The organism is Rhizobium sp. BK275, assembly GCF_014193555.1.
Taxonomy (GTDB): domain Bacteria; phylum Pseudomonadota; class Alphaproteobacteria; order Rhizobiales; family Rhizobiaceae; genus Rhizobium.
The window spans coordinates 1-224084 of sequence record NZ_JACHZL010000006.1 but is presented as its reverse complement, the minus strand read 5'-3'; the positions used below and the strand labels follow the sequence as shown (position 1 = coordinate 224084).

At 60.2% G+C, this 224084-nt stretch carries 225 protein-coding genes, 3 tRNA genes, 1 pseudogene and 1 riboswitch (1 of these 230 running past the window's edge); of the genes and pseudogenes, 129 read left to right on the top strand and 100 right to left on the bottom strand.

The features are described 5' to 3' along the window. From FHT82_RS20065 to FHT82_RS20055, 3 genes are all read right to left on the bottom strand, one after another. Window positions 1-92, bottom strand: the 5' end (the start) of a protein-coding gene (locus tag FHT82_RS20065; RefSeq protein ID WP_183734445.1) for a glucoamylase family protein. 1228 nt of this gene lie to the left of the window's left edge; only the first 92 of its 1320 coding nucleotides appear in the window; its start codon is at window positions 90-92; its stop codon lies beyond the left edge, outside the window. Window positions 93-190: 98 nt separating this feature from the next. Continuing rightward, window positions 191-2653 (bottom strand): phosphoketolase family protein, encoded by a 2463-nt coding sequence (locus FHT82_RS20060; RefSeq protein WP_183734651.1) that lies wholly within the window; start codon window positions 2651-2653, stop codon window positions 191-193. A gap of 559 nt (window positions 2654-3212) precedes the next feature. Continuing rightward, window positions 3213-3287: transfer RNA gene (locus FHT82_RS20055), tRNA-Gly, on the bottom strand. A gap of 257 nt (window positions 3288-3544) precedes the next feature. Here FHT82_RS20055 and FHT82_RS20050 point away from each other — a divergent pair. The 4 genes from FHT82_RS20050 to FHT82_RS20035 all read left to right on the top strand — a co-directional run bounded on the left by FHT82_RS20050 (window position 3545) and on the right by FHT82_RS20035 (window position 6056). Next, window positions 3545-4054 (top strand): prolyl-tRNA synthetase associated domain-containing protein, encoded by a 510-nt coding sequence (locus FHT82_RS20050; protein WP_183734444.1) that lies wholly within the window; start codon window positions 3545-3547, stop codon window positions 4052-4054. A gap of 56 nt (window positions 4055-4110) precedes the next feature. Then, entirely contained in the window at window positions 4111-5085 is a 975-nt protein-coding gene (trxA, locus tag FHT82_RS20045) for a thioredoxin (protein WP_183734443.1), read from the top strand. Window positions 5086-5187: 102 nt separating this feature from the next. Then, on the top strand, window positions 5188-5859 hold the full coding sequence (locus tag FHT82_RS20040; protein ID WP_183734442.1) for an LON peptidase substrate-binding domain-containing protein: 672 nt from the start codon (window positions 5188-5190) through the stop codon (window positions 5857-5859). 8 nt (window positions 5860-5867) lie between these two features. Further along, window positions 5868-6056, top strand: coding sequence for a Trm112 family protein (locus FHT82_RS20035; protein ID WP_183734441.1), 189 nt, complete (start codon window positions 5868-5870; stop codon window positions 6054-6056). Between the two features lie 9 nt (window positions 6057-6065). On the opposite strand, the gene FHT82_RS20030 is transcribed toward FHT82_RS20035, so the two are convergent. Next, the gene (locus FHT82_RS20030; RefSeq protein WP_183734440.1) at window positions 6066-7280 is read right to left on the bottom strand and encodes a ubiquinone biosynthesis hydroxylase; all 1215 of its coding nucleotides are present in this window, start codon (window positions 7278-7280) and stop codon (window positions 6066-6068) included. An 85-nt stretch (window positions 7281-7365) separates the two neighbouring features. Here FHT82_RS20030 and tesB point away from each other — a divergent pair, with 85 nt between their 5' ends. From tesB to FHT82_RS20000, 6 genes are all read left to right on the top strand, one after another. Then, window positions 7366-8250, top strand: a complete 885-nt coding sequence (gene tesB / locus FHT82_RS20025; protein ID WP_183734439.1) for an acyl-CoA thioesterase II — start codon at window positions 7366-7368, stop codon at window positions 8248-8250. A 212-nt stretch (window positions 8251-8462) separates the two neighbouring features. Then, complete coding sequence (locus FHT82_RS20020) at window positions 8463-8813, top strand: P-II family nitrogen regulator (protein WP_007814595.1); 351 nt, start codon at window positions 8463-8465, stop codon at window positions 8811-8813. Window positions 8814-8843: 30 nt separating this feature from the next. After that, window positions 8844-10274 (top strand): ammonium transporter, encoded by a 1431-nt coding sequence (locus tag FHT82_RS20015; protein ID WP_183734438.1) that lies wholly within the window; start codon window positions 8844-8846, stop codon window positions 10272-10274. 238 nt (window positions 10275-10512) lie between these two features. Then, the gene (locus FHT82_RS20010) at window positions 10513-13188 is read left to right on the top strand and encodes a DNA translocase FtsK (protein ID WP_183734437.1); all 2676 of its coding nucleotides are present in this window, start codon (window positions 10513-10515) and stop codon (window positions 13186-13188) included. 135 nt (window positions 13189-13323) lie between these two features. Next, the gene (locus tag FHT82_RS20005; RefSeq protein ID WP_183734436.1) at window positions 13324-14007 is read left to right on the top strand and encodes an outer membrane lipoprotein carrier protein LolA; all 684 of its coding nucleotides are present in this window, start codon (window positions 13324-13326) and stop codon (window positions 14005-14007) included. A gap of 99 nt (window positions 14008-14106) precedes the next feature. Beyond that, window positions 14107-14910, top strand: a complete 804-nt coding sequence (locus tag FHT82_RS20000; RefSeq protein WP_183734435.1) for an exodeoxyribonuclease III — start codon at window positions 14107-14109, stop codon at window positions 14908-14910. Between the two features lie 6 nt (window positions 14911-14916). Here FHT82_RS20000 and FHT82_RS19995 read toward each other — a convergent pair whose 3' ends face one another. Both FHT82_RS19995 and FHT82_RS19990 read right to left on the bottom strand, forming a co-directional pair. Further along, window positions 14917-15372 carry a cyclic nucleotide-binding domain-containing protein gene (locus tag FHT82_RS19995; RefSeq protein ID WP_183734434.1) on the bottom strand — a complete coding sequence of 152 codons (456 nt, stop codon included), beginning with the start codon at window positions 15370-15372 and terminating at the stop codon, window positions 14917-14919. A gap of 1 nt (window position 15373) precedes the next feature. Further along, entirely contained in the window at window positions 15374-16057 is a 684-nt protein-coding gene (locus FHT82_RS19990; RefSeq protein ID WP_112564470.1) for a response regulator transcription factor, read from the bottom strand. Between the two features lie 141 nt (window positions 16058-16198). On the opposite strand from FHT82_RS19990, the gene FHT82_RS19985 reads away from it, so the two are divergent. Next, window positions 16199-16747: a L,D-transpeptidase gene (locus tag FHT82_RS19985; protein ID WP_183734433.1), complete on the top strand. Its 549-nt coding sequence runs from the start codon at window positions 16199-16201 to the stop codon at window positions 16745-16747. 146 nt (window positions 16748-16893) lie between these two features. After that, complete coding sequence (locus FHT82_RS19980; protein WP_183734432.1) at window positions 16894-17724, top strand: aldo/keto reductase; 831 nt, start codon at window positions 16894-16896, stop codon at window positions 17722-17724. 83 nt (window positions 17725-17807) lie between these two features. Here FHT82_RS19980 and leuC read toward each other — a convergent pair whose 3' ends face one another. From leuC to ffh, 9 genes are all read right to left on the bottom strand, one after another. Beyond that, entirely contained in the window at window positions 17808-19217 is a 1410-nt protein-coding gene (gene leuC / locus FHT82_RS19975; protein WP_183734431.1) for a 3-isopropylmalate dehydratase large subunit, read from the bottom strand. Window positions 19218-19458: 241 nt separating this feature from the next. Further along, on the bottom strand, window positions 19459-20277 hold the full coding sequence (locus FHT82_RS19970) for an amino acid ABC transporter permease (RefSeq protein WP_183734430.1): 819 nt from the start codon (window positions 20275-20277) through the stop codon (window positions 19459-19461). An 18-nt stretch (window positions 20278-20295) separates the two neighbouring features. Continuing rightward, a complete protein-coding gene (locus tag FHT82_RS19965; protein WP_183734429.1) occupies window positions 20296-21093 on the bottom strand; it encodes a transporter substrate-binding domain-containing protein in 798 nt (265 codons plus the stop codon). A 146-nt stretch (window positions 21094-21239) separates the two neighbouring features. Continuing rightward, window positions 21240-21776: a 50S ribosomal protein L19 gene (rplS, locus tag FHT82_RS19960; RefSeq protein WP_183734428.1), complete on the bottom strand. Its 537-nt coding sequence runs from the start codon at window positions 21774-21776 to the stop codon at window positions 21240-21242. Between the two features lie 198 nt (window positions 21777-21974). Continuing rightward, window positions 21975-22676, bottom strand: a complete 702-nt coding sequence (gene trmD / locus FHT82_RS19955) for a tRNA (guanosine(37)-N1)-methyltransferase TrmD (RefSeq protein ID WP_183734427.1) — start codon at window positions 22674-22676, stop codon at window positions 21975-21977. 5 nt (window positions 22677-22681) lie between these two features. Next, window positions 22682-23251, bottom strand: coding sequence for a ribosome maturation factor RimM (gene rimM / locus FHT82_RS19950; RefSeq protein WP_183734426.1), 570 nt, complete (start codon window positions 23249-23251; stop codon window positions 22682-22684). A 126-nt stretch (window positions 23252-23377) separates the two neighbouring features. After that, window positions 23378-23746, bottom strand: coding sequence for a 30S ribosomal protein S16 (gene rpsP / locus FHT82_RS19945; RefSeq protein ID WP_183734425.1), 369 nt, complete (start codon window positions 23744-23746; stop codon window positions 23378-23380). Between the two features lie 49 nt (window positions 23747-23795). Further along, window positions 23796-24116, bottom strand: a complete 321-nt coding sequence (locus FHT82_RS19940; protein ID WP_183734424.1) for a chorismate mutase — start codon at window positions 24114-24116, stop codon at window positions 23796-23798. Window positions 24117-24132: 16 nt separating this feature from the next. Then, window positions 24133-25716, bottom strand: coding sequence for a signal recognition particle protein (ffh, locus tag FHT82_RS19935; protein ID WP_183734423.1), 1584 nt, complete (start codon window positions 25714-25716; stop codon window positions 24133-24135). Window positions 25717-26200: 484 nt separating this feature from the next. Between ffh and FHT82_RS30415 the strand changes: the two genes are divergently transcribed. From FHT82_RS30415 to FHT82_RS19910, 6 genes are all read left to right on the top strand, one after another. Then, window positions 26201-26425 carry a hypothetical protein gene (locus FHT82_RS30415; protein ID WP_246698181.1) on the top strand — a complete coding sequence of 75 codons (225 nt, stop codon included), beginning with the start codon at window positions 26201-26203 and terminating at the stop codon, window positions 26423-26425. A gap of 169 nt (window positions 26426-26594) precedes the next feature. After that, window positions 26595-27497, top strand: a complete 903-nt coding sequence (gene dapF, locus FHT82_RS19930) for a diaminopimelate epimerase (RefSeq protein WP_183734422.1) — start codon at window positions 26595-26597, stop codon at window positions 27495-27497. Then, complete coding sequence (gene mtaB / locus FHT82_RS19925) at window positions 27494-28768, top strand: tRNA (N(6)-L-threonylcarbamoyladenosine(37)-C(2))-methylthiotransferase MtaB (protein ID WP_183734421.1); 1275 nt, start codon at window positions 27494-27496, stop codon at window positions 28766-28768. The genes dapF and mtaB overlap by 4 nt, the downstream gene beginning before the upstream one ends. Before the next feature lie 16 nt (window positions 28769-28784). Continuing rightward, entirely contained in the window at window positions 28785-30350 is a 1566-nt protein-coding gene (gene ftsY / locus FHT82_RS19920; RefSeq protein ID WP_183734420.1) for a signal recognition particle-docking protein FtsY, read from the top strand. Window positions 30351-30409: 59 nt separating this feature from the next. Next, window positions 30410-31054, top strand: a complete 645-nt coding sequence (locus FHT82_RS19915) for a septation protein A (protein ID WP_183734419.1) — start codon at window positions 30410-30412, stop codon at window positions 31052-31054. Continuing rightward, window positions 31051-31638 (top strand): DUF2585 domain-containing protein, encoded by a 588-nt coding sequence (locus tag FHT82_RS19910; RefSeq protein ID WP_183734418.1) that lies wholly within the window; start codon window positions 31051-31053, stop codon window positions 31636-31638. Before FHT82_RS19915 ends, FHT82_RS19910 begins: the two co-directional genes overlap by 4 nt. Here FHT82_RS19910 and FHT82_RS19905 read toward each other — a convergent pair. From FHT82_RS19905 to ccmA, 5 genes are read right to left on the bottom strand one after another with little or no spacing between them, the layout of a single operon-like run. After that, window positions 31635-32243: a DsbE family thiol:disulfide interchange protein gene (locus FHT82_RS19905; protein ID WP_183734417.1), complete on the bottom strand. Its 609-nt coding sequence runs from the start codon at window positions 32241-32243 to the stop codon at window positions 31635-31637. The two genes, FHT82_RS19910 and FHT82_RS19905, sit on opposite strands and share 4 nt — an antisense overlap. Further along, window positions 32240-32413, bottom strand: coding sequence for a heme exporter protein CcmD (ccmD, locus tag FHT82_RS19900; RefSeq protein ID WP_183734416.1), 174 nt, complete (start codon window positions 32411-32413; stop codon window positions 32240-32242). Before ccmD ends, FHT82_RS19905 begins: the two co-directional genes overlap by 4 nt. Window positions 32414-32415: 2 nt before the next feature. Further along, entirely contained in the window at window positions 32416-33177 is a 762-nt protein-coding gene (locus tag FHT82_RS19895; RefSeq protein ID WP_183734415.1) for a heme ABC transporter permease, read from the bottom strand. Between the two features lie 48 nt (window positions 33178-33225). Beyond that, window positions 33226-33885 (bottom strand): heme exporter protein CcmB, encoded by a 660-nt coding sequence (ccmB, locus tag FHT82_RS19890; RefSeq protein WP_183734414.1) that lies wholly within the window; start codon window positions 33883-33885, stop codon window positions 33226-33228. Then, window positions 33882-34526 (bottom strand): heme ABC exporter ATP-binding protein CcmA, encoded by a 645-nt coding sequence (ccmA, locus tag FHT82_RS19885; protein WP_183734413.1) that lies wholly within the window; start codon window positions 34524-34526, stop codon window positions 33882-33884. The genes ccmB and ccmA overlap by 4 nt, the downstream gene beginning before the upstream one ends. A 261-nt stretch (window positions 34527-34787) precedes the next feature. On the opposite strand from ccmA, the gene acnA reads away from it, so the two are divergent. The 3 genes from acnA to FHT82_RS19870 all read left to right on the top strand — a co-directional run bounded on the left by acnA (window position 34788) and on the right by FHT82_RS19870 (window position 39130). Continuing rightward, window positions 34788-37478, top strand: coding sequence for an aconitate hydratase AcnA (gene acnA, locus FHT82_RS19880; RefSeq protein WP_183734412.1), 2691 nt, complete (start codon window positions 34788-34790; stop codon window positions 37476-37478). A gap of 236 nt (window positions 37479-37714) precedes the next feature. After that, window positions 37715-38455, top strand: coding sequence for a thioredoxin family protein (locus tag FHT82_RS19875; RefSeq protein ID WP_183734411.1), 741 nt, complete (start codon window positions 37715-37717; stop codon window positions 38453-38455). Between the two features lie 273 nt (window positions 38456-38728). Next, complete coding sequence (locus tag FHT82_RS19870) at window positions 38729-39130, top strand: DUF2794 domain-containing protein (RefSeq protein ID WP_183734410.1); 402 nt, start codon at window positions 38729-38731, stop codon at window positions 39128-39130. A gap of 6 nt (window positions 39131-39136) precedes the next feature. On the opposite strand, the gene FHT82_RS19865 is transcribed toward FHT82_RS19870, so the two are convergent. The 4 genes from FHT82_RS19865 to FHT82_RS19850 all read right to left on the bottom strand — a co-directional run bounded on the left by FHT82_RS19865 (window position 39137) and on the right by FHT82_RS19850 (window position 43960). Next, a complete protein-coding gene (locus tag FHT82_RS19865; RefSeq protein ID WP_183734409.1) occupies window positions 39137-39694 on the bottom strand; it encodes a GNAT family N-acetyltransferase in 558 nt (185 codons plus the stop codon). A 111-nt stretch (window positions 39695-39805) separates the two neighbouring features. Next, entirely contained in the window at window positions 39806-40534 is a 729-nt protein-coding gene (locus FHT82_RS19860; protein ID WP_183734408.1) for a Bax inhibitor-1/YccA family protein, read from the bottom strand. Between the two features lie 178 nt (window positions 40535-40712). Further along, window positions 40713-43256 (bottom strand): ABC transporter permease, encoded by a 2544-nt coding sequence (locus FHT82_RS19855; RefSeq protein ID WP_183734407.1) that lies wholly within the window; start codon window positions 43254-43256, stop codon window positions 40713-40715. Continuing rightward, the gene (locus FHT82_RS19850; protein WP_183734406.1) at window positions 43253-43960 is read right to left on the bottom strand and encodes an ABC transporter ATP-binding protein; all 708 of its coding nucleotides are present in this window, start codon (window positions 43958-43960) and stop codon (window positions 43253-43255) included. The genes FHT82_RS19855 and FHT82_RS19850 overlap by 4 nt, the downstream gene beginning before the upstream one ends. Before the next feature lie 72 nt (window positions 43961-44032). On the opposite strand from FHT82_RS19850, the gene FHT82_RS19845 reads away from it, so the two are divergent. Together FHT82_RS19845 and thpR are read left to right on the top strand one after the other, a co-directional pair. Continuing rightward, window positions 44033-44677, top strand: coding sequence for an arylesterase (locus FHT82_RS19845; RefSeq protein ID WP_183734405.1), 645 nt, complete (start codon window positions 44033-44035; stop codon window positions 44675-44677). A 68-nt stretch (window positions 44678-44745) separates the two neighbouring features. Then, window positions 44746-45339 (top strand): RNA 2',3'-cyclic phosphodiesterase, encoded by a 594-nt coding sequence (thpR, locus tag FHT82_RS19840; RefSeq protein ID WP_183734404.1) that lies wholly within the window; start codon window positions 44746-44748, stop codon window positions 45337-45339. Here the strand turns inward: thpR and FHT82_RS19835 are convergent. Then, window positions 45246-45746: a low molecular weight protein-tyrosine-phosphatase gene (locus FHT82_RS19835; protein ID WP_183734403.1), complete on the bottom strand. Its 501-nt coding sequence runs from the start codon at window positions 45744-45746 to the stop codon at window positions 45246-45248. The two genes, thpR and FHT82_RS19835, sit on opposite strands and share 94 nt — an antisense overlap. A gap of 35 nt (window positions 45747-45781) precedes the next feature. On the opposite strand from FHT82_RS19835, the gene FHT82_RS19830 reads away from it, so the two are divergent. Beyond that, window positions 45782-46087 (top strand): 4a-hydroxytetrahydrobiopterin dehydratase, encoded by a 306-nt coding sequence (locus tag FHT82_RS19830; RefSeq protein ID WP_183734402.1) that lies wholly within the window; start codon window positions 45782-45784, stop codon window positions 46085-46087. Between the two features lie 64 nt (window positions 46088-46151). After that, entirely contained in the window at window positions 46152-46544 is a 393-nt protein-coding gene (locus FHT82_RS19825; protein WP_183734401.1) for a YkvA family protein, read from the top strand. On the opposite strand, the gene FHT82_RS19820 is transcribed toward FHT82_RS19825, so the two are convergent. Further along, window positions 46541-47101 carry a sigma-70 family RNA polymerase sigma factor gene (locus tag FHT82_RS19820; RefSeq protein ID WP_183734400.1) on the bottom strand — a complete coding sequence of 187 codons (561 nt, stop codon included), beginning with the start codon at window positions 47099-47101 and terminating at the stop codon, window positions 46541-46543. The genes FHT82_RS19825 and FHT82_RS19820 overlap by 4 nt on opposite strands. Before the next feature lie 336 nt (window positions 47102-47437). Here FHT82_RS19820 and FHT82_RS19815 point away from each other — a divergent pair, with 336 nt between their 5' ends. The 5 genes from FHT82_RS19815 (at window position 47438) to FHT82_RS19795 (ending at window position 52374) form a co-directional block, all read left to right on the top strand. Next, window positions 47438-47953 carry an invasion associated locus B family protein gene (locus tag FHT82_RS19815; RefSeq protein ID WP_183734399.1) on the top strand — a complete coding sequence of 172 codons (516 nt, stop codon included), beginning with the start codon at window positions 47438-47440 and terminating at the stop codon, window positions 47951-47953. A 245-nt stretch (window positions 47954-48198) separates the two neighbouring features. After that, entirely contained in the window at window positions 48199-49434 is a 1236-nt protein-coding gene (gene rlmN / locus FHT82_RS19810) for a 23S rRNA (adenine(2503)-C(2))-methyltransferase RlmN (protein ID WP_183734398.1), read from the top strand. Between the two features lie 93 nt (window positions 49435-49527). After that, window positions 49528-50481, top strand: coding sequence for an ABC transporter substrate-binding protein (locus FHT82_RS19805; protein ID WP_183734397.1), 954 nt, complete (start codon window positions 49528-49530; stop codon window positions 50479-50481). A gap of 223 nt (window positions 50482-50704) precedes the next feature. Further along, window positions 50705-51583 carry an ABC transporter permease gene (locus tag FHT82_RS19800; RefSeq protein ID WP_183734396.1) on the top strand — a complete coding sequence of 293 codons (879 nt, stop codon included), beginning with the start codon at window positions 50705-50707 and terminating at the stop codon, window positions 51581-51583. Beyond that, on the top strand, window positions 51580-52374 hold the full coding sequence (locus FHT82_RS19795; RefSeq protein WP_183734395.1) for an ABC transporter ATP-binding protein: 795 nt from the start codon (window positions 51580-51582) through the stop codon (window positions 52372-52374). The genes FHT82_RS19800 and FHT82_RS19795 overlap by 4 nt, the downstream gene beginning before the upstream one ends. Before the next feature lie 24 nt (window positions 52375-52398). Here FHT82_RS19795 and FHT82_RS19790 read toward each other — a convergent pair whose 3' ends face one another. Together FHT82_RS19790 and FHT82_RS19785 are read right to left on the bottom strand one after the other, a co-directional pair. After that, window positions 52399-53040 carry a LysE family translocator gene (locus FHT82_RS19790; protein WP_183734394.1) on the bottom strand — a complete coding sequence of 214 codons (642 nt, stop codon included), beginning with the start codon at window positions 53038-53040 and terminating at the stop codon, window positions 52399-52401. Between the two features lie 87 nt (window positions 53041-53127). Continuing rightward, window positions 53128-53979: an SDR family NAD(P)-dependent oxidoreductase gene (locus FHT82_RS19785; RefSeq protein WP_183734393.1), complete on the bottom strand. Its 852-nt coding sequence runs from the start codon at window positions 53977-53979 to the stop codon at window positions 53128-53130. 188 nt (window positions 53980-54167) lie between these two features. On the opposite strand from FHT82_RS19785, the gene FHT82_RS19780 reads away from it, so the two are divergent. After that, on the top strand, window positions 54168-55391 hold the full coding sequence (locus FHT82_RS19780; RefSeq protein ID WP_183734392.1) for an argininosuccinate synthase: 1224 nt from the start codon (window positions 54168-54170) through the stop codon (window positions 55389-55391). 185 nt (window positions 55392-55576) lie between these two features. After that, window positions 55577-56218 (top strand): LysE family translocator, encoded by a 642-nt coding sequence (locus tag FHT82_RS19775; RefSeq protein ID WP_113183562.1) that lies wholly within the window; start codon window positions 55577-55579, stop codon window positions 56216-56218. On the opposite strand, the gene FHT82_RS19770 is transcribed toward FHT82_RS19775, so the two are convergent. Then, window positions 56219-56665: a hypothetical protein gene (locus tag FHT82_RS19770; protein ID WP_183734391.1), complete on the bottom strand. Its 447-nt coding sequence runs from the start codon at window positions 56663-56665 to the stop codon at window positions 56219-56221. Between the two features lie 205 nt (window positions 56666-56870). On the opposite strand from FHT82_RS19770, the gene FHT82_RS19765 reads away from it, so the two are divergent. The 4 genes from FHT82_RS19765 to ppa all read left to right on the top strand — a co-directional run bounded on the left by FHT82_RS19765 (window position 56871) and on the right by ppa (window position 62328). Beyond that, on the top strand, window positions 56871-58958 hold the full coding sequence (locus FHT82_RS19765; RefSeq protein ID WP_183734390.1) for a M3 family metallopeptidase: 2088 nt from the start codon (window positions 56871-56873) through the stop codon (window positions 58956-58958). Between the two features lie 159 nt (window positions 58959-59117). Further along, window positions 59118-60938 (top strand): translational GTPase TypA, encoded by a 1821-nt coding sequence (gene typA, locus FHT82_RS19760; protein WP_183734389.1) that lies wholly within the window; start codon window positions 59118-59120, stop codon window positions 60936-60938. 198 nt (window positions 60939-61136) lie between these two features. Further along, on the top strand, window positions 61137-61643 hold the full coding sequence (locus tag FHT82_RS19755; protein ID WP_183734388.1) for a GNAT family N-acetyltransferase: 507 nt from the start codon (window positions 61137-61139) through the stop codon (window positions 61641-61643). Between the two features lie 148 nt (window positions 61644-61791). Beyond that, window positions 61792-62328 carry an inorganic diphosphatase gene (gene ppa, locus FHT82_RS19750; protein WP_183734387.1) on the top strand — a complete coding sequence of 179 codons (537 nt, stop codon included), beginning with the start codon at window positions 61792-61794 and terminating at the stop codon, window positions 62326-62328. A gap of 3 nt (window positions 62329-62331) precedes the next feature. Here the strand turns inward: ppa and FHT82_RS19745 are convergent, their stop codons facing one another. Together FHT82_RS19745 and FHT82_RS19740 are read right to left on the bottom strand one after the other, a co-directional pair. After that, a complete protein-coding gene (locus FHT82_RS19745) occupies window positions 62332-62643 on the bottom strand; it encodes a DUF167 domain-containing protein (RefSeq protein WP_183734386.1) in 312 nt (103 codons plus the stop codon). Further along, a complete protein-coding gene (locus tag FHT82_RS19740) occupies window positions 62640-62930 on the bottom strand; it encodes a YggT family protein (protein WP_183734650.1) in 291 nt (96 codons plus the stop codon). The genes FHT82_RS19745 and FHT82_RS19740 overlap by 4 nt, the downstream gene beginning before the upstream one ends. 138 nt (window positions 62931-63068) lie before the next feature. On the opposite strand from FHT82_RS19740, the gene FHT82_RS19735 reads away from it, so the two are divergent. Next, window positions 63069-64313 (top strand): MFS transporter, encoded by a 1245-nt coding sequence (locus FHT82_RS19735; RefSeq protein ID WP_183734385.1) that lies wholly within the window; start codon window positions 63069-63071, stop codon window positions 64311-64313. On the opposite strand, the gene FHT82_RS19730 is transcribed toward FHT82_RS19735, so the two are convergent. The 6 genes from FHT82_RS19730 to hemC form a co-directional block, all read right to left on the bottom strand. Further along, window positions 64267-65043, bottom strand: coding sequence for a glutamine amidotransferase (locus FHT82_RS19730; protein ID WP_183734384.1), 777 nt, complete (start codon window positions 65041-65043; stop codon window positions 64267-64269). The genes FHT82_RS19735 and FHT82_RS19730 overlap by 47 nt on opposite strands. Next, window positions 65033-65518, bottom strand: coding sequence for a TerB family tellurite resistance protein (locus FHT82_RS19725; RefSeq protein ID WP_183734383.1), 486 nt, complete (start codon window positions 65516-65518; stop codon window positions 65033-65035). The genes FHT82_RS19730 and FHT82_RS19725 overlap by 11 nt, the downstream gene beginning before the upstream one ends. Before the next feature lie 18 nt (window positions 65519-65536). Continuing rightward, entirely contained in the window at window positions 65537-67144 is a 1608-nt protein-coding gene (locus tag FHT82_RS19720) for a heme biosynthesis protein HemY (protein WP_183734382.1), read from the bottom strand. Between the two features lie 2 nt (window positions 67145-67146). After that, on the bottom strand, window positions 67147-68418 hold the full coding sequence (locus FHT82_RS19715) for a COG4223 family protein (protein ID WP_183734381.1): 1272 nt from the start codon (window positions 68416-68418) through the stop codon (window positions 67147-67149). A gap of 68 nt (window positions 68419-68486) precedes the next feature. Further along, on the bottom strand, window positions 68487-69194 hold the full coding sequence (locus tag FHT82_RS19710; RefSeq protein ID WP_183734380.1) for a uroporphyrinogen-III synthase: 708 nt from the start codon (window positions 69192-69194) through the stop codon (window positions 68487-68489). Between the two features lie 5 nt (window positions 69195-69199). Beyond that, entirely contained in the window at window positions 69200-70129 is a 930-nt protein-coding gene (hemC, locus tag FHT82_RS19705; protein WP_183734379.1) for a hydroxymethylbilane synthase, read from the bottom strand. A 72-nt stretch (window positions 70130-70201) separates the two neighbouring features. On the opposite strand from hemC, the gene tsaD reads away from it, so the two are divergent. Genes tsaD through FHT82_RS19680 form a run of 5 tightly spaced genes read left to right on the top strand, consistent with a single transcriptional unit; the run spans window position 70202 to window position 73673 of the window. Then, window positions 70202-71299, top strand: a complete 1098-nt coding sequence (gene tsaD / locus FHT82_RS19700; protein ID WP_183734378.1) for a tRNA (adenosine(37)-N6)-threonylcarbamoyltransferase complex transferase subunit TsaD — start codon at window positions 70202-70204, stop codon at window positions 71297-71299. Beyond that, a complete protein-coding gene (locus tag FHT82_RS19695; protein WP_183734377.1) occupies window positions 71296-72279 on the top strand; it encodes an NAD(P)H-dependent glycerol-3-phosphate dehydrogenase in 984 nt (327 codons plus the stop codon). The genes tsaD and FHT82_RS19695 overlap by 4 nt, the downstream gene beginning before the upstream one ends. Before the next feature lie 9 nt (window positions 72280-72288). Beyond that, on the top strand, window positions 72289-72582 hold the full coding sequence (locus FHT82_RS19690) for a YciI-like protein (protein ID WP_183734376.1): 294 nt from the start codon (window positions 72289-72291) through the stop codon (window positions 72580-72582). Window positions 72583-72587: 5 nt separating this feature from the next. Further along, the gene (locus tag FHT82_RS19685; RefSeq protein ID WP_183734375.1) at window positions 72588-73019 is read left to right on the top strand and encodes an EVE domain-containing protein; all 432 of its coding nucleotides are present in this window, start codon (window positions 72588-72590) and stop codon (window positions 73017-73019) included. A 6-nt stretch (window positions 73020-73025) separates the two neighbouring features. Next, complete coding sequence (locus tag FHT82_RS19680; protein WP_183734374.1) at window positions 73026-73673, top strand: methyltransferase; 648 nt, start codon at window positions 73026-73028, stop codon at window positions 73671-73673. Between the two features lie 98 nt (window positions 73674-73771). Here the strand turns inward: FHT82_RS19680 and FHT82_RS19675 are convergent, their stop codons facing one another. Continuing rightward, a complete protein-coding gene (locus tag FHT82_RS19675) occupies window positions 73772-74266 on the bottom strand; it encodes a hypothetical protein (protein WP_183734373.1) in 495 nt (164 codons plus the stop codon). Between the two features lie 303 nt (window positions 74267-74569). Here FHT82_RS19675 and sdhC point away from each other — a divergent pair, with 303 nt between their 5' ends. The 4 genes from sdhC to FHT82_RS19655 are packed head-to-tail and all read left to right on the top strand — an operon-like array spanning window position 74570 to window position 77998. Next, the gene (gene sdhC, locus FHT82_RS19670) at window positions 74570-74962 is read left to right on the top strand and encodes a succinate dehydrogenase, cytochrome b556 subunit (RefSeq protein ID WP_183734372.1); all 393 of its coding nucleotides are present in this window, start codon (window positions 74570-74572) and stop codon (window positions 74960-74962) included. An 11-nt stretch (window positions 74963-74973) separates the two neighbouring features. Beyond that, complete coding sequence (sdhD, locus tag FHT82_RS19665) at window positions 74974-75354, top strand: succinate dehydrogenase, hydrophobic membrane anchor protein (protein ID WP_183734371.1); 381 nt, start codon at window positions 74974-74976, stop codon at window positions 75352-75354. A 7-nt stretch (window positions 75355-75361) separates the two neighbouring features. Continuing rightward, window positions 75362-77203: a succinate dehydrogenase flavoprotein subunit gene (sdhA, locus tag FHT82_RS19660; RefSeq protein WP_183734370.1), complete on the top strand. Its 1842-nt coding sequence runs from the start codon at window positions 75362-75364 to the stop codon at window positions 77201-77203. A gap of 15 nt (window positions 77204-77218) precedes the next feature. Continuing rightward, the gene (locus tag FHT82_RS19655) at window positions 77219-77998 is read left to right on the top strand and encodes a succinate dehydrogenase iron-sulfur subunit (RefSeq protein WP_007822372.1); all 780 of its coding nucleotides are present in this window, start codon (window positions 77219-77221) and stop codon (window positions 77996-77998) included. Between the two features lie 21 nt (window positions 77999-78019). Here the strand turns inward: FHT82_RS19655 and FHT82_RS19650 are convergent, their stop codons facing one another. Then, window positions 78020-78184: a hypothetical protein gene (locus tag FHT82_RS19650; protein ID WP_183734369.1), complete on the bottom strand. Its 165-nt coding sequence runs from the start codon at window positions 78182-78184 to the stop codon at window positions 78020-78022. A 93-nt stretch (window positions 78185-78277) separates the two neighbouring features. Between FHT82_RS19650 and FHT82_RS19645 the strand changes: the two genes are divergently transcribed. From FHT82_RS19645 to FHT82_RS19585, 13 genes are all read left to right on the top strand, one after another. Continuing rightward, window positions 78278-78784: a protease inhibitor Inh/omp19 family protein gene (locus FHT82_RS19645; RefSeq protein WP_183734649.1), complete on the top strand. Its 507-nt coding sequence runs from the start codon at window positions 78278-78280 to the stop codon at window positions 78782-78784. A 48-nt stretch (window positions 78785-78832) separates the two neighbouring features. Then, entirely contained in the window at window positions 78833-79996 is a 1164-nt protein-coding gene (gene zapE / locus FHT82_RS19640) for a cell division protein ZapE (RefSeq protein ID WP_183734368.1), read from the top strand. A 174-nt stretch (window positions 79997-80170) separates the two neighbouring features. Beyond that, window positions 80171-81133 carry a malate dehydrogenase gene (mdh, locus tag FHT82_RS19635; protein WP_007822364.1) on the top strand — a complete coding sequence of 321 codons (963 nt, stop codon included), beginning with the start codon at window positions 80171-80173 and terminating at the stop codon, window positions 81131-81133. Window positions 81134-81169: 36 nt separating this feature from the next. Next, window positions 81170-82363: an ADP-forming succinate--CoA ligase subunit beta gene (gene sucC, locus FHT82_RS19630; protein WP_183734367.1), complete on the top strand. Its 1194-nt coding sequence runs from the start codon at window positions 81170-81172 to the stop codon at window positions 82361-82363. Between the two features lie 19 nt (window positions 82364-82382). Then, window positions 82383-83285, top strand: a complete 903-nt coding sequence (sucD, locus tag FHT82_RS19625) for a succinate--CoA ligase subunit alpha (RefSeq protein ID WP_183734366.1) — start codon at window positions 82383-82385, stop codon at window positions 83283-83285. A 168-nt stretch (window positions 83286-83453) separates the two neighbouring features. Beyond that, window positions 83454-86438 carry a 2-oxoglutarate dehydrogenase E1 component gene (locus tag FHT82_RS19620; protein WP_183734365.1) on the top strand — a complete coding sequence of 995 codons (2985 nt, stop codon included), beginning with the start codon at window positions 83454-83456 and terminating at the stop codon, window positions 86436-86438. 17 nt (window positions 86439-86455) lie between these two features. Next, window positions 86456-86773 (top strand): YciI family protein, encoded by a 318-nt coding sequence (locus FHT82_RS19615; RefSeq protein ID WP_183734364.1) that lies wholly within the window; start codon window positions 86456-86458, stop codon window positions 86771-86773. A 31-nt stretch (window positions 86774-86804) separates the two neighbouring features. After that, complete coding sequence (gene odhB, locus FHT82_RS19610; RefSeq protein WP_183734363.1) at window positions 86805-88052, top strand: 2-oxoglutarate dehydrogenase complex dihydrolipoyllysine-residue succinyltransferase; 1248 nt, start codon at window positions 86805-86807, stop codon at window positions 88050-88052. Window positions 88053-88067: 15 nt separating this feature from the next. Next, window positions 88068-88811, top strand: coding sequence for a DUF4241 domain-containing protein (locus FHT82_RS19605; protein ID WP_183734362.1), 744 nt, complete (start codon window positions 88068-88070; stop codon window positions 88809-88811). Beyond that, complete coding sequence (locus FHT82_RS19600) at window positions 88808-89335, top strand: hypothetical protein (protein WP_183734361.1); 528 nt, start codon at window positions 88808-88810, stop codon at window positions 89333-89335. Before FHT82_RS19605 ends, FHT82_RS19600 begins: the two co-directional genes overlap by 4 nt. Beyond that, window positions 89332-90084 (top strand): SDR family oxidoreductase, encoded by a 753-nt coding sequence (locus FHT82_RS19595; RefSeq protein ID WP_183734360.1) that lies wholly within the window; start codon window positions 89332-89334, stop codon window positions 90082-90084. The genes FHT82_RS19600 and FHT82_RS19595 overlap by 4 nt, the downstream gene beginning before the upstream one ends. A 24-nt stretch (window positions 90085-90108) precedes the next feature. Next, the gene (lpdA, locus tag FHT82_RS19590) at window positions 90109-91512 is read left to right on the top strand and encodes a dihydrolipoyl dehydrogenase (RefSeq protein WP_183734359.1); all 1404 of its coding nucleotides are present in this window, start codon (window positions 90109-90111) and stop codon (window positions 91510-91512) included. Between the two features lie 102 nt (window positions 91513-91614). Continuing rightward, window positions 91615-92115, top strand: a complete 501-nt coding sequence (locus tag FHT82_RS19585; protein WP_183734358.1) for a cytochrome b/b6 domain-containing protein — start codon at window positions 91615-91617, stop codon at window positions 92113-92115. A gap of 12 nt (window positions 92116-92127) precedes the next feature. Here FHT82_RS19585 and FHT82_RS19580 read toward each other — a convergent pair whose 3' ends face one another. Together FHT82_RS19580 and FHT82_RS19575 are read right to left on the bottom strand one after the other, a co-directional pair. Further along, window positions 92128-93204, bottom strand: a complete 1077-nt coding sequence (locus tag FHT82_RS19580) for a TraB/GumN family protein (protein WP_183734357.1) — start codon at window positions 93202-93204, stop codon at window positions 92128-92130. Window positions 93205-93291: 87 nt separating this feature from the next. Further along, window positions 93292-94227, bottom strand: a complete 936-nt coding sequence (locus tag FHT82_RS19575) for a tyrosine recombinase XerC (protein WP_183734356.1) — start codon at window positions 94225-94227, stop codon at window positions 93292-93294. Window positions 94228-94370: 143 nt separating this feature from the next. Between FHT82_RS19575 and FHT82_RS19570 the strand changes: the two genes are divergently transcribed. The 10 genes from FHT82_RS19570 to FHT82_RS19525 all read left to right on the top strand — a co-directional run bounded on the left by FHT82_RS19570 (window position 94371) and on the right by FHT82_RS19525 (window position 104588). After that, complete coding sequence (locus tag FHT82_RS19570) at window positions 94371-95315, top strand: GNAT family N-acetyltransferase (protein ID WP_183734355.1); 945 nt, start codon at window positions 94371-94373, stop codon at window positions 95313-95315. A gap of 25 nt (window positions 95316-95340) precedes the next feature. Then, the gene (locus tag FHT82_RS19565) at window positions 95341-96489 is read left to right on the top strand and encodes an AAA family ATPase (protein ID WP_183734354.1); all 1149 of its coding nucleotides are present in this window, start codon (window positions 95341-95343) and stop codon (window positions 96487-96489) included. A 54-nt stretch (window positions 96490-96543) separates the two neighbouring features. Next, on the top strand, window positions 96544-98760 hold the full coding sequence (locus tag FHT82_RS19560; RefSeq protein ID WP_183734353.1) for a primosomal protein N': 2217 nt from the start codon (window positions 96544-96546) through the stop codon (window positions 98758-98760). Between the two features lie 78 nt (window positions 98761-98838). Further along, window positions 98839-99228 (top strand): DUF4345 domain-containing protein, encoded by a 390-nt coding sequence (locus tag FHT82_RS19555; RefSeq protein WP_183734352.1) that lies wholly within the window; start codon window positions 98839-98841, stop codon window positions 99226-99228. A 255-nt stretch (window positions 99229-99483) separates the two neighbouring features. Beyond that, entirely contained in the window at window positions 99484-100050 is a 567-nt protein-coding gene (locus tag FHT82_RS19550; protein WP_183734351.1) for a F0F1 ATP synthase subunit delta, read from the top strand. Continuing rightward, on the top strand, window positions 100050-101579 hold the full coding sequence (gene atpA / locus FHT82_RS19545; RefSeq protein ID WP_183734350.1) for a F0F1 ATP synthase subunit alpha: 1530 nt from the start codon (window positions 100050-100052) through the stop codon (window positions 101577-101579). Before FHT82_RS19550 ends, atpA begins: the two co-directional genes overlap by 1 nt. 28 nt (window positions 101580-101607) lie before the next feature. Next, on the top strand, window positions 101608-102492 hold the full coding sequence (locus FHT82_RS19540; protein ID WP_183734349.1) for a F0F1 ATP synthase subunit gamma: 885 nt from the start codon (window positions 101608-101610) through the stop codon (window positions 102490-102492). A 22-nt stretch (window positions 102493-102514) separates the two neighbouring features. After that, complete coding sequence (gene atpD, locus FHT82_RS19535; RefSeq protein WP_183734348.1) at window positions 102515-103942, top strand: F0F1 ATP synthase subunit beta; 1428 nt, start codon at window positions 102515-102517, stop codon at window positions 103940-103942. Next, a complete protein-coding gene (locus FHT82_RS19530) occupies window positions 103942-104181 on the top strand; it encodes a hypothetical protein (RefSeq protein WP_183734347.1) in 240 nt (79 codons plus the stop codon). Before atpD ends, FHT82_RS19530 begins: the two co-directional genes overlap by 1 nt. Then, window positions 104181-104588 (top strand): F0F1 ATP synthase subunit epsilon, encoded by a 408-nt coding sequence (locus tag FHT82_RS19525; protein ID WP_183734346.1) that lies wholly within the window; start codon window positions 104181-104183, stop codon window positions 104586-104588. Before FHT82_RS19530 ends, FHT82_RS19525 begins: the two co-directional genes overlap by 1 nt. 362 nt (window positions 104589-104950) lie before the next feature. Here the strand turns inward: FHT82_RS19525 and FHT82_RS19520 are convergent, their stop codons facing one another. The 7 genes from FHT82_RS19520 to FHT82_RS19490 all read right to left on the bottom strand — a co-directional run bounded on the left by FHT82_RS19520 (window position 104951) and on the right by FHT82_RS19490 (window position 111181). Beyond that, window positions 104951-105628, bottom strand: a complete 678-nt coding sequence (locus tag FHT82_RS19520; protein WP_246698180.1) for a sugar transferase — start codon at window positions 105626-105628, stop codon at window positions 104951-104953. A gap of 221 nt (window positions 105629-105849) precedes the next feature. Continuing rightward, window positions 105850-107064: an acyltransferase gene (locus FHT82_RS19515; protein WP_183734345.1), complete on the bottom strand. Its 1215-nt coding sequence runs from the start codon at window positions 107062-107064 to the stop codon at window positions 105850-105852. A 66-nt stretch (window positions 107065-107130) separates the two neighbouring features. Next, window positions 107131-108138 carry an ABC transporter substrate-binding protein gene (locus FHT82_RS19510; RefSeq protein WP_183734647.1) on the bottom strand — a complete coding sequence of 336 codons (1008 nt, stop codon included), beginning with the start codon at window positions 108136-108138 and terminating at the stop codon, window positions 107131-107133. A gap of 7 nt (window positions 108139-108145) precedes the next feature. Then, a complete protein-coding gene (locus FHT82_RS19505; protein WP_183734344.1) occupies window positions 108146-108901 on the bottom strand; it encodes an ABC transporter ATP-binding protein in 756 nt (251 codons plus the stop codon). Beyond that, a complete protein-coding gene (locus FHT82_RS19500) occupies window positions 108898-109689 on the bottom strand; it encodes an ABC transporter permease (RefSeq protein ID WP_183734343.1) in 792 nt (263 codons plus the stop codon). The genes FHT82_RS19505 and FHT82_RS19500 overlap by 4 nt, the downstream gene beginning before the upstream one ends. A 14-nt stretch (window positions 109690-109703) precedes the next feature. Then, a complete protein-coding gene (locus FHT82_RS19495) occupies window positions 109704-110312 on the bottom strand; it encodes a YkoF family thiamine/hydroxymethylpyrimidine-binding protein (RefSeq protein WP_183734342.1) in 609 nt (202 codons plus the stop codon). Next, a riboswitch (TPP riboswitch) is annotated at window positions 110302-110416 on the bottom strand. Its footprint overlaps the gene before it by 11 nt. Before the next feature lie 189 nt (window positions 110417-110605). After that, on the bottom strand, window positions 110606-111181 hold the full coding sequence (locus tag FHT82_RS19490; RefSeq protein WP_183734341.1) for an NAD(P)H-dependent oxidoreductase: 576 nt from the start codon (window positions 111179-111181) through the stop codon (window positions 110606-110608). Between the two features lie 81 nt (window positions 111182-111262). On the opposite strand from FHT82_RS19490, the gene soxR reads away from it, so the two are divergent. The 10 genes from soxR to FHT82_RS19440 all read left to right on the top strand — a co-directional run bounded on the left by soxR (window position 111263) and on the right by FHT82_RS19440 (window position 121864). Beyond that, the gene (gene soxR / locus FHT82_RS19485) at window positions 111263-111727 is read left to right on the top strand and encodes a redox-sensitive transcriptional activator SoxR (protein ID WP_183734340.1); all 465 of its coding nucleotides are present in this window, start codon (window positions 111263-111265) and stop codon (window positions 111725-111727) included. Window positions 111728-111818: 91 nt separating this feature from the next. Continuing rightward, on the top strand, window positions 111819-112589 hold the full coding sequence (locus FHT82_RS19480; protein WP_183734339.1) for an SDR family oxidoreductase: 771 nt from the start codon (window positions 111819-111821) through the stop codon (window positions 112587-112589). Window positions 112590-112690: 101 nt separating this feature from the next. Further along, entirely contained in the window at window positions 112691-113032 is a 342-nt protein-coding gene (locus FHT82_RS19475) for a metalloregulator ArsR/SmtB family transcription factor (RefSeq protein WP_183734338.1), read from the top strand. Window positions 113033-113105: 73 nt separating this feature from the next. Continuing rightward, window positions 113106-113999 carry a LysR family transcriptional regulator gene (locus FHT82_RS19470; protein WP_183734337.1) on the top strand — a complete coding sequence of 298 codons (894 nt, stop codon included), beginning with the start codon at window positions 113106-113108 and terminating at the stop codon, window positions 113997-113999. Between the two features lie 135 nt (window positions 114000-114134). After that, a complete protein-coding gene (locus tag FHT82_RS19465; RefSeq protein ID WP_183734336.1) occupies window positions 114135-114614 on the top strand; it encodes a formate dehydrogenase subunit gamma in 480 nt (159 codons plus the stop codon). Continuing rightward, a complete protein-coding gene (locus FHT82_RS19460) occupies window positions 114611-116167 on the top strand; it encodes an NADH-quinone oxidoreductase subunit NuoF (RefSeq protein ID WP_183734335.1) in 1557 nt (518 codons plus the stop codon). Before FHT82_RS19465 ends, FHT82_RS19460 begins: the two co-directional genes overlap by 4 nt. A 3-nt stretch (window positions 116168-116170) precedes the next feature. After that, complete coding sequence (gene fdhF / locus FHT82_RS19455; protein ID WP_183734334.1) at window positions 116171-119050, top strand: formate dehydrogenase subunit alpha; 2880 nt, start codon at window positions 116171-116173, stop codon at window positions 119048-119050. Beyond that, window positions 119050-119877: a formate dehydrogenase accessory sulfurtransferase FdhD gene (gene fdhD, locus FHT82_RS19450; protein ID WP_183734333.1), complete on the top strand. Its 828-nt coding sequence runs from the start codon at window positions 119050-119052 to the stop codon at window positions 119875-119877. The genes fdhF and fdhD overlap by 1 nt, the downstream gene beginning before the upstream one ends. After that, window positions 119867-120112 (top strand): formate dehydrogenase subunit delta, encoded by a 246-nt coding sequence (locus FHT82_RS19445; RefSeq protein WP_183734332.1) that lies wholly within the window; start codon window positions 119867-119869, stop codon window positions 120110-120112. The genes fdhD and FHT82_RS19445 overlap by 11 nt, the downstream gene beginning before the upstream one ends. Window positions 120113-120205: 93 nt before the next feature. Next, window positions 120206-121864, top strand: coding sequence for an OFA family MFS transporter (locus tag FHT82_RS19440; RefSeq protein ID WP_183734331.1), 1659 nt, complete (start codon window positions 120206-120208; stop codon window positions 121862-121864). A 206-nt stretch (window positions 121865-122070) separates the two neighbouring features. Here FHT82_RS19440 and FHT82_RS19435 read toward each other — a convergent pair whose 3' ends face one another. The 3 genes from FHT82_RS19435 to rocF form a co-directional block, all read right to left on the bottom strand. Continuing rightward, a complete protein-coding gene (locus FHT82_RS19435; RefSeq protein ID WP_183734330.1) occupies window positions 122071-122547 on the bottom strand; it encodes a chemotaxis protein CheW in 477 nt (158 codons plus the stop codon). Window positions 122548-122886: 339 nt separating this feature from the next. After that, window positions 122887-124086, bottom strand: coding sequence for an ornithine--oxo-acid transaminase (gene rocD, locus FHT82_RS19430; RefSeq protein WP_183734329.1), 1200 nt, complete (start codon window positions 124084-124086; stop codon window positions 122887-122889). A 13-nt stretch (window positions 124087-124099) separates the two neighbouring features. Further along, window positions 124100-125035 (bottom strand): arginase, encoded by a 936-nt coding sequence (gene rocF / locus FHT82_RS19425; RefSeq protein ID WP_183734328.1) that lies wholly within the window; start codon window positions 125033-125035, stop codon window positions 124100-124102. A gap of 131 nt (window positions 125036-125166) precedes the next feature. Here rocF and FHT82_RS19420 point away from each other — a divergent pair, with 131 nt between their 5' ends. Next, window positions 125167-125595 carry an Lrp/AsnC family transcriptional regulator gene (locus FHT82_RS19420; RefSeq protein WP_183734327.1) on the top strand — a complete coding sequence of 143 codons (429 nt, stop codon included), beginning with the start codon at window positions 125167-125169 and terminating at the stop codon, window positions 125593-125595. A 22-nt stretch (window positions 125596-125617) separates the two neighbouring features. On the opposite strand, the gene FHT82_RS19415 is transcribed toward FHT82_RS19420, so the two are convergent. The 3 genes from FHT82_RS19415 to FHT82_RS19405 form a co-directional block, all read right to left on the bottom strand. Continuing rightward, window positions 125618-131725: a translocation/assembly module TamB domain-containing protein gene (locus tag FHT82_RS19415; RefSeq protein WP_183734646.1), complete on the bottom strand. Its 6108-nt coding sequence runs from the start codon at window positions 131723-131725 to the stop codon at window positions 125618-125620. A gap of 80 nt (window positions 131726-131805) precedes the next feature. Continuing rightward, on the bottom strand, window positions 131806-133734 hold the full coding sequence (locus tag FHT82_RS19410) for an autotransporter assembly complex family protein (protein WP_183734326.1): 1929 nt from the start codon (window positions 133732-133734) through the stop codon (window positions 131806-131808). Window positions 133735-133907: 173 nt separating this feature from the next. Next, the gene (locus FHT82_RS19405; protein WP_183734325.1) at window positions 133908-134162 is read right to left on the bottom strand and encodes a YMGG-like glycine zipper-containing protein; all 255 of its coding nucleotides are present in this window, start codon (window positions 134160-134162) and stop codon (window positions 133908-133910) included. Window positions 134163-134506: 344 nt separating this feature from the next. On the opposite strand from FHT82_RS19405, the gene hemA reads away from it, so the two are divergent. Then, window positions 134507-135721 (top strand): 5-aminolevulinate synthase, encoded by a 1215-nt coding sequence (hemA, locus tag FHT82_RS19400; RefSeq protein WP_183734645.1) that lies wholly within the window; start codon window positions 134507-134509, stop codon window positions 135719-135721. A 33-nt stretch (window positions 135722-135754) separates the two neighbouring features. Here the strand turns inward: hemA and dxr are convergent, their stop codons facing one another. Then, window positions 135755-136927, bottom strand: coding sequence for a 1-deoxy-D-xylulose-5-phosphate reductoisomerase (gene dxr, locus FHT82_RS19395; protein ID WP_183734324.1), 1173 nt, complete (start codon window positions 136925-136927; stop codon window positions 135755-135757). Window positions 136928-137308: 381 nt separating this feature from the next. Here dxr and FHT82_RS19390 point away from each other — a divergent pair, with 381 nt between their 5' ends. Further along, window positions 137309-137956 carry a hypothetical protein gene (locus FHT82_RS19390; RefSeq protein WP_183734323.1) on the top strand — a complete coding sequence of 216 codons (648 nt, stop codon included), beginning with the start codon at window positions 137309-137311 and terminating at the stop codon, window positions 137954-137956. Window positions 137957-138016: 60 nt separating this feature from the next. Further along, entirely contained in the window at window positions 138017-138307 is a 291-nt protein-coding gene (locus tag FHT82_RS19385; protein WP_183734322.1) for a BON domain-containing protein, read from the top strand. A gap of 50 nt (window positions 138308-138357) precedes the next feature. Here FHT82_RS19385 and FHT82_RS19380 read toward each other — a convergent pair whose 3' ends face one another. From FHT82_RS19380 to FHT82_RS19370, 3 genes are all read right to left on the bottom strand, one after another. Next, on the bottom strand, window positions 138358-138519 hold the full coding sequence (locus tag FHT82_RS19380) for a hypothetical protein (RefSeq protein WP_183734321.1): 162 nt from the start codon (window positions 138517-138519) through the stop codon (window positions 138358-138360). A 288-nt stretch (window positions 138520-138807) separates the two neighbouring features. After that, window positions 138808-138884, bottom strand: a tRNA-Arg gene (locus tag FHT82_RS19375). 72 nt (window positions 138885-138956) lie between these two features. Continuing rightward, the gene (locus FHT82_RS19370; protein ID WP_183734320.1) at window positions 138957-140120 is read right to left on the bottom strand and encodes a M20 aminoacylase family protein; all 1164 of its coding nucleotides are present in this window, start codon (window positions 140118-140120) and stop codon (window positions 138957-138959) included. Between the two features lie 156 nt (window positions 140121-140276). On the opposite strand from FHT82_RS19370, the gene FHT82_RS19365 reads away from it, so the two are divergent. Both FHT82_RS19365 and FHT82_RS19360 read left to right on the top strand, forming a co-directional pair. Next, window positions 140277-141410: a D-alanyl-D-alanine carboxypeptidase family protein gene (locus FHT82_RS19365; RefSeq protein WP_183734319.1), complete on the top strand. Its 1134-nt coding sequence runs from the start codon at window positions 140277-140279 to the stop codon at window positions 141408-141410. A gap of 9 nt (window positions 141411-141419) precedes the next feature. Beyond that, window positions 141420-142565, top strand: a complete 1146-nt coding sequence (locus FHT82_RS19360; RefSeq protein WP_183734318.1) for a GTP-binding protein — start codon at window positions 141420-141422, stop codon at window positions 142563-142565. A 3-nt stretch (window positions 142566-142568) separates the two neighbouring features. On the opposite strand, the gene FHT82_RS19355 is transcribed toward FHT82_RS19360, so the two are convergent. The 5 genes from FHT82_RS19355 to FHT82_RS19335 form a co-directional block, all read right to left on the bottom strand. Next, entirely contained in the window at window positions 142569-142793 is a 225-nt protein-coding gene (locus tag FHT82_RS19355) for a sulfurtransferase TusA family protein (RefSeq protein ID WP_183734317.1), read from the bottom strand. Between the two features lie 5 nt (window positions 142794-142798). Continuing rightward, on the bottom strand, window positions 142799-144025 hold the full coding sequence (locus FHT82_RS19350) for a murein L,D-transpeptidase family protein (protein ID WP_183734316.1): 1227 nt from the start codon (window positions 144023-144025) through the stop codon (window positions 142799-142801). Between the two features lie 193 nt (window positions 144026-144218). Further along, window positions 144219-145172, bottom strand: coding sequence for an acetyl-CoA carboxylase carboxyltransferase subunit alpha (locus tag FHT82_RS19345; RefSeq protein WP_183734315.1), 954 nt, complete (start codon window positions 145170-145172; stop codon window positions 144219-144221). Window positions 145173-145234: 62 nt separating this feature from the next. After that, entirely contained in the window at window positions 145235-146188 is a 954-nt protein-coding gene (xerD, locus tag FHT82_RS19340; RefSeq protein WP_183734314.1) for a site-specific tyrosine recombinase XerD, read from the bottom strand. A 4-nt stretch (window positions 146189-146192) separates the two neighbouring features. Then, the gene (locus tag FHT82_RS19335) at window positions 146193-146369 is read right to left on the bottom strand and encodes a hypothetical protein (protein ID WP_183734313.1); all 177 of its coding nucleotides are present in this window, start codon (window positions 146367-146369) and stop codon (window positions 146193-146195) included. A gap of 148 nt (window positions 146370-146517) precedes the next feature. Here FHT82_RS19335 and FHT82_RS19330 point away from each other — a divergent pair, with 148 nt between their 5' ends. The 4 genes from FHT82_RS19330 to FHT82_RS19315 are packed head-to-tail and all read left to right on the top strand — an operon-like array spanning window position 146518 to window position 150083. Then, complete coding sequence (locus FHT82_RS19330; RefSeq protein ID WP_183734312.1) at window positions 146518-147108, top strand: shikimate kinase; 591 nt, start codon at window positions 146518-146520, stop codon at window positions 147106-147108. Continuing rightward, the gene (gene aroB, locus FHT82_RS19325) at window positions 147105-148235 is read left to right on the top strand and encodes a 3-dehydroquinate synthase (protein ID WP_183734311.1); all 1131 of its coding nucleotides are present in this window, start codon (window positions 147105-147107) and stop codon (window positions 148233-148235) included. The genes FHT82_RS19330 and aroB overlap by 4 nt, the downstream gene beginning before the upstream one ends. After that, window positions 148235-149545, top strand: a complete 1311-nt coding sequence (locus FHT82_RS19320; RefSeq protein WP_183734310.1) for an HlyC/CorC family transporter — start codon at window positions 148235-148237, stop codon at window positions 149543-149545. The genes aroB and FHT82_RS19320 overlap by 1 nt, the downstream gene beginning before the upstream one ends. A 58-nt stretch (window positions 149546-149603) precedes the next feature. After that, entirely contained in the window at window positions 149604-150083 is a 480-nt protein-coding gene (locus FHT82_RS19315; RefSeq protein WP_183734309.1) for a DUF2938 domain-containing protein, read from the top strand. Between the two features lie 61 nt (window positions 150084-150144). Here FHT82_RS19315 and FHT82_RS19310 read toward each other — a convergent pair whose 3' ends face one another. After that, window positions 150145-150426, bottom strand: a complete 282-nt coding sequence (locus FHT82_RS19310) for a BolA family protein (protein WP_183734308.1) — start codon at window positions 150424-150426, stop codon at window positions 150145-150147. A gap of 105 nt (window positions 150427-150531) precedes the next feature. On the opposite strand from FHT82_RS19310, the gene FHT82_RS19305 reads away from it, so the two are divergent. The 5 genes from FHT82_RS19305 to FHT82_RS19285 all read left to right on the top strand — a co-directional run bounded on the left by FHT82_RS19305 (window position 150532) and on the right by FHT82_RS19285 (window position 156020). Beyond that, the gene (locus FHT82_RS19305) at window positions 150532-151152 is read left to right on the top strand and encodes a J domain-containing protein (RefSeq protein ID WP_007822228.1); all 621 of its coding nucleotides are present in this window, start codon (window positions 150532-150534) and stop codon (window positions 151150-151152) included. 311 nt (window positions 151153-151463) lie between these two features. Then, window positions 151464-152456 carry a cobaltochelatase subunit CobS gene (gene cobS, locus FHT82_RS19300; RefSeq protein ID WP_183734644.1) on the top strand — a complete coding sequence of 331 codons (993 nt, stop codon included), beginning with the start codon at window positions 151464-151466 and terminating at the stop codon, window positions 152454-152456. A 12-nt stretch (window positions 152457-152468) separates the two neighbouring features. Further along, window positions 152469-154370, top strand: a complete 1902-nt coding sequence (gene cobT / locus FHT82_RS19295) for a cobaltochelatase subunit CobT (RefSeq protein WP_183734307.1) — start codon at window positions 152469-152471, stop codon at window positions 154368-154370. A 23-nt stretch (window positions 154371-154393) separates the two neighbouring features. After that, complete coding sequence (locus tag FHT82_RS19290; RefSeq protein WP_183734306.1) at window positions 154394-155392, top strand: esterase-like activity of phytase family protein; 999 nt, start codon at window positions 154394-154396, stop codon at window positions 155390-155392. Window positions 155393-155465: 73 nt separating this feature from the next. Continuing rightward, complete coding sequence (locus FHT82_RS19285) at window positions 155466-156020, top strand: AAA family ATPase (protein WP_183734643.1); 555 nt, start codon at window positions 155466-155468, stop codon at window positions 156018-156020. A gap of 47 nt (window positions 156021-156067) precedes the next feature. Here the strand turns inward: FHT82_RS19285 and FHT82_RS19280 are convergent. The 3 genes from FHT82_RS19280 to rpmB form a co-directional block, all read right to left on the bottom strand. Then, a protein-coding gene (locus FHT82_RS19280; RefSeq protein ID WP_183734305.1) for an IS5 family transposase occupies window positions 156068-156828 on the bottom strand; the annotation gives its coding sequence in 2 pieces (ribosomal slippage) (window positions 156068-156489 and window positions 156489-156828; 762 coding nt in all). Between the two features lie 374 nt (window positions 156829-157202). Beyond that, a complete protein-coding gene (locus FHT82_RS19275; RefSeq protein ID WP_183734304.1) occupies window positions 157203-157838 on the bottom strand; it encodes a VUT family protein in 636 nt (211 codons plus the stop codon). Between the two features lie 134 nt (window positions 157839-157972). Beyond that, window positions 157973-158269: a 50S ribosomal protein L28 gene (gene rpmB / locus FHT82_RS19270; RefSeq protein WP_183734303.1), complete on the bottom strand. Its 297-nt coding sequence runs from the start codon at window positions 158267-158269 to the stop codon at window positions 157973-157975. Between the two features lie 241 nt (window positions 158270-158510). On the opposite strand from rpmB, the gene FHT82_RS19265 reads away from it, so the two are divergent. Beyond that, entirely contained in the window at window positions 158511-159293 is a 783-nt protein-coding gene (locus tag FHT82_RS19265) for a DUF3108 domain-containing protein (RefSeq protein ID WP_183734302.1), read from the top strand. 33 nt (window positions 159294-159326) lie between these two features. Continuing rightward, window positions 159327-160220 carry an EamA family transporter gene (locus FHT82_RS19260; RefSeq protein ID WP_183734301.1) on the top strand — a complete coding sequence of 298 codons (894 nt, stop codon included), beginning with the start codon at window positions 159327-159329 and terminating at the stop codon, window positions 160218-160220. Here the strand turns inward: FHT82_RS19260 and FHT82_RS19255 are convergent. After that, window positions 160217-160654: a cupin domain-containing protein gene (locus FHT82_RS19255; RefSeq protein WP_183734300.1), complete on the bottom strand. Its 438-nt coding sequence runs from the start codon at window positions 160652-160654 to the stop codon at window positions 160217-160219. The two genes, FHT82_RS19260 and FHT82_RS19255, sit on opposite strands and share 4 nt — an antisense overlap. Before the next feature lie 3 nt (window positions 160655-160657). Then, window positions 160658-161428, bottom strand: a complete 771-nt coding sequence (gloB, locus tag FHT82_RS19250) for a hydroxyacylglutathione hydrolase (protein WP_183734299.1) — start codon at window positions 161426-161428, stop codon at window positions 160658-160660. 54 nt (window positions 161429-161482) lie between these two features. Between gloB and FHT82_RS19245 the strand changes: the two genes are divergently transcribed. The 4 genes from FHT82_RS19245 to FHT82_RS19230 all read left to right on the top strand — a co-directional run bounded on the left by FHT82_RS19245 (window position 161483) and on the right by FHT82_RS19230 (window position 165094). Then, window positions 161483-162259, top strand: a complete 777-nt coding sequence (locus tag FHT82_RS19245) for a class I SAM-dependent methyltransferase (RefSeq protein ID WP_113299095.1) — start codon at window positions 161483-161485, stop codon at window positions 162257-162259. 392 nt (window positions 162260-162651) lie between these two features. After that, the gene (gene hisC / locus FHT82_RS19240; protein ID WP_183734298.1) at window positions 162652-163749 is read left to right on the top strand and encodes a histidinol-phosphate transaminase; all 1098 of its coding nucleotides are present in this window, start codon (window positions 162652-162654) and stop codon (window positions 163747-163749) included. Then, window positions 163746-164672 (top strand): prephenate/arogenate dehydrogenase family protein, encoded by a 927-nt coding sequence (locus FHT82_RS19235; RefSeq protein ID WP_183734297.1) that lies wholly within the window; start codon window positions 163746-163748, stop codon window positions 164670-164672. The genes hisC and FHT82_RS19235 overlap by 4 nt, the downstream gene beginning before the upstream one ends. Before the next feature lie 2 nt (window positions 164673-164674). Continuing rightward, the gene (locus FHT82_RS19230) at window positions 164675-165094 is read left to right on the top strand and encodes a GNAT family N-acetyltransferase (protein WP_183734296.1); all 420 of its coding nucleotides are present in this window, start codon (window positions 164675-164677) and stop codon (window positions 165092-165094) included. On the opposite strand, the gene FHT82_RS19225 is transcribed toward FHT82_RS19230, so the two are convergent. Beyond that, window positions 165091-166107, bottom strand: coding sequence for a DUF2125 domain-containing protein (locus tag FHT82_RS19225; RefSeq protein WP_183734295.1), 1017 nt, complete (start codon window positions 166105-166107; stop codon window positions 165091-165093). The genes FHT82_RS19230 and FHT82_RS19225 overlap by 4 nt on opposite strands. A gap of 50 nt (window positions 166108-166157) precedes the next feature. On the opposite strand from FHT82_RS19225, the gene FHT82_RS19220 reads away from it, so the two are divergent. Further along, window positions 166158-166691: a gamma-glutamylcyclotransferase gene (locus FHT82_RS19220; RefSeq protein WP_183734294.1), complete on the top strand. Its 534-nt coding sequence runs from the start codon at window positions 166158-166160 to the stop codon at window positions 166689-166691. On the opposite strand, the gene FHT82_RS19215 is transcribed toward FHT82_RS19220, so the two are convergent. The 4 genes from FHT82_RS19215 to ftsE all read right to left on the bottom strand — a co-directional run bounded on the left by FHT82_RS19215 (window position 166688) and on the right by ftsE (window position 170130). Next, complete coding sequence (locus FHT82_RS19215; protein WP_183734293.1) at window positions 166688-167485, bottom strand: 1-acyl-sn-glycerol-3-phosphate acyltransferase; 798 nt, start codon at window positions 167483-167485, stop codon at window positions 166688-166690. The genes FHT82_RS19220 and FHT82_RS19215 overlap by 4 nt on opposite strands. 193 nt (window positions 167486-167678) lie before the next feature. Then, entirely contained in the window at window positions 167679-168392 is a 714-nt protein-coding gene (locus FHT82_RS19210) for a YdcF family protein (RefSeq protein WP_183734292.1), read from the bottom strand. A gap of 66 nt (window positions 168393-168458) precedes the next feature. Continuing rightward, window positions 168459-169478: an ABC transporter permease gene (locus FHT82_RS19205; RefSeq protein WP_183734291.1), complete on the bottom strand. Its 1020-nt coding sequence runs from the start codon at window positions 169476-169478 to the stop codon at window positions 168459-168461. Beyond that, complete coding sequence (gene ftsE, locus FHT82_RS19200; RefSeq protein WP_007825071.1) at window positions 169471-170130, bottom strand: cell division ATP-binding protein FtsE; 660 nt, start codon at window positions 170128-170130, stop codon at window positions 169471-169473. Before ftsE ends, FHT82_RS19205 begins: the two co-directional genes overlap by 8 nt. A gap of 205 nt (window positions 170131-170335) precedes the next feature. On the opposite strand from ftsE, the gene FHT82_RS19195 reads away from it, so the two are divergent. The 3 genes from FHT82_RS19195 to FHT82_RS19185 all read left to right on the top strand — a co-directional run bounded on the left by FHT82_RS19195 (window position 170336) and on the right by FHT82_RS19185 (window position 172132). Continuing rightward, window positions 170336-170998: a hypothetical protein gene (locus tag FHT82_RS19195; RefSeq protein ID WP_183734290.1), complete on the top strand. Its 663-nt coding sequence runs from the start codon at window positions 170336-170338 to the stop codon at window positions 170996-170998. Window positions 170999-171110: 112 nt separating this feature from the next. Beyond that, entirely contained in the window at window positions 171111-171653 is a 543-nt protein-coding gene (gene hpt, locus FHT82_RS19190) for a hypoxanthine phosphoribosyltransferase (protein ID WP_007825075.1), read from the top strand. A 119-nt stretch (window positions 171654-171772) separates the two neighbouring features. Beyond that, a complete protein-coding gene (locus tag FHT82_RS19185; protein ID WP_112545534.1) occupies window positions 171773-172132 on the top strand; it encodes a response regulator in 360 nt (119 codons plus the stop codon). Window positions 172133-172189: 57 nt separating this feature from the next. Here the strand turns inward: FHT82_RS19185 and FHT82_RS19180 are convergent, their stop codons facing one another. From FHT82_RS19180 to argH, 4 genes are all read right to left on the bottom strand, one after another. After that, the gene (locus FHT82_RS19180) at window positions 172190-174814 is read right to left on the bottom strand and encodes a TIGR02302 family protein (RefSeq protein ID WP_183734289.1); all 2625 of its coding nucleotides are present in this window, start codon (window positions 174812-174814) and stop codon (window positions 172190-172192) included. A gap of 168 nt (window positions 174815-174982) precedes the next feature. Beyond that, window positions 174983-176251 (bottom strand): diaminopimelate decarboxylase, encoded by a 1269-nt coding sequence (gene lysA / locus FHT82_RS19175; protein ID WP_183734288.1) that lies wholly within the window; start codon window positions 176249-176251, stop codon window positions 174983-174985. Window positions 176252-176263: 12 nt separating this feature from the next. Beyond that, window positions 176264-176458, bottom strand: a complete 195-nt coding sequence (locus FHT82_RS19170) for a lipoprotein (protein ID WP_183734287.1) — start codon at window positions 176456-176458, stop codon at window positions 176264-176266. Window positions 176459-176592: 134 nt separating this feature from the next. Then, window positions 176593-177996, bottom strand: a complete 1404-nt coding sequence (gene argH, locus FHT82_RS19165; protein WP_183734286.1) for an argininosuccinate lyase — start codon at window positions 177994-177996, stop codon at window positions 176593-176595. Between the two features lie 26 nt (window positions 177997-178022). Between argH and FHT82_RS19160 the strand changes: the two genes are divergently transcribed. Next, window positions 178023-178685: a TlpA disulfide reductase family protein gene (locus FHT82_RS19160; protein WP_183734285.1), complete on the top strand. Its 663-nt coding sequence runs from the start codon at window positions 178023-178025 to the stop codon at window positions 178683-178685. Between the two features lie 180 nt (window positions 178686-178865). Here the strand turns inward: FHT82_RS19160 and FHT82_RS19155 are convergent, their stop codons facing one another. The 7 genes from FHT82_RS19155 to FHT82_RS19125 form a co-directional block, all read right to left on the bottom strand. Continuing rightward, on the bottom strand, window positions 178866-179747 hold the full coding sequence (locus tag FHT82_RS19155; protein ID WP_183734284.1) for a 3-hydroxybutyryl-CoA dehydrogenase: 882 nt from the start codon (window positions 179745-179747) through the stop codon (window positions 178866-178868). A gap of 146 nt (window positions 179748-179893) precedes the next feature. Then, window positions 179894-180823, bottom strand: a complete 930-nt coding sequence (locus FHT82_RS19150; RefSeq protein WP_183734283.1) for an electron transfer flavoprotein subunit alpha/FixB family protein — start codon at window positions 180821-180823, stop codon at window positions 179894-179896. A gap of 23 nt (window positions 180824-180846) precedes the next feature. Further along, window positions 180847-181596 carry an electron transfer flavoprotein subunit beta/FixA family protein gene (locus FHT82_RS19145; protein ID WP_183734282.1) on the bottom strand — a complete coding sequence of 250 codons (750 nt, stop codon included), beginning with the start codon at window positions 181594-181596 and terminating at the stop codon, window positions 180847-180849. Between the two features lie 183 nt (window positions 181597-181779). Beyond that, entirely contained in the window at window positions 181780-182565 is a 786-nt protein-coding gene (locus tag FHT82_RS19140) for a rhomboid family intramembrane serine protease (protein ID WP_183734281.1), read from the bottom strand. 37 nt (window positions 182566-182602) lie between these two features. Next, window positions 182603-183181: a cob(I)yrinic acid a,c-diamide adenosyltransferase gene (locus tag FHT82_RS19135; RefSeq protein ID WP_183734280.1), complete on the bottom strand. Its 579-nt coding sequence runs from the start codon at window positions 183179-183181 to the stop codon at window positions 182603-182605. 14 nt (window positions 183182-183195) lie between these two features. Continuing rightward, window positions 183196-183399, bottom strand: coding sequence for a twin transmembrane helix small protein (locus tag FHT82_RS19130; protein ID WP_183734279.1), 204 nt, complete (start codon window positions 183397-183399; stop codon window positions 183196-183198). Window positions 183400-183417: 18 nt separating this feature from the next. Next, entirely contained in the window at window positions 183418-184251 is an 834-nt protein-coding gene (locus FHT82_RS19125) for an SDR family oxidoreductase (RefSeq protein WP_183734278.1), read from the bottom strand. A gap of 68 nt (window positions 184252-184319) precedes the next feature. Here FHT82_RS19125 and FHT82_RS19120 point away from each other — a divergent pair, with 68 nt between their 5' ends. Next, entirely contained in the window at window positions 184320-185291 is a 972-nt protein-coding gene (locus FHT82_RS19120) for a YihY/virulence factor BrkB family protein (protein WP_183734277.1), read from the top strand. On the opposite strand, the gene gluQRS is transcribed toward FHT82_RS19120, so the two are convergent. Further along, window positions 185256-186137, bottom strand: coding sequence for a tRNA glutamyl-Q(34) synthetase GluQRS (gene gluQRS, locus FHT82_RS19115; RefSeq protein ID WP_183734276.1), 882 nt, complete (start codon window positions 186135-186137; stop codon window positions 185256-185258). The two genes, FHT82_RS19120 and gluQRS, sit on opposite strands and share 36 nt — an antisense overlap. Between gluQRS and FHT82_RS19110 the strand changes: the two genes are divergently transcribed. Further along, the gene (locus FHT82_RS19110) at window positions 186136-186822 is read left to right on the top strand and encodes a DNA-3-methyladenine glycosylase 2 family protein (protein WP_183734275.1); all 687 of its coding nucleotides are present in this window, start codon (window positions 186136-186138) and stop codon (window positions 186820-186822) included. The genes gluQRS and FHT82_RS19110 overlap by 2 nt on opposite strands. A 112-nt stretch (window positions 186823-186934) precedes the next feature. Next, a complete protein-coding gene (locus FHT82_RS19105) occupies window positions 186935-187492 on the top strand; it encodes an HNH endonuclease (RefSeq protein ID WP_113299070.1) in 558 nt (185 codons plus the stop codon). Window positions 187493-187564: 72 nt separating this feature from the next. Here the strand turns inward: FHT82_RS19105 and FHT82_RS19100 are convergent, their stop codons facing one another. Then, on the bottom strand, window positions 187565-188080 hold the full coding sequence (locus FHT82_RS19100; protein WP_183734274.1) for a disulfide bond formation protein B: 516 nt from the start codon (window positions 188078-188080) through the stop codon (window positions 187565-187567). Between the two features lie 22 nt (window positions 188081-188102). Next, window positions 188103-188693: a YqaA family protein gene (locus FHT82_RS19095; protein WP_183734273.1), complete on the bottom strand. Its 591-nt coding sequence runs from the start codon at window positions 188691-188693 to the stop codon at window positions 188103-188105. Between the two features lie 200 nt (window positions 188694-188893). Here FHT82_RS19095 and FHT82_RS19090 point away from each other — a divergent pair, with 200 nt between their 5' ends. Continuing rightward, window positions 188894-189196 carry a hypothetical protein gene (locus FHT82_RS19090; protein ID WP_183734272.1) on the top strand — a complete coding sequence of 101 codons (303 nt, stop codon included), beginning with the start codon at window positions 188894-188896 and terminating at the stop codon, window positions 189194-189196. Window positions 189197-189328: 132 nt separating this feature from the next. Here FHT82_RS19090 and FHT82_RS19085 read toward each other — a convergent pair whose 3' ends face one another. Beyond that, entirely contained in the window at window positions 189329-191074 is a 1746-nt protein-coding gene (locus tag FHT82_RS19085; RefSeq protein ID WP_183734270.1) for a cation:proton antiporter, read from the bottom strand. 158 nt (window positions 191075-191232) lie between these two features. Between FHT82_RS19085 and FHT82_RS19080 the strand changes: the two genes are divergently transcribed. Next, a complete protein-coding gene (locus FHT82_RS19080) occupies window positions 191233-191538 on the top strand; it encodes a hypothetical protein (RefSeq protein WP_183734268.1) in 306 nt (101 codons plus the stop codon). 115 nt (window positions 191539-191653) lie between these two features. On the opposite strand, the gene FHT82_RS19075 is transcribed toward FHT82_RS19080, so the two are convergent. Both FHT82_RS19075 and FHT82_RS19070 read right to left on the bottom strand, forming a co-directional pair. After that, window positions 191654-191738 (bottom strand) — tRNA-Leu (locus FHT82_RS19075). Between the two features lie 85 nt (window positions 191739-191823). Continuing rightward, the gene (locus FHT82_RS19070) at window positions 191824-193119 is read right to left on the bottom strand and encodes an MFS transporter (RefSeq protein WP_183734266.1); all 1296 of its coding nucleotides are present in this window, start codon (window positions 193117-193119) and stop codon (window positions 191824-191826) included. 124 nt (window positions 193120-193243) lie between these two features. On the opposite strand from FHT82_RS19070, the gene FHT82_RS19065 reads away from it, so the two are divergent. After that, a complete protein-coding gene (locus FHT82_RS19065) occupies window positions 193244-193822 on the top strand; it encodes a TetR/AcrR family transcriptional regulator (RefSeq protein WP_183734264.1) in 579 nt (192 codons plus the stop codon). A 117-nt stretch (window positions 193823-193939) separates the two neighbouring features. Here FHT82_RS19065 and FHT82_RS19060 read toward each other — a convergent pair whose 3' ends face one another. Then, window positions 193940-194920, bottom strand: coding sequence for an aldo/keto reductase (locus FHT82_RS19060; protein WP_183734263.1), 981 nt, complete (start codon window positions 194918-194920; stop codon window positions 193940-193942). Between the two features lie 222 nt (window positions 194921-195142). Between FHT82_RS19060 and FHT82_RS19055 the strand changes: the two genes are divergently transcribed. Next, on the top strand, window positions 195143-196795 hold the full coding sequence (locus FHT82_RS19055) for an AMP-binding protein (RefSeq protein ID WP_183734261.1): 1653 nt from the start codon (window positions 195143-195145) through the stop codon (window positions 196793-196795). Here FHT82_RS19055 and FHT82_RS19050 read toward each other — a convergent pair. The 3 genes from FHT82_RS19050 to secA form a co-directional block, all read right to left on the bottom strand. Next, window positions 196770-198047, bottom strand: a complete 1278-nt coding sequence (locus tag FHT82_RS19050; protein WP_183734260.1) for a GNAT family N-acetyltransferase — start codon at window positions 198045-198047, stop codon at window positions 196770-196772. The two genes, FHT82_RS19055 and FHT82_RS19050, sit on opposite strands and share 26 nt — an antisense overlap. Then, window positions 198048-199463 (bottom strand): oligosaccharide flippase family protein, encoded by a 1416-nt coding sequence (locus FHT82_RS19045; protein ID WP_183734258.1) that lies wholly within the window; start codon window positions 199461-199463, stop codon window positions 198048-198050. 156 nt (window positions 199464-199619) lie between these two features. Continuing rightward, window positions 199620-202337, bottom strand: a complete 2718-nt coding sequence (gene secA, locus FHT82_RS19040; protein ID WP_183734256.1) for a preprotein translocase subunit SecA — start codon at window positions 202335-202337, stop codon at window positions 199620-199622. Window positions 202338-202585: 248 nt separating this feature from the next. Between secA and FHT82_RS19035 the strand changes: the two genes are divergently transcribed. The 6 genes from FHT82_RS19035 to FHT82_RS19010 all read left to right on the top strand — a co-directional run bounded on the left by FHT82_RS19035 (window position 202586) and on the right by FHT82_RS19010 (window position 206724). Next, the gene (locus FHT82_RS19035) at window positions 202586-203470 is read left to right on the top strand and encodes a peptidylprolyl isomerase (protein WP_183734254.1); all 885 of its coding nucleotides are present in this window, start codon (window positions 202586-202588) and stop codon (window positions 203468-203470) included. 117 nt (window positions 203471-203587) lie between these two features. Continuing rightward, complete coding sequence (gene argJ, locus FHT82_RS19030; RefSeq protein WP_183734252.1) at window positions 203588-204829, top strand: bifunctional glutamate N-acetyltransferase/amino-acid acetyltransferase ArgJ; 1242 nt, start codon at window positions 203588-203590, stop codon at window positions 204827-204829. Then, window positions 204810-205616, top strand: coding sequence for a GNAT family N-acetyltransferase (locus FHT82_RS19025; protein WP_183734250.1), 807 nt, complete (start codon window positions 204810-204812; stop codon window positions 205614-205616). The genes argJ and FHT82_RS19025 overlap by 20 nt, the downstream gene beginning before the upstream one ends. Beyond that, a complete protein-coding gene (gene mutT, locus FHT82_RS19020; protein ID WP_183734249.1) occupies window positions 205613-206026 on the top strand; it encodes an 8-oxo-dGTP diphosphatase MutT in 414 nt (137 codons plus the stop codon). Before FHT82_RS19025 ends, mutT begins: the two co-directional genes overlap by 4 nt. Window positions 206027-206151: 125 nt before the next feature. Next, window positions 206152-206490, top strand: a complete 339-nt coding sequence (locus FHT82_RS19015; protein WP_183734247.1) for a hypothetical protein — start codon at window positions 206152-206154, stop codon at window positions 206488-206490. Window positions 206491-206556: 66 nt separating this feature from the next. Then, window positions 206557-206724: a Flp family type IVb pilin gene (locus FHT82_RS19010; RefSeq protein WP_183734245.1), complete on the top strand. Its 168-nt coding sequence runs from the start codon at window positions 206557-206559 to the stop codon at window positions 206722-206724. Between the two features lie 15 nt (window positions 206725-206739). Here FHT82_RS19010 and FHT82_RS19005 read toward each other — a convergent pair whose 3' ends face one another. Continuing rightward, window positions 206740-207624: a methyltransferase domain-containing protein gene (locus tag FHT82_RS19005; protein ID WP_183734642.1), complete on the bottom strand. Its 885-nt coding sequence runs from the start codon at window positions 207622-207624 to the stop codon at window positions 206740-206742. Between the two features lie 77 nt (window positions 207625-207701). Between FHT82_RS19005 and FHT82_RS19000 the strand changes: the two genes are divergently transcribed. Genes FHT82_RS19000 through FHT82_RS18985 form a run of 4 tightly spaced genes read left to right on the top strand, consistent with a single transcriptional unit; the run spans window position 207702 to window position 210061 of the window. Then, complete coding sequence (locus tag FHT82_RS19000) at window positions 207702-208478, top strand: ComF family protein (RefSeq protein ID WP_183734243.1); 777 nt, start codon at window positions 207702-207704, stop codon at window positions 208476-208478. A 33-nt stretch (window positions 208479-208511) separates the two neighbouring features. Next, window positions 208512-208769, top strand: coding sequence for a glutaredoxin 3 (grxC, locus tag FHT82_RS18995; RefSeq protein ID WP_183734241.1), 258 nt, complete (start codon window positions 208512-208514; stop codon window positions 208767-208769). Between the two features lie 9 nt (window positions 208770-208778). Beyond that, the gene (locus FHT82_RS18990) at window positions 208779-209636 is read left to right on the top strand and encodes a carbon-nitrogen hydrolase family protein (protein WP_183734239.1); all 858 of its coding nucleotides are present in this window, start codon (window positions 208779-208781) and stop codon (window positions 209634-209636) included. Then, on the top strand, window positions 209633-210061 hold the full coding sequence (locus FHT82_RS18985) for a DUF1178 family protein (protein WP_183734237.1): 429 nt from the start codon (window positions 209633-209635) through the stop codon (window positions 210059-210061). Before FHT82_RS18990 ends, FHT82_RS18985 begins: the two co-directional genes overlap by 4 nt. Window positions 210062-210108: 47 nt before the next feature. Here FHT82_RS18985 and ubiG read toward each other — a convergent pair whose 3' ends face one another. After that, a complete protein-coding gene (ubiG, locus tag FHT82_RS18980; protein WP_183734235.1) occupies window positions 210109-210855 on the bottom strand; it encodes a bifunctional 2-polyprenyl-6-hydroxyphenol methylase/3-demethylubiquinol 3-O-methyltransferase UbiG in 747 nt (248 codons plus the stop codon). A gap of 167 nt (window positions 210856-211022) precedes the next feature. Next, window positions 211023-211499 (bottom strand): BA14K family protein, encoded by a 477-nt coding sequence (locus tag FHT82_RS18975; protein WP_183734233.1) that lies wholly within the window; start codon window positions 211497-211499, stop codon window positions 211023-211025. Window positions 211500-211909: 410 nt separating this feature from the next. Between FHT82_RS18975 and FHT82_RS18970 the strand changes: the two genes are divergently transcribed. The 7 genes and pseudogenes from FHT82_RS18970 (at window position 211910) to clpB (ending at window position 221597) form a co-directional block, all read left to right on the top strand. Beyond that, window positions 211910-213184 carry an aspartate kinase gene (locus FHT82_RS18970; protein WP_183734231.1) on the top strand — a complete coding sequence of 425 codons (1275 nt, stop codon included), beginning with the start codon at window positions 211910-211912 and terminating at the stop codon, window positions 213182-213184. A gap of 90 nt (window positions 213185-213274) precedes the next feature. Next, window positions 213275-215542, top strand: coding sequence for a phosphoenolpyruvate--protein phosphotransferase (gene ptsP, locus FHT82_RS18965; protein WP_183734229.1), 2268 nt, complete (start codon window positions 213275-213277; stop codon window positions 215540-215542). A gap of 28 nt (window positions 215543-215570) precedes the next feature. Next, window positions 215571-216650: a peptide chain release factor 1 gene (prfA, locus tag FHT82_RS18960; protein WP_183734227.1), complete on the top strand. Its 1080-nt coding sequence runs from the start codon at window positions 215571-215573 to the stop codon at window positions 216648-216650. Continuing rightward, entirely contained in the window at window positions 216647-217516 is an 870-nt protein-coding gene (prmC, locus tag FHT82_RS18955; RefSeq protein ID WP_183734226.1) for a peptide chain release factor N(5)-glutamine methyltransferase, read from the top strand. The genes prfA and prmC overlap by 4 nt, the downstream gene beginning before the upstream one ends. Window positions 217517-217862: 346 nt before the next feature. Beyond that, window positions 217863-218552, top strand: a complete 690-nt coding sequence (locus FHT82_RS18950) for a DUF4167 domain-containing protein (protein ID WP_183734224.1) — start codon at window positions 217863-217865, stop codon at window positions 218550-218552. A 71-nt stretch (window positions 218553-218623) separates the two neighbouring features. Next, window positions 218624-218793, top strand: a pseudogene (locus FHT82_RS18945) (DUF1214 domain-containing protein); the annotation flags it as partial. 200 nt (window positions 218794-218993) lie between these two features. Further along, window positions 218994-221597: an ATP-dependent chaperone ClpB gene (clpB, locus tag FHT82_RS18940; protein WP_183734222.1), complete on the top strand. Its 2604-nt coding sequence runs from the start codon at window positions 218994-218996 to the stop codon at window positions 221595-221597. Between the two features lie 69 nt (window positions 221598-221666). Here clpB and FHT82_RS18935 read toward each other — a convergent pair whose 3' ends face one another. Together FHT82_RS18935 and FHT82_RS30195 are read right to left on the bottom strand one after the other, a co-directional pair. Beyond that, a complete protein-coding gene (locus FHT82_RS18935; protein ID WP_183734220.1) occupies window positions 221667-223610 on the bottom strand; it encodes a M23 family metallopeptidase in 1944 nt (647 codons plus the stop codon). A 234-nt stretch (window positions 223611-223844) separates the two neighbouring features. Next, window positions 223845-224084 (bottom strand): hypothetical protein (locus tag FHT82_RS30195; RefSeq protein ID WP_210276834.1); only part of this gene is annotated, 240 nt, incomplete at its 5' end.

Below are 224084 nucleotides of genomic sequence, written 5' to 3'. Positions count from 1 at the left end.
TAATAGAGCAAGGTCGTGAACTGAAGGCGACCGAGGTCCTCATCCGTCGGCATTCGGTTCAATTCGGGATCGGTTGACAGTAATTCCGACATGATAGGGTAGCCGAGGAGATCAGATGGTTTCGTCGGACAACCGGAGGCGGCCTTGGCCGGACGCCTGCCGGCATGATCGTTTACGCGCAACGCGTCTATTAGGCATTGTCTCCCTCTGTGGAGGTCGCCGCCTTCATTTTCCCCGCGCTCTTGACGCCCCATGCCCAGCCGCTGATCTCAGGCATATCATCACCATGCGCCTCGATATATTGCCGGTGCTCGATCAGCTTCCCGCGGATTGCCTGCTTGAAATAGGCCGCGCGCGCGCCAAGTTGCGGTAGCCGATCGATGACGTCTTCGACGAGATGAAAGCGATCGAGCTGGTTCAGAACGACCATGTCGAACGGCGTCGTGGTTGTTCCCTCTTCCTTATATCCTCGGACGTGCAGGTTTTTATGGTTGGTTCGTCGATAAGTCAGCCGGTGGATCAACCAGGGGTATCCGTGGAATGCGAAGATGATCGGCTTGTCCTTTGTGAAGAACGCGTCGAAGTCAGGATCCGAAAGTCCGTGAGGATGTTCGCTCGAGGGCTGCAGCTTCATCAGATTGACGACATTGATGACCCGCACCTTCACTTGGGGAAGGTGCTCACGGATCAGCTGTACGGCTGCGAGCGTCTCCAAGGTCGGCACATCGCCGCAGCAGGCCATGACCACGTCGGGTTCCGAGTCCCGGTCATTGCTGGCCCATTCCCAAATACCGAGACCTTCGGCGCAGTGCTTGATGGCCTCATCCATCGTGAGCCATTGCGGGGCGGGTTGCTTGCCCGCCACCACCACGTTCACATAGTTGCGGCTGCGCAGACAATGATCGGTAACGGACAGGAGCGTATTGGCATCCGGCGGAAGATAGACCCGGATGATCTCTGCCTTCTTGTTGATCACATGGTCGATGAAGCCCGGATCCTGATGAGAAAAGCCGTTGTGATCCTGTCTCCACACATGCGAACTCAGGAAGTAGTTGAGCGAGGCGATTGGCCGCCGCCAAGGGATGTGGTTGCACACCTTCAGCCATTTGGCGTGCTGATTGAACATCGAGTCGATGATGTGAATAAACGCCTCGTAGCAGGAGAAAAAGCCGTGACGGCCAGTCAGCAGATAGCCTTCAAGCCAGCCCTGGCATTGATGCTCGCTCAGGACCTCCATGACGCGGCCGTCGGGCGACAGATGATCGTCCTCGGGGTAGATCTCGGCCATATAGCAGCGATCCGTCACTTCCAGCACGTCCTGCCAACGGTTGGAATTGTTCTCATCGGGGCTAAACAGCCGAAAGTTCTTGCTGCCAAGATTCAGTTTCATCACATCGCGCAGGAACTTGCCCATGACGCGAGCGGATTCTGCGGTCACCGATCCGGGCTTGGGAACCGAGACGGCGTAATCGCGGAAATCCGGCATCTTCAAATCTCGTAACAACAGACCACCGTTTGCGTGCGGATTGTCGCTCATCCGGCGATGTCCGGTCGGTGCCAGCGCGGCCAGTTCAGCACGCAGTCTGCCATCGTCGTCGAAAAGTTCTTCGGGCCTGTAGGTCTTCATCCAGTGACGAAGCACCTTGATATGTTCCGCTTTGTCCATGTCGCCCATCGGAACCTGATGCGAGCGCCAATAGTCTTCGCATTTCTTGCCGTCGATTTCCTCCGGGCAGGTCCAGCCCTTCGGCGTGCGGAAGATGATCATCGGCCACGCCGGCCGGCTGACATTTCCCTTGTCCCGCGCTTCCGACCAGATCGCCTTGATCCTGGCGACGGCGGTGTCCATGGCCGCGGCAAGCTGTTGCTGCACCTTGTCTGGCTCATGGCCCTCCACGAAGAGGGGCGCATATCCCATGCCCTCAAAGAACTTCAGCAATTCCTCCTTGGGAATACGGGCAAGGAAGCAGGGATTGGCGATCTTGTAGCCATTGAGGTGCAGGATCGGCAGAACGCATCCGTCACGGGCTGGATTGAGGAATTTGTTGCCATGCCATCCCGTCGCAAGCGGTCCGGTTTCAGCCTCCCCGTCACCGACAACACAGGCGACGATCAGATCGGGATTGTCGAAGGCTGCTCCATAGGCGTGGCTGAGCGCATAACCGAGTTCGCCACCTTCATGTATGCTCCCTGGTGTTTCGGGAGCAACGTGGCTCGGGATGCCACCAGGAAAGCTGAACTGCTTGAACAGCCGCTTCATGCCTTCCTCGTCCTGACCAATATTCGGGTAGAATTCGGTGTACGTCCCCTCCAGATAGGCATGTGCAACGAGCGACGGTCCGCCATGGCCAGGGCCGATCACATAGATCATGTTGAGGTCGTCTCGCTTGATCACCCTGTTAAGGTGCACATATAGCATGTTCAGGCCTGGCGAGGTTCCCCAATGGCCGAGCAACCGCGGTTTGATGTGTTCGCGTGCGAGAGGCTTTTTGAGCAAAGGATTGTCGAGCAGATAGATCTGCCCAACAGACAGATAGTTCGATGCCCGCCAATAGGCGTCCATCAGGCGGAGTTCCTCAGTGGAAAGCGGGGTCTTTCCAGACGACGCGATTGAGGCTGGTTTGTTCATGACTGCCGTTTCAGGTGAAGCCATCTGAGTCTCCCAATCAAAATAACATTGCTGAATCTCGTTGGCCTGTTTCACGAAGGCCGATGCAGTCTCATGTCGATGCTGGGGTATTATTGAGGAGGAGATTCCGGGAAATGCTCCACCACGCCGCGGACACCACGGACACCTTCCGCCGAACGTTGTTGTCAGGTGATACTGTGACAACCGTTGTCGTCATTACATCTTTGACGAGCATATCGATCCACCGCAGGTCTGAACGATGGGAATCTTCCTCTGCCTATACCAGAGGTAGGCATAGGTAACCGCTTGCGCGAAGAATTCTCCCAACAAAGCTCAAGAAGCCTAATCGGATACTACCGCATTTTGCATTGAGTTGGATCAATCGAACGCCGCAAATTTGTCTGCGGAAAGGTGACCGAAGGAGCAACGCATGCCTTCCGGCATCGGGTATCGATTGATACTTGGCCTGCTTTTGTCCTGACGAAGCCGGTGATGGCGATTCACTGCGCGGCCGGTGGCAACACCAAGCGCACGTCATAAAGACGTTTTAAGCTCCGGTATGCGTAAGCCATATTGGGAAAACTGGAGCGGGCGAAGGGATTCGAACCCTCGACCCCAACCTTGGCAAGGTTGTGCTCTACCCCTGAGCTACACCCGCTCAAATCCACGCCGGTCCGGGGTAGTAAGTAGCGGACCGTGGGCGCCACCTTGCGGCGACGGGCGCTATATCGCCCAAACGATTTTCAAATGCAACAGGGAAATGACGGAAAAACGAAGAAAAGTTTTGGCGGTGGAAAACCGGCTTCGGAAACGCCGCGAATGCAGGGCAATGCGTCGGTCCTGAAGATTGCCAAGTTGATGAGGCGGACGTAAGCAGACAATCCAATCTACCTTTTCCTGTCTGATGGAATGACGATGACCGAAAACAAGCCCAAGACTCGCCAGGATCTTTTCGCCTTTCTCGACGGAATCGGCATCGCCCACAGCACCAAAGATCATGCCCCTGTCTTCACTGTTGCCGAATCGGTGGCGCTGCGGGACGAGATTCCCGGGGGCCACACCAAGAACCTCTTCGTGAGGGACAAGAAAGATCGTTATTTCCTGCTGACGGTGGAGGAAAATGCCGCTGTCGACCTTAAGCAGGTCCACACCATCATCGGTGCCTCCGGCCGCGTGTCCTTCGGCAAGCCTGAAAAGTTGATGGAATATCTGGGCGTCATTCCGGGCGCGGTTACTGCGCTCGGTGCGATCAACGATACCGGTAACAATGTCACCTTCGTGCTCGATGCGGATCTGATGCATGACGACATCATCAACTGCCATCCGCTCTCCAACGACGCGACCACTTCGATCGGCAGTGCCGACCTGATACGATTTATGGAAGCGACGGGGCATAAGCCGCTTGTCTTGAAAGTGACGTGCTGACATACGATTTTAGCGCTACAAGAGACGCCGGCAGATCGGCGCGGCGGGAGATATCCATGAGCGGCAGCGACAATCCCTACAACGGTTCTTTCGGCAACCAGATGTCGGCAACGGCGAGCTACGGTACAGCACCCCAGCCTGCGACAGCGGCCGGTGGCTATATCAAGGACACCACAACGGCGAATTTCGCGAAGGATGTTCTAGAGGAATCGCGCAATCAGCCGGTGCTGGTCGATTTCTGGGCGCCCTGGTGCGGTCCGTGCAAGCAGCTTACGCCGGTTCTGGAAAAGGTCGTCAATGAAGGTCAGGGCCGCGTCAGACTGGTCAAGATGAACATTGACGATCATCCTTCGATCGCCGGTCAGCTTGGCATCCAGTCCATTCCGGCCGTCATCGCCTTCGTCAATGGCCGCCCGGCCGATGGTTTCATGGGGGCGGTGCCGGAAAGCCAGGTTCGCCAGTTCATCGATCGCCTCGCAGGTCCTGCGGGTGCTGATGAGACCGCAGAAATCGAAGCTTATCTGGCGCAGGCCTCCGAAGCGCTGGCTGCTGGAGATATCAATGAAGCGGGTCAGCTTTATGGTGCCATCCTTCAGGCTGATCCGGAAAATGCGAAGGCGCTTGCCGGCATGGCCGAGTGCCTGATCGCAGCCGACCAGCATGGCGAGGCCCGCCAGATGCTGAGCGAGTTGCCGGAAGAGGCTTCCAAGGATGCCGGCATCCAGGCGGTGCTGAAGAAGCTCGACCAGATCGAAGAAGCCCGCAAGCTCGGCGATCCCATTGCCCTGGAGCGCGAGCTGGCATTGAACCCGGATCATCACGAAGCCCGCCTGAAACTCGCCAAGATCCTCAATGTCGAGGGCAAACGCGAGGAAGCGGCTGAACACCTGCTCTTCATCATGCGCAAGGATCGCGCCTTTGATGATGATGGTGCGCGACGCCAGCTCCTGCAGTTCTTCGAGGTCTGGGGCTTCAAGGATCCGGCGACTGTTTCGGCCCGCCGCAAGCTTTCCTCGATCCTGTTTTCCTGAGTTTGCCGCCTTCACCCTTGCGTTTTCGGACAAGGGCACCACATTTCTCGTCAGGGTGGGCGTGTTGGACACGCCCACCGCAAGAGTGCGGGACCAGTCTTCATGCAAGTGGGCAATGCCAGATATCTGAAGCCCGGTGATTTACCGGACGAAATTGTTGTTTTTCCCCTGACAGGTGCGCTTCTCCTGCCTGCCGGGCAGTTACCTCTCAATATCTTCGAGCCGCGTTATCTTGCGATGTTCGATGCGGCGCTCACCGGAAACCGTCTGATCGGCATGGTGCAGCCGGCGCACGGCGAGCATGAGGACAAGGCACATGCGCCGGAGCTTGCGGCCGTCGGCTGCCTTGGCCGCATCACGTCCTATGCTGAAACCGGCGATGGGCGTTATATCGTCTCGCTGACAGGCGTGTGCCGCTTCCGGCTGCTGGAGGAGCGATCACATGGCCAGCCGTTCCGTACTTTCCGCATAGCGCCGTTCATTTCCGATCTTTCTGCCGAAAACGAGGAGGATGCCGTCGACCGCAACGCCCTGCTGACGGCCTTCAAGGCCTATCTCGACGCCAACAAGCTGGAGGCGGACTGGGAGAGCGTGGAGCGTGCCAGCAATCTTACCCTCGTCAATTCGCTCGCCATGATGTCGCCCTTCGGCCCGGCTGAGAAGCAGGCGCTGCTTGAGGCACCCGACTTGAAAACCAGGGCGGAAACCCTGATCGCCATTACTGAAATCGTTCTCGCCCGCGTTTTTGGCGATTCCGACACCGTGCTGCAGTAGAGGATGCCATGGACGAAAAGCTGAGCCGGGTTGATCCGAAACTTCTCGAACTTCTCGTCTGCCCGCTGACCAAGGGGCGGCTTTCCTACGATCGCGAGCACAATGAGCTGGTCTCGGAAAAGGCGCGGCTTGCCTATCCGATCAGGGACGGCATTCCGATCATGCTGGTTTCGGAGGCGCGCGCACTCGAAGACTGACGAGTAATGTCAGATCGTTTCGCCTGAGAGCAGCCGTGGATTGTCCTTGGCTGTGGTTCCCGCCGCCTGGCCGATGAAGAAGGACTTCAGACCGGGCAGGCGATCGACGATGCCTAGGCCGAAGTCGCGGGCGATTCGGATCGGTGCCATGTCGTTGGAAAAGAGCCGGTTCAGCACATCGGTCGTGACGCCCATGCGGAAGGTGTCGAAACGGCGCCAGCTCTGATAACGCTCCAGAATGTTGATGGCGCCGATATCGAGACCGAGTCGATCGGCGTCCACGATGGTTTCGGCAAGCGCCGCCACATCCTTGAAGCCGAGATTGAGGCCCTGGCCGGAAATCGGATGGATGCCATGTGCGGCATCGCCGGCAAGCGCGAAGCGCGGAGCGATGAAGGAACGGGCGAGCGTGAGGCCGAGCGGGAATGCCCGCTTATCGCCGACGACCTTGAGGGCGCCGAGCTTGTGGCCGAAGCGGCGTTCCAGTTCCTCTTCGAAAACCAGGTCGTCCGCGGCGACGAGCCTAGCGGCATCATTCGTTCGCTCGGTCCAGACCAGCGATGAGCGGTTGTTGCGCAGCGGCAGGATGGCAAAGGGGCCGGACGGCAGGAAGTGCTCTTCCGCGCAGCCATGGTGCGGGCGCTCATGCTCGACGGTGGTGACGATGCCGGACTGGCCGTAATCCCAGGTCACGGTCTTGATGCCGGCAAAGTCGCGCAGTCTGGAGCGCACGCCGTCGCAAGCGACCAGCAAGCGCGATTGCAGCGTACTGCCGTTGGATAGGCTGACCTCGATATTGGCATCGCCTGTCTTTAGCCCCGTGGCGCTGAGGCCATGGCGGATTTCGATGCCGAGCCGCTCGCAGGCGCCGCGCAGCGCGCCGACCATGACGACATTCGGGATCATGTGGGCAAATGGCCGGCCATCGGCCACTTCGCCGTCGAAGGTCAGGAAGATCGGGCGGACCGGATCGGACATCTTGGAGTCTGTCACGATCATTTTGCTGATCGGCTGGGCCTCCGGTTCGATCTCGTCCCAGATGCCGAAGACCTCGAGCATCTTCGTTGCCGCAGCGATGATGGCGGAGGCGCGCATGTCCGTCTTCCAGACATGTTCCGCCGTTGCCTCGACGACGGCGACGTCAAGGTGAGGTGCCGCCTGCTTGACAGCGACAGCCACGGACAGGCCGACATAACCTCCGCCCACAACCAGCAAATCCAGCATCGCCTGCTCCTGTTACTTTCTACGATCAGATGCGATCTATATAGATCATCAGATTGCCACTTCCTACCGCCGGGAGCCGAACAAAATGACGGAGCAGACGGGCAAGCCCACCGCCATGGAAACGTTGATTTCGACGCTGGATATCGAGCCGATCGAGGTCGATATCTTTCGCGGCCGCAGCCCTCAGGTTGGCTGGCAGCGGGTGTTCGGTGGGCAAGTGATCGCACAGGCACTGATGGCGGCGCATCGCACGGTCGAGGGCGAACGTTTCATTCATTCTCTGCACGCCTATTTCATGCGCCCCGGCGATCCCTCCGTGCCGATCATTTATCAGGTCGAGCGCATTCGCGACGGATCGAGCTTTAATACGCGCCGGGCCGTCGCGATCCAGCACGGCAAGGCGATCTTTGCGCTGTCGGCCTCCTTCCAGGTCGAGGAACCGGGCTTCGACCACCAGATCCACATGCCGGCTGTGCCGATGCCGGAAACGCTGCTCGGCGAGCAGCAGATCAAGGAACAGTATCTCGCCCATGCGTCGGCGGCCGTGCGCAAATACTGGGAGCGCGAGAGACCGATCGAAATTCGACCGGTCTCGCTCAAACATTACTTCACGCGTGAGAAGCTCGAGCCGCGGCAGGACGTCTGGGTGCGCGCCACCGGTCCCGTGCCGGACAGCCGGCTCTATCAGGCCGCGGTACTTGCCTATCTCTCGGACATGACGCTGCTTGATGCATCGCTGCATGCCCATGGAACGTCCATCTTCGATCAGAATTTGCAGGTCGCAAGTCTCGACCATGCCATGTGGTTCCACCGGCCGGACAAACTTGACGACTGGCTGCTTTATACGCAGGACAGTCCGTCGGCCTCAGGTGCCCGGGGATTGACCCGTGGTAGCCTGTTTACACGGTCCGGTGTCCTGATCGCGTCGGTCGCGCAGGAGGGCTTGATTCGGAAAAAGGCAAATGAATAAATAATGTGCATATTTATAAATTTGCGCATTATTTGTGCGCTTATTGGCCAATCATTTGCCTGTTTATTAGCGCTCTCCCTTGTATCCTTTATATTTCAATAACTTAAAGACTGTCACGAATCTGGCACGCCCTTTGAATGTCTATCGCCGGTCGCTGTTGAAGAAACCGTCAGCGGCAAGGAGAGTCGGCTCCGCGCCGAGGATAACGAAGGATGGGAAACCAGATGAAAATTGTGATGGCCATTATCAAGCCTTTCAAGCTCGATGAGGTCCGCGAAGCCCTCACGGCGATCGGCATCCAGGGCCTGACCGTGACCGAAGTGAAGGGCTACGGTCGCCAGAAGGGGCATACCGAAATCTATCGCGGCACTGAATATGCGGTCAGCTTCCTGCCGAAGCTCAAGATCGAAATCGCGGTTGCATCCGAAATCGTCGACAAGGCGGTAGAGGCCATCGCAGCATCTGCCAAGACCGGCCAGATCGGCGACGGCAAAATCTTCGTTTACTCGATCGACCATGCCGTGCGCATCCGTACGGGCGAGACCGATTCAGAAGCGCTGTAAAAAGAACGGCAGATCAAGGAGCTATTTCCAATGTCAATTTCGAAGTTTTCCTCCAACATCGCACGGGTAGGCGCCCTTTCGGCCGCTCTCCTGGCGCCGGTCGTCGCTTTCGCGCAGGAAGCAGCCCCGGCAGCCGCCGATGCTGCAGCCGCTGCTCCGGCCTTCACCATGGACAAGGGTGACAATACCTGGATGCTCGTCTCCTCGGCGCTCGTCCTCCTGATGACGATCCCGGGTCTTGCACTTTTCTACGGCGGCCTCGTGCGTGCCAAGAACATGCTCTCCGTGCTGATGCAGGTCTTCATGATCACCGCCGTCGTGGCGCTGATCTGGGTGACCTACGGCTATTCGCTCGCCTTCACCGATGGTGGCTCGCTGAACAGCTTCGTCGGCGGCTTCTCCAAGGCGTTCCTCGCCGGGGTCAACACGTCATCGCTCGCAGAAACCTTCTCGAAGGGTGTCGCCATCCCTGAATACACCTTTATCGTATTCCAAATGACCTTCGCCTGCATCACGCCCGGCCTGATCGTCGGTGCATTCGCCGAGCGCATCAAGTTCTCGGCCGTCATGCTCTTCGTCGTGCTCTGGGTCACTTTCATCTACTTCCCGATGGCGCACATGGTCTGGTTCTGGGGCGGTCCGAGTTCCTACACCTCGCCGGCCGGCCTGATCTTCTCCTATGGCGCAATCGATTTCGCCGGCGGCACGGTCGTTCACATCAATGCCGGTATCGCCGGTCTCGTCGGCGCCATCATGCTCGGCAAGCGCACCGGCTATAAGAAGGAGATCATGGCTCCGCACTCGATGACGCTCACCATGGTCGGCGCATCGCTGCTCTGGGTCGGCTGGTTCGGCTTCAACGCCGGCTCCAACCTCGAAGCCAATGCCTATGCATCGCTCGCCATGATCAACACCTTCGTTGCGACGGCCGCCGCCGCCGTGTCCTGGTGCATCGTCGAGAGCTTTGCTCGCGGCAAGGCTTCCATGCTTGGCGCCGCTTCCGGTGCCGTCGCCGGCCTCGTCGCCGTCACTCCGGCGGCAGGTTTTGCCGGCCCGATGGGTTCGATCGTTCTCGGTCTCATCGTCTCGCCGGTCTGCTACTTCTTCGTCGACGTCGTGAAGAACAAGTTCAACTATGACGACAGCCTCGACGTCTTCGGTGTCCATTGCATCGGCGGCATCATCGGTGCTCTCGGCACCGGTATCCTCGTCAACCCGGCCCTCGGCGGCGCCGGTATCGTCGACTACTCGACGGCCGATTTCGCTGCCTCCTATGCCGGCACGGCAACGCAGGTCCTGGCCCAGGCCAAGGGCGTGCTCACGACGCTTCTGTGGTCGGGCATCGGCTCGGCGATCCTCTACAAGATCGTCGATGTCATCATCGGTCTGCGCGTTTCGGTCGAAGCCGAGCGCGAAGGTCTCGACCTCGCAACGCATGGCGAAGCTGCCTACCACTCTTAATCACAGGGTTTGCGGCGCCCGGCATAAGGGCGCCGCTGAACGGCCCGTCGCGGCCTATCTAACCATAAGCCGCTCTTGGCCCGGACCTGACAAGGTTCGGGCCTCTTTCTTTTTAGCGATCCGGCATATGCATGGTTAACATCGCTTTAACTCTACTTTGATTAGGTGGAGCGGACGCATTTGGCGCGGCGAAGCATTTGCGATTCGCGTGCCCACAGGCATTGGACGGGTTAGACACATGGCAAGAAGCACGTCTCCGGCAATGGACGGCCGTCCTGACCGGTTCTCCTTCTCGGCATTCATGCTGCGGCAGATCCAGGCCCTTATGGGCTTTGCGGTCTTCCTGCTCTTGGCGCTCGCGGTAGCGGCGCTTGCGACATGGAACGTCACCGATCCCAGCTATTCCTACGCTACCGGCAACCTGCCGACCAATGTGCTCGGTTATAGCGGTGCTGCCTTTGCCGACGTCGCCATGCAGTTCCTGGGATTGGCAAGCGTCGTTTCGATGCTGCCGATCGTTGCCTGGGCGCTGGCGCTGATCTCCGGCCGCCGAATCAGCCGCATTCCGGCACGTGCCGGTGCCTGGCTTGCCGGCACGGTGCTTTCGTCCGCCGTCATCGGCTGCTTCCCGCCGCCGCTCACCTGGCCGATCCCGAACGGTATCGGCGGTGTTATCGGTGACATGATCCTGCGCTTTCCGGCGCTCTTTGTCGGCGCTTATCCGACCGGCGTTTTCGCTATGGCTGTCGGCTGCGTCTTCGCTATCCCGACTGCCTGGATGATGCTCTTTGCCGCCGGTATCGTCGGCCGCAGCGAGCTCGACGAGGAGGAAGACGAAGAAGAGGATTATGTCGATACGCGCAGCAAGGCGCGCGTTGTCGGCGAAGAGGATGAAGACGACGATGGGTCCCGCTGGATGGCCTTTAGCGGTGCCATGACACATGCCTGGTACATGAACCAGGCCCGTTTCCGTCGGCTTTTCGGCATGGGTCCGCGCAAGCGCCGCCAGAGTGATTTCGAATCGCCTTATGATTTCAACGACGATGAATTCGGTACGCTGAACGAGCCGGTGCGCGCCAAGCCCGCCGCGCGGAGCGAGCGGATGGATCCCTCCATGGAGGCGCGTGCCACATCGAGCCGCCGCGTCGTCTCGACGCCCTCTATTTCACTCAACGACGATGAGGACGAAGACGACGATTCGCCGTTCTATGTCGACATGCCGCCGCGTCCGGCCGATATCCTGCCCGACGATGATGACGATGACTGGATGATCCGCGCACCGGCGAAATCGTCCGCCAAGCCCGAGCCGCGCGTCATTCCCGCCTCGGCTCGCCCGAAGCCTGGCGCGCGCGTCGAACGCGAGGCGCAGGGTTCGTTCATCCGGCCGGAAGGTTTCCAGCTTCCCTCCATGCATCTGCTCGCCGAGCCCAAGAATGTCGTGCGCGATTCCACGCTTTCGGCCGATGCGCTGGAGCAGAATGCCCGCATGCTGGAAGGCGTGCTTGAGGATTTCGGCGTCAAGGGCGAGATCATCCATGTCCGCCCCGGCCCCGTCGTCACTCTCTACGAACTGGAGCCGGCGCCCGGCATCAAGTCGTCCCGCGTTATCGGCCTTGCCGACGATATTGCCCGCTCGATGAGCGCGATCGCCGCTCGTGTCGCAGTCGTCCCGGGCCGCAACGCAATTGGTATCGAACTGCCGAACCAGACGCGCGAAACCGTTTATCTGCGCGAGTTGATCGGGTCGCGCGACTTCGAAGGCTCCAAGGCAAAGCTCGCAATGGCGCTCGGCAAGACGATCGGCGGTGAAGCCGTCATCGCCGATCTTGCGAAGATGCCGCATCTGCTCGTTGCCGGTACGACCGGCTCGGGTAAGTCCGTCGCCATCAACACCATGATCCTGTCGCTGCTCTACCGCATGACGCCGGAACAGTGCCGTCTCATCATGATCGACCCGAAGATGCTCGAGCTCTCCGTCTATGACGGCATCCCGCATCTGCTTTCGCCCGTCGTCACCGATCCCAAGAAGGCGGTCGTTGCGCTCAAGTGGACCGTCCGTGAGATGGAAGAGCGCTACAAGAAGATGTCGAAGATCGGCGTGCGCAATATCGATGGCTTCAACACGCGCGTCGAGCAGGCGCTGGCCAAGGGGGAGACGATTTCGCGCACGGTGCAGACCGGTTTTGACCGGCAGACCGGCGAAGCGGTCTACGAGACCGAGGAGTTCGATCTGCAGCCGATGCCCTATATCGTCGTGATCATCGACGAAATGGCTGACCTGATGATGGTCGCAGGCAAGGATATCGAAGGTGCCGTGCAGCGCCTTGCGCAGATGGCGCGTGCGGCCGGTATCCATGTCATCATGGCAACGCAGCGTCCTTCGGTCGACGTCATTACTGGTACGATCAAGGCGAACTTCCCGACCCGCATTTCCTTCCAGGTCACCTCCAAGATCGACAGCCGCACGATCCTCGGCGAACAGGGCGCTGAACAGCTGCTCGGCATGGGCGACATGCTCTATATGGCCGGCGGCGGCCGCATCCAGCGCGTCCATGGTCCTTTCGTGTCCGACGTCGAGGTCGAGGAGATCGTCTCCTATCTGAAGACACAGGGCTCGCCGCAATATCTCGACGCCATCACAGCCGATGACGACGAGGATGGTGATTATGGTGGCGGTCCCGCCGGCACGGCAAATCTTTCCGATTCCGAAGATCCCTATGACCAAGCCGTTGCCATCGTGCTGCGTGACGGAAAGGCCTCCACGTCCTATGTTCAGCGCAGGCTCGGCATCGGCTATAATCGTGCGGCATCGCTGATCGAACGCATGGAACAGGAGGGCATCATCGGCCCTGCCAACCATGCCGGCAAACGCGAGATTCTCGTGCCGACGGACGGGGATATTCTCGACCGCTGATACAGGATAATTTTGCTGCGCCGCCCATTCGGTGGAAACCTCGGGGCATGTAATCCGTTACCTTTCACCGGGCGATCGCGGCGCCTTGAAGACGCCGCCTTTCGGCGGCATGCAGATCGCATACAGGAGGTTCACATGACCAACTCCGTGCCCATCTTTTCCGGCCTGCCGGTAACCCGCCGCGATGTCCTTGGCGTCTTTGCGGCTGCTGCCGTTGCAACCGCCGCACCGTTTCCCGCTCTCGCCCAGGTCGCCCAGGCGGCAGCACCCGCTGGCAACAGTGCCACGGCACAGGCGATTGCCGATCATTTCTCCGGCGTCGCCACCATGCAGGGCGAGTTCGTGCAGTTTGGCCCTCGTGGCGAACAGACCGGCGGCAAGTTCTTCATCGAGCGTCCCGGCAAGCTGCGCTTCAACTATGACGCTCCGTCACCGATGCGCGTCATTGCCGACGGCAGGAACGTCGCAATCGGCAACGTGAAGCTCAAGACCTGGGATCTCTATCCGCTTTCCAAGACGCCGCTCAGTCTGCTGCTTGCGCCGCGTATCGACCTTTCGGCCGGCATGGTGAAGGGCGTGAAGCAAGAGTCCGATCTGACGACGATCTCGCTAGGCAACAATACGGTGTTCGGCAATTCGACCATCACGATGATGTTCGACCCGAAGACTTATGACCTGCGCCAGTGGACGATCACTGACAACCAGGGCAAGGACACGTCGGTGATGATCTTCAACGTGAAGACCGGCGTTGCCTTCGACCAGCGCGTCTTCCGCGTGCCTTACGAGGATATCAAGGGCACCTCGGCAAACCGCGATTGATGCTTTTCGGTTGATCGCCGGTCGCTTTTGCCTGCGGCTGGTTTTCTCGCCGACGCCTTTGCTCTAAAGCCCTTTCAGAGGGATCTGAAAGGGCATGGTATGAGCTTTTCCATCACCACCTGGAACATCAATTCGGTGCGGCTGCGCATGCCGATCGTCGAGCAGCTTGTGCTGAAGCAACGGCCCGATATCATTTGCCTGCAGGAAACCAAGGTAACGAACGATCTCTTCCCGCTCGCGCCGCTGCGCGCCATGGGCTACGAGCACATCATCATCCACGGTCAAAAGGGCTATCACGGGGTCGCCATCGCCTCCCGCGTGCCTCTGACTGAAGACCATCGGCAGGATTACTGCAATGTCGGTGATGCGCGCCATATTTCGGCAATCTTCGAGCGCGGCAGCCGGCGCATCCGCCTGCACAATTTCTATGTGCCCGCCGGCGGTGACGAGCCGGATCGTACGATCAATCCGAAATTCGGCCACAAGCTCGATTTCATCGAGGAGATGAAGAACTTGAAGGCCAGTGCCGAGCCGAATACGTCAGCCATTCTTGTCGGCGATCTCAATATCGCTCCGCTGGAGCACGATGTCTGGTCGCACAAGCAGCTTCTGAAGATCGTCAGCCATACGCCTGTCGAAACCGACGGGCTTATCGAGGTGATGAAGCGCGGCGGCTGGCACGATCTCATGCGCCAGCATGTGCCTGCTAATGAGAAGCTCTACACGTGGTGGAGCTACCGCGCGAAGGATTGGGAAGCTGCCGACAAGGGCCGGCGCCTCGACCATATCTGGTCCTCGCCCGACCTTGGTCCGCATCTGCAACGCATCGAGGTGCTGAAGGAAGCGCGCGGCTGGGACCGGCCGTCCGACCATGTGCCGGTGACCGTGCATCTCAATCTCTGACATGAGTCAGCTGAAACGGTGAAACTGGCTTGCGGCTTGCGCCGCAAGATCGGCAATGCTGTCGCGGATACGGTTTTCCATGATGCGCGCGGCCGAGGGATATTCCTCGATCAGGCGATGGAACAGCGCCCGTGTGATGCGGATAATGCCGGTATCCTCGCGTGCGATCGCCGTGAACTTGCGTTCCACTAGCGTTATGAGTGCCAATTCCGAAATCAGTGCACCGGGGCCTGCGATCGCTTCGGTCCGTCCCATGCCATCGGATCCCGTCACGCTGAGCTCGAGGCTGCCGCTGGTAATCACATAGGCGCTTTCGCCGGGTGAGCCCTGACGGAACAGCATCTGCCCGGCGGCAATCACGCGACGGTCGGCACCGAAGGCAATCAGACGCAGTTGATCGTCGTTCATGTCCTTGAAGAGCGGAAGCTGCGACAGCAGATGGATATCGTCAGAAAGAGACATGCTAAGGGATGATCTTGTAGCCGCCGTTTTCCGTCACGAGGATCTCGGCATTGGATGGGTCCCGCTCGATCTTCTGGCGCAGGCGGTAAACGTGGGTTTCCAGCGTGTGGGTGGTCACGCCGGAATTGTAGCCCCAGACTTCTTCCAGCAGCACGTCGCGGGTGACGACCTTCTGTTCGGCGCGGTAGAGATAGCGGATGATCGCCGCTTCTTTTTCCGTCAGGCGGATCTTCTGGCCGTTGTCGGTCGTCAGCAGCTTCTGGCTCGGTTTGAAGAGATAGGGGCCGACGGTGAAGGTGGCGTCTTCGCTCTGTTCGTGCTGGCGAAGCTGCACGCGGATGCGAGCCAGAAGCACGGCGAAACGGAAGGGCTTGGTGACATAGTCGTTGGCGCCGGCCTCAAGGCCAAGGATTGTGTCCGAATCCGTGTCATGACCGGTCAGCATGATGATCGGCGCCTTGAAGCCGCCCTTGCGCAGCAGCTTTACCGCCTCGCGGCCGTCCATATCGGGCAGACCGACGTCCATGATCAGCAGATCGACCGGATTGGAACGGGCGGCCTGGACGCCCTTGCCCGCGGTCGCTTCCTGCAGAACCGTGAATTCCTCATACAACGACAATTGCTCCGTCAGTGTCTGGCGAAGGTCGTCGTCGTCATCCACCAGAAGAATGGTGCGTGCGGTCATGCGGGTGCGTCCTTGCGTTGGTCAGATACTCCTACGCCAAATTCCACATTTGGCAAGGATTGGCGATCTGCTGCTGTTGCTGCCTAGGGTTTCATATGGTTTCAATCGAAGCCCAAGGCAATTCAAGAACATGCGAGAAAAATGGAAAAAGCAAGGCGAGAGCGAAATGGGCAGCCCTCAACGCTCGTGGTGCGTGCCGCGCCAGGCAAGCCAAACAGAGCCATCGTCCGTTTTGGCCCTCTCATCTTGCCCGCCGCGATCGGCCGTAGCGGCCGGACCGTGATCAAGCGGGAAGGCGACGGGGCGACGCCGATTGCTGCCATGCGGCTGCTCTACGGTTTCCGGCGCGGCGAACGAAACGGCCATCTCCCGACGGCGCTGCCCATCAAGCGCATCCGGTCCGACATGCTGTGGTGCGATCAGCCTGCCGATGCGAATTACAACAGGCTGGTTAAGGCGCCATTCAAACCGAGCCATGAGGAGATGAAGCGGAAGGACGGGCTTTACGATATCTGCCTGGTGCTCGACTGGAACGTGACCTCCCGGGCGCGCAATCGCGGATCAGCGATCTTTTTCCATCTCATCCGGCCAGGATACGAGTCGACCGCCGGCTGTGTTGCGATCAGTGCCCGCGACATGCGTCGCATTCTGCCTCACATCAGAAAGGGAACGATCCTCCGCGTTCTCTGATTGTATTGCGGACTCTCTGTCCTATATGGACTTTCGACCGGGCGCGCGGGCTGCAATGCGTCCAGGGAAAACCGCCTCGCGGCTTCAATTCATGCCCCATTCAATTCGTGTCTTTGGCCAATCCTTCAAACTTCCGGAGATATATTGTGACCACTCAGCCCATCATGACTTTCCACGACGGACATTCCATTCCCCAGGTGGGTCTCGGCGTTTGGCAGACGCCGCAGGATATCGCGGCTCCGACCGTGCGCACCGCACTTGCCGCCGGCTATCGCCACATCGATACGGCGTCCGGTTATGACAACGAAGAGGGCGTCGGCGAAGGCATCCGCTCCTCCGGCATCGACCGCAAGGATATCTTTGTCACCACGAAACTGCGCAATACCGACCAGGGCTATGACAATACATTGCGTGCCTTCGAGGTCAGCCTGAAGAAGCTCGGCAGCGACTATATCGATCTCTATCTCATTCACTGGCCGTCGCCGCATCGCGGGCTTTACCGCGAAACCTGGAAGGCTTTCGTGCGCTTGAAGGAAGAAGGCCGCGTCCGCTCCATCGGCGTGTCGAACTTCTATCCGGACCATCTCGACCATATCGTCGGCGATACAGGCGTGGTTCCTGTTATCAACCAGATCGAGTTGCATCCGGACTTTCAGCAGAAAGCGGCGCAGGAAGCGCATAAGAAACTGAACATCGTCACGGAATCCTGGAGCCCGCTCGGCCAGGGCCGTTTCATTTCCAATCCGGTCATCGGTCAGATTGCTGCCAAGCACGGCAAGACGCCGGCGCAGGTGATAATACGCTGGCACATCGATACCGGCCTCGTCGTTATTCCGAAGTCGGTGACGCCCTCGCGCATCGAGGAGAATTTCAACGTCTTCGATTTCAAGCTGGATGGCGAAGACATGGCCGCGATTGCCAAGCTCGATAGCGCCGGCGCTCGCATGGGTCCGGATCCGTACACGGCGACGTTCTAAGCGCCGTCTTCTCAGCCTCGCGCAATTAAAAAAGCCCGGCGCTCGCGCGCCGGGCTTTTATCATCTCGGATGTGCGAGAGAGATCAGTTCCACTCGCGGATATCGACGAAGTGACCGGCAATCGCGGCTGCGGCGGCCATGGCCGGCGAGACGAGATGCGTGCGGCCCTTGAAGCCCTGGCGGCCTTCAAAGTTGCGGTTCGAGGTCGAGGCGCAACGCTCGCCCGGCTTCAGGCGGTCGTCATTCATGGCAAGGCACATGGAGCAACCCGGCTCGCGCCAGTCGAAACCGGCAGCCTTGAAGATCTTGTCGAGTCCTTCGGCTTCCGCCTGTTCCTTCACGAGACCGGAGCCCGGTACGATCATGGCATCGACGGTCGAGGCAACGGTCTTGCCTTCAACGATCTTGGCAGCGGCGCGCAGGTCTTCGATACGGCCGTTGGTGCAGGAGCCGATGAAGACGCGGTCGACAGCAATGTCCGTCATCTTCGTGCCCGGCTTCAGGCCCATATAGTCGAGCGCGCGCCACTTGGAGGCGCGCTTCGTCTCGTCCTGGATCTCATCCGGGTTCGGTACGATACCCTGAACGGAGACGACGTCTTCCGGCGAGGAGCCCCAGGAGACGATCGGCGGCAATTCGGCTGCGTTCAGCTTGACGATGCGGTCGAAATGGGCGCCTTCGTCAGACTTCAGCGTCTTCCAGTAGGCGATTGCCTGTTCCAGCGCCTCGCCCTTCGGCGCACGCGGCTTGCCCTTGATATATTCGAAGGTGATCTCATCAGGCGCGATCAGGCCGGCGCGGGCGCCGCCTTCGATCGACATGTTGCAGATCGTCATGCGGCCTTCCATCGACAGCGAGCGAATGGCTTCGCCGGCATATTCGATGACATAGCCAGTACCGCCGGCGGTGCCGATCTCGCCGATGATGGCAAGAACGATGTCCTTGGCGGTGACGCCTGCCGGCAGCTGGCCGTCGACCTGCACCAGCATGTTCTTCGCCTTCTTCTGGATCAGCGTCTGGGTCGCGAGAACGTGCTCGACTTCCGACGTGCCGATACCGTGGGCGAGCGAACCGAAGGCGCCGTGCGTGGAGGTGTGGCTATCGCCGCAAACGATCGTCATGCCCGGCAGGGTGAAGCCCTGTTCCGGTCCGATGATGTGGACGATGCCCTGGCGCTTGTCGTTCTCGGAATAATATTCGACGTTGAACTCGGCGGCGTTCTTGGCGAGCTGCTCGACCTGGATGCGGCTTTCCTCGTTCTTGATGCCGAGATGGCGGTCAGCCGACGTTGGAACGTTATGGTCGACGACGGCAAGCGTCTTTTCGGGCGCGCGGACCTTGCGGCCGGACATGCGCAGGCCTTCGAAAGCCTGCGGCGAAGTGACTTCGTGGACCAGGTGACGGTCGATGTAGAGAAGACAGGTGCCGTCTTCCTGTTCGTCGACCAGATGGTCGGCCCAGATCTTGTCGTAAAGGGTACGCGGTGCGCTCATGGCTAATGTCCGTTTTGGCTGGAGCATGGAATTGGGGGTGTGGCGGACAGGCTCCGCCGGCCGTCATTCGATCAACGAAGTCGGCTGTTGAGCGCACCGGAAACGGACGCAAAGAAGCGTGCCGGCAGGCGATAATGGTCCTGCAGCACGAAAATATGCGCACCGATGCATCTGAACTTGGATTCCATGGGGCCGGATATAGCGATTTTTGATCGAAACGGCAATTCGAATCGTTGAGGGCCTAGCGCCGCGGCATCTGCTTCATCTTCTTCTCGATCCGCCGCAGGAAGAGCGACAGGCCGATCGTCAGGATCAGATAGATATAGGTGACGATCGAGTAGGTTTCGAAGAAGCGGAAGGAGCCGGAGGCATAGACCTTGCCCATCTGTGTGATGTCGGCGACTCCGAGGACGGAGACGAGCGAGGAATCCTTCACCATCGAGACGAAGTCGTTGGAGAGCGGCGGGAAGATCACCCGGATTGCCTGCGGAAAGACGACGAGGCGGAAGCGGCGATAGCGCGACAGGCCAAGCGACTTGGCCGCCTCGATCTGGCCGATATCGACCGACTGAAAACCGGCGCGGAAAATTTCGGCGATGAAGGACGAATAGCCGATCATGAGCGCGATGATGGCGCGCCACATCAGCGACAGGTCGCGCACGAGGATCGGTTCTGCAAAACCGGCCTTCACGAAGGGCGTGATCAAAAAATTATAGGCGGCGACAACGCCCGGCGCGCCGACGAAGGCTATGTAGAACAGCAGGACGAGGATCGGAATGCCTCTGATAATCTCGATGTAGAAGCGGGCGATCTGGCGCAGCACGATATTGTCGGAGAGGCCAAGTAACGCGATGCCCAGACCGAGCACGGTCGCCAGCACAAAGGCCAAGAGTGTCACGAACACGGTAATACCGGCACCATTCACGACCGTCCGGAAGACCTGCGCGTAGATGTCGTTGGTGATGATGACGACCGCGAGAACGATGCCGATCAGAACAAGGACAACCAGCCACCAGGGACGGTCGTCCTTCTCGTGTCGCGGGGATGGTGGTAGTGCCATCTGCGATCGCTCGGGGGATTACTGGCCCATCTTATAGTCGAGGAACCACGTCTTGTTCAGCGCATCGAAGGTACCGTCCGACTTCAGCGCAGCGATAGCGGCATTGACGGGTGCGACTAGGTCGGAACCCTTCGGGAAGATGAAGCCGAAGTCCTCGGTGCCGAGCGGTTCGCCGACGACCTTCAACCCGCCATTCGAGGAATCGACATAGCCCTTTGCGGCGACACTGTCTGTCAGGACGAGGTCGACGTCTCCGGTCTTCAGAGCTTGTACGGTTGCACCAAAGGTTTCGAAGAGCTTGATGCGCGGGTTCTGTTCGTTGCCGTCGAGAATTTCATAGACGGCCGTATAGAAGGGCGAAGTGCCGGGCTGGGCGCCGATCAGGCCGTCGTTGAAGGCCCCGAAGCTTTTGGCGTCGGTGAAGCGCTTCTCATCACCCCGCACCAGCATGAACTGCTGCGAACGCATGTAGGGATCGGAAAAGTCGACCTTCTGCTTGCGATCGTCCTTGATGGTGATGCCGGTCATGCCGATATTGTATTGTCCGTCGGACACAGCCTGGATCATCGCGTCCCAGCTCGTGTTCTGGTACTCGACCTTGAAGTTCAGCCGCTTGGCGATCTCGTTCATCGCGTCATATTCCCAGCCGATCGCCTTGCCGGACTTGGGGTCGACGAACTGCAGCGGCGGATAGGCATTTTCGGTCACCACGATGACAGTCTTGCCACCGAGATCCGGCAGGCCGGCGGCAAAGGCTCCGAGCGGCGAAAGCATAGCGGCCGTTAGACCGGCGAGAACGGTGCGGCGAAAGAACATGGTGTGGCTCCCCAATATTTGAACGGCAGAATTGTCATGGAAGATACTGATATGGCAAGGCTGCAGGCGCTACGCACCGGCGCAAAAAAGAAAAGGCGGCCCAAAGACCGCCTTTCCCATGCAATGATTTCGCTTTCGCGAGATGCTTATTCAGCCGAACCTTCAGCAGCGGCTGCAGCTTCTGCGGCGGCCTTTGCTTCAGCGGCTTCCGCTGCTGCCTTTTCGGCGGCGAGAGCCTGAGCTGCTGCAACCTTTTCAGCTTCGATACGTGCCTTTTCCTCGGCAATGGCTGCGCGCTCTGCATCGTTGAGCTTGCGGGCGCGGGTGCCGGTGTTCTCGACGATACGAGCCGACTTACCGCGACGGTCGCGCAGATAGTAGAGCTTGGCGCGACGGACCTTACCGCGGCGAACGACTTCGACGCTTTCGATCATCGGGGAGTAAACCGGGAATACGCGCTCGACGCCTTCGCCGTAGGAGATCTTGCGGACCGTGAAGTTTTCCTGCAGACCGCCGCCGGAGCGAGCAATGCAAACGCCTTCATAGGCCTGAACGCGGGTACGGTTGCCTTCCGTAACCTTCACGTTGACGCGGACGGTGTCGCCCGGGGAAAACTCAGGAAGGGTGCGCTTGGCTTCGATCTTGGCGGCCTGTTCGGCCTCGAGCTGCTGAATGATGTTCATCGTCTTAACCTTTGGTTCTTCTGAAACAGCCAGAGCGCTCACACTGTCCTTCGGTCGATGCCTCCGGAGTTTGCCCTTGCGGGCGGGAGCGGATTCGCCATTCTTTGTTTGCTGGCAGACGGGGCTAGCCCCATTTCCGCGTGGGCCATTACACGAAAGACTTCCGCTTGTCATCCCTAGGACGACAAATTTGTGAAATCAACCGGCTTTTCCGGCCTTTTGCGCCGCAATCAGGTCCGGCCGTCTTTCCTTTGTCAGCACGACCGCTTGTTCGTGCCGCCATTTCTCGATGGCGCCGTGATTGCCCGATGTCAGGATTGCCGGAATCTCGTGGCCTTCCCATTCCTGCGGGCGGGTGTAGTGCGGATGTTCCAAAAGCCCGCCTTCGAAACTCTCGTGCAGGCCCGAGAGATCATTGCCCATCACGCCCGGCAGAATGCGCACGATCGCGTCGAGCACGATCAGCGCGGCTGGCTCGCCGCCCGACAGTACGTAGTCGCCGATCGAGACTTCTTCGAGTTCGCGCGCCTCGATCACCCGCTGGTCGACGCCTTCGAAACGGCCGCAAACGATGATGACGCCATCACCGGTCGCCAGCTGGCGCACGCGCTCCTGTGTCAGCGGTTTGCCGCGCGGGCTCATCAGCAGACGTGGGCGGGTGTCATTTTCGGAGGTGCTGTCGATTGCCCGGGCGAGCACGTCGGGCTTCAGCACCATGCCGGCACCGCCGCCGGCAGGTGTGTCATCGACGGTGCGGTGCTTGTCGGTGGCAAAATCACGGATCTGCACGGTATCGAGCGACCATTGCCCGCGTTCGGCCGCCTTGCCGGCGAGAGAGAAGCCAAGGTGGCCCGGAAACATTTCCGGATAGAGGGTCAGCACGGTCGCCCGGAACGCCATGGCGCTTACTTCTTTTTCTTCGGCCTGTCGGGAGCAAGCCCCTTCAGATCGTCAGGATCGTCGATGAGGCCCGCTGCAAGCGGGTCGATGAGCAGCTTGCCGGCTTCGAGATCGATTTCCAGTACGGAGGCTTCCGAGAAAGGGATCAGGACGGGACGTTTGCCAGGGCCTTTGAGCTCCAGCAGATCGCCGGCGCCGAAATCGAAGACGCCGGTCACGGTGCCGTAGTTGACGCCCTGGTCGTCATAGGCTTCCAGCCCTTCCAAATCGGCATAGAAGAACTCGTCGTCCTCCAGCTCCTCATCCGGCAGGCTGTCGCGCTCCATATAGAGCTCCAGGCCGTTCAGCGCCTCGGCAGCATTGCGGTCGTTGACGCCGCGGAATCGGACCACGACCATGTTCTTCATCTCGCGCAATTCGAGAATTTCGAAAACGCGTCCATCCATGCTGTGCAGGTGGCCATAGTCGCCGAGCGCGGTCGGATCGGCCGTATAGGCCTTTACACGCACCTCGCCGCGAATGCCCTGGGCGCCGCCGATGGTTGCCATCAGCACCGGGTTTTCAAGCTTGGTCATGGGTTCCTTCATCCGAACGCTGGCAGGAAGCTGAAATCACGCCTCTCATAAACGAAGTGCGCGGGAATGGAAACGAAAACGGGCGGCATGTCGCCATGCCGCCCGTTCAGATGAGGTCGAAATCGATTATTCGGCGGAAGCAGCAGCTTCAGCGGCGTCAGCAGCCTTCTGAGCCTTCTCGGCAGCGCGCTCCTGAGCCTTCTTGCCCGGCTTTGCCTTTACCGGGTTGTTGCGGGTTTCGCGCTTGGAGATGCCGGCTTCGTCGAGGAAGCGCAGGACGCGGTCGGTCGGCAGGGCGCCCTGGTCGAGCCAGTGCTTGATGCGCTCGCCGTTCAGCTGAACGCGCTTCTCGTCGTTCTTGGCGAGCATCGGGTTCCAAGAACCGAGATTCTCAAGGAAACGGCCGTCACGCGGGCTGCGGGCATCGGCGAGAACGACGTGGTAATACGGGCGCTTCTTGGAACCACCGCGTGCGAGACGAATTTTCAGTGCCATGTTCTTTACTCCTTAGGCTTTTCTTGAGCCGCTTCGTTGGGCGGCGTGGTTATCGGGCTGCGGCGCTCTGTTCAGCGTGGTCCGCAGCGATCTGCTCATGATGCCGGATGACTTCCTTGATGACGAAGTTCAGGAACTTCTCGGCGAAATCCGGGTCCAGATGCGCATCTTCGGCAAGCTGACGAAGACGGGCGATCTGGTATTCCTCGCGCGCCGGATCGGCCGGCGGCAACTTGTACTTGGCCTTCAGCACGCCGACTTCTTTGGTGCAGCGGAAGCGTTCGGCCAGAATGTGGACGAGCGCTGCATCGATATTGTCGATCGATTGGCGGTAGCTCGAAAGCTGGACTTTGACGTCTGGATCAATCATGGGGCAGGCGATCCTTTCACTTCTTCTTGGGCAATCCGGGCAGACCCGGGAAACCACCACCGAGGCCCGGCAGCTTTGCGCCGCCAAGACCGGGCAATCCGCCCGGCAAGCCTCCGCCTAGACCGGGCATACCCCCACCCGGCTTTCCGAGACCCGCAGCTTCCGCCTGCTTCTGCAAGGCTTCCAGCTGCTTCGGGTCGATATTCGAGAGATCGGGCATGCCGCCCATGCCGCCGAGGCCCCCCAGCCCCATCTTGCCGGCGAGGCCGCCCATCATCTGCTTCATCATGCCGCCTTTGCCCTTGCCGCCCATCATCTTCATCATGTCCGCCATCTGGCGGTGCATCTTCAGAAGCTTGTTGATGTCAGCAGCATCGGTGCCGGAACCGGCGGCAATGCGCTTCTTGCGCGAATGCTTGAGCATGTCGGGATTGGCGCGCTCGGCCTTGGTCATCGAGGAGATGATGGCGAGCTGGCGCTTGAAGAGGCGGTCGTCGAGGCCGGCGGCTGCCATCTTGTCCTTCATGCCGCTCATGCCGGGCATCAGGCCCATGATGCCGCCCATGCCGCCCATCTTCTGCATCTGCTTCAGCTGGTCGGCGAGGTCATTCAGGTCGAACTTACCCTTGGCCATCTTGGCGGCCATGGCGGCCGCCTTTTCGGCGTCGATGTTTTCGGCCGCCTTTTCGACGAGCGAGATGATATCGCCCATGCCGAGAATGCGGTCGGCGATACGGCGGGGATGGAATTCTTCCAGCTCGCCCATTCGTTCGCCGACGCCGATCAGCTTGATCGGCTTGCCGGTGACGGCTCGCATGGAAAGGGCAGCACCACCGCGGCCGTCGCCGTCCATACGGGTCAGGACGAGGCCGGTGATGCCGACGCGTTCATCGAAGCTGCGCGCAAGATTCACGGCGTCCTGACCGGTCAGGCTATCGGCGACCAGCAGGATTTCGTGCGGATTCGACTTCTTCTTGATGTCGGCCATTTCGGCCATCAAGGGTTCGTCGATATGAGTGCGGCCGGCGGTGTCGAGGATGACGACATCATGGCCGCCAAGCTTTGCGGCCTGAACGGCACGAGCAGCGATATCGGTTGGCGACTGACCAGCAATGACCGGCAGCGTGTCGATATTCGCCTGGGCACCGAGCTGGCGAAGCTGCTCTTGTGCCGCCGGACGGCGCGTGTCGAGCGATGCCATCAGCACCTTCTTCTTCTCGCGCGTCGTCAGCCGGTTGGCAATCTTTGCCGTCGTCGTCGTCTTACCGGAGCCCTGCAGGCCGACCATCATGATGACGACCGGGGCGGCCGCGTGCAAATCGACGCCAACGCCTTCGCCACCCAGCATCTCGATCAGTTCGTCATGGACGATCTTGACGACCATCTGGCCGGGCTTGATCGACTTCAGGATCTCGGCGCCGACGGCCTTTTCACGGACGCGGTCGGTAAAGGAGCGGACCACTTCCAGCGAGACGTCGGCTTCCAGAAGCGCACGGCGAACCTCCCGCAGCGCTGCGGAAACATCATTTTCCGAAAGCGCGCCACGGCCTGTCAGTCCATTCAGGATGGAACCAAGACGGTCCTGGAGGTTCTCAAACATCGGCTCTTCCTTGCTACGTTTCGGGGAGTTTTGGGATGTCCCGAACGTCGTGCTTTTCCTTGACGAAAACAAGACGCAAAGCCAAAAAGCACCCGAGGGCGCGACGCGCTGTCGGGTGTTGACCTCCGGAATCTAGTCCCGGTCGGCGGCTCGGAGTCTGTTACTCGTCGCGGATTTGGCGCGATAAACAGGAAAGTTGCGGGAAAGTCAAGGCGAATGCGTCTGGCGACGTCGTTGCGGGCTTTTCTGAAGCCGAACGGCAGGAATGGCGAGGGATGATACATCACGCAGCCGGTCGCGACGACGGAAGTATATATCTATATATACTAACATATTCGCTTTAGAATTCGCCGATGTCTGGTAGAATATTTCGATCGGTGAGCCGAATTCGCGCTAAAAGCCAGTTGCAAAATATTCCGCTTCTGATTCTACTTTCTACTTAAGTAAATTCTGTAAAATGATTCGTGAATATCCTTGATGCCGAATGAATCGGCGGAGATATCAAATGATAAACCCGGATATAGAAAGCTGGGCGTTGGCTCGCGCCCATAATATAGTTCTGAAGGAAGGCCTGAATTTGGCGAAGGCGGCACAGGACCTGGATCGCAAACGGTCTCGCTTGCTGGTCTACGAGCTCAGAAAGGTCATTACCGCTGCTATCGTCGAAGCCCACGCGGCGTCCCTCAATTCCGATGGGACGGTGCGGTAGGTCTGGATTTGGCCTGGTTTATAAAGGCTGACTGTGCCGTACCCGTTGTGATTTCGCGGGGCTTCTGCTTTGCGCGTAAGAAAAAGGACGGACCTCGCTTGGCGCTCACCCACTGGTAATCCCTGCGCATTTCCGCCATATACAGCCGAAACGCAGCGGAAATAGTCAGATGAGCAATACGGTCGAATTCGCGAAGATGAACGGGCTTGGCAACAAGATCCTGGTTGTCGACATGCGCGGGCGGACCGACAAGGTGACGCCGCAGGCGGCAGTCGCGCTCAATGCCGATGCCGCGACCCAGTTCGATCAGATCATGGCAATCCATGATCCGAAGGCGCAGGGCACCGACGTCTATATCGATATCCTCAATTCCGACGGATCCAAGGCGCAGGCCTGCGGCAACGGTACGCGCTGCGTCGTGCAGGCGTTGGCCGCTGAAACCGGCAAGAAGGCCTTCACCTTCCAGACGGTCGCCGGCATTCTGAATGCCGTCGAGCATGAAGACGGCACGATCTCTGTCGACATGGGCCTGCCAGTTTTCGAATGGAACCGTATTCCGCTCGCCGAAGAATTCCACGATACGAGCCGTATCGAGCTGCAGATCGGGCCGATCGACAATCCCGTGCTGCATTCGCCTTCGGCCATGTCCATGGGCAATCCGCATGCGATCTTCTGGGTCGATCGCGATCCGATGAGCTTCGATCTCGAACGTTTCGGGCCGCTGCTCGAAAACCATCCGATCTTCCCGGAAAAGGCCAATATCACGTTGGCGCAGGTCATCTCGGACTCGGCGCTGCGGACGCGCACCTGGGAGCGCGGAGCAGGTCTGACGCTCGCCTGCGGTTCGGCCGCCTGCGCCTCCGCCGTCAGTGCTGCGCGCACTGGTCGTACCGGCCGCAAGGTGACGATCGACGTCGCCTCCAGCCCGATCCGCCAGCCGCTCGTTATCGACTGGCGCGAGGACGATCACGTGGTCATGACCGGTCCTGCCGAATGGGAATGGTCCGGCACGCTCGATCCGTCGACCGGCACATGGTCGCGTGATGCCGAACGCGGAGCGGAAGCGCGGTGAGCGGCGTCGAGGTCATCACCTTCGGCTGTCGTCTCAATACTTATGAATCCGAAGTGATGAGATCGCAGGCGGAAGCAGCCGGGCTCAACAACGCCATCCTGGTCAATACCTGTGCCGTGACCGGCGAAGCCGTGCGCCAGGCCCGCCAGGCGATCCGCCGTGCGCGCCGCGACAATCCGCATGCCCGCATCATCGTCACCGGCTGTGCGGCGCAGACGGAAAAGCAGACCTTTGCCGAAATGGCCGAGGTCGATGCCGTGCTCGGCAATGAGGAGAAGCTGAAGGCTGCCTCTTATAGCGCGCTTCCGGATTTCGGCGTTTCGGCGGAAGAGAAGCTGCGCGTCAACGACATCATGAGTGTGCGCCACACCGCGCCGCAGATGGTCAGGCATATCGACGGCCATGTGCGCGCCTTCATCCAGGTGCAGAACGGCTGCGACCATCGCTGCACTTTCTGCATCATTCCCTATGGCCGGGGCAATTCGCGTTCCGTGCCGATGGGGGCGGTGGTCGATCAGGCGCGCAACCTCGTCGAAAGCGGCTATCGCGAAATCGTGCTGACCGGCGTCGACGCCACGAGTTACGGCGACGATCTTCCCGGCCAGCCGACGCTCGGTCTGCTGGCAAAAACGCTGCTGAAGCAGGTGCCCGATATCCGCCGCCTGCGGCTGTCTTCCATCGACAGCATCGAGGCCGATCGCCATCTCATGGATCTGATCGCCGACGAGCAGCGCTTCATGCCGCATCTGCACCTATCGCTGCAACATGGCGACGACATGATCCTCAAGCGCATGAAACGCCGGCATCTGCGGGCTGACGCCCTGCGATTCATCGAAGACGTGCGTCGGCTGCGGCCGGAGATGAGTTTTGGTGCGGACATGATCGCCGGTTTCCCGACAGAGACCGCAGAGATGTTCGAAAATGCGGTGCGGCTGGCGGAAGAGGCTGACATCGCGCATCTGCACGTCTTCCCCTATAGCCCGCGCCCCGGCACGCCCGCCGCGCGCATGCCACAGCTCGATCGCTCGCTCATCAAGGATCGCGCCGCTTGCCTCCGTGCCACTGGACAGATGCTGCACCAGCGCCATCTGGACAAGATGGTCGGAACGCGGCAATGGCTGCTGGTGGAAAATAACGGTCTTGCCCATACGGAAAACTTCACGCTTGTCGCGGTGCCCGGTCTTCGTCCGCGCGATATCGTCGAAGCGACGATCACTGGCCACAATGGCAAGCATCTCGACATGCAATTGACGGCTGCCGCGGCGGCCTGACTTCACGGACAGCTTCATGGCACTCAGTTTCATCAAAAAGGTCTTCACTTTCGGCAAGGACAAGCCGGCTGAAGAGCTCGTGCCGGAAGCCGTGGAGAAGGAATTGGAGCCGCGCTCGCGCGACGAAGATCTGCCGGTTGCTGCTGATCCGGTCCTAGCTGAGGAAATGGATACGGCCGGCGGTCCGGCGGCGGATATCGAGGAAGCTCTCGCGGAGCAAGAACCGGTTGAAGCCCGGTCCGAATTACTCCCTACTGCCGATGATCTGGGCGACATGGGCGTTGTCCCTTTGTCGCTGTTGGAAGCCGAGGCGGAAGCGAGTGCAGACGACGCTGCGGCAGCACCCCCCTCTGTCCCTTCGGGACATCTCCCCCACAAGGAGGGAGATCGTTTGGAGGATGACGCTGCCGTGAGAGAGGAAGGCAGAGTCGAGCCAACCGAGGCATTTCCGGAAGAGATTCCAACTCGTGACGCCCAGGAAATTCCAGCTAAGGTAGTGCAGGATTCTCAATCCTTGCCAATCTCCCCCCTTGTGGGGGAGATATCCGGCAGGACAGAGGGGGGTGTCACCCCCGCCGAATCGGCGCCGAATCCCATCCTTCCCAGAGGCTTTGCCACCGGACCGGAAGCCGAACCCGAACCCGTGGTCGCGCCGCAGCCGAGGCTTTCCTGGTTCCAGCGCCTGCGCAATGGTCTCGCGCGCACCTCTTCTCAGCTTACCGGCCAGATCGCCGCGCTCTTCACCAAGCGCAAGCTGGATGACGACACGCTGCAGGATCTCGAGGACTTGCTGATCCAGGCCGATCTTGGTGTCGAGACGGCGATGCGTGTTACCGATACACTCGCCTCCGAGCGTTACGGCAAGGATGTGACCGGTGAGGATGTCAGCCGCATCATGGCGAGTGAAATCGCCAAGGTATTGAAGCCGGTTGCCAAGCCGCTGCAGCTCGATCTCTCGCACAAGCCGCATGTCATTCTCGTCGTCGGTGTTAATGGTACCGGCAAGACGACAACGATCGGCAAGCTGGCAGCCAAGCTTTCCGGCGCCGGACTCAAGGTGATGGTGGCGGCTGGCGATACGTTCCGCGCTGCCGCCATCGAGCAGTTGAAGATCTGGGCCGATCGCACCAAATCCGAATTCATCGGCACCAAGCTCGGCGCGGATGCGGCGGGGCTTGCCTATGACGCTTTCGAGCAGGCGAAAGCCAAGAAGTGCGATGTGCTGATCATTGATACGGCGGGCCGCCTGCAGAACAAGGCGGAGCTGATGGCCGAGCTGGAAAAGATCGTGCGCGTGCTCGGTAAGCTCGATCCCGATGCGCCGCATACCGTGCTCCAGACACTCGATGCGACGACGGGTCAGAATGCGCTCAATCAGGTTGAGATCTTCCGCAATGTCGCCGGTGTCAGCGGGCTGATCATGACCAAGCTTGACGGCACGGCGCGCGGCGGCATCCTGGTGGCGATCTCCGCCAAGCATAAGCTGCCGGTCTATTTCATCGGCGTCGGGGAAGGGGTCGACGATCTCGAACCGTTCGAGGCCGAGGATTTTGCGCAGGCCATTGCCGGCATTGGCCAATGATGCCACAGATTAGCCGTTGATGGCTTGCATGCATTGCAAAAAAGCAGGTTTGAAGAAGCATGACGACTGAAAGCGATATTACTCCCAGCGCCGCAGACCGGCATCATCCGCTTCTGAAACTGGCGCTGGAACTCGGGCCGCTTATGGTCTTTTTCTTTGCCAATCTGCGTGGTGAATGGCTCGTCGCGCGTTTTCCGGCATTGGCCGAACTCGGTGGTCCGCTCTTCGTGGCGACCGGCCTCTTCATGGGCGCGACCATTCTCTCGCTGGTGGTTTCCAAGATCATGCTTGGCCATCTGCCGATCATGCCCTTCGTTTCAGGCATCGTCGTGCTGATCTTCGGTTCTTTGTCGATCTGGCTGCAGAACGAAACCTTCATCAAGATGAAGCCGACCATCGTCAACGCGCTCTTCGGCTTTGCCCTGCTCGGCGGCCTTGCCTTCGGCAAGTCGCTTCTCGGCTATGTCTTCAACGCTGCCTTCCAGCTCGATGCCGAAGGCTGGCGCAAGCTGACGATCCGCTGGGGCATCTTCTTCCTCTTCCTCGCGGTGCTGAACGAGGTCGTCTGGCGCAATTTCTCGGATAATTTCTGGATCGCCTTCAAGGTCTGGGGCACGATGCCGATCACCATCATCTTCACGATGGCGCAGATGCCGCTGGTGCTGAAGCACAGCATTTCCACCGAGGCGGAAAGCGAAAAGTGACTGTCATCGACGGCGCCGACCGAGCGCGGCATCAGGTCTTCTGGTTTTCTGCATGCCTTGCGGTGCTGGTCGTCCAGATCGTCGCCGAATATCTGATGGGCCGGGTGCCGATCTGCACCTGCGGTTACGTCAAACTCTGGGAAGGCACGGTCAATTCCAGCGGCAATTCCCAGCACCTGTCCGACTGGTACACGCCGTCGCACATCATCCATGGCTTTCTGTTCTACGGGCTTGCGCACCTCCTGCTTCGCGGCAAGCCGCTGGCGGCGAGGCTGCTTCTAGCTATGCTCGTCGAATCCGGCTGGGAGCTTCTGGAAAATTCGCCTCTGATCATCGATCGCTACCGCACGGCGACGATCTCGCTCGATTACTACGGCGACAGCATCATCAATTCGGTCATGGATACGATCTTCATGGCTGTCGGCTTCTTCTTTGCATCAAGGGCGCCCGTGGCGCTGACGGTGGCGATCGCAATCTTCTTCGAGATTTTCACCGGTTACGTGATCCGGGACAATCTGACGCTGAATGTGCTGATGTTGATCTGGCCTGTCGAAGCGATCAAGGTCTGGCAGAGCGGGGCTTAAGAAACCGGCTTGCCCAGCGCCTTTTCCATTGCCGGAAAGAGGCCTTCCTTCAGGCTGAGATCGTCGAAGGGGCCGACACGCTTGTAAATGATCGTGCCGTCAGGCGCGACGAGATAGCTTTCCGGAATGCCGTAGACACCCCAGTCGATCGCTGCCTTGCCGTTCGGGTCTATGCCGATGGCTCGATAGGGATTGCCGAGTTCACCGAGGAAACGCAGGGCGTTGTCGTTTTTATCCTTGTAGTTGATGGCGACGATATTCAGCTGCCCATCCTCGGCGAGCTGCTTCAGGAGAGGATGTTCGTCGCGGCAGGGAATGCACCAGGAGGCGAAGACGTTGACGAGGGTGAGCTTGCCCTTGACCGCCTCATCCGTCAGCGCCGGCAGGCCAGAGCCTTCGAGCGGCGGCAGGTTCAGCGATGGTGCCTTGGTGCCGATCAAGGCGGAGGGAATCTCGGCGACGTTCTTGCCGTGGAAATCCTGATCGTAGAGCATTTTTGCTGCAGTCGCGGCAATGCCGCCGAAAACGACCAGCGGGATCAGAGCAAGTGCATAGCGGCTGAGGCCGCGGCTCTTCGGTCTATTTTCTTGTGGAGCCTCGGTCATTCGCCGTCCCTCGGTCTGGCGGAACGGCGGCGGATGCCGGCGGCTTCGAGCGCTGCCAATTCCTTCCGGCGCGCCCGCCCGTCAGACCAGGTCCAGAGCGTTACCGCAATCGTTACCAGGGCGGCGAAGCCGTAGGAGCCGTAGACGTAGAAAGCGTAGCTACTACCCATCGCTATTCCTCCCGACCTGCCATACGGGCAGCCATGCGGCGCTGGGAGGCGATGCGGCGGCGCCAGATCTCGTTCCTCATCGCCATTAGATGCAGCGTGAAGAACAGCAGGGTGAAGGCGATCGCCATGATCAGCAGCGGGCGCAGGAATTCCGGATCGATCGCCGGGCCATCGAGGCGCATGACGCTTGCCGACTGATGCAGCGTGTTCCACCAGTCGACCGAGAACTTGATGATCGGGATATTGACGAAGCCAACGAGGATGAGGACGGCGGTGACGCGCGCAGCCTTGGAGGGTTCATCCATGGCGCGGTTCAGCGCGATCAGGCCGAGATACATCAGGAAGAGAATGAAGACCGAGGTCAGCCGCGCATCCCAGACCCACCATGTGCCCCACATGGGCTTGCCCCAGAGCGAGCCGGTGACGAGTGCAAGCAGGGTGAAGGCGGCTCCGAGCGGGGCGGCGGCCTTGGCCGACACATCGGCCAGCGGATGGCGCCAGACGAGTGTGCCGATCGCCGAAATGCTCATGACCGTATAGCACATCATGGAGAGCCAGGCGGCGGGTACATGCACATACATGATGCGCACGGTCTCGCCCTGCTGGTAATCCCCTTCCGTCGAGAAGCTCAGATAGAGGCCGATGATAAAACAGAGGGCGGTGATGCCGGCCAGCCATGGAATGACACGCGATGCCAGCGCCAGAAACCGCGTCGGGTTGGCGAGGTCGCTGAATTTGCTGATGGCAAGGCTCGTTTCGTTCATATCCGCTTCCTTACCTTGATCCGCCCGGAGCCGCAATCGAAGCGCCGATCAATCCGCCGTGTTTCTGAGTGCAAGGACTGCAGCCGCCGGACCAATGACCGCGAAGAAAAGCGTCAGGGCAATGAGGATAAGAAAGGGTGGCAGGAAGGGCGACGGTCCCACGACTGCTGCATAGGTGGCGCTGACACCGAAAATCAGCACGGGGATCGTCAGCGGCAGGATCAGCACCGAGACCAGCAGGCCACCGCGCGGCAGCGCAACGGCAACGGCTGCACCGACGGCGCCGATGAAGGTGATCGCCGGCGAGCCGACGAGAAGGGTGAGCATGGTCGCGCCGATCGCCGTCTCGTTCATGTTCATGAAGAGGCCGAGCAATGGGGAGGCGATGACGAGCGGCAGGCTGGTTGCCGTCCAGTGCGCAGCGCATTTGACGAGCACGGTCAGCACCAGCGGCGTTTCCTGCATGAGCATCAGATCGAGCGAGCCATCGTCGCGCTCCGCCTGGAACAGGCGATCGAGCCCGAGAAGGGCCGCAAGCAGAGCGCCGATCCAGACGATGGCCGGGCCGATGCGTGAAAGAAGCGCAAGATCGGGGCCAACGCCAAAGGGAATGACGGCAACGATCGTCAGAAAGAAGAGAATGCCGATCAAGGCACCACCGCCGGCGCGAATGGAAAGCTTGAGGTCGCGAAGGAAAAGGGCGATCATCCCCATACTCCGTGGTCGACGCCAGCAAAGCCGGTCATGCGCAATTCTCCGGCATTTTCGAGTCCAAGCGGCTGATGCGTCGCGGCAATCACGATGCCGCCTTCGCGGCGATGCGTTTCGATCAGTCCCGCAAACAACTTGTCTGCGCTGGCATCGAGTGCTGCCGTCGGCTCGTCGAGGATCCAGATCGGGCGATGTGCGACCAAAAGCTTGGCAAAGGCAAAGCGGCGCTGCTGGCCTGCGGAGAGATAGCCGAAGGGAAGATGCGTGATGCCGGGCAGGCCTACCGCTTCGGCGGCTTCTTCGATGCTCGGGCTTGCGGTTTTGCCGGGTCCAAGAAAGGATCGCCAGAAATCCAGATTTTCTGCAACCGTAAGTTCATTCTTCATCGCATTGCGATGACCAAGGTAGTGGCTCGCTTCGGCTGCCGGGCCGCTCTCGCCACCGTGAGAATCAGTGACTGTGACGGAGCCTTTCTCAGCCCTTAGAAGACCCGCCACCACGCGCAATAAAGTGGATTTTCCCGATCCGTTTTTACCCGTCAAAATAAGCGCCTCGCCGGCCTGCAAGTGAAAGGAAACGTTAACGAAAATCAGATCTTCCCCGCGCCGGGCAGCCAGATTTTCAGCGGTAAGATGCATGCATCGGCTCTTTCTTCGTTACGCTCTCGGGCAGGCTCAAAAAATGTCCAATTTTGACCTTTGTCGGTATGGCAAGTCTTTACGAAATTATCTATAAGACCTGCAACCACGCCAGCGGTCGGCGTGAATTTCATCCTTGCGCCGAACTTGGGGTCTTCTCCTCACGTGCGGACAGCGGAAATGGCCGTACCCGCATCCTGATGTGCATTAAGTGCATAGGCGTTCGCACGACTGTGTTGGCTATCAGAAACGGGGTCTCTCGTGTCTAAATCTCTTGACAGTTTCAATTGTCGGTCCAAGCTTTCCGTTGGTGGAAAGGACTACGTCTACTACAGTCTGCCGAAGGCTGAGGCAAACGGCCTGCCGGGCGTATCGAAGCTCCCCTATTCGATGAAGGTGCTGCTGGAAAATCTGCTGCGCTTCGAGGATGGTCAATCGGTCACCAAGGAGCACATCCTTGCCGTTGCTGAGTGGCTGAACAACAAGGGCGCCGTCGAGAACGAGATTGCCTACCGCCCGGCCCGCGTGCTGATGCAGGACTTCACCGGCGTTCCCGCCGTCGTCGACTTGGCCGCAATGCGCGACGCGATGGTTTCTCTCGGTGGCGATCCGGAAAAGATCAACCCGCTCGTTCCCGTCGATCTCGTCATCGACCACTCCGTCATCGTCGATGAATTCGGCACGCCGCAGGCTTTCGCCAAGAACGTCGAGCTGGAATACCAGCGCAACGGGGAGCGCTACCGCTTCCTGAAGTGGGGCCAGCAGGCATTCAAGAACTTCCGCGTCGTTCCTCCGGGGACTGGCATCTGTCACCAGGTCAATCTCGAATATCTCGGCCAGACCGTCTGGACGAAGGAAGAGGACGGCGAAACGATCGCCTATCCGGATACCTGCGTCGGCACCGACTCGCACACGACGATGATCAACGGCCTCGGCGTTCTCGGCTGGGGTGTTGGCGGTATCGAAGCTGAAGCCGCCATGCTCGGCCAGCCGGTCTCGATGCTTCTGCCCGAAGTCATCGGCTTCAAGCTGACCGGCAAGCTCAAGGAAGGCGTAACCGCGACCGACCTCGTTCTGACCGTCGTGCAGATGCTGCGCAAGAAGGGCGTCGTTTCCAAGTTCGTCGAATTCTTCGGCCCGGGCATGGACAACATGCCGCTCGCCGACCGCGCGACGATCGGTAACATGGGTCCGGAATATGGCGCGACCTGCGGCTTCTTCCCGGTCGACGGCGAAACCATCAACTACCTCACCATGTCCGGCCGTACGCATGACCGGATCGCGCTCGTCGAAGCCTATTCGAAGGCTCAGGGCATGTGGCGCGAAGGCGACGGTTCCGACCTCGTCTTCACCGACACACTGGAACTCGATCTCGGCGACGTCGTTCCGTCGATGGCCGGTCCGAAGCGTCCGGAAGGCCGCATCGCGCTCGAAAACATCGCTTCCGGCTTCGCCGGCTCGATGGATGCCGACTACAAGAAGCCCGGCCAACTTTCCAACCGCTATGCGGTCGAAGGCACGGATTTTGATCTCGGCCATGGCGACGTGGCGATTGCCGCCATCACGTCGTGCACCAACACCTCCAACCCGTCGGTTCTGATCGCTGCCGGCCTTCTTGCCCGCAACGCCGTTGCCAAGGGTCTGAAGACCAAGCCGTGGGTCAAGACTTCGCTTGCTCCGGGATCGCAGGTGGTCGGCGAATATCTTGCCAAGTCCGGCCTGCAGGCCGATCTCGACAAGCTCGGTTTCAACCTCGTCGGTTTCGGCTGCACGACCTGCATCGGCAATTCCGGTCCGCTGCCGGCGCCGATCTCCAAGACAATCAATGACAAGGGCCTGATCGTCTCCGGCGTGCTTTCGGGCAACCGTAACTTTGAAGGCCGTATTTCTCCTGACGTCCAGGCGAACTACCTCGCTTCGCCGCCGCTCGTCGTCGCCTACGCGCTTGCCGGCACGGTTCAGAAGGATCTGACGAAGGAGCCGATCGGTGAAGACCAGAACGGCAATCCGGTCTATCTGAAGGACATTTGGCCGACCTCGCACGAGGTGCAGGACTTCATCCAGAAGTACGTGACCCGCGAGCTCTACGAAACCAAGTATGCCGACGTCTTCAAGGGCGACGAAAATTGGCAGGCCGTTCAGGTTCCTCCAGGCCAGACCTATGCCTGGGACGACGACTCGACCTACGTCCAGAACCCGCCATACTTTGTCGGCATGGGCAAGAAGGGTACCGGCACGTCGGACATCAAGGGCGCACGCGTTCTTGGCCTCTTCGGCGACAAGATCACGACCGACCACATTTCTCCGGCCGGTTCGATCAAGGCTGCTTCGCCGGCCGGCGCCTACCTGCTCGGCCATGACGTCGCAGTCGCCGACTTCAACCAGTATGGTACGCGTCGCGGCAACCATGAGGTCATGATGCGTGGCACCTTCGCCAATATCCGCATCCGCAACTTCATGCTCGGTGCGAACGGCAAGGAAGGTGGTTACACCATCCACTATCCGTCCAAGGAAGAGACCTCGATCTACGACGCGGCCATGCAGTACAAGGCCGAAGGCGTTCCGCTCGTCATCTTCGCTGGCGTGGAATATGGCAACGGTTCTTCGCGTGACTGGGCTGCAAAGGGCACGAACCTGCTCGGCGTCAAGGCCGTGATCGCCCAGAGCTTCGAGCGTATCCATCGTTCGAACCTGGTCGGCATGGGTGTCATCCCCTTCGTCTTCGAAGAGGGCACGACCTGGCAGAGCCTCAACCTGAAGGGCGACGAACTCGTCACCATCGAGGGCCTCGAAAACATTAAGCCGCGCGAAAAGAAGATCGCCAAGATCACCTATGCCGACGGCACGGTGAAGGATGTTCCGCTGCTGTCGCGCGTCGATACGCTGGACGAGGTCGTCTACCTCAACAATGGCGGCATCCTGCAGACAGTTCTGCGCGATCTTGCAGCCTGATTGTTAAGATACTTGCCTGATAATGACCGCCGGAAAGCAATTTCCGGCGGTTTTCCTTTGCGGAAAACGAGGGTGTTTCACTGCTCACGGTGATGTGTTTCGGCTGCACTCCGCCTGCGGCTCCGTCTCACCCGTTCGTGACTTTGCGTTTGGACCTGGAAGGATTATTCGTACGTTCATATCTCAGAGCCGGCGGTTCAGGACTGTTGCCGGCGCTGAAAAAGAGGTGCTGGTGAATGTCCCCGCGTTTTCTGATCCCGCTGGTCGCCGGGCTTGCCTTTGCAGGTCCGCTCTTGGCCGAAGACGGCACGCCGAAAGGCGTCGTTGAGCTGTTCACGGCGCAGGGCTGTGCCTCCTGTCCGCCGGCCGATGCCGCATTCCGCAAGCTCGTCAGCCAGGGCAATGTCATCGCACTCGCCTATCATGTCGACTACTGGAATTATCTCGGCTGGGCCGACACGCTGAGCTCAAAGGAAAATACCGAGCGGCAGTATGGCTATGCTCGCATGATGGGCCGCAGCAACGTCTATACGCCGCAGGTGATCGTCAATGGCCGTGACCATCTTGCAGGTGCGGATCTCGCCGGCATCAACGGCAAGATAAACGGCTATGCCAACGAGGGTAAAGGCCTGACTATACCTGTCAGCGCGCGCATGAGCGGCGATGAGTTGGAGATCAAGCTCGGCGCCGGACAGGGCAAGGCCAATGTCGTGATCGTCTATTTCGAGAAGGAAAAAACGATCGATGTCGAGAAGGGCGAAAACAGCGGCAAGAAGATTTCTTACCTCCACAGCGTGACCGATGTGGAGACCGTCGGCATGTGGGATGGCAAGGCCACGACGCTCACCCTGCCGGCGAGCGTGATGGAAAAACCTGATCTGGAGGGGTCGGCGATTCTCTTGCAGTCTGCGACAGCTAACGGCGATCCGGGAGCAATCCTCGGCGCGGCCGTCGTCATGGCTGGAAAAAATATCTAAGAATTTCATCTGCTTGCAGATGAATGTCAGGCGGCCCGGCCAAGCGTATTCGGGGCTGGGGTTAAGGTCGATACGCTCCGCCGGGCCCTTTGGCGCGCTGGCGCCAAACTGGAACCTATAGTTCTCTTGGAAATGAGGCGCTGTTTTGACTGAAATGCGGCACGGCGGAGAAAGCCGGTTTCGTCCCCAGTGTGGCAGTCCGTGGCCTTGCATTTTGCCGCGGCTCGGGCAAACTGTCACTCTCCTGTCACACGTGGAGGTCTTGGGATTCTGATGACAGATACGCCGGATTTGCGACACGGCGAAAGCCGCTCCGTCGACAATAACTCTTCAACCGTCGTTGATCTCAGGGAATACAGACAAAACAAGGAGCCGATGCCGGTGACGTTTCACCGGCGAGAACTCGACCAGATCTTGTGGATCTACGGTCGAATGGTGGGCGAGGGCGAGTGGAAAGACTATGCCATCGACCACACCAAGGAGAAGGCAGTCTTCTCCGTCTTCAAGCGCTCAGGCGAAATGCCTCTCTTCCGAATCGAGAAGAACCCGAAGCTTGCCGCAAAGCAGGGCGCTTTTTCCGTCGTGAATTTCAGCGGCATGATCCTGAAGCGCGGTCACGAGCTCGGACCGGTGCTGAAGGTCTTCGACAAGTCGTTGAAGCTCGTCGATAAGTAGACAAGCTCATCCCTTGAACAGCGTACCGGGATAGGCCTCGGGATCGGGATGGGTTTCCGTCCCTTCGCCGAGCTCCCGTTGCATCAGCATCGTGTCCAGCCAGCGGCCATGCTTGTAGCCAGCACCCTTCATCAGGCCGATCACTTCGAAACCGAGCGAGCGGTGAAGCGCGATCGAAGCCGGGCTCGCGCCGCCGATGACTGCGGTCATCTGTCGGAAGCCAGACACAGTGCAGCGGAAGATCAGCTCTGCGAGCAGCAGCTTGCCGATGCCCTTTCCGCGCGCCTCCGTGCTGAGATAAATCGAATCCTCGACCAGCCAGCGATAGGCTGGCCGCGTGCGGAAGGCGGAGGCATAGGCATAGCCAAGCAGGGTTCCGTCTTCGCCCGTGGCAGCAATGTACGGATAGCTCTGCTCGCGGATGGCGGAGAAGCGGGCTGCGATTTCTGCCTGCGTCGGCGGTACGATCTCGTAGCTGGACGTACCGTTCAGCACGGACTCGCGGTAGATTTCAGTAATGGCGGGAAAATCGGAAGGAAGAGCGTCGCGTAGAATAGGGGGCATTTCGGATCGATCGGCACGGTTGAAGGAAGGCTCCTGTTGAAGCACTCCGGTCAGCCGCTCGCAACAAAAAAGGCGGCCGAAGCCGCCTTTTCCGTTTTCAGTGTGAGCCGTTTATTTCCGGTTGCCCATGAACTGCAGCAGGAACATGAAGAGGTTGATGAAGTCGAGGTAGAGCGTCAGCGCGCCCATGATGGCCTTGCGGCCAGCGACGTCATAACCGTCTGCTTCAAAATACATTTCCTTGATCCGCTGGGTATCGTAGGCGGTGAGGCCTGCGAAGATCAGCACGCCGATCGCGGAGATCGCGAACTGCACGGCGGACGAAGCCAGGAAGATGTTGACTATCGAAGCGATGATCAGGCCGAAGAGACCCATGATCAGGAACGAACCCATTGCCGACAGGTCGCGCTTTGTCGTGTAGCCGTAAAGCGACAGCGCACCGAAGGAGGCGGCCGTCACGAAGAAGGTTTGTACGATGCTCTGGCCCGTATAGATTATGAAGATCGACGAGAGGGACAGCCCAACCAGTGCGGAATAGATCCAGAAGGTGGTCTGCGCTGCAGCCACGCTCATCCGGTTGATACGGAAGCTCAGGAAGAACACGGCAGCAAGCGGTGCAAGGATCACAACCCACCGAAGCGGGCTCGCATAAATCGCCTGACCGAATGCGGTTAGCTCACCATTGGCGAAAGCGAACTGGAATGACAGATAGGCGGCCACACCGGTGATCGCCAAACCCAGCGCCATCAGGTTGTAGACCTTGAGCATATAAGCGCGGAGGCCTTGATCAATCACTTCGCCGGTTTGTGCACGGCTTTGGTAGTTACGAAGATCAGCCATAGTTTCCTCTTACAAGCTCCGATGGAAATACGGTGTCGGGTTCACGACCCGGGCGCCGCTGCGGAGCTTCAGCATGCCTGCTGACAATATGAGGCTTTCGACCTTTTCAGACAAGGCCTTTACAATCAGCCGTTCGGTTAAATCGCCGTAAGGTGAAGGGATTTGAGTATCCAACCTGCTACAGCTCGCGCAAAACGGGTGCTGCCTTCTGTCCGAGGATGCGCCAGGTGCCGATCAGGCCGATGCCGACGGTCAGGACGAGCGCCGTGACGAGGGTAAGGCCGGCAACATCGGGCATGAAGCTGGAGGGCAGGCGCATGATGCGGCTGACGATGAACCAGGCTGCCACGCCGCCGGCAAAGAGTGCGAAGATGGCGGTGGCGAGGCCGAGGATCAGATATTCGTAGCTGAAGGCACGGATCAGCATGGTTCTCGTCGCACCAAGCGTTTTCAACACCACCGCATCATGCGTTCGCGCGCGATTGCCGGCGGCAAGTGCACCAGCCAGCACGAGGACGGAAGCGATGAGGGCGACGGAAGCTGCAGCGCGGATCGCGGTTGCAAGCTCGCCGATCAGTTGATTGACGATATCGATCGCATCCTTGACGCGTACGCTCGTAATCGTCGGATAAGCATTGGTCACCGACTTCAGGATTGCGGCGTCTTCAGTCTCGGTCGATGCGGGATCGGTCAGTGTCGCAAGCCAAGCATGCGGCGCGCCGCGGAAGGTATTCGGCGAGAAGACCATGACGAAGTTGATCGACAGCGATTCCCACTCGACCCGCCGGAGATTGGCGATCTTGGCGCTGATGTTGCGGCCAAGCACGTTGACGGTGACGGTGTCGCCGATCTTGAGGCCGAGCTCATGGGCCTCTTCCGCCGAGAAGGAGACGAGCGGCTCGCCGCTATAATTCTTTCCCCACCATTGCCCTTCGACGAGTGCCGAATTCTCCGGCAGGCTTTCCTCGTAGGTAATGCCGCGGTCGCCATTCAGCACCCAGCGGCCCGCCGCCGGAACATTCATCTTGGTCACGTCCTGACCGTTGAAGGCAATGATGCGGCCGCGCAGCATCGGCACTTCCACCAGCTTGCCGTTCGGCGACTGGGCGTGGATCAGGTTGCGAAAGGCGTCGACCTCGGCGCTCTGGATGTCGACGAAAAAGAAATTCGGTGCACCTTCGTTCATGCGGCCGGTCAACTGCTGGCGCAGGTTGCCGTCGATCAGCGTCAGGGTCACCAGCAGTGCAAGGCCGAGGCCGAGCGAAAGGACGACGGAGGGTGTCAAAGCGCCCGGGCGATGGATATTGCCGATCGCCAGCCGGAGCGCCGGCGAGCTTACGCGCGGGCACCTGCGCGCCAGCCAGGCGATCAGAGCCGCGACGAGGCGCAGAATGACGAAGGCGAAGATGATGGCTCCGACGAAGACCACAGCAATGAAGCGGTCATAGGCGGTAAAGATGGCAAGGCCGGCCAATGCGGCCAAGAAGAGCACGGCCAGCAGCACATAGGGCCAGGAGGGCAGGCGGCGGGCTTCAAAGCCTTGCTCGCGGAAGAGCGCGGTTGCCGGAACCTCGCGTGCATGGCCGAGCGGCAGGATGGCGAAGGCGAGTGTCGTCAGTATGCCGAAGAGGGCCGCAAGCAACAGCGCGCCGGGATAGAGGGTCGGATCGGTAGAAACTGGCAGGAATTGGGCAAGGAACTGCGCGGCCAGCATTGGTGACAGCGCGCCAAGCACCAGGCCGATCACGACGCCGCCCGCCGCGATGATGGCGATCTGGAACAGATAGATCCACACCACGACGGCCGCCGGCGCGCCGAGGCATTTGAAGGTCGCGATCGTGGTTCGTTTGGCGTCGAGGAAGGCGCGTACCGCGTTGGCGACGCCGACGCCGCCGACGATCAGCGCGGTCAGGCCGACCAGCGTCAGGAACTGTGAGAAGCGGGTGATGTTCTCCGTCAGCGACGGTGCCGCACGATCACTGGTGCGGATCGACCAGCCGGCCGAAGGAAATTCTCTGGTAGCGCGGGCCTGGATGCCAGCCATCGTGCCGCGGTCTTCGAGCTTGATCTTGTAGGCATGCTCCACAAGGCTGCCTGTCTGGATCAGCCCGGAGGCTTGAAGCGCGTTCCGGCTGACCAGCATGCGGGGGGCGAAACCGAAGCCTTCCGAGAGCGCATCCGGTTCCGTCTTGACGGTGCCCGTGATGCTGAGCTTGACGTTGCCGAGCAGCAATTCATCGCCGATCTGCAGCCTCAGCCGCTCCAGTAGCAGCGGGGCAACAATGGCGCCGTAGGTGCCGCCTTCTCCCGATAGCATGGAGGCGAGCGGATAGTTCGGTTCCGCTTCGAGGGTGCCGTAGAGAGGATAGGCCTCGTCGACGGCCTTGACCTCGACCAACGCTTGATCGGATCCGTCAGGCTTGCGGGCCATGGAGCGAAGGCCGGTGGAGACGGAGACTTCTCCGAGGCCGCGCAGGAAATTCATCTCCTCTGGTGTGGCTTCACGGTTGTTGAGCTCGAAACGAACGTCGCCGGCGAGAAGCTCCTGCCCCTGCGAAGCGATCGTATCTGTGATCGACTGCGACACCGAATTGACGGCGGCGATTGCCGCAGTGCCGAGTGCGATGCAGGCGAGGAAAATGTAAAAGCCCTTCAGGCCGCCGCGCAGCTCGCGCAGGGCCAGGCGGAAGGCGAGCGAGATGTGCGGGGTGACGATCGTCATGCAATCGCCGCCTCGGATTGGCGGACGGCACTATCGCCTTCGATGCGGCCGGAGCGGACACGGATCTGGCGTGAGCAGCGGTTGGCAAGGCCGATATCATGGGTCACCAGCAGCAGGGTCGTGCCGCGTTCGGCCTGCTTGGAAAACAGGAGGTCGGCAATCTGCCGGCCGGTATCGGTGTCGAGATTGCCGGTCGGCTCGTCGGCGATCAGCAGGGCGGGAGATGGTGCCAGCGCGCGGGCGATCGCCACACGCTGCTGTTCGCCGCCGGAGAGCTGGCCGGGGTAGTGGCTCAGGCGTTCGCCGAGGCCGACGGAATTCAGCTCGCGTTGGGCGATCTCGAAGGGGTTGGGAATATTGGCAAGTTCGAGCGGCACCGCGACGTTTTCCAGCGCCGTCATGTTGGCAATCAGATGGAAGGACTGGAAGACGATGCCGATGTTGCGGCCGCGGAAATCTGCGACCTGATCCTCGCTCAGCGCGTGAAGCGGTGTGTCATTGATGTTGATCTCGCCGCTGTCGAGCTTTTCCAGGCCCGCAAGCACCATCAGCAGCGTCGACTTGCCGGAGCCCGAGGGGCCGACGATGCCGACGGATTCGCCGGCGCTGATCTCCAGATCGATGCCCTTCAGCACATGAACGGAGGCGGCAGCATTACCGAGCGTCAAATCGGCGTGTTTCAGATCGATGATGGTTTTGGCCAACAGAAATCGCCCTATATAATTCCCTAACCGAATGGCCGCATAACGGCACCTAGCCAATCTAGGGAAAGCATTATGAGATTTAAAGTTGCCGCCCTTCACTTCGCTGTCATCATCTTCTCGCTGATTTTCTCGACAGTTGCCGAAGCGCGTACGATCAATCTGGTCGGTTTCGGCGATAGCCTGATGGCAGGTTACCAGTTGCCGCCAGGCGACGGCTTTCCCGAGAGGCTGCAGGCGGCGCTGAAGGCCAGGGGGATTGACGTTTCGATCACCAATGCCGGCGTGTCCGGCGATACGACGACGGGCGGGCTGGCGCGAATCGACTGGTCCATTCCTGACGGAACCGACGGGGTGATCCTCGAACTTGGCGCCAATGATGCGCTTCGCGGTATCCCGCCGGAACAGAGTGAAAAAAATCTCGACCAGATGATAAGCCGGTTAAAAGAGCGTGGCATTGCCGTGCTCCTTGCCGGCATGATGGCGCCGCCGAACATGGGTGCGGACTACGCCGAACGCTTCAACCCGATCTACCAAAAACTTGCGGAAAAACATGGGGTTGAGCTCTATCCATTCTTCCTCGACGGTGTGGTGCTCGATGCGGGCCTGAAGCTCGATGATGGCATGCATCCCAATGCCAAGGGCGTGGACGTGATGGTGGAGAAGATGGAGCCGGCTGTCACAAAATTCGTCGACACGATTTCTTCTGTGAAGAAATAGGGGCTTGCACAGGTTTGTAATGCGTGATTCCGTGTGAGCACCTGCAAAAGATTCGGGGAGTGCTCGTTATGCCGAGACTATTTACCGCCCTCGAAATTCCGCGCAATGCGGCGATGAGCCTGTCATTGTTGCGCGGTGGTCTTCCCGGAGCACGATGGATCGATGTGGAGAATTACCACATCACACTTCGCTTCATCGGCGATGTCGATGGCCGCACCGCAGATGAAATCGTCGAGCGCCTTGACCGGATCGACCGGCCGGAATTCCAGCTCCGGCTCGATGGTATCGGCTCTTTCGGCTCCAAGAAACCGCATTCGATCTGGGCTGGCGTTTCTCCTTCGCCGGAAATGTACGCCCTTCAAGGCGAGATCGAGCGGATCTGCCAACGCATCGGCCTGCCGCCGGATCCGCGCAAATTCACGCCGCATGTCACGCTGGCCCGGCTGAAATATTCGCGTGTCGATGATGTGGTTCACTATCTCGCCGGCCGCGGCAACTTCCAGACTTCTACCTTCACCGTGCCGCGTTTCGTGCTTCTGTCGTCGCGCGAATCGGTCGGCGGCGGGCCTTACCTGACCGAGGAAGTCTTCCCGCTCCACGAGCCGCTGATGGCGCCGAGCCTTTCGACCAGCGTGCTGCAGCCGGCCAAGAGCCTCGCATAGACGAGTTCAAAATCTTCCGGGCCGCCATAATAGGGGTCCGGAATATCTTCGCCGGTGCCAAGCGCGAAATCGCCGAAGAGATGAGTGTTGTCTGCGTGTGGCGAACGGCGGCGCAGTTCCACGACATTCGAGCGGTCCATGGCGACGATCAGATCGAAATCGTCAAAATCCTCGGGCAAGATCTTTCGGGCGCGCTGCCCGGTAATGTCGATGCCATGCGCGCTGGCCGTGGCGATCGAGCGAGGGTCGGGCAGTTTTCCCTGATGCCAGCCGCCGAGGCCGGCGGAATCGATGCGGAGTGCATTGCCAAGGCCTGCCTCGCCCACAACGTGATCGAATATTCCCTCGGCGAGTGGAGAGCGGCAGATATTGCCCATGCAAACAAAGAGGAGACTGATACGTTTCATCTGAGGATCCGACGGAAGGATGAAAGGAGCATGGCATGAAAATGGAAAAGCTGGAAAGATCGGCAATCAACCAATTGCTCGGCGAGCTCAAGGGCTGGGCGCTCGACGATTCCGCAAGCTCGATTTCGAAGACGTTCAAATTCGCGAGTTTCGTGGAAGCTTTCGGTTTCATGGCTGAATCGGCGCTTGCCGCCGAGAAGCTCAACCATCATCCGGAATGGTTCAACGTCTATTCCCGTGTCGAGGTGAAGCTCAACACCCATGATGCCAGTGGGTTGACGGAGCTGGACTTCAAGCTGGCAAAGGCCATGGAGAAGGCGGCGGCAAGACGGACCGATTGAATCGGCCGATTGATTCAGCTCGGGCCATCACCATATGATCGGAGCGACGAAAAGGGATATCGGGATGGACGAGGTCAAATACGGAGAGATCCTGTTGCCGGGCGACGAGGATACGCAGAACCGGCGCGAGGAGACGGTGCGGCAGAAATTCTGGCCGACCTTTCGTCGTGCGGTGCGGCAGATTCCGTTTTCACGCGATGTGGTCGCCGGCTTTTATTGCGCGCTCGATCCGCAGACGCCCACCAGAGTGCGCGGCGTGCTCCTGGCGGCCCTTGCCTATTTCGTCATGCCTGTCGACATCATCCCGGATATCTTTGCCGTTATCGGCTTTTCTGACGATATCGCCGTCCTGTCGGCGGCATTTGCCATGATCAGGGGCAATATCCGACCGAGCCATTATGAGGCGGCCGATCGCGTTCTTGCCGAGCGTTCCGAAGACGGCATGAAGACGATTTAGGCCTCTTCCCGTTCCACCAGGTTTCGGAGCTTGCCGAAGGCAAGCCTGATGCGCGACTTGACCGTGCCAAGCGGCAGGCCGGTCGCTTCGGCGATTTCGGTATGCGACTGGCCAAGGAAGAAGGCGGCCTGCAGCAGCGCTCGCTGTTCCTGCGGGAGTTGGGCGATGGCATCGCGTACCTTGGCGTCACGGTCATCATTGGCGACGATTTCGTCGGCGCTCATTTCTTCCGGTGGCTGAAGCGTCGGATCCTTCTCATCGAAAACGCGTACCAGCGCGCGGCGCTGGAGATCGATGCGCCGATTGCGGGCGATGCGGAAAAGCCAAGTAGAGAAGGAGGAGCGGGTGGGATCGTAGAGATCGGCCTTATGCCAGAGAACGATCATGATCTCCTGCACCAGTTCCTCAGCCTCGCCTGATGTCATTTTCTGGCGCATCAGCCACGATTTCAGGCGAGGCGCGAAATGGTCGAAGAGTATGGAGAATGCCGACTCGTCGCGTTCATCGGCAACGGCCTTTGCGAGGGCAGCGAAACGCTGTCTTTCCTCGGCATCCATCCCTCTCACGAACTCCCCGCAGCCAAGATTTCGATCCGAATTTCCTCACCTTAACGACCTACAACGGATTTTAGAAAGGTCAAACTCTTGCCTGAATCTTTGTGTCTTAAATTCAGCCGAACGGATGGGCTCAGCCATCAAGGCAGCGTGTAACCCTACGCGCCGCTGTCGGTTCGCAAATTAACAGTCGGGCGAAAATGAAACAGTCAGATACAATTCGCAGCCATTGTTGACCATTTGGTAACCTGAATTAAGTCAAAATAAAGCAGATCGTGATCATGCGCCGCCCGCAATGATCGCTTCGGGCCTTGAACCGCAAGAACCGGCAGGAATTCCATGTTTGTAAAAAGTATCGTATCCGCTTTCGCCCTCACAGTTGCTATGACCGGAGTGGCGGCAGCGCAGCAGGCGGCAGCAGCACCGACCCGCATTCAGCAGTTCCAGGCATGGGGCGCCTATTCCTACAAGTCCGGCGCCTCCACCGTTTGCTACGTGCTTTCGGTGCCGACCGCCAAGCAGCCGGCAAGCGTCGACCATGGCGATAACTTCTTCATCGTGTCGCAGCGCCCCGGCCAGAACATCTCCTATGAGCCGCAGGCGATGATGGGCTATACGGTGAAGGAAAATTCGAAGATCAACGTTACGATCGACAATAAAACTTTCGTGATGTTCACCAAGGACAAGGCCGGATGGGTCGAGAACGCGGCTCAGGAGCCGGCGCTCGTCGCAGCCATGAAGACCGGTCATTCGATGACTGTCAGCGCTACCTCGCGCAAGGGTACCGGTACCTCCTACAGCTACTCTCTGTCCGGCATCTCGGCTGCGCTGAAGCAGATCGAAAGCTGCAAGTAAGCTCGCGTTTCGGGCCAATGTTTCAAAGGCCGGCCTTGCGCCGGCCTTTGTCGTTTCCATCTATAGTGACGCTTCCATGTCTAGTGACGTGGGCCAAAAATGATGCTAAAGCGGCGCGCAACTGCGGAAAGATGGCGGTCTCATCGCCGCTCCGCCATTCATTTTCTGCAATCATGCGTCAACGGCCCCGTAAGTCTTCCGGCTTCCCGGGATGGTTGCCATGTTGAGTTCGGGATTAGAAGATTATGTCCGTCATGGATGCGATGACCGTTGCCAAGCCCGCCACCCGGGCGCCTCTCGGCGTTGAGCTTTCGCCAAAGCCGTCGCTGATCGGTCTGACGCGCGAGGAAATGGCTGCGGCACTGCGCGAAAAGGGCGTGCCGGACAAGCAGATCAAGATGCGTGTCTCGCAGCTCTGGAACTGGATCTACGTGCGCGGCGTTTCCGATTTCGACCACATGACGAATGTCGCCAAGGACATGCGCGAGATGCTGAAGCAGCATTTCACCATCGCCCGGCCTGAGATCGTCGAGGAACAGATTTCCAATGACGGCACACGTAAGTGGCTGCTGCGGTTTCCGCCCCGCGGCGCCGGCCGGCCGGTCGAGATCGAGGCTGTCTATATTCCCGAAGAAGGCCGTGGTACGCTCTGCATTTCCAGCCAGGTCGGCTGCACGCTCACCTGTTCCTTCTGTCACACCGGCACGCAGCGGCTGGTGCGTAACCTGACTGCCGAGGAAATCCTGTCCCAGCTTCTGCTGGCCCGCGACCGGCTGGGCGACTTCCCGGACCGCGACGTGCCTGTCGGCGCCGTAGTGCCCTCCGAAGGCCGCAAAGTCAGCAATATCGTGATGATGGGTATGGGCGAGCCGCTCTATAACTTCGATGCCGTCAAGCAAGCGTTGTTGATCGCCACGGATGGTGACGGCCTGTCGTTGTCCAAGCGCCGCGTGACGCTGTCCACGTCAGGCGTCGTACCCGAAATTCTCCGCACCGGTGACGAAATCGGCGTCATGCTGGCGATCTCGCTGCATGCCGTTCGCGATGACCTGCGCGATATTCTCGTGCCGATCAACAAGAAGTATCCGCTGAAGGAACTGATCGAGGCCTGCCGGAACTATCCGGGGCTTTCGAACGCGAGGCGTATCACCTTCGAATATGTGATGCTGAAGGACGTCAATGACAGCCTGGAAGACGCCAAGGGACTGATCCAGCTCCTGAAAGGCGTGCCGGCGAAGATCAACCTCATCCCCTTCAATCCGTGGCCGGGCACCAACTACCAGTGCTCCGACTGGGCGCAGATCGAGAAGTTTGCCGATTTCATCAATTCGGCCGGTTACGCTTCGCCGATCCGCACGCCGCGCGGCCGTGACATTCTGGCGGCCTGCGGTCAGCTCAAGTCGGAATCCGAGCGCATGCGAAAGACGGAACGTCTTGCGTTCGAGGCGATGATGATCGCCAATCACGGAGCCGACGACTGATCAGCAAGTTTGATCTTCATTACAATTCTCCGCGATTGATTATCGAGGGCACTTTTCCTAAAAATGCCCTCAAAATCATCGTGGAGGACACTCATGCGTTCAATTCTTCTGGCTTTTGCCGCAACTTTGGCCCTGACGCTGCCGGCGAAGGCCGATGACGTTACGGTTGCCGTAACCGCGATCGTCGAACATCCGGCACTCGATGCAGCCCGTAACGGCGTGAGGGATGCGCTGGCCGCTGCCGGCTACAAGGAAGGCGAAAACCTCAAGTTCGTCTTCGAATCCGCACAGGGCAATCCCGCAACGGCAGCCCAGATCGCCCGCCAGTTCGCGGGCGATGAGCCCAACGTCATCGTGCCGATCTCCACGCCGTCCGCCCAGGCCGTCGTTTCCGCGACGCGCGATATCCCTGTCGTCTTCACCGCCGTGTCCGATCCGCTCGGCGCGCAACTCGTCAAGAACATGGACAAGCCCGGCGGTAACGTGACTGGTCTTTCCGACATGTCGCCGGTCGGCGAGCATATTGCGCTGATCAAGGAAATCCTGCCTGACGTGAAAACGATCGGTTACCTCTACAATTCCGGCGAGGCGAACTCCGTCTCGCTGCTGGCAGCGCTGAAGGCCGAAGCCGACAAGGCCGGCATCACCATCGTTGAATCGGCTGCCACGAAGTCTGCCGAAGTGCAGGGCGCTGCCCGCGCGCTGGTCGGCCGTGCCGATGCGATCTACATCCCGACCGATAACACGATCATCTCGGCGCTCGAAGGTGCCGTTGCCGTCGCCGAAGAGAGCAAGCTGCCACTCTTCACTGCTGATACGGACTCCGTTTCTCGCGGCTCGATCGCAGCGCTCGGCTTCAACTATTATGATGTCGGCAAGCAGACGGGAGAGATCGTCGTGCGGGTGCTGAAGGGTGAAAACCCGGGCGATATCGCGGTGAAGACCGCAGCTGGCAGCGACCTCGTCATCAACAAGGCTGCCGCAACCAAAATGGGCGTGACTCTGCCGGATAGCGTTATTTCACGCGCCAACAAGGTTATTGAATAAACGACCGTCGTTCCAAGGTCTTAGTGACAATCAGCCGCTCCCGTTTGCACGGGGGCGGCTGTTGCATTACAGCGCCGCGCGCCAGATGGCGCGCAAGGACGCTGTAACAATGTAAAAACTGCGCATAATCCTTTCCTTAAATCGGTTCCGATTTAAGGGGTTATGCGCTAAAAGGCTCCGGTTTCGCGACGGGCGGAACGGAAACAAGAAGGGGCTGAAAGCCTTGAGCCAAATCGCATTCTGGGGGGCCGTCGAGCTCGGCCTAGTCTATTCCTTCGTCGCTCTCGGCGTCTATCTTGCCTTCCGTGTCCTCGATTTCCCGGATCTGACAGTGGACGGTTCGTTTCCGCTTGGCGCGGCGGTGACTGCAGTGTTGATCATTGCTGGCGTCAACGCCTGGCTTGCGGCTCTGATTGCGATGAGTGCAGGTGCTGCGGCAGGCATGGTGACGGCGCTCCTCAATGTACGCTTCAAGATCCTGAATCTCCTCGCCTCGATCCTGACGATGATCGCGCTCTTCTCCGTTAACCTGCGGGTGATGGGCAAACCGAATGTCGCGCTTATCAATGCCGATACGATGATCAGCCCCTTCTTCGGTCATGGTCTGAGGGATTTTTACGTGCGTCCGTTTTTCGTCGGCGTTCTGGTCGTTGTCGCCGTCATCGTCGTCTGGCGCTTTCTGGAAAGCGATGGCGGGCTTGCGATGCGCGCAACCGGCGCCAATGCCCGCATGGCCCGCGCTCAGGGTGTCGATACCAGCAGGCAGATCTATCTAGGCATGGCGATTTCCAATGCGCTGGTGGCACTTGGAGGCGCACTCTTTGCACAGACCAACGGCTTTGCCGATGTGACTTCGGGCGTCGGTACCATCGTCGTCGGCCTTGCCGCCGTCATCATCGGTGAGACTCTGCTCGGTCGCCGCGGGCTGCTGATTGCGCTTGTTGGATGCGTGTTCGGCTCGATCATCTACCGCATCGCCATCCAGCTTGCGCTTTCGAGTGATGTCGTCGGCCTGCAGGCCTCCGATCTCAATTTCGTGACGGCCGTGCTCGTGACCGTCGCGCTCATTCTTCCCCGCCTTCGCCGAGGTGCCGCATCATGATCAGCGTCAAGGACATCAAGGTCGTTTTCGGACGCGGTACACCGCTGCAGAAACAGGCGCTGAACGGCGTCAACCTGACCATCGAGGAAGGCTCTTTCGTCACCGTCATCGGCTCCAACGGCGCCGGCAAATCGACACTGCTCGGCGTGCTCGCCGGTGATGTCATGCCGAGCGAAGGCTCGGTGCTGATCGGCAAGACCGACGTGACGCGCAAGTCTACATCGGCCCGCGCCGGTCTGGTGGCGCGCGTTTTCCAAGATCCATTGACCGGAAGCTGCGGTGCGCTGTCGATCGAGGAGAACCTCGCTCTGGCCGCCCGGCGTGGTGAAAAGCGCGGGCTCGGCGCAGCACTCGGTGGAAGCCGCCGCGACTATTTCAAGGAGCGAATCGCCGAGCTTAATCTCGGGCTGGAAAACCGGCTGAAAGACCGTATGGACCTGCTGTCCGGTGGGCAGCGTCAAGCAGTTTCGCTGGTCATGGCGACGCTTGCCGGCTCTGAAGTGTTGCTGCTCGACGAGCATACGGCAGCACTCGATCCAGGCATGGCCGAGTTCGTCATGAACCTCACCCAGAAGATCGTTTCTGAACGCAAGCTGACGACGATGATGGTCACGCATTCCATGCGTCAGGCACTAGACTACGGTCACCGCACGATCATGCTACATGGCGGCGAGATCGTTCTCGATGTCGCCGGCGACAACAGGAAGAACCTGCAGGTCGAAGACCTGATCGCCATGTTCCGCAAGATGCGCGGCCAGACGCTCGATGACGATGCCCTGCTGATCGGCTAAGCCGACAGCGTGCTGATCGGTTGATTAGCGGGCTTGGGTGAGCAGGATCTTGGCGGCGAAAACCGAGAAGACGCCGGCGAAGGTATAATCCATGCCACGTAGCACCTTCCTGTTCTTCTGCAGCCAGCTCGCCAGCCAGTCGGCCGCCATGACAACGGCTGCGTTGACCGGCATCCCGATCACGATGAAGCAGAAGCCGAGGAAGAGCAGCTTGTGCGTGACGGCGGGATCGCTGGCGCTGACGAACTGCGGCAGGAAGGTCATGAAGAAGATGATGACCTTCGGGTTCAGCAGATTGACCCAGAAGCCTGAGGAGACGTTCGAGAGGATCGTCCCCTTCGGGCCTTCGACCTTGGCAACCGTCAGCTTCGAGCCGAAGCGGATCGCCTGGATGGCCAGCCAGAAGAGATAGGCCGCACCTCCGGTCTTCAGGATCAGGAAGGCGGTCGGGGACGCAGTGATCAGCGCCGAGATGCCGAAGGCGACCAGCATCGTGTGCACGACGATGCCGAGGCTGGTGCCGAGAACGACGAAGAGCGCTGCCTTCTTGCCCTGCGCAAGCGCACGGCTGATCGACAGCGTCATGTCAGGGCCGGGAGTTGCCGCAAGCAACAGGGTGGCGGCGGCAAAGGCAATAAGCGTCGGAAAGCTCGGCAGGAAATCCATGGTCTGCTCTGAAAGCTGGAAAAAGATCTGACGGATCTCTTATCCGGCTTTCAGAAAATTACCAATCAAACCTTGTTATGGCGCCGATTACTTCTGTTCGAGGAAGGCCTTGAACTTGTCGGCGTAATCCTTGTGCCAGCGTGACAGCGGCGGACGATTCTCGATGATGTCGCCGATCGCCCAGGCCATGCGGCGTTCATCGACGGGGCGGGCTACGTCATTGTCGGGGCAGAGGATGTAGAAGTCGCCGCGCTCCAGGCTTTCAACCATGAAATCGACGGTCTGCTCCGGCGTCCAGGCGCCGGCAGGTTTTTCGCTGCGGTCACCTTTGGTGAGGCCGGTGAAGACGAAACCGGGGATCAGGAGATGCGCGGAAATGCCTGCACCTGCGGTGTTGCGCAGTTCATGCTCGAGCGCTTCTGTGAAAACCTTCACGCCGGCTTTTGAAATATTGTAGGCGGGGTTGCCGGGCGGCGTGGTGATGCCCTGCTTGGAGCCGGTATTGATGATGAGGCCCGGTTCGTTATGGGCGATCATGCCAGGGCCGAAGGTTCTGACGCCGTTGATGACGCCGAGAAGATTGACGGCGAGTATATTGTCCCAACCGGCCTGGGCGCTGAAAATTGATGTTTCCGGGCCGATGCCGGCATTGTTCATCAGCACGTGAACGCGGCCGAAGCGTTGGATGACGGCGCGTTCGAGAGCTTCGATCTGTTCTTTCTGCGAAACGTCGGTCTCGACGGCCATTACATGTTCCTGGCCGGCGATCGCTTCCAGTTCGGCGCGCGCTTCCGCCAGCTTGTCGCCGCCCAGATCGGCGATGACGACACTCATGCCGGCCTTGGCAAAGTGCTTTGCGGCCGCAAGGCCGATGCCGGACGCACCGCCGGTGATGACGGCAACATTGGATTGCTTGAAAATGTCTTGAATATTTGTCACGGGCCTAGCCTCTCCTCGGAGCATTGTTCGGACGTTGCCGAATATGGGCTCACGGTCTGCGCTGTCAAACCCTATCGGGCCGGTTGCCGTCCTCGTTGCCCTTGCGTCACGCGCCAATCTCGCTAAAAGTGCCGGGATACTGGGCTTTGCGGGTGTGCCGCGGCCTTCATGCAACGGACCTCATCATCATGGCATCACACAAAGACGTGAAGAAAGTCGTGCTCGCTTACTCGGGCGGCCTCGATACCTCGATCATCCTGAAATGGCTGCAGACCGAACTCGGCGCCGAAGTCGTCACCTTCACGGCCGATCTCGGCCAGGGCGAAGAGCTGGAGCCGGCGCGCAAGAAGGCCGAGATGCTCGGCATCAAGGAGATCTACATCGAGGACGTGCGCGAAGAATTCGTGCGCGATTTCGTCTTTCCGATGTTCCGCGCCAATGCCGTCTATGAGGGCGTCTATCTGCTCGGCACGTCGATTGCCCGTCCGCTGATCTCCAAGCATCTCATCGATATCGCCCGAAAGACTGGCGCCGATGCGATCGCGCATGGCGCGACCGGTAAAGGCAACGACCAGGTCCGTTTCGAGCTTTCGGCCTATGCATTGAACCCCGATATCAAAATCATCGCGCCGTGGCGCGACTGGGCCTTCAAGAGCCGTACCGACCTGCTGGAATTTGCCGAGAAGCACCAGATCCCCGTTGCTAAGGACAAGAAGGGCGAAGCGCCTTTCTCCGTCGACGCCAACCTGCTGCACTCCTCTTCCGAAGGCAAGGTTCTGGAAGATCCGGCGCAGGAGGCTCCTGAATATGTGCATATGCGCACCATCTCGCCGGAAGCGGCGCCCGACAAGGCGACCACCATCAAGGTTGGTTTCCGCAAGGGCGACGCCGTTTCGATCAACGGTGTCGAGATGTCCCCTGCGACGCTGCTTGCGGCGCTCAACAATTACGGCCGCGACAACGGTATCGGCCGCCTCGACCTCGTCGAAAATCGCTACGTCGGCATGAAGTCGCGCGGTGTCTACGAGACCCCCGGCGGCACGATCCTGCTTGCGGCGCATCGCGCCATCGAGTCGATCACGCTCGACCGTGGTGCTGCTCACCTCAAGGATGAGCTGATGCCACGTTATGCCGAACTCATCTATTACGGCTTCTGGTTCTCGCCGGAACGCGAGATGCTGCAGGCTCTCATCGACAAGAGCCAGGAGCATGTCGAAGGTGAAGTGACGCTGAAGCTCTACAAGGGCAATGTCATGGTCATCGGCCGCGAGAGCGAAAAGTCGCTCTATTCCGACAAGCTCGTTACCTTCGAAGACGATCAGGGCGCTTACGATCAGAAGGATGCCGCGGGCTTCATTAAGCTCAACGCGCTGCGTCTTCGCACGCTCGGCAAGCGTAACCTGAAGAAGTAAGCGGCTTCAGACCGATCTCAAAGAGGCCCGCCGCTCCGTGAACTGACCCCCGAAAGTTGGACGACAACCTTCGGGGGCAGTTCACGGAACGCGGGCCTTTTCTTTTTCGCACCGATTGCAGGTTGTAACGTCTTGACGCGGCAGGGCTATCGCATAAGCTGAGCCGTCATCACCGGAGCATTTCCATGCCGCAATCCCTGCTTCTCGGCGCCTTCCTGGCGGCGCTTTTTTATGTGCTCATTCCCGGCCCGGCGTTCCTGCAGCTTCTCGGCATCGGCGCCGGGCAGGGGCGCAAGGCAGGCGCTTTCTTCATGATGGGTCATCTCGTTGGCGACATCATCTGGTCGGGACTGGCGCTGATCGCGATCGTCGGGGCCAAGACGATCGGCACGTTCGTATTCGACCTGCTCGGACTTGCCTGTGGTTTCTATCTCGCCTGGATCGGCTGGAGTGCCGTCAATGCCAAGCCGAAGGCCGAGGGGCAGGCGCTGATGGTGGTGGAGCGGCCGTTCCGCCGCGGGCTGATCTTCGGCGTCACCAATCCGAAGGGCTATCCAGTGGCGCTTGCCACCTTCACGGCACTGGTGGCGGGCTCGGCGAGCGCGCTCGATTTCCAGGCTCTGCCGATGCTGCTCAGCGTTTCCTTCGTCGGTTTCGTCACGGCTGATATCATCCTGATCGGCATCATCGGCGCCGGCGTCGTGCGCCGCTTCTACCGTGCGCATGAGCGGCTGATCGTCCGCTGCTCCGGTGTGCTCTTCATGGGCTTTGCCGTACAGGCTCTCTGGCACGCCACACCCGGCCTGCTTGGCTGGCGAAAGGCCTGATCAGGCCTCATTGATGAGAAAGCCGACGACCGAATTCAGCGTCTGAACCTCATTCGGATCGCCGATCGACATGGCGATCTGAAGCTGGTTGCGATAGTATTCGAGGAAGTTGAAGCTCGTGCCGTCTGTGACGTTGGATAGATCGATGACATTGCCGAGCGGATCGATCGCGTGCATCGGCAGCGGTTCGGATATCGCGGCAAACGTATTCTGATCGATCAGGCCATTGTCGTAGCCCTGGCGCGCATAGCTGCGCAATTCACCCGGACTGACGGCTGTAAAATCGAGCGGCTGCCCGTTGTCAGAGTCTTCGATCTGGAATGAGCCTTGGGCGGCAGTTGGCTTCGGCTCAATTGCAATATCAGCGGTCTTCGAACTTTTTGCGTTATTATTGGGATTATTTTTGAATAGCAAACTCTGAGAAGACCGCACGGAAAAAATGTCCATGCGCATGTCCTCTTACTTGAAGATTAAGGGGAATTTAGCGTCTTGGCCCGATTCGCGTCAATCGTTAACGATTGGTTAATTTTTATGTATCAATTCTTGCCCCCAAGATTTAGCCGGGCGGGCAAAAGTCCAAGTCAGCCACATATCAATTCCGTGATGGCCTTCCTATATTACCGATCCACTTGCCGGCATAAAGGACTTTCATATGTCTTCTCCCAGTCAATTCAATCAGGCACTTGTCAACTGGAATGGCCTTCATGGCCTGCCGCGTTTCGATGCGGTCGCCGATGGCGATTTCGAGGCCGCCTTCGAGGCCGCTCTCGCCTCGCACGAAAGAGAGATCGACGAGATCGCCGGTAACGGGCAGGAGCCGACCTTCGACAATACGGTCGTGGCGCTCGAAATCGCCGGCGATGAGCTGTCGCGCGTTTCCGCTCTTTTCTGGAACCGCGCCGGTGCCCATACCAACGACGCCATTCAGGCGCTGGAGCGGGATATTTCGCCGAAGATGTCGCGGCATTACTCGAAGATCGGGATGAATGCGGATCTTTTCAAACGCATCGACACCCTCTGGGAAAAGCGCGAAAGCCTTGGTCTGACGCTGGAGCAGACACGCGTGCTGGAGCGGCACTGGAAGGGCTTCGTGAAATCGGGCGCCAAGCTGCCGAAGGCCGAGCAGGAGAAACTTGCCGCGATCAACGAAAAGCTCGCGGGTCTCAGCACCAGCTTCGGGCAGAATGTGCTCGCCGACGAGAAGAGCTGGTCGCTGATCCTCTCCAGCGAAGACGACCTTGCCGGGATTCCCGATTTTCTGCGCGACGCGATGGCGGCGGCTGCCCGGGAGCGCGGTGAGGAGGGCAAATATGCCGTGACCCTGTCGCGCTCGATCATCGAGCCTTTCCTGACCTTTTCGGAGCGCAGGGATCTGCGCGAGCAGGCCTTCAAGGCCTGGGTGGCGCGCGGTGAGAATGTCGGTGCGACCGACAATCGCGGTATTATCAGAGAGACGCTTGCGCTGCGCGACGAAGTGGCGAAGCTTCTCGGCTACGGCAACTTCGCCGAATTGAAGCTCGATAACACGATGGCGAAGACACCCGAGGCGGTGAACCATCTGTTGCGCGCCGTCTGGGCCAGAGCCGTGAAACGCGCTCATGAGGAAGAAGCCGATATCGCCGGATTGATTGCGGCCGAAGGCAAGAACCATGAGGTTATGCCGTGGGACTGGCGTCATTATGCGGAGAAGATCCGGGCGCAGCGGTTCAATTTCTCGGAAGCGGAGCTGAAGCCCTATCTTCAGCTCGAAAGGATCATCGACGCCTGCTTCGAGGTTGCTGGTCGCCTATTCGGCATTCATGCCATCGAGAAGAAGGGCATGGCCGCCTATCATCCCGATGTGCGCGTCTTCGAGATCCGCGACCGCGACGACAAGCTGGTCGCGCTCTTCCTCGGCGATTATTTCGCTCGCAGCTCGAAACGTTCGGGCGCCTGGATGAGCTCCTTCCAGTCCCAGCACAAGCTGGTGCTGAAGAACGGCCATCATGGCGAATTGCCGATCATCTACAATGTCTGCAACTTCGCAAAACCGGCCGAAGGTAAGCCCGCCCTGCTTTCGCTCGATGACGCGCGTACGTTGTTCCACGAGTTCGGTCATGCGCTGCATGGCATGCTCTCCAACGTCACCTATCCCTCGGTCGCCGGTACAGGCGTCTCGCGCGATTTTGTGGAACTTCCTTCGCAGCTCTACGAACACTGGCTCACGGTTCCCGCCATCCTCAAGGAATATGCCGTGCATTTCGAGACCGGGGAGCCGATGCCGCAGGCATTGCTCGATAAGGTTCTGGCAGCCCGTACCTTCAATTCCGGCTTCAACACGGTGGAGTTCACGTCCTCGGCATTGGTCGACATGGCCTTCCATACCCGCGACAAGGTCGAAGACCCGATGGCGGTGCAGGCGGAAGTGCTTGCTGAAATCGGCATGCCGAAATCGATCGTCATGCGCCATGCCGCACCGCACTTCCAGCATATCTTCTCCGGCGGCTATTCGGCGGGTTATTACTCCTACATGTGGTCGGAAGTGCTCGATGCCGATGCCTTCGCCGCCTTCGAAGAGACGGGCGATGCCTTTAATGGCGAAATGGCCAGGAAGCTTCGCGAGAACATCTACTCCACCGGTGGCTCCGTCGATCCGGAAGATGCCTACAAGGCTTTCCGCGGCAAGCTGCCGAGCCCCGACGCAATGCTCGTCAAAAAGGGGCTTGCGACCTTCGAGGAATTGACAGGTAGCGACGCATAAGACAGTTTGATGACATAGAGCAAAGCGGCATGGTGACGGCCATGCCGCAGCTTTCGCGTGCCACCCCCTTTCGCAATCGCGAAAAAAACGGTATGAGCGCGCCAAACATAAATGGCGCGTCCACTAAGCGTAGCGCCCCAGCCTCAGAGATTATGACAAATGGCACTTCGCAACATCGCGATCATCGCGCACGTTGACCATGGCAAAACGACCCTCGTCGACGAGCTCCTGAAACAGTCCGGCTCGTTCCGTGAGAACCAGCGCGTTGCAGAACGCGTGATGGACTCGAACGATCTCGAAAAGGAACGCGGCATCACCATTCTCGCCAAGGCGACCTCGGTCGAGTGGAAGGGTGTCCGTATCAACATCGTCGACACTCCCGGCCACGCCGACTTCGGCGGTGAGGTCGAGCGCATTCTCTCGATGGTGGATGGCGCGATCGTTCTGGTCGATTCCTCCGAAGGCCCGATGCCGCAGACGAAGTTCGTCGTCTCCAAGGCACTGAAGGTCGGCCTTCGCCCGATCGTCGCGATCAACAAAATCGACCGCCCCGATGGCCGCCATGAAGAAGTCATCAACGAAGTCTTCGACCTCTTTGCAAACCTCGACGCAACCGACGAACAGCTCGACTTCCCGATCATGTACGGTTCGGGCCGCGACGGCTGGATGAACGTCAATCCAGAGGGACCGAAGGATGAGGGTCTTGCGCCGCTTCTCGACCTAGTGCTGAAGCATGTTCCGGAGCCGACCGTCGAAGAAGGTCCGTTCCGCATGATCGGCACCATTCTCGAAGCCAACCCCTTCCTCGGCCGTATCATCACCGGCCGTATCGCATCGGGCTCGATCAAGCCGAACCAGGCCGTCAAGGTTCTCGGCCAGGATGGCAAGCTGATCGAAACCGGTCGTATTTCCAAGATCCTCGCCTTCCGCGGCATCGAGCGTCAGCCGATCGACGATGCGCAGGCGGGCGACATCGTCGCGATTGCTGGTCTCTCCAAGGGTACTGTCGCCGATACGTTCTGCGATCCGTCCGTCTCGGAAGCCATGAAGGCGCAGCCAATCGACCCGCCAACGGTTACCATGTCCTTCATCGTCAACGACAGCCCGCTGGCGGGCACCGAAGGCGACAAGGTGACGAGCCGCGTCATCCGCGACCGTCTCTTCAAGGAAGCCGAGGGCAACGTCGCCCTGAAGATCGAAGAAGCCGAAGGCAAGGATTCGTTCTACGTTTCCGGCCGCGGCGAACTTCAGCTCGCCGTTCTCATCGAAACCATGCGTCGTGAAGGCTTCGAGCTTGCCGTGTCACGTCCGCGCGTCGTGATGCACAAGGACGAAAGCGGCCAGCTTCTGGAGCCGATCGAAGAAGTCGTCATCGACGTCGACGAAGAACATTCCGGTGTCGTCGTCCAGAAGATGTCCGAGCGCAAGGCCGAAATGGCTGAGCTGCGCCCGTCGGGCGGCAACCGCCTTCGCCTGCGTTTCTACGCACCGACCCGTGGCCTGATCGGCTACCAGTCGGAGCTGCTGACGGATACGCGCGGCACGGCGATCATGAACCGCCTGTTCCATGACTACCAGCCCTACAAGGGTGTGATCGGTGGCCGCGTCAATGGCGTGCTGCTCGCCAACGGTTCCGGCGAAGCCGTCGCTTATGCGATGTTCAACCTGGAAGATCGTGGCCCGATGATCATCGAGCCGGGCGAAAAGGTCTATGCCGGGATGATCATCGGCATCCATTCGCGCGACAACGACCTTGAGGTAAACGTCCTGAAGGGCAAGCAGCTCACCAACATCCGCGCCGCCGGCAAGGACGAAGCGGTGAAGCTGACGCCGCCGATCCGCATGACGCTTGATCGTGCGCTCTCCTGGATCCAAGACGACGAGCTGATGGAAGTGACGCCGAAGAATATTCGTCTTCGCAAGATGTATCTCGACGCAAACGACCGCAAGCGGTTCGAAAAGTCGAAGGCGGCGCTCTAAGAGCCTTGAGCCATCCCTTAAAACCCCGGCCGTTGCGCCGGGGTTTTTTATTGTGCGCTGCGTCGATTCCGGCTTGTGACAATCGTTAAAAAAGCGTTAAAATTTATCTGTCGTCCACATATCAAGTCTGTGGGCAATCGATCACGATGCGGTCAGCGCATATGGTTAATTGCCTCCGGCAGGACCAGAGTAAGCGTTATGAAGACGTTGTCGATTGATGTCCGGCGGGCCGAACCGCATGATGCCCGAGCCATTTCGGAAGCCCATCGGCTTTCATGGCAGCATACTTATGCAGGCATCATTCCGCATCGCGCACTCACCCAGATGATCGAACGCCGCGGGGAAAATTGGTGGCGCAAGGCGACACGTGGCCCTGCCACGTTGCTTGTTCTCGATGTGGCGGGCACTGTCGCGGGCTATGCGACCCTCGGCCTCAATCGCGCCCGCGCGCTGCCGCAGGAAGGCGAAATCTACGAGCTTTACCTCCGTCCGGAATACCAGGGCATCGGCCTCGGTAAACTGCTTTTCGGCGAAGCCCGGCGACTGCTGAAGTCCCTCGGTTGCAACGGGATGGTCGTCTGGTGCCTGGAAGAAAACGAGACGGCTGCCAGCTTTTATCGCGATCATGGCGGTATCGATTTCTGCGAAGGCATGGAAAATTTCGACCATAAGCAGATCAAAAAGATCGGCTTCATCTGGAACTGATTACGGCTTCGCAACCGATCCATTTTACGCTGCAAATATTCTACTTTTGAGTGTCCTTGCATATTAAGCATTGCTTGCGAGGCATGTTGCGTTGCGGGATGAAACCGATTAACTGGCTGCGAGCAATTCAACCTCGCGGGAGTTTCCTATGCGCATCGATGCCGTTTCAATCGGTAATAATCCACCAGAAGATGTCAACGTTATCGTCGAGGTTCCGGTCGGCGGTCATCCGATCAAGTATGAAATGGACAAGGAAGCCGGCACGCTGGTTGTCGACCGTTTCCTCTACACGCCGATGACCTATCCGGGTAACTATGGCTTTGTACCGCATACGCTCTCGGAAGACGGCGACCCGATCGACGTCCTGATCGCCAGCACCCGCCCGCTGGTCCCGGGCTGTGTCATCAACGTCCGCCCGATCGGCGTTCTGAAGATGGAAGACAATTCCGGCAAGGACGAAAAGATCATTGCCGTTCCGTCGCCCAAGCTGACGCTGCGCTATGAGAAGGTCACGGACTACACCGACCTTCCGGAAATTACGCTGAAGCAGATCGAGCACTTCTTCGAGCACTACAAGGATCTGGAACCCGGCAAATGGGTGAAGATCTACGGCTGGGGCGATTCCAAGGAAGCCGGCGCGCTCATCCTCGAAGCGATCGAACGCGCCAAGAAGGAAAAGGCCTGATCTTCAGGCGACAAGCGTTTCAAGCTTTTTGATCAAATCCTCCGGGTCGCCATCGATCCGGAGGATTTTTTTACGCGATGTGTCGCCGGAGACGAGATCGACGGAGGATTTGGCGATGCCGAGCGATTTGGAAACGAGGACAATGAGCGCCTTGTTGGCTTTTCCCTTTTCAGGGACAGCAGTGACGCGGACCTTCAGCAGCATCCCGCCTTCGCCATCGGCTTCGATTCCGTCAACGGCATTCCGCCCACCATTCGGCGTCAGCCGGACGGCCAGGCGGATATGATCGTCAAATTTCTTCCAGGGCGAGGTCAAGCGACGAGCGGATAGATCGTCGTCCAGAGGAAGGAACGCAGGAAGAAGATGATCAGCAAAAGGATGATCGGCGAGATGTCGATGCCGCCGAGATTGGGCAGCAGGCGACGGATCGGGCGCAGCAGGGGTTCAGTGACGTTATAGAGGAACGTTCCGACCTGATTGACGAACTGATTGCTGGAATTGATGACGTTGAATGCATAGAGCCAGGAGAAGATAGCGCTGGCAATCAGGATCCAAGTATAAAGTTGCAAAGCCAAATCAATGGTTTGAAACAGCGCAATCATCGTCGTCTCCAATTCGTTGTTGACAGACATGTAGACATTGGCGACTAAACGAGCAAGTGCCGTGTGGAACCGCACGATGAATCATGTTTAACGGCCGCTTTTGCACGGCTTTGGCGCCGTTTCCTCGGAAAAGCTTGTATGTCGCTTTCGCCCACCGGAGACCGTTTTGCCGCGTTCCGGCATCCGTCCTACACCCGTTTCTTCTTCGCGAAGTTTCTGCTTTCCTTCTCGCAGCAGATCGTCAGCGTCGCGGTCGGCTGGCAGATGTATGATCAGACAGGGAGCGCAATCTATCTCGGGCTGATCGGGCTCGTGCAGTTCCTGCCGTCACTCTTGCTGATCCTTGTTACCGGCTCCGCTGCCGATCAGCACAATCGTCGCGCCATCGCTTCGATCTGTTCTCTGGTCAGCGCGCTCTGCACGCTTGCGCTCTTGGGAATGACGATTACCGGCACATTTTCACCGATCCCGGTCTTCATTGTGCTGTTGATCTTCGGCATCGAGCGCGCTTTTATGACGCCCGCCGTGCAGTCGCTCGCGCCGAACCTCGTACCGGAAAGGGATCTTTCCAACGCGATTGCCTGGAACTCATCCTCCTGGCAGCTTGCGGCTATCACCGGCCCTGTGCTCGGCGGTCTGCTTTATGGCGTTAGCGCATCAACCGCCTATGTCGTTGCCGTCGTCTTCTCCGCACTCGGCGCGATCCTGCTCTACATGATCCCCAAACCGCCGCAGAAGACGGCAGGCGAGGCCAAGAGCTGGGATATGATCCTCGGCGGCTTCCGCTATATCCGGGAGGAGAAGGTGGTGCTCGGCGCCATCTCGCTCGATCTCTTCGCTGTTTTGCTCGGCGGCGCCACTGCGCTAATGCCGATTTTTGCGCGTGACATCCTGACACTTGGACCTTGGGGCCTTGGTCTGCTTCGTTCGGCACCGGGTGTCGGCGCCATCATAATGGCAATCTTCCTTGCCGCCTATCCGCTGAAGCATAAGGCGGGGATCTACATGTTCATCGGCGTGGCTATCTTCGGCCTCGGCACGATCGTGTTCGGCCTGTCGACGAATACCGAGGTTTCCATCGCTGCCCTCGCCATCATGGGGGCTGCGGACATGATCTCCGTCTATGTCCGCGAAAGCCTGATTGCGCTCTGGACGCCGGATCATCTGCGCGGTCGCGTCAACGCGGTCAATACGGTCTTCGTCGGTGCGTCCAACGAGCTCGGAGAATTCAGGGCGGGCACGATGGCTTCGGTCTTCGGCGCTGTCCCGGCCGTCATCATCGGCGGGATCGGCACGCTTGCCGTCGCCGCGCTCTGGGCGACCGGTTTTCCGAAACTCAGGAAGATCGATACGCTCGATGCGCCTGTGCGGGAAGCGGCTTAGCTTCTGCTACTATCGCCTTGCCTTCGAAGACGACGTCAAGAAACTCGTCGAGCCAGGCTTTCAGCGGCGCATCGAACAGCATGCGACCTTCGAGATGTTCGCGCCCCTGCTGTGCATTCGGCAGGATGAAGCGGTGGGCGCCGTGCACCACCCAGCGATGCATCATCACCCGTGTCAGCTCCGCGTGGAACTGCAGGCCCCAGGCGTTGCCATTGTAGCGGAAGGCCTGATTGGGATAAGCGTCGCCGGATGCCAGCAGCTCGGCACCATGCGGCAGTTCAAATCCTTCCCGGTGGAAGTGATAGACCATTTTCGGCCAGTGCATCAGCAGCCGACCCCTTTCGGTCGTATGCAGCGGATACCAGCCGATCTCGGTGGACCCGTCACAATTGGCAGTGACCTTGCTGCCGAGCTGGCGCGCCAGCATCTGTGCACCAAGGCAGATGCCGAGATAGGGGCGGTTTTCCTTGAGCGGTATCTCCAGCCAGTCGATCTCCGCTTTCACGAACTCATCGGGATCGTTGGCGCTCATCGGGCCGCCGAAAACCACTGCACCGGCATGATCATCGAGCGTGGAGGGCAACTTATCGCCGAGTACCGGGCGGCGGATATCGAGATCATAGCCTTTCTCGATGAGAAGCTGGCCGACACGACCAGGGCTGGAACGCTCCTGATGAAGAATGATGAGAATGGGACGCTTGTCGCGTCTCATAATTCTGTCAGTCGGCATCGTCCTGCACCACCTGTGCGTCCGTAACCCGCGCGGCCGCCTCCTGCCGCTTCTGAATACGCTCACGGGAAGAAACACCCAGGAGATCGGCGATACGCCAGATCACATGGTCTTCCATCTCGCTGCGCTCGCCATCGGCATAGACGATATCCCAGAGAATGCCGATCAGCTCCAGTCGCTGTTCGGTATTGAGATGCCTCTTAAGATCGGATGTGAAGCGGAAATAATCAACCGCCGAGCTTTCGGCTTCCCGCCCCGCGGCCATCAGCGCGTCGAGCTGCTTACCATCAAGCGCGTACTGCTCCCTCAGGAGCTTGCGCAGTCGCTTCTTCTCGCTGTCCTTGATCTGGCCGTCGGCCTCCATGACCTGCATACAGAGCGCGGCTACCGCGATGCGCGGATCATCGGGGGCAAAGCCTGACTTCGGACGGTCGGCGGTCAGATGCTGGAAAAAGGCCTGAAAGCGTTCGAGCATGCGGTTTTTCGTTCCATTTCAGAAAAGACGGAGCCGTGTCTTCGGTTCCGGTTCCACTTTGGGGTCACGGACACCGGGATCATCTGGCAGGCCGCCAAAGAAGGGTTTTGGTTCAAGTGTCGGAGGAACCGGCCGGGAGGCAGACGGGTCGGCGGCTTTTGCCGGTGCGGGTGCAGGAGTTGCCGGACGCACGGCTTCGGCAATCGTTGCGGCCCGCTCCAGCTCGATGATGCGGTGGTCGTTGACCACGCTTTCCGGCCGGGTTTCACGCAATGGCGGCAAGGTCTTCAGCGCCGTTTCAAGGGGGGCGGTCGAACCCTCCTCCACCGGTCCTTCCAGCTGACCGAAAGGCGCCTTCCATTCGAAGGCGTCGAGACGGCCGGTTACGGGCGAGACGGGAAGCCATTTGTCGGAGACGAAACCATCGGCAACCCAGGCCGGATCGCGCGGTGCCTTCAGCGCCTGTGCCAGCCAATGGCGCATACGGCCCTGATCGCCGGTTTCGGCTTCCTCGATATCCGCAAGCAGAAGGAAGGCTGCTTCGCGCGGTTCGATACGAGCGGCGGCTTCTGCCTTGGCGCGGGCCTTGGCAAATTCCTGCGCGTCGAGCGCCGCCTGAGCGACGATGAGGAGGGATTCCACATTATTCGGTCGCATACTCTCTAGCCGCTCGGCGCGCTTCAGGCGGTCGAGCGTGGAGTCGCCGCTGCGGGCGCGAACGTAGATGCGGCCGATCTCCGGATGCGGCCCGGCCCTCCACGTTTGTTCGAGAATGGAGGCTGCCTTACGTATACCGCCTTCACGGAAAAGCGCCTTGGCGGCAATAAGCGCGGCCGGCACGAAATCGGCGGAGAGTTTCAGCGCCTGCTGGGCATCGTCGCGAGCGCCGACGGGGTCGCTTTCCAGCTTATCATCGGCGCGGGCGGTCAGAAGTACGGCATGCAGGCGATTGGCTTCGGCCTTTTCGACGACCTTGGCGGCCTTTTGCTGTTCCAGCAGACGGATAGCGTCATCCCAGCGACCGGACTGGCTGCGATATTCGAGCGTCGCCTGTGCGGCCCAGGGCAGGTAGGGCGCGTTGTCGGCGGCTTTTTCCGCGTATTGACGGGCGGCTTCGTTGGCACCGAGGCGCTTGGCCTCCAGATAAAGACCGCGCAGGCCGAGCTCGCGTGTTTCGGGGTCATTGGCCATCGCCTCGAACTTGGAGCGTGCCTCGTCATAGCGGCCTTCGATGAGAGCGGCCTGTGCTTCCAGAAGATTGATCAGCGGTTCCTGATCGGCGCGGATGAGACCGCGTGAGCGGGCCGCCATCTTGCGGGCGAGCAGGGAGTTTCCCGCGCCGGCAGCGATGAGGCCGGTCGACAGCGCCTGATAGCCGCGATCACGCTTGCGGGCACGGAAATAACGCGTCACCGAATGCGGCGAGGTCCAGATGAGGCGGACGAACCACCAAGCCACCATGACGGCGGCAATCAACGCGATGATGGCGCTTGCCGCAACGATCAGCTTGGTCTGGTAGATCTGACCTTCCCAGATCAGCGACAGATCGCCAGGGCGGTCGGCAAGCCAGGAGAAACCATAAGCAAGAACAAGGACGAGGAGCGCGAAGATAACCAGGCGGACCATACTCATCCTTCCTTGCCGGTGCCGGAAACGGCCTTGGAGAGAGCACCGCCAACGAGATCTTCGACGCGGATGCGGGCTTCGAGCGACTGCTTGAAGGCGGCGGAAGCCTGTTTTGCCGTTGCGGGCAGGCTGTTCCATTCGGTGGCTGCACCGGGCAGATCGCCGTTTTTCACCTTGTCCTCCATGCGCGCGGCGATCGCTTCGACACTTTCGCCTTCGACATTGCCGACGGGGCGGACCGACACCAGCGATTTGGCGCTCGACATCAGCCGGTCCGACCAGCTCTGGTTGGGATCGGGCTGGTTGACGGATTCGACGATGGCCGTGGCGACATCGGGAACCTGTCGGATCAGCTCGGCGCGCGAGGGCACGCCGGTTTCGGCAAAGTTGCGCAGATCGATCGCGGCCGGATCATCAGGGGCGACGCCCGCAAACGTATCGAGTTCCGCGATGAAGGGGCCGCCGCGGTCGATCGCGGCCTTCAGAGCCGCAGCAGCGATGGCGCGAGCGACGGCGACATCCTCGCGCGGTTCGTTCAGCTTCTTTTCGGCTTCGGCGAGGCGGCTCGAAACATCGGCGTCGTTTGAAGCCTGCTGCTCGGTGGTCTGCGCAAGGCTCGTCTTCAGCTGATCGATCTCAGCTGTCAAATCTGCAATCTTCTGGTTGAGCGCTTCGGCATCGGCCGAGCCGATCGATGTGCCGGGTGCCGGCGCCGGAGGGGCCGCTTCGAGAGCAGCGACGCGCTTTTCGAGCGCACTGCTATCGGCGGCCGGTGGTGGGTTGGCGGCAAGGCTCGCGACCGATTGCTTGAGGCCTTCGATCTCGCTAGAGAGATCGGCTAATTCACCCGAGTTCGTCTGCTGGGTCGAGGAGCTCGGCAAATAGCCGGCATACTGGATCGCGCCAGCGCCAAGCAGGGCGACGAGGCCGCCGAAGATGCCAGCGGCGATAAGACCCGAAGTGCCCGCACCCTTCTGAGGTGCTGGCCGCACAGGTTCGCTCAGGGGAGGCTCTTTGGCCGGCGGTTCTTCCTGTGCTCCTGCGGCTCGCTCGCTCTCATGTTCCGAAAGGGGCTCACCGCTGGCTTCCGCAGCCGCTACGGCTTCGGTGGCTGGCGCATCACCGGCTACTTCCGCTGACGTTTCGGCAGGTTTTTCGGGGTCGTTCGCCGAGGCGAAGTCTTGCGCGTCCAAGTCGATCGTGACCGGTTCGTCGGAGCTCTTCGAGTGGCGTGGCGGATTTCCCGATACCATGAGGTCCTCATTATCCTGCATTGCAACGAAACTAGACAGGGATGACAATTAAGGGAAGAGGTTAGATCAAATTTGGGCGGCTAAAGCCTTCAAAGCAGCGACAAAAGGCTTTTTTCATCCGGCATTGGCGAAATCTCCAGGGCTCTCTTCAAGACCGGTGGAACAGCTTCCGCAACAGTGTTGCTGAGACAAATGAGACGGATTTTCGGCTGCTGCAGAAAAAGGGACTCTACCTGCGGGATGTGAAAGAAATTGCCAGCGGTCTGGCGGGAGTAAAAAAGAACCGCATCCGGAGCATTCTCTGTCAGGAGCGTCGTGACGGCTTCCGGGTTGGGTGCGGCGGGCTCCATCCGGTAACATTCGGCAATCGAGACATTGTGCCCGAGCTCCGCCAGTCGCGTCTCGAAGGTCCCGGCGCGCGGATTGCCGGCGAGATAGAGAAGCTCTCCTGCGTTACTTGCAGCGATCAGTTCGGCAAGCGCACGGCCGCTACCTGACGATGCGGTGACAGAATGGAAGCCCAGCTTGCGTGCCTCGTCGGCCGTCGTTTCGCCAACGGCAAAAAGGCTGCGAGAAAGGTGAGGTGAAAGTGCCTCGCCTAAAGCCTGCAAGGTGCGCACCGCTTCGGCGCTCGTTATGGCGATTGACCCGGTTGATGTTTCCAGAGCCAGCCGAGCAGCTACCATGTCGTGGACGGGATGGGCGAGCGGCAGCAGCAACGGCTCATGACCCAGCTCGCGCAAACGTTGAGCGGTGCGCTCGCCCGAATGCGCCGGACGGGTGACGAGCACGCGCATGTAGGCTAGCTCCAGTCCTCGAAGAAGCTGCTGCCAGCCCTTTCGCGGACGTCCTGTCCGGCGCGGGTGCCGAGTGCCGCTGCATCTCGGCGATGGCCGTCGATGGTGATCGCATGGTGGTGGCGGCCGTCAGGCGTGATGATGAGGCCCGAGAATCGTATCTGATCACCTTCGCAGACGGCATAGCCGCCGATCGGTGTCCGGCAGGAGCCGTCGAGGGCGCCAAGGAAGGCGCGTTCGCAGGAGACCGTGTCGAAGGTCGGCGAATCGTTGATCGGCGCCAGCAGATCGTCGATCCTGCTGTCGCCAATGCGGCTTTCAAGACAGATCGCCCCTTGCGCCGGTGCGGGCGGAAAATTGTCGGGGTCGAGGATATCGGTAATGACGTCGACCTTGCCGAGACGCTTGAGGCCAGCGAGCGCCAGAAGCGTCGCGTCGACCTGGCCTTCCTGCAGCTTGCGCAGGCGCGTTTCCACGAGACCGCGGAAGGTGATGACGTTGATATCCGGCCGCATGCGGCGGATGAGCGCTTGACGGCGAAGCGAGGACGAGCCGACGGTCGCACCATGCGGCAGGTCGATCAGCTTTGGCGCGGTGCGGCCGACGACCGCGTCGCGGATATCTTCGCGCGGCAGGTAGGCGGAGAGATAGAGGCCTTCCGGCAGGGTGGTCGGCATGTCCTTGCTGGAATGCACGGCGAAATCGAGATCGCCGGCGATGAGCTGCTGCTCCAGCTCTTCGGTGAAAAGCCCCTTGCCGCCGATCTCGGCCAGCGAACGGTCGGTGATACGATCGCCCTTGGTCGTCAGCACGACGATTTCGAACATCTCCTCCGGCAGGTTATGGGCTGCCATCAGCCGGTCGCGGGCTTCGTGCGCCTGTGCGAGCGCCAGCGGGCTGCCGCGCGTGCCGATCCGGAAAGGTTTTGTTTGCATCCGCTTTGATCCGTTGTTACCGGAGTTCTCGTAAACAGGTTTAACCCCTATCGCAATCAACGAACAGGTTTCATGGCTCCCTTTCTGCGCATCCTCGGTATCGAGACAAGCTGCGACGAAACCGCTGCTGCCGTCGTCGAGCGCGATGCGGAAGGTCGCTCCAATATACTATCGGATATCGTTCTTTCCCAGCTGGACGAGCATAGCGCCTATGGTGGCGTGGTGCCGGAGATTGCAGCGCGCGCCCATGTGGAAGCGCTGGATGAGTTGATCGACGAGGCGTTGAAGCGCGCCAATGTGTCGCTCTCCGATGTCGATGCGATCGCCGCGACTTCGGGTCCCGGACTGATCGGTGGTTTGTTGGTGGGGCTGATGACCGGCAAGGCGATCGCCAAGGCCGCTGGAAAGCCACTCTATGCCGTCAACCATCTGGAAGGCCACGCACTGACGGCGCGGCTGACGGATGGTCTTTCCTTTCCTTATCTGATGCTGCTCGTCTCCGGCGGTCACACGCAGCTCATCCTCGTGCGCGGCATCGGCGAGTATGAGCGCTGGGGCACGACGATCGATGATGCGCTGGGTGAAGCCTTCGACAAGACGGCGAAGCTGCTCGGCCTTCCCTATCCAGGCGGACCGGCGGTGGAGCGAATGGCGAAGGGCGGCAATGCCGATCGGTTCAAATTCCCGCGACCGCTAGTGGGCGAGGCGCGGCTCGACTTTTCGTTCTCCGGCCTTAAAACGGCCGTGCGGCAGGCGGCAATTGGGATTGCGCCACTGACGGATCAGGATGTCGCCGATATCTGTGCCTCATTTCAAAAAGCGATTTCCCGTACGATGAAGGATCGTATCGGCCGTGGCCTGCAGCGGTTCAAAACCGAATTCCCGAGCCTTTCCGAAAAGCCGGCGCTGGTGGTGGCTGGCGGCGTTGCCGCCAATCTGGAAATCCGCGGCACGCTGCAGACGCTCTGCGATAAGAACGGCTTCCGCTTCATCGCGCCGCCGCTTCGGCTTTGCACCGACAATGCCGTGATGATCGCCTGGGCCGGGCTGGAACGTATGGCGAAGGGTGTTGCGCCTGACGATCTCGACGTGCAGCCGCGTTCGCGCTGGCCGCTCGATTCCAACGCAGCGACCGTGCTTGGGTCCGGAAAGCGGGGAGCCAAGGCATGAGCGAGCGCATCGCCGTCGTCGGATCGGGAGCTTTCGGCACGGCACTCGCGGCCGTCATCGCGCTGACAGGGCGCAACTCGGTTATCCTCGTCGGCCGCAATCCGTCGCTGATTGAAGATCTCAAGGCGGAGCGGCTACATGATGCTGTTCTGCCCGGCATTGCGCTGCCGGAAACACTGGAATTTTCTGCCGAAGCCGACGCGATCGGCGATGCGGATATCGTACTCTTTGCCATGCCCTCGCAGGCACAAGCAGATGCGGCGCGGAGATATGGTCCTTATCTGGCTAAGGATACCATCGTCGTCACCTGTGCGAAGGGTATCGAGCGGACAACCGGCGCGCTGCTGACCGATATGCTGGAGCGGGAACTGCCGGATCATCCGGTAGCCGTGCTCTCCGGTCCGGGCTTTGCCGCCGATATCGCCAAGGGTTTGCCGACGGCCATGGCGATTGCCGCTGCCGACATGCAGGTTGCCGAACGGCTGGCGCAGGCGATTTCGGGTCGCACCTTCCGGCTCTATGCATCGGCGGACCGCATCGGCGTGCAGCTTGGCGGCGCTTTGAAGAATGTGCTGGCGATTGCCTGCGGCATCGTCGAAGGCGGCGGTATCGGCGATTCGGCGCGTGCGGCGCTGATTGCCCGTGGTCTCGCCGAGATGTCACGCTTCATCGTCGCCAAGGGCGGCCATGCCGATACGGCGCGCGGGCTTTCCGGCCTCGGCGATCTAGTGCTGACGGCAACCAGCCATCAGTCGCGCAACCTGCGTTTCGGCATTGCGCTCGGGCGTGGCGAAAAGGTCGATCCGTCCCGTGGCGAGCTGGTGGAAGGGGCTTTCGCCGCGGCTGTCGCGTCGCGGCTTGCCAGGGAGCTTGGTGTCGAGATGCCGATCACCGATGCGGTTTCAGCGATCATCGAACGCAAGCTCGGCATATCCGAAGCCATCGAACAATTGATGACACGTCCGATTACGACCGAATAGGAGACAGACATGCTTTTCGCCCTCCTCTGCAAGGATAAGCCCGGCCATCTCGACGTGCGCATGGAAACGCGTCCGACCCATCTCGATTATCTCAACAAGCTGAATGCCGAAGGCAAGCTTGCCATGGCTGGTCCATTCCTCGATGCCGAAGGCAAGCCGAATGGCAGTCTCGTCATCGTTCATGCAGAAACGGCTGATGATGCCAAGGCGCTCGGCGCTGCCGATCCCTATGCGCTGGCCGGCTTGTTCGAAAGCGTTGAGATCAAGCCCTTCAACTGGGTCTTCAACAAGCCGGAGGCTTAAGCGGGATGGCGCATTGGCTATACAAGTCCGAGCCTGCTGCCTGGTCCTGGGAACAGCAGAAGGCAGCCGGAGAGAAGGGCACCGAATGGACAGGCGTGCGCAACTACTTGGCGCGCAACAATATGCGGGCAATGCAGATCGGCGACAAGGGTTTCTTCTACCATTCCAATGACGGGCTGGAGATCGTCGGTATCGTCGAGGTCTGCGCGCTCTCGCATCCCGATTCGACGGCGAAGGGTGACGATCGCTGGGATTGCGTCGATATCCGCGCCGTCATGGAAGTGCCGAAGCCGGTGACGCTGAAGGACATCAAGGCAAACGAGAAACTGTCCAAGATGTCGCTGGTCACCTCGATGCGGCTTTCCGTGCAGCCGGTGACGGATGACGAATGGGCCGAGGTCTGCCGCATGGGCGGTTTCGACAATCCGCCGCGCTGAGCAGCTTTGAAAACCGACCCGGAAACCTTCATCCGCGCCAATACCAGCCTGCTTGCGCCGCCGCATGTGCCGGAGATCCGGCTGTATCTCGCGAGCGAAGCCCATGAACTCTGGCTGAAGACGGAAGAGGAGCTGGAGGCGATCGGCCTGCCGCCGCCCTTCTGGGCCTTCGCCTGGGCGGGCGGGCAGGGATTGGCGCGTTATGTTCTCGATCACCCCGAAACGGTCCGTGGCAGGCGCGTCCTCGATTTCGCGAGCGGTTCCGGATTGGTAGGAATTGCCGCAAGCCAGGCTGGCGCGGCCAGGGTGATGGCGGCTGATATCGATCCGTGGTCGCAGACGGCGGTGCGGCTGAATGCGGCCGTCAATTCCGCCTCGCTGGATTTCACCGGAGCCGATCTCATCGGTCAGAATGTCGATGCGGATGTGGTTCTTGCCGGCGACGTTTTCTACGACAAATCCTTCGCCGGTGCGCTGGTGCCTTGGTTCGAAACGCTCGCTGCCGAGGGCAAGGATGTGCTGGTCGGCGATCCCGGGCGGGCCTATCTACCAAAGGACAGGCTGGAATTCTGCGCCGTCTATGAAGTGCCCGTCACCCGGGCGCTTGAAGACAGCGAGGTCAAGAAGACGACCGTCTGGCGGTTCAGGCCTTAAAGCGTATCGCGATCTTTCAGATTCGCCTGATACGCTTTAAGCTCTTATTTTAGCATGTCGTTATCGCAAAACCGCTGCACACTTTTGCGCGACATGCTCTAGGGTCGGATGACGCAGACATTGGCCTCATACGAGCAGGGATCATCGGCGATGCCGACATCGATGACCTTTGCCTTCGGGGCAAGGTTACGTTCCGGCGCAGCCAGACGATAGTACCCGTCGCCGCCGACATAGGTTCCGCCATCCGTCTGATAGGCATAGGACGATCCGGCGTAGATGCCGTTGCTCCCGTAATTCTGATCATAGCTCTGCGGCTGGGACGCAATGACGACGATGTTGCTGCGGCCGTAGCGGCTTGTCCCCGGATAGCTGAACTGCTTCAGAAACGGGGTGCGGGGGCGATAGCGGATGACGTTGTCGCGTCTGAAGTGCAGACCACTGTCCCAATGGGTGCGCCTGCCGAGGAAGACGCCGTCATTAAAACCGTTATGGCGCGGAAAGCGATGATCGAAGTTGCGCTCTCCCGCCGTGGCGGGAAGCGCTGTAAGCACCGCGACAAGGGCCAGGGTAGCCTTGGACAGACTGCGAAACATGGACCAAACTCCGAAACGCTAACAAATCGTTAACGCCAGATTGCGCCAAAAGGCTGATCTTGTCCACGCAGGTATACGGTCAGCTCAAAAATTGAGCGAAAGAGACGAGTTTCGCGGTGTTGAAAACTTCCCGGTAACGCGAATCGATTAAATTAAAAGCAGGCAGCAATTATGCTTGTCGTCAGGGGTTTCGGTGATTAAACGTCGAGATTGATGCAACGCACACAGAATTTTGTCATTCGTGTGGTTGACTGAGAAAAGCCCCTGACATCAAGGGCAAAGAGAAGACGCCGCGAGGTTCTGATGGCGAATGTAACAAACCGGCCCCTGTCGCCGCATCTGCAAATTTACAAGCCGATCCCCACCATGGTCATGTCGATCGTTCACCGCATTACCGGTGGCGCTCTCTATTTCGGCACGCTGCTGATTGCCTGGTGGCTGATCGCGGCCGCCACCGGCCAGGCCTCTTATGACTGGGCCAATTGGGTACTCGGCAGCATTATCGGCAAGCTCGTCCTGCTCGGTTACACCTGGGCACTGCTCCACCACATGCTCGGCGGCTTCCGCCACTTCATGTGGGACCTCGGCCACGGCTTCGAGAAGGAATTCTCGACCAGGCTCGCCATCGCCAATATCATCGGATCGCTCTGTCTGACCGTGCTGGTCTGGGTGATCGGCTTCATCATTCGCTTCTGAAGGTCGCACTCATGGATATGCGCACTCCTCTGGGCAAGGTTCGCGGCCTCGGCTCCGCCAAGGAAGGCACCGATCATTTCTGGCGCCAGCGCCTGACGGCTGTCGCCAACATCCCGCTTATCATCTTCTTCGTCATCTTCATGATCGTCTATGCCGGTGCGCCTTATGCCGACGTGGTTCGTGCTCTCTCGAACCCGTTCGTCGCCGTCGTTATGGGCCTGATGGTCGTTTCCGGCACCATCCACATGAAGCTCGGCATGCAAGTCATCATCGAAGACTATGTTCATGGGGAGATCGGCAAGCTGTTGCTCCTGATGTTGAACACCTTCTTCGCGGTTCTGATTGCCGGCCTCTGTCTCTTCGCCATTCTGAAAATCGCATTCGTAGGATAACCGTATCATGGCAACGTCTTCACCCGCTCAGAATGGGAAGGCCTACACCTATGTCGACCATTCCTATGACGTAATCGTCGTCGGCGCCGGCGGTGCCGGCCTGCGCGCCACGCTCGGCATGGCCGAACAGGGCTTCCGCACGGCCTGCATCACCAAGGTATTTCCGACCCGCTCGCACACGGTTGCGGCCCAGGGCGGCATCGCCGCCTCGCTGCAGAACATGACACCCGACAGCTGGCAGTGGCACCTCTATGACACCGTCAAGGGTTCCGACTGGCTCGGCGACGTCGATGCCATGCAGTATCTGACCATGGAAGCGCCGAAGGCGGTCTATGAGCTGGAACATTACGGCGTGCCCTTCTCGCGCAACGAGGAAGGCAAGATCTATCAGCGTCCGTTCGGCGGCCACATGCAGAATTTCGGTGAAGGCCCGCCGGTGCAGCGCACCTGCGCCGTTGCCGACCGTACCGGCCATGCCATCCTGCATACGCTCTACGGCCAGTCGCTGCGCAACAATGCCGAATTCTTTGTCGAATACTTTGCGCTCGACCTCATCATGTCCGATGACGGCAGCCGCTGCACCGGCGTCGTCGCCTGGTGCCTCGATGACGGCACGATCCACCGCTTCGCTGCAAAAATGGTGGTGCTGGCGACCGGCGGTTACGGCCGCGCCTATTTCTCGGCAACGTCGGCCCATACCTGCACCGGCGACGGCGGCGGTATGATCGCCCGTGCCGGTCTGCCGCTGCAGGACATGGAATTCGTGCAGTTCCACCCGACCGGTATCTACGGTTCCGGCTGTCTGATTACCGAAGGCGCGCGCGGCGAAGGCGGCTATCTGGTCAATTCCGAAGGCGAGCGCTTCATGGAGCGCTATGCGCCGTCGGCCAAGGACCTTGCCTCGCGCGACGTGGTTTCGCGCTGCATGACGCTGGAAATCCGAGAAGGCCGCGGCGTGGGCAAGAACAAGGACCATATCTTCCTGCATCTCGACCATCTCGATCCGGCCGTGCTGCACGAGCGCCTGCCGGGTATTTCCGAGAGCGCCAAGATCTTTGCCGGTGTCGATGTGACCCGCGAACCGATCCCGGTTCTGCCGACCGTCCATTACAATATGGGCGGCATTCCGACGAACTATTGGGGCGAGGTGCTCAATGCCGACAGCTCCAATCCGGAACGCATCATTCCCGGCCTGATGGCTGTCGGTGAAGCCGGCTGCGCCTCGGTTCACGGTGCAAACCGCCTTGGCTCCAACTCGCTGATCGACCTCGTGGTCTTCGGTCGCGCCGCCGCCATCCGCGCGGGCGAGATCATCGACCGCAACGAGCCGGTGCCGGCGCTGAACAAGACTGCCTGCGACAAGATCATGGACCGTTTCGACGGCCTGCGTTACGCCAATGGCGGCACGCCGACGGCGGTGCTGCGCGAGAAGATGCAGCGCGCCATGCAGGAAGACGCAGCCGTGTTCCGCACCCAGGAATCGCTGGAATCCGGCTGCCGTCGTCTTTCGGAAATCTGGGGTGAACTCAAGGACATCAAGGTCACCGACCGCTCGATGATCTGGAATTCCGATCTTGTCGAAACGCTGGAATTGCAGAACCTGATGGCCAATGCCATCACCACGATCTACGGCGCCGAAGCTCGCAAGGAAAGCCGCGGTTCGCATGCCCGCGAAGACTATACGTCAGGTGCCTTCGCAGGCCGCGACGACGTCAATTGGCGCAAGCACACGCTGGCCTGGGTGAACGAGGCTGGTGATGTGAAGCTCGACTACCGGCCAGTCCACACCGACCTCATCGCAGACGGTATCGATCCCCACAAGATCGAGCCGAAGGCCCGCGTATACTGATCAGAGGGACCTGACATGGTTGAACTCGCTCTCCCCAAGAATTCCCAGATGCGCGAAGGCAAGGTGTGGCCGAAGCCGGCGGGTGCCAAGAACACCCGCGAGTTCCGCGTCTATCGCTGGAGCCCGGATGACGGCCAGAACCCGTCGATCGACACGTTCTACGTGGATGTCGACGATTGCGGGCCGATGGTTCTCGATGCGCTCCTCTACATCAAGAACAAGATCGATCCGACGCTGACGCTGCGCCGTTCCTGTCGTGAAGGTATCTGCGGTTCCTGCGCGATGAATATCGACGGCACGAACACGCTCGCCTGCACCAAGGGCATGGACGACATCAAGGGCACGGTGAAGATCTACCCGCTGCCGCATATGCCCGTGGTCAAGGATCTGGTTCCCGATCTCAGCAACTTCTACGCCCAGCATCGCTCGATCGAGCCCTGGCTGAAGACGGTTTCGCCGACGCCCGCCAAGGAATGGAAGCAGAGCCACGAGGACCGTCAGAAGCTCGACGGCCTCTATGAGTGCATCCTCTGCGCCTGCTGCTCGACTTCCTGTCCGAGCTACTGGTGGAACGGCGACCGCTATCTCGGCCCGGCCGTGCTACTGCAGGCCTATCGCTGGCTGATCGACTCCAGAGATGAAGCGACCGGCGAACGGCTCGACAATCTCGAGGATCCGTTCCGCCTCTATCGTTGCCACACGATCATGAACTGCGCGCAGACCTGCCCGAAGGGTCTGAACCCGGCCAAGGCGATCGCCGAAATCAAGAAGATGATGGTCGAGCGTCGCGTGTGAGCGTCGACACTTCCATCGAATTCAATTGAGCGTTATCTCGACTTCGGCGAACGGATCGAACTTAATCAAGAACGAGACGCCCGGGCACAACACCTTGCTGACATATTTTACCAGCAAGAAGTCCGGCGAGCGGTTGGGTTGAATTGTGCCGGCTTTGCCATAGGTGTCACGAAGGCCGATTTGCATTGTGCTGACTTGATTAACCAAAGTGAAATACGGTAATTCGAACCTAGAATTGAAATATCTCTGCGGTTGAGGCGGACATTCGGGAGCTTGATGATGCAGTTGCGATATGTGGTGACGGGTTTAACGGCCGCTCTGGCCTTGGCAGGATGCCAGCGCACCTCATATGATTACAGCAGTAACAGTGCGCCTCCGCCACTGACCGCACAGCCGGTACCCTCAGTGCAGGGTGGCCAGCTACCTCCACCGACCGGCCAGTTTCCTGCCGCCCCGACCTCGACGGCGCCGATGGCTGGTGTTCAGCCGGGTGGCGCTGCGCCCGCGGCCTCCCTTGATGTCACCAAGGAATCGATGGTCGGCAGCTGGCGTGTCAACGGTACCTGCGACATGTTCCTAACGCTCACCAATCTCGGCAGCGGATCGCGCGGCGGTACCCGCGGTTGCGTTGGCGAACTGACAGCCATGGGCTCCTGGGAGGTCTCTGGCAAACAGGTTCTGCTCAAAGACCGCAGCGGTAACCAGATCGGTTCCGTCTACAAGGTTGCCGACAACAGCTTCAATGGCCAGACCTCGACCGGGCAGCCGATCACCCTCAGCCGGTAAGCCAGTCCGGCGGGGTTCCGCCGGTTACGCATAGGCGGACAAGCCCTCATGCAGCCAATGCCAGACTATTCGCTCAGCGTCATCGAGCAGCTCAAATCGCTAACAGCTTCGGGGACGTTGCAGGTCGATTCCGCCCAGATGGGCGTCGCCAAGTGCCTCGATCGGGTGCTCGCTTCCCTCAAGCAGAAGCGGCCGGCGGCCAAGAGCAGCGCGCTCGGCTGGCTGTTCGCATCCAAGAAGAAGACCGAGGCCGGTATCAGAGGTCTCTATATCCATGGCAGCGTCGGGCGCGGCAAGACGATGCTCATGGACATGTTCTTCGCGCTGGCGCCCTGCCGGAAAAAGCGGCGCGCGCATTTCCACGAATTCATGGCCGATGTGCACAATCGCATCGCCGCCCATCGGCAGAAACTGAAGAACGGCGAGACAAAACAGGCCGATCCGATACCCCCGGTTGCCGCCGCGCTCTTCGAGGAAGCGGAACTGCTCTGCTTCGACGAATTCACCGTCACCGACATCGCCGATGCGATGATCCTGTCGCGGCTGTTTTCCGAGCTTTTCGCTCGCGGTTGCGTGCTGGTGGCGACCTCGAATGTCGAGCCCGACAATCTCTATAAGGATGGCCTCAATCGCGGGCTCTTCGTGCCCTTCGTCACGCTTCTCAAAAAGCATGTCGAGATCGTTACGCTCGATTCTCCGACTGACTACCGGATGGAAAAGCTGAACAGCCAGCCAATCTATCTCGTTCCGATCGACGAGCGCACCGACATGGCGATGGATGCCTCGTGGACGCAGGCGCTGCATGGCCGCAAGGCGCAGCCTGTGGAGATCCCCATGAAGGGCCGGGCAATCCATGTACCACTCGCTGCCGATCGGATGGCGCGTTTCTCCTTCGCCGATCTCTGCGATAAACCGTTGGGTGCAGCCGATTTTCTGGCCATCTCCGAACGCTTCGATACGATCTTTCTGGATCACGTTCCGCTACTCGGTCCGGAAAAGCGAAACCAGATCAAGCGCTTCATCATTCTGATCGACACGCTCTACGATCACGGCATCCGTCTTTACGTTTCCGCTGCCGCCATGCCGGAGGATCTGCTCATCGGAAGACGGGGTACAGAAGGCTTTGAATTCGACCGTACGGCATCGCGTCTTTTCGAAATGAGAAGTGCCGAATATCTTAATGCGCACCATGAACGGCGTGCTGCCGAGTAACACTTTGGTGACAATTGATCTTACGTTTACGTAAGAATTTTAATATCTAAACGATTGAAATTGCTGCACCAAAAATAATGCATTGCCATTTTTTGGCTTTAGGTCTATGCGATTGCGGCATTGGGCGATGCCCGCGCGTCGCCCGACGGATTTTGATCGCAAAGGAAAAGCGAAATGGCGCGTAACAAGATCGCACTCATCGGTTCTGGCATGATTGGTGGCACGCTGGCGCATCTCGCCGGCCTGAAGGAGTTGGGCGACATCGTCCTCTTCGACATTGCTGACGGCATCCCCCAGGGCAAGGGTCTCGACATCGCACAGTCCTCCCCCGTCGAAGGCTTCGACGCCAATCTGACTGGTGCCAGCGACTATTCCGCGATCGAAGGTGCTGACGTCTGCATCGTCACCGCCGGCGTTCCGCGCAAGCCGGGCATGAGCCGTGATGACCTTCTCGGCATCAACCTCAAGGTCATGGAACAGGTCGGCGCCGGCATCAAGAAATATGCTCCGAACGCTTTCGTCATCTGCATCACCAACCCGCTCGACGCCATGGTCTGGGCGCTGCAGAAGTTCTCCGGCCTTCCGGCTAACAAGGTCGTCGGCATGGCCGGCGTTCTCGACTCCTCGCGCTTCCGTCTTTTCCTCGCCAAGGAATTCAACGTTTCCGTTCAGGACGTCACGGCTTTCGTTCTCGGCGGCCACGGCGACACGATGGTGCCGCTCGCTCGTTACTCGACGGTTGGCGGCATTCCGCTGACCGACCTCGTCACCATGGGCTGGGTCACCAAGGAGCGCCTCGAAGAGATCATTCAGCGCACCCGTGACGGCGGCGCCGAAATCGTCGGCCTCTTGAAGACCGGTTCGGCCTATTATGCTCCGGCCGCTTCCGCGATCGAAATGGCTGAATCCTACCTCAAGGACAAGAAGCGCGTTCTGCCCTGCGCCGCCCATCTTACCGGCCAGTACGGCGTCAAGGACATGTATGTCGGCGTTCCCACCGTCATTGGTGCCGGTGGCGTCGAGCGCATCATCGAGATCGATCTCAACAAGACCGAGAAGGAAGCCTTCGACAAGTCCGTCGGCGCCGTTGCCGGTCTCTGCGAAGCCTGCATCAACATCGCGCCCGCCCTCAAGTAATTGGTGCGCTGAAGCAATCGAAATAGGGACAAACCCATGAATATTCACGAATATCAGGCCAAGGCTCTGCTGAAGGGCTATGGCGCGCCGGTCGCGGACGGCGTGGCTATCCTCAAGGTCGAGGAAGCCGCTGCCGCCGCCAAGTCACTTCCCGGCCCGCTTTACGTGGTCAAGAGCCAGATCCATGCGGGCGGCCGCGGCAAGGGCAAGTTCAAGGAACTCGGCCCGGATGCCAAGGGCGGCGTTCGTCTCGCCAAGTCGATCGATGAAGTCGTTGCGCATGCCAAGGAGATGCTCGGCAATACGCTGGTGACGGCGCAAACCGGCGAAGCCGGCAAGCAGGTCAACCGCCTCTACATCGAAGATGGTGCCGATATTGCCCGCGAGCTCTATTGCTCGCTTCTGGTCGACCGCTCGGTCGGCAAGGTGGCTTTCGTCGTTTCGACCGAAGGCGGCATGGATATCGAAGCCGTCGCTCACGACACGCCTGAGAAGATCCATACGATCGCTATCGATCCGGAAGCTGGTGTCAGGGCAGCCGACGTTGCTGCCATCACCAAGGCGCTTCAGCTCGAGGGTGCAGCCGCAGAAGATGCAAAGACGCTCTTCCCGGCGCTCTATAAGGCTTTCGGCGAGAAGGACATGGCCCTGCTCGAGGTCAATCCGCTGATCGTCATGAAGGACGGCCATCTGCGCGTCCTCGACGCCAAGATGTCTTTCGACGGCAATGCGCTGTTCCGTCATGACGACGTCAGGGCGCTGCGCGACGAGACGGAAGAAGACGCCAAGGAAATCGAGGCCTCGAAGTGGGACCTCGCCTATGTGGCGCTCGACGGCAACATCGGCTGCATGGTCAACGGCGCAGGCCTTGCCATGGCGACGATGGACATCATCAAGCTCTACGGCAAGGAGCCGGCGAATTTCTGCGACGTCGGCGGCGGCGCCGGCAAGGAGAAGGTTGCTGCAGCCTTCAAGATCATCACGGCAGACCCCAAGGTCGAAGGCATTCTCGTCAACATCTTCGGCGGCATCATGAAGTGCGATGTCATTGCCGAGGGCGTCATTGCCGCGGTCAAGGAAGTCGGTCTCAAGGTTCCGCTCGTCGTTCGCCTCGAAGGCACGAATGTCGAGCTCGGCAAAAAGATCCTGAACGAGTCGGGTCTGGCGATCACGGCGGCCGACGACCTGGACGATGCGGCCAAGAAGATCGTCGCTGCGATCAACGGCTAATTTTGAAGGATCTTAAAGAATGTCTATTCTCGTCAACAAAGACACCAAGATCCTTGTTCAGGGTCTGACCGGCAAGACCGGTACATTCCACACCGAACAGGCGCTTGCTTACTACGGCACGCAGATGGTCGGCGGTATCCACCCGAAGAAGGGCGGCGAAACCTGGACCGGCTCCAAAGGCGAAAGCCTGCCGATCTTCACAACCGTTGCCGAAGGCAAGGAAAAGACCGGCGCCAACGCGTCCGTCATCTATGTCCCGCCGGCAGGTGCAGCCGATGCGATCATCGAGGCGATCGACGCCGAGATCCCCTTCATCACCTGCATTACCGAAGGTATCCCGGTCATGGACATGGTGCGCGTCAAGGCTCGCCTCGAGCGCTCCAAGTCGCGCCTGCTCGGACCGAACTGCCCAGGCATCCTGACGCCGGAAGAATGCAAGATCGGCATCATGCCGGGCTCGATCTTCCGCAAGGGTTCCGTTGGTATCGTTTCCCGCTCGGGCACGCTGACCTACGAAGCTGTCTTCCAGACCTCCAACGAAGGTCTCGGCCAGACGACGGCTGTCGGCATCGGTGGCGACCCGGTCAAGGGCACCGAATTCATCGACGTGCTCGAAATGTTCCTCGCTGATGAAGCCACGACCTCGATCATCATGATCGGCGAAATCGGCGGCTCGGCTGAAGAGGACGCGGCACAGTTCCTCAAGGACGAGGCCAAGAAAGGCCGCAAGAAGCCGATGGCCGGCTTCATCGCTGGCCGTACCGCGCCGAAGGGCCGCACCATGGGCCATGCCGGTGCCGTGGTTTCCGGTGGCAAGGGCGATGCTGAATCGAAGATCGCGGCGATGGAATCGGCAGGCATCAAGGTGTCGCCGTCTCCAGCTCGCCTCGGCAAGACGCTGGTTGAAGTCCTCAAGGGCTAAACCAACTTATATACCCGGACGGAAGAGGGCATCCCAGCTTCCGTCCGGCTTTCTATTTGCGAAATACGGATGCGCCGCGGACAGGCGGCAATCGGAATGCGGCAGCCGGCGATGAAGCCGGCAAATTCATCTAAGTCAGGAGGCGGACGGAAGCGTCCGCATATCACCATGGCACGGCAAGAAGCCAACGAGCAATTTCAGATCACCTCGTTTCTGGATGGCGCCAATGCTGCCTATATCGAGCAGCTCTACGCCCGTTATGAAGACGATCCCAACTCGGTCGACGATCAGTGGCGGTCCTTCTTCAAGGCGCTGGAAGACGATCCTGCTGATGTGAAGAAGGCGGCCAAGGGGGCATCCTGGCGCAAGAAGAACTGGCCGTTGCAGGCAAGCGGCGATCTCGTCTCAGCGCTCGATGGCGACTGGGGCATCGTCGAAAAGGTCATCGAGACCAAGGTAAAGGCCAAGGCCGAGGCCGCCGGTCAGCCGGCAGGCGCTGCCGACGTGCTGCAGGCGACGCGCGATTCCGTTCGCGCCATCATGATGATCCGCGCCTATCGCATGCGCGGCCACCTGCACGCCAAGCTCGATCCGCTCGGCATTGCTGCCGCGGTCGAAGACTATCACGAGCTTTCACCCGAAAATTACGGCTTCACGGCTGCCGACTACGATCGCAAGATCTTCATCGATAATGTGCTCGGCCTTGAATATGCGACCCTTCGCGAGATGATCGAGATCCTCGAGCGCACCTATTGCTCGACCCTCGGCGTCGAATTCATGCACATCTCCAATCCGGAAGAAAAGGCATGGATCCAGGAACGCATCGAAGGTCCGGACAAGGGTGTCGCTTTCTCGGCTGAAGGTAAGAAGGCGATCCTCGCCAAGCTTGTCGAAGCCGAAGGTTATGAGCAGTTTCTCGACGTCAAGTTCAAGGGCACCAAGCGCTTCGGCCTCGACGGCGGTGAATCGCTGATTCCGGCGCTTGAGCAGATCCTGAAGCGTGGCGGTTCTCTCGGCCTCAAGGAAGCCGTCTTCGGCATGGCCCATCGCGGCCGCCTGAACGTGCTGTCCCAGGTCATGGGCAAGCCGCATCGCGCCATCTTCCATGAGTTCAAGGGCGGTTCCTACGCACCTGACGAGGTCGAAGGCTCCGGCGACGTGAAGTACCATCTGGGTGCTTCCTCCGACCGCGAATTCGACGGCACCAAGGTGCACGTCTCGCTGACGGCAAACCCGTCGCACCTCGAAATCGTCGACCCTGTCGTCATGGGCAAGGCGCGCGCCAAGCAGGACATGAGCGCCACCGTGTGGGACGGCGACATCATCCCGCTGTCGGAGCGCGCCAAGGTTTTACCGCTCCTGATTCACGGCGACGCGGCCTTTGCCGGCCAGGGCGTCATTGCCGAAATTCTCGGTCTTTCCGGTCTGCGCGGCCACCGCGTTGCCGGCACGATGCACGTCATCATCAACAACCAGATCGGCTTCACGACGAACCCGGCCTTCTCGCGCTCGTCGCCCTATCCGTCCGACGTTGCCAAGATGATCGAAGCGCCGATCCTGCATGTCAATGGCGACGATCCGGAAGCTGTGGTCTATGCGGCCAAGGTTGCGACCGAATTCCGCATGAAGTTCCACAAACCTGTCGTGCTCGACATGTTCTGCTATCGACGCTACGGCCACAATGAAGGCGATGAGCCGTCCTTCACTCAGCCGAAGATGTACAAGGTTATCCGTGGCCACAAGACGGTCCTGCAGCTCTATGCAGACCGCCTCGTCCGCGAAGGCCTGCTCACCGACGGCGAAGTCGAAAAGATGAAGGCCGACTGGCGCGCCCATCTCGAGCAGGAATTCGAAGCCGGTCAGCACTACAAGCCGAACAAGGCCGACTGGCTGGACGGCGAATGGTCCGGCCTGCGCACGGCTGACAATGCTGACGAACAGCGCCGCGGCAAAACCGCAGTGCCGATGAAGACGCTCAAGGATATCGGCCGCAAGCTGTCGGAAATTCCGGCGGGATTCAATGCGCATCGCACGATCCAGCGTTTCATGGAAAACCGCGCCAACATGGTCCAGAGCGGCGAAGGCCTCGACTGGGCGATGGCCGAAGCGCTGGCTTTCGGTGCGCTCGTTGTCGAGGGCCACAAGATCCGCCTGTCCGGTCAGGATTGCGAACGTGGCACCTTCTCGCAGCGTCATTCGGTTCTCTACGATCAGGAAACTGAAGAGCGCTACATTCCGCTTGCGAACCTGTCGCCGACACAGGCCCGTTATGAAGTCATCAACTCGATGCTTTCGGAAGAAGCCGTCCTCGGCTTCGAATACGGCTATTCGCTCGCTCGTCCGAATGCGTTGACGCTCTGGGAAGCCCAGTTCGGCGACTTCGCAAACGGTGCGCAGGTCGTTTTCGACCAGTTCATCTCGTCTGGCGAACGCAAGTGGCTGCGCATGTCTGGCCTCGTCTGCTTGCTGCCGCACGGCTATGAAGGCCAGGGTCCGGAACATTCGTCCGCCCGTCTGGAGCGTTATCTCCAGCTCTGCGCTGAGGATAACATGCAGGTCGCCAACGTTACGACGCCGGCGAACTACTTCCACATCCTGCGCCGCCAGCTGAAGCGTGACTTCCGCAAGCCGCTGATCCTGATGACACCGAAGTCGCTGCTGCGCCACAAGCGCGCGGTTTCGACGCTTGCCGAAATGGCCGGTGAATCCTCCTTCCACCGTCTCCTGTGGGACGACGCGGAGGTCATCAAGGACGGTCCGATCAAGCTGCAGAAGGATGCCAAGATCCGTCGCGTCGTCATCTGCACCGGCAAGGTCTACTACGACCTCCTGGAAGAGCGCGAGAAGCGCGGCATCGACGACATCTACCTGCTGCGTATCGAACAGCTCTACCCGTTCCCGGCCAAGGCGCTCATCAACGAGCTGTCCCGCTTCCGCAACGCCGAGATGGTCTGGTGCCAGGAAGAGCCGAAGAACATGGGCGCATGGTCGTTCATCGACCCGTATCTGGAATGGGTGCTTGCCCATATCGATGCGAAGTACCAGCGCGTTCGTTACACGGGTCGCCCCGCAGCCGCTTCGCCGGCAACGGGCCTGATGTCCAAGCATCTGTCGCAGCTCGCCGCATTCCTCGAGGATGCGCTGGGCGGCTAACAAAAAGGGGAAGCGCGATGGCATATTTCTTCATGAGACTTGTGCCGCCGCGCCCCACGTTCCCGCATGACGGGACCGGGGAGGAAATGGCGGCGATGAAGCGCCATGCCGAATATTGGCACCAGAAAGCCCTTGCGGGATCGGCGATTGCCGTCGGTCCCGTTTTCGAGGCTGGAGGGGCTTTCGGCATCGCCATCGTCGAGGTTGCGGATCAGGCGGCAGCCAAGGCGCTTGCCGATGCCGACCCGATCATCACGTCCGGCTTCGGTTTTCGTTTCGATGTCTCGCCAATGCCCTCAATCATTCTCCGGCCGCAGGCCGGGACCGCCATCTAACACGATAACAAGCACAATCAGGATTTGAACAATGGCCACAGAAATCCGCGTTCCAACACTCGGTGAATCCGTCAGCGAGGCAACCGTCGGCACCTGGTTCAAGAAGGTCGGCGATGCCGTGAAGGCCGACGAGCCCATTCTCGAGCTTGAAACCGACAAGGTGACCATCGAAGTTCCTGCTCCGGCTTCCGGCACGCTTTCGGAAATCGTTGCGCAGGCTGGCGAGACCGTTGGCCTCGGTGCGCTTCTCGGCCAGATCGCGGCAGGCGCAGGCGCCGCCGCGGCTCCGGCTGCCGCTGCCCCGGCCGCAGCGCCTGCTGCACCGGCTCCGATGCCAGCTGCTCCGGTTGCTGCCGCTGCTGCGTCGGCCGCCTCCGTATCCTCCATGCCGCCGGCTCCGGCTGCGGCAAAGATGCTCGCAGAAAACAACCTCTCGGTCGATCAAGTCGATGGCTCTGGCAAACGCGGCCAGGTCCTGAAGGGCGATGTCATCGCCGCTGTCGCCAAGGCTGCAGCGGCTCCGGCCGCCGCACCGGCAGCCCCTGCTGCTCCGCGCGGTCCGTCGACGGTCGAGGACGCCGGCCGCGAAGAGCGTGTGAAGATGACGCGCCTGCGCCAGACGATTGCTAAGCGTCTCAAGGATGCGCAGAACACGGCTGCCATGCTGACCACCTATAACGAGGTGGACATGAAGGCCGTCATGGACCTGCGCAACAAGTACAAGGATGTCTTCGAGAAGAAGCATGGCGTGAAGCTCGGCTTCATGGGCTTCTTCACCAAGGCGGTCACGCACGCCCTGAAGGAACTGCCGGCCGTCAACGCTGAAATCGATGGCACCGATATCATCTACAAGAACTACTGCCACGTTGGCATGGCCGTCGGTACGGACAAGGGCCTCGTCGTTCCCGTCATCCGTGATGCTGACCAGATGTCGATCGCGGAAATCGAGAAGGAACTCGGCCGCCTCGCCAAGGCAGCCCGTGACGGCTCGCTCTCCATGGCAGAGATGCAAGGCGGCACCTTCACCATCACCAATGGTGGTGTCTACGGCTCGCTGATGTCCTCGCCGATCCTCAACGCACCGCAGTCGGGCATTCTCGGCATGCACAAGATCCAAGAGCGTCCGGTCGCCATCGGCGGTCAGGTCGTTATCCGCCCGATGATGTATCTTGCGCTCTCCTACGACCACCGTATCGTCGACGGCAAGGAAGCCGTGACCTTCCTCGTGCGCGTCAAGGAAAGCCTGGAAGATCCGGAACGTCTGGTTCTGGACCTCTAAGCGGAGCGATCTGCCATGCGAGACCGGATCATGCGAGCGGCGGGCGCAGTTTTCTGCGCCACGGTTGCCTTCATTCCGGTCTCGGCTCTCGCTTTCGACGTGAACAAGGCGAGCAGCAATTTCGACCTTGTGTCGCTCAGCGATGCGGAGCTTTCCGCACGCTCTCTCAAGACGGTCGATATGGGGAATGTCGAGCTCACCTCGGGTCATATCGTTGCCGCCGATCCGCTGGCGCAGCCGGACCGGCCGGCCTTCGCAAAAACCATTCCGGCCGGCGACTATCCGGTGCGGCTCTATGAGGCTTTCGGTCGTGTTGCCGCTGCCAGCATGCGTTTCGGCGAGGGCAAGCCCGATCACTGGGAGCTTGCGACCGTTCCGGGTCAGGATATCGTGACGCTCAAGGATGACGAGATGTTCGGTTATCCGGTCGATGCCGGCCTCGGCAGCTACATGGATGCCGATACGCTCAATCTGATCGGGGAGCGCGAGCAGCAGGTGCAGGCACAGAAGCCCGGTTCCGATGTGAATTACTATGACGACGTGCTCGCTCCGGAGCTTGATGCCAACAAGGGTGTCTATGCCCTGCACCGGCCAATGGCCGGCAAGAAGGGTAATGTCGCGATCTTCTGGAGCGGCTCGGGCGACGGCTTCTATCCAGTGTTCTGGGGCATGGACAAGGACGAGCATCCACTGGTGCTGCTGACGGATTTCCAGGTCATCGAAAACGCCGACGGGCGCAGAAAGCCGAACTTGCAATGAGTGGGGAGCATAAGGCGACGAAGCGGAAAGGGCTGGCAGCGATCGTCATCGCCGCACTATCCTGTGCGCCGGTTTCCGCCATCGCTGCCGAGTGCAAGCAGGCCAGCGCGATCTATGGAGATCGTGACGGTGCCTATGAACTGCGCTTCTCGCCGATTACCTCCGAGGCCATGAGCTCGACCCATCAATTCAAGCTCAGCGCGTTGAAGAGCCCTGTCGTCATGAATGGCTATGTGATGTCCTCCGACGATCCGGAGCGGACCATGGGCATGGTGATGTTCAACTGCCCGGATGGCGATGTCACCGGCGCCGATCTCGAGGCCTGCATGGTCTGGCAGGGCTTCGTTTATCGCGCAAGCGCCAGTGGCGGGCTGGATAATTTGCAGTCCGGTGACAGCCCGGCGGCGGAAAAGATCGTCTTTCCCGGCCTCGGCCCGGCAATCCACCAGTCTTCGGCTTGGGGTGACGGCAAGGCAAAGGTCGCGCCGTGGGATGTCCTCGATTTCAAAGGATGCGCACAATGACTGATGGACCCGTTCTGCTCGTGACCGGCGGCAGCCGCGGCATTGGTGCTGCCGCTTGCCTGGTTGCCGCCCGCCATGGCTGGCGCGTTGCGGTGAACTACGCCTCGAACGAGACTGCGGCAAATGCCGTCGTTTCCGAGATCAAGAAGGCCGGCGGCGATGCGTTCGCCATCAAGGGCGATGTCGGCAATAGCGCCGATATCGTCTCGATGTTCGAGGCGGTCGACAAGCATTTTGGGCGGTTGGACGGGCTGGTGAACAATGCCGGTATTGTCGATAACACCGCGCGCGTTGATGAAATGTCGGCCGATCGTCTCGAACGGATGATGCGGATCAACGTGACTGGTTCCATCCTTTGCGCCGGCGAGGCGGTGCGGCGCATGTCCTCCAGACATGGCGGGCAGGGCGGCGTGATCGTCAATATCTCTTCCATGGCGGCTGTCATTGGCGGATCGACACAGTATGTCGACTATGCCGCCTCCAAGGCAGCCATCGATACCTTCACGATCGGGCTTTCCAGGGAAGTCGCGGCCGAAGGCATTAGAGTGAACGCGATCCGTCCCGGCATCATCGAGACGGATATCCATGCCTCCGGCGGGCAGCCCGACAGAGCAAAAGAAATGGCTTCATCGATCCCGATGAAGCGAGCCGGACAGGCGGAGGAGGTGGCCGATGCAATCGTCTACCTGCTCTCGCCTTCGGCATCCTACATAACAGGCGCGATCCTCAATGTGAGCGGCGGGCGCTAGTCAATAACGTAAAGGGAAAAAGCAATGTCCTATGATGTGATTGTTATCGGAACCGGCCCCGGCGGCTATGTCGCGGCAATCAAGGCTGCCCAGCTCGGCCTCAAGGTCGCTGTCGTCGAGAAGCGCGCCACCTATGGCGGCACCTGCCTGAATGTCGGCTGCATCCCCTCCAAGGCGCTGCTGCACGCTTCCGAAATGTTCCATGCAACGCATCACATGGATGAACTCGGCATCGAAGTCGCCGCTCCGAAGCTCAATCTCGAAAAGATGCTGGCGCACAAGGATGCGACGGTAAAGTCCAACGTCGACGGCGTTGCCTTCCTGTTCAAGAAGAACAAGATCGACACCTTCCATGGCACCGGCAAGATCATCTCCGCCGGCAAGGTCTCTGTGACCGCCGAAGACGGCACGGCTCAGGAAATCGAAGGCAAGAACATCGTCATCGCCACGGGTTCCGATGTCGCCGGCATTCCGGGCGTGAAGGTCGATATCGATGAGAAGATCATCATATCTTCCACTGGTGCCATTGCGCTGGAAAAAGTGCCGGAAACGATGATCGTCGTCGGCGGTGGCGTCATCGGCCTCGAGCTCGGCTCGGTCTGGTCGCGCCTCGGCGCAAGAGTTACCGTCGTCGAATATCTCGACAAGATTCTCGGTGCGATGGATGGCGATGTTTCCAAGCAGTTCCAGCGCATGCTGGGCAAGCAGGGTATCGACATCAAACTGAGCTCCAAGGTGACCGGCGTCGAGAAGGGCGACAAGGGCGCAAAGGTGACTTTCGAGCCGGTGGCCGGTGGTGCTGTCCAGACGCTCGAAGCCGATGTCGTTCTGATCTCGACCGGCCGCATTCCCTATACGTCCGGCCTCGGCCTCGAAGAAGCGGGCGTCAAGATCGATAATCGCGGCCGCGTCGAAATCGACGGCCACTTCCAGACCAATGTCGAAGGCATTTATGCGATCGGCGACGTCGTCCAGGGTCCGATGCTGGCGCACAAGGCCGAAGACGAAGGTGTCGCACTCGCTGAAATCCTCGCCGGTCAGCATGGTCATGTGAACTACGACGTCATTCCGAGCGTCGTCTACACGCAGCCGGAGGTCGCTTCCGTCGGCAAGACCGAGGAAGAGCTGAAGGCTGCAGGCGTCGCCTACAAGGTGGGCAAGTTCCCGTTCTCGGCGAATGGCCGCGCCCGCGCCATGCTGGCGACGGACGGTTTCGTCAAGATCCTCTCCGACAAGGAAACCGACCGCGTGCTCGGCGGCCACATCGTCGGCTTCGGCGCCGGCGAGATGATCCACGAGATCGCCGTGCTGATGGAATTCGGCGGCTCGGCAGAAGATCTCGGCCGCACCTGCCATGCGCACCCGACCATGTCGGAAGCCGTGAAGGAAGCCGCACTCGCTGCCTTCTTCAAGCCGATCCATCTGTAAGATTAAATATCAGCAATCATTCACAATGCCGCTTGCCTTCGGGCGGGCGGCATTTTTATTTGGTGGGCAAGTTTCGCTAACTATTTGACGAAAGCCAAGAAAATGAATGATCGCGTCGTTGTCGGCTACAGCCTCTCCCAACGTTTCCTTCACTGGGCGACCGTCCTTCTGGTCCTCTATAATCTTCTTTTGCCCGATGGCATGAATACCTGGTATCGGCTTGTCCGCCGTGGCGGGACGCCCTCGCCGGAACAGATCGCTTCGGCCAATATCCACGCCTATGTCGGCATTGCCATCCTGCTCGTGACGATCCTCAGGCTCTGTCTGCGCTTCGTGCAGGGCGTGCCGCCTGAATCCGCAGACGAGCCGGCAATCTTTCGGCTCGCCGCGCGGCTCGCGCATGCAAGCCTTTATCTGCTGCTGATCGCCCTGCCGGTGTCAGGCATCGCGGTCTACTATCTTGGTGCGGAAGCATTGGGCTCGCTGCATGCCGACGTTCTGAAGCTCATTCTCTGGGTCGTCGTTGTTGCGCATGTCCTTGGCGCTCTGGCTCACCAGTTTTACTGGAAGACCGATGTCTTGCGGCGCATGACTGTCGGTTAAGTGCCGAGCCGTTCAGTTGACCGCCGTAACGGTAAAGCCCTGCTGACGCAGCAATTCGATGACACCCTCCTTGCCCGGAAGGTGCAGGGCGCCGACGGCCATGAAGACATTGCCGTTGGCGAGAATGGGTGCGGCGCGTTCAGCCATCACCTTGTTGCGGTCAAGGATGACGCGCTGCTCGAAGGCGGCGTAGTCACTATCCTCATCGCTGCCCTCGGGTGTAACGGTCTTCAGCATGGGCATGGTCATGCCGATATCGCCGGAGAGATAGATGTCGGTCATGGTCTCGACCACGTCGTTCATCTTGCCGCCGAGTTCGAGGGTCTCGATCAGCGACTTCAGATGAAACTCGACCGGCAGTTCGGCCATGGCCTGCAGCTGTTCCGCCAGGGTCTCTAGACCCTTGACCTGTTTGCCTTCGGCGGCCGCATCTGCCGCGATCTTCTGGTCGAGGAACTGTACGCCCTTTGCCTTGCGGGCGATCTCGCAGGCAGGAAGTGCAACGGCGCTTGCGATCATCCAGGGGCGCATGCGGGAAACGGCCGAGAGCGGGATACCGCGCTGCTTCAGCCCGGTTTCGAGGCGGCTGTAGTCGCCAGGCGAAAGAAGCTTATCGATTGTGGTGCCGTCCGTGAACATCATCAGATCCGGCTTCATCAGCAACGCTGCGGTCGCCTTCTTCTCATCGAGAATTTCGTCGGACTCGATGACGATCGTATCGGCGCCGTCATGAGCAGTCTGGGTGCGGGGCGGCAGGTTCAGGACGCGCGGGTCGGTGACGTGCATGGTGCCGAGCAGCCAGGAGGCCTTGAGACCCGGTTTTTCGATCTTCCAGAAAATGCCTTTGCCGTTTGGCGTTGCATCCGCTTCCTTCACGGCTTCAGCGTAACGGGCGGGGTCGTTCTGCTGCAGTTCGGTGAGAAGGTTCTTTCCGGTGCAGCTGTCTTCCGCGGCGTCGGCCGGCGTGACGGAAAAGACAATGGCGAGCAATGCGGCGGCCAGCAGCATGTGGAAGGCTGCGATCAGCCAGAGCAGGATATTGCCGGGCTGCGCGATATGGAAAGTCCGGTGGCCGATGGAGATCGTCATGCTGGTAATCCGGTCACTTGTGCTTCGAACCTCATGCTCTAAGCCGGGCTTGCGCATATTCCTTTAAGAGACAGCGTTAACGAATGGTTACGCGCGCGGGTGCGCCCTATCATACACCTCCAGAAGCCTTGATGCATCGACGCCGGTATAGACCTGCGTGGTCGAGAGGCTCGCATGACCGAGCAGTTCCTGGATGGTGCGCAGGTCGCCGCCGCCGGCCAGCAGATGGGTGGCGAAGGAGTGGCGAAGCGCATGCGGGGTTGCCGTTTCCGGCAGGCCGAAGGCACTGCGCAGCTTCTGCATGGCGCGCTGGATGATGGCCGGCTGCAGTTTGCCGCCGCGGGCGCCGCGAAAGAGCGGTTCGCCGTCCTCCAAATGAATGGGGCAGAGCTGCCGGTATTTCTCGACGGCTTCGAAGACGATGGGCAGCAGCGGCACGAGGCGGGTCTTGTTGCCCTTGCCAGTGATGCGCAGCGTCGTCGTGCCGGCCTTAATATCGGCGGGTGTCAGGTCGAGCGCTTCGGAAATGCGCAGGCCGCAGCCATAGAGCAGCGTCATGACAGCTGCGTCGCGCGCTGCGATCCAAGGCTCGTCTTGGAGTTGCGCATCGTTGCTGACAACCGTGATGGCCTGTCTATCAGAGAGCGGTTTCGGAAGAGATTTCGGCTGCTTCGGCGATCGCACGGCGCAAGCGCCTGCCGCATTGACCAAGCCCTTCTTTTCAAGGTGACGCAGAAAGGAGCGAATGCCGGCGAGATTGCGCGCCACCGAGCGGGCGCCGGAGCCCTCTTTGCGCCGGGCGGCCAGAAAGGCGCGAAAGTCTGCCGGGCGCAGCGCCTCGATATCGCGCAGCGTCGTCGGACCGCCGAGGTGACCGGTCATGAAGGTCAGGAACTGGCGTGTGTCGCGCTCATAGGCATCGAGCGTATGTTCGGAAAGGCGGCGCTCCCGGGCGAGGTTTTCAAGCCAGGCGCCTCGTTCCGTCATCAGGTGCGCATCGGCAATGATCAGGAGTTCATTCACGGTTTTAACTCTTGAATTTGCTTTCGATGACGCCAATTCTGAAACAGTGACGTTATGGAATTGCTAATGCTTGCCAAGCCCTTGTCATGTATCGATCATAATTCGTTGAGATAGCTTATAGCTCCCGTAAAACAGGAATTTTTATGGCACGGCGCGATTCCATGACGGCCTTTGGACAGCTCGCGGAAGCGATCGCCCTGGTTTCACACGGAAAGCCCGGCCATATCGTCGATACGTTGATCGCCGAGCGCGGCCAGAAGATCGTCCGCCATCCGCTCTGGCCTGTCATGCGACCGTTTCTCTACACGCTGCTGCGCTACAACAAGGCGATCGAATTCGCCAACGACGTTGCCAACATGCCGGGCTTCCAGTCTTTCGAATATATGAGCAATCTGTTGAAGCTCGACATCAACGTCACCAACGCCGAGCGCATCCCGGCATCCGGTGGCTTCATCCTCGTCAGCAATCATCCGACCGGCATTGCCGACGGTGTGGCTGTGTTCGATCTCCTGAAGACGTGCCGCCCGGATATGATGTTCTTCGCCAACCGGGATGCGGTACGCGTCAATCCGCGCTTTGCGGAAATGATCATACCGGTCGAATGGCGCGAGGAATTCAAGAGCAAGCTCAAAGCGCGCGAGACACTGCAGCTCACCAACCATGCGGTGAAAGAGGGCAAGGCGACCGTGCTTTTCCCCTCAGGCCGTATCGCCTACTGGGCGAACGGGCAGCTCAACGAGCGGCCATGGAAAACTTCTGCCGTCGGCCTTGCCCGCAAATACGGCCTGCCGATCCTGCCCGTTCACATGACGGCGCGCAATTCCGGGCTTTTCTACTGGTTTGCCAAATGGTCGACGGAACTGCGCGACATGACGGTATTCTATGAACTTCTGAACAAGAAGGGCGACCGCTTCGATTTCGTCATCGGCAATCTCATTCCCGCCGAACAGCTCGACGGCGATCTGAACGAGGTGACGAAGGCGCTGGAAAAGCACACGGTCTACGACATGGCGGCTGATGGGGATTCACGCTTCGTGCCCGTGTCCCGGCAACTGTTGCCGGAGTTGGTTGCTGCCCATTCTTTTTAGCGTTGCTTTGCGCTAAAGCGGAGGCATGCGTCTTCGCTCCATGTTTGCTAGGAATTACCGGTCACTGCGCTCGATCCGCATGGATCTTGCGGATACGACGCTGTTTCTTGGAGAGAACGGTGCTGGCAAGTCCAATCTCTATCGTGCCCTGCAACTTGTGCGGGCGGCGGTTCGCGGGCGGCTGGCCTATGAGCTCGCCGCTGAAGGCGGCATGCTGTCGGCTCTTTGGTCCGGCACTCGGCCCCAGTCCGACGGGCCTGCACGCATCCGTCTGGAAGTCGAGATCATCGACGAGGAGCGCGCAGTCACGTTCCGGTATCATGTCGAGGCGGGGTTGCGCCCGCCGACGGCTGCTGCGGGCTTTGCGCTCGAACCGCAGATCAAAGCTGAAGAGCTTTCCGTCGAAACCGGCCGCCGCGCGGTAACGATGATGAAGCGGGCAGGTCCCGGCATCTTCGTTCGCGACGGTGCTGGGCGTATGCAGGACTACCCGGACGAGGCGCTGACATCGGAAACGGCGATCGCCCTGCTCGGGGATGCCGGCCATTTCCCCGAGGTTGCCGCCTTCCGTCACATCGTCAACAACTGGCGCTTCTTCCACGGTTTTCGCACGGATAGGGCTTCCCCGCTTCGCCATCCCTGCCTTGCCGTCACCAGCCCCATGCTGGACGAGGATGGTGGCAATCTCGCCGCCGTCTTTGCGACGCTCGCCCATACGCGGCAGGATACGGTCGAGCTCGATCGCATCCTGGTATCGGCGCTCGGCGGTGCAAGGCTCGTCGTGCCTCAGCCGGGCGAGACGGCGGAGTTCGGCCTGATGCTGCCGGATTTTCCGCACCGCGTCTTTCATCCGCGTGAACTGTCTGACGGGCAGGTCCGCTTCCTCGGTCTTGCTGCCGCACTGCTCTCCTACAGGCTACCGGCGCTCATCGCCCTGAATGAGCCGGAGGCGAGCCTGCATCCCGATATGCTGGTGCCGCTCGCCGACATGATCGCCGAAGCGTCAAAAAGCAGCCAGGTCTGGATCGTCACTCATTCGGTGCAACTGGCCGAGGCAGTGCGCGAACGCTGCGGCGTTCGTCCGCGAAAGGTTATCCGTGAGAATGGTGCCACGTGGATCGAAGGTATGCGGCTGACGGGAACGATCGCTGGCGAAGACGATGATGATGACTAACCCTCATTGTCGGCGGGTTCCATTTTACGGCCGTTGCGGGCATGGTCTGCCGCAATGAGTACAGATTCGTCCGATCTTTTTGGCGCGCTTTTCGAGGCCCCGCCCGTAAACCGTACGGTTCCGGTGCTGGTGCCGATGCCGGCGCCAAAACCCTATTCCTATTCTGTGCCGGAAGGCATGGCGATCGAGCCCGGCTCGGTCGTGCAGGTGCCGCTTGGACCGCGCCAGGTGATCGGTGTCGTCTGGGATGGCGGTGAGGATGGTGTCGACCCTAAGAAGCTCAGGCCTATCACCCACGTCTTCGATTGCCCGCCGCTCAACAAGGAGATGCGGGATTTCATCGACTGGGTGGCGACCTATACGCTTTCTCCGCCGGGACTGGTGGCGCGGATGGCGCTGAGGGCGCCGAATGCCTTCGAGCCGGAGCCGATGGTGGAGGGATTACGTTTCGTCGGTGGCGAGCCGGAGCGGATGACGCCGGCGCGCGCTCGCGTGCTCGATGCGATCTCGGACGGGCTCTCCTGGACCCGGATCGGTCTTGCCCATGCCGCGGGTGTCTCCACCAGCGTCGTTGACGGGCTGATCGCACAGGGCATTTTCGAGACCATCTTCCTGCCGCCGCCGCCTGTCGTTGCTAGGCCCGATCCGGACTTCATCGGCTCCCGCCTCGAGGGTCCGCAGAAGGAGGCCGCCGAGGAAATTCTGGACGAAGTGCGCAAGGGCGAATTTGCCGTTTCGCTGATCGACGGCGTGACCGGTTCGGGCAAGACGGAGGTCTATTTCGAGGCAATCGCAGAGACGCTGAGGCGCGGCAAACAGGTGCTGATCCTGCTGCCGGAGATCGCCCTTACCGCAAGCTTCCTCGAACGCTTTCAGGACCGGTTCGGCGCGAAACCTGCCGAGTGGCATTCCGATCTGGCGCCGCGTATGCGTGAAAAGGTCTGGCGGCAGGCGGTAACGGGTGAGGTGCGGGTCGTCGCCGGCGCGCGCTCGGCGCTGTTCCTGCCGTTTGAAGATCTCGGTCTCATCATCGTCGATGAGGAGCATGATCCTGCCTACAAGCAGGAGGATCGCGTTTATTACAACGCGCGCGACATGGCCGTCGTGCGGGCTCGGATCGGCGATTTTCCTGTCGTGCTCGTTTCGGCGACACCTTCGGTGGAGAGCCAGGTCAATGGCCAGAGCGGACGCTACAGCACGATCCATCTGCCGACACGTTTCGGCGACGCGGCACTGCCTGACCTGCATCTCGTTGACTTACGACGACACGCCCCTGAGCGCGGCGGTTTCCTGTCGCCCGTGTTGATCCGGGCGATTGGCAAGACGGTGGAAAAGGGCGAGCAGGCGCTTCTCTTCCTCAATCGCCGCGGTTATGCGCCGCTGACACTCTGCCGTGTCTGCGGTCATCGTTTCCAATGCCCGCAATGTTCGAGCTGGCTGGTGGAGCATCGCTTCCGCCGCCAGCTGCAATGCCATCAATGCGGCCATACCGAGCCGACGCCAGAGGCCTGCCCGGAATGCGGAACGCTCGACCACCTCGTCGCCTGCGGGCCGGGCGTGGAGCGCATCGCCGAAGAGGTGGAGCGGCATTTTCCGGATGCGCGTACGATCGTACTCTCTTCCGACATCATGGGCGGGGTGAAGCGGCTGCGGCTGGAGCTCGATGCCATCGCCAAGGGCGAGGCGGATATCGTCATCGGTACGCAGCTTGTGGCCAAGGGGCACAATTTTCCACTGATGACACTGGTCGGCATCGTCGACTCGGATCTTGGGCTCGCGAATGGTGATCCGCGCGCGGCGGAGCGGACTTTCCAGCTTCTTTCGCAGGTCACGGGTCGTGCCGGCCGAACCGGCCTCAAGAGCCATGGGCTGCTGCAGACCTATCAGCCGCAGCATCCGGTCATGCAGGCGATCGTGTCGGGCGATGCGCGGGCCTTTTACGAGCGCGAAATCAGCGAGCGGGAGCGCGCGATCCTTCCGCCCTTCGGCAGGCTCGCCTCCATCATCGTTTCGGCCGATACGCGGCATGATGCGGAGAACCATGCGCGCGGCATGCGCAACGCCGCACCCCAGGTTTCAGGCATTTCCGTTCTCGGTCCGGCGGAGGCGCCCTTAGCGCTGGTGCGCGGCCGTCATCGTTTCCGTCTTTTGGTGCATGGACGCCGGAATTCCGACATGCAGGCCTATCTGCGGGCGATGTTGTCGCAATCGCCGAAAGAGCGCGGCTCTGTTCAGGTGCAGCTCGACATCGATCCGCAGAGCTTCCTGTAGATCATTTCTGCCCGACATTTCCGGATGCGGCCGATCATGGCATAAACGCAGAATCAGCTGATGATTTGGGGTCGAGGCATGGAATTCTACTTTCCGACGGAATTTGGCGAGCAGCTTGCCTTCGGTGCGGCAGCCTTCACGGCGCTTGCCGGCTTCGTCATCATGTTCGCGCCTGGCCTTGCTATGCGAGCTTTCGCTCTGGCGCCCCGCGGCGAGCGACGCGAAGGTTTTAGCGAAGTCCGATCGATGGGCGGCCTCTATCTTGGCCTCGGCCTTGCCACGATCATGCTGGCGCAGGACTGGACCTATCTGGCTCTTGGAGCAGCCTTCGCGATGGCCGCTTTCGCACGTATCATTTCCATTCTGTCTGATAAGGGGAGTACACTCCTCAATTATTTACTTTTGGTTGTGCAGACGGCCATCGCCGCGCTGCCACTGCTCTACGTTTTTGGCTTCCTGCAGGGGTGATCTCAAGCGGAAAAGAAGGCGTTTCACGGCTCGCTTTCAGGTGTTTCCGTAATTTTGGCGCCAGAAAATCAAGCGAAACACGTATTCCGGCATTACGCGTGTTGCGAGTCCGAATATCCTATGTTAGACGGACCCCGAATTTCGGAAGAAGCAAGAGGCTTCTCTTGCGATTTCTGGGGGAAATCAAAACGAATTCAAGATCATAAGTTCAGCGCCCGCTGAAAGTCCGATTTTGAATTGAAATCAGGGAAATTTGTGCCCGTGGCAGACACGTCCCAGCTTACTTCTGGTGTTGCAGAGCGCTATGCTTCGTCGCTTTTCGAGCTGGCTCTCGAAGAAGGCGCGGTTGACAGCGTTACCGCTGATCTCGGCCGGTTCCAGACCATGCTGGACGAAAGCGACGACCTGAAGCGCTTTGTCTTGAGCCCGGTTTTCTCTGCAGAAGATCAGCTCAAGGGCATCGTCGCTATCAGCGAAAAGGCTGGCATCTCGGGCTTCTTCGCCAATTTCCTGAAGGTCGTGGCGCGTAACCGCCGCCTGTTTGCCCTGCCGGGCATGATCAAGGCCTTCCGCATCATTGCTGCCAACCATCGCGGCGAAATTTCTGCCGAAGTCACTTCGGCCCATGCTCTGACCGCAGAGCAGGAAAATGAATTGAAGGCGGCGCTGAAGGGCGTCACCGGCAAAGACGTGGCGATTGCTGTCACGGTTGATCCGTCAATTCTTGGTGGTCTGATCGTCAAGGTTGGGTCCCGTCAGATTGACACGTCTCTTCGTACCAAACTCTCTACCCTTAAGCTTGCATTGAAAGAGGTCGGCTGATGGATATCCGCGCTGCGGAAATTTCCGCAATTCTTAAAGACCAGATCAAGAACTTCGGCAAAGAGGCGGAAGTCTCGGAAGTCGGTCAGGTTCTCTCCGTTGGTGACGGTATCGCTCGCGTTTACGGTCTGGACAATGTCCAGGCTGGTGAAATGGTCGAGTTCCCCGGCGGCATCCGCGGCATGGCGCTCAACCTTGAATCCGACAATGTCGGTGTCGTTATTTTCGGCTCCGACCGCGACATCAAGGAAGGCGACACTGTCAAGCGTACCGGCGCGATCGTCGACGTTCCGGTCGGTCCGGAACTGCTCGGCCGCGTTGTCGACGCTCTCGGCAACCCGATCGACGGCAAAGGCCCGATCAACGCGACCCGCCGTGCGCGCGTCGACGTCAAGGCTCCAGGCATCATTCCGCGCAAGTCGGTTCATGAGCCGATGTCGACCGGCCTCAAGGCCATCGATGCCCTTATTCCGGTTGGCCGCGGCCAGCGCGAGCTCGTCATCGGCGACCGTCAGACCGGCAAGACCGCCATTATTCTCGACGCCTTCCTGAATCAGAAGCCGATCCACGACAACGGCCCGGAACAGGACAAGCTGTTCTGCGTCTACGTTGCGGTTGGCCAGAAGCGCTCGACCGTTGCTCAGTTCGTCAAGGTTCTGGAAGAGCGCGGCGCCCTGAAGTACTCGATCGTTGTTGCCGCGACTGCTTCCGATCCGGCTCCGATGCAGTTCCTCGCTCCGTTTGCAGGCTGCGCAATGGGCGAATACTTCCGTGATAACGCCCAGCACGCGCTGATCGGTTACGATGACCTGTCCAAGCAGGCCGTTGCCTACCGTCAGATGTCGCTCCTTCTGCGCCGCCCGCCGGGCCGCGAAGCTTATCCGGGCGACGTCTTCTACCTGCACTCGCGTCTCCTCGAGCGCGCTGCAAAGATGAACGACGACAAGGGCGCTGGTTCGCTCACCGCTCTGCCGGTCATCGAAACGCAGGGTAACGACGTTTCGGCCTTCATTCCGACCAATGTGATCTCGATCACGGACGGTCAGATCTTCCTCGAAACCGACCTGTTCTACCAGGGTATCCGTCCGGCCGTTAACGTCGGTCTGTCGGTTTCCCGCGTCGGTTCTTCGGCTCAGATCAAGGCCATGAAGCAGGTTGCCGGTTCGATCAAGGGTGAACTCGCCCAGTATCGCGAAATGGCCGCCTTCGCCCAGTTCGGTTCGGACCTGGACGCTGCAACGCAGCGCCTGCTCAACCGCGGTGCACGCCTGACCGAACTCCTGAAGCAGCCGCAGTTCTCGCCGCTGAAGACGGAAGAGCAGGTCGCCGTGATCTTTGCCGGCGTCAATGGCTATCTCGACAAGCTGCCGGTCGCTCAGGTCGGCAAGTTCGAACAGGGCCTGCTATCTTACCTGCGTTCGGAAGGCTCCGACATCCTCGATGCGATTCGTACGGAAAAGGCTATCAGCGATGCGACGAAGGGCAAGCTCACTGCTGCCCTCGACAGCTTCGCCAAGTCTTTCCAGTAATCGGACCCTAGGTTAGGACGGATAACGGATGCCTTCACTTAAGGATCTGAAAAACCGGATCGCCTCCGTCAAGGCGACGCAGAAGATCACCAAGGCGATGAAGATGGTCGCCGCGGCGAAGCTTCGGCGTGCCCAGGAGGCGGCGGAGGCCGCCCGGCCTTACTCGCAGCGTATGAATGCGGTCCTGGCGAACATCTCCAAGGCCGTTACCGAAGCAGACGGCGCGCCGGTCCTGATGACCGGCACGGGCAAGGACCAGGTTCACCTGCTCGTCGTCTGCACGGCCGAGCGCGGCCTGTGCGGCGGCTTCAACTCACAGATCGCTCGCTTCGCACGCGATCATGTCCGCAAGCTCGTCGCTGAAGGCAAGACGGTGAAGATCGTCACGGTCGGCAAGAAGGGCTACGACATTCTGCGTCGCGAATTCGCCTCGATGATCGTCGAGCGCAAGGAACTGCGCGATGTCAAGAAGATCGGTTTCGACAATGCCGACCAGATCGGCAAACGCATCATCGAGATGTTCGAAGCCGGCGAGTTTGATGTCTGCACGCTGTTCTACTCCGAGTTCAAGTCGGTGATCAGCCAGGTTCCGACTGCGCAGCAGCTCATCCCGGCCAAGGCTCCGGAAGCCGTCGCCGAAGATGCAGACCATGCCGGCGCTGTCTATGAATACGAGCCGGATCCGGCGTCGATCCTCGACGATCTGATCCCGCGCAACATCTCCGTCCAGATCTTCCGCGCTCTCCTTGAGAACGTCGCGGGCGAAATGGGTGCCAAGATGAGCGCGATGGACAATGCGACGCGCAATGCTGGTGAGATGATCAACAAGCTGACGCTAAGCTACAACCGTCAGCGTCAGGCGCAGATCACCAAGGAACTGATTGAAATCATTTCGGGCGCGGAAGCGCTCTGAGTTAGGAAAAGAGGGTAAGAAAATGGCTGAGGCAGCTACCCGCTCTGTCGGCAAAGTCACCCAGGTTATCGGCGCCGTCGTCGACGTTGCTTTCGAAGGCGAACTGCCGGCGATTTTGAACGCGCTCGAAACCGACAATAACGGCAACCGTCTGGTTCTCGAAGTCGCTCAGCATCTGGGCGAAAACGAAGTCCGCACCATCGCGATGGATTCGTCCGAAGGTCTCGTTCGTGGCCAGCAGGTCACCGATACCGGCGCTCCGATCTCCGTTCCGGTTGGTGACGAAACGCTCGGCCGTATCATGAACGTCATCGGCGAGCCGGTCGATGAAGCAGGTCCGCTGAACACCGCTCATAAGCGCGCCATCCACCAGGATGCTCCGGCTTACGTCGAGCAGTCCACGGAAGCACAGATCCTCGTCACCGGCATCAAGGTCGTCGACCTTCTCGCTCCCTACGCGAAGGGCGGCAAGATCGGTCTGTTCGGCGGCGCAGGCGTCGGCAAGACCGTTCTCATCATGGAACTGATCAACAACGTCGCCAAGGCGCACGGTGGTTACTCGGTCTTCGCAGGTGTGGGTGAACGTACCCGCGAAGGCAACGACCTTTACCACGAAATGATCGAATCGGGCGTCAACAAGCACGGCGGCGGCGAAGGTTCCAAGGCTGCGCTGGTTTACGGCCAGATGAACGAACCGCCGGGCGCCCGCGCTCGCGTCGCACTGACGGGCCTGACGGTTGCAGAACATTTCCGCGACCAGGGCCAGGACGTTCTGTTCTTCGTCGACAACATTTTCCGCTTCACGCAGGCTGGTTCGGAAGTGTCGGCTCTGCTCGGCCGCATTCCTTCGGCCGTGGGCTATCAGCCGACGCTCGCGACTGACATGGGTCAGATGCAGGAACGCATCACCACGACGACGACGGGTTCGATCACCTCGGTTCAGGCCATCTACGTTCCGGCCGACGACTTGACCGACCCGGCACCGGCAACCTCGTTCGCTCACTTGGATGCAACGACGGTTCTGTCGCGCTCGATCGCTGAAAAGGGTATCTACCCGGCCGTCGACCCGCTCGACTCCACCTCGCGCATGCTCGATCCGCTGGTCGTTGGCGAAGAGCATTATGAAATTGCTCGTAAGGTTCAGTCGACGCTGCAGCGCTACAAGGCCCTGCAGGACATCATCGCCATCCTGGGCATGGACGAACTTTCTGAAGAAGACAAGCTGTCGGTTGCCCGCGCCCGCAAGATCGAGCGCTTCCTGTCGCAGCCGTTCTTCGTCGCCGAAGTTTTCACCGGTTCGCCTGGCAAGCTGGTTGCTCTCGAAGACACGATCAAGGGCTTCAAGGGCTTGGTCAACGGCGAGTACGACCACCTGCCGGAAGCTGCCTTCTACATGGTTGGCTCGATCGAAGAAGCCATCGAGAAGGCCAAGAAGCTCGCTGCCGCTTGATGAGCGACACTCAGGACGAGATTTTCTGCTGCGACTCCCTGAAGGGGGTCGTGGCAGAACTTCCTGAACCGGCGGTGCCGACCATCTACCGTGCCGACAACGGCGTGATGATGATGGTTGTCGGGCTGGCTCAGACCGAGGAAGGCCTCGGCTATCTCGACCAAGCGATAATGCACTGCCCGTTCTGCGGGACCAAACTGCAAGATGCAGAAGCCATAGCCGAGAAGGTAAGTCACTGATGGCTGACAATTTCAACTTTGAGCTCGTTTCGCCGGAGCGTCTGCTGCTGTCGGAAATGGTGACCGAGGTGGTCATTCCTGCCACCGAAGGCGAAATGACTGTTATGGCCAACCATGCCCCAACGATGACGACCATCAAGCCAGGCATCGTGAGCGTTCGTTCCTCTTCCGGCTCGAAGCAGGATTACGTCGTGTTCGGCGGTTTTGCTGACATCCTGCCGACCGGATGCACGCTGCTTGCCGAATCTGCCGTTCCGGTGGAAGAACTCAACAAGGACGAACTGACCCGCCGCATCGAAGCTGCGAAGAAGGAACTCGAAGATGCCGAGCATCACGAGCACAAGTCCAGGCTGGAACACTTCATCATGGAGCTGACCCATCTGCGGGGTATCGTCCAGCAGGACTGATCGGTCAGCAGGTATTATAGAGCGAATAAGGAAAGCGGTCTTTAAGGCCGCTTTTTATGTTGGAACAGCTGCTCCTTTATTGCTGCGAAAGCTGCAACAACAAAACAGGCGGTATTTCACCGCCCAGAACATTCCCGTTTTCTTCGAATCACGAAACGTTCTATCTCTCTGTTTTCACGCAATTCCGGACGTAAGCCGCTACGTACTTATGCTGGAATTACTCCAAAGCGTGTCGCGATCTCCAGGATTCGCTCGCCACGTTTTAAGTCTTTATCTTACGTATGTCGTTATCGCAAAACTGCTGCACACGTTTGCGCGACATGCTCCAGCCTGATCGATTTCATTCGTGAAAATTCGATGTCTCAGAAGCCGGTGCCGCCGCGCAGTTCGGACAGTAGCGTGTCGAACAGAATCTTCATATCCAGCCAGAAACTGAAATTTCTAATGTAATAGATATCGCTGGCAATGCGGGCGCGCGCTTCTGTCGGTCGATCTGTCGGGCCGCGCCAGCCGCGCGTCTGGGCAAGACCGGTGATGCCCGGCCGCATCAAATGGCGGTAATGATATTCGGGCACCAGTTCCTCGTAGAGCATGCCGGCTGCGCGCATATTGATCGCGTGGCAGCGGGGGCCGACGAGCGACATATCGCCCTTGATGACGTTGAGAAGCTGCGGAAGCTCGTCGATGTTGGTCTTGCGCAGGAAGGCGCCAATCCGCGTCACGCGCCGATCACCCTTGACAGTCTGCTCGACGCCAGTCGGATCGCAGAGATCGGCCCGCATGGAGCGAAACTTGTAGACGGTGATCTTGCTGCCTTTCAGGCCCCAACGAATCTGCCGGAAAAACACCGGTCCGCCGTCATCGATCACCATGAGAAGCGCGATCGCCAGAAGAACTGGAAACAGAATAACCAGCGCGCTTGTTGCACCGAAAATGTCGAAAGCTCTCTTCAAGCCGAGCTGAAGTCTGTTTCGGCCATCCAATGCGGCAAAGCTTTCGGGCTGGCGAATATTGGAATTCGCTGCGTCGAGAGCCTCCATCTTCACTGTTTTTACAGCGAAAGCCGTATCTTGAAGCTTGTTTGAAGTAAACACGTTCATTAAGCAACGTCCGTGGAAATACTCGCATATTGCGTCGCGCTGGCACAAATACATGGACGGGATCGATTTGTCACCCGCCTCCTTAACGTTTTCGTAACCATAATGGAGCCAAATTTGGGAGTATTTCGAACTATGTCCGTGCTATTCTTAATGATTAGGAATTAACTATATTGGGTAATGGCTGAATTCTTGCGCGTTATGCGTGCGGCGCTTCGTATTGCCGGTCGTTCGAGCGTGAAATAGCTGAAGCTTGCGAGAAGAAAAATGATCGGCGTCGCAACGGCGCAGCCGATAGACCAGTCCTGTACCGGATCGTCCCTGCCGATCCCGAATATCGCGGGAGAGATCGTTTGCATCGAGGTCAGTACGATATCCTGCCAGATATAGATCCCGAATGAGATGGTTGCCGTAAAGCGCATGACGGTATTGTCTAGCAGTGCCGCAAGCAGCACCGAGCGCGAGAGGGTCACAAGAGCGGCAGCGATCAGAACCGGAAACAGCGGAAAGGCATAGGGAATTCCGAGCCATCCGTAGGCTTCCCAGGGTCCGCCTGTCGAAAGCGGCAGCTGGAGGCCGGCGGCGGCGAGGCAGGCGAGTGCGATGATGTCGAACCAGATCCGACGCTTTCGCGGCAGCAGGATCTGAATGCCGGCCGCGAGTGCACCGAGCGCAAAAACGGCGAAAAAGCCGATGGGATTGTAGTCGGGCATCCACTCCTTCGCGCCGCCCTGCATGCCATATTGCCAGCCACGGTCGATCTCATTGGGCGGGAAAAGCACACGGAAGGTTTCATGGGCGATCAGCGTCACGGCAATGATGCCGAGCCAGGCAAGGCGCGTGACGGGCGGAGAACGGCGGTTTTCCGGGATCGCGAAAAGCCAGAGGAAACAAAGCGGCAGCAGCACATAGCTCGTCGCTTCGAAAGAGATGGACCAGAGCGGGCCGTTGCCTTCGACAGGAAAGAAAGTGCGCCAGTGCCATTGGCTCATGAAGAAAAGGCCGCTGGCATAGCGCATAGCGAGTCCCGGCGTCAGCGCATATCCAAGCAATGTGACGCTGAGGATGAAGCCCGCCGTCAAAGCCACCCAATAGCCGGGTACGATGCGGGCCGCGCGGCGCAGCGCATAGATATGCAGGTCGGGCATGGCGCCGCCGGCGTCGAGAGAACGCCAGAACGGCAAGGCCAGCAGGAAACCGCTGAGGATGAAGAAGATGGCGACGCCGAAATTGCCGAAGCGCAGCGCAGTCAGCGTCGGCCGCAATCCTTCGCCGAGCTTGGTGAGGTCGATGCGCAGAATGAGATGATGGATGAGGACGAGCAAGCAGGCGGCTGCGCGCAAGAAATCCGCTCCGGCCACCCGGTCCTGCTGCTGCATGTCACTCCCTCGCTCCTTGCGGGACTTTGCAGTGAAAAGCTGCTGCCCGCAAGGGGCGGGCTCGTCTCAGTCAAGGAGACTGTTGGTGTAATAGGCGGAAAAGTCGGGCTTTTCCGTCAGTGCCGTACCGTTGGCATCGAGGAGGATGCCATGATCGAACAGGAAAGTGCCGATCGCTTCGGCCTTGGCCGGATCGATGGTGCCGATCGCGCCTTTTTCGCTCCTGAGGTAATGCCCCTCGACGAGGGCCTTCTGCGATGCCTTGACAAGATCGGTGTTGAGCAGTGCGCCATTGCTGCCGGCAATCAAGAGGTCGCAGGCCTCGTCCGGATTGTCGACCGAATGGGCGTAACCCTTCAGTGTTGCCTGGATGAAGGCGCGGGCATTTTGCGGATTGTCTGCAAGATAGGTGTCGCTGGAAGCGATCGCAGTCGTCTGTTCGTCCGGAATACCGTAATCGCTGTAGCGCCAGCGGCCGACTTGTCGGTTCTCGAGTTGGGCGGCAATGCCTTCCCAGGTGTAGATTTCCAGCGTGAAGTCGACGGCGCCGTTGTCGAGCGCCTCATAGGCCGAAGTGCCGAGCGTGACATTCTGGAAGGTACCCTTGCCGCCGTCGTTGCGGATCATCGCGGAGACGAGCGCCTGCTCCCATGCGCCGCCGAAGCCACCATAGGTCTTACCATCAAGATCTCTAGGGCTCTTGATGTCGTCGCGGTCGCCCTTGAAGATCAGCCTGCCGGTTTCCGTCTGCACCACGGCGTAGACGAGCTTCACATCCGCGCCGGCGGCGCGCTGGGTGAAGGTTTCGATCTCCCCGCAGATGCCGAAATCGGCAACGCCGTTCGCGACCAGCGTGCCGGCGCTGGTATCGGCATAGGGCAGAATTTCGACATCGAGGCCGGCGGCTTCATAGAAGCCCTTCGCCTTGGCGACATAGATGCCGATATGATTGGTGTTCGGCGTCCAGTCGAGCGCGATGCGGACCTTTGCGGCGGACTGGGCGAAGGCGGTGCGGCCGGCAAGGCCTGCAGCCACGGCGGCAAAAAGGGTTTGTCGGCGGGTGAGAAGCATCAGGACCTCCTCAGGTTCTTTGCGGATGCAGCAGTGTTTGAAGGATTTCTGTTTCGATCGCCTGTGCGGCCGGGGAGCCGAGATCGGCAAGCGTGCGCGGTCTTGCCAGCGGCACCTCGAATTCCCTGACCACGGCCGCCGGGCGAGCGGAAAGCACATAGATGCGGTCGGACAAAAAGACCGCTTCGCGCACATCATGTGTAATCAGCAGCGCCGTCCAGCGATGATCTGTCCACATGCCTTGCAGCCATTCCTGCATCTGTGTGCGGGTCAGCGCGTCGAGCGCTCCGAAGGGCTCGTCGAGCAGCAGCATATCCTGCCGCTGGATCACAGTGCGCAGCAGGGCCGCACGCTGGCGCATGCCGCCCGAAAGGGCAGCGGGATAGTGGTTTTCGAAGCCGGCAAGGCCGAAGCGTTCGAAGAGAGGGGCAGCGACGGCGCGCGCTTGCCTGCGACGCATGCCATACACTTCGAGGCCGAGGATCGCATTGTCGATCACGCTTCGCCACGGCATCAACGCATCGCGCTGGGGCATGAAAGCGAAGGCATGCGCGGCCTGTGAGAGCGGAGTGCCGTTGAAGAGAATGTCGCCTTTATCGGCCAGCAGTGCCTGTGTCAGCAGCCTGAGGATCGTCGATTTGCCGGAACCGGAGGGGCCGACGATCGAAACGAATTCACCTCTGGCAATATGGAGAGAGATATCCTGCAGCACCTCCATGCCACCGAAGGACTTCGAGATGTTCTCAAGCTCCAGCATCCCGCTCATCGGCGTTTCTCCGCGGCGGATTGCCAGGGCATGGCGAGACGCTGGATCGCCAGTGTAAGGCCGAAGAGGCATAGCGTCAGAAGGGCGCTGAGAACGACGGCGGCGAGCACGAGATCCGGCCGGAAATTGTTCTTGGCGTTGAGGATGTAAATCCCCAGGCCACGGGAGGCGCCTGCATATTCGGCAAAGATCGCGCCGACCACGGCATAGGTGATCGATATGCGCAGACCCGCAAAGAAGAAGGGCATGGCGGAAGGGAGCCTTGCCAGGCAGAAGATGCGCCAGCGGCTCGCCTTCATGGAACTCAAAAGCTCGGCAATATCCCCGTCCGTCGATTCATAGCCCTGCAGCAGGGCGACCAGCAACGGAAAGAAGGTGACGAGCGCGACGAGCAGAAGTTTCGGCAGCAGCCCGAAACCGAACCAAAGCACGACCAGGGGCGCAATCGCGACCAGTGGCAGCGTCTGGCTGACGATGAAGAGCGGCAGCAGCGCGCGGCGCATGAAGGGTACGAAATCCATCAGCACCGACGAGACGAAGGCAAAGACCAGCGACAGGGCAAAACCGCCGAGCGTTGCGCTGAGCGTCGGCCAGGTATTGTCGAGCAGCGCCTGCCTGTTCAGCCAGCCCTGCGTCAGGACGCGTGAAGGCGAGGGCAGGATGGAGGGTTTGATGCCGGAGAGATCGACATAGAGTTCCCAGGCAGCCAGGAAGGCAAACACGGCAAGAATGGCAGGCAAGGCCCGCCTCAATGCCGTGAATGTCGAATCCGATTTCGATAAGGTCATCGCCGTCAAGCGTCTCAGGCTTTGCTCGGGCTGTTCGCGGAGACCGTGATATCCAGCGTCACGTGGCCTTCGGGATCGCCGAAGCGATAGAAGGCTTGGTGAATGGTCGCGAAGATCGCGCCGGCATCGCCGCGCAGCTTGGTGCAGAAATTCTTGGAGCGGTCGAATGTGCCCGAACGCTTCAGGAAATCGATGCAGCCATAGATCTCGTCCATATGCGTGCCCGTTCCCATAACATAGAGAGAAACCTGGGCTGCCGTCGCCTGGCCGGTCCGTTTCGTATCCCTGGCTGCCGTGATCGCCGCCTCGACGCGCTCGGCAAGCGGTTCGGACCGGCTAGAGGGCAGGCTGGCGCCGCAGATCGCATCATCCGGTTCGCCGGGGCAGCCACGCGAGATGGCGGCGGACAATACGCAGTGCTCGCCGCTTGCGGCAGCCGAAACGAACAGGTCGCGCATGGCGGCAAACAGCACGTCGGGCGGACCGACCATCAGCGTGGAGATATCGTCGGTTTCGATGCGAAGCCGATCGCGATAGGGCTCAAGAGCCTTGATCGCGTCAAGGATGATGCCGACGAAATTGCCGGACATCGGATACAGGGACACTTGCGCGCCGGAAAACACTTGGACCTCGCTCCGCTGGCATTACCCAGATCAGCTTTGAAGGGTCCGGAGGCATGCGCCTCACATCTCAGCCCCGGCAATTCGGAGCTCCCCCGTGAATTGTGGCGGAAACTATCACCGGGTTTGCGATACTGCAACCGCAAAATTCCTACCGGCTATACGGTCGGTATAAAGGTGATGGCTGTTTGGAAGCAACTGTTAGGTGTCAGAGGAGGGAAGCACCCGGACGGAGGCCCTGTCCGGGTGTCCAGCCGGTTCCGTACCTGCCAGAAACGGAACCGGATGTCGTTGTCTCAGGCGGCTACGCCGGCATAGGGAGTGTCGCTGCGGGCGGTGATCAGCGCCTCGGTCCACCATTGCAACTGGGCCATCATTCTCGATAGCCGGCGCAACGCATCCTGCGGATCCTGCAGCCGGCCTTCATTATCGAAACGACGCCAGGGGGAGTTGAAGCTCACCGCGTCGCAGATCGTGACGGCATGGAGTTCGGCGAAGACGAGGCGGAGCTGTTCAACTGCCCGTAATCCGGCGGAGACGCCGCCATAGCAGACAAAGGCAATCGGCTTGCCGTGCCAGGGCTCGATGAAGAGATCGATGAGGAATTTCAGTGAGGCGGTGAAACTGTGGTTATATTCCGGCGTGACGAGGATGAAGCCATCGGCCTGATGGAGCCTGTCCGCAAGCCGTCTTGCCTCCGGATGATGCGGCGCATGCTCTCGCGGCAACGAAAATGCCAGCGGATCGATGATGTCGATTTTGAATTGCGGAAAGCGGGCCAGCTCTCTTTCGAGCCATTTCACCACCCTGTCGCAGATGCGTCCCTCGCGCGTGCTGCCGTAGATGACGGCAAGCCTCATGGGTTTCTGCATGCATTGCTCCTTCTCGTATCGGCTTTACGGCCTCGGGAGCGCAGTCTATAGAACCTCAACTAACATTGAGGTCAATAGGCCATGCAGCAGAATTCGACATTCTCGTTGAGCAAGCTCCTGACGGTGGGTGAGGTGGCAGAGCGAAGCGGGCTTGCGGTTTCTGCCCTGCATTTCTACGAGACGAAGGGGCTGATCTCCAGCATCCGCACCCGCGGCAACCAGCGCCGCTACGGCCGCGATGTGCTACGGCGCCTCGGTATCATCAAAGTGGCGCAACGCGTCGGCATCCCACTTGCCGAAATCCAGACTGCCTTCGAAACCCTGCCGCAGAGCCGGACGCCGACAGTCGAGGATTGGCAGAGGCTGTCGGCGCTCTGGAAAGATGACCTCGATGCCCGCATCAAGCGACTGAGCCTGCTGCGCGACCATCTGACGAGCTGTATTGGCTGCGGTTGCCTCTCCATCGACGCCTGTCCGTTGCGCAATCCCTTCGACGTTCTCGGCAGGCAAGGCGCTGGTGCGCGGCTTCTGGATCCGGGTGCTTAGACCTTCGGGCTTTCTTTTGGCTGATGGCCGCATATGTTAGGCCCTGATAGTGCAAGCAGCGGGACCGGCCGCCCGCAAGGAGGAGAGCTTCGTGTTTCATCCCAAACTGTTCGAGAACCGCAATGTCGTCGTCACGGGGGGCGGCCGCGGTATCGGCCTGGAAATCGCCCGACAGTTTCTGGATTGCGGGGCGCGCGTACTCGTTCATACCGGGCGTGATGGGGAGCGCGAACTGCCGGATTTTCTGCTGACAGCCGAATCGGAGCGGCGGGCGCTGCTGCTGCCGGCCGATTTCCTGCATCCGGGCGGGGCCGCAAAGTTTGCGGAGGAGGCGCTTGAATTCTTCGATGCGGTGCATGTGCTGGTCAACAATGCCGGTACCATGCACGGTCGCTTTCTGGCCGGAGAGCTCACTGATGCCGAGTACGAGACCATCGTGCGTCTCAACCAGACGTCGGTGGTGGAGTTGACGCGCGCTCTGCTTCCGGCGCTGCGGGCGGCGCAAGGTGCTGCCATCGTCAACACGGTTTCGATTTCGGCGCTGACGGGCGGAAGCCCCGGTTCGGCGATCTATTCCGCATCGAAGGCTTTCGTTGCGACCTATTCGAAGGCGCTTGCCCGGGAGCTCGCACCTGACGGTATAAGGGTCAATTGCGTCTCGCCCGGAACGATCGATACCGATTTCCATGCACGCTATTCATCTCGCGAAAAACTGGAGCAAACTCGCAGGTCTATCCCGCTGCAGCGGCTTGGAACAGCGGAGGATTGCGCGCCTGCCTATCTCTTCCTGGCGGCTCCTTCACTCTCTGGCTACATCACAGGTCAAGTGCTGGAGATCAACGGTGGTCAGCTTATTTGCTGATTTGGTTGGACTTTTTTTGGTATTTCATGACATTTGACCAATTCGCTTCTGCGAATATGATAGTGTACTGATCTACATTATTACCTCCTTCCGAGAAGCAAATGCCATTGCCTAAACCGAAGCCGGGCATGACTGGCCAGGACTTGCAGAAGCTTGCTGACAAAGCCCACGAGGCGAGTGATCTCCTGAAGGCGCTAGCCCATCAGACCCGGTTGCTCATCCTTTGTATCCTGTCGGAAGGGGAAAAGACGGTCGGCGAAATCGAGGATATCCTGGGTATACAGCAGGCTATGGTGTCCCAGCAGCTTGCCCGGCTGAGGCTCGAAGGCCTCGTCAATACGCGGCGCGAAGGACGGCTCGTCTATTACAGCACGGGCAATGAAAGCGTTCTGGCTTTCCTCGAATCACTTTTCAGTCTCTTTCCGGTTGCCGAGAAAAGTTAGAGCCCACGGCTCTTGCGAAGCGGCGGACAAGCCGCAAAAATAGGCCTCATCCCGAACTCGGCGGGGAGGCCGGATGATCGACAAGCTGGAATTCTTCATTGCGCTCGCCAACGAAAAACATTTCGGCCGTGCGGCAGAGGAATGCGGCGTTTCCCAACCGACGCTTTCGGCCGCCATTCGCCAGCTTGAGGATCAACTCGGCGTCATGCTGGTGCAGCGCGGCTCTCGCTTTCAAGGATTGACGCCGGAAGGGCAGCGCGTGCTCGAATGGGCGCGTCGCATTGTCGGCGACACGCGCACCATGCGCGAGGAAATGCGCGCCGCCCGCAAAGGCCTCTCTGGCCATCTGCGTCTTGCTTCCATTCCGACCGCGCTCGCCATGTTGTCGCGAATCACAACGCCCTTCCAGGAGCGGCATCCCGATGTCACCTTCTCCATCGTCTCGCGCAATTCGCTGCAGGTGCTGAGCATGCTCGAAAATCTCGAGATCGATGCCGGCATCACCTATCTGGAAAACGAGCCGCTTGGGCGCGTCACCTCGGTGCCGCTTTATGCGGAGCGCTACAACCTGATCACCGCCGCCGGCAGTCCGCTCTCGGATCGCGAGAGTGTGACGTGGCGTGAAGTGGGCGATCTTCGGCTTTGCCTATTGACGGCCGACATGCAGAACCGGCGTATCATCAACCGACATTTGACCGAAGCCGGTGCAACAGTGCATCCGACGCTTGAATCCAACTCGATGATCGTGCTTTTTTCGCATGTACGGACCGGTCGCTGGGCGAGCATCATGCCTCGTAACGTCGCGAAATCATTTGGCTTTCCTGTAGAGATCCGCATGATCCCGATTGTCGAGCCGGAGGCGCACCATCTCGTCGGCCTGGTTGCTCCCTATCGTGAACCCTTCACGCCGCTTGTTTCCGCTTTGTTGCATGAAGCAAGAACACTCGTTGAAGACGCAGAACTTTGATAGGAAAAACCTATCGAGCAACGAGACTGCTTTATTGATTGCAGCCTGCTTCCCTGAGACAGTTCCGTAGAAATCGCAATGACATGGGGAGTTTTGCGGTTTTCAAGGAATGCGTAAGCCGAAGGGAGGCTGCTGATGAATATACGTATCGCCCAGGGCGATATCGTCGGGCGTATCCGTTCGATCGTTGCTGATCTTCGATCCCTCGAAGGCCCACTGCTCCCCATTCTGCACGAGGTCCAGGACCAGTTCGGTTTCGTGCCGCAGGAGGCCCTACCGGTCATCGCCGACGAGCTCAATCTTTCCCGCGCCGAGGTTCACGGGGTCGTAACCTTCTACCATGATTATCGAAATCATCCTGCCGGTCGGCACGTGCTGAAACTCTGTCGCGCCGAAGCCTGCCAGTCGATGGGAGGCGATGCATTGGCCGAACGTATCAAGACCCTGCTCGGCATCGATTTCCACCAGACGACTCTCGATGGCAGCGTGACCCTGGAGCCGGTCTACTGTCTCGGTCTCTGTGCCTGCGCGCCGGCCGCCATGTTGGATGGTGAGGTGCATGGCCGGGTCGATGACGAACTGGTGACCGAACTCATCGAGGAGGCGCGCCGATGACTGTGAAGATTTATGTTCCGCGCGATGCCGCAGCGCTCTCGCTCGGGGCCGAGAAGGTGGCAAAGGCGATTACCCAGGAGATCGCCGCCCGCGGCCTCGATGCCACAATCGTGCGCAACGGCTCGCGCGGAATGTTCTGGCTGGAACCGCTGGTCGAGGTCGAGCTTTCCGGTAAGCGGATCGGCTATGGGCCGGTCAAGGAGAAGGATGTTGCCAGTCTGTTCGATGCGGGATTGATAGGCGGCGGCACGCATGCGCTCTGTCTCGGGGAGGTCGAGGACCTCCCATTCCTGAAAGGCCAGACCCGTCTCACCTTTGCCCGCTGCGGCATTACCGATCCGCTTTCGCTTGAGGATTACGAAGCCCATGGCGGGCTTGCGGGTCTTCGCCGCGCGGTGTCGATGCAGCCTGCCGATGTCGTCAAGGAAGTTACCGATTCCGGCCTTCGCGGCCGTGGTGGCGCCGGCTTTCCGACGGGCATCAAATGGAAGACGGTGCTCGATGCGGCGGGTTCGCGCAAATATATCGTCTGCAATGCAGATGAGGGCGACAGCGGAACCTTCGCCGACCGGATGATCATGGAAGGCGATCCCTTCGTGCTCATCGAAGGCATGGTGATATCAGGGCTTGCGACCGGCGCCATGAAGGGCTTCGTCTATACGCGCTCGGAATACCCGCATGCCATCGCAACGATGACAGAGGCGGTGGAGATCGCCCGTAGGGCCGGCATTCTCGGCGCCTCGGTGCTCGGTTCCGGCAAGGCATTCGACATGGAGATCCGCACCGGTGCAGGCGCCTATGTCTGCGGCGAGGAGACGGCGCTGCTGAACAGCCTTGAAGGCAAGCGGGGTGTCATCCGCGCCAAGCCGCCGCTGCCGGCGCATAAGGGCCTGTTTGACTGTCCGACGGTCATCAATAACGTCATCTCGCTCGCTTCTGTGCCTGTGATCATGGACAAGGGGGCCGCCTTCTATCGCGATTTCGGCATGGGCCGGTCACGCGGCACCATTCCGCTGCAGATCGCCGGCAATGTGAAATATCGCGGTCTCTATGAAACCGCCTTCGGCCTGTCGCTCGGCGATATCGTCGATGACATCGGCGGCGGTACCGCATCCGGCCGGCCGGTAAAGGCGGTGCAGGTGGGTGGGCCGCTTGGCGCCTATTTCCCGCGAGCGCTCTTCGATACACTTTTCGACTATGAAGCCTTTGCCGCCAGGGACGGACTGATCGGCCATGCCGGTCTCGTCATTTTCGACGACACGGCCGATATGCTGAAACAGGCGCGTTTCGCGATGGAGTTCTGCGCGGTGGAAAGCTGCGGCAAGTGCACGCCCTGCCGCATCGGCTCGACACGCGGCGTCGAAACGGCCGACAAGATCGCAAAGGGGATCGAGCCGGAAAAGAACCGTGAGCTGCTCGCCGACCTCTGCAATACGATGAAATTCGGCTCGCTCTGCGCGCTCGGCGGCTTCACGCCCTATCCTGTCATGAGCGCCATGACGCACTTTCCCGAAGATTTTGCTCCGACTCCTCTCACAGAAGCGGCGGAATAGACCATGTCTCTTGTTCACGAAATCGACTACGGAACGCCGGCCCCGAAATCCGAAACGATGGTGACGCTGACCATCGACGGCCGTCAGGTGACGGTTCCCGAGGGAACCTCGATCATGCGCGCCTCCATGGAGGCCGGCATCGAGGTGCCGAAGCTCTGCGCGACCGATATGGTCGATGCCTTCGGTTCCTGCCGACTCTGTCTCATCGAAATCGACGGTCGCAACGGAACGCCCGCCTCCTGCACCACGCCGGTGGCCTCCGGCATCGTCGTCCATACGCAGACCGAGCGCCTGAAGAATATCCGCCGCGGCGTCATGGAGCTCTATATCTCCGACCATCCGCTCGACTGTCTGACCTGCGCTGCCAACGGTGACTGCGAGCTGCAGGACATGGCGGGCGCCGTTGGTCTTCGCGACGTGCGTTACGGCTATGAGGGCGACAACCACGTCAAGGCCCGCAACAATGGTGAGATCAATCTGAAATGGATGCCGAAGGACGAGTCCAATCCGTACTTCACCTTTGATCCGTCAAAGTGCATCGTTTGCTCCCGCTGCGTGCGCGCCTGCGAAGAGGTGCAGGGCACCTTTGCGCTGACGATCGAAGGCCGCGGTTTCAGTTCGAGCGTTTCGCCGGGCATGCATGAGCATTTCGTCGATTCCGAATGCGTATCGTGCGGTGCCTGCGTGCAGGCCTGCCCGACGGCGACGCTGACGGAAAAATCGGTCATCCGCATCGGCCAGCCGGAACATTCGGTTGTTACCACCTGCGCCTATTGCGGCGTCGGCTGTTCCTTCAAGGCGGAAATGCGCGGCGAGGAACTGGTGCGCATGGTACCGTGGAAGGACGGGCAGGCCAATCGCGGTCATTCCTGCGTCAAAGGCCGCTTCGCCTATGGCTATTCAACCCATAAAGACCGCATCCTCAATCCGATGATCCGTGAAAAAGTGACGGATCCCTGGCGTGAGGTGACGTGGGACGAGGCCTATGCGCATGTCGCTTCCGAGTTCCGCCGCATCCAGTATCAGTATGGCCGCGAAGCGATCGGCGGTATCACATCGTCCCGCTGCACCAATGAAGAGACTTATCTTGTCCAGAAGCTGGTTCGCGCCGGCTTCGGCAACAATAATGTCGATACCTGCGCCCGCGTCTGCCATTCACCGACCGGTTATGGTCTCGGTCAGGCTTTCGGCACCTCTGCCGGCACGCAGAATTTCGACAGCGTCGAGCAGTCCGATGTCGTCGTCATCATCGGCGCCAATCCGACCGATGGGCATCCGGTCTTCGCTTCGCGCCTGAAGAAGCGTCTGCGGCAGGGCGCCAAACTTGTTGTCATCGATCCGCGCCGCATCGATATCGTCCGGTCGCCGCATGTCGAAGCATCCTTCCACCTGCCGCTGAAGCCTGGCACCAATGTCGCTGTTATGACGGCACTGGCGCATGTGATCGTGACCGAAGGGCTGTACGATGAGAAATTCATCCGCGAGCGTTGCGACTGGTCGGAATTCGAAGATTGGGCAGCTTTCGTGGCCGAGCCGCAGCATAGCCCTGAAGCCGTCGAGAAATTCACCGGTGTCAAGCCGGAAGACGTGCGTGGTGCTGCCCGGCTTTATGCGACCGGCGGCAACGGCGCCATCTATTACGGCCTCGGCGTGACCGAACACAGCCAGGGTTCGACGACGGTAATGGCGATCGCCAACCTCGCCATGGCCACCGGCAATATCGGCCGTCCGGGTGTCGGCGTGAACCCGCTGCGCGGCCAGAACAATGTGCAGGGTTCGTGCGACATGGGCTCCTTCCCACACGAACTCCCGGGCTATCGTCATATCTCCGACGATGCGACGCGCGATATCTTCGAAAAGCTCTGGGGCGTGAAGATCAACAACGAGCCGGGTCTGCGCATCCCGAACATGCTGGATGCCGCCGTCGACGGTTCTTTCAAGGGGATCTACATTCAGGGTGAGGACATTCTACAGTCCGATCCGGATACCAAGCATGTGGCCGCCGGCCTTGCCGCCATGGAATGTGTCGTCGTGCAGGATCTCTTCCTGAACGAGACGGCGAATTATGCCCATGTCTTCCTGCCGGGTTCGACCTTCCTGGAAAAGGACGGCACCTTCACGAATGCCGAGCGCCGCATTAACCGCGTGCGCAAGGTCATGACGCCGCGCAATGGCTATGCCGATTGGGAAGTGACACAGACGCTCGCCCGGGCCATGGGCCTCGACTGGCACTATGCGCATCCGTCCGAAATCATGGACGAGATTGCCGCGACGACGCCGAGCTTCGCTTCGGTTTCTTACGACTATCTCGAAAAGATGGGCTCGGTTCAGTGGCCCTGCAACGAGGCGCATCCGCTCGGCTCGCCGATCATGCATGTGGACGGGTTCGTACGCGGCAAGGGCAAGTTCATCCGTACGGAATATGTGGCGACCGACGAGCGCACTGGTCCGCGCTTCCCGCTGCTTCTCACGACCGGGCGCATTCTCAGCCAGTACAATGTCGGGGCGCAGACGCGCCGCACCGATAATGTCGTCTGGCATTCCGAAGACCGGCTGGAAATTCATCCGCATGATGCCGAGCAGCGCGGCATCCGCGATGGCGACTGGGTGAAGCTCGGCAGCCGCTCGGGCGACACCACGCTTCGCGCGTTGATTACCGATCGCGTGGCGCCTGGCGTCGTCTATACAACCTTCCATCATCCGGATACGCAGGCAAACGTCATCACAACCGACTTCTCCGACTGGGCGACGAACTGCCCGGAATACAAGGTGACGGCGGTGCAGGTTTCGCCCTCCAACGGGCCGTCCGATTGGCAGATCGAGTATGATGAACAGGCTCGCCAGTCTCGCCGTATCGCCGGCAAGATGGAGGCCGCCGAATAATGACGGAAAGGTCGACCCGCACGGCCGTGACGGAGGTCGCCTGGAAGGGTGGCATCATGACGCGGGGCGAGCGTATCGTGCCTGAGGAGGTGCCGATCGCCTTTTCCTATGGCGGCAGCTCGCATGCGGTCATGATGGGCACGCCTGCCGATCTCGAGGATTTTGCTGTGGGTTTCAGCCTGACAGAAGGCATCATCACCGACCGCAGCCAGGTCGCCGGGATCGAGTTCATTGAGGATGAGAAGGGCATCGATGTCCAGGTGACGCTTCTCGATGATGTCGAGGATGCGCTGAGAAAGCGTCGACGCAGCATGGCGGGACCTGTCGGCTGCGGCCTCTGCGGTATCGAATCGATCGAGCAGGCAGTTCGCAAGGTGCCTGCCGTTTCCAAGGTCGGGCTGTCGCTGTCGCATGCCGATATCATCAAGGCGATCGCACTGCTTAACGATTCCCAGCCGCTGCATCGCGAGACGCGGGCAGTTCATGGGGCAGGTTTCTATGTTCCCGGCAGGGGATTGATCGCCGTTCGTGAGGATGTCGGCCGGCACAATGCGCTCGACAAGCTCTGCGGAGCCGTCATCAGAGCCGGCGCTATGGGCGCGTCAGGCGCTGTGGCCGTCACCAGCCGCCTCTCCGTCGAAATGGTCCAGAAGACGGCGATCCTCGGAGCGCCCGTATTGATCGCCATTTCCGCGCCGACGGCACTTGCCATCCGCACCGCCGAGGAAGCCGGGATGACGCTTGTCGCCCTCGTGCGCGGCGAGGATTTCGAGATTTTCACCCACCCGCACCGCCTGTCGCCCGGAAGCATTGCCGATGTCGCATGATACCAAGACCAAACTTGTCTACATGGCAAACCAGATCGCAACCTTCTTCAAGACCCAGCCCGAAAGTGAAGCTGCGCAGGGGGTCGCGACCCATATCAACAAATTCTGGGAACCGCGCATGCGGCGGCAACTCTTCGAAATTCTGGAGAAGGAGGACAACGGCCTCGATGCGCTCGTGCTGCAGGCCGTTCCCTTGATCCACAAACCGGAGCCGGCAGAACAGCCGCTTCGTTAAACGAACATCGGTGCGTGAAAGAGGGGAGACGGGAATCAACCCGCCTGCACATGCACCTGTGACAGCAAGGTCTGGATCAAGGAGAAGTTGTTCATGACTGCAGCGGATACAAGTGCAGGCGATGTTCTGGCAGGTGTGGGCCTGCTGGATCGCGAAAGGATCATCGCAAGGCCGGGCTTCAATCGGTGGCTCGTGCCGCCGGCGGCGCTCGCCATCCATCTTTGCATCGGCATGGCCTATGGTTTCAGCGTCTTCTGGCTACCGCTGTCGAAATCCCTCGGCGTTACGGCATCGACCGTCTGCCCGGAGCTGACGCTGGCGTCGGCACTCTTTACTACCAGCTGCGATTGGCGCGTTGCCGACCTTGGCTGGATCTATACGCTGTTCTTCGTGCTGCTCGGTTCGTCCGCCGCCATCTGGGGCGGCTGGCTGGAGCGTGTCGGCCCGCGCAAGGCGGGTGTCGTCTCGGCCTGCTGCTGGTGCGGCGGCATCATCATCGCCGCTTTCGGCATCATCACGCATCAGCTCTGGATGATGTGGATCGGTGCGGGCGTGATCGGCGGCATCGGCCTCGGTCTCGGCTACATTTCGCCGGTTTCGACGCTCATCAAATGGTTTCCGGACCGGCGCGGCATGGCGACCGGCATGGCGATCATGGGCTTCGGCGGTGGTGCGATGATCGGTGCTCCGCTGGCCAACCTCCTGATGAACACCTTCAAGACGAATACGTCCGTCGGCGTCTGGCAGACCTTCATCGTCATGGCGGCCATCTATTTCGTCTTCATGATCGGCGGCGCGTTCGGCTACCGTATTCCGCCGGCCGGCTGGCGGCCGGAAGGCTGGACCCCGCCTGCCGCCAAAAGCACGATGATCACTACCAAACACGTGCATCTGCGCGATGCCCACAAGACGAAGCAGTTCTGGCTGATCTGGGCGGTGCTCTGCCTCAACGTGTCGGCGGGTATCGGCGTTCTCGGCATGGCTTCGCCGATGCTGCAGGAAATCTTCGCCGGTTCGCTGATCGGCCTGCCGGATGTCGGGTTCGCGCAGCTTGATGCCGGTCAGAAGGCGTCGATCGCGACGATTGCTGCCGGCTTTGCCGGTCTGCTGTCGCTCTTCAACATCGGCGGGCGGTTCTTCTGGGCTTCTCTGTCAGACAAGATCGGCCGCAAGAACACCTACTACACCTTCTTCATCCTGGGAATCGTGCTCTACGCCGCCGCTCCGACACTGGCGGATATGGGCAACAAGGCGCTCTTCGTGCTTGCCTTCGGCATCATCCTGTCGATGTATGGCGGTGGCTTCGCGACTATCCCCGCTTATCTGGCGGACATCTTCGGCACGCAGTTCGTCGGGGCTATTCACGGTCGTTTGCTGACGGCATGGGCGACTGCCGGCATCGTCGGTCCCGTGGTCGTCAACTATATCCGTGAAGCGCAGATCGCCGCCGGCGTCGCGCCTGGACCGGCGCTCTATACGGGCACGATGTACATCCTCGCCTGCATGCTGGCGCTCGGCCTGATCGCCAATGCTCTTGTGCGGCCGCTCGCCGACAAGTGGTTCATGTCAGACAATGAGGTCGCCGCCCTTCAGGCAAAGACTGCCGCTGCCAATGCCGGGCCGACCGGTTCGTTTGGCATCGGTACAGGCGGTCTCGATGCCAAGGCGGCGCTTGCCTGGGCGGTGGTTGGCATTCCGCTGCTCTGGGGTGTCTGGGTGACGCTGAGGGCGACCCTGGCATTGTTCGGTTAAAAAGGAAGCTCCCTTGCGGGAGTTGTGGAGAGACTGGAGATCGGGCGGAAAGCGTGCTTGCCGCCCGGTTTTGGAGGATCAATTCGTTGCAGCCTGCAAAAGCTCGACGGGGCTGAGTTCACGCCGGCTCAGGAGCCGCCTGAGAGCTTGAACAAAAAAACCGCCCTTGTGGGGCGGTTCCTCGTTCATGTCGTGTCGTGAGGCGATCAGGCCGCCAGCTCATCCGTCTCGTTCTCCTTGAACATCTTTGCGAGGTTCAGGAAGCAGATCATGCCGTTTTCGGAAGCGATGATCCCTTCGCAGAAGGCTCGGTCGAAGGACGCCGTCACTTCCGGAACAGGCTGCACCTGGCTGGAAGAAATCGTCAGGATGTCGGAAACGCGGTCGACCAGCATGCCGATGACCATATTGTGCACTTCGGCGACGACAATGGCGCTGCGCTCGTTGGCGACAGTGCCCTTCATGCCGAGCTTGTAGGCGAGGTCGATGATCGGGATGACCGAACCGCGCAGGTTCATGACACCGATGACGTCTGCCGGAGAGTGCGGGATCGGCGTCGACGGCGCCCAGCCGCGGATTTCGCGGATAGTCGTGGTCTTCACGCAGAATTCCTGATCGTGCAGGCGGAAGGCAATGATTTCGAGCGTGTCGCCGCTGAAGCTAGTAGAGTTGATCGTGGCCATTAGAATTCTTCCCAACTGTCATAAGCCAGGGCAGAAGCGGATGCGCCACCATTGGCGCGGACGAGCTTTGCCTTCACACCACGCGATGGCTTTGCACTTGGCGAAGCATCGTTACGGTTATCGACGACATTAGCGGAAGAGTGTTGCCCAAATCTAAACTGTGAGACGAGATTGGGAAGGTTTTCAGTCTCGGACGAAAGTCGGGCGCTTGCTGCCGTCGTCTCCTCCACCATGGCGGCGTTCTGATGCGTGCCCTGATCTTCCAAAATTTAACAGATGAACGTCGGTTTTACCCGAAAGTAATTATCGCCGATTGTAAAGGTAATCGGCGCGTTTACTTTAGGTTATCGTCTTTTCAATTTGCGAGACCGCCCAATCAACCTGTTCCCTGGTGATGACCAGCGGCGGCGCGAAGCGAATCGTGTGGTCGTGCGTATCCTTGGCGAGAAGACCGCGATCCTTCAGCGCGTAGCAATATTGCCGGGCGCCGCCGGCCTCCGGCTCCAGTTCGACCGCCAGCATAAGGCCGCGGCCGCGCACATCCTTGACGATATTGGAGCGGATGGAGCGCAGACCTTCGAGGAAATAGTCGCCCATCGTCTCGGCATTCTCGATCATTCCTTCTTCGGTCAGCACCTTCAGCGCCGCGCGGGCGACCGCGCAGGCGAGTGGATTGCCGCCGAAGGTTGAACCATGCTGGCCGGGCTTGAGCACGCCCAGGACTTCCGAATTCGAAAGCACGGCTGAGACCGGGTAGAAGCCGCCGGAAAGCGCCTTGCCGATCAGCGTGACGTCGGCTTCGATGCCTTCATGTTCTTCGGCGAGCAGCTTGCCGGTGCGCCCGAGGCCCGTCTGGATTTCGTCGAGGATGAGCGTGACATTGTTTGCCGTGCAGAGTTCGCGCACGCGGGTGAAATAACCGGCCGGCGGAATGATGACACCGGCTTCACCCTGGATCGGCTCGATCAAAGCTGCGACGGTGTTGGCATTGATGGCGGCCGCAAAGGCTTCGGCATCGCCGAAGGGAACGATGCGGAAGCCCGGCGTATAAGGCCCGAAGCCGGTGCGGGCGTCGGGGTCGGTCGAGAAGCTGATGATGCTCAGCGTGCGACCGTGAAAATTGTTGGCGCAGACGATGATCTCCGCCTTGCCTTCCGGCACGCCTTTCACCTCGTAACCCCATTTGCGAACCGCCTTGATGGCTGTCTCGACGGCTTCCGCGCCCGAATTCATCGGCAGGATCTTGTGGGAGCCGGTGAGCGCCGCTAGCTCCTCATAGAAATAGGCGAGCTGGTCGTTGCGGAAGGCACGAGAGGTGAGCGTCAGGCGGCTTGCCTGCTCGACCATGGCGGCAAGGATCTTTGGATGGCAGTGGCCCTGATTGACGGCGGAATAGGCCGAGAGGCAATCGAGATAGCGCTTGCCATCCGTATCCCAGACATGAACACCTTGCCCCCGCGTCAGCACCACATCCAGCGGTTTATAGTTATTGGCTCCAAGGCGCTGTTCCGTGGCGATGAGGTTCGACGAGGTGTTCATGGCCGGTGCTCCCTTATGCGGCGCGTGTGGGACGATCGAAGATGCGGCGGCCGAACAGGCTTGCCGTCATCTCCACCATGATGCGGGCGCTCTTGCCGCGGTCATCAAGGAAAGGGTTGAGCTCGACGAGATCGAGCGAGGAGACGAGACCGCTGTCTGACAGCATCTCCATGATGAGATGTGCCTCGCGGAACGTGGCGCCGCCGGGAACGGTGGTGCCGACGCCGGGCGCAAAATCGGGATCGAGGAAATCGACATCGAAGCTGACATGCAGCAGGCCATTTGCCTTCTCGATCGTTTCCAGGATCTGGCGGAGGATCACAGCCACGCCTTGTTCATCGAGTGAGCGCATGTCGAAGACATTGACGCCGTGCTTGCGAATTTCCTGGCGTTCCGAGGCATCGACTGAGCGAATGCCAACCTGGAAGACCTTCTTCGGATCGACCAGCGGACGGTCCTTTGGCAGGATTTCCGCAAGCTCCGCCAGACCGCAGAAGAAGGCGACCGGCATGCCGTGAATGTTGCCCGACGGTGATGTTTCGGGCGAATTGAAGTCCGAGTGGGCATCGAGCCAAAGAACAAACAGCGGCCGGTCCTGTTCGGCCGCATAACGTGCCATGCCGGAGACGCTGCCCATGGACAGGCTATGGTCGCCGCCAAGGATCAGCGGGAAACGGCCGGATTTCGCAGCGTCGTAGGTTGCCGCTTCGAGCGCGCGGGTATAGGCGCCAACGGTGCGAAGATTATGCGCCTTAGCATGATTGGGAAGATCCCTTGCCGGTACGACATTGAGGTCGCCCACGTCAACGACGTCATGTCCAAGATCGATCAGCGCCTTGTCGACGCCCGCAATGCGCAATGCTGTCGGTCCCATGCCCGCGCCCCTGCGACCGGAACCTTCCTCAAGCGGAACGCCGATGAGGGTGACAGATCGTGATTGTGCTTCCATTCCGAGGGCTCCGTTGTGAGGCCTGTTTCGGCCGATAGTGGGATAAAGTGGCGGCGGCAAATAGATGGAAAAGTGTCCGAAATGGATTATGATTGCGCAGATTGATAAAGCTAATTTGACAAAGTGAAACCATGGATGATCTCGACAATGAGCTTTTGAGCGCACTTCGGCACAATGCACGAATCTCCGTCTCCTCGCTTGCGGCGATGACAGGCGCATCACGGGCGACGGTTGCCTCGCGGATCGACCGGATGGTCGAAAACGGCACGATTGCCGGCTTCACCATTCGCACCGGTCACGAGACGCGTTCCGCTGGCGTCCGGGCCATCGTCATGATCGAAGTGCATGGCAAGCTTGCCGACAAGGTCGCTACCCAATTGCGCGGCTTGCCGCAGGTGCGCGCGCTGCACAGCACCAACGGCAAATGGGATTTCGTCGCCGAGCTCGAGGACCGCGACCTCGTCTCCTTCGACGAGACGCTGCGTCGGATACGCCTCTTCGACGGCATCAATACTACCGAAACCAACATTTTGCTGAAGACCAGCAAGGCAAGCTTTTAGGCTTCAATTTTCCAGGCTGGCCTCAATATTCATGCTCGTAGACGATACCGGCTTCACCCGCGCCATTGCCGCCGGCGGCACCCCGCAGCTTCACGCCGCGGCCGACATCCAGATTGATGATGGCCTTGGCACCGGATCCTTCGCTCTGCTGCAGTTCGAAGTAGGTTCGTTCGTTGAGGTAGCGGCCGACGCTGACACTCGTCTGGCCCTTCGCATTGGTGCTGATGTCGAGGTCATCGACCCCGAGTTGGTTGCGCAACCCTTCGAAGAGCGAGGTGGAGCGATTGCCGGCGAGCTGGCTGACGGCATCGGCAAGCTGAGCAATCTGCAACGGTGACAGCCGAGACATCGACTGGCCGAAGATCAGCTGCGCCAGCACCTCATCCTGCGGCAGGGCAGGCGAGGAGGAGAAGGTAATGGCAGGATCGGTCGCGAGACCCGCGACATTTACCGTGAGCGTCGTGCTGCCGGAGGTCGACGTCGCCTCCATATCGAGGGCCGGCGTCAGGTCGCCGGCAAAGGTGATGCGGCTTCGATCGGAGAAATCGAGACGACGGTTGAGGATCGTCAGACGGCCGCGGCGCATGGTGAAGGCGCCGACCACCTCAGGCACAGCGGCCGAACCCCGGATCGTAATGTTGCCGCCGACCTCTGCATCGATGCCGCGGCCGCGCACGAAGATCTGCGAGGGCGCATCGAGCTGGATATCGAGCATGATGGTCGAAGATTTTTTCCGGGGCTGCTGCTGAGCATTGTCTCTGAGTTGGGCAAGCACGGCGGGCGGCGCGTGGATATGGCGGATATCGATTTCACGCAGCGATGTCGGCAGCCTCTCCGGCACGGTGATCGAAGCCTTGTCGATGTGAAGCTTACCATCAAGCGTAGGATTGGAAAGCAGCGGTCCTCTCAGGCCAAGCGTGCCGTCGACCGTTGCTACAACCAGCGTGCCGTCGACATAGACCGCACGGTCCAGGCGGATGGAAAGATCGGCGGGGAAACTGCCGCTGATGCCGACCGAGCCGCTCGCCGAGATCGAGCCGCCGCTTGCAAGCCTGCCGTTCAGCCGAGAAATGACGGCCTGCTGGCCGTTGAAGGTAATGGTCGCGCCAAGGCCTTCGAGGGCGAGGTTACGGCGCACGTCGATCAGCTTTGCGCCATCCGTCGTGACCGTTCCGTTGATGACGGGTGCCGCCGTCGTGCCGCCGACTTCGAGATTCACATTGGCGACGCCTTCGGCAACGAGACCTTGCTGAGCGAGCTGTGCGCCGAGGACGGCAAAGGGGAGACTGCCGTTGAAGCGCAACGACATGGCGCGGTCGCCCGTCATTGCGAGAGTGCCGCCGCCTTTCAGTGACAATCCGCCGTCGCCGGCAAGACTGGTGTCGACCGTCAGCCTGTTGTCGGCAAGCTTGCCGCTTGCGCCGATGGTGAGCGGGGCAAGGCCCGCGCTCTTCGTCTGGCTCGTTTCGGCATTCTTCCAGTCGACCTTGAAATCGACCGAGGGAAGGGGAAGCGATCCCGAGGCCGTGGCTGTCGCCGTGATGGCACCTTCGGCACCAAGGTTCGGAACGAACCCATTGGCGACGGCAGCCGGCAGATTGGTGACATCGGCCTTGGCGTTGACGCCCTTTATGGTCGCGCCTGAAATATCGAGATTGCCCACGGCCTTCAGCGAAACCCCGCCGTTGCCATTGAGATTGGCGTCGAAATCCAGCCGGTCCTTGCTGAGCTTGCCGGAAGCGGTGAGCATCAGGCCAGACAGACCAGCAGTCCTGGTCTGTTTCGTTTCGGCGTTTTTCCAGTCGATCTTGAACTCGGCCGACGGCGCGGCGAGCGAACCGGAAGCCGTGGCCGTCGCAGTAATGATGCCTCCGGCTCCAATATCCGGAACGAACCCATTGGCGACGGCAGCCGGCAGATTGGTGATATTGGCCTTCGCATCAATGCCTTGGATCGTCGTGCCGGCGAGGGCGAGATTGCCGGCGGCCTTCAGTGAGACGCCGCCTTTGCCATTCAGATTGGCGTCGAAATCCAGGCGGTTGCTGACATATTTGCCCGAAGCGGCAATCGCCAGCCCGGAAAGACCGGCGGTCTTAGTGTGGCGCGTTGCCGCATTCGTCCAGTCGACCTTGAAATCGACCACCGGTTCTGTCGGCGTGCCCGAGGTGACAGCGGTACCGGAGATCGTGCCTTCGGCCCCGAGGCCGGGCACAAAGCCGTTGGCGAGGTTTGCGGGCAGGCCGGCAATATCAGCGTTGACGGCGAGATCGCGAATGGCAGTGCCGTCGATCGTGACGCCACCGGTCGCCTTCAAAAGTGCGCCATTACCGCTGCCGAGATTGGCATCGAAATCGACCCTGTTGTTTTCATATTTGCCGGTGGCCCTGGCGGACAGATCTGTAAGGCCGTTGCTTTTTGTTTGGCGTGTCGCCGCATTCGCCCAGGCAAGATCGAAGGTGACAGCAGGCGCCGGCAGCGAGCCGGAGGCGGACGCCTTGCCGGAAATCGTGCCTTCAGCGCCGAGATCGGGAACGAAGCCATTGGCAAGGCCGGCCGGAAGATTGGCGAGATCGGCATCGACCTTGAGATTGCGAACCGTCGTTCCCGCAAGTTCGACATTGCCTGTCGCCTTTAGCGACAGGGCTTTCGGTCCGCTGAGGCTGGCATCGAAATCGAGTTTCTGGTCGGCGAAATGGCCGGTTGCCGCAAGGTCCAAACCGGTCAGACCGGTGGTTTTGGTGTGCCGCGTCGTGGCGTCCTGCCAGGTGAGTTTGAAATCCGCAGCCGGTGCGGTCAGCGTCCCGGATGCCGACGCAGTGCCAGAGATCATCCCACCGGCGTCGAGATCTTTCACGAAACCATTGGCGATATTGGCAGGGAGATTCGCAAGTTCGGCGTCAACCTTGACGTTGCCGATTGTGGTTCCGGTAACGGCGACATTGCCGCGCGCTTTCAGCGACAGCCCGCCCTTGCCGGCGAATGCGGTATCGAAATCGAGCTTGTTATCCGCAAACCGGCCGGATGCATTGAGCGAAAGGCCGGCAAGTCCGGCGCTCTTTGTCTGGCCTGTCGCGGCGCCTTTCCAGTTCAGCTTGAAATCGGCAGCCGGTGCCGCGGGCGTGCCCGTTGCCTTGACGGTTCCCGAAACGGTGCCTTCGGCGGCGAGATCGGGGACGAAGCCATTGGCGATCTTTGCGGGCAGACTGACGATATCGGCGTCGATATTGAGTGTCGGGCCGCTCGGATCGGCAAGGCCAACGTCGCCCGCCGCCTTCAGGGAAAGGCCGTCAGCGCCGCTGATGCCGCCATCGAAATTCAGCTTTTTGTCGGCGAAGGTGCCTGACGTCGTGATGCCGAGAGGCGCGATGCTGGCGCCCTTTGTATGGCTGGTGGCCGCATTCTTCCAGTCAAGCTTGAAATTGACGGTGGGGGCGGTCGGCGTCCCGGTCACATTGACCGTTCCGGAAATCGTGCCGTCGGCGGCAAGATTGGGGACGAAGCTGTTGGCGAGGCTTGCGGGCAAGTCGGTGATGACGGCATCGAGCTTCAGTGTCTCGCCGGCCGAGCCCGTGACCGCGACCGAGCCATTGCCGGTCTTGACGGTCAGGCCGCTCAGGCTGGCAACACCGTTTGTGATGTTGACCTTTGCGGGTGAGGCAAGTTCGACCGGGATGTTGCGCGGCTTTGCAATGAAGCGATCGAGGCTGAGGTCGATCATGCCGCCTGCCGACTGCACGTTGCCGGCCGCCTGCAGCGGATTGCCGTCGTAGCCCGCGTCCAGATTGAAATCTGTGCGGGTCTGCTCCTGTGCGAAGTCGAGGGCGATGCCCGTGAGTTTGTTGGTCCCGAAGCCGAACTCGTCTGCACGCACAGTGCCATTAGCCGCAAAGGCCATGAGGTCGCTGACGGTAACATCCACTGTCGGCTTGAGGATCGTCAGCGTGTCGCGGCGGATGCCGCTGCCATTGGCGGCGACCTTGAGTGCGATCTTGCCATCATCGCCGGTAATGTCGATGGACCCCTTGAGGTCGCCTTCCGCCTTCTGGCCGCCGAGGGCGGCAAGCAGACTGATATCCGGAAAGTCGAAGGTCAGTGCGCCCGCCGGCGTCATGCTTGGTGAAAGCGTGAGGTTGCCCGACAGGCGATTGCCGCCGACATCGGCCGTCAGCGCGGGGATGGAGATCGTTCCGTTTTCGGACCTGACGTCGCCGTTGATGCCGATCGGCTGGCCGTCGATCTTGCCGGTTGCAGCAATCTTCCCCTGTGGGGCGGCAGGATCGGCAGTGCCGGTCAGGTCGATATTCAGATCGCCGAGCTTACGATCGGCCATCTGCAGGCTTGCGGCTTTCACGTTTGCGGTCAGAGCAAGAGCGGGAAGGGTACCACTCGCCTTGATGCTGTAATCGGCCGCGCCGCTCGTGCCTGACAGCAGCTTGCCGATATCGGGAAGTTTGCCGGTGAGATCGGCCGTCAGTATGTCGTCGTCGAGCGCGATATTGCCGGCCGCCTCGATGGATGGCGATTTCAAAACGATGTTCGAAAGCGTCACCTTGGAAGGGATCGTTCCGGCAACCTGGGTTTCGAGATCGATCGGCGCATCGAACTTTCCTGCTACAGCCGGCGGCAGGGCGGCGGGCTGCACGGTGAATTTCGCATTGCCGGTCAGCATGCTGTCAGCCAGGCGATAGGAGCCGTTGAGATCGGCGCCGATATTGGCGCTTTCGATGCTCGTGCCGTTGAAACCGATACCGTTACGCGAAATCTGAAGCGGAGCGACGAGCGTGACAGGTCCTCGAATCGCGCGGTTGAGATTGGGCTCGGTGAAGGTTGCGTCTCCGGCAACGAGGCGCAGCTCGATATCTCCGGCGCCATTGGCGAGATTGAAGGCATCGCTCTTGGCCGTCAGTTTGACGTTGCTGATATCGGCCTGGGGCATCGTGGCGGAATCCAGCGTTCCGCTGGCGTTGATGCGCACCGCCTGGGCCTGTCCGGTCATCGCCAGATTGAGGCCTGAAATCATAAAACGCGCTTCGCCATCGGCGAGCGGCCAGCGGAAATCGACCGGACCGGAGGTGCCGAGTACATTGGCGTTCAGGCTGTTGTTGCCGGCAGGATCGAGCGTGCCGGATGCGGCGATGACGACGCTGCCGGTCGCGAGATTGCCGGTCTGGATATCGATCTTGCCGCTGTTGTCGAAGGTAGCGGAGACATCGATATTCGTCTGGCCAGCAAAAAGCGGCCGGAATGTCATGGGAAGCAGCGAGCTGACATCGCCGCCGCCCTTGAGGTCGAGATGATGCAAGCCGTCGGGGGTGATCGCGTGCTTGCCCTCCAGCGAAGCTCGTTGTTGGCCATCGAGGGCAGCCTGCAGCTTACCGTTCCAATCGGAAATTGGGCCTTCGCCGTTCAGCGCGATATTGACAGCCGGGCTGCCGGGCAGACCGAGGAAACCGGCAAGCAGGCCACCCTGCGGTTCGGCAAGCTGGGCGTTCAGCCGCAGGTGACCGTTTGCCGGGGTAAAGGCGACATCGGCGGACAGTTTTGCATCGGGAACCTGATGGCGGTTGACGTTGACAAGCGCTTCGCCGCCATCACCATCGGCCTTGAGGTTGCCCGTCGCGGCAAGCGAGAAAGCGCGTCCGGTCAGCGACGCGGCGAGAGAGATATTGGGCAAGGCGATATGTTCGATATCGATCTTCAGCGGCAGGCGGAAACCGCCGCTGTTTTCTTCGCCCGGGGCCACCGGTTTGGACGGCAGGGTTCGCACCGGCGGGCGGCGCACGTCGATGGAGGCGACCGAGACCTGTTTGGCGTGGAAGGTGCCGGTCAGCAGCGCGAGTGGATTCCAGTCGATGGCAATGCCGCGAACTTCCGCGAAGGTACCGCGCGTGTCTGACAGGGTGATCTCGGCTGCGCGTAAGCCGCCGGTCAGCAGCGCTTCCGGTTCGCGCACTGTGATCGTCATGTCGCGATTGGAAAGCGTGGAGGCGACATGTTCGGTGATGATCCGGGCGCCAAAGGAGGTGAAGCCGAAGATTGCCAGCGCAATGACCGCGAGGATAATCGCCGCACCGAGGCCGTAGCCAAGCAGCCGTATCATCCAGTTCATGATTTTCGCCAACATTTGCATAAGCGCGGACACTATCCCGTTTTCATGACAGCTCACAGGTCGGAAAACACTGTGAGATCGGCCTTCCTGTAATGAATGGCCTAGAACGACTGGCCTATGCCGGCATAAATTCCATAATCCGTCCCACCGTCGTACTTGTTCAAAGGTACGGCGAAATCAAGCCGAAGAGGGCCGAAAGGTGTTGCATAACGGATACCGGCGCCCGCACCGGCCCTGATATCGGAGAAATCGGGCGCGATGCTGTCCGAAACCGTACCGACATCGATGAAGGGTACGACGCCAATCGTATCGGTGATCTTGACGCGCGCCTCGAAGGAGGCGGTCACAAAGGAGCGGCCGCCGGTCTCATCGCCGTTTTCGTTACGCGGTGAGATTTCCTGGTATCCGTAGCCGCGCACCGAACCGCCGCCGCCGGCGAAGAAACGCTGGGTAGCGGGAATATCCTGAACGCCGTCGCCGCCGATCAGCGTGCCGGCTGCGAGCTTGGCGGCCAGCACGATGTCGTCCTCGGCGCCGAGACCGAGATAGCCTGATATCGAGCCCTCGAAGGCGGAGTAGATCGTACCGTTGAAGAATTCGTAGCCAGGTTTTGCCGAGAGCGTCGCGTGATAGCCGCTGGTCGGATTGAATTTGTCGTCGCGGGCATCGCGATCATAGGTGATCGGCAACGTAAAGGTCAGATAGTTATTGTTGCCGAAGGCGTCGTCGTCGTCGTTCTCGAAGCTCAACTCGCCGGCCGCGGAAATGGTGTCCCGATCCGTCAGTTCGTAGGAGATGCCGAGCGAGGCGGTGATGAGCTTTGCATTATAGGCATCCGGATTTTCCGTCTTGGCGACAATGCCGGCCTTCAGGGTGGCGGACGGGTGGATAAAGCCCGGTTTCGTAAAGAGAATGCCGGCGGAATAATCGAGATCGCCGAGGTCGGACGCTTCGCCGAGACGCGAGACGGCGCCCTCGATGCGCAGCGATTCGGCCTCGCCGAACAGGTTGCGGTGGCCCCAGTAGCCGTTGACGCCGAAGCCGTCGATCGTCGAATATTGCGCGCCTATGCCAAGGTAGCGCCGTTTGCCTTCGGAAACCTCGATCGTCATTGGCAAAGTGCCGTCGGCGGCCAGTGCGTCGCCTTCGTGGATCGTGACGCTGGAGAAGACGCCAAGCGCGCGCAGGCGTTCGCCTGCTCTCCTCAGTGCCTCGGGCGAATAGGCTTCGCCCTTCTGCAGACGCGAATAGCGCTGGATGAATTCCGGCTTGACCCTGTTTTCGCCCGTGACGCCGACATCGCCGATCGGAGCAACCGGGCCGCCTTCGGCAGCGAGGACGACATCGACGGTATTCGTTCGGTGATTGGCCACCACGCGACGCTCGGTCAGCTTGGCGAAGGGTCTGCCCTCACTCTTCAACTGGTCGACGATCGTGTCGCCCGCCTTGACGATGGCGAGCGAACCTGCCTGTTCGCCTGGGGCGAGATCGTAATCGGCGGGATTGCGCTGTGCGGCATCACCGCCGAACTGGACTTCATTGACGGTGAAGACCGGGCCGGGCGCGATGTCAACTTTGACCGGGATCGGTTTGGAGCGGTCGAAGGTCGGATTCGGCGGCAGGTCGTTGATGTTGCGGCCGTCGATGGTGATGGTTACCACGCCGCCATAGCGCGCCTTTTCGTAGAGCGTGGCGATCAGTCTATCGCGGTCGTCGCGGGCTTTCACGACAACGCCTAGATCGCCTGAAACCGGACGATCCTTGTCGCCTACGAGACGGGAGCTGTTTTCCAGCGCCTCCTTGAGGTCGCGATCGGCTGTCCCGGTTTCGAGATCGACGTCATAGTGTACGGGATCGGGCACCTGCAGGTTCTCGTCCTCGTCCTTGCCGAATATGGTGATGCCAAAAAGCTTGAATGCGTAAGCGTTGCCCACGAGGATCGGCGAAAATGCAGCCGCCGCTGCGACCACCACCACGGCGCCTGCTCGATACGCAATACCAGTTCTCAGGCCCGTCCCTCTAATCCGCATACGCCGCTTTTGGGTTACATTAAAATGAAGCTCTGCGTTGCCCAGCCAACAATGAGCTTAGCGGCAAAATCCCGTCACGTGTACCAATTTAAACTGCTGACGCACTAATTTAGCACAAAAAAATCCCGGACGAGGGTCCGGGATTTCCGTTTTTCCCATTCTGATTGCAGATCTCAGCGGCAATCATCAATGTAGCGGCGACCATACCGGTCCCGATAATAGCACTGGCCAGGTTGCTCTGCGACCCTGCCGATCAATGCGCCCGAAACGCCGCCGATCGCTGCGCCGACTGCCGCGCCGCGCACGTCGCCGGTGACCACGCCCCCGATAACGGCACCCGACGCTGCGCCGATGCCGGCGCCTTGCTGGGTGGGTGTACAGCTTGCGATCGAAAGGCCGATCAATGCGAATACGAGGACTCTTTTCATCTCTTCTCTCCGAGGTTTTTGGCGCCCCAGCGGGCGGACGTCGTCCCTAACCTGTTTTTTCGCAGGCTAGCCCGGAAATTATGTCGCAAGAAGGGCTTGTCCACCATCACCGGACCTTTTTTCGTAAGGCGCGGGTTTCTTTCCACGATTAAAAGCAGGAGTTTCGAGAAATTTTTCCCGGAATTGACGTCGATCAAATTCGCTGACCGCGGCTCGCATATTTTTTATCTGGAATCATTCAAAAGTCTGCGCCTTTTGCCGCAGTTGATGGTAAAGCAGGGACCAAGGGTTGACGTACGGTTGCCGTCTCAGCAAGAAAACAGCCGTACGAACTGGAGCATATGATGGATTTCGAAGCGTTTTTCAAAAGCGAGTTGGACGGGCTTCACACGGAGGGCCGTTACCGCGTTTTTGCCGACCTGGAGCGCCATCGCGGTAACTTTCCGCGTGCGACCCGCCACACGGCTGATGGCGAACAGGAAGTGACCGTCTGGTGCTCCAACGATTATCTCGGCATGGGCCAACACCCCAAGGTGATCGAGGCGATGAAAGAAGCCATCGATCACTGTGGCGCGGGTGCGGGAGGCACCCGGAATATCTCTGGCACCAACCACCACCATGTTCTGCTCGAGCAGGAACTCGCCGATCTGCATGGCAAGGAAGCCGCGCTGACCTTCACATCCGGCTATGTTTCCAACTGGGCAGCGCTCGGCACGCTCGGTGCCAGGATCCCCGGCCTCATCATCTTCTCCGATGCTTTCAACCATGCCTCGATGATCGAGGGCATCCGCTACGCCAAGTGCGAGAAGGTCATCTGGAAGCACAATGACGTCGCCGACCTCGAAGCCAAACTGGCTGCTGCCGATCCCAAGGCACCGAAGCTCATCGCCTTCGAATCCGTCTATTCGATGGATGGCGATATCGCGCCGATCAAGGAAATCTGCGATCTCGCCGACAAGTATGGCGCCATGACTTATCTCGACGAAGTGCATGCCGTCGGCATGTACGGTCCGCGCGGTGGCGGCATTGCCGAGCGCGAAGGCCTGATGGATCGCATCACCGTCATCGAAGGCACGCTTGCCAAGGCATTCGGCGTCATGGGCGGTTATATCGCCGCTTCCACCGCGCTCTGCGATTTCATCCGCTCTTTTGCGTCGGGCTTCATCTTCACGACGTCGCTGCCGCCGGCCCTCGCTGCCGGATCGGTTGCGTCGATCCGGCATCTCAAGGCAAGCCCCTTCGAGCGGGCTCGCCATCAGGACCGCGTGCGAAAGTTGCGCATGTTGCTTGACCAACAGGGCATTCCGCACATGCCGAACCCCAGCCATATCGTCCCCGTCATGGTTGGCGATGCCGCCAAGTGCAAGTGGATCTCGGATCTGCTGCTCGACAATTTCGGCGTCTATGTGCAGCCGATCAACTATCCGACGGTGCCGAAGAAGACCGAGCGCCTGCGTATCACGCCGACGCCGCTGCATTCGGATACCGATATCGAGCATCTCGTCGGCGCGCTGCATTCGCTCTGGTCGCGCTGCGCGCTTGCCCGACACGTCGCTTGATGTCACGTCGCCTGATTTTTCAGGAAAATTTCTTTATCGGATGAGCCCGGCAGCCCGCTGCCGGGCTTCTTTGTCTGCAGCGAAGACATCGTCCATCGTCGCGGCTGCCGGCAGATCGATGAGATCGTCCATGACTTTTTCGGTGATCTCGGCCATGGCAAGGAAGGGCAGGCGGCCCTCGATGAAGGCTTCGAGTGCGACCTCCTTGGCGCCGTTCAGCACCGCGCCCTGGACGCCGCCGCGCGTCATTGCCAGTCGGGCAAGCCGCAGGGCAGGGAAACGTTTTTCATCCGGAGCCTCGAAGTCCAGCCGCGCGAGCTTGGCGAAATCCAGCCGCTCGATCGGCAGGTTCGCCCGGCGCGGATGGGAAAGGGCGTAGCCGATTGCGGTGCGCATATCCGGCGCGCCGAGCTGTGCCAGCACCGAGCCATCCGTATAGCCGACCATCGAATGGATGACCGACTGCGGATGAACGATCACCTCTACCTGTTCGGGGCGCAGGCCGAAAAGGTGCTTCGCCTCGATCATCTCCAGCGCCTTGTTGAACAGCGACGCACTGTCGATGGAGATCTTCAGGCCCATAGACCATCTCGGATGGGCGCGCGCCGTCTCGACCGTAACATTGGCCATCTCCTCCAGCGAGGAGGTACGGAAGGGACCGCCTGATGCCGTCAGGATGACACGTTCCACGGCATGGCGCTGGTTTTCCTCCAGCACCTGGAAGATCGCATTATGTTCGCTGTCGACGGGCAACAGCTTGCCGCCGCCGTTTTTCACCGACTCGATGAACAGATCGCCGGCCGCGACCAGACATTCCTTGTTGGCAAGCGCGATATCGGCGCCGCGGCGTGCCGCTGCAAGTGTGGGTGCAAGGCCGGCTGTGCCGACGATGGCTGCCATCACCCAGTCCGCCTCGCGGTCTGCGGCCTCCATCAGCCCGGATTTGCCCGCGGCGACCGCAATGCCGCTGCCAGAAAGCTCACTCTTCAGCGATTCGTAATGCTGGTCATTGGCAATGACGGCCAGATGCGCGCCCGCCGATTTCGCTTGTTGCGCCAGCAATTCCACATTGCCGTTGCCGGTCAGGACGGAAATTTCGAATTTGTCCCGGCCGCCCAGATGATCGATGACATCAAGCGTATTTTGGCCGATCGAGCCTGTCGAACCGAAGATGCTGAGGCGCCGAGGCGCGATTTTGCCCGTCATGGTCGATTTCGCAAGAAAAATGCATATTTGCCCTCGGCTCTACAGGGGATCGCGGGAGGCAGCAAGTGTGCGGTGCAGCAAATTTCAACTCCAGAGGGGTTTACTTAACTCCGCCATGATGTGATGCTGATAAATGTCCTTACGAGGATGATCATTTGCTGCGGTCGGTTACGGTCGAAAGGCAAATCCGCTGGGCACCAATGCGTCCGACGAGCAACCGGCAAATTTATGCCACTGGCCGATAGCCAAACAAAAATCGAAGACTGAACCGGGATTGCGTGTTTGCGCCATCCTTCATTGCGTTCGACGCGAGCGCTTCCACGTCCGCTCTGTGCCCATGGTTGGTGCTATCGGCGTGCAAGTTCAAAACGATACGATATTATGACGAAAATAAAGATTGTATGCTTTGTTTTTGCCCTTCTGCCGCTGGCCAATCCCGTATTTGCGGATGACCTGGTGATCTGGTCGCCGGTGAAGGTGTCCAACCGTTCCTATAAGACGACGGTCGGGTTTCGTTTGCCGATGGAATGGGAAACGAGCGCCGGTGCGGATTTCGCGCTTGCCTCCAACAAGAGCGGGGCACCGCTGCCGGCTTCCGGCCAGGCGATGCTTTGGGGCAAGCTGCAGAAGGTGAGCGTTACGCCGGCCAGCCGTGCGCAGCAGGATGTGACGCTGCAGGTCGATACTTTGCGCGGCAGTGGCGCGTTGATGCTCAGCCGCTCGCGCAGTTGGATCCTCTCGGATTCGCTCGACATGCAGACGACCCGTGCGGTGAGCTTCGGTTACAACGCCGTCGATGCGCGTCAAGCGACGGTGTCGGCTTCGCAGGCGGTCAAGCTGATCTATCCGTGGACCGGCACATCGATTTCGGCCGGGAGCAGCATCAGTGATGTCAGCGGCGACTTTTCCAGCACCGTCGCCGTCAGCCAGAACATCTTGCCCAACCTCGGATTGAACGCGTCCGTGTCCGACCCGCTTTCGACGGGGCGGACGGGAAATGTCAATTTGAACTATCAGCTTCGCTGGTAGGCGAAACCAAAGTCCTGTCGACTGCGTTTCTTCTTCTTCACCACCAAGGAGGACAGAACGATGGTCTTCAAGGAACAGACATTTCACGGTCGTCAGCCCGAAGCGGAGGCTGAATATGCCAATCGCGCCACACTGGAAGCTGCGGTCGCCAATGCGCTGGCGGTTGCCGGCGGCATTGACGCAGCCGATGTCGAGGTGACGTCCGAAGGCGACGAGATCGTTCTGAGCGGCAGCGTCGGTACGGTCGACGAAATCGAACGGGCAACAGTCATCGCAAGAACAGTTGAAGGCGTTCATACAGTGCGAAACCGTATTTTGCTCACTGGCTCGATGGTTGACGTTCGACATTAACCACTAGCAGAACATTAACCGTCGTCGCGCGCAAACCGTCGCTCAGCTGATCAGCCGGCAAAGCGTTCCGGCAGAAAACCGGCGGGGGCTTTCTCGCCGACAAGCCGATCGGTCTTCGGTGTGGGAACGGGGCCATGCGGCTGATGGGCGATTGCCAGCAGCAGGCCGCTGACGACGAAGCCGATCGCAACCAGAATTATTCGAATACGCATGGCGGATACTCCCGTTTTGTCGCTTAACGCGGAGAGATTCCTGAAGTTCCGCATGTTTCAGAAAAGAAAGACCCGGCTGGTCTCCCCAACCGGTTGGCGCCTTCAGCGGCAGAATCTAGTTTTCTTGAGCGTGACCTGACCGTGGATGTGAACGCGCACCATTCGAGTCGCCTCGCCGCAGTCTCGTCTGGGCGGCAATCGGCTTCATCGGCGGATGGATCGTGGCGGTGTTTTCAATGCTGGCGAAAAACGCGCCATGCGATGGCGATCTAGATATCGGTGAGAGGATGGTGATCCCGACGCGATTCGAACGCGTGACCCTCAGATTAGGAATCTGATGCTCTATCCTGCTGAGCTACGGGACCACTCGGATGCCATGCATACAAAAGGCTTGGCGCGAAGCCAAGCCTTTTCGGTATATCCAATGTCGTTTCGTTTCAGGCGCCGAGACGTTGTTCGGCAAGGCGGACCCAATAGGAAATGCCGTGGGCGATTGCCTCATCGTTGAAGTCGTAGGCGGGGTTATGCAGACCGGCGGTATCGCCGTTGCCGATGAAGATGAAGGCACCGGGGCGGGCGTTCAGCATGTAGGAGAAATCTTCGCCGCCCATCATCGGGTCGACTTCGGAATTGACGTTGGCTTCGCCGGCAATGTCGCTGGCGACAGCAACGGCATGTTCCGTCTCGTCGGCATGGTTGAGGGTGACGGGATAGTTGCGATGGAAATTGATGTCGGCTTCGGCACCATGGGCAGCGCAGATGCCTTCGACGACCTGGCGCAGGCGTGCTTCGGCCTGGGCGCGCACGTCTTCGTCCAGCGTGCGGATCGTGCCGGCGATGGTTGCGTCATTGGGGATGACGTTATGGGCGAAACCGGCGTTGAACTTGGTGACGGAGACCACGACCGAGCGAAGCGGATCGACGCTGCGTGAGGCGATCATCTGCAGGTTCGTGACGATCTGGGCGCCTGTCGCGATCGGGTCGATCGTGCGGTGCGGCTGCGCGGCGTGGCCGCCGCGGCCCTTGATGGTGACGGTGAACTCGTCGGTTGCCGCCATGATGGGGCCTTTGCGGGTGGCGAACTGGCCGACGGGCAGGCCCGGCAGATTGTGCATGCCGTAGACCTCTTCGATGCCGAAGCGCTCCATCATGCCGTCCTTGACCATCAGGTTGCCGCCACCGCCGCCTTCTTCGGCCGGCTGGAAGATCACGGCGACATTGCCATTGAAGTTGCGGGTCTCGGCGAGGTATTTCGCAGCGCCGAGCAGCATGGCGGTATGGCCGTCATGGCCGCAGGCATGCATTTTTCCCGGCGTTTTCGAGGCCCAGGGCTTGCCGGTGATCTCGGTGAGCGGCAGGGCGTCCATATCGGCGCGCAGGCCGACCGTGCGATTGGCTTCTCCCTTGCCCTTGATGAGGCCGACAACACCGGTGCGGCCGATGCCGGTGACGATTTCGTCGACGCCGAATTCCTTAAGCTTTTCAGCAACGAAGGCGGCCGTATTTTCGACTGCGAAGAGAAGTTCCGGCCGCGCATGGATGTGGCGGCGCCACTCTGCGACTTCATCCTGAAGTTCGGCGGCTCTATTCAGAATCGGCATTCTTGGCTTCCTGTGAATGAAATGCGTGGGGCCTGTCTGAAAGCATCACAAGGGCGTGATGCCTTGGAAATAACTTAGTCAATGACCTTTGCCATGTCATAGCCATATAGGGTAAATAGGGGAAGGTTTCGAGATAATTCCCTGAAGGACGAGCACTTGTCGACGCGCCACGATCGTTTGTTCGCCGCTTTGCGGCCGTTTTCTTTTATAGCGACAGCAACAGCGGTTCTTGTCTCGTCCGTTACACTTGCCGAGGCCAACCCGCATATCCTCGTTGACGTGCAGACCGGACGGGTGCTGGAGCATGAGGAAGCTTTCCGCAAATGGTATCCGGCTTCGCTGACCAAGCTGATGACCGTCTATACGGTGTTCGATGCGATCCGCTCTGGCCAGATCAACCTCGACACACCCGTCGTCATGAGCAAGCGGGCCGCGTCCGCGCCGCCGGCCAAGATGGGCTTCAAGCCGGGCCAGAAATTCACGCTCGACAGCGCGTTGAAGATCCTGATGGTGAAGTCGGCCAATGACATCGCCGTTGCCGTTGCCGAAGCGGTCGGCGGCACTCAGGAAGCTTTTGTCGTGCGCATGAATTCCGAGGCGGCGAAGCTTGGCATGTCGGATTCGCATTTCGTCAATCCGAACGGCCTGCCGGGCAACGGCCAGTATACGACGGCCCGCGACCTTGCGATCCTGACGGTGGCGCTGCGCCGCGACTTCCCGCAATATGCCGGCTATTTCTCGCTGGAAGGCTTTACGAACGGCAAGCAGAACGTCCCGAATATCAACATGCTGATCGGCCGCTTTGCCGGCGCTGACGGCATGAAGACCGGCTTCATCTGCGCTTCAGGCTTCAACCAGATCGGTTCTGCGACGCGCAACGGCCGGACGCTGGTTTCCGTCGTTCTCGGCACCGACAGCCTGGCGGCCCGCGCCGATGCCACCGCCAACCTACTGCAGAAGGGCTTCACCACGCAGTTTGCGGCGAACGATACGCTGGGCTCTCTGAAACCTTACGGTCCCGGACAGGACCAGGTGAACGACATCACAGCCGATATCTGCAGCGCCAAGGGCGCAAAGATACGCAGCGAGACGCGTGATGAGGTTGGCCGCATGAAGGTGCAGTCGCCCTATATCCACGAGATGGATCACGAGCCGCAATTCGTGTTTGCCGGCCTCATTCCGGGCCAGGATCCGCAGCCGGTCGCCCAGAACGATAAGTCTGCCAAGGGCGATGCGGTCGAAGCGCTCGCCAACGTACCGGTTCCGCTCCCGCGGCCGAAGTCCTTCTGAGGAAACATCATGAGCACGTTCAGCGACAAGATCCCGGTCACCATCCTGACCGGCTTCCTCGGTGCCGGTAAATCGACGCTCCTGAACCGCATCCTCAAAGATCCTGCCATGAAGGATGCGGCCGTCATCATCAACGAATTCGGCGATGTCGGCATCGACCATCTGCTGGTCGAAAGCTCCGGTGATTCCATCATCGAGCTCTCCGACGGCTGCCTCTGCTGCACCGTGCGCGGCGAACTGGTCGATACGCTGGCGAACCTCATGGATGCTGTGCAGACGGGCCGTGTGAAGCCTGTCAGGCGCGTGGTCATCGAAACGACCGGCCTTGCCGATCCGGCTCCCGTCATGCAGGCGATCATGGGTAATCCAATCATTGCGCAGAATTTCGAGCTCGACGGCGTCGTGACCGTCATCGATGCCGTGAACGGTCTACAGACGCTCGACAATTACGAGGAGGCGCGCAAGCAGGCGGCTGTCGCCGACCGGTTGATTGTCTCAAAGAAGAGCATAGCAGGCGATACGGATGCGCTGATGGCGCGTTTGCGGGGCCTCAATCCGCGTGCATCCCTCATGGATGCTGACAGCGAGGAAGCTGGCACGGCACATGTGCTCATCAACGGGCTTTACGACCCCGCGACGAAGATCGCCGACGTCCGCCGCTGGCTGCATGATGAGGATGAGCATGAGGGGCATCATCATCCCCATGACCATGATCACGGTCATCACCACCACCATCATGGCCACGAGCATCAGGACCCGCACGACGTCAATCGTCACGATGCGTCGATCCGTTCCTTCTCGATCATCGAGGAGAAGGCGATCGATCCGATGGCGCTCGAAATGTTCATCGATCTCCTGCGTTCAGCGCATGGGGAAAAGCTTCTGCGCATGAAGGCGATCATTGCCACCTCAGACCGGCCGGAGCGCCCGCTGGTGCTGCATGGCGTTCAGAGCATCTTCCACCCGCCGGTGCGGCTTGCCGCCTGGCCGGATCCTGAGGACCGACGCACGCGCATGGTGCTGATCACCAAGGATCTGCCGGAGGCTTTCGTGAAAGATCTCTTCGATGCCTTCCTCGGCAAGCCGCGGATCGATACGCCCGATCGGGCTGCGCTCAGTGATAACCCGCTCGCCATTCCTGGAATGCGGATCTAACGATCAACGCTTGCGGATCAGGAAACGGTGGCCGCGCTCGGTCTTTTCCGTGCTGACAAGCTCGTGGCCATCTTCATTGCAGAAATGCGGGATGTCGATGGCGGCAAGCGGATCGCTGGTGTCGACGAGGATCATTGCACCGCTCGGCATGGCCGTCAGCTTCTTGCGCGTCTTGATGACGGGGAGCGGGCATTTCAGCCCGCGCAGATCGTAGAGAATGGCGTCCAAGCCGATCAGTTCCTGGCCCAGAACTTCCAGAACGGCTTCTTGGTGGCGTCGGCGGTTTCCTGCGGCGCGGGCTCGGGCGCGGCATAGGCCAGCGGGTTCTGCATCGGCACCGGAATATTGGCCGGCAGCGCTGCAGCGACGGTCGTGGCTTGAGCCTGCGTCGTCGGTGTCGCAGTCGCTGCGGTCTTGGCAGCAACGCTCTTCGCGGCCTGATTGGCCATCATGTCTTCGAGTTCGGCAACCTTGACCATGCGGCCGGCTTCCAGCGACGTGCCGGTTGGAGCATAGGCGAGTTCACGGCCCTTGCGCAGCTTGGCGACGACAGCCTTACGCTCGGCTTCGGTTGGGTCGTACCAGGCAAGGCCGTCATATTTTTTCAGGGCCGTCTGGTATTCGGCATCATAGGTCTTACCGTAGGAAGCGAGAGCGGCCGTCAGCGCCGGCGGCGTCGACATGGCCGGGCACGCGCCGGCCGGATTGAAGCTGCTGCCATCGGTGGCCTGCTGGTTGAAGACGTATTTCTTCTCGCAGACATTCACTTCCGGCGGGCGCTTGGTGACTTCGAAATTGTCGTAGCCGACCTTCAGCATCTTCCAGAAATCATAGTTCGTATCGAGACGGTGCTTGACCATGTTCTCGGCGGTCATGCGGAAGGGAAAGGCCTGAAGCTGCACGCTTTCCTGGCCGCCCTTGAAGGCGTCACGGGCAAAGGCGTAGATTTCCAGAACCTGCTGGTCGGTCATCGAATAGCAGCCCGACGACGAGCAGGCGCCGTGGATCATCAGGTCGCTGCCGGTGCGACCGTTGACGGCATCATAGCGGTTCGGAAAACCGGTGTTGATCGCCAGGTAATATTTGGAATTGGGATTCAGGTTGGCGCGGCTGAGGTTGTAGAAGCCTTCCGGCGCCTGCCGGTCGCCGGTCTTGACCTTCGGGCCGAGCTTGCCGGACCAGGCGCAGATCTTGTAGCCGGCGATCTTCTCAAACCGATTGTCCCTCTTTGCCTTCCAGACTTCCAGCGCACCTTCTTCCTTGAAGATGCGGATCATGATCGGCGAGTTGCGGTCCATGCCCTTGGCCGACATGTCGGCAAGAATACGGGCGGGAAGCGGCTGCTCCACCTTGTTCTTGACGGTCGAAAGGTCGATGCCTTGAGCCGATTCCAATGCATCATTGCAGCCGGTCAGAGCCAGCGCCATGAGCGAAACATAGGCAAAATGACGTATGCGCATTCAATCAGCCCATCAATAATGCGACCCAACCCGCTTACAGAAACCGGGCGTAGCGCGGAATCATAGGCGGCTTATACTTGATAAATCCTTACCAGCCTATGACTTGCGCGGACGTCTCCTGCAAGCGCAATGTTACAGATAACATTATTGTGGCCAAGATTTGGCCCCAATCGGCTGTGCCGGCTTGTGGAACTTACAGATTGCGGCCCATTGCGAGGAATTTCTGGCGGCGGTCGTTGCGCAGCTGTTCGCCGGAGCGGGAAGCCATTTCGGCAAGTGCATTGGAGATCATATCGCCGGTGGCGGCGATGACGCTGTCGGGATCGCGGTGGGCGCCGCCAAGCGGTTCGGGGATGATGCCGTCGATGATACCGAGCGCCTTCAGGTCCTCGGCCGTGATCTTCATGTTGGTCGCAGCTTCCTTGGCGCGGGTGGAATCGCGCCAGAGGATCGAGGCGGCACCTTCCGGCGAGATGACGCTGTAGATCGAATGTTCGAGCATATAGACGCGGTTGCCGGTGGCAATCGCGATCGCACCGCCCGAGCCGCCTTCGCCGATGACGATGGAGATCAGCGGCACCTTCACGCCGAGGCACATCTCGGTCGAACGGGCGATGGCTTCGGCCTGACCGCGCTCTTCTGCGCCGACGCCCGGATAGGCACCTGCGGTATCGACGAGGGTGATGACCGGAAGCTGGAAGCGATCCGCCATTTCGAGGATGCGGATCGCCTTGCGGTAACCTTCGGGACGGGCACTGCCGAAATTGTGCTTCAGGCGGCTCTTGGTGTCGTTGCCCTTCTCCTGACCGATGACTGCGACCGGCTGGCCGCGGAAGCGGGCTAGACCAGCCTGGATGGCGGCATCCTCCGAAAACTTGCGGTCGCCGGCAAGCGGCGTGAATTCCTGGAAAAGCGTCTTGGCATAATCGACGAAATGCGGACGCTGCGGATGGCGGGCGACCTGCGTCTTCTGCCAGGCGTTGAGCTTCGAATAGATCTCGACGATCGCCTCACGGACGCGGACCTCGAGCCTGCCGACCTCGTCGGAGGTGTCGATGCTTTCGTCTTCCGTTGCCAGCTTCTTAAGCTCGATGATCTTACCTTCGAGGTCTGAGATCGGCTTTTCGAAGTCGAGATAGTTGTGCATGAGGTGCGTTTCCGTTCCTTGTGCGCGGGACAGTTTCCTGGTTCCGCCCCTTGTCGCCGGTCCTATTCGTGCTTTTTCGCCTGTTTTGCAAGGGGGTGGTGCGTATGGACGAGTTGCTGGAGCCGTTCTTCCAGAACATGCGTATAGATTTGTGTCGTCGAAATGTCCTGATGGCCGAGGAGTTCCTGCACCACGCGCAGGTCTGCGCCATTGGCCAGGAGATGGCTGGCGAAAGCGTGACGCATGACGTGCGGCGAAATCATCGACGGTGCGAGGCCGGCTCGAATTGCCAGATTCTTGAGATCGCGCGCGAAGACCTGTCGCGGCAAGTAACCTTCCTTAGAGGCGGCCGGAAAGAGCCAGGGGCTGTCCTGAGGTTCTTTCGACGCTGCGTTTTCCAGTGCCAGCATGCGGCCGTAGGACTTCAGTGCGGCGATTGCCGATTGCGAGAGTGGAACAAGACGCTCTTTGTTTCCCTTGCCCCGGATCATCAGGAAGCGGCCTTCCTGGTCGAGAACGCGGGCAGGAAGCGAGACGAGTTCGCTGACGCGCATGCCGGTCGCATACAGCAATTCCAGCAGCGCCAGCATGCGCAGGCGATGAAGCTGGCCGGGTGCTGTGTCGGCAGCTTCCGTCTCCGCCTGGGACAGCAGTTTCGTTACTTCCTCGACGCCCATCGTCTTCGGAAGTGCCCGGCCTTTCTTCGGCGCGTCGAGAATGCCGGTCGGGTCGTCAGTGCGCAGGCCCTCGGCGTAGAGGAATTTGTAGAACTGTCGCATGGCGGCAAGCCGGCGGGCCTGCGAGGAGGGCTTGAAGCCCTGCGCGGACAGCGAGGCCAGATAGGCACCGAGATCGCCCGATGCCGCCTCCGTCAGGCGGATGCTGCGGCCGCGCAGGAAAGAGCGAAGGTCGTCCAGATCGCGCTCGTAGGATTGCAACGTGTTGACCGCGGCGCCGCGCTCGGCACTCATCATTTCAAGGAATGATTCCACGTGGACGCGGCCGAGATCGTTCATCGCGTCACTTCTTCGTGGTATTGATCGTGCCGGTCGAGGGCGGGTTCACTCGCTCGGAAGGAATGCGGATGGTGACGTCCCGCTCCTGAGGCTCGACGAAGGCGACGAGCGCCCACATCGCTCCATAGATCAGTCCGGCGATGACCGCCAGGACGGACAGGAAACGGATCAGGCTCGGCATCCGGCTACTCCTTAGAACTCTGCTTCTGTTATAGGAAGCGTGTTTGCAAGTGCAAGAAGCGGCAGTGAGACCATGATTCCCTTGCCCGCGACTTGACGCTACACCCACATTTGTCGATACCGTTTGCAAACAAAGTGTGAATGGACCGATGAGTGAACCCCCAGTTTCCGTTGCAGACAGCCTGAGAGACAGAGCTCGCGCCGCGCTCGGTTCACGCAATCTGATCCTCGTCGGCCTTATGGGAGCCGGAAAATCCTCGGTCGGGCGCCTCATCGCGCAACAACTCGGCGTTCCCTTCATCGACAGCGATATCGAGATCGAGCGCGTCTCGCGCATGACGATCACGGAGCTTTTCGCGGCCTATGGAGAGGAAGAGTTCCGGGCGCTCGAAGCGCGGGTGATGAAGCGTCTGCTGAAGGGCGGTCCGCGCGTTGTCTCCACCGGCGGCGGCGCCTTCATCAACGCCCGCACGCGCAGGCATATCAAGAAGGGTGGCCTGTCTGTCTGGCTGAAGGCCGATCTCGATGTGCTCTGGGACCGGGTCAACAAGCGCGATACACGTCCGCTGCTGAAGACCGAAAACCCGAAGCAGACGCTCGAAAATCTGATGAATGCCCGCTACCCCGTTTATGCCGAGGCCGATCTCACGGTGCTTTCGCGCGACGTGCGCAAGGAAGTCATGGCCGATGAAGTGCTGAGAGCCGTGGTCGAGGCCCAGAAGGAAAGTGCAGTATCATGAACGCGATCACTCCCGCTTCCGTCGTCCGCAAGGTGCATGTGCCGCTCGGCGATCGAGCCTATGATATCATGATCGGGCCGGGGCTGATCGCCAGCGCGGGCGGCGAGATCGCTTCGCGGCTCAAGGGCCGCAAGGCGGCCATTATCACTGACGAGCATGTGGCGCCGCTTTATCTCGACGCTTTGAAGGCGAGTCTCGATGCCGCCGGCATCGCCTCAGCTGATGTCGTGCTGCCGGCCGGCGAGAAGACCAAGAGCTTCGAGCATCTGGTCAATGTCTGCGACAAGATTCTGGAAGCCCGCGTCGAACGGAATGACTATGTCATCGCGCTTGGTGGCGGTGTCATCGGCGACCTCTCGGGTTTTGCGGCCGGCATCGTCAGGCGCGGCGTGCGCTTCGTACAGGTACCGACCTCGCTGCTCGCCCAAGTGGATTCGTCGGTCGGCGGCAAGACCGGCATCAACAGCCGCCATGGCAAAAACCTCATCGGTGTCTTCCATCAGCCGGATCTCGTGCTCGCCGATACGGATGTCCTGAACTCCCTGAGTAAGCGCGAATTCCGCGCCGGTTATGCGGAGGTTGCCAAGTATGGCCTGATCGACAAGCCGGATTTCTTCGCCTGGCTGGAGAAGAACTGGCAGGCTGTGTTTGCCGGCGGCTCGGCGCGTATCGAGGCGATTGCGGTGAGCTGCCAGGCTAAGGCGGATGTCGTGGTTGCCGACGAGCGGGAAAACGGCCAGCGGGCGCTGCTCAATCTCGGCCATACGTTCGGCCATGCGCTGGAGGCTGCGACCGCCTATGACAGCAGCCGTCTGGTTCATGGTGAAGGCGTTTCGATCGGCATGGTGCTGGCGCATGAGTTTTCAGCGCGCATGAATCTCGCGAGCCCTGACGATGCCCGCCGCGTTGAGGCGCATCTGAAAGCGGTCGGCCTGCCGACACGCATGGCGGAAATTCCAGGCGCTCTGCCGCCGGCGGAGGTGCTGATGGATGCGATCGCACAGGACAAGAAGGTCAAGGGCGGCAAGCTCACCTTTATTCTTACGCGCGGCATCGGCCAGTCCTTCGTTGCCGATGACGTGCCGGCTTCCGAAGTGATCAGCTTTCTCAAGGAAAAACATCCCTGATGTCAGTCGAGGGTACCCTGGCGTTTTTATCGGTCTACTGGCCGGAGATCATTTCGATCGTGGCCCTGGTGTTGATGTCTGCGTTCTTTTCGGGATCCGAAACCGCGCTGACTGCCGTTTCGAGAAGCCGGATCCACACGCTGGAAGCCAATGGCGATGAGCGCGCCGGTCTCGTCAGAACCCTCATCGAGCGTCGCGACCGGCTGATTGGTGCGCTGCTGATCGGCAACAATCTCGCCAACATCCTGTCGTCGTCACTGGCGACAAGCGTATTTCTGGGGATCTTCGGCAATTCCGGCGTGGCGCTGGCAACGCTTGCCATGACCGTTATCCTTGTCATCTTCGCGGAGGTTCTGCCGAAGAGCTGGGCGATCTCGACGCCGGAGCGTTTTGCGCTCAATGTTGCAATACCGACGCGGCTCTTCGTCGCCGTGGTCGGTCCGCTCTCTTCGTTCGTCAACACGATCGTGCGTCAGATCCTCGGTCTTTTCGGGATCAACCTGTCGCGCGAAGTCTCGATGCTGTCGGCTCATGAGGAGTTGCGCGGCGCCGTCGATCTGCTGCATCGCGAGGGTTCGGTCGTGAAGGCTGACCGTGACCGTCTCGGCGGCGTACTCGATCTCGGCGAGCTCGAGCTTTCCGATATCATGGTCCACCGCATGGCGATGCGGGCGATCAATGCCGATGATCCGCCGGAATCCGTGGTCCGGGCGATCCTCGAAAGTCCCTATACGCGCATGCCGCTGTGGCGCGGTACGATCGATAACATCATCGGTGTCGTACACGCGAAAGATCTGCTCAGGGCGCTCGCCGAGCCGAACATGGAGCCGCAGCAGCTCGATATCGTGAAGATCGCCCAGAAACCCTGGTTCGTGCCCGACAGCACCAATCTCGAGGACCAGCTCAATGCCTTCCTGCGCCGCAAGCAGCATTTCGCCGTGGTCGTCGATGAATATGGCGAGGTGCAGGGCATCGTGACGCTCGAGGATATTCTCGAAGAAATCGTCGGCGATATCTCCGACGAGCACGATATCGATATGCAGGGTGTGCGCCAGGAGGCAGACGGCTCGATCGTCGTCGATGGTGGCGTACCGATCCGCGATCTCAACCGCGCACTGGACTGGAACCTGCCGGACGAAGAGGCGACGACGATCGCGGGCCTCGTCATCCATGAATCGATGACCATTCCCGAAGAGCGGCAGGCCTTCACCTTCTACGGCAAGCGCTTCGTCGTCATGAAGCGGGAGAAGAATCGCATTACCAAGATTCGCATCCGCCCCGCCGAGGAAGACGAGGCCAAACCCGCCTAACCAAGATTTCCGTTATCGGCGGCATTTCCGTGCGCCGGCTTATCCTACAGGATCTGACATGTTCGACATTCTCTGGCGATCCGTCGCCATCGGCATCGGGGCGACCGTCCTCATGGATATCTGGGCGATCCTGCTCGCAAAGCTTGGCGTGACGCCGTCGCCGAACTGGGCGCCAGCCGGCCGCTGGTTCTGGCACCTCGGTAAGGGCAAGGTCTTTCACGACAGTATCGCTGATGCCGAGCCCTATGCCAGCGAGCTGGCGCTCGGTTGGATCGGCCACTACGCGGTCGGAATCCTCTACGGCATTCTGCTGGCGATCTTCGTCGGTCCGGCCTGGTTTGCAGCGCCGACTTTCCTGCCGGCCTGGATCCTCGGCATCGTCACCGTCGGTGCGGGCTGGTTCCTGATGCAGCCGGGTCTCGGGCTTGGCTGGGCGGCTTCGAAGACGCCCAACCCCACGAAGGTCCGGGTGCTCAATCTGCTCGCTCATACTGTCTTTGGTTTCGGGCTTTACGCGACAGCGCTTATTATCCGTTAGAGCAATTCACGCAAAAGTGCACGGCGGTTTTGCGTCCGGAATTGCATGAAAAGTAGGTTTTCTACCAGCGCGTCGGTTCGCCCGGCGCAGCCGGCTCGACGGCCAATGCGTGAAGCCCGGCATCCAGCTCTGGCTTCAAGAGGTCGGTGATCGCCCTGTGTCGTTGCAGCCGAGACATGCCGACGAATTTTGCAGAAACGATGCGAATGCGCATATGCGTCTCGCCGGTGCCCGTGATGCCCGGCTGGTGGCCGGCGTGCAGATGGCTCTCGTTGATGACGGAGAGGCGTTCGGGTGCAAAGGTCGCCTTGAGCTTCTCTTCGATGCTGGTCTGGAGTGTCATCAACGGATCTTCTGAGTTCACGAAAAAGGTTCCCACCAAGCCAGCAACATTCCCGTTTGTCAATTCTTGTTGTCATCAATCAGCAGCCCCATAATTAGCGCCGCCATGAGACTTGATTCCAAATATTTCGATCGCATCCGAACGCGCCGCAGGCGAGAGCAGGAGCCCGAACAGGCGCCTCCAAGCTGTCAGTGGGACGGCTGCGACAAAAAAGGCACGCATCGCGCTCCTGTGGGACGCAATGCGGAAGGCCAGTTCTTTTTATTCTGTTTCGAGCACGTCAAGGACTACAACAAGGGATACAATTATTTCTCCGGCCTCTCGGACGGCGAAATCGCGCGCTACCAGAAGGAGGCGATAACAGGTCATCGCCCCACCTGGACGGTCGGCGTCAACAAGGATGCCAAGAACAGCCCGCTGCATGCCGAAGTTCGCTCCGGCGCCTATTCGCGCGTGCGTGACCCATTCGGTTTCGTGAAGGAAGGTGGCGGCAAGGGCAGTGGCCCGCGTTTCCCGCAGGCCCGCAAGCTGAAATCGCTGGAGGCCAAGGCTTTCGATACGATGGGACTTGCCGCGAACGCTACCTCTGCAGAGATCAAGAGCAAGTACAAGGAACTGGTCAAGAAGCATCACCCCGATGCGAACGGCGGCGACCGCGGCTCGGAAGAGCGTTTCCGCGCCGTCATCCAGGCCTATCAATTATTGAAGCAGAACGGTTTTTGTTAATTCCCGTCCTTGCTCTTAAACTTCAATCGGGTATGGTCCACATCGGCTGAGGCCGCAGGCAACCGCGGCATATATTTGCGTGTTTTCCCGACATTGCCTCTGCCGACCTTCCGGACGCGGCGTTTCTTGTCTGGGACTCTTTCAAGAATGCTCGCCAGCGGTCATTATCCCGCCGAGGTTTCGTTTCAGTCCCGGAGAAGTATCGCCGACGTTCCGACCCTGGAAGAACGCGGACCAAAGACTGCGGCACCATGGTTGCGCAATGGCTGAGATAGTGTGGCCGGGTGGCCGTCACCCGCCTTGGAGACATGATGAGCAAGATTGACCTTGATATTTCCGAATTGCCCGACACCACCGTTTCGGTCCGGGAGGTCTTCGGCATCGATTCCGACATCCGCGTTCCCGCCTACAGCAAGGGCGACGCCTATGTTCCGGATCTCGACACCGATTATCTCTTCGACCGCGAGACGACGCTCGCGATCCTTGCGGGTTTCGCCCATAACCGACGCGTGATGATCTCCGGCTACCATGGCACGGGCAAGTCTTCGCATATCGAGCAGGTCGCCGCCCGCCTCAACTGGCCGTGCGTGCGCATCAACCTCGACAGCCATGTCAGCCGTATCGATCTCGTCGGCAAGGATGCGATCGTCGTCAAGGACGGGCTGCAGGTCACCGAATTCAAGGATGGGATTCTGCCCTGGGCCTACCAGCACAACGTCGCGCTCGTCTTCGACGAATACGACGCCGGCCGCCCGGATGTGATGTTCGTCATCCAGCGCGTGCTGGAATCGTCCGGCCGCCTGACGCTGCTCGACCAGAGCCGCGTCATCCGTCCTCACCCGGCCTTCCGCCTGTTTGCGACCGCCAACACGATCGGCCTCGGCGATACGACCGGCCTCTATCACGGCACGCAGCAGATCAACCAGGCGCAGATGGACCGCTGGTCGATCGTCTCGACGCTGAATTATCTGCCGCATGATCACGAAGTGAATATCATCGCCGCCAAGGTGAAGAGCTTCGGCAAGAACAAGGAAGGCCGCGATACGGTTTCCAAGATGGTCCGCGTTGCCGATCTGACGCGCGCTTCGTTCATGAACGGTGATCTCTCGACCGTCATGAGCCCGCGTACCGTCATCACCTGGGCCGAGAATGCGGAGATCTTCGGCGATATCGCCTTCGCCTTCCGCGTCACTTTCCTCAACAAGTGCGACGAACTGGAGCGTCCGCTGGTGGCCGAGCACTATCAGCGCGCCTTCGGCGTGGAGTTGAAGGAAAGCGCTGCCAACATCGTGCTGGGGGCTTGAGGCCAGTCGATCATGGCAGCTCGCGGAGACAATTCGAAAGCAAAGCCCGGTGCGCCCGTTGATGTCGAACCGTTGCGCCGGGCAATAACCGGTTCCGTGCGCGCTATCGCTGGTGATGCCGAGGTGGAGGTTACTTTCGCCAACGAGCGTCCGGGCATGACGGGTGAGCGAATCCGCCTGCCGGAGCTTTCCAAGCGTCCGACGGCGCATGAGCTGGCGGTTACCCGCGGCCTTGGCGATTCCATGGCGCTCCGCATCGCCTGCCATGACGAGAAGGTGCATTCCACCATGGCGCCACAGGGATCGGATGCCCGCGTGATCTTCGACGCCGTCGAGCAGGCACGCGTGGAATCGATCGGCGCGTTGCGCATGGAGGGCATGGCCGCGAACCTGCGCTCCATGACCGAGGAGAAATACGCCAAGGCGAATTTCACCGGCATCGAACGGCAGGAAGACGCGCCGATCGGTGAGGCTGTCGCCATGATGGTGCGCGAGAAGCTCACCGGCCAGAAGCCGCCTGCTTCCGCCGGCAAGGTGCTCGATCTCTGGCGTTCCTTTATCCAGGAAAAGGCTGGCAGCGAGCTCGACAATCTCTCCGGCGTCATCAACGACCAGCAGGCCTTCTCGAAGGTCATCCGCAATATGCTCTCGGCCATGGAAATGGCCGAGGAATATGGCGATGACGACAGCGATCCGGACTCCGACGATCAGTCCAACGAGGACGATCAGCCGACGGGCGACGAGCAGAACGAGGACGAGATCGACGAGGATGCCGGCAGCGATGCGGCCCCCGTCGAGGACAGCGAAGTCGCCGACGAGCAGATGGAGGACGGCGAGACCGAAGGCGCTGAGATCTCCGACGACGACATGATGGAAGAAGGCGACGACGATTCCGAGACGCCGGGCGAGACCCGCCGTCCGAACACACCGTTTGCCGATTTCAACGAAAAGGTCGATTACCACATCTATACGGAGGAATTCGACGAGATCATCACGGCCGAAGAGCTGTGCGATGCCGCCGAACTGGAACGCCTGCGCGCTTTCCTCGACAAGCAGCTGGCGCATCTTCAGGGTGCGGTCGGCCGTCTCGCCAACCGCCTGCAACGCAAGCTGATGGCGCAGCAGAACCGTTCCTGGGATTTCGATCTCGAGGAAGGCTATCTCGATACGGCCCGCCTGCAGCGCATCATCATCGATCCGACGCAACCGCTCTCCTTCAAGATGGAGCGCGATACGCAGTTCCGTGATACGGTCGTGACCCTGCTGATCGATAATTCCGGCTCCATGCGCGGCCGGCCGATCACGGTTGCCGCGACCTGTGCCGATATCCTGGCGCGCACGCTGGAGCGCTGTGGCGTCAAGGTCGAGATCCTCGGCTTCACGACCAAGGCGTGGAAGGGCGGTCAGGCACGCGAAAACTGGCTTGCGAATGGCAAGCCGCAGACGCCGGGCCGGCTCAACGACCTGCGCCACATCATCTACAAGTCGGCCGATGCCCCGTGGCGGCGTGTACGGCCCAATCTCGGCCTGATGATGCGCGAAGGCCTGCTCAAGGAAAATATCGACGGCGAGGCACTGATCTGGGCGCATAACCGCCTGCTTGCCCGCCGTGAGCAGCGTCGTATCCTAATGATGATTTCGGATGGTGCGCCGGTCGACGATTCCACGCTTTCGGTCAATCCGGGCAATTATCTGGAGCGGCACCTGCGCGCCGTGATCGAACAGATCGAGACGCGTTCCCCGGTCGAGCTTCTGGCAATCGGCATCGGCCATGACGTAACGCGTTACTATCGCCGCGCCGTGACGATCGTCGATGCGGACGAGCTTGCCGGCGCCATGACCGAACAGCTTGCCGAACTGTTCGAGGATCATGCCGCACAGCCGCGCGGTGGTCGCCTGCGCCGTGCAGGCTGATACAGTCTCGGGGAAACTTGCGCATGGCGTTTGGAAATCTGTCTCGCGCGGCCCTAGTCGTCCTTGGCCTCGCGACAGGATTGTCTGGCGCTCATGCGGGCGAGCCCGCAAAGATCATCAGCCGTCAGATTTCGGATTTCCACATCGGCCGTAACGAAACCCGCTTCGGCCCTTTGGAATTTATCGGCGGGCTGGAGATGGTGTCGAGCAATTCGCTCTTCGGCTCGCTTTCCTCCATCCGCATGCGGCCTGACGGCAAGGGTTTCCTCGGCGTTCTCGATACCGGGCACTGGCTGACCGGCAGCATCGAACGCGACGCCAAGGGCAGGCTGTCGGGCCTTTCGGGCGTAGAGATCACGCCGATGCGGGATCGCGTCGGCCGGACCTATGAGGGCAAGGGCCACATGGATGCGGAAGGCCTCGCGTTGGATGGCGACCGGATTCTCGTCTCCTTTGAGCAGGACCATCGCGTCGATGTCTATCCGAACCCCGGTTTTCTCGACTCGCGATCCCTGTCGACGATCGGCATCCTCATTCCCCGCGACGAGATGCGGGCAAACCGCGGGATTGAAGCCGTTGTGGTGGCTCCCGCCTCGAGCCCGCTGAAAGGCGCGCCCGTAATCGTGGCGGAGCGCAGTCTCGACGAAGATGGCAACCGGCTTGCGGCTATTCTGGGCGGGCCGCTGAAGGGGCAGTTCACGGTCGAGAAGGATGGCAGTTTCGATGTGACTGACGGTGCCTTTCTGCCGGGTGGCGACCTGCTGCTTCTGGAGCGGCGCTTCAACATGGCCGAAGGTATCGGCATGCGCATTCGCCGCATCAAGGGAGCAGACATCAAGCCCGGCGCCATCGTGAACGGCGAGTTGCTCGTCGAGGGCAACTTCAATTATAATATCGACAATATGGAAGGGCTCGATGCCTTCCAGGCAGCCGATGGCACGACGCATGTCATCCTGGTGTCTGACGACAATCACTCCATCCTGCAGCGCAATCTGATGTTGGAATTCCGGCTCATCGATTGAGCGGCCGTCGAACGGCTGTCATAACTCTGCGCTATGTGGACCGTCCCTTTCGACACCAGCTTTTTGAGAGCGTATCATGCACATCCACATCACGGGAGCGTCGGGCTCCGGTACGACCACGCTTGGCCTGGTGCTGGCCGAGCTGCTCGGCATCCGTCATCTCGATACCGATCATTTCTTCTGGATGCCGACCGATCCGCCTTTCACGACGCAGCGCGAGGTTGGGGCGCGTATCGCGATGCTCAGGCAGGAAGCGTTGCCCCATGTAGGCTGGGTGCTTTCCGGCTCGGCGATGAAATGGGGCATGGAATTCGAGCCGCTTTACGATCTGGTGGTCTTTCTGATGATCGATCCCATCGTGCGTATGGAGCGCATCCGTAAGCGCGAGGAGGAGCGTTACGGCGACAGGATCAGGCCTGGTGGTGACATGGCGGTGAAAAGCCGCGAATTCATGGAATGGGCAGAGAGCTACGATACGGCGGGACCGGAACGTCGCAGTCTCATTGCGCATGAGGAGTGGCTGAAGACGGTGACAAGGCCGATCTTGCGGCTCGATTCATCACGGCCTGTCGGAGAACTCGTTGCGGAGGTGCTGAGCCACCCGGCGATCATTGCAGGGCGTCCTTAGAGCACCGTGCGTCCATTCGGATGCACTAGGCAGCGGTGACGATTTAACTATTTGAGCCATATGGCGATAGCGGCGAGTTTGACGAAGCCCATGAAGTTTGCGAGCAACTTGTCATAGCGGGTTGCCACGCGACGGAACTGTTTGAGCTTGTTGAAGAAGCGCTCGATGCGGTTGCGCTCCTTGTAAAGTGCGGTGTCGTAAGCTCGCTGGGTTTTGCGATCCCGTTTGGGCGGGATGACGATTTCGGTTCCCGTTTTCTCCAGCTTCTCAATGAGATGCCCAGCATCAGAGCCCTTATCGGCCAGCAGGGCATCGGCGTGGAGACCGTCGACGAGATCATGGGCGGCTGTGATGTCGTTGCGCTGTCCCGCCGTGCCTATGAGGCGAAGCGGCAGGCCGAGCGCATCGCCGGCAGCATGGATTTTGGTGCTCAGCCCGCCTCGAGACCGACCCAAGCCCTGGGCATCCGCCCCCCTTTAGCCCTGCGCGCCCCGGCCGCATGCTGATGGGCGCGCACGATAGTCGAATCGATCATCAACCATTCCAAATCAGCTTCGCGGGCAAGCACGGCAAGCATCTCGTCGAGCACGCCCATCTCGATCCAGCGGTAATAGCGCCGTTTTACGGCGCGGTAGTCGCCCAGTCGTTCTGGCAGGTCTCGCCAGCGGCCGCCCGAACGGGCCATCCATAGCAGCGCGTCCAGAAACAGCCGGTTGTTCGTGCGCGGGCCACGCTTGCCCTTCGTGCCTCCGGGCACAAAACCTTTGATACGTTCCCATTGATCGTCCCGAAGCGCATCGCAATCCATCACTGACCTCCAAAAGTCAGTGTTGAATCTGATTTGCCACCTCTTGGGAATCTCAATCCGTTAAATCGTCACCACGACCTAGGGACGCTCTAACTCTTTGAATTTACGCATCAGGCTTTCCGAAAACGGCCTGTCGGAGAGCTCGTTATCGATTCCGATTTTCGGGCCGATGCTGTAGTCGTCGTGAGATCTGCGGTTGGCATCGCCATTGGGTTGGTGCGGGCTGGCTGCAGCAAGGTCTGCAGCCAGCCCGCCCAACATTCATGGTCTGAGCGTTTTCCTGGGTCGCTCGACCAGAAATGATCTCCATCCAAGGCGAGAAGCAAAGGTGGGGAATGCGAAGATTCCGATCCGAGGGCGGATGCGGACGGTGTTTACCGCGCCGGAGCGGATTGCATTGGGCGGAGCACATTCATGAGCGCGCCATAGGGCATCAGCATCACCAGGCCGACAAGCATCTTTACCGCGAAATCGCCGAGCGCCCAGGAGATCCAGCGCGGGGCTTCGGTGGAGAGGACGCCGAAGATCGGCGCATTTTCCAGTGCGAAGGGCTCGTTCGGGCCGAGGAAGACGAAGAAGGCGGCGAAGGACAGCGAGAAGAACATCACCGTATCCAGCGCCGAGCCGATCAGAGAGCCGACGAGCGGTGCGCGCCACCAGGCCTGACGGCGCAGGCGATTGAAGACAGCGATATCGAGAAGCTGGCCTGCGAGATAGGCCGAGCCGGAGGCGATCGCGATACGCGGCACCGCGGTGAAGAAAGAAAGCGCGACACCAACGACAAAGCCGGCGAACACCACCTTGCGCGCAGCCTGAGGGCCGAACTGGCGGTTCGTCAGGTCGGTGATCAGGAAGGCGATCGGATAGGAGAAGGCGCCCCAGGTGAGAATGTCGGCGAGATTGATGCCGGCGATCTCTGCGTTCAGCGGAAACTGGACGAGGAAGTTGGAGGCGACGACGACGAGCGTCATCAGGGCGACATAGGCAAACGTATAGCGGGTCTTCAGCATTTTTTTATCCTGGGTGATGCCACCAGTTCGAGTGAGATTTCGGGCTGGGACTAGGGCCAGCCTGACAAAGAAAAAGGCTCGTCCGGTATTATCCGTGCAAGCCTTTCGAAGCGTTTGGAAGACTGAGGCCGAGCTTAGGCAGCAGCCACTTCAGCAGTCTTCTTGACGATCTGGCGACGCAGCAGACGAGCGCGCATCGAAAGTTCGCCTTCGTTTGCCTTCAGCAGGAAGGCATCGAGGCCGCCACGATGCTCGACGGAACGAAGAGCAGCAGCCGAAACGCGAAGACGGTAACGCTGGCCGAGCGCGTCGGAGATCAGCGTAACCTGGCACAGGTTCGGGAGGAACCGGCGCTTGGTCTTGTTGTTGGCATGGCTGACATTGTTACCAGTCAGGACTGCCTTGCCGGTCAATTCGCACATGCGGGACATGGAACACCTATTCTTGTTTTTCTCGGGCCATTGGATGACAATCCGGCAACAACCGGCCGCGCAATCCAACAGGCCATGATTGGAAAGTTGCGGTTCTATAGTCAGACCGGTCGCGCGCGTCAAGCCAAACCTTGGCCTTTCCCGCAATTCTGTCAAAAAGCTGCTGTTTTCTTCGCAATGCGGCAGGAGTATAGACCGTAGTGCAAGGGCGCAAGCGGCCCGGCAGGACAAGGCTCTCACCATGGCTCATCTGGGCAGACGGATTTTAGTTTCGGCATTTGCGGCGCTTCTGGCCCTGCCGGCCGGTGCGAGCGAAGTACAGCACCGTACGGAGTACAGGGTAGCCCTTGCCGGCCTGACGATCGCGCGGGCGGCCTTTCTCACCAAGATCGAAGACGATCACAGCTACAAAATCGACGGCGACATCAAATCGGCCGGGCTTGCCGATCTCGTCACCGATATCCTGGCCAAGACCAGCGTTACCGGGATGGTACGCAATGACCGGCTGCAGGCGGCAAAATATGTCCTCTATTACAAGACCGGCAAAAAGGTTCGCACCTACGAGGTCAGCTACCGCAACGGCAATATCGTTTCGGCCACCACCACACCGGAGCCGCGCCGGCCGAAGGAATGGATTCCGGTAACGCAGGGCGATATGCGCGCCGTGCTCGACCCGATCTCGGGCCTCATCTTCACCGGCGATACCGATGTCTGTTCACAGAAGCTGCCGATCTTCGACGGTGAGACGCGAATGGACCTTGTGCTTTCGCCGAAGGGCGATGAAGATTTCTCGACCGATGGGTTCAAGGGCAAGGCGACCGTCTGCGGCGTGCGCTTCATTCCGCGCTCCGGCTACAAGAAGGGACGCAAGGATCTCGTCTACCTCAGCAAGAGCAACCGCATGGAAATCTGGTTTGCCAAGGCGCAGGCGGCAAATGTATATGCTCCGGTCTACGTCCGCATTCCCACGGAATACGGGACGGTGACGATCACGGCTGTGAAGTACGGCCGCGTGAATAGCTGACGGAGCCTTCGGAAGTCTCCGCGAGGGGGACGGGTGAAGCTTCGGGCAACGTTGATCGGTTTTGCGGCCATTCTCATGTGGTCGTTCCTGGCTCTCTTTACGGCCGCCTCCGGCAAGATGCCGCCGTTCCAGCTTTCGGCCATCTGCTTTGCCATCGGCAGCATTCCCGGCATTCTCGTGCTCATCCTCAACCCGTCGCGCATCGCCCTTCTGAGGCAGCCGGCAAAGGTCTGGATCACGGGCATTGCCGGCCTGTTCGGCTATCATTTCCTCTATTTCACGGCGCTCAGGAATGCGCCGGCAGTCGAGGCGGGGTTGATTGCCTATCTCTGGCCGCTGCTGATCGTGGTTGGTTCGGCGCTGCTGCCGGGCGAAAGGCTGCGCTGGTATCACATCGTCGGCGCTCTGGCAGGTCTTTGCGGCACCTTCCTGATCGTCGGGCGTAATGGCATCGATTTCGACGGCGCCTATGCCGTCGGCTATGGCGCGGCCTTCCTCTGCGCCTTCACATGGTCCGGTTATTCGCTGCTGACGCGGCGTTTCGATGCCGTTTCGACCGATGTCGTCACCGGCTTCTGCCTTGCGACGTCAGCGCTTTCGCTGATCTGCCATTTGGGTCTTGAGACAACCGTCTGGCCGGAGACGGGCTTTGAATGGATTGCCGTCGTCGGCCTTGGCCTTTTTCCCGTCGGTGCAGCCTTTTATGCCTGGGATTACGGGGTCAAGAACGGCGATATTCAGATCCTTGGCGCTGCAAGCTATGCCGCGCCACTGCTTTCAACGCTGATCCTGACCGTCTTCGGCATTGCCGAGCCCAGTTGGCGTATTGTGCTTGCCTGCCTGCTGATTACCGGCGGCGCGGTGCTGGCAGCGCAAGAAATGTTCCGCCGCAAGCCGCAGATGCAGCCGGTGGCGGAACAAGCTTAAGCGCCGGGTTTCCAGTCAGGCGGCGCCATCTCGAATTTGGAGAATTCGAAGCCGGGCGCCACCGTGCAGCCGACCAGCGTATAGTCGCCCAGGGTTTCGGCCGATTGCCACCAGTTGGCGGGGATGATCGCCTGCGGCCGCTCGCCGCCAGCAATATCGGTGCCGAGTTTCAGCGTTTCGCTGTGGCTGCCGTCTTCGGAACGATGCAGCGCCAAAGGCGCGCCGGCATAATAGTGCCAGGCTTCTGCGGCGTCGTGCACGCGGTGCCAGTGCGAGCGCTGGCCCTTCGCCAGCAGATAATAGATCGCCGTCGAATGGCCGCGCTCGCCGCCATGCTCGTCGCGAAAGGTCTGCACATACCAGCCGCCTTCGGGATGGGGTTGCATGCCGAGCTCGCGGATGATGTCCTCAGGGGTAAGGTCTTTGTCAGCCATGCTCTAGAAATTGTCCTTGCGCTTGCGGATCTCGGCGAAGACCTCTTCATTGGTCTTGCCTTCCATCAGCAGGTTGCGGCGGATGGCCGGATCGGCCGCGCGCAGGAAGGGATTGGTTTCTTTTTCGAACGCCAGCGTCGTCGGAATGGTGAACTTGCCTTCGGCGCGCAATGCCTCGATTTCCGCTGCGCGGCTTTTCAGGCGCTCGTTATCCGGGTCGATGGTGACCGCAAAACGGGCGTTGGAGAGCGTATATTCGTGGCCGAAATAGACGGTGGTCTCATCCGGAAGAACGGCAAGCTTCTGCAGCGAGTGCCACATGTCGGCGGCTGGGCGTTCGAACAGGCGGCCACAGCCGAGCGCAAAAAGCGTATCGGCAGCAAAGAGCAGCTTGTCGTCGACAAAGTGGTAGCAGATGTGGCCCGCCGTGTGGCCGGGCGTTTCGATGACGTTGACCGTGTGGTCGCCGAAGAGGAAGCTGTCGCCATCACTCATCGTCTTGTCGAGGCCGGGGATCGCCACTGCTTCGTTGACCGGGCCGATGATCTCCAGGCCGTATTGTTCCTTCAGCGCCAGATTGCCTTCCACATGGTCGATATGGTGATGGGTCGTGAAGATATGGGTGATGTTCCAGCCGCGGCGCACGGCAGCGGCTTCCACGGCTGCCGCATCAGGCGCGTCGATCGAGGCGGTCTGCCCGGTTTCCGGGTCATGGACGAGAACGCCGAAATTGTCGCTGCGGCAGAGAAAAACTTCTAATTCCAAAGGTTTCATTGCTCAAATAATCCCTTATCCCTTGAACTGACCGGGAATGTAGAGGTTCCGGCCTTGAAGTCCAACCGGTCACTGATAACATTTGGGATAATGCACGCCGATATCGTCGACCTTCGCCAATTCTATCATTCCGAGCTCGGACACATGGCCGAGCAGTCGATTGCCATGGCGCTGTCGTCGCTCTGGGTGCGCCTGCCGCAGGAGCGGCTTGTGGGCATTGGTTACTCCGTGCCCTTTCTCGACCGGTTCCAGGCCGATACGGAACGCACCTTCGCTTTCATGCCGGCGGGGCAAGGGGCAGTGAACTGGCCTGTCGGCTCGCTTTCCTCCACCGCATTGATCTTCGACGAGGAATTGCCGCTGCCGGATTCCTCTATCGACCGGGTGCTGATGGTGCATTCGCTGGAATTTGCCGAAAGCCCGCGCGAGACGCTGAAGGAGCTCTGGCGGGTGCTGGCGCCGGGTGGACGGCTCGTCATCGTCGTGCCGAACCGTCGTGGTGTCTGGGCGCGCATGGAGCATACGCCCTTCGGTTCGGGCCGGCCCTATTCGCGCGGTCAGCTGACCCATCTGCTGCGCGAGACCAATTTCACGCCAGGCGCCACGGCCGAGGCGCTGTTCTTCCCGCCATCGAAACTGCGCGCGGTGCTGCGCCTGCGCCGCGGCTTCGAGCGGATCGGCCGCACGCTCTGGCCGGCTTTTTCGGGCGTCATCATCGTCGAGGCGCAAAAACGGCTCTATCAGGGCCTTCCTGTTGCCGCGCGTGCTTCACGCCGCGTTTTTGTGCCGGTCCTTGCGCCGCATGGCGTGCCGACCACGCGCAGCCGCTAGAGCATTTCCTGGTCAGATTGCAGCATTCTGTTGGCTCAAACGGAGTCGGATGGTCGACCGGCTGGCGCGCGTCGTAGCCCAAATCTACGGCCAAGCCGGCCGGTCGATCAGGCGGCCCGTTTCAGCCAACCCCGGTGGTTTGCTTGCAAACCAGCTAGGGCCGGGCATCTTTCCGCCAGGATCAGAAGCGATCGGCTCGGACGTACCTGGAGGTATGCCCTTCGCCAATCGCTTCTGCCCTGACGAAAACCTGCTCCGGCAGAATGCTGCAATCTGACCAGGAAATGCTCTAGGCGCTGCAGCCCTCGACAAAATAGCCATTCCGCTTTAATTGCACTCAAGTCTTTCGCCGGCTTTCCGGCAATTTCCAAGGTCGATCCATGAGCGTTGAGATGAGCAAGCCCGTTCCGCGTCCCGGTATTCTGGATATCGCTGCCTATGTGCCGGGCAAGGAGCATGCGCCGGGTGTCGCCCGCGTCTACAAGCTCTCCTCCAACGAGACGCCGCTCGGCGCCAGCCCCAAGGCGATCGAAGCATTCAAGGCGGCCGCAGGTAATCTCGAACGTTACCCCGACGGTCAGGCGCACGAGCTGCGCGAGGCGATCGCTTCAGTGCACGGCCTCAACCCGGCAAACATCCTGTGCGGCAACGGCTCCGACGAGCTGCTCGGGCTGCTCTGCCACGTCTATCTCGGCGCCGGCGACGAAGGCATCATCACCGAGCATGGCTTTCTCGTCTACAAGATCCAGATCATGGGCGCGGGTGCGACGCCTGTCGTGGCCAAGGAAAAGGACCATACGGTCGATGTCGATGCGATCCTTGCTGCGGTGACGGGCAAGACGAAGATCGTCTTCATAGCCAATCCCGGCAATCCAACAGGCACCTATATTCCCGTCAGCGAGATCCGCCGCCTGCAGGCCGGCCTGCCGAAGCATGTCATCCTCGTGCTCGATGCAGCCTATGCGGAATATGTTCGCCGCAATGACTACGAAGCCGGCATCGAGGTCGTCTCGTCAAACGCCAATGTCGTCATGACACGCACCTTCTCCAAGGTTTATGGCCTTGCGGCGCTGCGTGTCGGCTGGATGTATGCGCCGGCCGAGATTATCGATGCGCTGAATCGTGTGCGCGGGCCGTTCAATATGAATGCGCCGGCAATCGCTGCGGGTGCCGCGGCGATTCGCGACCAGTCTTTCGTTCAGGAGGCCGTTTCCTTCAACCAGATGTGGATCGAAAAGCTGACGAGCGCATTCGAGGCCATCGGTCTGAAGGTCACGCCATCGGTCACCAACTTCGTTCTCATCCATTTCCCCGATGTCGACGGCAAGCGGGCGGCGGATGCCGATGAGTTCCTGACGAGCCGCGGCTATATCCTGCGCGCAGTGCGCGGCTACGGCTTTCCGAACTCGCTGCGCATGAGCATCGGTCCGGAAGAAGCCAATCGCGGCGTCATCGAGGCGCTTGGCGAATTCATGGGACGTAAGGCATGACAGTGCAGTTCAATCGCATCACCCTGATCGGTATCGGCCTGATCGGCTCTTCGCTTGCTCATGACATCAAGCGACTGGGCCTAGCCAATGAGGTGGTCGTCGCGACGCGCAGCGCGGAGACGCTGAAGCGTGCCGAAGAACTGGCGCTTGGCGATCGCTATACGACCTCGTCGGAGGAAGCGGTTAAGGATGCCGATCTCGTCATCGTGTCGGTGCCGGTCGGCGCTTCCGAAAGTGTGGCGAAAGAGATCGCCGGCAATCTGAAACCGGGTGCGATCGTCACCGACGTCGGTTCGACCAAGGCTTCCGTGATTGCCCAGATGCAGCCGCACATGCCCAGCCATGTGCATTTCATTGCCGGCCATCCAATCGCGGGTACGGAAAAGTCCGGCCCGGATGCGGGTTTCCCCGGCCTGTTCCAGGAGCGCTGGTGCATCCTGACGCCGCTCGAAGGAACCGACCCGACCGCGCTGAAGACGCTGCGCAGTTTCTGGGAAGCGCTCGGCTCCCGAGTCGACGAAATGGACGCCCAGCATCACGACAAGGTGCTCGCGATCGTCTCGCACCTGCCGCATCTCATAGCCTACAATATTGTCGGTACGGCCGACGATCTGGAGACCGTGACGGAATCGGAAGTCATCAAATATTCCGCCTCCGGTTTCCGCGACTTCACGCGTCTGGCCGCATCCGATCCGACCATGTGGCGTGACGTCTGCCTGCATAACCGAGATGCGATCCTGGAAATGCTGGCGCGTTTTTCGGAAGATCTCGCCTATCTGCAGCGGGCGATCCGCTGGGGCGAGGGCGACAAGATTTTCGAACTCTTCACCCGCACCCGTGCCATCCGCCGTTCGATCGTCCAGGCCGGCCAGGACGTGGATGCGCCGGACTTCGGCCGCCCCCACCCGCTGGAAAAGAAATAGTCATGGTGGAGATTGCGAAGCCTGGCCAGACGGACAAGGAATGGCTGCTTCGCGAAGACAGCCATGTCGGCGAGGCCTGGATTTCGCGTTGCATCGATCTCGGCGAATATCTTGTTGCCCGCGAGCAAGGTGAGATTGTCGGCTTCCTGCGCTTCTCCCGCTTCTGGGGCAGGATCCCCTATATGGAAATGATCCGAGTGCTGGATGGTCATCGCCGATGCGGTGTCGGCACGGCGCTGTTTCTCGCCTGGGAAACGGATATGCGCGAGAGCGGTGCGCGTCTTTTGATGACCTCGAGCGAGTGCGATGAAAGCCGTCCGCACGATTGGCATCGCCGCAACGGTTTTTCTGAAACCGGATCGATCGAACTGCCCGGCATCCAGACGGTGCCGGAAGTCTTCTTTCTCAAGAAGCTCGATTAAACCGGCGGGATCTTGCCGAGCGGAATGAAGCCGCTCACAGTTGCATTGCCGTGATCGACGACCAGATCGACGGAAACCTTGTCGCCACCACCGGCAAGCGCCTTCAGGAGCTTCGTCGCCGTATCGACGGTCGAGGCCATGTCAGGGAAGGTTTGTTTGATGCTTTCACCCCAGGGGCCGAGCTGTTCGATCTCCAGCTTGAACTTGCCGGAAAGGAAGCCGTTTTCGTCGAAAGCGAAGGGGCCGGAGATGGTCATCACCTTGCCGTCGCCGATGTCGGCGACGATACGGCGAAGCTCGCCCTGAGAACCGTGAATACCCTGTTTGTCGGTGCCATCGATCATTCCGGCCTTGCCCGTCAGCGTCAGGTCGGCGCTCGCGGAGAATTTCGGGAAGACCTGCGGCCAGTCCTTGACCACAGCATCGGCGTTTTCGACCGAGATCGCGCCGTCGAGATCCGCTCCGTTCTGCCGCAGGTGGATCTCGGTGCGGGCGGCATCGAAATTGACAGTCTGCCCGGTAAAGGAGGAGACAGCCACGGCCTTCAGCCCGCCGATGACGGTGGAGGTGCGGTCGATGCCCTGCGCCTTCGTCGTGAGGCTCGATTGCAGATTGTCCCATTGGGCATTGACCGTCAGGCCCTGCGCGGTGCGGATTTCAGCCGGTGCGTCAAGTTCCCAGACGATGTGGCCAGGGGCGTAGACCTGGGCGGCGGAGCGGAGCGCACCGAAGGTGGCGGAGATGCCGTTGACATTGTCGTCGACATCCACCTTCGAGCAGAAGAGCCCGATGCGGAAGGGGAAGCCGCGGAATTCGATATCGGAGCATTCACCGCTGACGCCGGTATCGGCGCGGGGGGCGATGGCGGTCAGCACCGTCTGTTTCAGCGCGGAGGCGGCGTAGAACCAGCCACCTGTATAGAGAGCGATCACCAAAAGAATGGCGCCGCCCAGCAACCAGAATTTCCTGCCGCTGCTATATTGGCCGCTGCCGGATTGGCTTGACGCTGCCATGATGTTCTCCAATGGTGAGAGCGAAATCTGATTTTGATCTGGCGTGCGATATGGACGAATTTTGGGTATTTGGCTACGGCTCGTTGATGTGGAATCCGGGCTTCGAATTCGTCGAGCGGTCGCAGGCCCTGATTCATGGCTACCGGCGCTCGCTTTGCGTTCGTTCCTTCGTCCATCGCGGCAATCGTGAAAATCCCGGTCTCGTCCTCGGTCTCGACAGAGGCGGAGCCTGTCGTGGCATGGCTTTCCGTGTCGCGTCGGACAAGTGGGACGAGGTGATCGACTATCTGCGCGCCCGCGAACTCGTCACCAATGTCTATCTGGAACGGCATCTGCCGCTGCAGCTTTCGGATGGCCGCACTGCGCGGGCGGTCGCCTATGTGGTCGACCGCGCCCACGAGCAATATGCCGGTGCGCTGGATGCGCTTGCCGCCGCGCGGGTCGTCGATGTCTCGGTCGGCCAGTCCGGCCCGAACGATGCCTATGTCTTCAATACGCTTTCCCATCTGAAGGAGATGGGTATTCGCGACCGGTGGCTGGAGCAAGTGGTCGAGGAAGTCACACGACTACGCGCGACAGCTTAGGCAGTCGCGGCCTTCTCTTTGCGCAGTTCAGCCAGCCGCTCCACGGCGGTCGGCGGCAGTGGAACATGCGGATTGCGCTCCACCGTGTCGATCAGAAGCTGATCGCTGGCGCTTTCCGTCACGTCGATCAGATGGGCGAAGAAGGCGTCGGGGTCCATGCCGGGCATGATGGGCGGTAGAATCCGCACTTTGAAATGACCGGGATAACGCATGGCGCTGCGGCGCGGCCAGAACAGGCCGGGATGCATGACGATGGGCACGACTGGGAGCTGCAGGTCGCGATACATACGGGCGATGCCGTATTTGTAGACTGGCTCGGCACCCGGTGGGCGGCGTGTGCCCTCGGGATAGATGATTAGCTGGCGGCCGGTGGCGAGCTCCTGCTTGGTGCGCTTCAGCACTTCCACCATCACTTTGCCGCGCGCACCGCGGTCCACCGGGATCATGCGCTGCCTCTTGGCGTACCAGCCGAAAAGCGGGATCCACATCAGCTCGCGCTTGAGAATATAGACCGGGTCCTTGAGGTTGGGCAGCAGTGCATAAGTGTCCCAAAAGGACTGATGCTTCGGGGAAATGATGTAGCTGCCGTCAGGCAGGTTCTCCAGACCCTCGATCTCGAAGGTAGTGCCGACGATCACCCGCATCAGCCAGTGGTTCGAGCGCGCCCAGTTTTTGGGAACGCTGTAGGCGAGCTTGCGCGGCGCGATGAAGTAGAAGGGGGAGAGCACGATCATCCTGATGATGAGGTTGGCGTAGAAGATCGTGTTGAACAGAACGGAACGCAGGGCGATCATGAAATTTTCCCGAGGCACGGTCACGCCGACCGGCCTACACGATATTGCCCGTCATAAAAAGCGTCTGATTGCCGCTAGAGCGCCGTGCGTCCATTCGGACGCACAAAGGACGCTCTAACTCTTTGAATCTACGCATCAGGCTTTCTGAAAATCGATTCCGATTTTCAGGCCGATGCTGTAGCGTATAAAAGCCTCAGCTCTGGCCGGTCAGGTTGGCGGAACGCAGGCCGGTATGGCGCAGGCCGACGATGTTGCGCGCTCCGGCCAGCAGCAGCTTGGCGTATTCGGCCAGCATGACGCGCAAGGCGTTCGGATCGGTGAACCAATCGCGCGTCTTCAGATCGGAATTGACGACAGGATAGGGGATGAATTGAATGTCGGGATCGACATAGGAAAGCTCGGCGAGAGTGCGCGGCATGTGGTAGTTGTTGGTGACGACCAGAATGCTCCTGTAGCCCTTGGCGTGAATCCAGTTCGATGCCTCCTCGGCATTGCCGATCGTATCGAGCGCGTCGTAACCGATATCGACGCAGCAGGAGAAGAGATCAGCAGAGCCTTGAGTCATCTTGCGGATCTGCGTTGGCGTGGTGGAAGGATGCGCGCCCGATATCAGCAGCCGCTTGCCGGCGCCCTCCTGCAGGAGTTCGACGGCCTGATCGATGCGCTGGTAGCCGCCGGTCAGCACGATGATCGCGTCCGCCCGTGGCTCGGCAGGTGGCTTCAGGGTCGTTACCGAATCTGCAAAGCGCAAAAAGCCGCCGAAGATCAGCGCAGCGATCAACACGCAGGAAAAGCCCATCCAGCGCAAGATGCGGCGGATTGGGCCACGCCGTGGCGGGACACTTGCGGGGCCTTCAAGCTCCGGGTCCGGGCGAATCGGATTGCGTGTCGTATGGCCCATCGTCATGAGTCGTGATTATACGCTGATTGCGGCGCGGAACAGACGCTTTCATGGCAAAACGGCATGGCGGCGCTAATTCGCTATACCGTCCGCGCGCGTCGGATCGGAGCGCAATGTATCGATTTCATAGATCGTGCGCATGACGGTGAGCCGTGCGGTCACGGTTGTCAGCAGTGCGATCACGATCATCGTCGCGAAGATGCCGAGATAGCCGAGCGCCCCGACCGAAAAGGTACCGAAGAGGGCCGTTGCCTGATCTGTCTCGGGTGTGGCGATCGTCCTGCTCTGCAGTAAGCCGGCGCCTGCGAAAAAGAGGGCGGCCAGGGCGCTGCCGATCGCCGAGCCCTTGAGGCTGATCTTCAGAAAATGCTTCTGGAATTCCGTTGCGACGAACGAGCTCTCGGCGCCGACGAAATGCAGCACTTCGACGATGTGACGGTTGCCCGAGAGTACGCCCCGCGTGGCGAAGACCACCGTCAGCACCATGGCAGTGAAAACCAGCAGCAGGACGCCGGTACCGATCATGACCGTGGTGCGGGCCATCGCAACCAACCTGTCGACCCAGGTGCGGTGGTCGTCGAGAAAAGCCTGCGGAATGCTCTCTTTCAGCAGGTCGCGCATTGCCGCGAAATCCGGCGGATGGCTCTCGTCGATGGTGATGATGACGAGGCGCGGTACGGGTAGTTCCTTGATATCCAGCCCGCTGCCGAGCCAGGGCTCGAGAAGGCGTGCGGTGGCGGCCTCGTCAACGATCTGGCCGCTCTTGGTGCCGACGAAGGTCAGCGCGATATCGCGGGCCTGAACGAGAGCCTTTTCCATGTCCAGGTTGTCGTCAGGTTTGATCTGGATGGTGATCTCCCTGGAGATCTGGCTTTCCCAGCTTGCCGCGGTCGAGCGGACCATGCTGACGCCGCCGAGCGTCAGGCAGGCGAGGAAGGCCATGATGGCGATCACCACCGTCAGCGCATTGCCCTGAATGTTTGACGGAGGCAGGATCGGTGCTGTCGGGCGCACGCGCATCTCCGGCCGCTTGGGCTGGACAGGGGCAGCGGCGGGCGTCTTTGCGCGGGTCCTGGTGGGCGTCTTAGTCATAAATGTCGAGATGCCCTTCCGAAAGGATCATGCGGCGGGCTTCCACCTGGTCCATCAGCGAGAGATCGTGGGTGGCGATCACCACTGCGGTGCCCAGGCGGTTGAGTTCCATGAAGAGGTTTAGCAGGCGCTTGGCCATCGGCGGATCGACATTGCCGGTCGGCTCGTCGGCAAGCAGCACTTCCGGCCGGTCCATCAATGCGCGGGCGATTGCAGCGCGCTGCTTCTCGCCGCCTGAGAGTACGGGCGGCAGTACGTTGATGCGCTCGCCGAGCCCGACCCATTTCAAAAGCTCCAGCACGTCGGTCTTGTAGGTGCTTTCATCCTTGCCGCGCACGCGAAGCGGCAGGGCGACGTTCTCATAGGTCGTCAGATGGTCGAGAAGACGAAAATCCTGAAAGACGATGCCGACGCGGCGGCGCAGCAGCGGCAACTCCGGCCGGGGGATCTCGGATATGTCGCGTCCGAACATGCGGATCAGGCCGCGAGTCGGCTGCAGCGACATGAAGAGCAGGCGCAGCAGCGTGGTCTTTCCGGCACCGGACGGGCCGGTCAGAAACTGGAAGGACTTTTTCGGGATGTCGAAGGTCAGGTCCCGGAGGATTTCCGGTCCCATACCATATCGCAAACCGACATTCTCGAAGTGGATCAACGGGCAGCTCAGTCTTTCGTGGTTTCACCGCATGACTTGTTAACCAACACCGTTAACAGCCGGTAAATTTTGCCGGAAAGACGCCCGTTTGATGGCGATCTTTGCGAAGCATTAACCATTGAAATTTACGACTGGGCTGGATTCGTTTCAATGCCAAGATTGTCTTGGGCAGCGAAACCATGTGGACATCCGAGAGGTCGCCACCATGGAAGCATCCTCCTTCAGACGACAGGCCGCCGGCCTAGCCTATGATTTTCTGCCGCCGGAACCGGCTATCCGGCGGCCCCGTCGCATGCCGTGTAGGGGTGACGTTGCCGATGCCGAATTCATTGTCGTCGGTAAGGCGCGGCCGCAAGGCGCGTCTGCCGGTGCCCACGATACGACCCATAACGATAATCGCCGTCGCAGCGCCCCGCTCAACACCGAACCGCCAGTCCTGCTTGCTGCTGCCGCGATCCTGCGTGGGATGGAGATCTGGCTGCAGCGCGCGTCGGCGCGCGGTTTTGTGGCGCTGGTGATTTCACTCTTCGTTCTGGTCTTCGGTCTTGCCGGCGGGTTCTCCGGCCTTTCGCGGGGCGAGGCTTCCACCACAACGACCCTTCATTTCTCGCATGTCACGATCACGCCGCGCGATGCCAATGGTATGCGCATCCTGCTCATCAACGGCATCATCGAGAATGACAGCGGCGTCACGCAATCGGTGCAGCCGATCCGCGCCGATCTCGTCGCCGACGAGCGGCTGACGGCGAGCATCGTCATTACGCCGCCGACGGATGCCATCTACGCCGGCCAAAGCCGCGGCTTTTCCGCTCGCGTGCAGCATGCCGGGGGCAAGGTGCCTGAGGTCCGGCTTTCCTTCATGCCTTGAGCGCCGAGAGGCGTTTTTGGGTTGATCGGCAGGAAAAACCTGTCCTTTCGGGGTGTTTCGCCGGAATTAATGTGCTAACGGCTTACCCTTCTTTTTTGTGGAGCAAGCCTTTATGCCTGTCGTGCGCGGAAAAAACATCGAGCCGCTCTTCACCGCCGAGCAGATCGCCGAGCGCAATCATTCCATGGCGCAGGATATCGCCGCCGGCCCGACAAAGGACCTCCTGGTTATTGCCGTGCTCAAGGGCTCGTTCATTTTTGCGGCCGACCTGCTGCGCGCCCTGCACGATACGGGCCTTGCTCCCGAGGTCGAATTCATCACGCTCTCAAGCTACGGCGCGGGTACGGTTTCGCAGGGCGTGCGTATCGTCAAGGACATCGACAGCGACGTTAAGGACCGCGACGTCCTGCTCATCGACGACATCCTCGAATCCGGCCGCACGCTGCGGTTTGCCAAGGAACTGCTCTACGAGCGCGGGGCACGCAACGTCACCATCGCCGTACTGCTCGACAAGCGGGTCAAGCGCAAGGAGGAGCTGGAGGCGGACTATGTGGGCTTCGAGTGCCCCGACTATTTCGTCGTCGGCTACGGCATGGATGTCGCCTACGCCTTCCGCGAACTGCCCTTCGTCGGCGTGGTTACCGGTGACGCTTAAGGCGTCCTGCTCTAAGACGGCTTGTTAACCATCCCGTCGATCGGCTTGGCGCGTTTACCGATCGCTAGGGAACCGCATGCGATCTCCGTTGCGGGGCATGACGACGGAGCAATGCACAGATGGCAAAAATTCTGATCACGGAAGACGAGGATTCCCTTCGTACTTTCGTAGCCCGGGCACTACGCCTTGACGGTCATGAGACCGATGAAGCCGCCGATGGGGCGGAAGGGCTGGAAAAGCTGAAGGGCGGCAGTTACGACCTGCTGCTTTCCGATATCCGTATGCCGGTCATGGACGGCATCGAACTTGCGCATCAGGCGAAGGACGCCTTTCCGGCGTTGAAAATTCTGCTGATGACCGGCTATGCCGAACAGCGCGAACGGGCCGACGACCTCGCCGAAAAGATCATCGATGTCGTGCCGAAACCCTTCGCCCTGCCGGACATCCGCAAAGCCGTGGCGCGGGCGCTTGTGGCCTGACATTTTGTGACGCGGGCGTGCCTCACGGCACGCCAATAGCCGCGCATTCTCCCAGCATTACTGAATATCCAGCAGCCGCTCGAGATATTGTCGCTCGATCGCCTGGGTTGGATTGTTGCCGAGTTTTTCGCGGATAGCGTCCAGAATCTCGCGGGCGCGCTGAACATCGATCTCATCGGGTATCTTCACATCATTGTTCATATCCGGCCCGAGATCGGTCTGACGTGGGCGGCCGAGCGGATCGCGGCCGTTCTGGTTGCCCTGGCCGAGTTGACCGTTCGGACCCTGCTGCCCTTGCTGGCCCTGCTGTGCCTGCATCATCTGGCTCATCATGTCACGAGCGCCCTTGCGCAAGGCTTCGAGAGCCCGGCCCTGCCCTTCCAGGGCGCTGCTGCCATTGCCCTGGCCGAGGTCGCGGCCGGCACCTTCCATCTCGCGCTGTGCCTGACCGAAACCTTCGCCCGGCTTCATGCCCATATCGCCAAGGCTCTTCTGCAGTTCCTGCAACCGTTTACCGAGCGCATCCTGCTGGGCGCGGAGCTGCTTTAACGCTTCGCGCAGTTGCTCCGCCGTCATCTGGTCGCCGGGCTGCTGGCCCTGCTGTTCCTGTTGGCCCTGCTGCTGTTGCTGCTGGTCTTCCTCGCCCGGCATCATGTCGTCCATGTTGGGATCGCCACGCTGCATGCGGTCGCGGAGCTGCTGGTCGAGGCGGAAAGTTTGCTCCATCAGCTTCTGCTGGTCGCGCAGGATCTGGCCGAGTTTGTCCATCTGCTGCGTCAGCTGGCTGTTTTCCTGCTGCTGGCCGCGCTGCGGGCGGGCCGTCTGCAGGTTGTTCATCAGTCGCTGCAGGTCGGAGAGCATCTGCTGGGCAGCATCTCGATTGCCTGACCGGGCCAGGTTTTCGATCTGGTCCATCATGCGCTGCAGATCCTGCTGGCGCAGGAAATTCTGGGCATTCTGGTTGGGCTGCATCGGCATGTTCTGCAGGCGCTGGGCCAGCTCGTTCATATAGTCCTGCATCGCCTTGCGAAGCTCGTCCATCAGCTTCTTGATCTCGGCATCAGGCGCATTGCGGTTCAGCGCATCGGCAAGGTTCTGCTGGGCGTCACGCAGCCGCCGTTCGGCAAGCGAAAGGTCACCGTCCTCGATGCCGAGGGCGATGTCCCAGAGATATTGGGCCGTATCCTTGAGCTGTTCTTCACCCTTGGCGAGCTTCATGCGCGCAAGTGCTGATTCGATCAGCAGATAGTGGGTCGTGTTCGGGATTGTCTCCTCGGGCCGGATCGTCAGAGCTTCGTTCAACGCGATCGCTTCCGGCATCTTGCGGGTGTCGAGGGCAAAGGTCTGGCGTTCTTCGGCAACGGCGGCAGCGAGCGGCTCGCTGAAGGGCCGCGAGGGCATGACCATCTCATAGGGCGGGCTGCGACCCGTCTGCCCGGCGGCATCCTTGGCGACGAGGGTGATACGCACGCGTTTGCCGGCGAGCGGATGTTCGGTCAGGTTCTTGCTCGTCAGGCCTTTGCCGTCCCGCGCATTGCGGCGGGGAATGTCCAGCCGGAATTCCGGCAGCGGATAGAGCGGCGTTGCGACCGGATCGGATTCGACCGGCACGATTTCGGCACGGGCTTCCTGCACGCCGTAATCGTCCTTCACCGTGAAGCCGATTTCCAGCGCACCGTTGACGGCGCGGCGTGGCATGCCGTCAAAGGCGATTTCCGGCGCCTTGTCGGGCAGCACGTCGAAACTCCAGGTGCGGCCGTTCGCCTGCAGCGAGCCATTCTCGTCAAGCTTCATGATATGCGTCTGCGCCATCAACTGGGGCGCTGTGGCTGCACCTGAGGCCTGTTCTGCAGTCGGCTGCTGTGGCCGGGTGTCTTCCTGAACGGCGATTTCCTGGCTTTCGCCGTTGGCCTTCCTGAAGATGACCTTCTCGGTCGACTGGCCGCCGCTGACACGCACCGTGAGGCTGGAGAACTGCGGAACGCCGATCGCCGCCTGTTCGCTGCCATCTGCCGTCAGGTAGATCGGCGGCCGGCCGGTATAGGCGGGCGGGGTCACCCACGCGTCGATACGCACGGCCGGATTGCTCGTTACCTGCGCGGGTGCAGGCTGAAATGCGTCGGCGACCGAGCCGCCGTTGATCGACAGCGAGTAGCCGAAGGCCGTGACGACGAGTAACGCCGGAATGGCACGCAGCGCGAAGCGGTCGTACCTGGCGATATCGGGCCGCGGCAGGCCGGCGTCCAGCGTTGCGATCTTCCGCGCCATGCGCGTCTGGTGTTCGCGCCACAAGGCGCGTGAGAAGGGCGTATCGAAAGCCGGCTCATCCTCCTGCACCATGACGGGCTGATGTGGCAGGCCGTTGCGCTCTTCCAGCATGCGGTCAGCCTCGCTCACCCGTGGCCAGCGAAGAAAACGCGCTGGCAGCAGCGAAGCGAGGAAACCAACAGCAAAGGCAGTCAGGAGAAGGATGCGCAGCCAGTCCGGCACAATGCGGAAAAAGCCGAACCAGGAGACGGAGAGATAGATCGCGATGACGCAGACAGCCGGCATCAGCAGCGGAAGGATCTGCTCGGCGAAAAGCACGATCCGGGCCAGGAAACGTTTTGCCGCCACCAGCCGTGCCAGAGAGGGTTGGAGCGCGAATGCGCCTTTCTTCTTCTGCCTTGCGGGGCTTGTCATCAATCCGGTCTCCGCGATCTGGCGTTCAGGAAACAGAGGGCGCTTCCGGCGATTGCTGGGCAATACGCTCGCGAAGGAAAAGGATAACACTCTTTATGGCGAAGGCGAGGGCGAGGGCCTGTGAATACCGGTTTTTCGTATGCGGTCGCCAAAAAGTGATTGCGACTTTTAGTCCAGCCAGGCTGGAACGGAATCGAGACCGATCAGTTCCGAATAGGTCCGGCGCGGGCGAATCACATGGAATTCGTCGCCCTTGACCAGCACTTCAGGCACCAGGAGGCGGCTGTTATAGGTGCCCGCCTGGACCGCGCCATAGGCGCCGGCCGTGCCGACGGCAAGCAGGTCACCCGGCTTCGGGGTCGGCATTTCCCGGTCGAGCGCGAGGTAGTCGCCGGTCTCGCAGACGGGGCCGACAACGTCGGCGCGGATGCGCGGAGCGTTGGCAGCCGAAATCACCACGGGACGGACCTCATGATAAGCCTCGTAGAGGGTCGGACGGATGAGGTCGTTCATCGCGCCATCGACGATCACGAAAGTCTTCTCGCCGCCGTCCTTCACATAGATGACTTCGGTGACGAGGATGCCGGCATTGCCGACGATCAGGCGGCCGGGCTCGGTAACAATCTTGCAGTTGAGGGCGCGAAGCTGGTTCTTGACAACAGAGGCATAGGCGTCCGGCAGAGGCGGCGGATTGTTGTCGTCCTTATAGGGAATGCCGAGACCGCCGCCGATATCGACATGGTGGATGTCATGACCATCGGCACGCAGCGTGTTGACCAGATCGTGCAGCAGCTTGAAGGCATCGTCGAAGGGCTGCAGCTCGGTGATCTGGCTGCCGATATGCATGTCGATGCCGGTCACTTCGATGCCGGGCAGGCTGGCGGCGCGGGCATAGATTGTCCGGGCGCGTTCCCAGGAGATGCCGAACTTGTTTTCTTTCTTGCCGGTCGAAATCTTCGCATGGGTACGGGCATCGACATCGGGATTGATGCGGAAGGAAACAGGGGCTTTCTTGCCGGCACGCGTGGCACGCTGGTTGAGGATTTCGAGTTCCGGTTCGGATTCGACATTGAAGCAGTAGATGCCGGCTTCGAGTGCGTAATCCATCTCATTCGGTGTCTTGCCGACGCCGGAGAACATGATGCGGTCGGCGGGAATGCCGGCGGCCAGCGCGCGGCGCAATTCGCCTTCGGACACCACATCGATACCGGCGCCGAGCCGGCCGAGCGTTTTCAGCACGGCCTGGTTCGAATTGGCCTTCATCGCATAACAGACCATGGAATCGACATCGCAGAAGGCCTCAGCGAAGACCCGGTAATGGCGCTCGAGCGTCGCTGTCGAATAGACGTAGAAAGGCGTGCCGACCGCCTTGGCGATCTCAGGAACGGAAACATTCTCGGCGTAGAGAATACCGTCGCGATACTCGAAATGGTTCACGGGAGTCCGGCCTTAGAGAAGGGGATCGAGAAGGAAAGGCTTGTCGACGGAGCCTGGTTGTTTCGTCGGCTTGGAAATATCGCCGCCCTTGGTGGCATTGGCGCTCGGCGGATCGAGGTCGCCTTTGCGGCCGCATCCGGCAACGGCAAGGCCGATGACGGCAAGAACCACCGTAAGGCGGATGAAATGCGGCAAGCTCGTCTGCATGGATATCCTCATATCGGGCACTGGCTGGCACCTTCATAGCGAAGTTTATCTGCCTTGTGCACCCTGATTATTGAAGCTTCGTCCCGTGCGCATTTCCGAACGGTGAACCAGTTTCCGGTCCGCCGGGATATGCGTCAGTTGCGGGCGCGCCAATAGGCGATCTGCTTCCTGACTTCCGATGGCGCCGTGCCGCCGAAGCTCTTGCGGCTGGCGACAGAAGCTTCGACCGTCAGAACGTCATAGACCTTGTCGGTGATGCCGGGATTGATCGCCTGCAGATCGGCGAGCGGAAGCTCCGAGAGATCGCAGCTCTTGCTTTCGGCAAGTGCGACGGCACGGCCGGTGACATGATGGGCGTCGCGGAACGGAAGGCCTGCCTCGCGCACCAGCCAGTCGGCAAGATCGGTCGCCGTCGAATAACCGGAGCCGGCGGCCGCTTTCATTCTGATCGTGTTGATCGTCATGTCGCGTACCATGCCGGTCATGGCGGCAATCGCCAGTTCCAGGCTTTCAGCGGCATCGAAGACCTGTTCCTTGTCTTCCTGCATGTCCTTGGAATAGGCAAGCGGCAGGCCCTTCATGATCGTCAGCAGGGCGATCAGCGAGCCGTTGATGCGACCGGTCTTGGCGCGCACCAGTTCGGCCGCATCGGGGTTCTTCTTCTGCGGCATGATGGAGGAGCCGGTGGAGAAGGCGTCGGAAAGGCGCACGAAGCCGAATTGCGGCGTCGACCAGATGACGATCTCCTCGGCAAGGCGCGACAGATGCACGGCGCAGATCGCGGCAATCGCCAGGAATTCGATGGCGAAGTCACGATCGGAAACCGTGTCGATCGAGTTGCGGGTTGGCTCGCGGAAGCCGAGAGCCTTGGCCGTCATGTGGCGATCGATCGGGTAGCCGGTGCCGGCGAGCGCTGCCGCACCGATCGGGCTTTCGTCGAGGTGTTCGATGGCGTGGCGCACACGTGAACGATCACGGCCGAACATTTCCACATAGGCCATGCAGTGATGGCCGAAGGTGACCGGCTGAGCGGTCTGCAGATGCGTGAAGCCGGGCATGACGCTGTCGGCATGTTCTTCGGCACGATCGAGGAAGGCTGCGATCAGATCGGTGAGCATGGCCTCGGTTTTCTGCAGCTCTTCTTTCACCCAGAGGCGGAAGTCGAGCGCTACCTGATCATTGCGCGAGCGGGCCGTGTGCAGGCGGCCGGCGGCCGGGCCGATCAGGGTCGCAAGCCTGGCCTCGACGTTCATGTGAATGTCTTCGAGTTGGCGGGAGAATTCGAAATTGCCGCTTTCGATCTCTGACAGGATCGTGTTTAGCCCGTGAACGATCTTGTCCTTATCGTCAGCCGAAATGATGCCCTGATGAGCAAGCATCGTGGCGTGGGCGATCGATCCGCGGATATCCTGGGCAAACAGCTTCTTGTCGAAACCGATCGAGGCATTTATCTCCTCCATGATCGCATCGGGGCCGGAGGCGAAACGTCCGCCCCACATCTGGTTGGAGGATTTGGTGTCCGTGTTGTCCTCGGCCATGGAAGATGCCCGTCCTGGAGAATGTAATGACGACGAAAAAACCCTTCGGCCTGCCGTCCGTGAAACTGATCGCAATCGCCGCCGTTGCAGGCGTTGTTGCCGGTGCGGCAGCGGTATACGTGAAGGAGACGGGCATTGGCAATGGCGTCGGTGATGCCGCCTCGGCCGAATGCCCGCTGACGAAGGAGCGCGCCGCCAGTCTGACGCCGCTCATGAAGGGTCAGGTCGCCGCGATGGTCGCTGCCAACCCGCCGAAGAAGCTTGAAACCGTGGCCTTCAACGGTCCCGACGGCAAGCCGATGACGCTCGATCATTTCTCGGGCAAGACGGTGCTTCTCAATCTGTGGGCCACATGGTGCGTGCCATGTCGCGAGGAGATGCCGGCGCTGAATGCGCTGGAGAAGGAAATGGGCAGCGACAAATTCCAAGTCGTGCCGGTCAATATCGACACCGGCGACGACGAGAAGCCGAAAGCGTTTCTCAGCGAAATCGGTGTCGATGCGCTGCAGCTCTATCGCGACAACACGATCGGCGTCTTCAACAGTTTGAAGAAGGAAGGCCTTGCCTTCGGCCTTCCGGTCACTCTGCTGTTGGATGACAAGGGTTGCCTGATCTCCGCCATGAACGGTCCGGCTGCGTGGGACAGCGAGGACGCCAAGGCGCTGATCAAGGGTGCTGTAGGTTTGTAGGAGCGGCCTTCAGGGGTCGCCGGCGCCGCGAATGAGGAAAACGCCTGCAAGTCCGATCAGGACGCAGCACTGCAGCAGGAACATCGGCAATTCGCTCGACATGGCATTTTCCTTCCGTTCACGGCAAGGAAAGCACGTCGCGGGCATTTGTTCCACTCGCCTGTTCAGGCTATGGCCAGCTTAGCGCGTCGGAACAGGTGTTTCGCCACGATAGTCGTAGAAGCCGCGGCCGGATTTGCGGCCAAGCCAGCCAGCCTCGACATATTTCACCAGCAGCGGGCAGGGGCGGTATTTGCTGTCGGCGAGACCGTCATGCAGCACCTGCATGATCGAGAGGCAGGTATCGAGGCCGATGAAATCGGCAAGCTGCAGCGGACCCATCGGATGGTTGGCGCCGAGCTTCATGGCGGTATCGATGGCATCGACAGTGCCGACGCCCTCGTAAAGCGTATAGATCGCTTCATTGATCATCGGCAGCAGGATGCGGTTGACGATGAAGGCCGGGAAATCCTCGGCGACCGTGACGGTCTTTTCCAGCGACGCGACGAATTCCCGGGCGGCGGAAAAGGTCGTCTCTTCCGTTGCAATGCCGCGTACCAGTTCCACCAGCTTCATGACCGGCACCGGGTTCATGAAATGGATGCCCATGAAGCGCTCGGGGCGATCGGTCGCCGCCGCGAGCCGGGTGATCGACAGTGAAGATGTGTTGGTGGCAAGGATCGCTTCCGGCTTCAGCACCGGACAGACCTGCGTGTAGATCTTGCGCTTGACGTTTTCATCCTCGGTCGCCGCCTCGATGACGAGATCGGAAGGGGCGAGGTCGTTGACATCCGCGGAGCCGGTGATGCGCGAAAGCGCCGCGCTGCGCTCTTCGTCAGTCATCTTGCCATTCGTCACCTGGCGCGCAAAATTGCCGTTGATGGTGGCAAGGCCGGATTCAATGCGGTCCTGAGAGAGATCGTAGATGTGAACCTTATATCCTGCGGCGGCCGAAACATGCGCGATGCCGCAGCCCATCTGACCCGCACCGATGATACCAATATTCTTCAACACCGCACTCATCTCCAACCCCCGCCCGGCACCACCCCCGCGCTGCCGGTATTTTTATATGAAATTGCCGGACGAAAGATCGCCCGGCAAAAGTAGTAGACCGATAGAAGACAATTTTCCAGTCATTCGCAAGTGCGAAAAGAAGGCAATCTGCCCGATCAGAGGGCTTTTTCGAGCTCCGGCAGGACGTCGAAGAGATCGGCCACAAGTCCATAGTCGGCAATCTGGAAGATCGGAGCTTCCTCGTCCTTGTTGATGGCGACGATGACCTTCGAGTCCTTCATGCCGGCGAGATGCTGGATGGCGCCGGAGATGCCGCAGGCGATGTAGAGCTGCGGGGCGACGACCTTGCCGGTCTGGCCGACCTGCCAGTCGTTAGGGGCGTAACCGGCATCGACGGCGGCACGCGAGGCGCCGACGGCTGCACCGAGCTTGTCGGCGACCGGCAGGATGACCTCCTTGAACTTCTCGGCGGAGCCGAGCGCGCGGCCGCCGGAAATGATGATCTTGGCGGAGGTCAGTTCCGGACGCTCGGAGGCCGACAGCGCGTCGGACACGAAATTCGAAAGGCCCGGACCGGAAACGGCGGGGATTGCTTCAACGGCAGCCGAGCCGCCCCCGGAAGCGGAGGCGAAGGAAGCGGTGCGCACGGTGATGACCTTTTTGGCGTCGCTCGCCTGCACCGTCTGGATCGCGTTGCCGGCATAGATCGGGCGCTTGAAGGTGTCGGGCGAAACCACTTCGATGATTTCGGAGACCTGGGCGACGTCGAGCAGAGCTGCGACGCGCGGCATGACATTCTTGCCGGTGGAGGTCGCAGCGGCGACGATCGTGTCGTAGCTGCTGGCCATAGAGACGATCAGGTCGCCAAGCGGCTCGGCGAGATTGTTGGCGAGCTCGTCGCTTTCGGCGAGCAGCACCTTGGAGACGCCGGAAAGCTTGGCAGCCGCGTCGGCGGCAGCCTTTGCTCCCTTGCCGGCGACGAGAACGTGGATGTCACCACCGATCTGAGACGCAGCCGTCAGGGCCTTGGCAGTCTGGTCGGAAAGGGTTGCGTTGTCGTGGTCAGCCAGAAGAAGAATGGCCATGGTCGTAATTCCTTTCTCGAACCTTAGAGGACGCCGGCTTCATTCTTGAGCTTGTCGACAAGCTCGGCGACCGACTTCACCTTCACGCCCGCCTTGCGGCCGGATGGTTCTTCCGTCTTCAGCACCTTGAGGCGCGGCGCGGTGGAAACGCCGAAATCAGCCGGGCTCTTCTTGTCAAGCGGCTTCTTCTTCGCCTTCATGATGTTCGGCAGCGTTGCGTAGCGCGGCTCGTTCAAACGCAGGTCGGTCGTCACGACCGCCGGAAGCTTGACCTTGATCGTCTGCAGGCCGCCGTCGATTTCGCGGGTGACGGTGGCGCTGTCGCCCTCGATCGCGACCTTGGATGCGAAAGTCGCCTGGGCGGAGCCGAGGAGGGCCGCGAGCATCTGGCCGGTCTGGTTGGAATCATCGTCGATCGCCTGCTTGCCGACGATGATCAGACCCGGCTTTTCAGCGTCGGCAACACCCTTGAGGATCTTTGCCACAGTGAGCGGTTCGACGGAGTCATCGGTCTCGACAAGGATGGCGCGGTCGGCACCCATGGCGAGCGCCGTGCGAAGTGTTTCCTCGGCCTTGGCGGGGCCGATCGAGACGACGACCACTTCCTCGGCCTTGCCGGCTTCCTTCAGGCGAAGGGCTTCCTCGACGGAAATCTCGTCGAACGGGTTCATCGACATCTTGACGTTGGCAAGGTCGACGCCCGATCCATCCGGCTTGACGCGGATCTTCACGTTGTAATCGACAACGCGCTTGACTGGGACGAGAATTTTCATGGGGTCCTTCCTTCGAACAGAGATGGGCCTTCAACAGAGACGTCTGGGAAAATGCGCGCTTGGACGCCGCTCCGATTGTCGAATGGCGACATGGATACGCGTTTTTCCTCCAAATACAACGCTTCCGTGACGCGGCCGGTCGATTTGAATGGCAATATATTAACGTTTACGTTCACGTCAATATTAAAGCTTGTCCCGCCCCCAGGGCAGGCGCGGCGGCACGGGCATGCCTGAGGCGGTGACGCGGACGGGGATCGGCTGGTCGCGGACGGCACGCGGCGTGACGATCTGACGGTCGAAGAGCGGGACGCCGGGCCGGCGCAGCACAAGCACGAGCAGGGCGCCGGCGATGATGCCGCCGACATGCGCACCCCAGGAGACGTTGCCGTTGGGATCGATCAGCAGCATGAAGAACTGCTGGCCGACCCAGAGCAGGAGCGGAATGAAAGCCGGCAGCGGCAACGGCACACGGAAGAAGACCAGGACCCAGACCCGCACGCGCGGATGCAGCATGAGATAGGCAGCGACCACGCCTGAAATCGCACCCGATGCGCCGACGAGCGGTGCTTCCGACGTCGTCATCAGCAGGCCATGGCAAAGGGCGCCGGCCGCAGCGCAGGCGAAGTAGAAGACGAGGAAGCGCAGGTGCCCCATCGCATCCTCGACATTGTCGCCGAAGACCCAGAGGAAGATCATGTTGCCGGCAAGATGCCAGAAGCTCGTATGGATGAAGGAGTAGGTGATGTAGGTTGCCGTTTCCGGCACGATTTCCAGTCCCGGCGCCAGCTCCCGATAGCCGAAGACGACGGCTGGAATATAACCGAGGCCAACGGTTGCGGCCTGCGCGGCCTGTTCGCTTTCAAATGTCGTGAAGATCCAGGCGGCGATGTTCGCCGCCATCAGGCCGAGTGTGACCCACTGAACCCTGATGTGTTTCAGCGTATTGGCATCGTGTAGTGGTATGAACATGAAGGCCTGCCCCCGGGCGATCGTGATGGCTGCGAACCTACCTGTTTTTTCCAGGAACCCAAAGCACATCCGCCTTGCCATCATTATTTGCATGGCGGGCGGCTACGAACAGGAAATCGGAGAGGCGGTTGACGTATTGGAGTGCCGCGGCACTCACGATTTCTCCATCGCTGCGGGTAAGCGCTACCATCAGCCGTTCGGCGCGGCGCGCAATCGTGCGGGCAAGGTGCAGATGGGCGGCCGCGGCGCTGCCGCCCGGAAGAACGAAGGATTTCAGCGGTTCAAGGTCGGCGTTCAGCCTGTCGATATCCTGCTCCAGGCGGATGACCTGGCTCTCTACGATACGCAGCGGCTCGTAGGCTGGCGGCTCACCGGTTTCAGGCGTGGCGAGATCTGCGCCGAGATCGAAGAGATCATTCTGGATCAGCGCCAGCATGGCGTCGAGTTCGGCTAGCTCCGTCGTATGCAATCTTGCGACGCCGATCGCCGAATTGGTTTCGTCTATCGTGCCGTAGGCTTCGACACGCAGATCGTGCTTGGTGCGGCGTGGGCCAGAGACCAGCGCGGTCGTGCCGTTATCGCCGGTTCTGGTGTAGATCTTGTTGAGCTTTACCATTGCCTGCTCTCGGATCAGCTCGGGCGTCCGCCGCCGGTCAGCCAGAGCGTCAGCATGATCAGGATGACGGCGATCGCCTGCAGCAGCACGCGAAGCTGCATCAGCTTGTTGGAAAGGTTCGCATCGCCACCCTTCATCATGTTGAACAGGCCGCGGATCAGCACCAGGGCAACGAAGCCCATGACGATGATCGCGATGACATAGGTGACCGTGGACATGGCAATCTCTTTTCTTCTTCAGTCCGTCCAGCGCATCAGGCGGTAGAAGAGGTCGGCCGGAAGCAGCCTCTTCAGCAATATGCCCTGCTTGGCCGGAGTCGTTACGGGATAATGTGGCTTCGGATTTTTCGAGTTCAATGCACGCGTCAATACTGCATAGACCGCCTCGGGGCCAAGTTTGTGGCGGTTGACCGGACCTGAGCCTTCGAGGCGGGCAAGCTGCCGGCGGTACTCGACGGCATGGGGCGAGTTTTCCAGGTCTATATGTTCTTTGATCTTCGCCAACGCGTTTGCCGTGAAGCGGCTGGTGATCGGCCCCGGCTCGATCAGGCTGAGGTGAATGCCGCTTCCCTGCAATTCCATGCGCAGGGTGATGCTCAGGCCTTCGAGCGCGAATTTCGAGGCTGTGTAGGCGCCGCGATAGCGATAGGGCACTAGGCCGAGGATCGAGGAACACTGCACGATACGGCCCTGGCCGCGCCGGCGCATGAAAGGAATGACCTGCCTGGCCAGTTCGTGCCAGCCGAAGACATTGGTTTCGAATTGGTCGCGCAGCGCCTGCGTCGAGAGATCCTCGACCGCGCCCGGCTGCCCATAGGCACCGTTGTTGAACAGCGCATCGATCCGGCCGTTGGTGCGTTCAGTCACGGCGCCCACCAGAGCCGAGATTGTGTCGGGTTGCGTGTAGTCCATCAGAAAAGCTTCGACGCCCTCGGCTTCCAGCGCTGCCAGGTCATCGGTCTTGCGCACGGTCGCAAAGACCCGCCAGCCGTCCGCCTTCAGGGCGCGCGCGCAATAGGCGCCGATGCCGGAAGAGCATCCGGTCACGACGATGGTGCGCTGGTCGGCCATTCAATGATTCCTGTACAAAATGGGACTCATTTCCCATATTCGCCGGAAGGATACAATTGGGAAGCCGAATGCCGAAAGCCCTGCGCACGCTCTATGACGTGGTCTACGACGCCATCTGCCACCTCATCGACGATGACGGCTTTGCCATGGCAAGTCATGTGGCGCTTTCCAGCCTGCTTGCGGTTTTCCCCTTTCTGATCTTCGGGACGGCGCTTGCCAATTTTCTTGGTGCGGACCAGTTTTCGAATTACGCGATCCATTTCATCTTCGACACTTGGCCGGCGGCCATCGCCAAACCGCTTTCGGATCAACTCGTCGAAGTTCTGACAATCCCGCGTGGCGGGCTTCTCACGATCTCTGTGCTGGCGGCCGCCTATTTTGCTTCGAACGGCGTTGAGGCGCTGCGCATCTCGCTCAACCGTGCCTATCGAGTACAGGAAACCAGGCCATGGTACCTGACACGCCTTTTCAGCCTCGGCTATGTCCTTGTCGCAGTGATTATTGTCGCGGCCATCAGCATTCTGCTCGTGGCGGTTCCTGTCGGCCTCGATTATGCGCGCGATTGGCTGCTGCACAACGACAGTCTCGAATGGCTTCCTGCGACGATCCGTCAATGGCTGCCCGTCATCGTCGACACACTCGAAATCGTTTTCGGCTGGCGCATCTATGGCACGCTCGTCATGCTCACCATTGCCCTGCTCGTCGTCCATCTCTGGCTGCCCGCCGGCAAGCGCCGTGTCTTCGATGTCATTCCCGGCGTGTTTCTGACCTTGCTGTCCTGGCTCGTCGGCGCGCTGATCTTCGCCTATTATCTGGCGACCTTCGCCAATTACACTGCCACCTATGCCGGTCTGGCGTCCGTCATGATCGCACTCATCTTCCTCTACATGGTGGGCGTCATCTTCATCGTCGGCGCAGAGATCAATGCGGCTCTGATGAAGTTCCGGGTGCTGCGCAATTTCTCGCGAACCTTCTCGGTGGTCGGGCGTGACCGCGCTGCCGATTCAAAGTCCGACAAGGCGGCGAATACCGGCAACTGACAGTCCCTTCGCACGCAGGTCCGCAAGGCCGGTATCGCCCTGGCTTTTGGAAAGCTTCCGGCCAGCTGCGTCCACGACGAGGCGATGATGGTGATAGGCCGGTTGCGGCAGGTCGAGCAACCTCTGCAGCAGCCTGTGCACCGAGGTGGCGTGGAAAAGGTCGAGCCCGCGCACGACATGGGTCACGCCCTGCAGCGCATCATCGATGACCACCGACAGATGGTAGCTGGAGGGCGCATCCGAGCGCGAGAGAACGACATCGCCCCAGGCGGCGGGTTCGGCCAGGATTTCACCTTTTCTTTCGTCGCCGGTTTCCGTCCAGAACAGCGGTTCGCCGACCAGATCCATTGCCCGGTGCATGTCCAGACGCCAAGCATGTTTCAGGCCGGAGGCCAGCATTGTGCCGCGCTCGTCCTCGCTGCGGTCGCGGTCATCAGCGGGATAATGCGGCGTGCCGTCGGGATCGCGCGGCCAGGGGCGGTTTACCCGCTCGTAAGCCGCAACGCGGGTTTTGACCTCGCCGCGCGTCAGGAAGGAAGGGTAGACCAATCCGCGTTCGATCAGCGAATGAAGGGCTGCCTGATATTCGGAAAAATGTTCCGACTGGCGGCGCACCGGCTGCTCCCATTCGATCTCAAGCCATTGGAGATCGGCGTAGATGCCGGCTTCGAATTCGGGTGTACAGCGCGTCAGATCGATGTCTTCAATGCGCAGCAGCAGCCGGCCTTCTATGGCTCTTGCCATGTCGTCGTTGAGGAAAGCCGACAGCGCGTGACCGAGATGCAAAGGTCCATTGGGGCTCGGCGCGAAACGGAAGACGGGTTTTTGACGCGGTGTCGTGATCATGCTTTCTTCTGGCACGGATTTGAAGCGATCGCGAGGCAAGGTGCAGGTCATCAGCAATGAAAAGGATATCGAGGAGGGGCTCGCCGCTCTTCTTGTTCTCGACCCACGGCTCGTTTCGATTGCCAAAGAAGCGGGGCCTGTGCCGCTCAGGCTGCGCGAGCCGGGTTTTGCCGGCCTTGCCCATATCATCGTTTCGCAGATGGTCTCGCGTGCCAGTGCGGAGGCGATCTGGCGGCGGATGCAGCCCGAGAGCGGATCGCTGAGCGCGGAGACTTACATACTGCTTCATCCCGAAGCCTGGCGCGAATTCGGGCTTTCCCGTGCCAAGGCCGACACGCTGACGCGGATTGCGCAAGCCGTCGCTTCCGGGCGAATCAATCTGCAAGCCCTGGTCCAAAAACCGCCCGCCGAGGCGCTCGCGGAACTGACGGCGCAGAAGGGAATCGGGCCATGGACCGCAGAGGTCTATTTGATGTTCTGCGGCGGGCATGTGGATGTTTTTCCGGCGGGTGATGTGGCCCTCCAGGCAGCGGTTGCTGCGGCATTCGGTCTCGTGGAGCGCCCGCAGGCCAAAGTGCTTGCAGGGCTTGCAGAAATCTGGTCGCCCTGGCGCTCTGTGGCAGCCCGGCTTTTCTGGGCTTATTACGCCGCAAAAATGCGTCGAGACGTGTTGCCGATCGGATGAACGGCACTGTCCCTCGATTCGCCTTTATTCCCTGAATTTATTGGACTTCACAATCCTGTAACAACCGGCCTAATATACAGGTGCAGATGCCGAATCGATCCAGGAGGGCTCCTTGACGATTGCAGTCTCCCCACAGGCCCTGCCGGCGCTCGTTCTGAACGCTGACTACCGGCCGCTGAGTTATTATCCCTTGTCGCTCTGGTCCTGGCAGGACGCGATCAAGGCGGTATTTCTCGACCGTGTGAATATCATCGCGGAATATGAGCACGAGGTTTCCTCACCGAGCTTCTCGATGCGGCTGCCGAGTGTCGTGTGCCTCAAGACTTATGTTCAGCCGTCCCGCAATCCCGCCTTCACCCGCTTCAACGTCTTCCTGCGCGACAGGTTCGAGTGCCAGTATTGCGGCGCTCATGACGATCTGACCTTCGACCACGTCACCCCGCGCGCTCATGGCGGCGAGACGACCTGGGAGAATGTCGTGGCGGCCTGTTCGCCCTGCAATCTGCGCAAGGGCAGCAAGCTTCCGAAGCAGGCAGGCATGTTCCCGGCGCAAAAGCCGTACCAGCCGACTGTGCAGGACCTGCACAATAACGGCCGGCTCTTCCCGCCGAACTATCTGCATGACAGCTGGCTCGACTACCTCTATTGGGATACCGAGCTGCAGCCCTGATTCAAAGTCCTTGGTTTATGCAGTCGTCATCGCAAAACCGCTGCGCACTTTTGCGCGACCTGCTTTAAGCGCTTACGCTGTCTTCTTCACGCTCCAGAATGCGAAGGCTGCGAGGATCAGGCTCGCAATCACATTCCAGCCTGCAAAGGACAGGCCGAGAACCCGCAGTGCTGCATCCGTGCAGGACGGGCCTTTGATCGTGTTCAGCTCGCCTAGGAGATCGCCGGCATTGGTGGTCATGCTGCTGGCCGTGGTCGAGCAGGTGGCGGGGCCGGGCCAGAAATGCCATTCCACGCCGGCGTGATAGACGCCCATGCCTGCGCCGACGAGCATCAGGATGCCGACGGCAAGAATGATGGCGCGCGTCATCCAGTTGGGCAGACCGACGAGGGCGGCCACCGCGCCGACGATCGCGATCGGAATGCCGTAGTAATAGGGCTGACGCTGCAGCAGGCAGAGTGCGCAGGGAATGTAACCGCCGATATACTGGAAGCCGAGGGCCGTTCCGACCACCACGGCCATGCCGATGGCAAGCAGCAGCGAGAGAGCGAAGCCCGGGCGGGCAAGCGGCGAGGTGGTGGCATTCATGGCGGAACTCCGCGAAGTTGGCTCAGTGGGCAATGTATCGGTAGGCTAGATATAGCACGATCACGACCGCCGCGCCGATGCCGACGATCTGGCCGAGACGCTTCTCGATGAAATGGCGGATCGGCTCACCGTAACGGCGCAGCAGCCATGCAAGGAACAGGAAGCGGGCGCCGCGGGCGATGATCGCCGAAACGATGAAGAGCGGCAGGCTGACATGGATGACGCCGGACAGGATCGTCACGATCTTGATTGGTGGCAGATGCGCCAGACCCGAGGTGACGAGCAGCAGCAGGATGGTCCCGTAGGTGACGTAGGATTTCATCTGCTCGAACTGATCGAGCTTTCCATAGAACTCCAGAACCGGGCGCGCGACGGTCTCATAAGCGTAGTAGCCAAGCGCCCAGCCGGCTATGCCGCCGAGTACCGAGGCGATGGTGGCAACGATCGCATAGCGATAGGAGCGCTCGGGCTTGGCGAGCGCCATCGGCAGGAAGAGCACGTCAGCGGGGACCAGAAAGACGGAGCTTTCGACGAAGGCGATGACGGCGAGCCAGACTTCGGCCGATTTTTTCGAGGCCAGAGACATGGTCCAGTCGTAAAGTCTGCGGAGCATCCGTTTCCTTTCCTTGTTGCGATGCACAAAGCATTAGGGGGCGATCATGACGCTGTAAATGCTCGGCCTGCGGCTTCCGGGCGTTCTCGTTGAAAAATTTTTGTGATCTGTCATGGGCATGTCTCCCAAGATTTCGCGAGATGGCAATCCGGCGAATCTGCGGCAAGCTTTATACGAGTCGAAATATTGGGTGGCATGCCATGCGATTGAGGGTAATAGAGGGCGGGCTCGGCGTGGCCGAACAGCAGGACAGCGAAGCCGAGAGCCGGAGGCCGGATCGTGAGGATGTTCGCCGCGAGGCGGCGCGGCGCCTTGGTGCCAGCGGCTATAGCCGATCACGGATCATGGAATTTGCCGTCGGTGCGCCGATGCCGGCCGTGCTCAAATATCTTGCCATGCAGATCGATTTTGCCGCCGAGGCGATTTCCAGGCTCGATCCGATTCCGGCCGATTACACTTCGGATCTCTACTGGCCGAAGATGGACGACATCGCGACAGCGTGATCAGGTCTGCCTGCTGATCGTGAGATGTGTGGGAACAGCGGTGCCCCGACGAGCGACGCTTGCCCGGATAACAAGTGATCCTACCTTGATGGAACTTGCCTGAGCGCTGCGGCCTGCGTGCCTTGGCGTTTTTTATGACAGATCCATGGATTTTTCCCACTGCTGGCGCATCACGTTCATCTCGGTGCGCTTCTGTGCCATTTCGCTGACGATCGCACGCAGGTGCTGATGGCGTGACATGAACATGTTGAAGTCGCGCCGCTCCAGCACTTCGAACTGGCAGAAATCGACGGCGATGACATCGGCCGTGCGGCGTCCGCCGCTGAGCAGCGCCATTTCGCCGAAGAAGGCACCGGGCTCCAGCCGCACTGCTCCGCTTGCCAGCCGTACTTCGACCGCGCCGGAGGAGATGAAATACATGCTGTCGCCGCGATCTCCGCGGCGGATGACGCGTTCGCCGGGCGAGGCGAGTTTGGGGTTGAACAGCAGGAGCAGTTCCTCGAGCGCATCCTCGTCGGCTTCGGAAAAGAGCGGGAAGGTCTCGACCAACTGCTGGATCCGCAGATGATGCTGGCGCGCGCGCTCCTCGCCGAGCGCCCTGATCTTTTCCAGTTCCCGTGCTAGGGCATCCTGGTTCCTTCGGCCGTAGCTTTCGTAGAGGCGTGGCCACTTCACCTTGATGTTGCGGTTCAGCTTCTCCGCTACGAAGATGACGATCGGGTTCAGTGTGATGGAGAGAATCGCGGCGGCGAGGATCAGATCCTGTCCTTCATGCGGCAGGAGCCCGAGCGAAACGCCGAGACCGGCGAGGATGAAGGAGAATTCGCCGATCTGGGCAAGGCCGCCGGCTGCCGTCAGGCCCATGCCGATCGGATAGCGCAACAGGGCTACAATGCCGAAGGAGATGATTGCCTTGCCGACGATGATCAGTGCCAGAGCACTGATCACAGCCAGAGGGTGCTGCACAATGATCGACGGATCGAAGAGCATGCCGACAGAAACGAAAAACAGCACAGAGAAGGCATTCTGCAGCGGCAGGGAATCGGCGGCGGCGCGATGACTGAGATGGGATTCGCTCATGACCACGCCGGCGAAGAAAGCACCGAGCGCAAAGGAAACGCCGAAGATTGCCGCCGAACCGAAGGCAATGCCGAGCGCGATGGCGAGCACGGTGAGCGTGAAGAGTTCACGCGAGCCGGTACGGGCAATCAGCGTCAGAAGCCAGGGCACGATGCGCGGCCCCAGGAAGATCGCCATGGCGGCAAATGATGCGACTTTCAGCAAGGTGAGTGCGATGGTGGCAGAAAGCGGCAGATCAAGGCCATGCGAGGTGGCGTCGCTTGCATGCCCGCCCAGAAGTTCCGCGAGCGCCGGCAACAGCACGAGCGCCAGTACCATGGCGAGATCCTCGACGATCAACCAGCCGACAGCCACGCGCCCGCCGGCGGTATTGACGAGGTTGCGCTCTTCCAGCGCTTTCAGAAGCACGACCGTGCTGGCGACCGAAAGGCTGAGGCCGAAGACGATGCCGGCGCCGAGGCTCCAGCCCCAGAGTTCGCCGAGGCCGACGCCGAGCAGGGTGGCAAGCAGGATCTGGCCGATGGCGCCCGGTACGGCGATACCGCGCACGGCCAAAAGATCGGATGCGGAGAAGTGCAGGCCGACGCCGAACATCAGCAGGATCACACCCATTTCGGCGAGTTGGCTCGCAAGCTCCGTGTCGGCCACAAAGCCCGGTGTGAATGGTCCCATGAGAATGCCGGCGAAGAGATAGCCGACCAGTGGCGGCAGTCGCAGCCTATCGGCGCAATAGCCAAGAACCGCCGCAAAGACGAAGCTTATGGCTACCGTCGCAATGAGTCCCGCTTCCTGATGCATCAGCCCTCTCAAAATGCCTCGCGGCCGGCACTTTAGGATGAAGCGCCGGCAAAGTTAAAGAGCTGATTTGGATAGATTAGGCCTAAATGGCCGGCTTTTGGGGCGGAACCACTAAGCTTGCGTGTCGTTGCCTCTACAGGAAGACAAGGAGAAGACAGATGCGAAAGATCATCATCAACTGCGCAATCGCTGCCCTTGCCCTGGGCTCGGCTGCAGCGCCTGCAATGGCAGACAGCGTGACCGTCACCCGCGAGCGCTCCTATGACGGATATGACCGTTATGACCATTATGACCGTGACCGGGCTCGCCCCGGCGTTACCATCAGCGACCGCGGCATTACGTTCGGCGCGGTGCGCGAACGGGATCGCTGGCGCGAACGGGACCGTGACCGCTGTTACACGCGTAGCATCACCCGTCAGACCGATGAAGGCACTGTCACAAAAACGGTGCGCCGTTGTGACTAAAGACTGAACTGAGGGCTCGGCATTCCACTTCGCTAGGATCTCAACATCGATCACCAAGGCTTATGCCCTCGCCCTTCGGGGCGCGGGCGAAGCATAAAGCCATTTAAGAGATATTTGGTGCCCCATGCCGGGGTCGAACCAGCACTTCTTTCGAAACTCGATTTTGAGTCGAGCGCGTCTACCAATTCCGCCAATGGGGCAGCGAAATACGAGGCGGCTGTCTAACATGCGTTCGCCCGCGCGTGCAAGACGGCGGGCGAAGTTTAGCTGTTTCGAATTCTGTGTTTAGTGGGGGACCGTTGCGCCCGGTCCGGTAAGGCCGGATTTCTTCAGCGTGATCGCCAGGATCGAGGCCAGCAGGCAGAAGGCGCCGGCGATGAAGAAGGCGGGCAGGTAGCTTTCCAGGGCCGTACGTGATAGGCCGGCGCCATAGGCGGCGGTTGCAGCGCCGAGCTGGTGGCCGGCGAAGACCCAGCCGAAGACGAGGCCGGCTTTTTCGCGACCGAAGCGGTCGGCGGCGATCTTGACTGTCGGTGGCACGGTAGCGATCCAGTCGAGGCCATAGAAGACGGCGAAGATCGATAGGCCGTAGAAGCTGAAATCGCTGAAGGGGAGGAAAAGCAGCGAGAGACCGCGCAGGCCGTAATACCAGAAGAGCAGCCAGCGATTGTCGAAGCGGTCAGAGAGCCAGCCGGAGCCGATCGTGCCGAAGAAATCGAAAATGCCCATGACAGCGAGAACGCTGGCGGCTGCGACCGGCATGATACCGAAATCGCCGCAGAGTGTAACGAAATGCGTCTGGATGAGGCCGTTGGTGCTGAGACCGCAGATGAAGAAGGTGGCGAATAGGATCCAGAAGGTTGATGTCGTTGAAATATCCCTCAGAATCGTGATCGGCGTTGCAAGTGCTGCGCCGAGGGTACCACGCGTCGGAGCCGGGGCGACCTGCGTTTCGCCGACCGAGGGCAGATTCACATCCGAGGGACGGTCACGCATGAAGAGCAGCACGAGAAGGGCGGCGACCATGATCATGGCGCAGACGAAGAAGACCGTGGCGCGCCAGCCATAGCGTTCGGTCAATTCCGCCATCAGCGGCAGGAAAACGAGCTGGCCGGTTGCCGAACTTGCCGAGAGCATACCGACGACGAGGCCGCGATGCTTGACGAACCAGCGTGTGGAAACCGTGGCAGCCAGCACCATGGCCGTCAGCCCGGTGCCGAAGCCGACGACGATGCCCCAGAGCGCCAAGAGATGCCAAAGCTCGGTCATGAACAACGAGCCGATGAAGCCTGCACCGATCAGCGCGAGCGCAAAGACGATGACCTTGCGGACGCCGAAATAGTTCATGAAGGCTGCTGCAAACGGACCCATCAGGCCGAAGAGGATCAGGCGGATGGCAAGGGCAGACGAGATCTGCGAGGTTTCCCAGCCGAATTCATCCTGCAGCGGCTTGATGAGGACGCCCGGCGCGCCCATTGCGCCGGCGGTTACCAGCATGGTCAGGAAGGTGGCAGCGACGACGACCCATCCATAGTGAATGTTTCGCCGGGCAAGGGATGATGCAAGGACTGCAGAGACCATGGGCAAATTCCGTTTGTGACGTGGGGACCATACAAGAGTGTTTTAGATGACGGCCATCATATTTGTTGCGTATTGATGATGGACATCATATAAATTGTCAAGCGACCATTTCCGGAGACAAAAAATGCGGGTCAGCCGCGAAAAATTTGCAGAAAACCGCGAGAAGATCCTGACGGCTGCCAGCGTGCTCTTCCGCGAAAACGGGTTCGACGGCGTCGGTGTTGCCGACATCATGAAGGCTGCTGGTCTGACGCATGGCGGGTTTTACGGCCATTTCGAATCGAAGGACGATCTTGCGCTGGAGGTCAGCCGCAAGCTGATCGAGCGCGTGGAAGAGCGCTGGCGTGAGCAGATTGCCGACCACCCCGATCGGCCACTGCAGGCGCTTCTCGATCACTACATCCACTGGCGTACGGTCGATGATCCCGGCGGAAGCTGCGTGTTCGCCTCGCTGATCCAGGAAGTCAGCCGCAGCGAAGGCGCAGTGCGCGCGACTTTCAGCGAAGGGCTGTCGACGCTGGTCGATGTGCTGGAGGAGATTATGCCTGGCGAAACCAGGGAGGCGCGCCGCGCTAATGCGACGACAACGCTTTCCTCGATGATGGGAGCCGTTATCCTTGCCCGGGCGGTCGAGGACCGGGCACTTGCCGAACAGTTTCTGGTCACGATGCGCCGCAAGCTCGACCCGGAGCAGCAACCTTAAACCGTGTGCGATCTATCACACTTGAAACTACTTGTCTTATGATCTTCGGTGTTTGGCGGGCGTGATCGGATCGCCGCCTGCGGGCCTCAACCACCCTTCAAGCGGCGGGACGGCGGCTTATTTGAAGCCGGCGACATCGTGCGGAATGTAGGGGGCTTCGAGCGCGGCGATATCCTCAGCACTCAGTTTTACCGTCAGCGCACCGACGGCATCCCTCAGGTGGTTCGGCTTGGATGCGCCGATGATCGGTGCTGTAACGGCGCTCTTCTGTAGGATCCAGGCTGTGGCGACCTGCGCGCGGGAGATGCCATGGGCCTTGGCGATCTCGGCGACCTTCTCGACGATCTTGCGGTCGGCATCTTCGGCCTGCCTATAAAGCGTCTTGCCGAATTCGTCGGTCTCGCTGCGGTTGGTCGTCTCGTCCCAGTCACGGGTCAGACGACCGCGGGCAAGCGGACTCCAGGGAATGACGGCGATCTTCTGATCCTCGCAGAAGGGCAGCATTTCCCGTTCTTCCTCGCGGTAGAGCAGGTTCAGGTGGTCCTGCATGCTGACGAATTCTGTCCAGCCGTTGAGGCGGGAAATGTAGAGCGCCTTGGCGAATTGCCAGGAATACATGGAGGAGGCGCCGATATAACGCGCCTTACCGGCCTTTACGACATCATGGAGGGCTTCCAGCGTTTCCTCGATCGGTGTCGTGTAGTCCCAGCGGTGGATCTGGTAGAGGTCGACATAGTCGGTGCCGAGGCGGCGCAGGCTGTTGTCGATCTCGTCGAAGATCGCCTTGCGCGACAGGCCGGCGCCGTTCGGCCCGGGCCGCATGCGGTTGAACACCTTGGTCGCGAGTACGATATCCTCGCGCTTGGTGAAATCCTTGATTGCGCGGCCGACGATCTCCTCGGAGGAACCATTGGAATAGGTGTTGGCTGTATCGAGGAAATTGATGCCGAGATCGATCGCCTGTTTGAGGAGCGCGCGGCTTTCCTCTTCCGGCAGGCTCCAGGCGTGATTTCCGCGGTTGGGATCGCCATAAGTCATGCAGCCGAGGCAGATCTTCGAGACTTCGAGACCGGTCTTCCCGAGTTTTACATATTCCATGAAAGTGCTCCGTAATGAACTTCAGCGACTCCCCAGACGCATGCGCATGATGTAGTGCAGAAATCGTCGAAGTCTCAGTGAGCACGCGGAGAATGTGTTCTGCCGTTAGCGCAATAATACGTGATGAGCGGGCGGAATGTCGTCTCATCCTTGCGGATTACATCGCTTGCGCATCTGCACGGTGAGGTGTTAGCTGGTGCAGCATTCTACTGGATCATGCTTATGAAACTGCCGCCCGGCGATCGATACGACACGCTCTACCGCGATTTCTCCTGGCAGATATCAGAGGATTTCAATATCGGCCGCGCCGTCAGCGACGATTGGGCCGTGCGTGATCCGTACCGCGTCTGCCTCGAGCATTTCAGCCCCGACGGCCATCACCTGTCGTTGACCTACGGCGAACTTGCCGCTCGCTCCTCGTCCCTCGCCAACGCGCTCGCAGCACTTGGTATCGGCAGGCGAGATCGTGTGGCGCTGCTCCTGCCGCAATCCTTCGAGACGGTCATTTCGCATGTGGCGATCTACAAGATGGGCGCGATCGCGTTGCCGCTTGCGCTGCTCTTTGGGGTCGAGGCGCTGGAATACCGGCTGAAGACTGCGGGTGCGAAAGTTGTCGTCACCAACGGCTTCGGGCTTGCACGCATCAACCAGATCCGCGATCGTCTGCCCGACATTCAACATGTCGTCAGCATCGAGGGAGCCTCGGCTGGCACGCTCGGCTTTGCCGATCTGGTTTCGGCCTATCCGCCTGTCTTCGACATCGCGCAATCGGGACCGGATGAGCCGGCGCTGATGATTTTCACGTCGGGCACGACGGGGCCGCCGAAGGGCGCATTGCACGGTCACCGGGTTCTCGCCGGCCACATTCCCGGCATGCAGTTCGCCCATGAAGGTTTCCCGCAGGCCGGAGACAAGGTCTGGACGCCGTCCGACTGGGCCTGGGCCGGCGGGTTGCTCAATGCGCTGCTGCCGAGCCTGCTGCTCGGCGTGCCTGTCGTCTCGTCACCGGCTCAGAAGTTCGATGCCGACATGGCCTATCGCATCATGGCCGAGATGAAGGTGCGCAACGCCTTCATTCCGCCGACGGCGCTGCGCCTCCTGAAATCCGTCGAGGAACCGCGCTCGAAATATGATCTCGTGCTGCGCACCGTCGGCTCGGCGGGCGAGTCGCTGGGACGTGAAACCTATGAATGGGCGCGCCGCACGCTCGGTATCATCGTCAACGAATTCTACGGGCAGACGGAATGTAATTTCGTGTTGTCCTCCAGCGCTGCCTTCGGCGTGACGAAGGCCGGAGCGATCGGGCGTGCTTCACCCGGCCACAAAGTGGCTGTTGTCAGCGATGAAGGTGATGAGCTGCCGATCGGCGAGCAGGGGCAGATCGCCATTGCCAGTCCCGACCCGGTGATGTTCCTCGGCTACTGGAACGATCCTGACGCGACGGAGAGGAAATATGCCAAGGGTTGGTTGCTGACCGGCGATATCGGCCGGCAGGACAAGGAAGGTTATGTCACCTTCGCCGGCCGCGACGACGATGTGATCACGTCGTCGGGGTATCGCATCGGGCCGGCGGAGATCGAGGACTGTCTCATCGGCCATCCGGCCGTGCAGCTTGCGGCGGCCATCGGCAAGCCCGATCCGCTGCGTACGGAGATCGTCAAGGCCTATATCGTGCTTTCGCCAGGTTACAGCCCGAATGCAGAACTGGCAGTGGAAATCCGGGACTGGGTGAAGACGCGGCTTTCGATGCACGAATATCCGCGCGAGGTCGAATTCGTCGATGCCCTGCCGCTGACGACCACGGGCAAGGTGATCCGCCGGCTGTTGCGGGAAAGGGCTGCGGCAGAGATTAGCCGCGGCCGGCAAGCGACATGATCTTCTCGCGCAGCATTTTCGCCATGTTGCGGGTGCTGCGGTACATGTGAAGCTGGGCGGCGACCTGGCGCATGTCGCGGTCGCCATTTTGCGTCAGGCCGATCACCAGCGTGCCCATCTCCTCGCGCTCCTGCCAGAAGCGGCTCATGATCGGGTGATCGGAGACGGCGCATGAATCCGAGCGCATGACATTGGCGTCGTCGAGATGCCATTCCGTCAGTTCGCTCATCAACAGCTTGCCCGGCGAATAGCGGGAATAGCTTTCGTCATAGGCTGTCTTCCAGGTATAGGCCTCGCCGCCCATCATCAGCACGACGACCGAGGCAATCGCCCTGCCTTTGAGGTCGATCGTGTGGATGCGCACGGCGTCGACTTCCGCCAGGTTGGAGACGGCCTCGCGGGCGAAGGCGGTGTGATAGCGGTCGGTCACCAGCGCGCTGCGGCGCTTGCCCTTCCAGCCGCCGGCCTCCAGCGCCAGGAATTCCTCGAAGCGCATGTGGATCTCGCGAGGCTGGCGGGCAACGGTGTGGACGACCGTGCCGAGCTCTTCGAGCAGCCGCCACTGGCGGCGCATCTCGCGCAAATGAGAGGAGGATACGGTGCGGCCGAGATAGACCACGGCGTCGTCATCGCTCTGCAGCATCGGCCGTTCATAGGGATTGGCGATGGTCAACGGCAGGTTGCGGCTGAGCGCCACCGCCTTTGCCATGCGAACGAAGATGCCGTTCAGCCGTACGTCCGGCAGCACCAGCGTGCCCGGCAGGCCGAGGTCCGGCGTGATCAGGCCCTCGAAGAGGTTGTCCAGCGTCTCGGCCGCGTCCTCGGCATCGACCAAGGGGGTGCCGAGCGGACCAAAGCTGTTTGCCCAGCCGCGGATGATCGACGGGCCGACGGCGAAACCGGGTTTGTCGACCGAGAAGGGCATGAGCAGGCGCATGCGGCTGCGATGTTCGTTCTGATCTCTGATAATGGCGAAATTGACCTGCCGGTCTTCCAGCCGAGGCATGGCAGGTGCCAGGAAACGGCCGCTGAAGAAGACGTTCGGCTCCATCGCGCGGTTGGAGAGGAAGTCCAGTTCCTCCTGCAGATCGTAGCCGAGCTTGCCGGGGTAAAGGCAGAGTTCACGGCCCGGCCGGCCGATTTCGATCCGTGCTTCGGCCTGCGGCGCTTCGAACTTGAGCGCGGCAAGATCGTGAACCATACGGTTCGCGATGCTGTCGGTGCTCTCGGTGATGGGTGGTACGCGTACCATCTATCGGGCTCTCATTTCTGGCGTTGCGGCGGAAGGGGTTGCGAAGGCGAAAAGCGTGAAGCCGAGCGCGCGGCGCACGAAGACATGCAGCAGGATCGCTTCTACGGCCATGGCGGAGGCCGTGGCGATCGCCGTGCCGACGATACCGTAGTGCGGGATCAGCAGGATATTGAGGCCGACATTGGCGGCGAGCGCTCCGGCATAGAGAGCGACGCAGAGGTTCTGCTTGCCCGCCATCATCAGAAGCGTCTCGGCGGGACCGACCAGCGCCTTGGCGAGGATGCCGGCAAGCAGGATCGCCATCAGCATGTAACCAGCCGTGAAGGCACCGCCGAAAAGCGACAGCAGCAGATGCCCGGCCGCCACGACCGCGAGACCGACGCCGAGAGCCGGCCAGAACGTCCAGCGGGCGGCATCGACAGCGGCGGCCGCAAGATCGGTCTGGTTGCCTTCGGCGATGATGGAGGAGAAGCGGGGGCCGGAGGCAGCTTTCACCGAGAAATTGATGAAATGCACCAGAGCCATGGTCTTGGCGGCTGCGAAATAGATCGCGACGTCATGCGGCTCCAGGAAGATGCCGACGACGATGACGTCGGAATTGGTCAGCAGAAAGCTCACGCCTTCGATCAGGAAGATCGGGAAGGCGACACCCAGCCATTCCAGAAAATCCACTTTGCGCGGGCCGGCATCATAGTGCTTGCGCATCCGGTAGAGCGTGGCAGCGTACTGGCCGAGAGCAGTGACGAAGGTTGCCGCAAGGGCTGCCTGCATGGCGGTAACCGCCGTGTGCGGCGCGCCGAAGAGGATGGCAGCCAGCATGAAGAGGATAATGAGGATCGGCCTGACGATGTAGACCGGGCTGAGCGCCATGACCGGCCAATGGTTGGCCCGTGACGTACCTTCGAGGATATCGCCGAGCGCGATCATCGGCATGGCCATAAGGCCGAGGAAGATCGGCACCAGATAATAGCTTTCGATCCTATCGCCGAAGAAATGCAGGCCAAGCATGCCGGCGATGAGAACGGTCGTGCCCGAGAGCATGGAAAAGATGCGCGCTGTACCCGTCAGGCCGCGGATTTCGGCAAAGGCGCCGGCCGCGCGATATTGCGGCAGGAAGCGGACGATCGCGGTGTGGAAACCTAGGCAGGAAAGATCGCCGCAGAGGACGACCAGCACCCAGACGAAAACGAAGATGCCGTACTCATATTCACCCATCAGCCGGGCGAGCACGATCTGTGACAGGAAGGCGAGTGCGGCGCTCAGGATGCGGATCGAGAAGGCGGTCAACGCCATGCGCTGCGCGGTCGCCTTGTCACCCCGTTCGGTCAGCACCGCGGCAAGCATGCGCAACGCACGGCCGGCGATCGGCCGCAACCCTGCGGGCAGCATCTTTTCCGCTGTTTCTATGACCGCCATTTTAACACGCAAAACTCTAAGGGCAGGGCATTCGTACCGGCGAGTCTTGCCAGACCAGGGTTAAGAAACAGTATTGTCAGGGATACCAGAGTACCTGCGGCTGATGTCCAAAAATGGGAGAAAGGCAAAAGAAAATGGCGCCCGAAGGCGCCATTCTCAAACCTGTTCGAAAGCACCGTGGCAGTGCTTGTATTTCTTGCCCGAGCCGCAGGGGCAGGCTTCGTTGCGGCCGACCTTGCCCCAGGTCTGGGGATCGTCGGGGTTGCGGTTTTCCGGCGGGACTGTGACCTCAAGCGCCTGATAGGTCGTGTTCGTAAATTCGTCCTCGCCGGTCGTCGGGTCCAGATGATGCGCCTGCATGACGGGCGGCTCCGGCTGCGGCGGAGCCTGTTGCACCAGCTCGACGCGCATCAGTTGTGCGGTGACGGCCTGGCGCAGATTGTTGAGCAGCGACGTGAAGAGCTCGAAGGCTTCCGACTTGTATTCCTGCAGCGGATCGCGCTGGGCGTAGCCGCGGAAACCGATGACGGAACGCAGGTGGTCGAGATTGACGATATGCTCGCGCCACAGATGGTCGAGCGTCTGCATCACGACTTGGCGCTCGACATAGTGCATGATATCGGGGCCGAAGCGCTCGACCTTCTCGTTGAAGGCAGCGTTGGTGGCTTCCGTCAAGCGTTCGCGGATGTCGTCCTCGCCGATGCCTTCTTCCTTCACCCAGTCCTCGATCGGAAGGTCGAGGTTGAGGATGTTGGCGGCCTGCGTCTTCAGGCCGACGGCATCCCACTGTTCGGCGTAAGCGCGTTCCGGGATATGGGTCGTGACCAGATCGTCGACCACTTCGCGACGCATGTCGGACACGGTCTCGGAAATATTGGGAGCTTCCATCATCTCGACACGCTGTTCGAAGATGACCTTGCGCTGGTCGTTCAGGACGTCGTCGTACTTCAGAAGGTTCTTGCGGATATCGAAGTTGCGGGCTTCGACCTTCTTCTGCGCGCGTTCCAGAGCCTTGTTGATCCAGGGATGGACGATCGCCTCGCCCTCCTTGAGGCCCAACTTCTGCAGCATGCTATCCATACGATCGGAGCCGAAGATGCGCATCAGGTCGTCCTGAAGCGACAGGTAGAACTTGGAACGGCCGGGGTCGCCCTGACGGCCGGAACGACCGCGCAACTGGTTGTCGATACGGCGGCTTTCGTGACGCTCGGTAGCGATGACGTAAAGACCGCCGGCGGCAAGCGCCTTTTCCTTAAGCTGCTTGATCTCTTCGCGGATCGCCTCGACCTTGGCGTCGCGCTCGGGACCCTGTTCGACTTCACCAAGCTCATGCTCGATACGCATGTCGAGGTTGCCGCCGAGCTGGATGTCGGTACCGCGGCCGGCCATGTTGGTGGCGATCGTCACGGCACCCGGCACACCGGCCTGAGCGACGATATAGGCTTCCTGCTCGTGGTAGCGGGCGTTCAGAACCTGGAAGTTCGAGAAGCCCTGCTTGCGCATCAGCTCCGCCAGAAACTCCGATTTCTCGATCGAGGTCGTGCCGACGAGCACCGGTTGGCCGCGCTTATGAGCGTCCAGGATCTCGGCGATGATCGCCTTGTATTTTTCCTCGACGGTCCGGTAGACCTCGTCGTCTTCATCGATACGCTTGATCGGCAGGTTGGTCGGCACCTCGAGAACATCGAGATTGTAGATGTTGCCGAATTCTTCCGCTTCCGTCTGAGCAGTACCGGTCATGCCGGCAAGCTTGTCGTACATGCGGAAATAGTTCTGGAAGGTGATCGAGGCCAGCGTCTGGTTCTCCGGCTGGATCTGCACCTTTTCCTTGGCTTCGAGCGCCTGGTGCTGGCCTTCCGAATAACGGCGGCCCGGCATCATGCGGCCGGTGAATTCGTCGATGATGACGATTTCGCCGTTGCGGACGATGTAATCCTTGTCGCGCTGGAACAGCTTATGGGCCTTCAGCGCATTGTTGACGTGATGGACGATCGCGACGTTCTCGATGTCATAGAGCGAAGCGCCCTTCAGGAGGCCGGCCTGCTTCAGCAGGTTTTCCAGCTTCTCGGTGCCGACTTCGGAGAAGTTCGCCGAGCGCTGCTTTTCATCGATTTCGTAATCCTCCGGCGACAGCAGCGGAATGAAGGTGTCGATCGTGTTGTAGAGGTCGGAGCGGTCATCGAGCGGGCCGGAGATGATCAGCGGCGTGCGGGCTTCGTCGACGAGGATCGAGTCCACTTCGTCGACGATCGCGAAGTTGTGGCCGCGCTGGACCATCTGGTTCGTCTCGTATTTCATATTATCGCGCAGATAATCGAAGCCGAGTTCGTTGTTGGTCGCGTAGGTGATGTCGCAGTTGTAAGCGTCGCGGCGTTCTTCATCGGAAAGGCCGTGGACGATGACGCCAGTGGTCAGGCCGAGGAAGCCGTAGAGGCGGCCCATGGTCGCCGCGTCACGCTGAGCCAGGTAGTCGTTGACGGTGACGACATGCACGCCCTTGCCGGCAAGCGCGTTCAGATAGACCGGCAGGGTGGCGACCAGCGTCTTGCCTTCGCCGGTCTTCATTTCGGCAATGGCGTTGGAATGCAGGATCATGCCACCGACGAGCTGTACGTCAAAAGGTCGCAGGCCAAGGACGCGGCGGGAGGCCTCGCGCACGACCGCGAAGGCCGGGATCAGGATGTCGTCCAGCGTCTTGCCTTCTGCGAGGAGAGCACGGAACTCCACCGTCTTTGCGGCAAGCTGATCATCCGTCAGCGCCTTGGTCTTCTCTTCAATAGAGTTGATTGCGGCGACGTTCGGCTGGAAGGACCGCACGCGACGATCGTTGGCAGAGCCAAATAACTTGCGGGCAATACCGCCAAAGCTGACCATATGACTGGTCCTTTCTGAATATTCTTCCCCGACGTTTCTTATTCGCTACCCAGCCGAAAAACAGGCGCACGCTTGAAAACGCCCGGAAACTGTTCTGGACGCGAGGTTGCGTGACAGATAAGAGGGGGGGCAAATGATGTCAACGGATTTGGCTGATATAGAAAGGCCACATTCCGGTGTTGAAGGCTGTTTTCGGGCTGGATTCACGAAAGCTGAAGCCGGCGGGTATAATTGTGAAGGGTTATTTGATGTTGAGCACCAACAAACTTGCTGCGCTGGCGTTTACGGCCTTCGTCGCCTTCCAGGCTCCGGCCTATGCCGATGACGCCGTCGTCGCCAAAGTCGGCAATCTGGAAATCCACCAGTCGGAGCTCGATCTGGCTGTGGCCAATCTCGATCCGCAGCTCGCGCAACTCCCCGACGACCAGAAGAAGGTCGCGGCACTCTCTGCCGCCATCGACGTGAAGCTGCTTGCTGCCGACGCTACTGCCGAGAAGCTCGACCAGACTGATGATTTCAAGAAGCGCATGCAGTATCTGACCGACCGCGAACTTCACAACGCCTACTTCAAGAAGCATGTCGTCGACACCGTGACCGATGCCGATGTGAAGGCACGCTACGACAAGGAAGTCGCCGCGCTGCCGAAGCAGGAAGAAGTTCACGCCCGCCATATCCTCGTCAAGACCGAGGACGAGGCCAAGGACGTCATCAAGCAGCTCGACGCCGGCAAGGATTTTGCCGAACTCGCCAAGGAAAAGTCCACCGATCCGAATAAGGATGATGGCGGCGACCTCGGCTATTTCAGCCGCGGCCGCATGGTCAAGGAATTCGAGGACGCAGCCTTCGCGCTTGAGAAGGGCACCTATTCCAAGACCCCTGTGAAGACCGATTTCGGCTACCATGTCATCAAGGTAGAAGATAAGCGTGACGCTCCGCCGCCGCCGTTCGACCAGGTCAAGGATCAGGTTCGTCAGCTCGTCATGCGCGACAAGTATCTTGCGCTCCTGAACCAGGCGAAGGCTTCGGCCAAGGTCGATATCATGGACGAAACGCTCCGCAAGGGTTACGAAGACGCGAACAAGCAGCCTGAGCCGGGTGCCGAACCCGCGCCGGCACCCGCACCGCAGCAGTAATCATTAGATTTGGGTCCGGTTCTTCCGGACCTTTCACTATCATTGTTGTTGTCGCATTTCCGGATGGCGCACCGGTTTTCATTTCGCCTGGAAATGCTCATTGGCAGGTCACATTCCATGTCCGCTACCGTTTCTCCGCTTGCCCCGAAAACCTTTGCCTCGCTGCCAGCACTTCGCGGTGTGCGCATGGCAACCGCTTCAGCCGGCATCAAGTATAAGAGCCGGACGGACGTGCTGATGATGGTCTTCGACGCTCCGGCTGCCGTTGCCGGCGTCTTCACGAAGTCGAAGTGCCCCTCCGCACCGGTCGATTTCTGCCGGACCAACCTGCCGCATGGCACGGCGCGCGCCGTCGTCGTTAATTCAGGCAATGCCAATGCCTTTACCGGCATGAAGGGCCGCGCTGCGACCGAGCTGACGGCAAAGTCGGCCGCTGCAGCAGTCGGCTGCAGCGAAAATGAGATCTTTCTTGCATCGACCGGCGTCATCGGCGAACCGCTCGACGCCACCAAATTTTCCGGCGTGCTCGACAAGATGCATGCCGATGCCACCGGTGATTTCTGGTTCGAGGCCGCCAAGGCCATCATGACCACCGACACGTATCCGAAGGTTGCAACCCGCACTGCCGAAATCGGCGGCGTCAAGGTGACGATCAACGGTATTGCCAAGGGTGCCGGCATGATCGCGCCCGACATGGCGACCATGCTTTCTTTCGTCGTCACGGATGCCGATATCGCTTCTTCTGCCCTGCAGTCGCTGCTGTCTGCCGGCGTCGAGCCGAGCTTCAACTCGATGACCGTCGACAGCGACACTTCGACCTCGGACACGCTGATGCTTTTTGCGACGGGTGCAGCGGCAGCTGACGGACAGGCGCGCATCGTGAGCGCGGACGATCCGCAGCTCGGCGCATTCCGCGCAGCCCTCAACGAACTCCTCAAGGATCTGGCGATCCAGGTCGCCCGCGACGGCGAGGGCGCCACGAAGATGCTCGAGATCACCGTGACCGGTGCGGAGAGCGATGCCGCCGCCAAGACGATCGCTCTCTCCATCGCCAATTCGCCGCTGGTCAAGACTGCGGCTGCCGGCGAAGATGCCAATTGGGGCCGTATCGTCATGGCCGTCGGCAAGGCCGGCGAAATGGCCGACCGCGATCGGCTCGCCATCTGGTTCGGTGACGTGCGCGTCGCCGTCAACGGCGAGCGCGATCCAGCCTATTCCGAGGATGCCGCATCCGCCGTGATGAAGAAGCAGGATATTCCTGTCAAAGTCGACATTGGTCTTGGCTCGGGCAAGGCTACGGTCTGGACCTGCGACCTCACCAAGGAATATGTTGCGATCAATGGCGACTACCGGAGCTGACCGTTCGTTGATGCAGGCATCTCTTCCGAAGCAGAACCTGCCGTTGGTCCGGCGGCTGGAGGCCGTGGGCTTTCGTGCCTGGCCGGCTGCGTCCGTGCAATATGACGGAAGCTGGCAGGTCCGCCTGACCGCGGGCCATCCTTCCAACCGCCTGAACTCCATCGTGCCGCTCGATCCTTCCGACCATCGTGATGTCGAAATCAGGCTGGAGAAGGCAAGCCGCAAGTTCGAGGCCTATGGCCGTCCCGCTATCGTGCGTGAGACGCCTCTTGCCTCGCCTGTTCTGATCGGCCTGCTCAAGGAGCAGGGATGGGAGCGTTTCGATGAAACGGCGGTCATGGTCTGCGATCTCTCGCAGGCCGATCTGCCCGATACGCTCGATCATCTTCCGACCCACGATGTCGGCCGGTTCGTCGATGCCAACCTTGCAGTCGATCAGGCGCCAGTATCGCTGAAGCCGGCGCTTGCCGAGATCATCTCGGCAATCAAGCCGCCATCAGGCCTTTTCATGATCGAGGATGCCATCCTTGGCTCGCTGGCAACGGTTCTCTGCGTGCAGGACAACGATCTTGCCGGCATCATGTCGCTTTCGGTTGCCGATGGGCATCGCCGCAGGGGTCTCGGCGTAGAAATCCTGACCTCGGCCTTACGCTGGGCGCGGATGCGTAGCGCCCGCACCGCCTGGCTGCAGGTGAAGCTTTCCAACGCGCCGGCGATTGCGCTTTATGAGCGTCTTGGTTTCCGTGATGCCTATCACTACTGCTACTGGCAGGAGCGCTGCGAATGAGCGAAGCCGGAAAGAGGCTGCTTCTGGTCGCCGCCTGCGCGCTGATCGACACGGACGGGCGTATCCTTCTGGCGCAGCGGCCGGAGGGCAAGTCGCTTGCCGGCCTGTGGGAGTTTCCCGGCGGCAAGGTGGAATCCGGCGAGACACCGGAGGAGACGCTGGTACGCGAGTTGAACGAAGAACTCGGCATCACGACCAAGGTACCATGTCTTGCGCCGCTGACCTTCGCCAGTCACAGCTACGATACATTCCATCTGCTGATGCCGCTTTACGTCTGCCGCCGTTATCAAGGCATTCCACACGGTCGTGAGGGACAGGCGATCAAATGGGTGCGCCCGCAGGCGCTGCGCGATTACCCGATGCCGCCGGCCGACGAGCCGCTCATCCCGGTGCTGCAGGATTTACTTTAGCTTTTCTGATTATTAATGCGAAACGTCGATTTCGCCTGTGGATATTAATCGATCATTTAGCACCTTCTGGCAATGATCGGCCTCACTCAAGCAACTGGCGTGTGTGTATTTAAGGGCTTGACGTCATGGACGACGATTTCTGGAAAGCTGTGCGCGAGAAGGAACGCGCTTCTTCGTCTGCTTCGCGCAGGACGGGGGCGCTCAATATTGCCCTTCTGTTCGGCACGGCCGTGGTGGCGCTCACCCTCATCCTGACGCCTATGCTGGCGGATTCTTCCAAGAAGAGCGTGCTCGCCAGCGCGCCGGCTGATTTCGACACGATCACCACCGGCTCCATCCCGAAGACCGAGAATGGCCCGAAAAGCGAGAACGGCAAGCGCTATACGATCCGCCGCAGCGTCCTCCAGGATACGCCTGGGTCGATCTGTGTCGTCCAGGGCTACGGCGTCGGCGCCGGCTGCTGAGGAAATGAAGCTCCCGTCACGGAGAGCCGTGAATTTCATTGCCGTCTTGCGCAAAGGGTTGGGTTGATGAATTTGCTGAAGAAATTTCTGGCAGACGGACGTGGTGCAACGGCGATCGAATATGGATTGATCGCAGCGCTTATGGCGGCTGCCCTCATTGGGGGCCTGGGTGTGTTCACCAATGGCCTGTTAGGCGTATTCAACACCGTCGAGAATAACCTGACGATTAATTGAGCCTATCCACTGGGTTCACTGCTTGAGCTTCTGCTCTTCCACTTTGAGAGCGTCAGCAAGTCGTGCCTTGGCCGATCCCGGCTTCAGCGGCTGCTGCTGGCTTTCGTGCGGCGCCCAGCCCGACACGTAGATCAACGAGAATGTCGCGCGGATACGGCCGTCGGGGTCCGAATAGCGCTCGGCATAGATTTCAGCTGCGCGCAGGAAGAAGGCGCGCGTCAGCGGCTTGCGGCTGCGGGCTACCAGTGGATTAGCCATGCCCATCGCTCTCAGATCGCGCATCAGCGGAAAAATTGAATCATAGCGGACAGTATAATTCTCTGCGTCGATGACGGGCAGGGCAAAGCCCGCGCGCTGAAGCAAGCCGCCGACATCGCGGACATCGGCGAAGGGGATCACGCGTGGGCTTGCGCCACCAGTCATCTCGATCTCAGTCGCCAGCAGCACGTCGCGCAGTTCCTGCAGCGTGCCGGCGCCCGGAATGGCAGCCAGGAACAGGCCGTCCGGCTTCAACGCGCGGCGGATCTGGATGAACACGCCGGGTGTGTCGTTGGTCAGGTGCAGGTTGAGCGGCGCAATTACCAGATTGGCGGATTGGGGGGCGAGCGGCACGTCTTCGAGCGGCGCTTCGAGAAAGAGTTCGCCCGAAGTGACATAGCTGATGTCACTTTCCACGCGGGTGAGGCTGCCTATCTTGCCGGTCGCCATCGCCGCACGGGCAGCTGCACCCGTTGCGCCATGTAGTTCCACCGCATGTTCGAAGGTGCGCTCGACGACGGCCAGGCGGTCTGCCAGTTCCTCGGCGGCGATATCGAGCAGGAAACCTGCCTTCAGATCATTATTTGCGAGCGCGCGGTGACGATTTGCGGCGATCTGCGCCTTGTCGAAGATGATATCCATGGCGATGTCCATATTCCCCTGTCCGGCAGGCGGCAAGGCGATTTTCCTTTGGCTCGTGACGCGCTAGTCTGCGTCATATGGGGATGATCGAGACGGAAAGAGAGAAAGGACGCGTGTGGGCGCAGCTGCTGCGGCCGCTCTCCGTGCTTGCCGATCTCGTCTATCCGCCGGCCTGTGCGGCCTGTGGTGTTTCGACGGGTGGCCATCGCGGGCTTTGTCCCAAATGCTGGGCCGGAGTCCGGTTCATCGAGCGGCCTTATTGCGAGGTGCTCGGCCTTCCCTTTTCTCATGATCTCGGCGCCGGCATCCTGAGCGCCGAGGCGATCGCCAATCCGCCGCCCTTCGACCGGCTGCGTTCGGCAGCCGTCCATGACACTGCCGTGCGCAGTCTCGTGCATGGCCTCAAATACCGGGATCGCACGGATCTCGCGCCGATGATGGCGGGCTGGATGCTGCGTGCCTCGGACGGCATGGTCGAGTGCTGTGACGCCATCGTTCCGATCCCTTTGCATCGCACGCGTATGGTCTCGCGCAAGTTCAACCAGGCGGCGGAACTTGCCCGGCATCTCGCGCGGCTTGCGGACAAGCCGCTACTGCCGGCGACCCTTCTGCGCGTCAAGCGCACCAACCAGCAGGTCGGTCTTGGTGTGCGGGCGCGAGAAGACAATGTTCGAGGCGCCTTTGCGATTGCCAGGGGCAAAGAAAATGATGTCCTCGGCAAGCGCATCGTCCTCGTCGACGATGTCTATACGACAGGTGCAACAGTCGATGCGGCAACGCGGGTGCTGCGCAAGGCAGGTGCCGCCGATATAACGGTTTTGACCTTTGCAAGGGCCTTTGCAGAAACTATATGACAGTAAGAAAACAGCACCGTCTGGAGACCATTCATGGTACCCGTTACCATCTATACACGGCAATTCTGCGGCTTTTGTGCACGCGCCAAATCTCTGCTTGAAGAGAAGGGCGTGGACTATGTCGAGCATGACGCGACCTTCTCGCCTGAGCTTCGTCAGGAAATGCTCGGCAAGTCGAACGGCCGCACCACCTTTCCGCAGATTTTCGTCGGCGGCACGCATGTCGGCGGTTGCGACGATCTCTACGCGCTCGATCGTGCCGGCAAGCTCGATCCGCTGCTGGCTGCCTGAGGAAAAGCGATGAGTTTCACGGCCGCCGCCATCCAGATGTGCTCCGGTGTCGATCCGGAGCGGAATGCTGCTTCGATGGTGCGCCTCGTTCGGGAAGCCGCCGCAAAGGGCGCGACTTATGTGCAGACGCCCGAAATGACCGGTATGCTGCAGCGCAACCGCGCAGCGGCAAAGGAAGTGCTGCGCGACGAGAGCAATGACATCATCGTCAAGACCGGCTCGGCGCTCGCTGCCGAACTCGGCATTTACATGCATGTCGGCTCGACGGCGATTGCACTCGATGACGGCAAGATGGCCAATCGCGGATTCCTCTTCGGACCTGACGGCAAGATCCTGAACCGCTACGACAAGATCCACATGTTCGATGTCGATCTCGACAATGGCGAAAGCTGGCGCGAAAGCGCCGCCTACCGGCCGGGGTCTGAGGCACGCGTGCTGTCGCTGCCTTTCGCCGAGATGGGTTTCGCCATCTGCTATGATGTGCGTTTTCCGCAGCTTTTCCGTGCGCAGGCGGTTGCCGGCGCAGAGGTGATGACGGTTCCGGCCGCTTTCACGAAGCAGACCGGCGAGGCGCATTGGGAAATTCTGCTGCGGGCGCGCGCCATCGAAAACGGCGTCTTCATCATCGCCGCCGCGCAGGCCGGCCTGCATGAGGATGGCCGTGAGACATTCGGCAATTCGATGATCGTCGATCCCTGGGGCAAGGTGCTCGCTTCGGCCGGCCTGGCCGGCGAGGCGGTCATACTGGCGGAGATCGATCCGGCCGCCGTGAAGGCTGCGCATGACAAGATTCCGAACCTTAAGAACGGTCGGGAGTTTTCCATCGAGAGGATTGCGGGGGAAATTTCAGGAGGCGTAGCAGCTTGATCCGCTATTCCCTTATTTGCGAGAATGCCCACGAGTTCGAAGGCTGGTTTTCCGAAAGTGCCGATTTCGATCGCCAGGTCGCGAGCGGTTTTCTGACCTGTCCTGTCTGCAATTCCGGCTCCATCTCCAAGTCGCTCATGGCGCCTTCCGTTTCGACCGCACGCAAGAAGGATGAGATGCAGGTCGTCGCCATGGATACGGCCCGCCGCGAAGCCTTTGTGAAGCTGAAGGAAGCCGTTGCCGCGATCAAGGCGAATTCCGAAGATGTCGGAACCCGCTTTCCCGAGGAGGCTCGCAAGATCCATTACGGCGAAGCGGATGCCCGCGGCATTATCGGCCAGGCGACACCCGATGAAGCGCAGTCGCTGGTGGATGAGGGCATCGAGATCGCTGCCCTGCCGGTCTTGCCCGAAGACGTGAACTGATATGCGGGCGGCTGGTCTTTTATAATTTTGGCCTGCATGCGGCGTGATCAGGCTGGCCGTTTTGCCAGCAGCATGTAATTCACATCCATATCCTTCGACAGGTTCCACTGGTTTGCCAGCGGATTGAAGAAGACGCCCGTGCGGTCGACAATCTCGAGACCGCTTGCCGTAAGCGGCTTTTCCAGTTCTTCCGGGCGTACCAGCTTCTCATACTGATGCGTGCCGCGCGGCAGCCAACGCAGGACGTTTTCGGCAGCGAAAATGGCAAGTGCGGCCGCCTTCATGGTGCGGTTGATCGTGGCGACGAACATCAGGCCGCCCGGCCGGACCATGCTGGCGCAGGTATTCATGAAAAGCTCGACATCGGCCACATGCTCCACCACTTCCATGTTGAGCACGATATCGAAGGTCTCGCCTGCCTCGGCGAGCTGCTCGGCGGTGACGGCGCGATAGTCGACCGCAACACCCGATGCCTTGGCGTGGGTGGAGGCGATGCCGATGTTCTTTTCCGAGGGATCGGCGCCGACGACTTCAGCGCCCATACGGGCGACCGGCTCCGACAAGAGGCCGCCGCCGCAGCCGATATCGAGCACACGCAGACCTTCAAGCGGCTTGGCAGTCTTCGGACTGCGCGAAAAATTCTCGGCTGCCTTATCGCGGATATAGGCCAGGCGAACAGGATTGAACTTATGCAGCGGCTTGAACTTGCCGGTTGGGCTCCACCACTCCGCTGCCATGGCGGAAAAGCGATCGACTTCAGCCTGGTCGATGGTGGTCTTTGCCGCTTCGTTCATCTGCCGCTCCTTCATGTCCTGTCAGTGAAGTCGGACGATCGAGGCGATAAGTCAAGGGTGCTCAGGTCGCACTGGAGGCTTGGCAAGGACCGTAAAAAATCGAGTGAGCCTGAAGACACTAAAAAACCCCGCGTCTTCGCGGGGTTTGTATCAAAGGGGATGTCGATTCAGCGGCACTGACGGCGCGGGCCGTATGTGGGTTGGTACGTGTTATCATACGCGCGGTACGAGCGATAACGGCTGTAGCAGTAATCGGCATGCGAACTGCCTGTACGCACACGCGGCTGCGAGGCTATGATGCCACCGATGATCGCCCCGACAGCCAGACCCCCGATAATGGCGCCGGTATTGTCATAGCGGCGATAATAGCGGTCGCGGTAGTAGCGGTCGCCATAATAGCGGCGGTCCCATCCGCGATTATAGCGATAACGATCCGAATAACGATAATTATAGCCGCCCCAGCCTCGGTCATAACGAGGGCAGTTCGTGAAATTGTTGCAGCCTACCTGCAAAAGGTCGGTTTGGCTGCCTTCGGTCTGCACCGCCCCTTGGGCCGGGTTCGCCGTGTAAGCCGGTCCTGCCCAAGCAGGCATTCCTGAGAATGCGGTTGCTATCGACAGTGCAATTATCGCTAATTTTCTCATTCTACTCACCAGCTTTCTTGTGACGCATCTATTGCGATTTAAACGCATTTGGGGCCGTTAAGTTCAACCGCCTCCATGCCCCTGATTTACCGACATGGTAAGTAGGCGCTTTTACAGCAGTCGCAGGGACCGTTTCTGACGAAATCCCGCCGCCTCCACTTCGCCCTGTCCCCGCCCTTGCCACCCCCTGTCAAACTCGCTAAGAGACGCGCCAACTTTCGTCCTTGGTTGGCGGGGCTTTAGAAGCGTTCCAGAAACCAGTATTTCCGGGCTCTTCGGCCATTCGACAGTCGGGGTTTTCTGATGCCCGGGAGGGCAATGCGTCTCCCGGCGGTTTGTGAATGGCGCGTGGCGTACCGGAGAAGCAAATCCCGTTTCCGGCAATCTCGCGCGGGTCGTGGTAGAGGCTTATGGCACGCATCGTTATGAAATTCGGCGGAACCTCCGTCGCTGATCTGGACCGCATCAAGAACGTTGCCCGCCACGTAAAACGCGAAGTCGATGCCGGCCATGAAGTGGCGGTCGTCGTTTCCGCCATGTCCGGCAAGACCAACGAGCTGGTTGGCTGGGTTCAGAACACGCCGAAGGTGATCGGCGCGAACTCTCCTTTCTACGATGCGCGCGAATATGACGCTATTGTCGCCTCCGGCGAGCAGGTCACGTCAGGCCTTCTGGCGATCGCGCTGCAGAGCATGGGCATCAACGCCCGTTCCTGGCAGGGCTGGCAGATCCCGATCCGCACCGACAACGCCCATGGCGCGGCGCGCATCATGGAAATCGAAGGGACCGATATCATCAAGCGCATGGGCGAGGGACAGGTCGCGGTCGTTGCCGGCTTCCAGGGTCTTGGCCCTGACAACCGCATCTCGACGCTCGGACGCGGCGGGTCCGATACGTCTGCCGTGGCGATTGCGGCTGCTGTGAAGGCTGATCGCTGCGATATCTATACCGATGTCGACGGCGTCTATACGACCGATCCGCGCATCGAACCCAAGGCACGGCGCCTGAAGAAGATCGCTTTCGAAGAAATGCTGGAAATGGCGTCGCTCGGCGCCAAGGTTCTTCAGGTACGCTCCGTCGAGCTTGCCATGGTGCACAAGGTACGCACCTTCGTGCGTTCGTCTTTCGAGGATCCCGATGCTCCGGGCATGGGCGACCTCTTGAATCCGCCCGGAACGCTGATTTGTGACGAGGATGAAATCGTGGAACAGGAAGTAGTCACCGGCATCGCCTATGCCAAGGATGAGGCTCAGATCTCGCTTCGCCGTCTTGCCGACCGGCCAGGCGTTTCCGCCGCGATCTTCGGGCCGCTCGCTGAAAGCCACATCAACGTCGACATGATCGTTCAGAACATCTCTGAGGATGGTTCGAAGACGGACATGACCTTTACCGTTCCCTCTGGTGATGTCGAGAAGGCCATCAAGGTCCTTTCCGATAATAAGGAGAAGATCGGCTACGACGTCGCACAGAGCGAATCGGGTCTGGTGAAGGTCTCGGTCATCGGCATCGGCATGCGCAGTCATGCGGGCGTTGCAGCGACTGCCTTCCGGGCACTTGCCGAAAAAGGCATCAACATCAAGGCAATTACAACCTCAGAGATCAAGATTTCGATCTTGATCGATGGTCCTTATGCAGAACTCGCTGTCAGAACTTTGCATTCCTGCTACGGTCTGGATAAGAATTGATTCCCAGCGGGCGGTCTGCCCCTTCAGGTTGAAGATGCGGCCGGTCCTTCTGGCCGCACTAAGCGTTTATTTCGGGGAGCTTGAGACGCAATGAGAGACCTTTCCGGCGGTCCGCGCGTGCTGCTCAAGCGGCTGCGCGAATTGATGGCGGAGCCGCTGGAGCCGCAGGAGCGACTCGACCGGATCGTGCGCCAGATCGCCAGCAACATGGTGGCGGAGGTCTGCTCCGTCTATGTGCTGCGCGCCGATGGCGTTCTTGAGCTCTATGCTACCGAAGGTCTCAAAAAGGAAGCCGTCCACCTCTCGCAGCTGAAGATGGGACAGGGCCTCGTCGGCACGATCGCCGCATCGGCTCAGCCGCTCAATCTTTCCGACGCACAGTCGCATCCGGCTTTCCGTTACCTGCCGGAAACGGGCGAAGAAATCTATCATTCCTTCCTCGGCGTGCCGATCCTGCGCACGGGCCGCTCGCTAGGCGTTCTTGTCGTGCAGAACAAGGCGAGCCGCAATTATCGCGAAGAGGAGCTGGAAGCGCTCGAGACGACGGCGATGGTTCTCGCCGAGATGATCGCCACCGGCGAACTCAAGAAGATCGCCAAGCCGGGCCTCGAACTCGACCTCACCCGCTCGGTCACGGTCGACGGCGATACGTATAATGACGGGATCGGCCTCGGCTACGTCGTGCTGCACGAGCCGCGTATCGTTGTTACCAATCTGCTGAACGAGGATGCGGAGAAGGAAATCCGGCGGCTGGCGGAAGCCATGGGTTCGCTCAGGATCTCCATCGACGACATGCTGTCGCGGCGTGACGTTTCCATGGAAGGCGAGCATCGCGAGGTGCTGGAAACCTACCGCATGTTCGCCCACGATCAGGGCTGGGTGCGCAAGCTGGAGGAGGCGATCCGCAACGGCCTGACGGCGGAAGCGGCGGTCGAGAAGGTCCAGAGCGACACCAAGGCGCGCATGATGCGCCTGACAGACCCTTATCTGCGCGAGCGGATGCATGATTTCGAGGATCTGGCGAACCGGCTGCTGCGCGTGTTGACCGGCTATACCGGCCGCACGACCGCGGAGGGCTTTCCGAACGATGCAATCATCCTGGCGCGCGCCATGGGCGCGGCGGAGCTCCTCGACTATCCGCGTGCCAATGTTCGCGGTCTGGTGCTGGAAGAGGGGGCGGTGACGAGCCATGTGGTGATCGTCGCGCGCGCCATGGGCATTCCGGTCATCGGCCAGGCAGCGGGTGTCGTGGCGCTGGCGGAAAACGGCGATGCCGTCATCATCGATGGTGACGAGGGTCATGTGCATATCCGGCCGATGCCGGAGCACCAGCGCTCCTACGAAGAAAAGGTTCGTTTCCGTGCAAGGCGGCAGGAGCAGTTCCGGGCTTTGCGGTCCGTCGAACCGGTTACCCGGGATGGGCAGCGCATACAGCTTCAGATGAATGCAGGGCTGCTGGTCGACCTGCCGCAGCTGGCAGAATCGGGAGCCGAGGGCATCGGGCTTTTCCGCACCGAGCTGCAATTCATGATCGCCTCCACCATGCCGAAAGCGGAAGAGCAGGAGATGTTCTACCGCAATGTGCTGAAGCAGGCGGGCGGTCGCGTCGTAACCTTCCGCACGCTCGATATCGGCGGCGACAAGGTGGTGCCTTATTTCCGCGGTCACGAGGAGGAAAACCCGGCGCTCGGCTGGCGGGCGATCCGCCTTTCGCTCGACCGGCCGGGGCTCTTGCGCACGCAGTTGCGCGCTTTGCTGAAGGCTGCTGCCGGCGCCGAGTTGAAGCTGATGGTACCGATGGTGACTGAGGTTTCGGAACTCCGGCAAGTGCGTGAACTGCTGCAAAAGGAAGTGCAGCATTTGTCGCGCTTCGGCCATGGCCTTCCGCGCAAGTTGCAGTTCGGCGCGATGCTGGAAGTGCCGGCCCTGCTTTGGCAGCTCGACGAGCTGATGGATGCGGTCGACTTCGTCTCTGTCGGATCCAACGACCTTTTTCAGTTCGCGATGGCGGTCGACCGCGGCAATGCGCGGGTTTCCGAGCGCTTCGATCCGCTGGAGCGGCCGTTCCTGCGCATCCTGCGTGACATTGTGCGTGGTGCGGACCGCAACAAGACGCCGGTGACGCTATGCGGTGAGCTGGCCGGCAAGCCGCTCTCGGCTATGGCGTTGCTCGGCGTCGGCTTCCGCTCCATCTCCATGTCGCCGGCCTCGATCGGACCGGTCAAGGCGATGCTTCTTGGGCTTGATGTCGGGGCGCTGGCGGCGGCGGTCAATGAGGCGCTGGACGACCGGCATGCAACGACGCCGATGCGCGAAGTGCTTGCCCGCTTCGCCGAGAGCCACAATATTCCCCTTTAGACGTATATTAGAAGAACAGGAGCAAGGGGTGGCGAAGCTTCCCATTGAAAAGATGCGCGAGCTTGAGCGCCGCTTCGGCGAGATCGAGGCGCGCATGTCGGCCGGCCCGTCGGCCGATGTCTATGTAAAGCTCGCATCCGAATATTCCGAACTGCAGCTGGTGGTGACCAAGATCCGCGCCTATCAAAAGGCTGTGGACGAGCTTGCCGATCTGGAGATCCTGCTTGAGGACAAATCCGTCGACCGCGAAATGCGCGACCTTGCCGAGCTCGAACTGCCTGACGTGAAAGAACGGATCGAGGCGCTGGAGAATGAAATCCAGGTCCTGCTGCTGCCGAAGGATGCAGCCGACGAGAAAAGCGCGATCCTGGAAATCCGCGCCGGCACCGGCGGCAATGAGGCGGCCCTTTTCGCCGGCGACCTCTTCCGCATGTATGAGCGTTATGCGGCCGCACATGGCTGGAAAGTCGAAGTGTTGTCGGCGAGCGATGGGGAAGCTGGAGGCTACAAGGAAATCATCGCGACGATCACCGGCAAGGGCGTTTTCGCCAAGTTGAAGTTCGAATCCGGCGTGCATCGCGTGCAGCGTGTGCCGGAGACGGAAGCCGGCGGGCGTATCCATACCTCGGCGGCGACCGTTGCCGTTCTGCCGGAAGCCGAGGAGATCGATATCGAAATACGGCCAGAGGATATCCGCATCGATACGATGCGCTCCTCGGGTGCGGGCGGCCAGCACGTCAATACGACGGACTCGGCGGTGCGCATCACCCACCTGCCGACGGGTATCGTCGTGACCAGTTCGGAAAAGTCGCAGCACCAGAACCGCGCCAAGGCCATGCAGGTGCTGCGTTCGCGACTTTACGATGCCGAGCGGCAGAGGGCCGATAGCGAACGTTCTGCCGACCGCAAGAGCCAGGTCGGCTCGGGCGACCGCTCCGAGCGCATCCGCACCTATAACTTTCCGCAGGGGCGCGTAACCGACCACCGCATCAACCTGACACTCTACAAGCTCGACCGAATGATGGTCGGCGAGATCGACGAAGTGGTGGATGCACTGCTTGCCGACTATCAGGCGAGCCAGCTTGCGCAGCTTGGCGAACAGCAATGATCCTATCCGGGCCGACGGTTTCAGAGATCTTTGCCGAGGCCCGGCGTCGCTTCACGGAAGCGGGCATCGACGATCCGCAGACCGATGCGCGGCTGCTGATTTCGGGACTTCTGAAGCTTTCGCCGACCGAGGTCCTGACAGCCGGACACGAGCCGGTGTCGGAAGAGCAGGCAGGCAGTATCGGTCGGGCCATCGAAAGGCGATTGAATCACGAACCGGTACACCGCATTCTTGGAGAGCGGGAGTTCTACGGCCTGCCGCTTTGGCTTTCCGCCGGCACGCTTGAGCCGCGGCCAGATACGGAAATTCTCGTCGATACGATCATTCCTTATTTGCGCGATCTTGCAAAGACGGAGGGCAATCTCCATATCCTCGATGTAGGAACTGGGACCGGAGCGATTTGCCTTGCGCTCCTCAGCGAATGTCCGGAAGCATCAGGCATCGGCAGCGACATTTCGACCGATGCACTTGAGACGGCAAGATCAAACGCAGAAAGAAACGGATTGCAGGATCGATTCACGACCATTCGATCGAGCTGGTTCGAGAACATCCGCGGGACGTTTCATGCGATTGTCTCAAATCCGCCCTATATTGCTTCCAGTATCATTCACGATCTCGCTCCCGAAGTGACGAAATTTGATCCGGCTGCAGCTCTGGACGGTGGCTCGGATGGGCTTGACGCTTACAAAGCCATAGCAAAGGATGCGGCGAGGTTCGTACGGCCAAATGGAGTCGTCGGACTAGAAATCGGCTACGATCAGCGAAACGATGTGACGGCGATCTTTGAAGCGCAAGGCTTCAAGTGCCTCAAATCCGTGAGAGATTATGGTCAGAATGACAGAGTGCTCGTGTTCTCGCCGGCATGACCGGCGACAAATTGCAGCATCGAACTGGACATTGTTGCTATTGCGAAGAAAAGGCTTGGATTTCCTGAGGAAGCAATATAGGTTGCCCTTACGCGTTGGGCGCATAGGAATGAACGAGATTCGTTCGGTACTTGCTCAGCCTCGGGGGTCTGCTCTTTTAGACGAGAGTTTCAAAGGTTGAACACGACCCAATGCGTGAATCAGTCAAACTGACTTGAAGACAAGCGGCAGGTCGGCGCGAAGGCGCACTATGCTTGCGGCACGAAGGCCCTGATCCGGATGAACCGGTCTTGGCGATTGGTGCCATGTATCCAATCACAAACAGAAGAATTCAGGTGAACGATCGATGAGGCCAGGACAGCAGAACAAGCGCGGTCGAGGGCGTGGCAATAACAATGGCGGCGGTGGAAACAACAATAACAACAATTTCAACCGCAAGGGTGGAAACCCGCTGACCCGGACCTACGACAGTTCCGGCCCCGATGTGAAAATCCGCGGTACTGCTCAGCACATAGCTGAAAAATATGCGCAGCTCGCCCGTGACGCACAGAGTTCCGGTGACCGCGTCATAGCTGAGAATTATCTGCAGCACGCCGAACACTACAACCGCATCATTGCGGCCGCACAGGCGCAGATGCAGGAACGCTTCCAGCGCGATGACCGCAGCGATTACAATGATCGTGACAATGCGGACCGCGATGGTGACGAACTGGATACGGCAGATAATGACGACGTCGTCATCGTTCAGCCGCCTCGCCAGCAGCAGCGCGAACAGCAGCAGGCCGCTCCGGCAGCGCCCGTGCAGCAGGCGGAAGCAATTGACGGAACCGGCCCGCAGCCGGAAATCGAAGGCATTCCGGCTGAAGTTGTGATGGAAGAGGAAGGCTCAGCTGCACCGCAGCGCGAGCGTCAGCCCCGCCGCCGCAACGCCGGCAGTCGCCCGCGCCGTCCGCGTCGCGGCGCTGAAGGCGAGGCAGCCGGTGAGGACGGTGCTTCCGCTGAGGCGCCGGTTCTGGCAGAAGCCGCTTCCGAATAACCACGTCTTCGAAAGGCCGCCCTCACCAGGCGGCCTTTTCCATTTGTGAAGCCCCGTCGGCCGACTGCGGCGGCTCCATCGACCTTTCTTTCGGACCGAAAGCCCCCAGGGGCGAGGAAGCCAACTGGCTGCCGACGGACCCCAAGCGGCAGTTCGAGCTAATGTTTCGTGCCAACGGCCCGACCAAGGATTTTTCGACAAGAAGCGGGTGTTGCCGGACGTTGTGTTGATGGGCAAATAGCGGCTGCGAAGGATGAGGCGCGGGCGACAGTTTTCGCGTGTCTCACCCCTTTAAACTCCTGGGATTCTCCACCATATCCTGCACAGTTTGGTTTGCTGCAAATCTCAATGGCGACAAACGGGGCTTGCCTATTGAGGGAGCTCAATCTCAATCATCGGTCTGTGCCTTATGAAGGGCGGGGCGATTCATGGAGGTAACGTATGAATATCGAAAAATACTCCGAGCGGGTGCGCGGTTTCGTTCAGTCTGCCCAGACCTATGCGTTGGCGCAGGGACACCAGCAGTTCACCGCAGAACATGTTCTCAAGGTCCTGCTCGACGACGATCAGGGCATGGCTGCGTCGCTGATCGAGCGCGCCGGCGGTGACGCCAAAGCCGCGCGGCTTGCCAATGACGCCGCTCTTGCCAAGCTGCCGAAGATTTCCGGCGGTAACGGCAACATCTATCTCGCCCAGCCGCTCGCCAAGGTCTTCTCCACTGCCGAAGAGGCTGCAAAGAAGGCTGGCGATAGTTTCGTGACGGTCGAGCGTCTGTTGCAGGCGCTGGCGATCGAAACCTCTGCCTCGACCTATCAGTCGTTGAAGAATGCCGGCGTGACCGCGCAGGCGCTCAATCAGGTCATCAACGACATCCGCAAGGGCCGCACTGCCGACACGGCGAGCGCCGAGCAGGGCTTTGACAGCCTGAAGAAATATGCGCGCGACCTGACGAGTGATGCCCGCGAAGGCAAGCTCGATCCGGTCATCGGTCGCGACGACGAAATTCGCCGGACGATCCAGGTTCTCTCACGCCGCACCAAGAACAATCCTGTTCTGATCGGTGAGCCGGGTGTGGGCAAGACGGCGATCGTTGAGGGTCTTGCGCTACGCATCGTCAATGGCGACGTGCCGGAAAGCCTGAAGGACAAGAAGTTGATGGCGCTCGACATGGGTGCCTTGATTGCCGGTGCAAAATTTCGCGGCGAATTCGAAGAGCGCTTGAAGGCCGTGCTGAACGAAGTTCAGTCCGAGAACGGCGAAATCATCCTCTTCATTGACGAAATGCATACGCTGGTCGGCGCCGGCAAGGCGGATGGAGCGATGGACGCCTCCAACCTGCTGAAGCCTGCCCTTGCCCGTGGCGAGCTGCACTGTGTCGGCGCGACCACGCTCGATGAGTACCGCAAACATGTCGAAAAGGATCCAGCCCTTGCCCGCCGTTTCCAGCCGGTCATGGTCGAGGAACCGACGGTGGAGGATACGATTTCGATCCTGCGCGGTCTGAAGGAAAAGTACGAGCAGCATCACAAGGTGCGCATCGCCGATGCCGCGCTGGTTGCCGCTGCAACGCTTTCGAACCGTTACATCACCGACCGCTTCCTGCCGGATAAGGCAATCGACCTGATGGATGAGGCCGCTGCCCGCCTGCGCATGCAGGTGGACTCGAAGCCGGAAGAGCTCGACGAACTCGACCGCCGCATCATCCAGCTGAAGATCGAACGCGAGGCACTAAAGAAGGAAACCGACGTGGCATCCGCCGACCGGCTAAAGCGGTTGGAAGGTGAGCTTGCTTCTTTCGAGGAAGAGGCTGATGCGCTGACGGCCCGCTGGCAGGCGGAAAAGCAGAAACTCGGCCTTGCTGCTGACCTCAAGAAGCAGCTTGACGACGCCCGCAACGAACTGGCGATCGCCCAGCGCAAAGGCGAATTTCAGCGCGCCGGCGAGCTCGCCTATGGCGTGATCCCGGGTCTCGAAAAGCAGCTGGCCGACGCCGAAAACAAGGAGGACAACAGCCGAAACGCGATGGTGCAGGAGGTCGTGACTCCCGACAATATCGCCCACGTCGTCTCCCGCTGGACCGGCATTCCCGTCGATAAGATGCTGGAAGGCGAACGTGACAAGCTGCTCCGGATGGAAGACGAGCTGGCGAAGTCGGTGATCGGCCAGGGCGATGCGGTTCAGGCCGTATCCCGCGCCGTGCGCCGTGCGCGTGCCGGTCTTCAGGATCCGAACCGGCCGATCGGCTCGTTCATCTTCCTCGGCCCGACCGGCGTCGGCAAGACGGAGCTCACCAAGGCGCTCGCCCGCTTCCTCTTCGACGACGAGTCGGCGATGGTGCGCATGGACATGTCGGAGTACATGGAGAAGCACTCCGTGGCCCGGATGATCGGTGCCCCTCCGGGCTATGTCGGTTATGATGAAGGTGGCGCGTTGACGGAAGCCGTTCGCCGCCGGCCCTATCAGGTCGTGCTGTTCGACGAGATTGAGAAGGCGCATCCCGATGTCTTCAACATCCTGTTGCAGGTGCTGGACGACGGTCGCCTGACCGACGGCCAGGGCAGGACGGTCGACTTCCGCAACACGATGATCATCATGACGTCGAACCTTGGTGCCGAATACCTTACGCAATTGCGTGAGGGCGACGACAGCGAGATGGTTCGAGAGCAGGTGATGGATGTGGTTCGCGGTCACTTCCGGCCGGAATTCCTGAACCGTATCGACGAGATCATCCTCTTCCACCGCCTGAAGCGCGAGGAAATGGGGGCGATCGTCGATATCCAGCTCAAGCGGCTGTTGTCGCTGCTGTCCGAACGCAAGATCACGCTCGATCTCGACGAGGAAGCCCGCGACTGGCTGGCCAACAAGGGCTATGATCCAGTCTATGGTGCCCGTCCGCTGAAGCGGGTTATCCAGAAATTCGTCCAGGATCCGCTTGCCGAACAGATCCTGTCGGGGCAGGTGCCGGATGGATCACTGGTGAAGATCGCCAGTGGTTCGGACCGGTTGCTGTTCCGGACGAAACAGCCGGTCAGTGAAGCAGCGTAAGGCTGCACAGACGAGAATTGAAAATGGCGGCTCTCGGGCCGCCGTTTTTGTTTCCGCGGTATGCGAGAATTATTTGCTTGCGACCTGGTCTGAGGCCGGCTGGTTGTTCAGCAGCGTGTCGATGCGCTTGCGTTCGTCCTCGAACTTGGCGAGCGCATCACCCTGCAGCGATTTGCCACCGGGCAGCCGGATACGCAGCGGGTCGACCTTGGTGCCGTTGACGATCAGTTCGTAGTGAAGGTGCGGGCCTGTGGATTCGCCTGTCGTTCCTACCCAGCCGATGACCTGGCCCTGTCGTACCTTGGCGCCTGGCACGATGCCCTTAGCGATGGCGCTCTGGTGGTTGTAGGAGGATTCATAGCCGTTGGCATGGCGGATGATCGTCTGGTTGCCGTAACCGCCGGAATCCCAGCCGGCCTTTTCGACCGTACCATTACCGGCGGCGATGATCGCCGTGCCGCGCGGGGCTGCCCAATCGACGCCGGTGTGCATGCGCGCGAAGCCGAGGATCGGGTGACGGCGCATGCCGAAGCCGGACTTGAAGATGCCGTTCGGAACAGGGTTGCGCAGCAGGAACTGACGGATGCTCTTTCCGTCCTGGTCGAAGTAATCGATCGTGCCGTCTTCCGGGTCCTGGAAGCGATAGAAACGGGTCAGCGTATCGCCGAAGCGGGCGTTGACGTAAAGAAGCTCGGAATCCTCGGTCGCCTGGCCGTTGCTGTCGGCGACGGAGAAGAAGGCTTCGAGGTAATCCGACGGTTTCAATTGCGCCTGGAAGTCGACATTGCTGGCGAGCAGCTTGATGATCAGCGCTGTCATGTCCTTGGTCATGCCATAGGAAAGAGATGCGCGGTAAATGCCGTCATAGACGCGCGGCAGATTTTGGCCGGCAGGAGGAGCGAAGGAATTATCTTCGAAGGCGGTGGCTATCGCATCCAGCATCGGCGGCTCGCTGCCGGCAACGAAACGGCCCCTGTCGTCGAGCGCGACGGTGATGAGATGGCGGGTGCTGCGATAGACGCTGGCGCGGATGATCTTCGCCTGTTCGCCCTTCTGAATGATGCCGATACGCAGGACGTCACCCTTCGAAAGCGTATCGGTTCCGAGCAGCGGGGCGATGTAACCGGACATGCCGTCTGCCTGCGGCTGCGGATAGCCGGAATCGGCGAGTGCCTTGGCGATCGTCGTATCCTGGCGCACCGGCAGAATGTCGTCGGCGAATTCCTCGGTCTGTGGCGTGATGGATTCAGGCGCCGAGACCGTCATATTCTGCTCAAGCACGCGCGCCGCGAGGCCGGCGGTCAGATCGACGTCGTTGTCCTCGGTGGAGAAGCGGCGCGGATCGACATAATAGAGAGCGGCAAGCTGAGCATTTCCGTCCGTCAGAACGGAGCCGTTGGAGCGGACATTTTCCTCGACTTCGTCAAGCGACAGGCCGGGGGCCATGTTCAGGTCGGATTTGTTGGTCGGGAAGGGAACGGTCTTCAGCGCCACTTCGGATTCGACATCGGAGCCGTAAATTGCGCCGGTGCGGCTTTGCGGTGCCGGCTGGGGTTCGTCGGCCGAGAAGATCGCCAGCGGATCGAAGTCTGGATAATCCTCGGTCGCGACGTGATTGGCAGCCAACATCATCTTCACATGGGAGAAGGGCTGGCGGCGTACGACTTCCTTCTCGCCGTCATGCACGACGGTCGAGACTTCCATGACGGCGCGGTCGGATGGTTTGGCTGCGATGACGGGGGCGATCAGACGGCCGCCGCGGGTAACAGACGTATCCTGATGCGCGTCGGCGGAGGCGCTCGCATAGGCTTCCGCGGGGATTGCCAGCTGCTGACGGCCGTCCAGGGCGGCAAAAAGCGCAACACCCATAAGGATCGAAGAAGTAATGCCAGTGAGGAACGTGCCCGAAAGCCAGCGCAGCGAAACCTCGCGCCGGTCGGGTGCGCGTCGCCCGTCTGCCAGAAGCGGAGGCTCGCTGCCGAGCGAGCGGATCATCATTTTCTCCGTCATCATGGCAGTGGAGTTCGCATCCTTACATTCGATGTCGTTCTGAGCATCCGCGGGCCATCCTGGCTGGGGCGAAAGATGTGCATATTTTGGGCACTGAAGTCAAATCACACCGGAATGGGCACCTTACGTGCGCATGCCTGCGTGAATCGTGCGTGTTTCCTCATGACCAGCAGAATGTGATGATGTCGGGGCGAATATGATCAAAATCGTATCTTCCACAAGAAAACTGAACGACAGTCACGTTTCCCTGGGCTCTCCGCGGCGATCGGAATCCGGAAAACAAGCGAGGTTTGAGGACCCATGTAAATTTCTCTGAAAAAACAATTGGATACAAGAAAGATGATTTTTTCTGAAAACGCCTGTTGACTGTTTTGGTGGGGTGGGATTATAAGCCCAGTCACTGACGAGGGCGGCGGCGCTGCTGGCGACGAAGTTCCTCGTTCTGAAGAAATCAAGCGGATTGGCGGGTAGCTGGTT

Bases quoted from the DNA above. Each gene is read 5' to 3' on its own strand.
- FHT82_RS19650 (WP_183734369.1), bottom strand. From the start codon at position 78,184: ATGCAAATCGGCCTTCGTGACACCTATGGCAAAGCCGGCACAATTCAA.
- FHT82_RS19720 (WP_183734382.1), bottom strand. From the start codon at position 67,144: ATGGTCCGCCTGGTTATCTTCGCGCTCCTCGTCCTTGTTCTTGCTTAT.
- FHT82_RS19380 (WP_183734321.1), bottom strand. From the start codon at position 138,519: ATGCGTATTCGAATAATTCTGGTTGCGATCGGCTTCGTCGTCAGCGGC.
- FHT82_RS19995 (WP_183734434.1), bottom strand. From the start codon at position 15,372: ATGTCTCTTTCTGACGATATCCATCTGCTGTCGCAGCTTCCGCTCTTC.
- FHT82_RS19605 (WP_183734362.1), top strand. From the start codon at position 88,068: ATGCGAGACCGGATCATGCGAGCGGCGGGCGCAGTTTTCTGCGCCACG.
- FHT82_RS19185 (WP_112545534.1), top strand. From the start codon at position 171,773: ATGGCAAAAATTCTGATCACGGAAGACGAGGATTCCCTTCGTACTTTC.
- FHT82_RS19410 (WP_183734326.1), bottom strand. From the start codon at position 133,734: ATGCGGATTAGAGGGACGGGCCTGAGAACTGGTATTGCGTATCGAGCA.
- trmD (WP_183734427.1), bottom strand. From the start codon at position 22,676: ATGGCGTTCCGGGCGACCGTGCTGACCCTCTATCCGGAAATGTTTCCG.
- FHT82_RS19230 (WP_183734296.1), top strand. From the start codon at position 164,675: ATGGTGGAGATTGCGAAGCCTGGCCAGACGGACAAGGAATGGCTGCTT.
- gluQRS (WP_183734276.1), bottom strand. From the start codon at position 186,137: ATGATCACGACACCGCGTCAAAAACCCGTCTTCCGTTTCGCGCCGAGC.
- FHT82_RS19940 (WP_183734424.1), bottom strand. From the start codon at position 24,116: ATGATTGATCCAGACGTCAAAGTCCAGCTTTCGAGCTACCGCCAATCG.
- FHT82_RS19580 (WP_183734357.1), bottom strand. From the start codon at position 93,204: ATGACGATCTCCATCGGCCACCGGACTTTCCATATCGCGCAGCCCGGC.
- FHT82_RS19070 (WP_183734266.1), bottom strand. From the start codon at position 193,119: ATGGTCTCTGCAGTCCTTGCATCATCCCTTGCCCGGCGAAACATTCAC.
- FHT82_RS19905 (WP_183734417.1), bottom strand. From the start codon at position 32,243: ATGACCGAGGCTCCACAAGAAAATAGACCGAAGAGCCGCGGCCTCAGC.
- FHT82_RS19035 (WP_183734254.1), top strand. From the start codon at position 202,586: ATGTTGAGCACCAACAAACTTGCTGCGCTGGCGTTTACGGCCTTCGTC.
- soxR (WP_183734340.1), top strand. From the start codon at position 111,263: ATGCAGCAGAATTCGACATTCTCGTTGAGCAAGCTCCTGACGGTGGGT.
- FHT82_RS19655 (WP_007822372.1), top strand. From the start codon at position 77,219: ATGGTTGAACTCGCTCTCCCCAAGAATTCCCAGATGCGCGAAGGCAAG.
- FHT82_RS19915 (WP_183734419.1), top strand. From the start codon at position 30,410: ATGACGACTGAAAGCGATATTACTCCCAGCGCCGCAGACCGGCATCAT.
- FHT82_RS19415 (WP_183734646.1), bottom strand. From the start codon at position 131,725: ATGCAAATGTTGGCGAAAATCATGAACTGGATGATACGGCTGCTTGGC.
- FHT82_RS19645 (WP_183734649.1), top strand. From the start codon at position 78,278: ATGCAGTTGCGATATGTGGTGACGGGTTTAACGGCCGCTCTGGCCTTG.
- FHT82_RS19405 (WP_183734325.1), bottom strand. From the start codon at position 134,162: ATGAAAAGAGTCCTCGTATTCGCATTGATCGGCCTTTCGATCGCAAGC.
- leuC (WP_183734431.1), bottom strand. From the start codon at position 19,217: ATGAGCGCACCGCGTACCCTTTACGACAAGATCTGGGCCGACCATCTG.
- FHT82_RS19140 (WP_183734281.1), bottom strand. From the start codon at position 182,565: ATGTTCATACCACTACACGATGCCAATACGCTGAAACACATCAGGGTT.
- odhB (WP_183734363.1), top strand. From the start codon at position 86,805: ATGGCCACAGAAATCCGCGTTCCAACACTCGGTGAATCCGTCAGCGAG.
- fdhD (WP_183734333.1), top strand. From the start codon at position 119,050: ATGACGGAAAGGTCGACCCGCACGGCCGTGACGGAGGTCGCCTGGAAG.
- FHT82_RS19830 (WP_183734402.1), top strand. From the start codon at position 45,782: ATGAAAATGGAAAAGCTGGAAAGATCGGCAATCAACCAATTGCTCGGC.
- FHT82_RS19420 (WP_183734327.1), top strand. From the start codon at position 125,167: ATGGATGATCTCGACAATGAGCTTTTGAGCGCACTTCGGCACAATGCA.
- sucC (WP_183734367.1), top strand. From the start codon at position 81,170: ATGAATATTCACGAATATCAGGCCAAGGCTCTGCTGAAGGGCTATGGC.
- FHT82_RS19055 (WP_183734261.1), top strand. From the start codon at position 195,143: ATGAAACTGCCGCCCGGCGATCGATACGACACGCTCTACCGCGATTTC.
- FHT82_RS19310 (WP_183734308.1), bottom strand. From the start codon at position 150,426: ATGACACTCCAGACCAGCATCGAAGAGAAGCTCAAGGCGACCTTTGCA.
- FHT82_RS19335 (WP_183734313.1), bottom strand. From the start codon at position 146,369: ATGCCGAGCCTGATCCGTTTCCTGTCCGTCCTGGCGGTCATCGCCGGA.
- FHT82_RS19100 (WP_183734274.1), bottom strand. From the start codon at position 188,080: ATGAATGCCACCACCTCGCCGCTTGCCCGCCCGGGCTTCGCTCTCTCG.
- FHT82_RS19195 (WP_183734290.1), top strand. From the start codon at position 170,336: ATGGAAGCATCCTCCTTCAGACGACAGGCCGCCGGCCTAGCCTATGAT.
- FHT82_RS19095 (WP_183734273.1), bottom strand. From the start codon at position 188,693: ATGCTCCGCAGACTTTACGACTGGACCATGTCTCTGGCCTCGAAAAAA.
- cobS (WP_183734644.1), top strand. From the start codon at position 151,464: ATGAGCAAGATTGACCTTGATATTTCCGAATTGCCCGACACCACCGTT.
- dxr (WP_183734324.1), bottom strand. From the start codon at position 136,927: ATGACGGGCAAAATCGCGCCTCGGCGCCTCAGCATCTTCGGTTCGACA.
- FHT82_RS19860 (WP_183734408.1), bottom strand. From the start codon at position 40,534: ATGGCTGATCTTCGTAACTACCAAAGCCGTGCACAAACCGGCGAAGTG.
- FHT82_RS19570 (WP_183734355.1), top strand. From the start codon at position 94,371: ATGGCACGGCGCGATTCCATGACGGCCTTTGGACAGCTCGCGGAAGCG.
- typA (WP_183734389.1), top strand. From the start codon at position 59,118: ATGGCACTTCGCAACATCGCGATCATCGCGCACGTTGACCATGGCAAA.
- FHT82_RS19685 (WP_183734375.1), top strand. From the start codon at position 72,588: ATGGCGCATTGGCTATACAAGTCCGAGCCTGCTGCCTGGTCCTGGGAA.
- FHT82_RS19445 (WP_183734332.1), top strand. From the start codon at position 119,867: ATGTCGCATGATACCAAGACCAAACTTGTCTACATGGCAAACCAGATC.
- FHT82_RS19155 (WP_183734284.1), bottom strand. From the start codon at position 179,747: ATGAGTGCGGTGTTGAAGAATATTGGTATCATCGGTGCGGGTCAGATG.
- FHT82_RS19330 (WP_183734312.1), top strand. From the start codon at position 146,518: ATGAGTGAACCCCCAGTTTCCGTTGCAGACAGCCTGAGAGACAGAGCT.
- FHT82_RS19815 (WP_183734399.1), top strand. From the start codon at position 47,438: ATGTTTGTAAAAAGTATCGTATCCGCTTTCGCCCTCACAGTTGCTATG.
- hemC (WP_183734379.1), bottom strand. From the start codon at position 70,129: ATGCAAACAAAACCTTTCCGGATCGGCACGCGCGGCAGCCCGCTGGCG.
- FHT82_RS19690 (WP_183734376.1), top strand. From the start codon at position 72,289: ATGCTTTTCGCCCTCCTCTGCAAGGATAAGCCCGGCCATCTCGACGTG.
- grxC (WP_183734241.1), top strand. From the start codon at position 208,512: ATGGTACCCGTTACCATCTATACACGGCAATTCTGCGGCTTTTGTGCA.
- FHT82_RS19795 (WP_183734395.1), top strand. From the start codon at position 51,580: ATGATCAGCGTCAAGGACATCAAGGTCGTTTTCGGACGCGGTACACCG.
- FHT82_RS19225 (WP_183734295.1), bottom strand. From the start codon at position 166,107: ATGGCAGCGTCAAGCCAATCCGGCAGCGGCCAATATAGCAGCGGCAGG.
- FHT82_RS19845 (WP_183734405.1), top strand. From the start codon at position 44,033: ATGAGATTTAAAGTTGCCGCCCTTCACTTCGCTGTCATCATCTTCTCG.
- FHT82_RS19500 (WP_183734343.1), bottom strand. From the start codon at position 109,689: ATGACCTTATCGAAATCGGATTCGACATTCACGGCATTGAGGCGGGCC.
- FHT82_RS19875 (WP_183734411.1), top strand. From the start codon at position 37,715: ATGTCCCCGCGTTTTCTGATCCCGCTGGTCGCCGGGCTTGCCTTTGCA.
- FHT82_RS20015 (WP_183734438.1), top strand. From the start codon at position 8,844: ATGTCAATTTCGAAGTTTTCCTCCAACATCGCACGGGTAGGCGCCCTT.
- FHT82_RS19780 (WP_183734392.1), top strand. From the start codon at position 54,168: ATGGCATCACACAAAGACGTGAAGAAAGTCGTGCTCGCTTACTCGGGC.
- FHT82_RS19210 (WP_183734292.1), bottom strand. From the start codon at position 168,392: ATGACGATGGGCCATACGACACGCAATCCGATTCGCCCGGACCCGGAG.
- FHT82_RS19110 (WP_183734275.1), top strand. From the start codon at position 186,136: ATGCTTTCTTCTGGCACGGATTTGAAGCGATCGCGAGGCAAGGTGCAG.
- FHT82_RS19205 (WP_183734291.1), bottom strand. From the start codon at position 169,478: ATGACTAAGACGCCCACCAGGACCCGCGCAAAGACGCCCGCCGCTGCC.
- clpB (WP_183734222.1), top strand. From the start codon at position 218,994: ATGAATATCGAAAAATACTCCGAGCGGGTGCGCGGTTTCGTTCAGTCT.
- FHT82_RS19895 (WP_183734415.1), bottom strand. From the start codon at position 33,177: ATGAACGAAACGAGCCTTGCCATCAGCAAATTCAGCGACCTCGCCAAC.
- FHT82_RS19695 (WP_183734377.1), top strand. From the start codon at position 71,296: ATGAGCGAGCGCATCGCCGTCGTCGGATCGGGAGCTTTCGGCACGGCA.
- FHT82_RS19970 (WP_183734430.1), bottom strand. From the start codon at position 20,277: ATGGCACTACCACCATCCCCGCGACACGAGAAGGACGACCGTCCCTGG.
- FHT82_RS19160 (WP_183734285.1), top strand. From the start codon at position 178,023: ATGACGACGAAAAAACCCTTCGGCCTGCCGTCCGTGAAACTGATCGCA.
- FHT82_RS19215 (WP_183734293.1), bottom strand. From the start codon at position 167,485: ATGATCGCCCTGCGTTCCGTTCTGTTCAACACGATCTTCTACGCCAAC.
- FHT82_RS19865 (WP_183734409.1), bottom strand. From the start codon at position 39,694: ATGCCCCCTATTCTACGCGACGCTCTTCCTTCCGATTTTCCCGCCATT.
- FHT82_RS19765 (WP_183734390.1), top strand. From the start codon at position 56,871: ATGTCTTCTCCCAGTCAATTCAATCAGGCACTTGTCAACTGGAATGGC.
- FHT82_RS19350 (WP_183734316.1), bottom strand. From the start codon at position 144,025: ATGCGCATACGTCATTTTGCCTATGTTTCGCTCATGGCGCTGGCTCTG.
- ubiG (WP_183734235.1), bottom strand. From the start codon at position 210,855: ATGAACGAAGCGGCAAAGACCACCATCGACCAGGCTGAAGTCGATCGC.
- FHT82_RS19180 (WP_183734289.1), bottom strand. From the start codon at position 174,814: ATGACAAGCCCCGCAAGGCAGAAGAAGAAAGGCGCATTCGCGCTCCAA.
- fdhF (WP_183734334.1), top strand. From the start codon at position 116,171: ATGTCTCTTGTTCACGAAATCGACTACGGAACGCCGGCCCCGAAATCC.
- FHT82_RS19065 (WP_183734264.1), top strand. From the start codon at position 193,244: ATGCGGGTCAGCCGCGAAAAATTTGCAGAAAACCGCGAGAAGATCCTG.
- FHT82_RS18935 (WP_183734220.1), bottom strand. From the start codon at position 223,610: ATGATGACGGAGAAAATGATGATCCGCTCGCTCGGCAGCGAGCCTCCG.
- FHT82_RS19565 (WP_183734354.1), top strand. From the start codon at position 95,341: ATGCGTCTTCGCTCCATGTTTGCTAGGAATTACCGGTCACTGCGCTCG.
- FHT82_RS19090 (WP_183734272.1), top strand. From the start codon at position 188,894: ATGCGATTGAGGGTAATAGAGGGCGGGCTCGGCGTGGCCGAACAGCAG.
- FHT82_RS19085 (WP_183734270.1), bottom strand. From the start codon at position 191,074: ATGCATCAGGAAGCGGGACTCATTGCGACGGTAGCCATAAGCTTCGTC.
- FHT82_RS19235 (WP_183734297.1), top strand. From the start codon at position 163,746: ATGACAGTGCAGTTCAATCGCATCACCCTGATCGGTATCGGCCTGATC.
- FHT82_RS19735 (WP_183734385.1), top strand. From the start codon at position 63,069: ATGTCGCTTTCGCCCACCGGAGACCGTTTTGCCGCGTTCCGGCATCCG.
- FHT82_RS19275 (WP_183734304.1), bottom strand. From the start codon at position 157,838: ATGCTGAAGACCCGCTATACGTTTGCCTATGTCGCCCTGATGACGCTC.
- thpR (WP_183734404.1), top strand. From the start codon at position 44,746: ATGCCGAGACTATTTACCGCCCTCGAAATTCCGCGCAATGCGGCGATG.
- FHT82_RS19315 (WP_183734309.1), top strand. From the start codon at position 149,604: ATGTTCGACATTCTCTGGCGATCCGTCGCCATCGGCATCGGGGCGACC.
- FHT82_RS19025 (WP_183734250.1), top strand. From the start codon at position 204,810: ATGGCGACTACCGGAGCTGACCGTTCGTTGATGCAGGCATCTCTTCCG.
- ffh (WP_183734423.1), bottom strand. From the start codon at position 25,716: ATGTTTGAGAACCTCCAGGACCGTCTTGGTTCCATCCTGAATGGACTG.
- tesB (WP_183734439.1), top strand. From the start codon at position 7,366: ATGACGGAGCAGACGGGCAAGCCCACCGCCATGGAAACGTTGATTTCG.
- hemA (WP_183734645.1), top strand. From the start codon at position 134,507: ATGGATTTCGAAGCGTTTTTCAAAAGCGAGTTGGACGGGCTTCACACG.
- FHT82_RS19145 (WP_183734282.1), bottom strand. From the start codon at position 181,596: ATGAAAATTCTCGTCCCAGTCAAGCGCGTTGTCGATTACAACGTGAAG.
- FHT82_RS19490 (WP_183734341.1), bottom strand. From the start codon at position 111,181: ATGCAGAAACCCATGAGGCTTGCCGTCATCTACGGCAGCACGCGCGAG.
- rocD (WP_183734329.1), bottom strand. From the start codon at position 124,086: ATGAACACCTCGTCGAACCTCATCGCCACGGAACAGCGCCTTGGAGCC.
- FHT82_RS19525 (WP_183734346.1), top strand. From the start codon at position 104,181: ATGGCTGACAATTTCAACTTTGAGCTCGTTTCGCCGGAGCGTCTGCTG.
- FHT82_RS19370 (WP_183734320.1), bottom strand. From the start codon at position 140,120: ATGCCGATTCTGAATAGAGCCGCCGAACTTCAGGATGAAGTCGCAGAG.
- FHT82_RS19120 (WP_183734277.1), top strand. From the start codon at position 184,320: ATGCCGAAAGCCCTGCGCACGCTCTATGACGTGGTCTACGACGCCATC.
- FHT82_RS18970 (WP_183734231.1), top strand. From the start codon at position 211,910: ATGGCACGCATCGTTATGAAATTCGGCGGAACCTCCGTCGCTGATCTG.
- FHT82_RS19460 (WP_183734335.1), top strand. From the start codon at position 114,611: ATGACTGTGAAGATTTATGTTCCGCGCGATGCCGCAGCGCTCTCGCTC.
- FHT82_RS19965 (WP_183734429.1), bottom strand. From the start codon at position 21,093: ATGTTCTTTCGCCGCACCGTTCTCGCCGGTCTAACGGCCGCTATGCTT.
- atpD (WP_183734348.1), top strand. From the start codon at position 102,515: ATGGCTGAGGCAGCTACCCGCTCTGTCGGCAAAGTCACCCAGGTTATC.
- FHT82_RS19730 (WP_183734384.1), bottom strand. From the start codon at position 65,043: ATGCCGACTGACAGAATTATGAGACGCGACAAGCGTCCCATTCTCATC.
- FHT82_RS19770 (WP_183734391.1), bottom strand. From the start codon at position 56,665: ATGGACATTTTTTCCGTGCGGTCTTCTCAGAGTTTGCTATTCAAAAAT.
- ccmB (WP_183734414.1), bottom strand. From the start codon at position 33,885: ATGATCGCCCTTTTCCTTCGCGACCTCAAGCTTTCCATTCGCGCCGGC.
- hisC (WP_183734298.1), top strand. From the start codon at position 162,652: ATGAGCAAGCCCGTTCCGCGTCCCGGTATTCTGGATATCGCTGCCTAT.
- lpdA (WP_183734359.1), top strand. From the start codon at position 90,109: ATGTCCTATGATGTGATTGTTATCGGAACCGGCCCCGGCGGCTATGTC.
- FHT82_RS19345 (WP_183734315.1), bottom strand. From the start codon at position 145,172: ATGCACAACTATCTCGACTTCGAAAAGCCGATCTCAGACCTCGAAGGT.
- FHT82_RS19855 (WP_183734407.1), bottom strand. From the start codon at position 43,256: ATGACGATCGTCACCCCGCACATCTCGCTCGCCTTCCGCCTGGCCCTG.
- FHT82_RS19990 (WP_112564470.1), bottom strand. From the start codon at position 16,057: ATGACCGCACGCACCATTCTTCTGGTGGATGACGACGACGACCTTCGC.
- prmC (WP_183734226.1), top strand. From the start codon at position 216,647: ATGATCCTATCCGGGCCGACGGTTTCAGAGATCTTTGCCGAGGCCCGG.
- FHT82_RS19470 (WP_183734337.1), top strand. From the start codon at position 113,106: ATGATCGACAAGCTGGAATTCTTCATTGCGCTCGCCAACGAAAAACAT.
- FHT82_RS20035 (WP_183734441.1), top strand. From the start codon at position 5,868: ATGGACGAAAAGCTGAGCCGGGTTGATCCGAAACTTCTCGAACTTCTC.
- FHT82_RS19385 (WP_183734322.1), top strand. From the start codon at position 138,017: ATGGTCTTCAAGGAACAGACATTTCACGGTCGTCAGCCCGAAGCGGAG.
- FHT82_RS18950 (WP_183734224.1), top strand. From the start codon at position 217,863: ATGAGGCCAGGACAGCAGAACAAGCGCGGTCGAGGGCGTGGCAATAAC.
- argJ (WP_183734252.1), top strand. From the start codon at position 203,588: ATGTCCGCTACCGTTTCTCCGCTTGCCCCGAAAACCTTTGCCTCGCTG.
- aroB (WP_183734311.1), top strand. From the start codon at position 147,105: ATGAACGCGATCACTCCCGCTTCCGTCGTCCGCAAGGTGCATGTGCCG.
- FHT82_RS19005 (WP_183734642.1), bottom strand. From the start codon at position 207,624: ATGGATATCATCTTCGACAAGGCGCAGATCGCCGCAAATCGTCACCGC.
- rpmB (WP_183734303.1), bottom strand. From the start codon at position 158,269: ATGTCCCGCATGTGCGAATTGACCGGCAAGGCAGTCCTGACTGGTAAC.
- argH (WP_183734286.1), bottom strand. From the start codon at position 177,996: ATGGCCGAGGACAACACGGACACCAAATCCTCCAACCAGATGTGGGGC.
- sdhC (WP_183734372.1), top strand. From the start codon at position 74,570: ATGGCGAATGTAACAAACCGGCCCCTGTCGCCGCATCTGCAAATTTAC.
- FHT82_RS19835 (WP_183734403.1), bottom strand. From the start codon at position 45,746: ATGAAACGTATCAGTCTCCTCTTTGTTTGCATGGGCAATATCTGCCGC.
- FHT82_RS19015 (WP_183734247.1), top strand. From the start codon at position 206,152: ATGGACGACGATTTCTGGAAAGCTGTGCGCGAGAAGGAACGCGCTTCT.
- FHT82_RS19010 (WP_183734245.1), top strand. From the start codon at position 206,557: ATGAATTTGCTGAAGAAATTTCTGGCAGACGGACGTGGTGCAACGGCG.
- FHT82_RS19170 (WP_183734287.1), bottom strand. From the start codon at position 176,458: ATGCAGACGAGCTTGCCGCATTTCATCCGCCTTACGGTGGTTCTTGCC.
- FHT82_RS20010 (WP_183734437.1), top strand. From the start codon at position 10,513: ATGGCAAGAAGCACGTCTCCGGCAATGGACGGCCGTCCTGACCGGTTC.
- FHT82_RS19255 (WP_183734300.1), bottom strand. From the start codon at position 160,654: ATGGCTGACAAAGACCTTACCCCTGAGGACATCATCCGCGAGCTCGGC.
- FHT82_RS20040 (WP_183734442.1), top strand. From the start codon at position 5,188: ATGCAAGTGGGCAATGCCAGATATCTGAAGCCCGGTGATTTACCGGAC.
- rpsP (WP_183734425.1), bottom strand. From the start codon at position 23,746: ATGGCACTGAAAATTCGTCTCGCACGCGGTGGTTCCAAGAAGCGCCCG.
- tsaD (WP_183734378.1), top strand. From the start codon at position 70,202: ATGGCTCCCTTTCTGCGCATCCTCGGTATCGAGACAAGCTGCGACGAA.
- atpA (WP_183734350.1), top strand. From the start codon at position 100,050: ATGGATATCCGCGCTGCGGAAATTTCCGCAATTCTTAAAGACCAGATC.
- rocF (WP_183734328.1), bottom strand. From the start codon at position 125,035: ATGGAAGCACAATCACGATCTGTCACCCTCATCGGCGTTCCGCTTGAG.
- dapF (WP_183734422.1), top strand. From the start codon at position 26,595: ATGAGCAATACGGTCGAATTCGCGAAGATGAACGGGCTTGGCAACAAG.
- FHT82_RS19615 (WP_183734364.1), top strand. From the start codon at position 86,456: ATGGCATATTTCTTCATGAGACTTGTGCCGCCGCGCCCCACGTTCCCG.
- FHT82_RS20020 (WP_007814595.1), top strand. From the start codon at position 8,463: ATGGGAAACCAGATGAAAATTGTGATGGCCATTATCAAGCCTTTCAAG.
- sdhA (WP_183734370.1), top strand. From the start codon at position 75,362: ATGGCAACGTCTTCACCCGCTCAGAATGGGAAGGCCTACACCTATGTC.
- FHT82_RS19725 (WP_183734383.1), bottom strand. From the start codon at position 65,518: ATGCTCGAACGCTTTCAGGCCTTTTTCCAGCATCTGACCGCCGACCGT.
- FHT82_RS19320 (WP_183734310.1), top strand. From the start codon at position 148,235: ATGTCAGTCGAGGGTACCCTGGCGTTTTTATCGGTCTACTGGCCGGAG.
- ftsY (WP_183734420.1), top strand. From the start codon at position 28,785: ATGGCACTCAGTTTCATCAAAAAGGTCTTCACTTTCGGCAAGGACAAG.
- FHT82_RS19060 (WP_183734263.1), bottom strand. From the start codon at position 194,920: ATGGAATATGTAAAACTCGGGAAGACCGGTCTCGAAGTCTCGAAGATC.
- FHT82_RS19130 (WP_183734279.1), bottom strand. From the start codon at position 183,399: ATGTCCACGGTCACCTATGTCATCGCGATCATCGTCATGGGCTTCGTT.
- cobT (WP_183734307.1), top strand. From the start codon at position 152,469: ATGGCAGCTCGCGGAGACAATTCGAAAGCAAAGCCCGGTGCGCCCGTT.
- ccmA (WP_183734413.1), bottom strand. From the start codon at position 34,526: ATGCATCTTACCGCTGAAAATCTGGCTGCCCGGCGCGGGGAAGATCTG.
- secA (WP_183734256.1), bottom strand. From the start codon at position 202,337: ATGGTCAGCTTTGGCGGTATTGCCCGCAAGTTATTTGGCTCTGCCAAC.
- FHT82_RS19045 (WP_183734258.1), bottom strand. From the start codon at position 199,463: ATGGCGGTCATAGAAACAGCGGAAAAGATGCTGCCCGCAGGGTTGCGG.
- FHT82_RS19595 (WP_183734360.1), top strand. From the start codon at position 89,332: ATGACTGATGGACCCGTTCTGCTCGTGACCGGCGGCAGCCGCGGCATT.
- FHT82_RS19540 (WP_183734349.1), top strand. From the start codon at position 101,608: ATGCCTTCACTTAAGGATCTGAAAAACCGGATCGCCTCCGTCAAGGCG.
- FHT82_RS19000 (WP_183734243.1), top strand. From the start codon at position 207,702: ATGGGGATGATCGAGACGGAAAGAGAGAAAGGACGCGTGTGGGCGCAG.
- FHT82_RS19600 (WP_183734361.1), top strand. From the start codon at position 88,808: ATGAGTGGGGAGCATAAGGCGACGAAGCGGAAAGGGCTGGCAGCGATC.
- FHT82_RS19050 (WP_183734260.1), bottom strand. From the start codon at position 198,047: ATGGTACGCGTACCACCCATCACCGAGAGCACCGACAGCATCGCGAAC.
- FHT82_RS19435 (WP_183734330.1), bottom strand. From the start codon at position 122,547: ATGGCCACGATCAACTCTACTAGCTTCAGCGGCGACACGCTCGAAATC.
- ppa (WP_183734387.1), top strand. From the start codon at position 61,792: ATGCGCATCGATGCCGTTTCAATCGGTAATAATCCACCAGAAGATGTC.
- FHT82_RS19585 (WP_183734358.1), top strand. From the start codon at position 91,615: ATGAATGATCGCGTCGTTGTCGGCTACAGCCTCTCCCAACGTTTCCTT.
- FHT82_RS19475 (WP_183734338.1), top strand. From the start codon at position 112,691: ATGCCATTGCCTAAACCGAAGCCGGGCATGACTGGCCAGGACTTGCAG.
- FHT82_RS19080 (WP_183734268.1), top strand. From the start codon at position 191,233: ATGCGAAAGATCATCATCAACTGCGCAATCGCTGCCCTTGCCCTGGGC.
- FHT82_RS19740 (WP_183734650.1), bottom strand. From the start codon at position 62,930: ATGATTGCGCTGTTTCAAACCATTGATTTGGCTTTGCAACTTTATACT.
- FHT82_RS19520 (WP_246698180.1), bottom strand. From the start codon at position 105,628: ATGGAGGCTCTCGACGCAGCGAATTCCAATATTCGCCAGCCCGAAAGC.
- FHT82_RS19530 (WP_183734347.1), top strand. From the start codon at position 103,942: ATGAGCGACACTCAGGACGAGATTTTCTGCTGCGACTCCCTGAAGGGG.
- FHT82_RS19825 (WP_183734401.1), top strand. From the start codon at position 46,152: ATGGACGAGGTCAAATACGGAGAGATCCTGTTGCCGGGCGACGAGGAT.
- FHT82_RS19755 (WP_183734388.1), top strand. From the start codon at position 61,137: ATGAAGACGTTGTCGATTGATGTCCGGCGGGCCGAACCGCATGATGCC.
- FHT82_RS19555 (WP_183734352.1), top strand. From the start codon at position 98,839: ATGGAATTCTACTTTCCGACGGAATTTGGCGAGCAGCTTGCCTTCGGT.
- FHT82_RS19790 (WP_183734394.1), bottom strand. From the start codon at position 53,040: ATGGATTTCCTGCCGAGCTTTCCGACGCTTATTGCCTTTGCCGCCGCC.
- FHT82_RS19360 (WP_183734318.1), top strand. From the start codon at position 141,420: ATGAGCACGTTCAGCGACAAGATCCCGGTCACCATCCTGACCGGCTTC.
- sdhD (WP_183734371.1), top strand. From the start codon at position 74,974: ATGGATATGCGCACTCCTCTGGGCAAGGTTCGCGGCCTCGGCTCCGCC.
- FHT82_RS19150 (WP_183734283.1), bottom strand. From the start codon at position 180,823: ATGGCCATTCTTCTTCTGGCTGACCACGACAACGCAACCCTTTCCGAC.
- FHT82_RS19870 (WP_183734410.1), top strand. From the start codon at position 38,729: ATGACAGATACGCCGGATTTGCGACACGGCGAAAGCCGCTCCGTCGAC.
- FHT82_RS19620 (WP_183734365.1), top strand. From the start codon at position 83,454: ATGGCACGGCAAGAAGCCAACGAGCAATTTCAGATCACCTCGTTTCTG.
- sucD (WP_183734366.1), top strand. From the start codon at position 82,383: ATGTCTATTCTCGTCAACAAAGACACCAAGATCCTTGTTCAGGGTCTG.
- FHT82_RS19390 (WP_183734323.1), top strand. From the start codon at position 137,309: ATGACGAAAATAAAGATTGTATGCTTTGTTTTTGCCCTTCTGCCGCTG.
- FHT82_RS19440 (WP_183734331.1), top strand. From the start codon at position 120,206: ATGACTGCAGCGGATACAAGTGCAGGCGATGTTCTGGCAGGTGTGGGC.
- ccmD (WP_183734416.1), bottom strand. From the start codon at position 32,413: ATGGGTAGTAGCTACGCTTTCTACGTCTACGGCTCCTACGGCTTCGCC.
- FHT82_RS19305 (WP_007822228.1), top strand. From the start codon at position 150,532: ATGAGACTTGATTCCAAATATTTCGATCGCATCCGAACGCGCCGCAGG.
- FHT82_RS19820 (WP_183734400.1), bottom strand. From the start codon at position 47,101: ATGGATGCCGAGGAAAGACAGCGTTTCGCTGCCCTCGCAAAGGCCGTT.
- FHT82_RS19220 (WP_183734294.1), top strand. From the start codon at position 166,158: ATGGACGAATTTTGGGTATTTGGCTACGGCTCGTTGATGTGGAATCCG.
- FHT82_RS20005 (WP_183734436.1), top strand. From the start codon at position 13,324: ATGACCAACTCCGTGCCCATCTTTTCCGGCCTGCCGGTAACCCGCCGC.
- FHT82_RS20050 (WP_183734444.1), top strand. From the start codon at position 3,545: ATGACCGAAAACAAGCCCAAGACTCGCCAGGATCTTTTCGCCTTTCTC.
- rimM (WP_183734426.1), bottom strand. From the start codon at position 23,251: ATGACCAAGCTTGAAAACCCGGTGCTGATGGCAACCATCGGCGGCGCC.
- FHT82_RS19505 (WP_183734344.1), bottom strand. From the start codon at position 108,901: ATGAGCGGGATGCTGGAGCTTGAGAACATCTCGAAGTCCTTCGGTGGC.
- FHT82_RS19560 (WP_183734353.1), top strand. From the start codon at position 96,544: ATGAGTACAGATTCGTCCGATCTTTTTGGCGCGCTTTTCGAGGCCCCG.
- FHT82_RS19985 (WP_183734433.1), top strand. From the start codon at position 16,199: ATGGAAAAAGCAAGGCGAGAGCGAAATGGGCAGCCCTCAACGCTCGTG.
- FHT82_RS19715 (WP_183734381.1), bottom strand. From the start codon at position 68,418: ATGCAGGATAATGAGGACCTCATGGTATCGGGAAATCCGCCACGCCAC.
- mdh (WP_007822364.1), top strand. From the start codon at position 80,171: ATGGCGCGTAACAAGATCGCACTCATCGGTTCTGGCATGATTGGTGGC.
- FHT82_RS18975 (WP_183734233.1), bottom strand. From the start codon at position 211,499: ATGAGAAAATTAGCGATAATTGCACTGTCGATAGCAACCGCATTCTCA.
- FHT82_RS20030 (WP_183734440.1), bottom strand. From the start codon at position 7,280: ATGCTGGATTTGCTGGTTGTGGGCGGAGGTTATGTCGGCCTGTCCGTG.
- gloB (WP_183734299.1), bottom strand. From the start codon at position 161,428: ATGAAACCTTTGGAATTAGAAGTTTTTCTCTGCCGCAGCGACAATTTC.
- FHT82_RS19465 (WP_183734336.1), top strand. From the start codon at position 114,135: ATGAATATACGTATCGCCCAGGGCGATATCGTCGGGCGTATCCGTTCG.
- FHT82_RS19515 (WP_183734345.1), bottom strand. From the start codon at position 107,064: ATGCAGCAGCAGGACCGGGTGGCCGGAGCGGATTTCTTGCGCGCAGCC.
- FHT82_RS19805 (WP_183734397.1), top strand. From the start codon at position 49,528: ATGCGTTCAATTCTTCTGGCTTTTGCCGCAACTTTGGCCCTGACGCTG.
- FHT82_RS19135 (WP_183734280.1), bottom strand. From the start codon at position 183,181: ATGGTAAAGCTCAACAAGATCTACACCAGAACCGGCGATAACGGCACG.
- FHT82_RS19265 (WP_183734302.1), top strand. From the start codon at position 158,511: ATGGCTCATCTGGGCAGACGGATTTTAGTTTCGGCATTTGCGGCGCTT.
- rlmN (WP_183734398.1), top strand. From the start codon at position 48,199: ATGTCCGTCATGGATGCGATGACCGTTGCCAAGCCCGCCACCCGGGCG.
- zapE (WP_183734368.1), top strand. From the start codon at position 78,833: ATGCAGCCAATGCCAGACTATTCGCTCAGCGTCATCGAGCAGCTCAAA.
- FHT82_RS18990 (WP_183734239.1), top strand. From the start codon at position 208,779: ATGAGTTTCACGGCCGCCGCCATCCAGATGTGCTCCGGTGTCGATCCG.
- xerD (WP_183734314.1), bottom strand. From the start codon at position 146,188: ATGAACGATCTCGGCCGCGTCCACGTGGAATCATTCCTTGAAATGATG.
- FHT82_RS19775 (WP_113183562.1), top strand. From the start codon at position 55,577: ATGCCGCAATCCCTGCTTCTCGGCGCCTTCCTGGCGGCGCTTTTTTAT.
- trxA (WP_183734443.1), top strand. From the start codon at position 4,111: ATGAGCGGCAGCGACAATCCCTACAACGGTTCTTTCGGCAACCAGATG.
- FHT82_RS30415 (WP_246698181.1), top strand. From the start codon at position 26,201: ATGAATCGGCGGAGATATCAAATGATAAACCCGGATATAGAAAGCTGG.
- hpt (WP_007825075.1), top strand. From the start codon at position 171,111: ATGCCTGTCGTGCGCGGAAAAAACATCGAGCCGCTCTTCACCGCCGAG.
- FHT82_RS20000 (WP_183734435.1), top strand. From the start codon at position 14,107: ATGAGCTTTTCCATCACCACCTGGAACATCAATTCGGTGCGGCTGCGC.
- FHT82_RS19290 (WP_183734306.1), top strand. From the start codon at position 154,394: ATGGCGTTTGGAAATCTGTCTCGCGCGGCCCTAGTCGTCCTTGGCCTC.
- FHT82_RS19675 (WP_183734373.1), bottom strand. From the start codon at position 74,266: ATGTTTCGCAGTCTGTCCAAGGCTACCCTGGCCCTTGTCGCGGTGCTT.
- ptsP (WP_183734229.1), top strand. From the start codon at position 213,275: ATGAGAGACCTTTCCGGCGGTCCGCGCGTGCTGCTCAAGCGGCTGCGC.
- FHT82_RS20060 (WP_183734651.1), bottom strand. From the start codon at position 2,653: ATGGCTTCACCTGAAACGGCAGTCATGAACAAACCAGCCTCAATCGCG.
- rplS (WP_183734428.1), bottom strand. From the start codon at position 21,776: ATGAACATCATTCAGCAGCTCGAGGCCGAACAGGCCGCCAAGATCGAA.
- FHT82_RS19125 (WP_183734278.1), bottom strand. From the start codon at position 184,251: ATGGCCGACCAGCGCACCATCGTCGTGACCGGATGCTCTTCCGGCATC.
- mutT (WP_183734249.1), top strand. From the start codon at position 205,613: ATGAGCGAAGCCGGAAAGAGGCTGCTTCTGGTCGCCGCCTGCGCGCTG.
- FHT82_RS19710 (WP_183734380.1), bottom strand. From the start codon at position 69,194: ATGCGCGTGCTCGTCACCCGTCCGGCGCATTCGGGCGAGCGCACCGCT.